This window comes from Billgrantia lactosivorans (assembly GCF_003254665.1).
GTDB lineage: Bacteria > Pseudomonadota > Gammaproteobacteria > Pseudomonadales > Halomonadaceae > Halomonas > Halomonas lactosivorans.
On record NZ_QHGY01000003.1, the window covers coordinates 166249 to 389510 of the forward strand.

General features: G+C 67.8%; 206 protein-coding genes and 1 riboswitch (1 of these 207 running past the window's edge). Of the genes, 115 read left to right on the forward strand and 91 right to left on the reverse strand.

What is annotated here, in order from left to right:
- Positions 1-1304: 1304 nt before the first annotated feature.
- The 7 genes from DIS04_RS09210 to DIS04_RS09240 all read right to left on the reverse strand — a co-directional run bounded on the left by DIS04_RS09210 (position 1305) and on the right by DIS04_RS09240 (position 13532).
- Positions 1305-2006, reverse strand: coding sequence for a M48 family metallopeptidase (locus DIS04_RS09210; RefSeq protein ID WP_111413467.1), 702 nt, complete (start codon positions 2004-2006; stop codon positions 1305-1307).
- Entirely contained in the window at positions 2003-5377 is a 3375-nt protein-coding gene (locus DIS04_RS09215; RefSeq protein ID WP_111413468.1) for a type I restriction endonuclease subunit R, read from the reverse strand. Before DIS04_RS09215 ends, DIS04_RS09210 begins: the two co-directional genes overlap by 4 nt.
- Before the next feature lie 3 nt (positions 5378-5380).
- Positions 5381-6496, reverse strand: a complete 1116-nt coding sequence (locus tag DIS04_RS09220; protein ID WP_218938145.1) for a hypothetical protein — start codon at positions 6494-6496, stop codon at positions 5381-5383.
- An 89-nt stretch (positions 6497-6585) separates the two neighbouring features.
- Complete coding sequence (locus DIS04_RS09225; protein ID WP_111413470.1) at positions 6586-7827, reverse strand: PDDEXK-like family protein; 1242 nt, start codon at positions 7825-7827, stop codon at positions 6586-6588.
- A gap of 63 nt (positions 7828-7890) precedes the next feature.
- A complete protein-coding gene (locus DIS04_RS09230; protein WP_111413471.1) occupies positions 7891-9726 on the reverse strand; it encodes a GmrSD restriction endonuclease domain-containing protein in 1836 nt (611 codons plus the stop codon).
- 49 nt (positions 9727-9775) lie between these two features.
- Positions 9776-11122, reverse strand: coding sequence for a restriction endonuclease subunit S (locus DIS04_RS09235; protein WP_162623039.1), 1347 nt, complete (start codon positions 11120-11122; stop codon positions 9776-9778).
- Entirely contained in the window at positions 11115-13532 is a 2418-nt protein-coding gene (locus DIS04_RS09240) for a type I restriction-modification system subunit M (protein ID WP_111413473.1), read from the reverse strand. The genes DIS04_RS09235 and DIS04_RS09240 overlap by 8 nt, the downstream gene beginning before the upstream one ends.
- 444 nt (positions 13533-13976) lie before the next feature.
- On the opposite strand from DIS04_RS09240, the gene DIS04_RS20755 reads away from it, so the two are divergent.
- Both DIS04_RS20755 and DIS04_RS09250 read left to right on the forward strand, forming a co-directional pair.
- Positions 13977-14144: a type II toxin-antitoxin system RelE/ParE family toxin gene (locus tag DIS04_RS20755; RefSeq protein WP_245904531.1), complete on the forward strand. Its 168-nt coding sequence runs from the start codon at positions 13977-13979 to the stop codon at positions 14142-14144.
- Positions 14141-14437: an addiction module antidote protein gene (locus DIS04_RS09250; protein WP_111413474.1), complete on the forward strand. Its 297-nt coding sequence runs from the start codon at positions 14141-14143 to the stop codon at positions 14435-14437. The genes DIS04_RS20755 and DIS04_RS09250 overlap by 4 nt, the downstream gene beginning before the upstream one ends.
- A gap of 1 nt (position 14438) precedes the next feature.
- On the opposite strand, the gene DIS04_RS09255 is transcribed toward DIS04_RS09250, so the two are convergent.
- Positions 14439-14828 carry a YkvA family protein gene (locus tag DIS04_RS09255; protein ID WP_111413475.1) on the reverse strand — a complete coding sequence of 130 codons (390 nt, stop codon included), beginning with the start codon at positions 14826-14828 and terminating at the stop codon, positions 14439-14441.
- A 154-nt stretch (positions 14829-14982) separates the two neighbouring features.
- On the opposite strand from DIS04_RS09255, the gene DIS04_RS20460 reads away from it, so the two are divergent.
- The 4 genes from DIS04_RS20460 (at position 14983) to DIS04_RS09270 (ending at position 17691) form a co-directional block, all read left to right on the forward strand.
- A complete protein-coding gene (locus DIS04_RS20460; RefSeq protein WP_162623040.1) occupies positions 14983-15141 on the forward strand; it encodes a hypothetical protein in 159 nt (52 codons plus the stop codon).
- Between the two features lie 149 nt (positions 15142-15290).
- Positions 15291-15704, forward strand: coding sequence for a nucleoside diphosphate kinase regulator (gene rnk, locus DIS04_RS09260; RefSeq protein WP_111413476.1), 414 nt, complete (start codon positions 15291-15293; stop codon positions 15702-15704).
- A gap of 51 nt (positions 15705-15755) precedes the next feature.
- The gene (locus tag DIS04_RS09265; protein ID WP_111413477.1) at positions 15756-16373 is read left to right on the forward strand and encodes a LysE family translocator; all 618 of its coding nucleotides are present in this window, start codon (positions 15756-15758) and stop codon (positions 16371-16373) included.
- A 79-nt stretch (positions 16374-16452) separates the two neighbouring features.
- The gene (locus tag DIS04_RS09270) at positions 16453-17691 is read left to right on the forward strand and encodes an EAL domain-containing response regulator (RefSeq protein ID WP_111413478.1); all 1239 of its coding nucleotides are present in this window, start codon (positions 16453-16455) and stop codon (positions 17689-17691) included.
- Here the strand turns inward: DIS04_RS09270 and DIS04_RS09275 are convergent.
- A complete protein-coding gene (locus DIS04_RS09275; RefSeq protein ID WP_111413479.1) occupies positions 17631-19283 on the reverse strand; it encodes an acyl-CoA dehydrogenase family protein in 1653 nt (550 codons plus the stop codon). The genes DIS04_RS09270 and DIS04_RS09275 overlap by 61 nt on opposite strands.
- A 221-nt stretch (positions 19284-19504) precedes the next feature.
- Here DIS04_RS09275 and DIS04_RS09280 point away from each other — a divergent pair, with 221 nt between their 5' ends.
- On the forward strand, positions 19505-20008 hold the full coding sequence (locus DIS04_RS09280; protein ID WP_111413480.1) for a glutathione peroxidase: 504 nt from the start codon (positions 19505-19507) through the stop codon (positions 20006-20008).
- A 23-nt stretch (positions 20009-20031) separates the two neighbouring features.
- Here the strand turns inward: DIS04_RS09280 and DIS04_RS09285 are convergent, their stop codons facing one another.
- Complete coding sequence (locus tag DIS04_RS09285; RefSeq protein WP_111413481.1) at positions 20032-20424, reverse strand: DUF7079 family protein; 393 nt, start codon at positions 20422-20424, stop codon at positions 20032-20034.
- A gap of 163 nt (positions 20425-20587) precedes the next feature.
- Here DIS04_RS09285 and fabV point away from each other — a divergent pair, with 163 nt between their 5' ends.
- From fabV to astB, 8 genes are all read left to right on the forward strand, one after another.
- The gene (gene fabV, locus DIS04_RS09290; protein WP_111413482.1) at positions 20588-21784 is read left to right on the forward strand and encodes an enoyl-ACP reductase FabV; all 1197 of its coding nucleotides are present in this window, start codon (positions 20588-20590) and stop codon (positions 21782-21784) included.
- Between the two features lie 53 nt (positions 21785-21837).
- A complete protein-coding gene (locus DIS04_RS09295) occupies positions 21838-22047 on the forward strand; it encodes a hypothetical protein (protein ID WP_111413483.1) in 210 nt (69 codons plus the stop codon).
- An 80-nt stretch (positions 22048-22127) separates the two neighbouring features.
- Positions 22128-23102 (forward strand): GlxA family transcriptional regulator, encoded by a 975-nt coding sequence (locus DIS04_RS09300; RefSeq protein WP_179951245.1) that lies wholly within the window; start codon positions 22128-22130, stop codon positions 23100-23102.
- Positions 23103-23262: 160 nt separating this feature from the next.
- The gene (locus DIS04_RS09305) at positions 23263-24477 is read left to right on the forward strand and encodes an aspartate aminotransferase family protein (RefSeq protein ID WP_111413484.1); all 1215 of its coding nucleotides are present in this window, start codon (positions 23263-23265) and stop codon (positions 24475-24477) included.
- A gap of 50 nt (positions 24478-24527) precedes the next feature.
- Entirely contained in the window at positions 24528-25601 is a 1074-nt protein-coding gene (locus DIS04_RS09310) for an arginine N-succinyltransferase (protein ID WP_111413485.1), read from the forward strand.
- On the forward strand, positions 25601-26647 hold the full coding sequence (gene astA / locus DIS04_RS09315) for an arginine N-succinyltransferase (RefSeq protein ID WP_111413486.1): 1047 nt from the start codon (positions 25601-25603) through the stop codon (positions 26645-26647). The genes DIS04_RS09310 and astA overlap by 1 nt, the downstream gene beginning before the upstream one ends.
- Positions 26644-28113: a succinylglutamate-semialdehyde dehydrogenase gene (gene astD, locus DIS04_RS09320; protein WP_111413487.1), complete on the forward strand. Its 1470-nt coding sequence runs from the start codon at positions 26644-26646 to the stop codon at positions 28111-28113. The genes astA and astD overlap by 4 nt, the downstream gene beginning before the upstream one ends.
- On the forward strand, positions 28110-29471 hold the full coding sequence (gene astB, locus DIS04_RS09325; protein ID WP_111413488.1) for an N-succinylarginine dihydrolase: 1362 nt from the start codon (positions 28110-28112) through the stop codon (positions 29469-29471). Before astD ends, astB begins: the two co-directional genes overlap by 4 nt.
- Before the next feature lie 26 nt (positions 29472-29497).
- On the opposite strand, the gene DIS04_RS09330 is transcribed toward astB, so the two are convergent.
- Positions 29498-30520, reverse strand: coding sequence for an SDR family oxidoreductase (locus DIS04_RS09330; protein ID WP_111413489.1), 1023 nt, complete (start codon positions 30518-30520; stop codon positions 29498-29500).
- 127 nt (positions 30521-30647) lie between these two features.
- On the opposite strand from DIS04_RS09330, the gene DIS04_RS09335 reads away from it, so the two are divergent.
- Together DIS04_RS09335 and zapE are read left to right on the forward strand one after the other, a co-directional pair.
- A complete protein-coding gene (locus tag DIS04_RS09335; protein WP_111413490.1) occupies positions 30648-31124 on the forward strand; it encodes a GNAT family N-acetyltransferase in 477 nt (158 codons plus the stop codon).
- The gene (gene zapE / locus DIS04_RS09340) at positions 31121-32257 is read left to right on the forward strand and encodes a cell division protein ZapE (RefSeq protein ID WP_111413491.1); all 1137 of its coding nucleotides are present in this window, start codon (positions 31121-31123) and stop codon (positions 32255-32257) included. The genes DIS04_RS09335 and zapE overlap by 4 nt, the downstream gene beginning before the upstream one ends.
- On the opposite strand, the gene DIS04_RS09345 is transcribed toward zapE, so the two are convergent.
- Positions 32254-33300 carry an SPFH domain-containing protein gene (locus tag DIS04_RS09345; protein WP_111413492.1) on the reverse strand — a complete coding sequence of 349 codons (1047 nt, stop codon included), beginning with the start codon at positions 33298-33300 and terminating at the stop codon, positions 32254-32256. The genes zapE and DIS04_RS09345 overlap by 4 nt on opposite strands.
- A 67-nt stretch (positions 33301-33367) precedes the next feature.
- Positions 33368-33820, reverse strand: coding sequence for an NfeD family protein (locus tag DIS04_RS09350; protein WP_111413493.1), 453 nt, complete (start codon positions 33818-33820; stop codon positions 33368-33370).
- A 103-nt stretch (positions 33821-33923) separates the two neighbouring features.
- On the opposite strand from DIS04_RS09350, the gene copM reads away from it, so the two are divergent.
- From copM to malG, 4 genes are all read left to right on the forward strand, one after another.
- A complete protein-coding gene (gene copM / locus DIS04_RS09355) occupies positions 33924-34502 on the forward strand; it encodes a CopM family metallochaperone (RefSeq protein WP_111413494.1) in 579 nt (192 codons plus the stop codon).
- Between the two features lie 213 nt (positions 34503-34715).
- On the forward strand, positions 34716-35903 hold the full coding sequence (gene malE / locus DIS04_RS09360; protein WP_111413495.1) for a maltose/maltodextrin ABC transporter substrate-binding protein MalE: 1188 nt from the start codon (positions 34716-34718) through the stop codon (positions 35901-35903).
- 60 nt (positions 35904-35963) lie between these two features.
- Complete coding sequence (gene malF / locus DIS04_RS09365) at positions 35964-37568, forward strand: maltose ABC transporter permease MalF (RefSeq protein ID WP_111413496.1); 1605 nt, start codon at positions 35964-35966, stop codon at positions 37566-37568.
- Between the two features lie 25 nt (positions 37569-37593).
- A complete protein-coding gene (gene malG, locus DIS04_RS09370) occupies positions 37594-38484 on the forward strand; it encodes a maltose ABC transporter permease MalG (protein WP_111413497.1) in 891 nt (296 codons plus the stop codon).
- Positions 38485-38566: 82 nt separating this feature from the next.
- Here malG and ugpC read toward each other — a convergent pair whose 3' ends face one another.
- From ugpC to tdh, 5 genes are all read right to left on the reverse strand, one after another.
- Positions 38567-39682, reverse strand: coding sequence for a sn-glycerol-3-phosphate ABC transporter ATP-binding protein UgpC (gene ugpC / locus DIS04_RS09375; RefSeq protein ID WP_111413498.1), 1116 nt, complete (start codon positions 39680-39682; stop codon positions 38567-38569).
- On the reverse strand, positions 39670-41346 hold the full coding sequence (locus DIS04_RS09380; protein ID WP_111413499.1) for an alpha-amylase family glycosyl hydrolase: 1677 nt from the start codon (positions 41344-41346) through the stop codon (positions 39670-39672). The genes ugpC and DIS04_RS09380 overlap by 13 nt, the downstream gene beginning before the upstream one ends.
- A 122-nt stretch (positions 41347-41468) precedes the next feature.
- The gene (malT, locus tag DIS04_RS09385) at positions 41469-44174 is read right to left on the reverse strand and encodes an HTH-type transcriptional regulator MalT (RefSeq protein ID WP_111413500.1); all 2706 of its coding nucleotides are present in this window, start codon (positions 44172-44174) and stop codon (positions 41469-41471) included.
- Positions 44175-44267: 93 nt separating this feature from the next.
- Positions 44268-45458 (reverse strand): glycine C-acetyltransferase, encoded by a 1191-nt coding sequence (gene kbl / locus DIS04_RS09390; protein WP_111413501.1) that lies wholly within the window; start codon positions 45456-45458, stop codon positions 44268-44270.
- Between the two features lies 1 nt (position 45459).
- Positions 45460-46488, reverse strand: coding sequence for an L-threonine 3-dehydrogenase (tdh, locus tag DIS04_RS09395; RefSeq protein WP_111413502.1), 1029 nt, complete (start codon positions 46486-46488; stop codon positions 45460-45462).
- A gap of 211 nt (positions 46489-46699) precedes the next feature.
- On the opposite strand from tdh, the gene DIS04_RS09400 reads away from it, so the two are divergent.
- The 3 genes from DIS04_RS09400 to DIS04_RS09410 are packed head-to-tail and all read left to right on the forward strand — an operon-like array spanning position 46700 to position 49285.
- Positions 46700-47269, forward strand: coding sequence for a helix-turn-helix domain-containing protein (locus tag DIS04_RS09400; protein WP_111413503.1), 570 nt, complete (start codon positions 46700-46702; stop codon positions 47267-47269).
- A 17-nt stretch (positions 47270-47286) separates the two neighbouring features.
- Positions 47287-48057, forward strand: a complete 771-nt coding sequence (locus tag DIS04_RS09405) for a trimeric intracellular cation channel family protein (protein WP_111413504.1) — start codon at positions 47287-47289, stop codon at positions 48055-48057.
- Positions 48050-49285 carry a DUF3541 domain-containing protein gene (locus DIS04_RS09410; RefSeq protein ID WP_111413505.1) on the forward strand — a complete coding sequence of 412 codons (1236 nt, stop codon included), beginning with the start codon at positions 48050-48052 and terminating at the stop codon, positions 49283-49285. The genes DIS04_RS09405 and DIS04_RS09410 overlap by 8 nt, the downstream gene beginning before the upstream one ends.
- Here the strand turns inward: DIS04_RS09410 and DIS04_RS09415 are convergent.
- The 4 genes from DIS04_RS09415 to DIS04_RS09430 are packed head-to-tail and all read right to left on the reverse strand — an operon-like array spanning position 49177 to position 54438.
- Positions 49177-49971: a PEP-CTERM/exosortase system-associated acyltransferase gene (locus tag DIS04_RS09415; protein WP_162623041.1), complete on the reverse strand. Its 795-nt coding sequence runs from the start codon at positions 49969-49971 to the stop codon at positions 49177-49179. The two genes, DIS04_RS09410 and DIS04_RS09415, sit on opposite strands and share 109 nt — an antisense overlap.
- Entirely contained in the window at positions 49952-52789 is a 2838-nt protein-coding gene (locus tag DIS04_RS09420) for a bifunctional diguanylate cyclase/phosphodiesterase (RefSeq protein WP_111413507.1), read from the reverse strand. Before DIS04_RS09420 ends, DIS04_RS09415 begins: the two co-directional genes overlap by 20 nt.
- Before the next feature lie 46 nt (positions 52790-52835).
- Entirely contained in the window at positions 52836-54038 is a 1203-nt protein-coding gene (locus DIS04_RS09425) for an OprO/OprP family phosphate-selective porin (protein WP_218938146.1), read from the reverse strand.
- On the reverse strand, positions 54007-54438 hold the full coding sequence (locus DIS04_RS09430) for a hypothetical protein (RefSeq protein ID WP_218938147.1): 432 nt from the start codon (positions 54436-54438) through the stop codon (positions 54007-54009). Before DIS04_RS09430 ends, DIS04_RS09425 begins: the two co-directional genes overlap by 32 nt.
- 350 nt (positions 54439-54788) lie before the next feature.
- On the opposite strand from DIS04_RS09430, the gene DIS04_RS09435 reads away from it, so the two are divergent.
- Positions 54789-55502, forward strand: coding sequence for a DUF3581 domain-containing protein (locus DIS04_RS09435; protein WP_111413508.1), 714 nt, complete (start codon positions 54789-54791; stop codon positions 55500-55502).
- Between the two features lie 97 nt (positions 55503-55599).
- Here the strand turns inward: DIS04_RS09435 and DIS04_RS09440 are convergent, their stop codons facing one another.
- Positions 55600-56661, reverse strand: a complete 1062-nt coding sequence (locus tag DIS04_RS09440) for an acyltransferase family protein (protein ID WP_111413509.1) — start codon at positions 56659-56661, stop codon at positions 55600-55602.
- Between the two features lie 119 nt (positions 56662-56780).
- Between DIS04_RS09440 and DIS04_RS09445 the strand changes: the two genes are divergently transcribed.
- Both DIS04_RS09445 and DIS04_RS09450 read left to right on the forward strand, forming a co-directional pair.
- The gene (locus DIS04_RS09445; RefSeq protein ID WP_111413510.1) at positions 56781-57701 is read left to right on the forward strand and encodes an alpha/beta hydrolase; all 921 of its coding nucleotides are present in this window, start codon (positions 56781-56783) and stop codon (positions 57699-57701) included.
- A gap of 94 nt (positions 57702-57795) precedes the next feature.
- The gene (locus DIS04_RS09450; protein ID WP_111413511.1) at positions 57796-59028 is read left to right on the forward strand and encodes a DUF3422 domain-containing protein; all 1233 of its coding nucleotides are present in this window, start codon (positions 57796-57798) and stop codon (positions 59026-59028) included.
- A 9-nt stretch (positions 59029-59037) separates the two neighbouring features.
- Here the strand turns inward: DIS04_RS09450 and DIS04_RS09455 are convergent, their stop codons facing one another.
- A complete protein-coding gene (locus DIS04_RS09455; RefSeq protein WP_111413512.1) occupies positions 59038-60198 on the reverse strand; it encodes an MFS transporter in 1161 nt (386 codons plus the stop codon).
- 135 nt (positions 60199-60333) lie between these two features.
- Between DIS04_RS09455 and DIS04_RS09460 the strand changes: the two genes are divergently transcribed.
- Positions 60334-60675 carry an antibiotic biosynthesis monooxygenase family protein gene (locus tag DIS04_RS09460; protein ID WP_111413513.1) on the forward strand — a complete coding sequence of 114 codons (342 nt, stop codon included), beginning with the start codon at positions 60334-60336 and terminating at the stop codon, positions 60673-60675.
- Between the two features lie 33 nt (positions 60676-60708).
- Here the strand turns inward: DIS04_RS09460 and DIS04_RS09465 are convergent, their stop codons facing one another.
- Positions 60709-64341 (reverse strand): S41 family peptidase, encoded by a 3633-nt coding sequence (locus DIS04_RS09465; RefSeq protein ID WP_111413514.1) that lies wholly within the window; start codon positions 64339-64341, stop codon positions 60709-60711.
- 154 nt (positions 64342-64495) lie between these two features.
- On the opposite strand from DIS04_RS09465, the gene DIS04_RS09470 reads away from it, so the two are divergent.
- The gene (locus DIS04_RS09470; protein WP_111413515.1) at positions 64496-65779 is read left to right on the forward strand and encodes an acyltransferase family protein; all 1284 of its coding nucleotides are present in this window, start codon (positions 64496-64498) and stop codon (positions 65777-65779) included.
- A gap of 10 nt (positions 65780-65789) precedes the next feature.
- Here the strand turns inward: DIS04_RS09470 and DIS04_RS09475 are convergent, their stop codons facing one another.
- A complete protein-coding gene (locus tag DIS04_RS09475) occupies positions 65790-67346 on the reverse strand; it encodes an alpha/beta fold hydrolase (RefSeq protein WP_111413516.1) in 1557 nt (518 codons plus the stop codon).
- A gap of 224 nt (positions 67347-67570) precedes the next feature.
- Between DIS04_RS09475 and DIS04_RS09480 the strand changes: the two genes are divergently transcribed.
- Complete coding sequence (locus DIS04_RS09480; protein ID WP_111413517.1) at positions 67571-67993, forward strand: CBS domain-containing protein; 423 nt, start codon at positions 67571-67573, stop codon at positions 67991-67993.
- Between the two features lie 96 nt (positions 67994-68089).
- On the opposite strand, the gene DIS04_RS09485 is transcribed toward DIS04_RS09480, so the two are convergent.
- Positions 68090-69040 carry a diacylglycerol/lipid kinase family protein gene (locus tag DIS04_RS09485; RefSeq protein WP_111413518.1) on the reverse strand — a complete coding sequence of 317 codons (951 nt, stop codon included), beginning with the start codon at positions 69038-69040 and terminating at the stop codon, positions 68090-68092.
- A gap of 410 nt (positions 69041-69450) precedes the next feature.
- Here DIS04_RS09485 and DIS04_RS09490 point away from each other — a divergent pair, with 410 nt between their 5' ends.
- Both DIS04_RS09490 and DIS04_RS09495 read left to right on the forward strand, forming a co-directional pair.
- Positions 69451-70602 (forward strand): alcohol dehydrogenase catalytic domain-containing protein, encoded by a 1152-nt coding sequence (locus DIS04_RS09490; protein WP_111413519.1) that lies wholly within the window; start codon positions 69451-69453, stop codon positions 70600-70602.
- The gene (locus DIS04_RS09495; RefSeq protein ID WP_111413520.1) at positions 70599-71645 is read left to right on the forward strand and encodes a proline racemase family protein; all 1047 of its coding nucleotides are present in this window, start codon (positions 70599-70601) and stop codon (positions 71643-71645) included. The genes DIS04_RS09490 and DIS04_RS09495 overlap by 4 nt, the downstream gene beginning before the upstream one ends.
- Here the strand turns inward: DIS04_RS09495 and DIS04_RS09500 are convergent.
- Together DIS04_RS09500 and arfB are read right to left on the reverse strand one after the other, a co-directional pair.
- Entirely contained in the window at positions 71636-72640 is a 1005-nt protein-coding gene (locus DIS04_RS09500; RefSeq protein WP_111413521.1) for an ion transporter, read from the reverse strand. The two genes, DIS04_RS09495 and DIS04_RS09500, sit on opposite strands and share 10 nt — an antisense overlap.
- Before the next feature lie 55 nt (positions 72641-72695).
- The gene (gene arfB, locus DIS04_RS09505; RefSeq protein WP_111413522.1) at positions 72696-73109 is read right to left on the reverse strand and encodes an alternative ribosome rescue aminoacyl-tRNA hydrolase ArfB; all 414 of its coding nucleotides are present in this window, start codon (positions 73107-73109) and stop codon (positions 72696-72698) included.
- Between the two features lie 137 nt (positions 73110-73246).
- Between arfB and DIS04_RS09510 the strand changes: the two genes are divergently transcribed.
- Positions 73247-73879, forward strand: coding sequence for an SDR family oxidoreductase (locus tag DIS04_RS09510; RefSeq protein WP_111413523.1), 633 nt, complete (start codon positions 73247-73249; stop codon positions 73877-73879).
- Here the strand turns inward: DIS04_RS09510 and DIS04_RS09515 are convergent.
- Entirely contained in the window at positions 73876-74769 is an 894-nt protein-coding gene (locus tag DIS04_RS09515) for a LysR family transcriptional regulator (protein WP_111413524.1), read from the reverse strand. The two genes, DIS04_RS09510 and DIS04_RS09515, sit on opposite strands and share 4 nt — an antisense overlap.
- 174 nt (positions 74770-74943) lie before the next feature.
- On the opposite strand from DIS04_RS09515, the gene blaOXA reads away from it, so the two are divergent.
- Entirely contained in the window at positions 74944-75741 is a 798-nt protein-coding gene (gene blaOXA, locus DIS04_RS09520; RefSeq protein ID WP_422667826.1) for a class D beta-lactamase, read from the forward strand.
- A gap of 46 nt (positions 75742-75787) precedes the next feature.
- On the opposite strand, the gene DIS04_RS09525 is transcribed toward blaOXA, so the two are convergent.
- Entirely contained in the window at positions 75788-76399 is a 612-nt protein-coding gene (locus tag DIS04_RS09525; protein WP_111413526.1) for an exopolysaccharide biosynthesis protein, read from the reverse strand.
- Positions 76400-76519: 120 nt separating this feature from the next.
- Positions 76520-77302 carry a DUF1499 domain-containing protein gene (locus DIS04_RS09530; protein ID WP_111413527.1) on the reverse strand — a complete coding sequence of 261 codons (783 nt, stop codon included), beginning with the start codon at positions 77300-77302 and terminating at the stop codon, positions 76520-76522.
- Positions 77303-77440: 138 nt separating this feature from the next.
- Here DIS04_RS09530 and DIS04_RS09535 point away from each other — a divergent pair, with 138 nt between their 5' ends.
- The 10 genes from DIS04_RS09535 to DIS04_RS09580 all read left to right on the forward strand — a co-directional run bounded on the left by DIS04_RS09535 (position 77441) and on the right by DIS04_RS09580 (position 85767).
- Complete coding sequence (locus tag DIS04_RS09535) at positions 77441-77767, forward strand: thioredoxin family protein (RefSeq protein WP_111413528.1); 327 nt, start codon at positions 77441-77443, stop codon at positions 77765-77767.
- 103 nt (positions 77768-77870) lie between these two features.
- Positions 77871-78353: a DUF3618 domain-containing protein gene (locus DIS04_RS09540; RefSeq protein ID WP_111413529.1), complete on the forward strand. Its 483-nt coding sequence runs from the start codon at positions 77871-77873 to the stop codon at positions 78351-78353.
- A gap of 147 nt (positions 78354-78500) precedes the next feature.
- Positions 78501-79007 carry a PRC-barrel domain-containing protein gene (locus DIS04_RS09545; protein ID WP_162623042.1) on the forward strand — a complete coding sequence of 169 codons (507 nt, stop codon included), beginning with the start codon at positions 78501-78503 and terminating at the stop codon, positions 79005-79007.
- A gap of 121 nt (positions 79008-79128) precedes the next feature.
- Positions 79129-80427, forward strand: a complete 1299-nt coding sequence (locus DIS04_RS09550; RefSeq protein ID WP_111413531.1) for a M20/M25/M40 family metallo-hydrolase — start codon at positions 79129-79131, stop codon at positions 80425-80427.
- Positions 80428-80517: 90 nt separating this feature from the next.
- Positions 80518-80919: a copper resistance CopC family protein gene (locus tag DIS04_RS09555; RefSeq protein WP_111413532.1), complete on the forward strand. Its 402-nt coding sequence runs from the start codon at positions 80518-80520 to the stop codon at positions 80917-80919.
- Between the two features lie 3 nt (positions 80920-80922).
- Entirely contained in the window at positions 80923-81819 is an 897-nt protein-coding gene (locus tag DIS04_RS09560) for a CopD family protein (protein ID WP_111413533.1), read from the forward strand.
- A gap of 147 nt (positions 81820-81966) precedes the next feature.
- Positions 81967-82755 carry an endonuclease/exonuclease/phosphatase family protein gene (locus DIS04_RS09565; protein WP_422667780.1) on the forward strand — a complete coding sequence of 263 codons (789 nt, stop codon included), beginning with the start codon at positions 81967-81969 and terminating at the stop codon, positions 82753-82755.
- Positions 82752-83951, forward strand: a complete 1200-nt coding sequence (gene clsB, locus DIS04_RS09570; protein ID WP_111413534.1) for a cardiolipin synthase ClsB — start codon at positions 82752-82754, stop codon at positions 83949-83951. The genes DIS04_RS09565 and clsB overlap by 4 nt, the downstream gene beginning before the upstream one ends.
- A 16-nt stretch (positions 83952-83967) precedes the next feature.
- Positions 83968-84942 carry a lysylphosphatidylglycerol synthase domain-containing protein gene (locus DIS04_RS09575; protein WP_111413535.1) on the forward strand — a complete coding sequence of 325 codons (975 nt, stop codon included), beginning with the start codon at positions 83968-83970 and terminating at the stop codon, positions 84940-84942.
- 78 nt (positions 84943-85020) lie between these two features.
- Positions 85021-85767, forward strand: a complete 747-nt coding sequence (locus DIS04_RS09580) for a FadR/GntR family transcriptional regulator (protein WP_111413536.1) — start codon at positions 85021-85023, stop codon at positions 85765-85767.
- 11 nt (positions 85768-85778) lie between these two features.
- Here the strand turns inward: DIS04_RS09580 and DIS04_RS09585 are convergent, their stop codons facing one another.
- The 5 genes from DIS04_RS09585 to DIS04_RS09605 all read right to left on the reverse strand — a co-directional run bounded on the left by DIS04_RS09585 (position 85779) and on the right by DIS04_RS09605 (position 90352).
- Positions 85779-87044 (reverse strand): M20 family metallo-hydrolase, encoded by a 1266-nt coding sequence (locus DIS04_RS09585; RefSeq protein WP_218938148.1) that lies wholly within the window; start codon positions 87042-87044, stop codon positions 85779-85781.
- A 14-nt stretch (positions 87045-87058) separates the two neighbouring features.
- Positions 87059-87760, reverse strand: coding sequence for a DUF1028 domain-containing protein (locus DIS04_RS09590; protein ID WP_111413538.1), 702 nt, complete (start codon positions 87758-87760; stop codon positions 87059-87061).
- Positions 87761-87767: 7 nt separating this feature from the next.
- Positions 87768-89159: a YfcC family protein gene (locus tag DIS04_RS09595; protein ID WP_111413539.1), complete on the reverse strand. Its 1392-nt coding sequence runs from the start codon at positions 89157-89159 to the stop codon at positions 87768-87770.
- A 168-nt stretch (positions 89160-89327) separates the two neighbouring features.
- Positions 89328-89738: a VOC family protein gene (locus tag DIS04_RS09600; RefSeq protein ID WP_111413540.1), complete on the reverse strand. Its 411-nt coding sequence runs from the start codon at positions 89736-89738 to the stop codon at positions 89328-89330.
- A gap of 89 nt (positions 89739-89827) precedes the next feature.
- The gene (locus tag DIS04_RS09605) at positions 89828-90352 is read right to left on the reverse strand and encodes a YgjV family protein (protein ID WP_111413541.1); all 525 of its coding nucleotides are present in this window, start codon (positions 90350-90352) and stop codon (positions 89828-89830) included.
- Positions 90353-90500: 148 nt separating this feature from the next.
- Between DIS04_RS09605 and DIS04_RS09610 the strand changes: the two genes are divergently transcribed.
- The 7 genes from DIS04_RS09610 (at position 90501) to DIS04_RS09640 (ending at position 94783) form a co-directional block, all read left to right on the forward strand.
- The gene (locus DIS04_RS09610; RefSeq protein WP_111413542.1) at positions 90501-90716 is read left to right on the forward strand and encodes a hypervirulence associated TUDOR domain-containing protein; all 216 of its coding nucleotides are present in this window, start codon (positions 90501-90503) and stop codon (positions 90714-90716) included.
- Between the two features lie 71 nt (positions 90717-90787).
- Positions 90788-91519 (forward strand): oxygen-insensitive NADPH nitroreductase, encoded by a 732-nt coding sequence (gene nfsA, locus DIS04_RS09615; protein WP_111413543.1) that lies wholly within the window; start codon positions 90788-90790, stop codon positions 91517-91519.
- 28 nt (positions 91520-91547) lie between these two features.
- Positions 91548-92123, forward strand: a complete 576-nt coding sequence (locus DIS04_RS09620) for a nucleoside deaminase (RefSeq protein WP_111413544.1) — start codon at positions 91548-91550, stop codon at positions 92121-92123.
- On the forward strand, positions 92113-92607 hold the full coding sequence (locus DIS04_RS09625) for a metallophosphoesterase family protein (RefSeq protein ID WP_245904533.1): 495 nt from the start codon (positions 92113-92115) through the stop codon (positions 92605-92607). Before DIS04_RS09620 ends, DIS04_RS09625 begins: the two co-directional genes overlap by 11 nt.
- A 91-nt stretch (positions 92608-92698) precedes the next feature.
- Entirely contained in the window at positions 92699-93529 is an 831-nt protein-coding gene (locus DIS04_RS09630) for an AraC family transcriptional regulator (RefSeq protein WP_111413545.1), read from the forward strand.
- A 62-nt stretch (positions 93530-93591) separates the two neighbouring features.
- A complete protein-coding gene (locus tag DIS04_RS09635) occupies positions 93592-94203 on the forward strand; it encodes a LysE family translocator (protein ID WP_245904534.1) in 612 nt (203 codons plus the stop codon).
- 214 nt (positions 94204-94417) lie between these two features.
- Positions 94418-94783: a DUF427 domain-containing protein gene (locus DIS04_RS09640; protein ID WP_111413546.1), complete on the forward strand. Its 366-nt coding sequence runs from the start codon at positions 94418-94420 to the stop codon at positions 94781-94783.
- A 34-nt stretch (positions 94784-94817) separates the two neighbouring features.
- On the opposite strand, the gene DIS04_RS09645 is transcribed toward DIS04_RS09640, so the two are convergent.
- From DIS04_RS09645 to DIS04_RS09655, 3 genes are all read right to left on the reverse strand, one after another.
- Positions 94818-96002, reverse strand: coding sequence for an MFS transporter (locus DIS04_RS09645; protein WP_111413547.1), 1185 nt, complete (start codon positions 96000-96002; stop codon positions 94818-94820).
- A complete protein-coding gene (locus DIS04_RS09650; RefSeq protein ID WP_111413548.1) occupies positions 95999-96565 on the reverse strand; it encodes a TetR/AcrR family transcriptional regulator in 567 nt (188 codons plus the stop codon). The genes DIS04_RS09645 and DIS04_RS09650 overlap by 4 nt, the downstream gene beginning before the upstream one ends.
- Positions 96566-96770: 205 nt before the next feature.
- Entirely contained in the window at positions 96771-97106 is a 336-nt protein-coding gene (locus DIS04_RS09655; protein WP_111413549.1) for a hypothetical protein, read from the reverse strand.
- A 219-nt stretch (positions 97107-97325) separates the two neighbouring features.
- On the opposite strand from DIS04_RS09655, the gene DIS04_RS09660 reads away from it, so the two are divergent.
- Both DIS04_RS09660 and trxC read left to right on the forward strand, forming a co-directional pair.
- Positions 97326-98345, forward strand: a complete 1020-nt coding sequence (locus tag DIS04_RS09660; RefSeq protein WP_111413550.1) for an Acg family FMN-binding oxidoreductase — start codon at positions 97326-97328, stop codon at positions 98343-98345.
- Between the two features lie 147 nt (positions 98346-98492).
- A complete protein-coding gene (trxC, locus tag DIS04_RS09665) occupies positions 98493-98927 on the forward strand; it encodes a thioredoxin TrxC (protein WP_111413551.1) in 435 nt (144 codons plus the stop codon).
- A 12-nt stretch (positions 98928-98939) separates the two neighbouring features.
- Here trxC and DIS04_RS09670 read toward each other — a convergent pair whose 3' ends face one another.
- The 3 genes from DIS04_RS09670 to DIS04_RS09680 form a co-directional block, all read right to left on the reverse strand.
- Positions 98940-99593 (reverse strand): 5'-methylthioadenosine/S-adenosylhomocysteine nucleosidase, encoded by a 654-nt coding sequence (locus tag DIS04_RS09670; protein WP_111413552.1) that lies wholly within the window; start codon positions 99591-99593, stop codon positions 98940-98942.
- A gap of 27 nt (positions 99594-99620) precedes the next feature.
- Positions 99621-99953, reverse strand: coding sequence for a heme-degrading protein HmuQ (gene hmuQ, locus DIS04_RS09675; protein ID WP_111413553.1), 333 nt, complete (start codon positions 99951-99953; stop codon positions 99621-99623).
- Between the two features lie 121 nt (positions 99954-100074).
- Positions 100075-100716, reverse strand: coding sequence for a DsbA family oxidoreductase (locus tag DIS04_RS09680; protein WP_111413554.1), 642 nt, complete (start codon positions 100714-100716; stop codon positions 100075-100077).
- A 124-nt stretch (positions 100717-100840) separates the two neighbouring features.
- Between DIS04_RS09680 and DIS04_RS09685 the strand changes: the two genes are divergently transcribed.
- Positions 100841-101239 (forward strand): GFA family protein, encoded by a 399-nt coding sequence (locus DIS04_RS09685; RefSeq protein WP_111413555.1) that lies wholly within the window; start codon positions 100841-100843, stop codon positions 101237-101239.
- 97 nt (positions 101240-101336) lie between these two features.
- Complete coding sequence (locus DIS04_RS09690; RefSeq protein WP_111413556.1) at positions 101337-102191, forward strand: DUF6544 family protein; 855 nt, start codon at positions 101337-101339, stop codon at positions 102189-102191.
- A 12-nt stretch (positions 102192-102203) separates the two neighbouring features.
- Here DIS04_RS09690 and DIS04_RS09695 read toward each other — a convergent pair whose 3' ends face one another.
- Positions 102204-102518, reverse strand: a complete 315-nt coding sequence (locus DIS04_RS09695) for a helix-turn-helix domain-containing protein (RefSeq protein WP_179951246.1) — start codon at positions 102516-102518, stop codon at positions 102204-102206.
- A gap of 364 nt (positions 102519-102882) precedes the next feature.
- Here DIS04_RS09695 and DIS04_RS09705 point away from each other — a divergent pair, with 364 nt between their 5' ends.
- Together DIS04_RS09705 and DIS04_RS09710 are read left to right on the forward strand one after the other, a co-directional pair.
- Entirely contained in the window at positions 102883-103173 is a 291-nt protein-coding gene (locus DIS04_RS09705; RefSeq protein WP_111413558.1) for a nucleotidyltransferase family protein, read from the forward strand.
- Positions 103166-103528, forward strand: a complete 363-nt coding sequence (locus DIS04_RS09710) for a HepT-like ribonuclease domain-containing protein (protein WP_111413559.1) — start codon at positions 103166-103168, stop codon at positions 103526-103528. Before DIS04_RS09705 ends, DIS04_RS09710 begins: the two co-directional genes overlap by 8 nt.
- A 179-nt stretch (positions 103529-103707) precedes the next feature.
- On the opposite strand, the gene DIS04_RS09715 is transcribed toward DIS04_RS09710, so the two are convergent.
- Positions 103708-104517: an ion transporter gene (locus DIS04_RS09715; RefSeq protein ID WP_111413560.1), complete on the reverse strand. Its 810-nt coding sequence runs from the start codon at positions 104515-104517 to the stop codon at positions 103708-103710.
- Positions 104518-105177: 660 nt separating this feature from the next.
- On the opposite strand from DIS04_RS09715, the gene DIS04_RS09720 reads away from it, so the two are divergent.
- Complete coding sequence (locus DIS04_RS09720; protein WP_111413561.1) at positions 105178-106869, forward strand: AIPR family protein; 1692 nt, start codon at positions 105178-105180, stop codon at positions 106867-106869.
- Between the two features lie 394 nt (positions 106870-107263).
- On the opposite strand, the gene DIS04_RS09730 is transcribed toward DIS04_RS09720, so the two are convergent.
- From DIS04_RS09730 to recB, 3 genes are all read right to left on the reverse strand, one after another.
- Positions 107264-108019, reverse strand: a complete 756-nt coding sequence (locus DIS04_RS09730; protein WP_111413563.1) for a phosphatase PAP2 family protein — start codon at positions 108017-108019, stop codon at positions 107264-107266.
- A gap of 61 nt (positions 108020-108080) precedes the next feature.
- Entirely contained in the window at positions 108081-110438 is a 2358-nt protein-coding gene (gene recD, locus DIS04_RS09735; RefSeq protein ID WP_111413564.1) for an exodeoxyribonuclease V subunit alpha, read from the reverse strand.
- On the reverse strand, positions 110435-114214 hold the full coding sequence (gene recB, locus DIS04_RS09740; protein ID WP_111413565.1) for an exodeoxyribonuclease V subunit beta: 3780 nt from the start codon (positions 114212-114214) through the stop codon (positions 110435-110437). The genes recD and recB overlap by 4 nt, the downstream gene beginning before the upstream one ends.
- Positions 114215-114382: 168 nt before the next feature.
- Here recB and DIS04_RS09745 point away from each other — a divergent pair, with 168 nt between their 5' ends.
- Together DIS04_RS09745 and DIS04_RS09750 are read left to right on the forward strand one after the other, a co-directional pair.
- A complete protein-coding gene (locus DIS04_RS09745; RefSeq protein ID WP_111413566.1) occupies positions 114383-114847 on the forward strand; it encodes a hypothetical protein in 465 nt (154 codons plus the stop codon).
- Entirely contained in the window at positions 114844-115395 is a 552-nt protein-coding gene (locus DIS04_RS09750; RefSeq protein WP_111413567.1) for a sterol desaturase family protein, read from the forward strand. The genes DIS04_RS09745 and DIS04_RS09750 overlap by 4 nt, the downstream gene beginning before the upstream one ends.
- On the opposite strand, the gene crtB is transcribed toward DIS04_RS09750, so the two are convergent.
- From crtB to fni, 5 genes are read right to left on the reverse strand one after another with little or no spacing between them, the layout of a single operon-like run.
- On the reverse strand, positions 115295-116260 hold the full coding sequence (gene crtB, locus DIS04_RS09755) for a 15-cis-phytoene synthase CrtB (protein WP_111413568.1): 966 nt from the start codon (positions 116258-116260) through the stop codon (positions 115295-115297). The two genes, DIS04_RS09750 and crtB, sit on opposite strands and share 101 nt — an antisense overlap.
- The gene (locus tag DIS04_RS09760; RefSeq protein WP_111413569.1) at positions 116257-117744 is read right to left on the reverse strand and encodes a phytoene desaturase; all 1488 of its coding nucleotides are present in this window, start codon (positions 117742-117744) and stop codon (positions 116257-116259) included. Before DIS04_RS09760 ends, crtB begins: the two co-directional genes overlap by 4 nt.
- Positions 117741-118928, reverse strand: a complete 1188-nt coding sequence (gene crtY / locus DIS04_RS09765) for a lycopene beta-cyclase CrtY (RefSeq protein ID WP_111413570.1) — start codon at positions 118926-118928, stop codon at positions 117741-117743. Before crtY ends, DIS04_RS09760 begins: the two co-directional genes overlap by 4 nt.
- On the reverse strand, positions 118925-120211 hold the full coding sequence (locus tag DIS04_RS09770; RefSeq protein ID WP_111413571.1) for a nucleotide disphospho-sugar-binding domain-containing protein: 1287 nt from the start codon (positions 120209-120211) through the stop codon (positions 118925-118927). Before DIS04_RS09770 ends, crtY begins: the two co-directional genes overlap by 4 nt.
- A 1-nt stretch (position 120212) precedes the next feature.
- Complete coding sequence (fni, locus tag DIS04_RS09775) at positions 120213-121259, reverse strand: type 2 isopentenyl-diphosphate Delta-isomerase (protein ID WP_111413572.1); 1047 nt, start codon at positions 121257-121259, stop codon at positions 120213-120215.
- Positions 121260-121450: 191 nt separating this feature from the next.
- Here fni and DIS04_RS09780 point away from each other — a divergent pair, with 191 nt between their 5' ends.
- Positions 121451-122359, forward strand: coding sequence for a polyprenyl synthetase family protein (locus DIS04_RS09780; RefSeq protein WP_111413573.1), 909 nt, complete (start codon positions 121451-121453; stop codon positions 122357-122359).
- A gap of 9 nt (positions 122360-122368) precedes the next feature.
- On the opposite strand, the gene recC is transcribed toward DIS04_RS09780, so the two are convergent.
- Positions 122369-125947 carry an exodeoxyribonuclease V subunit gamma gene (gene recC / locus DIS04_RS09785; RefSeq protein WP_111413574.1) on the reverse strand — a complete coding sequence of 1193 codons (3579 nt, stop codon included), beginning with the start codon at positions 125945-125947 and terminating at the stop codon, positions 122369-122371.
- Positions 125948-126117: 170 nt separating this feature from the next.
- On the opposite strand from recC, the gene DIS04_RS09790 reads away from it, so the two are divergent.
- The 3 genes from DIS04_RS09790 to DIS04_RS09800 all read left to right on the forward strand — a co-directional run bounded on the left by DIS04_RS09790 (position 126118) and on the right by DIS04_RS09800 (position 129356).
- Positions 126118-127110, forward strand: coding sequence for a 5'-nucleotidase (locus tag DIS04_RS09790; RefSeq protein ID WP_111413575.1), 993 nt, complete (start codon positions 126118-126120; stop codon positions 127108-127110).
- On the forward strand, positions 127107-127721 hold the full coding sequence (locus DIS04_RS09795; RefSeq protein ID WP_111413576.1) for a flavin reductase family protein: 615 nt from the start codon (positions 127107-127109) through the stop codon (positions 127719-127721). Before DIS04_RS09790 ends, DIS04_RS09795 begins: the two co-directional genes overlap by 4 nt.
- A gap of 204 nt (positions 127722-127925) precedes the next feature.
- Entirely contained in the window at positions 127926-129356 is a 1431-nt protein-coding gene (locus DIS04_RS09800; protein ID WP_162623043.1) for an amidase, read from the forward strand.
- 65 nt (positions 129357-129421) lie between these two features.
- On the opposite strand, the gene DIS04_RS09805 is transcribed toward DIS04_RS09800, so the two are convergent.
- The 11 genes from DIS04_RS09805 to dctP (DIS04_RS09855) form a co-directional block, all read right to left on the reverse strand.
- The gene (locus DIS04_RS09805) at positions 129422-129940 is read right to left on the reverse strand and encodes a helix-turn-helix domain-containing protein (protein WP_162623044.1); all 519 of its coding nucleotides are present in this window, start codon (positions 129938-129940) and stop codon (positions 129422-129424) included.
- A gap of 219 nt (positions 129941-130159) precedes the next feature.
- Complete coding sequence (locus DIS04_RS09810) at positions 130160-130441, reverse strand: EF-hand domain-containing protein (RefSeq protein WP_111413718.1); 282 nt, start codon at positions 130439-130441, stop codon at positions 130160-130162.
- A gap of 177 nt (positions 130442-130618) precedes the next feature.
- The gene (locus DIS04_RS09815) at positions 130619-131221 is read right to left on the reverse strand and encodes a 2-hydroxychromene-2-carboxylate isomerase (RefSeq protein WP_111413579.1); all 603 of its coding nucleotides are present in this window, start codon (positions 131219-131221) and stop codon (positions 130619-130621) included.
- A gap of 97 nt (positions 131222-131318) precedes the next feature.
- Complete coding sequence (locus DIS04_RS09820; RefSeq protein ID WP_111413580.1) at positions 131319-132245, reverse strand: siderophore-interacting protein; 927 nt, start codon at positions 132243-132245, stop codon at positions 131319-131321.
- A 75-nt stretch (positions 132246-132320) separates the two neighbouring features.
- Positions 132321-132722 carry a carboxymuconolactone decarboxylase family protein gene (locus DIS04_RS09825; RefSeq protein ID WP_111413581.1) on the reverse strand — a complete coding sequence of 134 codons (402 nt, stop codon included), beginning with the start codon at positions 132720-132722 and terminating at the stop codon, positions 132321-132323.
- Between the two features lie 12 nt (positions 132723-132734).
- Positions 132735-133682: a D-2-hydroxyacid dehydrogenase family protein gene (locus DIS04_RS09830; protein ID WP_111413582.1), complete on the reverse strand. Its 948-nt coding sequence runs from the start codon at positions 133680-133682 to the stop codon at positions 132735-132737.
- Positions 133683-133692: 10 nt separating this feature from the next.
- Positions 133693-135210, reverse strand: a complete 1518-nt coding sequence (locus tag DIS04_RS09835) for a malonate--CoA ligase (protein WP_111413583.1) — start codon at positions 135208-135210, stop codon at positions 133693-133695.
- Positions 135207-136568 (reverse strand): malonyl-CoA decarboxylase, encoded by a 1362-nt coding sequence (locus DIS04_RS09840; protein WP_111413584.1) that lies wholly within the window; start codon positions 136566-136568, stop codon positions 135207-135209. The genes DIS04_RS09835 and DIS04_RS09840 overlap by 4 nt, the downstream gene beginning before the upstream one ends.
- Before the next feature lie 14 nt (positions 136569-136582).
- Entirely contained in the window at positions 136583-137917 is a 1335-nt protein-coding gene (locus tag DIS04_RS09845) for a TRAP transporter large permease (RefSeq protein ID WP_111413585.1), read from the reverse strand.
- Positions 137918-137920: 3 nt separating this feature from the next.
- Complete coding sequence (locus tag DIS04_RS09850) at positions 137921-138442, reverse strand: TRAP transporter small permease subunit (RefSeq protein WP_218938150.1); 522 nt, start codon at positions 138440-138442, stop codon at positions 137921-137923.
- Between the two features lie 61 nt (positions 138443-138503).
- Positions 138504-139508, reverse strand: a complete 1005-nt coding sequence (dctP, locus tag DIS04_RS09855) for a TRAP transporter substrate-binding protein DctP (RefSeq protein ID WP_111413586.1) — start codon at positions 139506-139508, stop codon at positions 138504-138506.
- A 172-nt stretch (positions 139509-139680) separates the two neighbouring features.
- On the opposite strand from dctP (DIS04_RS09855), the gene DIS04_RS09860 reads away from it, so the two are divergent.
- The 6 genes from DIS04_RS09860 to hepT all read left to right on the forward strand — a co-directional run bounded on the left by DIS04_RS09860 (position 139681) and on the right by hepT (position 145139).
- Positions 139681-140364: a GntR family transcriptional regulator gene (locus DIS04_RS09860; RefSeq protein ID WP_111413587.1), complete on the forward strand. Its 684-nt coding sequence runs from the start codon at positions 139681-139683 to the stop codon at positions 140362-140364.
- A 92-nt stretch (positions 140365-140456) separates the two neighbouring features.
- Complete coding sequence (locus DIS04_RS09865; protein WP_111413588.1) at positions 140457-141935, forward strand: protein adenylyltransferase SelO; 1479 nt, start codon at positions 140457-140459, stop codon at positions 141933-141935.
- A 74-nt stretch (positions 141936-142009) separates the two neighbouring features.
- Positions 142010-142879, forward strand: coding sequence for a tryptophan 2,3-dioxygenase (gene kynA, locus DIS04_RS09870; protein WP_111413589.1), 870 nt, complete (start codon positions 142010-142012; stop codon positions 142877-142879).
- Between the two features lie 215 nt (positions 142880-143094).
- Positions 143095-144219 (forward strand): kynureninase, encoded by a 1125-nt coding sequence (locus DIS04_RS09875; RefSeq protein WP_245904535.1) that lies wholly within the window; start codon positions 143095-143097, stop codon positions 144217-144219.
- Between the two features lie 97 nt (positions 144220-144316).
- Positions 144317-144733: a type VII toxin-antitoxin system MntA family adenylyltransferase antitoxin gene (mntA, locus tag DIS04_RS09880; protein ID WP_111413591.1), complete on the forward strand. Its 417-nt coding sequence runs from the start codon at positions 144317-144319 to the stop codon at positions 144731-144733.
- Positions 144734-144932: 199 nt separating this feature from the next.
- Positions 144933-145139: a type VII toxin-antitoxin system HepT family RNase toxin gene (gene hepT, locus DIS04_RS20760; RefSeq protein ID WP_245904536.1), complete on the forward strand. Its 207-nt coding sequence runs from the start codon at positions 144933-144935 to the stop codon at positions 145137-145139.
- A 67-nt stretch (positions 145140-145206) separates the two neighbouring features.
- On the opposite strand, the gene DIS04_RS09890 is transcribed toward hepT, so the two are convergent.
- The 6 genes from DIS04_RS09890 to DIS04_RS09915 form a co-directional block, all read right to left on the reverse strand.
- Positions 145207-146520 carry a TRAP transporter large permease gene (locus DIS04_RS09890; protein ID WP_111413592.1) on the reverse strand — a complete coding sequence of 438 codons (1314 nt, stop codon included), beginning with the start codon at positions 146518-146520 and terminating at the stop codon, positions 145207-145209.
- Positions 146520-147026 (reverse strand): TRAP transporter small permease, encoded by a 507-nt coding sequence (locus tag DIS04_RS09895; RefSeq protein WP_111413593.1) that lies wholly within the window; start codon positions 147024-147026, stop codon positions 146520-146522. The genes DIS04_RS09890 and DIS04_RS09895 overlap by 1 nt, the downstream gene beginning before the upstream one ends.
- Positions 147027-147104: 78 nt before the next feature.
- A complete protein-coding gene (gene dctP / locus DIS04_RS09900) occupies positions 147105-148106 on the reverse strand; it encodes a TRAP transporter substrate-binding protein DctP (RefSeq protein ID WP_111413594.1) in 1002 nt (333 codons plus the stop codon).
- Between the two features lie 67 nt (positions 148107-148173).
- The gene (gene leuD, locus DIS04_RS09905) at positions 148174-148812 is read right to left on the reverse strand and encodes a 3-isopropylmalate dehydratase small subunit (protein ID WP_111413595.1); all 639 of its coding nucleotides are present in this window, start codon (positions 148810-148812) and stop codon (positions 148174-148176) included.
- A complete protein-coding gene (leuC, locus tag DIS04_RS09910) occupies positions 148812-150221 on the reverse strand; it encodes a 3-isopropylmalate dehydratase large subunit (protein ID WP_111413596.1) in 1410 nt (469 codons plus the stop codon). Before leuC ends, leuD begins: the two co-directional genes overlap by 1 nt.
- A 185-nt stretch (positions 150222-150406) precedes the next feature.
- Positions 150407-151222 (reverse strand): GntR family transcriptional regulator, encoded by an 816-nt coding sequence (locus tag DIS04_RS09915; protein WP_111413597.1) that lies wholly within the window; start codon positions 151220-151222, stop codon positions 150407-150409.
- A gap of 169 nt (positions 151223-151391) precedes the next feature.
- Here DIS04_RS09915 and DIS04_RS09920 point away from each other — a divergent pair, with 169 nt between their 5' ends.
- The 6 genes from DIS04_RS09920 to DIS04_RS09945 are packed head-to-tail and all read left to right on the forward strand — an operon-like array spanning position 151392 to position 156950.
- Positions 151392-151967, forward strand: coding sequence for a tautomerase family protein (locus tag DIS04_RS09920; protein WP_111413720.1), 576 nt, complete (start codon positions 151392-151394; stop codon positions 151965-151967).
- A 55-nt stretch (positions 151968-152022) separates the two neighbouring features.
- Positions 152023-152901: an isocitrate lyase/PEP mutase family protein gene (locus DIS04_RS09925; RefSeq protein ID WP_111413598.1), complete on the forward strand. Its 879-nt coding sequence runs from the start codon at positions 152023-152025 to the stop codon at positions 152899-152901.
- 29 nt (positions 152902-152930) lie between these two features.
- On the forward strand, positions 152931-153605 hold the full coding sequence (locus DIS04_RS09930) for an isochorismatase family protein (RefSeq protein WP_111413599.1): 675 nt from the start codon (positions 152931-152933) through the stop codon (positions 153603-153605).
- Between the two features lie 19 nt (positions 153606-153624).
- Positions 153625-154587 carry a polysaccharide deacetylase family protein gene (locus DIS04_RS09935; protein ID WP_218938151.1) on the forward strand — a complete coding sequence of 321 codons (963 nt, stop codon included), beginning with the start codon at positions 153625-153627 and terminating at the stop codon, positions 154585-154587.
- 3 nt (positions 154588-154590) lie between these two features.
- A complete protein-coding gene (locus tag DIS04_RS09940) occupies positions 154591-155526 on the forward strand; it encodes a polysaccharide deacetylase family protein (RefSeq protein ID WP_111413600.1) in 936 nt (311 codons plus the stop codon).
- A gap of 11 nt (positions 155527-155537) precedes the next feature.
- Positions 155538-156950: an FAD-dependent oxidoreductase gene (locus DIS04_RS09945; RefSeq protein ID WP_111413601.1), complete on the forward strand. Its 1413-nt coding sequence runs from the start codon at positions 155538-155540 to the stop codon at positions 156948-156950.
- A gap of 15 nt (positions 156951-156965) precedes the next feature.
- Here DIS04_RS09945 and DIS04_RS09950 read toward each other — a convergent pair whose 3' ends face one another.
- The gene (locus DIS04_RS09950) at positions 156966-157910 is read right to left on the reverse strand and encodes a LysR family transcriptional regulator (protein ID WP_111413602.1); all 945 of its coding nucleotides are present in this window, start codon (positions 157908-157910) and stop codon (positions 156966-156968) included.
- 185 nt (positions 157911-158095) lie between these two features.
- Between DIS04_RS09950 and DIS04_RS09955 the strand changes: the two genes are divergently transcribed.
- The 3 genes from DIS04_RS09955 (at position 158096) to DIS04_RS09965 (ending at position 162248) form a co-directional block, all read left to right on the forward strand.
- Positions 158096-159595 (forward strand): CoA-acylating methylmalonate-semialdehyde dehydrogenase, encoded by a 1500-nt coding sequence (locus DIS04_RS09955; protein WP_111413603.1) that lies wholly within the window; start codon positions 158096-158098, stop codon positions 159593-159595.
- Between the two features lie 142 nt (positions 159596-159737).
- The gene (locus DIS04_RS09960) at positions 159738-161585 is read left to right on the forward strand and encodes a sensor domain-containing diguanylate cyclase (RefSeq protein WP_111413604.1); all 1848 of its coding nucleotides are present in this window, start codon (positions 159738-159740) and stop codon (positions 161583-161585) included.
- 72 nt (positions 161586-161657) lie between these two features.
- Complete coding sequence (locus DIS04_RS09965; protein WP_111413605.1) at positions 161658-162248, forward strand: peroxidase-related enzyme; 591 nt, start codon at positions 161658-161660, stop codon at positions 162246-162248.
- A gap of 4 nt (positions 162249-162252) precedes the next feature.
- Here DIS04_RS09965 and DIS04_RS09970 read toward each other — a convergent pair whose 3' ends face one another.
- Positions 162253-162924 (reverse strand): hypothetical protein, encoded by a 672-nt coding sequence (locus DIS04_RS09970; RefSeq protein ID WP_111413606.1) that lies wholly within the window; start codon positions 162922-162924, stop codon positions 162253-162255.
- Positions 162925-163039: 115 nt separating this feature from the next.
- A riboswitch (TPP riboswitch) is annotated at positions 163040-163148 on the forward strand.
- Here DIS04_RS09970 and DIS04_RS09975 point away from each other — a divergent pair.
- From DIS04_RS09975 to DIS04_RS09990, 4 genes are all read left to right on the forward strand, one after another.
- Entirely contained in the window at positions 163138-164526 is a 1389-nt protein-coding gene (locus DIS04_RS09975) for a sodium:solute symporter family transporter (protein ID WP_111413607.1), read from the forward strand. Its footprint overlaps the riboswitch before it by 11 nt.
- A 165-nt stretch (positions 164527-164691) precedes the next feature.
- Positions 164692-166134 (forward strand): APC family permease, encoded by a 1443-nt coding sequence (locus DIS04_RS09980; protein WP_111413608.1) that lies wholly within the window; start codon positions 164692-164694, stop codon positions 166132-166134.
- Between the two features lie 107 nt (positions 166135-166241).
- Positions 166242-167933 (forward strand): dihydroxy-acid dehydratase, encoded by a 1692-nt coding sequence (gene ilvD / locus DIS04_RS09985; RefSeq protein WP_111413609.1) that lies wholly within the window; start codon positions 166242-166244, stop codon positions 167931-167933.
- Between the two features lie 80 nt (positions 167934-168013).
- The gene (locus DIS04_RS09990) at positions 168014-168202 is read left to right on the forward strand and encodes a hypothetical protein (protein WP_111413610.1); all 189 of its coding nucleotides are present in this window, start codon (positions 168014-168016) and stop codon (positions 168200-168202) included.
- Between the two features lie 115 nt (positions 168203-168317).
- Here the strand turns inward: DIS04_RS09990 and DIS04_RS20845 are convergent, their stop codons facing one another.
- Entirely contained in the window at positions 168318-168599 is a 282-nt protein-coding gene (locus tag DIS04_RS20845; RefSeq protein ID WP_111413611.1) for an XRE family transcriptional regulator, read from the reverse strand.
- Positions 168600-168880: 281 nt separating this feature from the next.
- On the opposite strand from DIS04_RS20845, the gene DIS04_RS10000 reads away from it, so the two are divergent.
- The 5 genes from DIS04_RS10000 to DIS04_RS10020 all read left to right on the forward strand — a co-directional run bounded on the left by DIS04_RS10000 (position 168881) and on the right by DIS04_RS10020 (position 174304).
- Positions 168881-169840, forward strand: a complete 960-nt coding sequence (locus DIS04_RS10000) for a TAXI family TRAP transporter solute-binding subunit (protein WP_111413612.1) — start codon at positions 168881-168883, stop codon at positions 169838-169840.
- A 67-nt stretch (positions 169841-169907) separates the two neighbouring features.
- Positions 169908-170477 carry a DUF1850 domain-containing protein gene (locus DIS04_RS10005; protein WP_111413613.1) on the forward strand — a complete coding sequence of 190 codons (570 nt, stop codon included), beginning with the start codon at positions 169908-169910 and terminating at the stop codon, positions 170475-170477.
- 11 nt (positions 170478-170488) lie between these two features.
- Positions 170489-172510 (forward strand): TRAP transporter permease, encoded by a 2022-nt coding sequence (locus tag DIS04_RS10010; protein ID WP_111413614.1) that lies wholly within the window; start codon positions 170489-170491, stop codon positions 172508-172510.
- 122 nt (positions 172511-172632) lie between these two features.
- Entirely contained in the window at positions 172633-173145 is a 513-nt protein-coding gene (gene purE / locus DIS04_RS10015; RefSeq protein ID WP_111413615.1) for a 5-(carboxyamino)imidazole ribonucleotide mutase, read from the forward strand.
- A gap of 22 nt (positions 173146-173167) precedes the next feature.
- Entirely contained in the window at positions 173168-174304 is a 1137-nt protein-coding gene (locus tag DIS04_RS10020) for a 5-(carboxyamino)imidazole ribonucleotide synthase (RefSeq protein WP_111413616.1), read from the forward strand.
- 64 nt (positions 174305-174368) lie between these two features.
- Here the strand turns inward: DIS04_RS10020 and DIS04_RS10025 are convergent, their stop codons facing one another.
- Complete coding sequence (locus DIS04_RS10025; RefSeq protein ID WP_111413617.1) at positions 174369-176390, reverse strand: PhoX family protein; 2022 nt, start codon at positions 176388-176390, stop codon at positions 174369-174371.
- Between the two features lie 166 nt (positions 176391-176556).
- Between DIS04_RS10025 and DIS04_RS10030 the strand changes: the two genes are divergently transcribed.
- Positions 176557-178911 (forward strand): putative bifunctional diguanylate cyclase/phosphodiesterase, encoded by a 2355-nt coding sequence (locus DIS04_RS10030; RefSeq protein ID WP_111413618.1) that lies wholly within the window; start codon positions 176557-176559, stop codon positions 178909-178911.
- A gap of 1 nt (position 178912) precedes the next feature.
- Here the strand turns inward: DIS04_RS10030 and DIS04_RS10035 are convergent, their stop codons facing one another.
- Positions 178913-179713: a TraX family protein gene (locus DIS04_RS10035; protein WP_111413619.1), complete on the reverse strand. Its 801-nt coding sequence runs from the start codon at positions 179711-179713 to the stop codon at positions 178913-178915.
- Between the two features lie 91 nt (positions 179714-179804).
- Between DIS04_RS10035 and DIS04_RS10040 the strand changes: the two genes are divergently transcribed.
- The 8 genes from DIS04_RS10040 to DIS04_RS10075 all read left to right on the forward strand — a co-directional run bounded on the left by DIS04_RS10040 (position 179805) and on the right by DIS04_RS10075 (position 189009).
- The gene (locus DIS04_RS10040) at positions 179805-180764 is read left to right on the forward strand and encodes a LysR family transcriptional regulator (RefSeq protein ID WP_111413620.1); all 960 of its coding nucleotides are present in this window, start codon (positions 179805-179807) and stop codon (positions 180762-180764) included.
- Positions 180765-180952: 188 nt separating this feature from the next.
- Positions 180953-181480, forward strand: coding sequence for a TRAP transporter small permease subunit (locus tag DIS04_RS10045; RefSeq protein ID WP_111413722.1), 528 nt, complete (start codon positions 180953-180955; stop codon positions 181478-181480).
- Complete coding sequence (locus DIS04_RS10050) at positions 181477-182799, forward strand: TRAP transporter large permease (protein WP_111413621.1); 1323 nt, start codon at positions 181477-181479, stop codon at positions 182797-182799. The genes DIS04_RS10045 and DIS04_RS10050 overlap by 4 nt, the downstream gene beginning before the upstream one ends.
- A gap of 78 nt (positions 182800-182877) precedes the next feature.
- Positions 182878-183936 carry a TRAP transporter substrate-binding protein gene (locus DIS04_RS10055; RefSeq protein ID WP_111413622.1) on the forward strand — a complete coding sequence of 353 codons (1059 nt, stop codon included), beginning with the start codon at positions 182878-182880 and terminating at the stop codon, positions 183934-183936.
- A gap of 125 nt (positions 183937-184061) precedes the next feature.
- Positions 184062-185441 carry a glutamine synthetase family protein gene (locus tag DIS04_RS10060; protein ID WP_111413623.1) on the forward strand — a complete coding sequence of 460 codons (1380 nt, stop codon included), beginning with the start codon at positions 184062-184064 and terminating at the stop codon, positions 185439-185441.
- Between the two features lie 189 nt (positions 185442-185630).
- Complete coding sequence (locus tag DIS04_RS10065) at positions 185631-187016, forward strand: aldehyde dehydrogenase family protein (protein WP_111413624.1); 1386 nt, start codon at positions 185631-185633, stop codon at positions 187014-187016.
- A 19-nt stretch (positions 187017-187035) separates the two neighbouring features.
- Positions 187036-188217 carry an iron-containing alcohol dehydrogenase gene (locus DIS04_RS10070; protein ID WP_218938152.1) on the forward strand — a complete coding sequence of 394 codons (1182 nt, stop codon included), beginning with the start codon at positions 187036-187038 and terminating at the stop codon, positions 188215-188217.
- 72 nt (positions 188218-188289) lie between these two features.
- Complete coding sequence (locus DIS04_RS10075; protein WP_111413625.1) at positions 188290-189009, forward strand: glutamine amidotransferase-related protein; 720 nt, start codon at positions 188290-188292, stop codon at positions 189007-189009.
- Here the strand turns inward: DIS04_RS10075 and DIS04_RS10080 are convergent.
- Complete coding sequence (locus tag DIS04_RS10080; RefSeq protein WP_111413626.1) at positions 188972-191221, reverse strand: heavy metal translocating P-type ATPase; 2250 nt, start codon at positions 191219-191221, stop codon at positions 188972-188974. The two genes, DIS04_RS10075 and DIS04_RS10080, sit on opposite strands and share 38 nt — an antisense overlap.
- A gap of 79 nt (positions 191222-191300) precedes the next feature.
- Here DIS04_RS10080 and cadR point away from each other — a divergent pair, with 79 nt between their 5' ends.
- On the forward strand, positions 191301-191756 hold the full coding sequence (cadR, locus tag DIS04_RS10085) for a Cd(II)/Pb(II)-responsive transcriptional regulator (RefSeq protein ID WP_111413627.1): 456 nt from the start codon (positions 191301-191303) through the stop codon (positions 191754-191756).
- Positions 191757-191764: 8 nt separating this feature from the next.
- Here cadR and iadA read toward each other — a convergent pair whose 3' ends face one another.
- From iadA to DIS04_RS10120, 7 genes are all read right to left on the reverse strand, one after another.
- Complete coding sequence (gene iadA, locus DIS04_RS10090; RefSeq protein ID WP_111413628.1) at positions 191765-192913, reverse strand: beta-aspartyl-peptidase; 1149 nt, start codon at positions 192911-192913, stop codon at positions 191765-191767.
- 65 nt (positions 192914-192978) lie between these two features.
- Positions 192979-193764: a transporter substrate-binding domain-containing protein gene (locus DIS04_RS10095; protein ID WP_111413629.1), complete on the reverse strand. Its 786-nt coding sequence runs from the start codon at positions 193762-193764 to the stop codon at positions 192979-192981.
- 354 nt (positions 193765-194118) lie between these two features.
- Complete coding sequence (locus tag DIS04_RS10100; RefSeq protein ID WP_111413630.1) at positions 194119-194883, reverse strand: transporter substrate-binding domain-containing protein; 765 nt, start codon at positions 194881-194883, stop codon at positions 194119-194121.
- 120 nt (positions 194884-195003) lie between these two features.
- Complete coding sequence (locus DIS04_RS10105; protein ID WP_111413631.1) at positions 195004-195738, reverse strand: ABC transporter permease; 735 nt, start codon at positions 195736-195738, stop codon at positions 195004-195006.
- Between the two features lies 1 nt (position 195739).
- Positions 195740-196441, reverse strand: a complete 702-nt coding sequence (locus tag DIS04_RS10110; protein ID WP_111413632.1) for an ABC transporter permease — start codon at positions 196439-196441, stop codon at positions 195740-195742.
- 10 nt (positions 196442-196451) lie between these two features.
- Positions 196452-197222 (reverse strand): ABC transporter ATP-binding protein, encoded by a 771-nt coding sequence (locus DIS04_RS10115; RefSeq protein WP_111413633.1) that lies wholly within the window; start codon positions 197220-197222, stop codon positions 196452-196454.
- 236 nt (positions 197223-197458) lie between these two features.
- Entirely contained in the window at positions 197459-198445 is a 987-nt protein-coding gene (locus tag DIS04_RS10120; protein WP_111413634.1) for a succinylglutamate desuccinylase, read from the reverse strand.
- A 207-nt stretch (positions 198446-198652) separates the two neighbouring features.
- Between DIS04_RS10120 and DIS04_RS10125 the strand changes: the two genes are divergently transcribed.
- Together DIS04_RS10125 and wrbA are read left to right on the forward strand one after the other, a co-directional pair.
- Positions 198653-199534 (forward strand): class I SAM-dependent methyltransferase, encoded by an 882-nt coding sequence (locus DIS04_RS10125; protein WP_111413635.1) that lies wholly within the window; start codon positions 198653-198655, stop codon positions 199532-199534.
- Positions 199535-199648: 114 nt separating this feature from the next.
- Positions 199649-200245, forward strand: a complete 597-nt coding sequence (gene wrbA / locus DIS04_RS10130) for an NAD(P)H:quinone oxidoreductase (RefSeq protein WP_111413636.1) — start codon at positions 199649-199651, stop codon at positions 200243-200245.
- Between the two features lie 83 nt (positions 200246-200328).
- Here the strand turns inward: wrbA and DIS04_RS10135 are convergent, their stop codons facing one another.
- Positions 200329-201402: a tartrate dehydrogenase gene (locus DIS04_RS10135; RefSeq protein WP_111413637.1), complete on the reverse strand. Its 1074-nt coding sequence runs from the start codon at positions 201400-201402 to the stop codon at positions 200329-200331.
- Positions 201403-201424: 22 nt separating this feature from the next.
- The gene (locus DIS04_RS10140; RefSeq protein WP_111413638.1) at positions 201425-202306 is read right to left on the reverse strand and encodes an alpha/beta fold hydrolase; all 882 of its coding nucleotides are present in this window, start codon (positions 202304-202306) and stop codon (positions 201425-201427) included.
- Positions 202307-202409: 103 nt separating this feature from the next.
- Here DIS04_RS10140 and DIS04_RS10145 point away from each other — a divergent pair, with 103 nt between their 5' ends.
- Positions 202410-203333 carry a LysR family transcriptional regulator gene (locus DIS04_RS10145; RefSeq protein ID WP_111413639.1) on the forward strand — a complete coding sequence of 308 codons (924 nt, stop codon included), beginning with the start codon at positions 202410-202412 and terminating at the stop codon, positions 203331-203333.
- A gap of 10 nt (positions 203334-203343) precedes the next feature.
- Here the strand turns inward: DIS04_RS10145 and DIS04_RS10150 are convergent, their stop codons facing one another.
- The 3 genes from DIS04_RS10150 to DIS04_RS10160 all read right to left on the reverse strand — a co-directional run bounded on the left by DIS04_RS10150 (position 203344) and on the right by DIS04_RS10160 (position 205701).
- Positions 203344-204033 (reverse strand): TVP38/TMEM64 family protein, encoded by a 690-nt coding sequence (locus DIS04_RS10150; protein WP_111413640.1) that lies wholly within the window; start codon positions 204031-204033, stop codon positions 203344-203346.
- A 78-nt stretch (positions 204034-204111) separates the two neighbouring features.
- Complete coding sequence (locus tag DIS04_RS10155) at positions 204112-204534, reverse strand: cupredoxin domain-containing protein (protein ID WP_111413641.1); 423 nt, start codon at positions 204532-204534, stop codon at positions 204112-204114.
- A 135-nt stretch (positions 204535-204669) separates the two neighbouring features.
- On the reverse strand, positions 204670-205701 hold the full coding sequence (locus DIS04_RS10160; protein WP_111413642.1) for a LacI family DNA-binding transcriptional regulator: 1032 nt from the start codon (positions 205699-205701) through the stop codon (positions 204670-204672).
- A gap of 149 nt (positions 205702-205850) precedes the next feature.
- Between DIS04_RS10160 and ltnD the strand changes: the two genes are divergently transcribed.
- The 10 genes from ltnD to DIS04_RS10210 all read left to right on the forward strand — a co-directional run bounded on the left by ltnD (position 205851) and on the right by DIS04_RS10210 (position 216089).
- On the forward strand, positions 205851-206780 hold the full coding sequence (gene ltnD, locus DIS04_RS10165) for an L-threonate dehydrogenase (protein WP_281270186.1): 930 nt from the start codon (positions 205851-205853) through the stop codon (positions 206778-206780).
- Between the two features lie 2 nt (positions 206781-206782).
- Positions 206783-208105 (forward strand): 3-oxo-tetronate kinase, encoded by a 1323-nt coding sequence (gene otnK / locus DIS04_RS10170; RefSeq protein ID WP_111413643.1) that lies wholly within the window; start codon positions 206783-206785, stop codon positions 208103-208105.
- Positions 208102-208749, forward strand: coding sequence for a 3-oxo-tetronate 4-phosphate decarboxylase (gene otnC, locus DIS04_RS10175; protein ID WP_111413644.1), 648 nt, complete (start codon positions 208102-208104; stop codon positions 208747-208749). Before otnK ends, otnC begins: the two co-directional genes overlap by 4 nt.
- A 38-nt stretch (positions 208750-208787) precedes the next feature.
- Entirely contained in the window at positions 208788-209582 is a 795-nt protein-coding gene (otnI, locus tag DIS04_RS10180; protein WP_111413645.1) for a 2-oxo-tetronate isomerase, read from the forward strand.
- Positions 209583-209644: 62 nt separating this feature from the next.
- The gene (gene denD / locus DIS04_RS10185) at positions 209645-210607 is read left to right on the forward strand and encodes a D-erythronate dehydrogenase (RefSeq protein WP_111413646.1); all 963 of its coding nucleotides are present in this window, start codon (positions 209645-209647) and stop codon (positions 210605-210607) included.
- 97 nt (positions 210608-210704) lie between these two features.
- Positions 210705-211703: a TRAP transporter substrate-binding protein gene (locus tag DIS04_RS10190; RefSeq protein ID WP_179951247.1), complete on the forward strand. Its 999-nt coding sequence runs from the start codon at positions 210705-210707 to the stop codon at positions 211701-211703.
- A 76-nt stretch (positions 211704-211779) separates the two neighbouring features.
- Positions 211780-212367, forward strand: a complete 588-nt coding sequence (locus DIS04_RS10195; RefSeq protein WP_111413647.1) for a TRAP transporter small permease — start codon at positions 211780-211782, stop codon at positions 212365-212367.
- Positions 212364-213638, forward strand: coding sequence for a TRAP transporter large permease (locus DIS04_RS10200; RefSeq protein ID WP_111413648.1), 1275 nt, complete (start codon positions 212364-212366; stop codon positions 213636-213638). Before DIS04_RS10195 ends, DIS04_RS10200 begins: the two co-directional genes overlap by 4 nt.
- An 80-nt stretch (positions 213639-213718) precedes the next feature.
- On the forward strand, positions 213719-215179 hold the full coding sequence (locus DIS04_RS10205; RefSeq protein WP_111413649.1) for an aldehyde dehydrogenase family protein: 1461 nt from the start codon (positions 213719-213721) through the stop codon (positions 215177-215179).
- Between the two features lie 31 nt (positions 215180-215210).
- Positions 215211-216089, forward strand: a complete 879-nt coding sequence (locus DIS04_RS10210) for an NAD(P)-dependent oxidoreductase (RefSeq protein ID WP_111413650.1) — start codon at positions 215211-215213, stop codon at positions 216087-216089.
- Between the two features lie 2 nt (positions 216090-216091).
- Here DIS04_RS10210 and DIS04_RS10215 read toward each other — a convergent pair whose 3' ends face one another.
- A complete protein-coding gene (locus DIS04_RS10215; RefSeq protein ID WP_111413651.1) occupies positions 216092-216907 on the reverse strand; it encodes a M90 family metallopeptidase in 816 nt (271 codons plus the stop codon).
- A gap of 3 nt (positions 216908-216910) precedes the next feature.
- Positions 216911-218479, reverse strand: a complete 1569-nt coding sequence (locus tag DIS04_RS10220; protein WP_111413652.1) for a bifunctional GNAT family N-acetyltransferase/carbon-nitrogen hydrolase family protein — start codon at positions 218477-218479, stop codon at positions 216911-216913.
- Positions 218480-218685: 206 nt separating this feature from the next.
- Here DIS04_RS10220 and DIS04_RS10225 point away from each other — a divergent pair, with 206 nt between their 5' ends.
- The 4 genes from DIS04_RS10225 to DIS04_RS10240 all read left to right on the forward strand — a co-directional run.
- The gene (locus DIS04_RS10225) at positions 218686-219969 is read left to right on the forward strand and encodes an ATP-binding cassette domain-containing protein (protein WP_111413653.1); all 1284 of its coding nucleotides are present in this window, start codon (positions 218686-218688) and stop codon (positions 219967-219969) included.
- On the forward strand, positions 219966-221285 hold the full coding sequence (locus tag DIS04_RS10230; protein ID WP_111413654.1) for an ABC transporter substrate-binding protein: 1320 nt from the start codon (positions 219966-219968) through the stop codon (positions 221283-221285). The genes DIS04_RS10225 and DIS04_RS10230 overlap by 4 nt, the downstream gene beginning before the upstream one ends.
- A gap of 277 nt (positions 221286-221562) precedes the next feature.
- The gene (locus tag DIS04_RS10235; RefSeq protein ID WP_111413655.1) at positions 221563-222450 is read left to right on the forward strand and encodes a carbohydrate ABC transporter permease; all 888 of its coding nucleotides are present in this window, start codon (positions 221563-221565) and stop codon (positions 222448-222450) included.
- On the forward strand, positions 222447-223262 hold the 5' portion of the coding sequence (locus tag DIS04_RS10240; RefSeq protein ID WP_111413656.1) for a carbohydrate ABC transporter permease. Its footprint extends 27 nt past the window's final position; 816 of the gene's 843 nt are visible here — the first part of the coding sequence; the start codon lies at positions 222447-222449; its stop codon lies beyond the right edge, outside the window. Before DIS04_RS10235 ends, DIS04_RS10240 begins: the two co-directional genes overlap by 4 nt.

A 223262-nucleotide genomic window follows, 5' to 3' on the forward strand; every position in this document is an offset into this window, starting at 1 on the left:
ACTTAACTATAATTTCTCTGAAGTCAAAGTTTTTCCGCCGATGTTCGCTTATTCTTGGTATAGGATTTTCAACCAGAATATGGACATGAAAGCCATCAGCTGCGTGATCCTCTAACGCCACTGCCATTAGCAGAGCTTTTTTTGAGCTTCTTCCAAAGGTCGATGTATTCAGCTGTTTTCTGAATTTTTCGATTACCGATTGTGCTTTTTTCTCGGTGACAGCATGGTTGTAATTCAGCGTTACCAGATAAGACCATTCGTATTTTTACAATAGGCCTACAATTTCTTCTCTAAGTTTGATGTTGTTGAAAAAACCTTCGTTTACTTTACCGAATTCCATTTCCTACCCCCTCTTCAAATGAAAATGCGACCAATTCTCTATACGTCACTTTGACTTAATCAATCATGCGCTTGGTTGTACCTCGCGGTGATCTGGTTGGTCCAAATTGATCGTAACCAATTGATATTAAAAGATGTATGTTTCTTTAAGATACAGTAAAACCAAGGGGAGCGCATGGCCGCTGCCCTATTCGCACCGCTAGAGCTAGCCTGTATCTCAGGGAGACGTCTATACGCTCTGCCCTGCCTGGCCACTATCGGTGAGCTCACTTGTTGGTTTATTTAGCTCGGTCTGCATTTTTTGATTCATCAGGCGCTGGTGGGGGCTGCTCAATGACCGCAAGCAGGCGTCCTCAAGCGCGTCCTGGAGGACGGGGCTAGATAGAGCCATGTGTTGCTACAAAAGGGCTGAGGGCGGGCCTGTGGCTGATGCCGGGTTGGTTAGCCTCAGCCCCATGGACTAGCGGGCTGATCTGCTGGCCTAAAAATGGAGAGCGAAGTGGCTGGGCCACCACTTGGCGGAGGGCCTGGTTGAGGAAATTAAAATGGGGGTACTTTTGGGGGTACTAATTGAGATGGTTTTCTTTTAATTTGTTATAAAACAAATAGATGAATATGGAATGTCTGTCCGACCGCCTACCACTAAACCAATAGGTTGGGTGGTGACTCTTGCATCATCTAATATCAAGGCATATCGTCCAAGTGCAGTCCTATCTTGGGACAGGTTGGGAACAGAGCGATATGCCACGAAAAGCCCGCTAGCTTTCCTCCCTCGAAGTAAAACGCCTGACTTCCCCTGGCTGGTATGCCGTGGTGGAATAGATGGCTTGTTCCTGCGTGTGGCCGGCAGCCGGTCATGGATTCCTCGCTATCCAACCGGTGAGACGCACTAATCTGGCAATGGGTCAATCCTGAAGCAAAAATGCTGCGCTAACTATTCGACGACCATGGTTTCAGCTGGCTGCTTACACCCCCTCCACCTCGATGCCGTGCCTGGCGAGCCAGGCCTTGCGCTGTTCATAGTCCGGCATGGCACGCTCCAAGCGACGCCAGAAGGACGAGGTATGGTGGGATTCGAGCAGGTGGACGAGTTCGTGAACGACCACGTACTCCGCAATGTGTCGGGGCAGCAGGATCGTCTTCCAGTGGAAGTAGACTCGGCTGCCCTTGCCACAGGAGCCCCAGCGGTAGCCCAGGTCCTGGACCTTCACGCCGGCGGGCTCGACGCCCATCCGCCGGGCGTGCTCCTTCACCCTGGCGGTGAGCCAGTCGCTGGCGCGGGCGCTGTACCAGCGAATGAAGTGCTCCCGAGCGTCGGCCATGGCATCCTCCCGCAGCTGGAAGCGCCCGGCGGAGAGCTTGAGCGGGGCGTCCTGGGCCTCCGAGGGCACGCGCTTGAGCCGGTAGCTGCGCCCCAGGTAGAGGAAGCCCTCGCCGTTGACGTACTCCTTGCGGGGCAGCCGGCGGCGGCGCTCGGCCTTCTCAGCCAGCTTCTGGTAGATCCACAGGCGCTTCTCGAGCACGAAGTCGCGCAGGAGCCGCTCGTCGGTGCCACGAGGCGCTGCGATGACCAGTTCGCCCTCGCGATCCACGGTGATCTCCAGGGTCTTGCGGCGCGAGCTCTCGCGCACCTCGAGGGTGAGATCGTCCACGGCGAGCTGCGTCATGCGTTCACCAGCTTATCGTGATTACTGCGGGCGAGATCGAGCAGCCGCTGAGCCACCTCGCTGGCCTGATCGAAGGGCACGAGCCGCTTGATCATCAGGGTGGTGAAGAGATGCTGGCGCAGCGCTTCCTGGTCCGGGATGTGGGAGGGCTTCCAGAAGTCGGGGATGGCAACCTCCTGCTGGATCAGCCCGACCAGCTCCTCGGTGGCCTCGAGCAGCTTCTGGGCGCTGGCTTCGTCCAGCTCCTCCACCGACAGGCCGCTGCTGGCCACCAGCTCCCGCCAGAAGGGCTCGGCGTAGGCCGGCATCTCGGGGATCTTCTCCCCCTCCACGTTGGCGCCATCGCGCAGCTGCCGGATCAGTGTCTTGAGCGCCTCCACCTGCTCGGCCCACTGGCCATCGAGCTGCTCCAGTAGCTCCTCCAGGCGCTCGCTGAGCCGGCCGTACTTCACCGGATCCTCGTCCATGTGCTTGCGGACGTGGGAGCGTACCGCGTGCTCCATCTCCGAGGCCTTGGCGCGGTCGCCCACCTGGCGTCCGAGGTGATCATCGAACTCGGCGTCGGTGAGCTGTACCGGTGGGATGCGCGGGTCGATGCCCAGCGAGATCACGTAGTCGTCGATCAGCTTTCGTACCTTGTTGCCGATGTCGCGGCCGAGCTCCGGGGTGTCCTTGTAGCGGTTGCGGGCCAAGGCGTGAATATAGGCCAGCCGCTTGGCGTCGTTGACGAACTCGAGCCCCTCGGGGCGCGGCAGCACGTCGTCCAGGCCTCGGTTGAACTCCTTGAGCTTGACCACGAACTCGGCGCGCACCCGTTCGTCGGCCAGCGCCTGCACCGCCTCCTCGGTGTCGTCTAGGTCGTCCACCCCCTGGCCACGCAGCACGTCGATCACCCGCAGGTGGCGATCGCGCAGCAGGGGAATCTCGTCCTTGAGGCTCTGCAGGGCTCCCTCGATATCCTCCTCGCTGTAGGCGGCCAGTGCCTCCTTGAGGTGGTTGGCTACGCCGAAGTAGTCCACCACGATGCCGTGGCTCTTGCCGTGGCCGGTGCGGTTAACCCGGGCGATGGCCTGCAGCAGCTCCGCCTCGCGCAGGGAGCGGTCCAGGTACATCACCCCCTCGATGGGGGCGTCGAAGCCGGTGAGCAGCATGCTCTTGACGATCAGGAAGGCCAGCGGGTCGTGCTTGGCCGGATCCTTGGGTGGCTTGCCGTCCAGCGGCGGCAGCGGCTTCTTGAAGCGCTTGATGTGGCTCTCGACGGCGGCGCGGTCGCTCCACCGGGCCCAGGTGGCGTCGTCGTTGTTGCCGCTGCTGAAGACCACGGCGAACTCCAGTTGGCGCAGGACGTTGCGATAGCGCCAGGCCTGGATCGCCGCCTTGACCCGGGGCGGTCGCGTCAATAGCTGGGTGTCGTCCAAGGCCTTGTCCTCGGGGGAGAGCGCCAGCGCCTCCTCTAGCAGATCGGCCTTGGCCTGCTCGAGAGCCTCGAAGTAGCGCAGGGCCGCTCGGCGGCTGTAGGCCACCAGCTGGGCCTTGTAGCCGTTGGGCAGGATGTGGGTGACGTAGTGGCGCAGGATGTCCTGGGCCTTCTCCTGAATCAGCTGCGGTGCCTCGAAGATCTGCCCCTTGGTGGCGTACTTTTTCTTGATCGCCTCCAGCTCCTCCTTGCTGTGGTCGCGGAACAGGTCCTCGAACAGGCCGTCGAGGCTGGCGCCGTCCTTGATCGCCCCCTTCGCAGTGCGCCCCTCGTAGAGGATCGGCACCGTGGCGCCGTCCTGCTCGGCCTCCTTGATGGTGTAGCGGTCGATGTACTCGCCGAAAATATCGTGGGTGCGCTTTTTGTCGCCCATGATGATCGGCGTGCCGGTGAAGCCGATGCGGGCGGCGTTGGGCAGGGCGCGCATCATGTTGGCGTGCAGGTCGCCGGCCTGGGTGCGGTGGGCCTCGTCCACCAGGATCAAGATCTCCTCGCTGGTATTGAGCACCTCGAAGGGTTCACTGAGTGAAGGCTTCTTCGGCGTGCTTGAGGAAGGGGAGGCACCCTGTTCGGCAGCGTCACGGCGACCGCTATCCAGCCCACTGTCGTCGCGTGCATACGTCTCGGCGGCTTCGTTTTCACCCTCGGTGTCCGGGTCGCGGTACTTCTGAATGGTGCCGAACACCAGGCCGGGGCCGTCGCGGCCCAGCAGCCTCTTGAGCTGGGCGGTGTTGCCGGCCTTCTCGACGCTCTCACCGGTGAGCTCGGCGGTGGTGGAGAGCTGGGCCTGGAGGTCCTTGCGGTCGGTGATCACCACCACCTTGAAGCGGCGCAGTATCGGGTCGGTGCGCAGCTTGCGCACCAGGAAGACCATGGAGAGGCTCTTGCCGCTGCCTTGGGTGTGCCAGACGATGCCGCCACGGCGGTCGGCCTCGCCGTCCTGGCGGCGGGTCTTGCCGCTCTTCAAACGCTCCACAGCCCGGGTGACGCCGCGGAACTGCTGGTAGCGGCACACCAGCTTGATGGTCTGGCCGCCGACGTTCATGAACAGGGTGTAGTGGCGCACGATGTCGAGCAGGTTGGCCCAGGTGAGCATGCCGGTGATCAGGCGCTGCTGGGCGGAGAGGTCCGCCACGCCGAGATCGATAGCCACCTCCGCCTCACGCATCGGCGCCACCGTCTTCCAGCTCAGGTAATGGGCGAAGCGGGCGCCAATGGTGCCGACACGGGCTTCATCGAAGTTGCTGGCCACCAGGAACTGGCTGGTGGCGAACAGCGCCGGCGCGCCCTCGTGCTCGCCGACCTCGCCCTCCAGGAAGCGCTGGTCGTGGTAGCGGCGCAGCTGGTCCACCGCCTGGCTGATCCCCTCCGGCACGCTGCGGCTCTTGCACTCCACCACCACCAGCGGGATGCCGTTGACGAACAGCACCAGGTCCGGGATCACGTGACCCTTGGCGCCATCGTGGCCGGGCGGGCACTTCACCTTGAACTGGTTGACCACCGTGAAGACGTTGTTGGCCGGCTCCTCCCAGTCGATGTAGCGCAGGGTCTGGCCGCGGCCGCCGTCCCAGCCCTCCAGCCCCTCCACCGGCAGGCCATTCATTAGCAGCTCGGTGGCTTGCTGGTTCGCCTCGAGCACCTTGCTGGCCGGCAGCCGGGTGATGGCGGAGACTGCCTGATCCAGGCGCGCCTCATCGAGCCAAGGCTCGCCGTCGCGCAGGTTGATCCGGCGCAGCCGCTCGCGCAGTAAGGGCACCATCACTACCTGGGCGAAGCTCTCGCGGTGGGTCACGGCGGGGTCGTCCAGCGACCCGGCCAGGAATTGCCAGCCCTGACTGACCAGCTGGTCGATAAAAGGCTTCTCGACCTCTGTGTACTCGGGTCCTGTTGCCATACGCTACCCCTGCCTGGCCATTGCCTTCAGCCGCGGGCGGAAAGCGTTAACAAATTTATTGAGCTGTTGCGCCAGCCAGGCGCGGCACTCATCGTCTGTGGCGAAGTCGTCCAGCTGAGCATAACTAGCGAAGCCGAGGCGATCAGAATTGTTCTGATAGCGTTCGGAGGTAACATTCGGCAGTTCAATCAGGATCTGGTCGCGCTCCTCATTGAGCGTGTCCAGCACTCGGGGAAGCTCGTTTTTCTTGCCAGTGAGGAAGATTCCACAGATGCCGTCCGTCATGTAGCGGTAGGCGGTGAGCCAGATCCCTGGATAGGGCATGGAAACACGGATGTGGTTGCGGGGCCGGTAGGTCGGTGCCTCCTGCTCTGGGTCGTCGAAGCTGATTCGCGTTAGCGGCTCCCACCAGGCGCGCTCGTCTGCCATCTTGGGGGTCTCACCCCTTACCTCGACCTCGGCTTCCTCGGCAACCTCCTGGAGCGAGACACCATCCCCTGCCTGGAGGTGAACGAAAGTGCGCTCGATGGTCTCAGTCTTGGCCACCACCCGTGGCTGTACCACCAGGCCCTGCTCGCCGAACTGGTAGAGGGCGACCTCCACCAGGCCGAAGCTGAAGCCCAGGGAGGCGTTGCGGGTGATCAGCTCGGCCATGCCGGTGATGCCCTCGCGTATTCCGTCGCCTGCGAGCAGCAGCAGGAAGCGCCCCTCGCGCAGGGCGCGGGCGGTGGCGTCCACGAAAGCGGCCTCGTCCAGGTCCGGCTGGAGCTCACGAGCGGCGTCAAATGGTACGTTACCCTTGAGGCAGGTGGCGACAGCGACTCGGCGCTGCAGGTCGGCGTAGCTCCACTTTGATACTGCGCGGGCGTAGTCGAGGATCTGGGCGATCACCTTGCGTCGCGCCTCGGGGTTGCGCCATAGCTTGCACTCCACCAGCGTCAGCCGGCCGGAGGGGCTGATAAAGACCGCATCCACCGGGCCGGCCTCGGTCGAAAGCTCGGTGCAGAGCGGCACCAGCGGGGCGAAGGAGGGATCGACTTCTTCGATGGGCAACAGGTCCGGGTTATCGGTGAGCAGGTCGCGCAGCCAGGCCTCGTTGCGGCCATCGGTGAAGCCCATCGGCGCGCGACGGGCGGTGGTGAAGGCGCCATGCTCGTCTTGTCTGAGGAGGATGTTTCCATAAGTAGGCATAGGCTCACCCGCTGCTGTTACTGGCTACATAGTTCTTTGGCTTTCTCAACCAGTGCAGCCTGGTGCGCCACCATATCCGTAATCAGTGCGCGGCGTACCTCGTCATCCAGCAGGCCAATGGCGGCGCTGCTGAAGTTGTTGAAGTTGATGATCTTTTCCTCATCGCCGGCCACCGGGTTGTAGTAATAGCAGACCAGCCAGTCAGGCTCTATGTCAGCAACAGCATTACCACTTCCCACTTCCTTTCGGGTCATCTCTTTAAGGTCAGGAGAAGGGACGGCAATGCCTGACTCGTTTTCCACCCTGAGCCCATAGTGGACGGCATGGTAGAGATTGACGTAGAGCCAGACATTCTTTCCTTCGAGACAGCAGATTGGCAACTTGAGTCCAACACGCTTGTTATCTCTGCTCTTGGAGTAATAGTCCTTGGAAATGGCAGCGATGCTCTTGCCGCCATAGACGCTCGGAGTAACTCCAAACTGAGCCTCGAGTGCTTCTCTCAGCTCTTGCCAGAACAGTTGCAGCACGGCGGCCTTGGCTTTGGGAAGTGACTTCTCGACCTCGAGAGCTTCCTTGAACCGCTCCAGGTCACTGCTCAGCTCGCCCGCCACTAGATCGTTCATCGTTCCTCCCCTGCCTGTAAGATTGCTAATCAACTGCTGGTACTGCTGGATGGCGTGAGCCAGAGCCGGCTTATGCTGGCTTTTCTCGATGCAGATCTGCAACCAGCGTGAGACGTCTTCAGCAAACGAAAGGCAGACCACCTTTTCTTTTCCCAACCCATTCAGGCTCATGGCGGACGGGCCTTTTCCATCCAGCGTCAAGTAGACCAGAACGATTTGCTTTTCACCGCCTGCACGCCTTTCAAGCTCATGATAGTAGTCGCAAAGCTGTGCCTTCTGGTCGAGCGCATCAATTTTGAGTTCAATGCCAACAATAGTATTGGGAGACTCGATGACAATATCGACTCGACGCTTTTCTTCTGTGGCCAACTCACGGCTAACCCGATAGCGACCTTCATAGGACGCTTGAAGGCCCAGGACGCTCTCGAGAAAAAGCTGAAGAAAAGCTCGCCCCTCGCCATGTCGTCCCTGAGGTTTCAGCAGCTCATGCAGGAACCTGGAGTGAGTATCCGCCTCATTTCGATGCACTCTGAGGATGGAGAAGATATTGAAACGCTCCCCATGCCTGTTGGCCTTCTCACGGGCGTTGCTGACTACCTCCATGAGCGCATCGGTCATGAACAGGTCATTGAGCATCGGATTCTCCCTTGATGCAGAGTTGCACTCGCTGGGCAAGGGCCGCTCGCAATATTCGTGCAATCATTCAACCCTGTCCTCTGCCTCAATCACCGGTGCGCCCTCGTCGGAGCCCAGCAGCGGCTTCTTGCCCATGGCCTTCTCGATGATCTCCAGCAGGCGGCGCTTGCGCTGTTGGTAGAAGGCGTCGAAGTTATCGGCACGCAAGGTCTCGGCGGGGATGCGGTGGCCCTCGAGCAGGGCGTTCATCGCCTCGTTGTCGAGCTGGACCTGCTGATGGCCCTGCAGGCGGGCCAGGTAGGCCGAGGGGGCGTCACCGCCGATCATCCGGTTGGCCTTATAGGAGATCGGCGTCTTGTTGATGATGGCATCGTAGACTCGCGGCGGGATGCCTTGGGCTTCGCACCAGGTCCGAGGGAAGATGTGGTGGATATCGAGCTCCACCCCCTGCTGGTCGAGCGCCTGGATATCGCCCTTCCAGAAGAAGTCCTGGGCACCCTCACGAAGGATTAGCACGTTGATGCCCTTGTAGGCGGCGCTGAGGCGGCTGCGCAGCGATTCCAGGCGGGTAGGGTCGAAGGAGGCGTCGATCACGGTACGCGGCACTTGGCTATCGTCCTCGAACCAGTGCATCAGCTCTTCCAGATCCAGGGCGATGCGGGTCTCCACGGCGCCGCCGTAGAGCTCGCCCAGCACGCCGCTCCAGAACCAGCGCGAGAGCTTGGCGTGGATGCGCCGCTCGCGCCAGCGATTGCCGAGCAGAGTGAGCACCGCGGCGAGGGGCACCAGCTGGGTGGCATAGGGCAGCTCACGACGGCTGTAGAAGCACTCTCCCTTGAGGAAGTAGGCCGCCTCGACGAAGCCTTTCTCCACGGCGTCGGCCCAGCGCTTGTAGGCCGTGAGAGGCAGATCCAGCACCGAGGCGCGCTTGGCGCTGACCGGGCGCACCTGCTTGCCGGTCCTGCCGGCCTTGAGGTCCTCCAGCTTGCGCTCGCGGGTATGCAGCAGGGTAATGGCCTGGAGCAGGTCGGTGCTCTCCACATCCTTGAGCAGCTCTTGCTCCTCGAAGCGGACCTTGCGTGAAGGCACGTTGCGGATGTCGGAGCCGTACCAATCGTCGCGCAGGTTGTAGCCCTCGGCGGCGTAGCTGGCGGTGATCAGCTCGAACACCGAGAGCTGCACCCCGCCGGTGTTGACCTTCTCGAACACTAGGCAGACCGCCTCTTTGGAGGTCTCCTTCTTCAGTTCGATCACCGGCAGCTGGTAGGCAGAGAAGGCGCTGAGGATTCGCTTCTGAAACTCCAGAAAGGCACCCATGGCCTCCTGGTTGTAGCGGAACAGATCCTGCAACCATTCAGAGGAGTCGAGGATTTTATCGCAGGGGAAATGAAGCTGTTCGCACTCTAGCTGGCGGGTGGAGAGATCCAAGTCCACCTTGCGGCCGAAATCGCTGCGCTTCTGGCGGGTCTCGTCCACCGCCACCACGGCATCCTCCAGTCGATCCTCGCCTTCCAGGGCGGTACGGATGTCGAAATAGTAGTGGCGCTTGATCGCCTTGCCCTTGGCGGTACGTGTATCTACCGGGGCATCCAGGCCCACCGCCTGCGTCAGGCTGGTGAGGCGCTGCTGGCCGTCGAGGATCAGCTGGTCCGGCTCCTTGGTCACGCTGTCCGGGTCGATGCCCTCCACCGGGCGCGTCTCGAAGCGCACCTCGCCGCCGGTCTCCATCAGCATCACCGCCCCCACCGGGAAGGAGCGGGCGATGCTGACCAGCAGGCTCTGCACGTGGTCGTCGTCCCACACCCAGCCGCGCTGGAAGTCGGGGAGCTGGATCTTGCCGGTGGTGATGTCCTTGAGTAGCTCGGGCAGCGAGCGCTTGGTGCTGTCGAAGGTGGTCATGGCGATTCCCTGTGCGATGTGGTCTTGATGTTCTTATGAAAGCCCCGGTCTATGCCGGGGTGGTGGCCTGGGCCTGGTCGAGCAGCGGGGTAACGCGGACGCGGCCGGTAAGGAGGTCGTCCATGAGGCTAGCCTTTTCGTAATTTAATTTTCGGAGTGTGGATTTTTCGGAGTGGATTTTAGTTTTGGTGGCTCTATAAGCACTGTCGATCCTTAATTGTTCTGCCTTAGGAGGAGTCGCCATTTTGACCGACATCATTCTTTCTGGAGAAGTATGACGAACAGTCGTTCCCGTTGCCTCGGCAACCACCTGGTGCCTGAATTTCTGAGAGTTTATGGCTAGCACAACAAAATCAATACAGTTGACTGATTGGTCGCGAAGAGAAATTTTTCCGATCCGCTGATTATGAAGAAGATCTTCGCCTTCACCTAAGACTACGGCTCTGCCCAGAATTAATGTTTTTGGGGAGAGGTCAGTCATAACAGTGACAGCATCGCTATCACTAAGAACGTATCCTGAAGGGATCTTCCCTGTAAACCACTTAGAGTTTCCGGGTTCAAAGTAAAGACCACCATTCCTGTGGAAGTTTCCTGGGGTGAGTAGTCGCTTCCCTTCAGGCTTATCAGAGAAAAACTCTCCTTCGAATGCGTACCCATGAAGGATTCGGGCTATTTCTCCCAAGGTTTGACATTCCCACTCCCTCGGAATCAACCCCAGCGGCGACTCCTTGTAGAGTTCCGGCGCCTGCTCGGGGCTGGGGCGGAGCTGGCCGTTCTCGTCGATGCCGCGAGTAAGCAGGTCGTGGAGCATCCCCTCCTTGACCTTCTCCAGCTTGGCGATCAGCGCCTCGGTCTTCTGGATTTGGGTGTCGAGGGTGTCGAGGATGTGGGCGAAGAAGCGCTGTTCTTCATGCGAAGGAGTTGGCACAGAGGCTTTCATCAGCTGAGAGCGACTAAGCTCCAGTTGATTGGTTGATCCTGTGTAGCAGTTGGCTTCCAGGTGCCTCTGGAACCTTGGGTTTCGAAGCAGCTCGTTTAGCCACCTGGGATCAACCTGATTGTTTCGCGGTCTTAAAAGAGTCACATGGCTGTCAACGATGAAATTGCCATGACCATCGAACACCGACGACCGCCCAATTGTCCCTGTCCCCGTTGAGTTGAGGAGCACATCCCCCCCAGCCGGGATAAGGTGACCACCCATCACCTTATCGTCGTGCGGCCGTGAAAGGCTTGGATCAAAGCCTTTATCAGTTATGCAGCGCTGTCCAATAGCATTGACAGTGCTGGCCTCAACATATCTTGGCCCCTTGCCCCGAGAAATCACTTCACAAAGGTTCTCTAGGGTGGTTGTCGGCCATTGGGCATGGTTTGGCATATCGACTCGCTGCTCAGACATACCCCAGTTCCTCCAGATACCGCTGCAGCTCCCTGGCGGCGGCATCCCGCTCGGCCTCGATATCGGCCAGTGTCACGCGGTACTTGTCCCACCAGGTCTCGAAGGCGGCGATCACCTGCTGGCGCTGCTGGCGGATATAGCGCTCTAGGATGCCCTTCAGGTCGTTATGCAGAATGGTGCCGACCAGCTCGGCGGCGGCGGGCTCGTCGAGGGCGTCCACGGCGGCGTTGAGGTGCTCCTCGAAGCTGGCTACCTTTGCCCTGTGGGCCTTGCGCACCTGGGTGCGCTGGCTCTTCCAGGCCTTGACCTGCTCCGGTGTCGGGGCGTCGTCGTCCTCACCGCTATCGGCGTCGGCTTCTTCTGCGTCGTCGGGCTTGGCCTCAGCGGCCTTGATCCGGGCGTCCAGCTCCGCCTTGCGGGCAGCGAGCTCCTCGAGCTCGGCGACGTACTCCTCCAGCAGGAAGTGGATCAGGCGATGGTCCAGCGGGTTGGCCTTGCTCTGCTCGTCCTCCAGAAGGCTCACGATGCTGGTGCGCCAGGCATCCACTACGCCCAGGCAGCCGCGGGCCTGCAGGGTGCGGAACTCGTTCTTGTTGTCGAACCAGAAGCCCGCGATGATGCCGCGCACCGCGAAGCGGTCGAGCATGGCGGTAGGCTCCAGGGCCGCCGTGAAGCTGCCCAGCAGCTCGTCGCGCAGCCGGGTGAGGCGGCCGCCGTTGCCGGTCAGCCCGGTGATGCTGCCGCCGTGCTCGGCCCACCAGGCCTCGAAGGCGGCCATCACGCTGGCCTCCTTCTGCTGCAGGCCGGCGTCGGCCTCGATGGCGGGCTTGAGGTCGCGCTTCTCGCTCAGGTGCTCGGCGAAATCCACATAGCCAGGGTCGTTCGCCCTGGGGGTAAAGAGCGCCATGGGGTCGAGGCCCTGGGCGTCGAAGAGCGGGCGCCTGGCGTCGATCTCGGCCACGGGCACGCCGCCCTTGAGGTGGGCGCGCACATCCTGGGGCTCCGGCGGCGGGGTGTTGTCGGCGTAGCGGCGGATGTTGAGGTTGTAGTCGTTGTCGCGCAGCTCCGCGAGGGGCACCACCCGGGCAAAGCCGGGTACGTCCTCGAAGGTGTCATAGGTACTGGCGATCTTCTCGATGTGCTCGGGCAGCAGGTGGTTCTGGGCGCGGCCCTCAAAGTACTCGCGGTCGGCGTTGATGAACAGCACCCGGCCCTGGCGCTCCTCCGGCTTGGCGCCCTTGGCGCGCAGCACCAGGATGCTCGCCGGGATGCCGGTGCCGTAGAAGAGGTTGGGGGCCAGGCCGATCACCGCCTCCACAAGGTCGTCCTCCAGCATGCCTGCGCGGATGCGCTTCTCGTCGCCGCCGCGGAACAGCACGCCGTGGGGCATGACGGTGGCCAGGCGGCCGTCGGCCTTGAGGCAGGCGACCATGTGCTGCAGGAACATCAGGTCGGCCTTCTTGGCGCCCTCCGGCACGCTGCCGTAGTGGAAGCGCTCGGGGAAGTGCTGGCTCGGCGTGTAGCCGATGGAGAAGGGCGGGTTGGTGAGGATGCGGTCGAAACGCCTTAGCTCGCCGCCCTCGACGTGCTGCGGGTCGGTGAGGGTGTCGTCGTTTTGCAGGTCGGCACTGCTCACCCCGTGCAGTAGCATGTTCATCTTCGCTATGGCCCACACCGAGCCGGAGGCCTCTTGGCCAAAGAGGTTGAGCCGGCGCGGGTCGCCGCCTTGCTCCTCGAGGTACTCCTTGGAGAGGATCAGCATACCGCCCGAACCCATGCAGGGGTCGTAGACGCTGTGGCCCTCCTGGGGGGCCATCAGCCGCACCATCATGCGGACCACCGGACGCGGGGTATAGAACTCGCCACCCTTCTTGCCGGCGGAGTCGGCGAAGTCGCGGATCAGGTACTCGTACGCCGCGCCCAGCAGGTCGGGGAACTCGAAGTCTTCGTTGCGCAGCCGGTACTCGCTGAAGTGGACGATCAGTTCCCGGAGCTTCTTGTCCGGCAGGGTGGTGGAGCCCACCTTGCGGGTGAAGTCGATGTGCTCAAGCACTCCGTTAAGGCTTTGATTATGCTCCTCCAGGCCGGCCAGCGCCTTGTTGAGCGCGCTGCCCACCCCGTGGTGGGCCTCCTTCAGCAGGTACTGCCAGCGCGACTGCGGCGGCACATAGAAGGTGGCGCGATACCAGTCGGGGAATTCGACCTGGTGGGCGATATCGATCTCGCCTGCCCCGGCCTGCCTGAGCTGCTCGCGGACTTCCTCCTGGCGATGTTCGAAGACGTCCGAGCAGCGCTTCAGGAAGAGCATGCCGAAGATGTACTCCTTGAACTCCGAGGCGTCCATGCGCCCACGCAGGATGTCGGCGGCCTTGAACAGGTGCCGCTCCAGCTGATTGAGGGTGAGGATCATGTTACTGCGGTTCCCTGAGTTCGATGAGCCGGCTGCATCAGACAGCCGTCATAATTAGTGTCTATCTCATCAAACTTGGGGAAAGAAAGCCACGCTCGAAAGGTGGAAGCTGGTATTCCCGCTGGCCCGCCAGCCCCATCTCTCCCTACCTCGCCATGGAGTACTACCGGAGCCGGACAAACCGGACGCTGAAACCGGACAGGTGGACGAAGTGGACATATTAACGGGCGCAGGTTGGCTCTAAGGTTCCTTTCTGTAGCTTTTAAGCTACAACACTCCGATGATGGAGATCACACACTACCTGACCGCCGATGGCCATGATTCTTTCCAAGCCTGGCTGGACGCCACCAAGGCGAAGGATCGCCGTGCCGCTATGCGCGTGCTGACCCGCCTCAACTGTCTAGCTGCTGGCAACGCAGGTGATGCCAAGCCGTTGGTGATGGTGTGCTGGAGCTGCGCATCGACTATGTCCTTGGTTATCGCGTGTATTACGCCAAAGTGGGCAGGCGCCAGGTGATGTTACTGATCGGGGGTACCAAGAAGCGCCAGCAGGCCGACATTGAGCAAGCCAAGGCGTTTTTGGTAGATCACCGAAGGAGAGCACAGGCATGAAAAGCCACGACACAGCTGTCATCGAAATGCTGCGCGATGAGCCGGAGATGGCCCTTGACTACCTCCGTACCGCCTTCGACGAGGAGGGCGGGGAGTCTGCTTTCCTGATGGCCTTGCGCCACGTGGTGGAGGCTCAGGACGGCATGGCTGTCGTTGCTGAGCGTGCCAAAGTATCACGGGAAAGCCTGTACCGGGCGCTCTCGCCCAAGGGGAACCCGACCCTGCGCACCATGACCGCCGTCATCAAGGCGACCGGCATTCACTTTCACGACCTGACACACCCTGCCTCCTGAATTACCCAAACCACCTGGCCAGCGTGGCCCTGGCCTGCTCGCGGTGCTTGTCGTTGATCTTGGCCGCGACGATGGCCAGCGCGCCGGCCAGTACGCCCATGTCGTCGGTGTAGCCGAGGAACGGGGTGAGGTCGGGGATGGCGTCGATAGGCGAGATGAAGTAGCCCAGTGCGCCATAGATGGCGGTCTTGGCCCACAGCGGGGTCTCGGGGTCCTGGGCCGAATAGTACATCTTCAGCGCGGGAGTGAGGGTTCGCCTCCCCGCCTGGCGGGCGCTGTGCGAAACCTTGTCCCAGAAGCTCTCTTCGGAGTAGTGCGCCGCATTCGCCTCGAGGGTGCCCTCGAGAGTGTCCGGCTCGGGGCTGTCACGGTGGCTGTCGTGTGTCTTCATGCGCGATCCTTGGTGCCTTTGCCTGTCGCTTTGACAGCAGGGGGCGTTGCCACGTTCGCGTCGCGCGATGGTGCCTGGGCGGCGCCGTGGCAGGTGCCTTGATGTCGCTTCCCGTCCGCTGCATGCTGGCCGGTAAATCCTGGAAGGAGGCGGTATGGGTGTGAAGCGGTTTGCCTGGGCGCTCGGCGTCCTGGGGGTGGCGCTGGCGCTGTTCGGCTGGCAGAAGCAGAGCCCGGGGGCTTTCGTCGGCGTGGCGCTGGTGGCCCTGGCGGGCGTGCTGCTGGCGACGGCGCGGCGGCGTCCGGAACCCTAGCCGATGCGGTGGGCCTGACATTCCCCACGCTTGAGCTTATGATAGAGGAAGTCACAGTCCTTCTCCCCGTCGGGGCGAAGGGCTGTTTTCGTTGCATGGCCGGCAGCCACTGATGCCTTGAGCGTCGCTGCCGGTGTCAAGGAGGTCGTATGTCGTCCCGTCCCCCCCTCATCATCAACCGCCTGGATGCGGAGCGGCTGCAGCGCCTGATCGACCAGGCGGACGACAAGGATCGCTTCGTCGCCGACTGCCTCGAAGAGGAGCTCGAGCGCGGCGAGGTGATCGACCCCGAGGAGATCCCGGCGGACGTGGTCAGCATGAACAGCCAGGTGCAGTTCACCGACCTGACCCGCAACCGTCAGATGATTCGTACCCTGGTCTACCCCCATGCCCTGGACGCCACCGAGGACGGCATCTCGGTGATGGCGCCGATCGGTGCCGGGCTCATCGGCCTGCGCATCGGCGACGAGATCGACTGGCCGCTGCCGGGCGGCGGCGTGGCACGCCTGCGCGTCGACGCGATCCTGTGGCAGCCCGAGCGGGAAGGGCAGTTCCACCGCTGAGCCAGCGCGTCGGTCGTCAAACGTCGCTCGTCAAACGTAGAGGAGCAGGGGATGCCGTTCACACTCTGGATGTCGCTGGTGGCGGTGTGTGCCATGGGTGCGATGTCGCCGGGACCGAGCCTGGCCCTGGTGCTGCGCCACACGCTGGGCGGCGGGCGCATGCCCGGCATTGTCGCGGCCCTTTCGCATGCCGCGGGGGTGGGGTTCTATGCCCTGCTCACGGTGCTGGGCCTCGGGGCGCTGATCGTGCGTTTCCCCACGCTGTTCCAGGCGATTACCTGGGGCGGCGCGGCCTACCTGGCCTGGCTCGGGATCAAGGCGCTGCGCGCCGGGGGCGCCGCCGCGCTGGAGGCGGCCGGCGTCGCCACCACCCGTCGCCAGGCGGCCCGCGAGGGCATGCTGGTGGCGCTGGGCAACCCCAAGCTGATCCTGTTCTTCGTCGCGCTGCTCAGCCAGTTCGTCACCCCGGAGATGAGCCTGGCGGCCAAGGCGATCATCGTCGCCACGGCCATGGTCATCGACGGCGGCTGGTACGTGCTGGTGGCGGTCTCCCTGACGCACTCCCGTGTCCTGCCCTGGCTGCAGGCGCGGGCGCACTGGATACATCGCATTACCGGCGTGATGCTGCTGGCGCTTGCCTTGCGGGTGGTGGTCGGCCCCCTCGGCTGAGGGCCGAGCGTTGACAACCGAGCCGGCTGGTCGTCAGGGATGATGGTAGCCTCAGGATAATTCGTGAGCGGGATCCCTGATGAACCTTTTGGCGGAATATGAAGCAGACGAGCGCGCCCTGGCCCTGGTGCTCGACGAGGATCCCGACGTGGTGGCGGTCCTGTCGCTGCAGCTTCACGTACTGGGCCTGGAGAGCCGCTGCTATCGGCGCGCCGATGCGCTGCTGGCGGAGCTCGACGAGTGCGCGCCGCAGCTGGTGATCATGGGGCTGGAGTTCGGCGACCCGGATGGCATCGAATTGCTGAGGCTGCTCGCCGAGCAGCGCTTTTCCGGCTGGGTGCTGCTGCTGGGCGGGGTCGAGCGCAAGATCTCGCGCATCGCCGAGCGGGTGGGGCAGACCCTGGGGCTGCAGATGCTCGGCTCGCTGGACAAGCCGATGCGGCTGGCCGAGCTTCGCGAGCGCCTGGACCGGCTGCGCCCCGGCTGCAAGCCGGCCATCGTGCCCGAGGACAGCCCCTTCTTCTCCGTCGAGGAACTGGAGACGGCGCTCCAGCGCCGCGAGCTCACCGTGCACTACCAGCCGCAGTTCGAGCTGGCCAGCGGGCGCCTGAGCGGGGTCGAGGCGCTGGTGCGCTGGGCGCATCCGGTAATCGGCCTGATCGGTCCGGCCAGCTTCCTGCCCATGCTGACGGCCGCGCAGAGCCGGCGCCTGACCTGCCACGTGCTCGAGCAGGCGCTGGCCGATGCGCAGCGCTGGCGCGCACTGGGCGTGCAGCTCTCGCTGTCGGTCAACGTCACCGCCGACGACCTGATGGCGTCGCAGCTGCCGGCGCTCAGCCGCCAGCTGGCGCCGGAGGGCTCGCCGCTGGTGATCCTGGAGATCACCGAGACGGCGGCCATGGACGACGAGCTGCTGGGCTCCGAGATCGCCGCGCGGCTGCACCTGAGCGGCATGGAGGTGGCGGTGGACGACTTCGGCGTCGGCTTCTCGTCGCTCTCGCGGCTGCAGATGCTGCCCATCAGCGAACTCAAGATCGACCGCAGCTTCGTGCGCCACGTTCAGCAGGAGAGCCAGGACGCGGCGATCGTCGAGGCCGTCGCCCTGCTCGGTCGTCGCCTGGGCATCCGCGTGGTGGCCGAGGGCGTCGAGGAGCTCGACTGCCTGCCCACCCTGGCCCGCTTCGGCTGCACCCATGTGCAGGGCTTCGGCCTGTCGCGGCCGGTGCCGGCCGAGGACATTCCGGCGCTGGCCGGCGATCAGTCGCCGATACGCGCCAGGATCGCCGCCAGCGGCGCGTCGGCCGGCAGCACGCCGTAGGCGGGGCTCGCCTCCACGCCAAGCCTCGAACGGCAGAAGGTCTCGGCCACCGCGTTCGGCCCGTGGCGCAGCAGCAGTGCCGCCTGCAGGCTCTGGGCCAGGCGCTGGGCGAGCCAGCGGGCGCGCGGTTCGAGCGCCTCGGCGGGCAGCGCCAGGTCGTGCTCGAGACCGCCCAGGGCCAGGTCGAGGTCCTGCTGCAGGCCCTGGGCGGCGCCGAGTTCCTCGCGCAGGGCGGCGATCGACTCGGGGTGGCGTGCCAGCACCCGCAGCAGGTCGAGGCAGATGACATTGCCCGACCCCTCCCAGATCGAGTTCACCGGCGCCTCGCGGTAGAGCCGCGCCAGCGGCGTCTCCTCCACGTAGCCGATACCGCCCAGGCACTCCATGGCCTCGGCCATGAAGCCCGGCCCGCGCTTGTTGTGCCAGTACTTGGCCAGGGTGGGCAGTACCCGCGCCAGGGCCGTCTCGTGGGGCTCGCCGCGGGCGTCGCCGTCGAAGGCACGGGCGGTACGCATGACCAGCGCCAGGCCGGCCTCCACCTCCAGCGCCAGGTCGGCGATGACCGCCTGCATCAGCGGCTGTTCGGCGAGCCGGCGGCCGAAGGCGTGGCGCTGGCGCACGTGGCGCCACGCTTCGGCCAGCGCCTGGCGCATCATGCCCACCGGGGCGGTGGCGGCGTCCAGGCGGGTCTGCTGCACCATGTCGATGATGGTCGCCACGCCGCGGCCGGGCTCGCCGACCGCCGTTGCCCAGGCGCCGCGGTACTCGATCTCCGCCGAGGCGTTGGCGCGGTTGCCGCACTTCTCCTTGAGCCGCTGGATCTCGATGGGGTTGCGCTCGCCATCGGGCGTGAAGCGCGGCGCCAGGAAGCAGGTCAGCCCGGCCTCGGTCTGGGCCAGGGTGAGGAAGGCGTCCGACATCGGCGCGCTGCAGAACCACTTGTGCCCGGTCAGCCGCCAGCCCTCGCCGTCGCGCTCGGCGCGGGTGGCGTTGCGGCGCACGTCGCTGCCACCCTGCTTCTCGGTCATGGCCATGCCGAAGGTGAGGCCGCGCTTCTCGCCCGCGGGCAGCGCGCGCGGGTCGTAGGCGCTGGCCAGCAGGCCCGGGGCCCACTCGGCTTCGACCGTGCGGTTGCGGCGCAGCACCGGCATGGCGGCGTGGGTCATGGTGACCGGGCAGCAGAAGCCCGGCTCGGCCTGGGTCAGCAGGTAGAGCGCGGCGACATGCGCCTGGTGGCCGCCACGCCCCTCCTCGCGCCAGGCCACGGCGTGCCAGCCGCCCTCGAGTGCCAGGCGCATCAGCTCGTGGTAGGCGGGGTGATAGCGCACCTCGTCCAGCCGCCGGCCGTGGCGGTCGAACAGGCGCAGCTCCGGCGGGTGACGGTTGGCCGCCTCGCCCCACTCCTGCACGCGACGGCTACCCGCCTCGCGGCCCAGCGGCGCCAGGCGCTCGGCGACCCAGGCCGGGGCGTCGCGCTGCAGTGCTTCGCGCAGCGGCAGGTCGCCGCCCAGGAGGTCGCTGTCGCCGGGCGTATCGGGCTGGTTGACCACCTCATGGGTGGCCAGGCGGTGGCGGGGGGCATTGTCGCGCATGGCACGCTTCCTCTGGTCCGGCGTCCCGCGGGACGGGTTTTTCGAAGCATGGCCAGCCGCGGCGCAGGGGTCAACGCATGCCGAGCGTGACGATTCCGCATCTTCTCGGTAGGCTTGCAGAAAGCGGTGGGTCTGGCCGGGGCGGCTCGTGCGAGCCCATGGGCGGGATGGGCTGCGTGCGAGGCGCGGCGTGTGACGGACGACAGCGAGGCAGGCAAGCGATGGCCATCCACGAGCACGAATGCCGTACCTTTCGCGGCGAGCCCTTCAACCTGCGCGCCCTGCAGGGGCAGGTGCTGTTGATCGTGAACGTGGCCAGCCGCTGCGGCTTCACGCCCCAGCTCGGCGAGCTGGAGCGGCTCTATCGCCGCCACCGCGACCGCGGCTTCACCGTGCTCGCCTTCCCCTGCAACCAGTTCGCCCGCCAGTCGCCGGAGACGGCGCTCGATTTCTGCGCCTTCAGCACCAGCCAGTACGGCGTCACCTTCCCGGTCATGGAGAAGGTCAGGGTCAACGGTGCCGCGGCGCACCCGCTGTTCGTCGAGCTCAAGCGCCGGGCGCCGGGGGTGATGCGCACCCGGATGATCAAGTGGAACTTCACCAAGTTCCTGGTGGGGCGGGACGGTACGGTGATCCGGCGCTTCTCGCCGCGTGCCAGCGGCCTTGAACTCGAGCGCGCCCTGGAGCAGGCGCTGGACGAGGACTTCCAGCCCCAGCAGGAATAGCGAGCGCCAAGCCCGCTGAACGCTCAGGAGTGGGGCAGCTCGCCGCGCTCCATCATCACTCGCGCCATCAGCTCGTTCCAGCGGTGCCGGGTCATCATCGTGGTCAGCCCCGAGAACAGCGCCCAGCCCTTGCGCCGCCAGCCCGTGAGGCGCAGGTTGTGGGCCACCAGCTGCTGCATCAGCCGGTAGTCGTCGAAGCTGTGCCACCGGCCGGCGATCGAGACCTGATTGCGCGACAGTACCGGCGCCAGCTCCAGGCGAAAGATCCACTCCAGTTCGTTGAGCGTCAGGTCGTGGCGCTGGATCACCTCCACCATGTGCGCGAAATCGCGTTCGCCGGGTTCGCGATCCAGCCATAGCGGGGCCAGCGCCAGCCACAGCTCGCCGCGTTCGTCCACCAGCGCCTGTGCGTTCATACCTACCTCCTGCCATGGCATCGCCAGGGTTGCATCGTGCCCCAGGAGCCGACGTCGCTCAAGTGCGGACAGACGCCGGCCTGGCCGCTAGAATGTCGCCACTGCCCATGCGTATCGATCCGGCGTCCCGCGCGGCGCTGTACCACCAACAACGAGGTCTGTCGTGATCATCAAACCCAAGGTCCGCGGTTTCATCTGTACCACTGCCCACCCGGTCGGCTGCGAGAAGAACGTGCTCGAGCAGATCGAGGTCACCCGCACCCGCCAGTTCGACAAGGCCAACGGGCCGAAGAAGGTGCTGGTGGTCGGCGCTTCCAGCGGTTACGGCCTGGCGGCGCGCATCACCGCGGCGTTCGGCTACGGCGCCGACACCCTGGGGGTGTTCTTCGAGAAGCCCGGCAGCGAGAAGAAGCCCGGCACCGCGGGCTGGTACAACGCCGCCGCCTTCGACAAGTTCGCCAAGGCCGAGGGGCTCTACAGCAAGTCGATCAACGGCGACGCCTTCTCCCACGAGGCGCGCGAGAAGGCCATCGAGCTGATCCAGCGGGACATGGGCCAGGTCGACCTGGTCATCTACTCGCTGGCCTCGCCGGTGCGCAAGCTGCCCGACAGCGGCGAGCTCAAGCGCTCGAGCCTCAAGCCGATCGGCGAGACCTATCGCGCCACCGCCATCGACACCAACAAGGATGCCATCATCGAGGCCGAGGTCGAACCCGCCACCGAGCAGGAGATCGAGGATACCAAGGCGGTGATGGGCGGCGAGGACTGGGAGCTGTGGATCGACGCCCTGGACAAGGCCGGCGTGCTGGCCCCGGGCGCGCGCAGCGTGGCGTTCAGCTACATCGGCACCGAGATCACCTGGCCGATCTACTGGCACGGGGCGCTTGGGAAGGCCAAGGAGGATCTCGACCGCGCCGCCCACGAGATCGACGCCAGGCTCAAGGCCACCGGCGGCGGCGCCAACGTGGCGGTGCTCAAGTCGGTGGTGACCCAGGCCAGCGCCGCGATTCCGGTCATGCCGCTCTATATCGCCATGGTCTACCGGATCATGAAGGAGAAGGGGCTGCACGAGGGCACCATCGAGCAGCTCAACCGCCTGTTCGCCGAGCGCCTCTACGGCGGGCAGTTCGTCACCGACGAGGCCGGCCGCCTGCGCCTCGACGACTGGGAGCTGCGCGACGACGTGCAGCAGGCGTGCAAGGAGCTGTGGCCCCAGGTGACCACCGAGAACCTGTTCCAGATCACCGACTATGCTGGTTACAAGCACGAGTTCCTGAAGCTGTTCGGGTTCGAGCGCGATGACGTCGACTACGAGGCCGACGTGAACCCGGACATAGACTTCGATGTCGTGACGCTATAGGCCCGCCGCGCGTTGCCATGGCGGGCGAACCCAGCGGCAGAGGAGGTCCCGCCATGGATACCAGGGAGAGCAAGACGCCGGAGGAGAAGAAGCGGCACCTGATGGAGGAGCGGCTACCCGAGGACTTCGCCCACCCCGAGCCCGACGCCGATCAGCCGGAAGCCAAGCGGCCGGCCAGCGGCGAGCAATGGCTGGTACTGGGCGTCGCCCTCCTGGCAGGCATCATCGTGATCGCGCTGCTGCTGTCACGACTGGGAGGCTGAGCCGCGTCGTTGAGGGCCGGTACTGCCAACGCTGCCGATCGAGTACCATCTGAACTTCGTTCCGGCAATGGCGCAGTGGCATGCCCGATTCATCCTCGACCGCTTCTCGTGAGCCGCCGGCCCGCTGGGTCGGTGTGCTGACGCTGCCGGGCTTCTCGCTGCTGGCCCAGGCCTGCGCGCTGGAGCCGCTGGTGGTGGCCAACCAGCTGGCCGGCCGGCGGCTCTATCGCCTGCAGGCGTTCTCACCCGAGGGCGGCGAAGTGGCCAGCATGGCCGACATCAGCCAGGCGGGTTGCACCCCCTTCGAGCTGTCCTCGACCGAACTCGACCTGCTGATCGTGTGTGCGCCCAGCCCGCTGCCGGCCATGCACGAGAGTGCCCTGCCGGGCCGGCTGCGTCAGCTCGGCCGCAGCGGCGTGGTGCTGGTGGGGGTCGGCGGCGGCACCGAGCTGCTGGCCCGCGCCGGCGTGCTGGACGGCTACCGGGCCACGCTGCCGTGGCAGCGCTTCGCCGCCTTCACCCGCGACTTCCCCCGCGTGCGCCTCACCCAGCAGCTGTTCGAGATCGACCGCGACCGCCTCACCTGCGGCGGCGGCACGGCGGCGATGGACATGATGATGACCCTGATCGCCTCCCACCACGGCAGCGAGCTGGCCGAGCGGGTCTCCGAGCACTTCGTGCTTGAGCGCGTGCGCATGGCCGACGAGCCGCAGCAGGTGCCGCTGCGGGCGCGGCTGGGGCATGCCCCGGCGCCGCTGGTGGACGCGGTGATGCTGATGGAGGCCAACATCGAGGAACCGCTGACCACCCACGAGCTGGCCGAGCACCTGGGCATCTCGCGCCGTCAGCTCGAGCGGCTGTTCAAGAAGTACCTGCAGGCGGTGCCCGGCCGCTACTACCTCGACCTGCGCCTGAAGGAGGCGCGCCGCCTGCTGCGCGACTCCGACCTGCCGGCCGGCGAGATCGCCATGAAGACCGGCTTCTCGTCGCCCGCCCACTTCTCCACCGCCTATCGCAACCACTTCGGCGTGACGCCCCGCGAGGAGCGTCTCTAGCGCGCCCGGGCATCTCGCGCCTCCCGTTTTCCCCGCCGCGACAGCCCTTTTATACAAATCGGGGTCCCATTGCTGAAAGCCGTCGGCAGTGTGGCTCCTTATACTCGAATGACCTCGTTGCGTTGCCAACGCCCCCCCCCTTGCAGGAATGGAGACCGAGATGAGCCATACCCCGACCCGCGCCGACTTCGACCGGTACATGGTGCCGAACTACTCTCCCCAGAAGGTCATTCCGGTCCGCGGCGAAGGCAGCCGACTGTGGGACCAGGAGGGGCGCGAGTACATCGACTTCGCCGGCGGCATCGCCGTGAACTCGCTGGGTCACTGCCATCCGGTGCTGGTCGAGGCGCTCACCGAACAGGCGGGCAAGCTCTGGCACCTCTCCAACGTCTACACCAACGAGCCGGCGCTCAAGCTGGCGAAGTCGCTGGTGGAGCGCACCTTCGCCGACAAGGCCTATTTCTGCTCCTCGGGCGGCGAGGCCAACGAGGCGGCGCTCAAGCTGGCGCGGCGCTGGGCCCACGACAACTTCGGCGAGCACAAGCATCGCATCGTGTCGTTCTACCAGTCGTTCCACGGCCGCACCTTCTTCACCGTCAGCGTCGGCGGCCAGCCCAAGTACTCCCAGGGCTTCGGCCCGGTGCCCGGCGGCATCGTGCATGGCGAGTTCAACGACCTCGACAGCGTGCGTGAGCTGATCGACGACGACACCTGCGCGGTGGTGGTCGAGCCGATGCAGGGCGAGGGCGGCATCGTGCCGGCCACCCAGGCGTTCCTGCAGGGGCTGCGCGACCTGTGCGACGCCCACGATGCGCTGCTGATCTTCGACGAGGTGCAGACCGGCGTCGGCCGTACCGGCTCGCTGTTTGCCTACATGGACTACGCCATCCAGCCCGACATCCTCACCAGCGCCAAGGCGCTGGGCGGCGGCTTCCCGATCGGCGCCATGCTCACCACCGACCGCGTGGCACCGGCGCTGGCCATCGGCACCCACGGCTCCACCTACGGCGGCAACGCCCTGGCCTGCGCCGTGGCCCTGGCCGCGGTCGAGCACATCGATACTCCCGCGGTGCTGGGCGGCGTCAAGCAGCGCCACGACCTGTTCCGCGAGCACCTCGAGGCGATCAACCGCAAGCATGGCGTGTTCAAGGAGATCCGCGGCATGGGCCTGCTGGTCGGTGCCGAGATGGCCCCCGCCTACGAGGGCCGCGCCAAGGACATCCTGCCGCTGGCCATCGAGGAGGGCGTGATGGCGCTGATCGCCGGGCCCAACGTGCTGCGCATGGCACCGTCGCTGGTGATCCCCGAGGCCGACATCGCCGAGGGCATGGCGCGGCTGGAGCGTGCCATCGCCCGGCTGGTGACGGCCGGGTGAGGGCCAGTCGCGCCATGCACGACACCGCCCATCGACCAGGAGATCCCGCCATGATGGTCGTACGCCCCGTCCGGCCGGTCGACCTGCCGGCCCTGGAGCGGCTGGCGGGCTCGGCCACCCCGAGCCTGACCAACCTGCCGGCCCATCGCGACCGCCTCGAGGAGCGCATCGCCCGCTCGCGGCAGTCGTTCGGGCGCGAGGTCGATTTCCCCGGCGACGAGCAGTACACCTTCGTGCTCGAGGACCTCGAGCGCGACGAGGTGGTGGGCACCGCCACCCTGCGCGCCGAGGCCGGCGCGCGGGAGGCCTACTACACCTACCGCCAGGAAACGCTGATCCACGCCTCGCAGCAGCTCAACGTGCGTCGCGAGGTGCAGACCCTGTCGCTCTCCCACGAGGTCTCCGAGACCACCCAGCTGTGCGCCCTGTCGCTGGACCCGCGCTATCGCGGCACCAGCGCCGAGAGCCTGCTGCGCCGCGCGCGACTGATGTTCATCGCCCAGTACCCCGAGCGCTTCGCCGAGGTGCTGGCGATGGCCTTCCCCGGCTATCTCGACGAGCAGGGCGAGTCGCCGTTCTGGAACAGCGTGGGGCGTCACTTCTTCGTGCGCGACTACCACGACATCAACTACCTGGCGGGGGTGCGCTCGAAGAGCTTCATCGCCGAGGTGATGCCACAGTTCCCGCTCTACCTGGCGCTGCTCACGCCCCAGGCGCGGGCCGCCATCGGCCGCGAACACCCCGCCCACGAGGCGGCCATGGCCGAGATGCTGGCCGAGGGCTTCATGCGCTCGCGTCACGTCGACCTGTTCGACGCCGGGCCGGTGATCAAGGGCGAGCGCGACCGTCTGCACACCTTCCGGCGTGCCGCCTGGCATCCGGTGCGGGTGCGCCCGGCCCACGCCCTGCCCGACGCCGAACCGGCGATGATCGCCAACCAGCGCCTGGCCGACTTCCGCTGCGTGGTGGCGCGCTACGCGCTGTCGCCCACCGGGCAGCTGATGCTCTCGCCGGAGCACGCCGAGCTGCTCGGCGTGGAGGAGGGGCGGGCGGTGCTGGCCGCGCCGCTGGCGCTGCCCGCCGGCGGCGAGGACGAATCGGGTTTCGACGAGGGGGAGCTGTGATGCGTATTCGACCGATTGCCGAGGGCGACCTGGACGAACTGCAGAAGATCGCCCGCGAAACCGGGGTCGGCTTCACCTCGCTGCCCGACAACCGCGAGTTCCTCAGCGACAAGATCGCCGCCGCCGTCGCCGCCTTCGAGCAGCGCACGCCGCCCGACCGGCGCAACTACTTCTTCGTGCTCGAGGACGAGGCCAGCGGCGAGCTGGCCGGCTGCTGCGCCATCGAGGGCCAGGTGGGCCGCGAGGTGCCGTTCTACCACTACCGCCTCGGCACGCTGGCGCACTCGTCGGTGCAGCTCGACCTGCACCGCACCATCGACACCCTGTTCCTCAGCTCCGACCACACCGGCGATGCCGAGGTGGCCTCGCTGTTCCTGCGCCCCGGCTTTCGCGGCAGGGAGCGTCAGCACCAGCGCAACGGCGCGCTGCTGTCGCTGATGCGCTGGCTGTTCATGGCCGAGTTCCGCGACCAGTTTCCCGACAAGGTGCTGGCCGAGATGCGCGGGGTGTTCGACGAGAACGGCAAGAGCCCGTTCTGGGAGTGCCTGGGCAGCCACTTCTTCCCGCTGGACTTCGACGAGGCCGATCGCCTCACCGGGCTCGGCCAGAAGAGCTTCATCGGCGAGCTGATGCCGAAGTTCCCGATCTACACGCCGTTCCTCTCCGACGAGGCGCGGGCCTGCATCGGCCAGGTGCACCGCGATACGCGGCCGGCGCTGGCGATGCTCAAGCAGGAGGGGCTGCGCTGGGAGGGCTTCATCGACATCTTCGACGGCGGGCCGACGGTCGAAGCCTATATCGACGACGTGCGCGCGGTGCGCAAATCGCGTCGCTGCCGGGTCGAGATCCGCGGCGATGGCGAGACGCCCCGCGTCCGCCCGCGCTGGCTGGCGGCGACCACCGTGATGGCCGATTTTCGCGCCGCCTGGGTGGCCCAGGGCCCCGACGAGGAGGGCACCCTCACCCTGAGCGAGACCGAAGCACGGCGACTCGGCGTGGCGGCCGGCGACGCCCTGCGCGTACTGGATACCGAGGAGAGTTCATGAACGCGATGCAACAGCTGTTGCTCGGCGGCCGCTGGCTGCCGGGCGAGGCGACGACCTTCACCAAGCGCGACCCGGTCTCCGGCGAGACCCTGTGGCACGGCGCCGCCGCCAGCGACGCCCAGGTGGCGGCGGCGGTGGAGGCCGCCCGCGGCGCCTTCCCGGGCTGGGCCCGGCTCGCCTTCGCCGAGCGCCTGAGCGTGGTGGAGCGCTTCCGCGAGCGGCTGGAGAGCCACCGCGAGGTGCTGGCCCGTGCCATCGCCGCCGAGACCGGCAAGCCGCTGTGGGAGGCGCGCACCGAGGTCGGCGCCATGATCGGCAAGGTGGCGATCTCGGTGCGCGCCTACCAGGAGCGCACCGGCGAGCGTAGCCGCGACCTGGGCGACACCACCGCCGTGCTGCGCCATCGGCCGCACGGGGTGATGGCGGTGTTCGGCCCCTACAACTTCCCCGGCCACCTGCCCAACGGGCACATGGTGCCGGCGCTGCTGGCCGGCAACACCGTGGTGTTCAAGCCCAGCGAGCAGACCCCGCTGACCGCCGATCTCACCCTGCAGTGCTGGCACGAGGCGGGCCTGCCCGCCGGCGTGATCAACCTGGTGCAGGGCGCCGCCCCGGTGGGCCAGGCGCTCTCCTCGCACCCCGGCATCGACGGCCTGCTGTTCACCGGCAGCGCCCGGGTCGGCGGCCTGCTCAACCGGCAGTTCGCCGATCAGCTGGAGAAGATCCTGGCGCTGGAGCTGGGCGGCAACAACCCGCTGGTGGTCAAGGAGGTGCACGACCAGGACGCCGCGGTGCTCACCATCCTGCAGTCGGCATTCCTCTCCGGCGGCCAGCGCTGTACCTGCGCGCGCCGCCTGATCGTGCCCGAGGGCCAGGTCGGCGATCACCTGCTCGATGCGCTGGTCGACGCCATCTCGCGCCTGCGGGTGGCAGGGCAGTTCGAGGAGCCGGCGCCGTTCTATGGCGGCCTGGTCAGCCCGGAGGCGGCCCGCGGGCTGCTCGAGGCGCAGGACGCCCTGGAGGGGCTGGGCGGCGTGGTGCTGGCGCGCATGGAGTGTCTCGAGGAGGGCACCAGCCTGCTGTCGCCGGCGCTGATCGACGTCACCGGCCTGCCGGTGCCCGACGAGGAGCACTTCGGGCCGCTGCTCAAGGTCTATCGCTATCGCGACTGGGACCACGCCGTGGAACTGGCCAACGACACCCGCTACGGCCTCGCCGCGGGGCTGATCGGCGGTGAACGCAGCGACTGGGACGACTTCCTGCTGCGCATCCGGGCCGGCATCGTCAACTGGAACCGCCAGACCACCGGGGCCTCCGGCGACGCACCCTTCGGCGGCGTGGGCATCAGCGGCAACCATCGTCCCAGTGCCTATTACGCGGCGGACTACTGCGCCTACCCGGTGGCCTCGATGGAAGCCGAGACCCTGAGCCTGCCCGACAACCTGCCGCCCGGAGTGGTGCTATGAGCCAAACGACGAACGCCGACTGCCGGGAGGTCAACTTCGACGGCCTGGTGGGCCCGACCCACAACTACTCGGGCCTGGCTCTCGGCAACGTGGCCTCGATGCGCCACGGCGGGCTGGTCTCCAACCCCCGCGAGGCGGCACTGCAGGGGCTGGCCAAGATGAAGTCGCTGCTGGACGCCGGCTACGCCCAGGGCGTGCTGCCGCCCCAGCAGCGCCCCGACCTCGGCGCGCTGCGCTCGCTGGGCTTCACCGGCAGCAACCGCGAGGTGCTGGCGCGGGCGGCCGCCGAGGCGCCGCAGGTGCTGCGCGCGGTGTGCTCGGCCTCGAGCATGTGGACGGCCAACGCCGGCACGGTGACGCCGAGCCGCGATGCCCCGGACGGCCGGGTGCACTTCACCCCGGCCAACCTGCAGTCGAGCTTCCATCGCTTTCTCGAGCCCGAGACCACCGGCCGCGTGCTGGCGGCCATCTTCCGCGATGACGCCCATTTCGCCCACCACCCGGCGCTGCCGGCCACGCCGGCGTTCTCCGACGAGGGCGCGGCCAACCACACGCGGCTGTGTGGCGAACACGGCGAGGCCGGCGTGCACCTGTATGTCTACGGTCGGCAGGCCTTCGGCGGGGACCCGGCGCATGAGCCCAAGCGCTTCCCCGCCCGCCAGACCCTCGAGGCGAGCCAGGCGGTGGCGCGCCAGCATGGCCTTGCCGCGAGGCAGACGGTGTTCGCCCAGCAGCATCCCGCCGCCATCGACGCCGGGGTGTTCCACAACGACGTGATCGCGGTGGGCAACGGGCCGGTGCTGCTCTACCACGAGATGGCCTTCCTCGACGAACAGGCCACGCTCGACGAGCTGCGCAGCAAGATGTCGACACCGCTGATTCCGGTGCGCGTGCCCGGCGAGGCGGTGAGCCTGGAGGATGCCGTGGCCTCCTACCTGTTCAACTCGCAGCTGCTGAGCAACCCCGACGGCAGCATGACCCTGGTGGTGCCGGGCGAGTGCCAGGAGCGCGAGGCGGTGTGGCGCACCATTCAGGACCTGCTGCTGGCCGGGCACAATCCCATCGGCGAGGTGGTGGTCAAGGACGTCAAGCAGAGCATGCGCAACGGCGGCGGCCCCGCCTGCCTGCGCCTGCGGGTGGTGCTCTCCGCCGAGGAGCGCGCCGCGTTGACCGGCCGCGTGCTGCTCACCGGGGCCCTGCACGGCGAACTCGTCGACTGGGTCGAGCGCCACTACCGCGATCGCCTGGCGCCCGACGACCTGGCCGACCCGCAGCTGGCCGACGAGACCCTCACCGCGCTGGACGAGCTGACGCGGCTCCTCGAGATCGGCTCGGTCTACCCCTTCCAGCTGGGCTAGCCCCGGCGCGTCGGTTGCCGGCCGGCTCAGTGGCGCTTTCGCCGCGCCGTGCCGGTGAGAGCGGCGATGCCGAGCACGGCGCCGGCGATGGCCGAGGCCGTCAGCGCCGGATGCATGGCCGCCTGGGTGTAGCGGCTCCGGCGAGCGACCGGATGCTCGAACTCGGCCCGCTGCCAGACCCCCGGGGCGGGACGATGCAGCCCGCCGATCCCGTGGGGCGGCTGGTTCGATTGCTGCCGCGGGATCATGCTGCGGCGCATGATGCGGTCGGCGAGTCGCGGTGCCAGCTGGCCGAGCATGGCGATGCCCTTGCTCGCGCCACCGACGCGCATGTCGCGGCGCGGATGTTCGGCGCAGTGGAGGATGGCCTCGGCCACCACGCTCGGTTCGTAGAGCGGCGGCGGCAGGGTCGGCTCGACCGCCAGATGGTTGCCGGCGTGATGCGGGAAGGGCGTGGCGATGCTGCCCGGCTTGACCAGCGTGAGCGAAATCGGCGCGCCAAGCTCCTCGAGCTCCATGCGCAGCGCATCGGTGAAGCCCTTGACCGCGTGCTTCGCGGCCGAGTACATGCCCTGCAGCGGGATGGCGCGATCCGAGACCACCGAGCCGAGATTGATGATCGCGCCGCCATGCGGCTCGGCGCGCACCGCCAGGTGGCGGGCCGCCTCCAGCGAGCCATGGACGACGCCCCAGAAATCGGTGTCGAACAGGCGCCGCTGGTCCTCGAGCGGCTGATCGGTGAGGTAGCCGAACAGCGACACGCCGGCGTTGTTGATCCAGGTGTCGAAGCCGCCGAACTGATGAATGGCCGTCTGCGCGATGTCGCGGACCTGCTTGGGGTCGCCGACGTCGGCCGCCACGGCGACGGCCGCGGCACCGCGCTGGTCCAGTTCCTCCACCAGCGCTTCCAGCGCGCTCTCGTCGCGAGCGACGACCACCAGGCGCGCGCCGCGCTCGGCCGCCAGGCGCGTGGTTGCCAGGCCGATGCCGCTGGTGGCGCCGGTGATGACGAGGGTCTGCTCTTCGAGCCGCTTCAGCGGTAATGCCATACTGCCTCCTTGCCTGCGCACCCCGTGCGCCATGGCGTTCTTCGGTCGATGTTGTCTCAGCATAGAAAGTCTGCGAGAACAACCAAAGCGAGGCGGCAGCCGCCCGCGCGAAGCAAGAGGAGTGCGCATGAATTCGACGATCACCATCGTCCGCCTGACCCCCGACTCACCCCACGTGGCCAGCGTGGCGAGCTGGACCCATGCCGAATGGGGCCACCTCAACCCCGACTATACGGCCGACAGCTGGCGCGACGCCTTTCGCCGCGAATGCGGCGACGGCGGGGTTCCCTCCGTGTTCGTGGCGATGGACGGCGACCAGCCGGTGGGCACGGCGGCACTGATGGCCCGGGACATGGACGACCGACCCGACCTCACCCCCTGGCTGGCCTCGGTGTTCGTGCTGCCGGAGTGGCGCGGCCAGGGCATCGCCACCCGCCTGATCCGGCGGGTCGAGCAGGAAGCCGCTGCCTGCGGCACCCGCCGGTTCTACCTCTTCACCCCCGACCAGCAGGCGCTCTACCGGCGGCTCGGCTGGTGCGACCACGAGGAGCTCAGCTACCGCGGCGAGGAGGTCACCATCATGCTGCGCGAGCTCGGGGCGTGACGGCGGCCTCGCCGCTGAGGCTGTATCGCGAGGCGGTCGAGCATCACGGCTTCGCCCCCGACGAGGCCCAGCAGGCTGCCGCCGCGCGGCTCGACGCGTGCTTCCAGGCGCTGCAGGGCGCGGGCGCCACGACAGGGTGCGGGGCCGTTCCAGGCGTCTATCTGTGGGGGCCGGTGGGGCGCGGCAAGACCTGGCTGATGGACGGCTTTCAGCGCCACCTCCCGGTGCCCTCCCGGCGCCTGCACTTCCATCGCTTCATGCGCTGGGTCCACCAGCGCCAGTTCCAGCTCGGCGGCGTGTCCGATCCCCTCACGGCACTGGCCCGTGAGCTGGCGACCGAGGTTCGCGTGCTCTGCCTCGATGAGCTGTTCGTCAGCGACATCGCCGATGCCATGCTGCTCGGGCGCCTGCTGCAGGCGCTGTTCGACCACGGCGTGGTGCTGGTGTGTACCTCCAACCAGGCGCCGAGCCAGCTCTATGCCGACGGCTTCAACCGTGAACGATTCCTGCCCGCCATCGACGCCATCGAGCGCTGCATGGAAGTGGTGGAACTCGACGGTGGCTTCGATCACCGCCTGCACCCCGGCCGGGCGTGCCAGCGCTATTGGGTGGCCGAGCCCGGCCGGCCGAGTGCGCTGGACGACGTTTTCGCCCGGCTGAGCGAGGGTGAGTTGGCAAGCCATGCGCCCATCGAGCTGGGGCATCGCCGGATTGCGGTGGAACGGCGTAGCGAACGCGTGGTGTGGTGTCGCTATGCCGAGTTGTGCGAATCGCCCTTGGCCGCGCTCGACTTCATCGCCCTGGCCGACGCGTTCGAGCATGTCATGCTCAGCGAGGTACCGCGCCTGAGCGGTGCCGCTTCGGCGGGACGCATCGCCCGCGGCACCGAGGATGGCGCCGAGCGCATCGAGGCCGGGGAGCGCGAGCTGCCGCCGCTGTCGCGGCGCGACGATGGGGTACGGCGCTTCATTGCCCTGGTCGACGAGTGCTACGACCGCCGCGTGCCGCTCCACATCGAAGCCGAGGTCGCCATGGAGGAGCTCTATCCCCATGGCTACCTGTCGTTTGCCTTCCGGCGCACCCTCAGCCGGCTGCGCGAGATGCAGCTGGCGCGATTCTCGGTGAGCGCCTAGCTGCCGGCCGCTCCGCCGACGATGCCGCTGCGAAAGCCGCTCTGGCGGTCGTTGTCGCGCAGGTGCTGCGCCACGGTGTCCTCCGGCGAGCCGGCCATTTCGCGGAACATGCCCATGGAGCCGAGCAGGGCGGAGGACTCGTAGGGCACGAACACCCGTTCGCCCTCCTTGGCCATGTTCGGCAGGACCTTGATGTAGCTCTGGCCGAGCAGGTAGCCCACCACGGTGCGCTTGTGCTCGTCGCTGTCGCCGATGGCGTTGAGCACCAGCTTGATCGACTCCTGCTCGCCCTGGGCGCGCAGGATGGCCGACTCCTTGTCGCCCTGGGCGTTGAGGATCGCCGATTCGCGCTGGCCCTGGGCCTTGGCGATGGCGGCGGCCTTCTCGCCCTCGGCTTCCGTCACGGTGGCGCGACGCTTGCGCTCGGCGGCCATCTGCAGGCGCATGGCGGTTTCCACTTCCTCGGGCATGGCGATGTCCTGCACCTCCACCCGCGAGATCTTCACCCCCCATTTGGAGGCCGGCTCCTCCATCGCGGCCTGGATCTCGTTGTTGACCTCGGCGCGCGACTCGAACAGCTTGTCGAGTTCCATCTTGCCCACCACCGAACGCAGCGTGGTCTTGGCCAGCACTTCCACCGCCTGGCTCATGTTCTCTATCTCGTAGACGGCACGGCGCGGGTCGATGATCTGGTAATAGAGCGCCCCGTTGATGGTGACCGTGACGTTATCGGTCGTCACCACCGGCTGGCCGGGAAAGTCCATCACCGTCTCGCGGCGGTCGATACGTGCCTCGCTGCTCGTTATCGGAAAATACTCCTCGCCGCGCTTCTGGTAGCGGATCATGGTGATGGCGCGGGGCTGCTCGATGAAGGGGATGATGATGTTGATGCCGCTCTCCAGCAGGCGGTTGAACGAGCCCAGGCGCTCGATCACCATGACCTCCGACTGGCGCACGATGACCAGCCCCTTGGCGACGATCAGGATGCCGATCACGACGACGATGAGCGCCAGCAGCAGCCCCGGATTGATGGGTAGATCCATGTTCACGTTCCCTCTTTCGATGCGTAGGTAGGCGCCGTCCTTCGGCGCCGGGTGTCTTGCTCGTGTATCACTGAGGCTGGGTGTGGCTGACGATGGCGGTGGTGCCGTCGAACTGACGGAAGACCACGAGCGTTCCCTCGGCAAGCTCGGTCTCGCCGGTCTCGGCCACGCGCAGGCGGTAGAAGTCGCCGTTGATCTTGATCCCGCTGGCGCCATCGAAGTCACGCTTCAGCGTGGTGTAGGTGCGCCCCTGCTCGACGCCGGTACCGGTGGTGCCGTAGGCCACCCCGCTGGGCGAGAACCAGGGGCGGATCACCTTGATCGCCAGCGGGATCAGGAGGCCCGAGAACACGCCCATGGCCAGCAGCTGCCACGGCAGGGTGAGCCCGAATGCCGCCAGGGCCGAGGTCAGGGCGGCGGCGACCCCCAGCGACAGCAGCACCAGGCCGCCGGAGGAGAGTTCAGCCAGGCCCAGCAGCAGGGCGATGGCCAGCCAGATCAGGGCGGGGTTCCAGTCCATGGTAGTCTCGGTAATGAATGGTTTCCCTGGCGCCCAGGCGCGATGACCTGCGCGATCCCAGGTTCTATCGTAATCCTACGACCCCATGGTAAAGGAGAGCACCATGTCGCACACCCCGCATATACGCCCTCTTTCGGCGCTGGCCGTGATCCTGGCCGGCGGCGCCCTGCTGTCAGCGCCGATCTTGGTGGCGGAGGAGGAGGCTCAGGCGCAGGAGCGCGTCGAGCAGGCCGAGCCCGAGCAGGCCGAGGCGCAACAGGATGGCGCGGATGCCGAGGACGAGGCCAACGGGGACGAGGCCAACGGGGACGAGGCCCGGCAGGAGGAGGCGGGCAGCGAGGAGGCCCCCGACCCATCCCCCGAGGCACATGCCGAGCATGCCGACACGCCCGAGGAGGACGAGCACGCCGACAATCCGGCGGTTCAGGCCTACCGCGAGATCGCCGAGCGCATGCATGGTGACATGCAGACCGAGTTCAGCGGTGACGCCGACGCCGACTTCGCCCAGGGCATGATCGCCCATCATCAGGGCGCCATCGACATGGCCAACGTGGTACTCGCTCACGGCGAGGACGAGGCCATCCGCGACCTGGCGCGGGAGATCATCGAGACCCAGGAGGAGGAGATCGCCTTCCTCCAGGACTGGCTGGCCCAGCACGGCCACGAGGGCGACGCCGACTAGAGCGGTTCGCCACCCCCCCGGACGGCATCGCCGCATGCCGTCCGTCTCTCTGCGGCGCGTCTTGCGCTGCCTGCTTCGCTCCTACGCCCTGCGTTTACGCCACCCCTGCGTCCCTGGGGGAGGAGGACGCCTGCGCCGCGATTGGCGAGGCTAGGCGTGTTCGCTACCGCCGCGCTCAGACGGCACCGATAACAACAACCCGGAGGTTGCTACATGACTCGGACACGCCATGGCGTGCTGTTCCCGCTGTTGGCCGCGCTCGCCGGCGGCCTTCCCCTCTCCGCCCAGGCCTTCGAGGACGACCGGCTGACGATCTGGATGGGCGACAACAAGGGCCACGACGGCATTCGCGAGGTGGCCTCACGCTTCACCGAGGAGACCGGCATCGATGTCGAGGTGGTCAATCCCGACAACCTCACCGACCGCTTCCAGCAGGCCGCCGGCAGCGGCCAGGGGCCGGACATCGTGATCTGGGCCCACGACCGCATCGGCGAGTGGGCCCAGAGCGGCCTGCTGGCACCCATCGCCCCGGACGACGACTTTCGCCAGCGCTACTTCGACTTCACCTGGGACGCCACGCTGTGGAACGGCGAGCACTACGGCTACCCGATCTCGGTGGAGGCGCTGGGGCTGATCTACAACAAGGCGCTGGTGGAGACGCCTCCGGAGAGCTTCGACGAGCTGGCGGCACTCGACGCCGAGCTCGCCGAGCAGGGCAGGAAGGCGATCCTGTTCGACTACGGCGAGCCCTACTACGGCTGGACGCTGCTGGCGGCCAACGGCGGCTACCCGTTCCGCCAGACCGAGGCCGGCTTCGACGTCGACGACATCGGGGTCAACAACGCGGGTGCGATCCAGGGCGCCGAGCTGCTGGTCGAGCTGATCGAGAGCGACGTGCTGCCGCGCGGCACCGACTACAGCATCATGGACACGCGCTTCAACCGTGGCGAGGTGGCCGCCATGATCAGCGGCCCCTGGGCCTGGAGCAACCTGGAGCAGAGCGGCATCGACTACGGCGTGGCACTGCTGCCCCGGGTGGGGGAGGAGCGCGCCAAACCGATGTTCGGCGTGATGGCGGCGATGATCAACACCGCCTCGCCCAACGACTTCCTGGCCGTCGAGTTCCTCGAGAACTACCTGCTCGACGAGGCGGGCATGCGCACCTTCAACGATGACGGCAGCCTGGGCGCCGTGGCGCACATCGACTACCAGCAGGAGCTGGAGAGCGACCCCAATATCGCCGCCACGCTGGAGAACGCCGAGCTCGGCATGCCGATGCCCAACATTCCCGAGATGGGGGCCTTCTGGGCCGCCATGGAGCCGGCGCTGCAGAACATGGGCAGCGGCCGCCAGTCGCCCCGCGAAGCGCTGGACGCCGCGGCGCGGCGCATGCGCCAGTAACCGTCTCGCTCAATGCCCCGGCCGGCGGCAGGCGTCGCCGGCCATCAGCAGGACCTGCTCATGTATACCACCAATGCTTCCCGGGGGCTGCCGCGCCACCGCTCCCGCTACCCGGCCGAACGTTACACGCGCTGGGCGCTGCGCGGCCTGGTCGCCGCCCTGGTGCTGGCGCTGCTGTGGCTGGTGCTCGCCTTCCACCTCAACGGCCAGCCGATCTTCGCCATGCTGTTCCTGGTGCTCGGCGCGGCCCTGGGCGCGGTCTTCACCCGCCGCCGGCTGATGAGCCACCGCTACATCTTCCCCGCCGTGGCCAGCATGGCGCTGTTCGTCATCTTTCCGCTGCTCTATACCATCGGCATCAGCTTCAGCAACTACAGCTCCAGCAATCTGCTCAGCGAGGAGCGGGTGCGGGCCCAGCTGCTGTCGCGCACCTACCAGGAGGAGAGCGCCACCTTCGGCTTCCAGCTCTATGGCAATGACGAAGGCGTTCAGCTCTACCTGGCGCGCGAGGGCGAAGCCGACGAGCGGGAGGCCGAGCTCGAGGCGGCGCTCGAGGGCGTCTCGCGCTTCGTCACCGGGCCGATGCCACTGGCGCAGGGGGAGGGGCGGCACGTCGCCATCCAGCCGGCGCCAGGCGAACCGTCAGGCGAGGCGCTGCCCATGCGCGAGGTGATCGCCAATCGCGCCGCGCTGCAGGAGCTGGTCCTGGTGACGCCCGAGGGGCTCGAGCTGCGCATGGTCGGGTTGCGCCATTTCGCACCCATGCTCCAGCGCTACGCGGCGCGCGACGACGGCAGCCTGTACGACCGCCGTGACGATCGCCTGCTCACGCCCGATCACGAGACCGGCTTCTTCGTCGCCGACGACGGCGAGCGCATCACGCCGGGCTGGCCGGTGGCGGTGGGCCTCGACAACTACGCCAGGATCTTCCTCGACCCCGACATCCGCGGGCCCTTCCTGCAGATCTTCGTCTGGACCTTCGCCTTCGCCGGGCTCACGGTGGCGTTCACGCTGATGGCGGGCTTCGCGCTCGCCTCGCTGCTGCAGTGGGATCAGCTGCGAGGCAAGGCGCTCTACCGTACCCTGCTGATCCTGCCCTACGCGGTGCCGGCCTTCATCTCGATCCTCATCTTCAAGGGCATGTTCAACCAGCACTTCGGCGAGATAAACCTGATCCTCGACGCCCTGTTCGGCATCCGCCCCGGCTGGTTCACCGACCCCTGGCTCGCCCGTACCATGCTGCTGGTCGTCAACACCTGGCTCGGCTACCCCTACATGCTGCTGCTGTGCATGGGCCTGATCCAGTCGATTCCCCGGGACCTCTACGAAGCCTCGGCGGTGGATGGCGGCGGGCCGCTCACCAACCTCTTCCGCATCACCCTGCCGCTGATCCTCAAGCCGCTCACGCCGCTGCTGATCGCCTGCTTCGCCTTCAACTTCAACAATTTCGTGCTGATCGCCCTGCTCACCGGCGGCAACCCCGACATCCTCGGCGCCAGCACCCCGGCAGGCACCACCGACCTGCTGGTGAGCTACACCTACCGCATCGCCTTTCAGGACGCCGGGCAGAACTTCGGCCTGGCCGCCGCCATCGCCACGCTGATCTTCGTGCTGGTGGCGGGGCTGGCGCTGCTCAACCTGCGCCTGGCCAAGGTCAGGGTCTGATTCGCAAGCTCACAGGAGAATCGTCATGGCCATGGTTCAACCCCGCTCGATCCGCGCCCGCAAGCTGGCGGCGCATCTCGCCCTGATCGGCTTCCTGGTGCTGATCCTGTTCCCGCTGGTGCTGGTGATCTCGATCTCCTTTCGCGAGGGCAACTTCGCCAGCGGCAGCCTGATCCCGGAGAACTTCTCGCTGGAGCACTGGGCGCTGGCGCTGGGCATTCCCTGGGAGCGCGCCGACGGCAGCGTGGTTCAGCCGCCGTTCCCGGTGCTGCTGTGGCTGTGGAACTCGATCAAGGTGGCGCTGGTGTCGTCGCTTTTGATCGTGCTGCTCTCCACCACCAGCGCCTACGCCTTCGCCCGCATGCGCTTCGCCGGCAAGGCGCCGCTGCTCAAGGGCATGCTGATCTTCCAGATGTTCCCGGCGGTTCTGTCGCTGGTCGCGCTCTACGCCCTGTTCGACCGCCTCGGGCAGTTCGTCGGCTGGCTCGGCATCAATACCCACGGCGCCCTGATTGTCGCTTCGCTGGGCGCGGTGGCGCTGCACATCTGGACCATCAAGGGCTATTTCGAGTCGATCGACGGCTCGCTGGAGGAGGCCGCCATGGTCGACGGCGCCAGCACCTGGCAGGCGTTCCGCCATATCCTGCTGCCGCTGTCGCGGCCGATCCTGATGGTGGTGTTCATCCTCGCCTTCGTCATGAGCATCATGGAGTACCCCATGGCCTCGGTGCTGCTGGTCGACGAGCACAAGCTGACGCTGGCGGTGGGCGCCCAGCAGTACCTCGCCGACCACAACCAGCGCTGGGGCAACTTCGCCGCTGCCGCGGTGCTCTCCGGCCTGCCGATCACCGTGGCCTTCCTTGTCTGCCAGCGCTGGATCATCGGCGGGCTGACGGCGGGCGGGGTGAAGGGCTGACAACAGGCGCGAAGACTGGCTGCGGTCCTGGCAAGACGCCCCGATCTCGACGAGATCGGGGCGTCATTGGTAACCGCGGAAGCTAGAGGGTCACGCCGGGAATCCGCACCTGCCGCGGGCAGGCCGTGCCATCGGCTGCGAACAGGTGGCAGCGCTCGCCGGAGAGGCCCAGCTCGATGCGCTGGCCATCCTCCAGGTGGGTCAGGCCGTCGAGGCGCTGGGTCAGGGTCTCGCTCGCGCCTTCCACGCGCAGGTGGGCCAGCGTCTCGTAGCCGAGCTTCTCGGCCACCAGCAGCCGCGCGGCGAGACGCGCCTCGGCGCCGGCCGCGGCGACGAAGTCCTCGGCGCGCACCGCCAGGGTGGCACTGTCGCCGGCCTTCAGGCGGGCGCCGTCCACCGCCACGGCCAGCGTCTCGCCGCTGGGCAGGCGCACCGCGGTGCGCTGCCGGCCCGGATCGAGGACCGTCACCGGCAGGGTGTTGATGCGCGGCGAGCCGATGAAGCGCGCCACTTCCAGCGTGGCCGGGTAGTGGTAGAGCGCGAGCGGCGCGCCGACCTGGGCGATGCGCCCGCCGGCCAGCAGCACGATGCGGTCGGCCAGCGTCATCGCTTCGGTCTGGTCGTGGGTCACGTAGATCATGGTCGCACCCAGGCGCCGGTGCAGCTCGGCGATCTGGACGCGCATGTCGACCCGCAGGGCGGCGTCGAGGTTGGAGAGCGGTTCGTCGAACAGGAATACCGCCGGCTCCTTGACCAGGGTGCGGCCGATGGCCACCCGCTGGCGCTGGCCGCCGGAGAGCTCCTTGGGGCGCCGCTCGAGCAGCTCGCCGAGATGCAGCATCTCGGCGGCATGGGCCACCCGGCGCCGGATCTCGGCCTTGTCGGTACGCGCCAGCTTGAGGCCGAAGGCCATGTTCTCGGCCACCGTCATGTGCGGGTAGAGCGCGTAGGACTGGAACACCATGCCGATGTCGCGCTCCTGCGGCGGCACCTCGTTGATGCGCTCGCCGTCCAGGCGCATCTCGCCGCGGGTGATCTCCTCGAGCCCCGCGATCATGCGCAGCAGGGTCGACTTGCCGCAGCCGGAGGGGCCGACGAAGACGACGAACTCGCCGTCCTCGATGGTCAGGTCGATGTCGCGGGAGACCTCGACGCCCTCGTAGTCCTTGCCGATGCCGGTGAGCGTCAGATGTCCCATGTGATTTCCTCCCCGGTCGGGCAGCGGGCGATGGCGACACCATGGGGCGGCAGCTGCAGCCGGCCGTCCTGCCAGCGACCGTTGACCAGGGCCGGGGCGTCGTCGAGCGGGGCGGCCTCGCGCGGCGCCGCAAGGTCGCGGGGGGCATCGCCGAAGTTGAGCGCCACCAGCAGGCGCTCGCTGGGCTGCCGGGCCGGGTAGTGGCGCTCCAGGCACAGCACGCCGTCGCGGACCGGATGGTAGCGGACCTCGCCCTTGACCAGCGCCACGTGCTCGCGGCGGAAGGCGAGGAAGTCGCGGTAGGCGTTGAGCAGCGAGCCGGGGTCCTCGTCCTGGCGATCCATGGCCAGGGCCAGGTGCTCGTCGGGCACCGGCAGCCACGGGTCGGCCTGGGAGAATTCGCCATGCCGGATGTCGCCGCTCCAGGGGTGGGGCGTGCGGCAGCCGTCGCGCCCCTTGTAGGCCGGCCAGAAGGTGATGCCGGCCGGGTCGGCCAGCTGCTCCAGGGTCAGTTCGGCCTCGGTCAGTCCCAGCTCCTCGCCCTGGTAGAGGCACACGCTGCCGCGCTGGGTGAGCAGGAAGGCCAGGTAGAGCCGCAACTTGTCCCGATTGCCCTCGGCGCCCCAGCGAGTGGCAACGCGGGGCACGTCGTGGTTGCCCAGCGCCCAGCACGGCCAGCCGTCGCCGATGCGCTCCTCCATGGCGGTCATGGTCCGGTGCAGGAAGGCGGGATCGTGGCGCTCGCCGAGCAGGTCGAAGGAGTAGGCCATGTGCAGGCGGTTGCCGCCCTGGGTATAGGCCGCCATCACGTTGAGCGAATCGTCGTCGCCCACCTCGCCGACGCTGGTGGTGCCGGGGTACTCGTCGAGCAGGGCGCGCAGCCGCTCGAGGAAGGCGAGGTTCTCGGGCTGGGTCTTGTCGTGCAGGTGAAGCTGGTAGCCGTAGGGGTTGTCGTGGCGCACGCCGAGAAAGCCCTCGGCGAGTTCGCCACGGGGCGGGTTGTCCTTGAGCTCGCCGTGGGTGCAGAAGTTCACCGCGTCGAGGCGGAAGCCGTCGACGCCACGGTCGAGCCAGAAGCGCACCTCGTCGAGGATCGCCTCGACCACCGTCGGGTTGCGGAAGTTGAGGTCCGGCTGGCTGGCGAGGAAGTTGTGCAGGTAGTACTGGCAGCGGCGGGTGTCCCACTGCCAGGAGCTGCCGCCGAACACCGACTGCCAGTTGGTGGGCGGCGAGCCGTCGGCCTTGGGCTCTGCCCACACGTACCAGTCGGCCTTGGGGTTGTCGCGGCTGGCACGGCTCTCGGCGAACCAGGGGTGCTGGTCGGAGGTGTGCGAGAGCACCTGGTCGATGGTGACCTTGAGCCCACGGGCATGAGCGGCCTCCACCAGGCGGTCGAAGTCCGCCAGGGTGCCGAACATGGGATCGACGTCGCGGTAGTCGGCCACGTCGTAGCCGAAGTCCTTCATCGGCGAGGTGAAGAAGGGCGATAGCCAGATGGCATCGACGTTCAGCGAGGCGATGTAGTCGAGCTTGTCGATGATGCCCGGCAGGTCGCCGATGCCGTCGCCGTTGCTGTCCATGAAGCTGCGCGGGTAGATCTGGTAGATCACCGCGCCGCGCCACCACTCCTGCCCCTGCCTGCCGAAGATCTGCTGTGGGTTCATCTCTTGTCCTTGTCGCCGTGCGTGGGTGGGTACCTGGCGACGATGGTGACCTCGGGCACGGCGGGGGGAATCCTCTAGACCTCGCGGGGGGAGGGCGTAGGGAGGGGGAGGAGGCGTCCGCCTCACTCCCCCTGGATGCGCGAGAGCAGCTCGCCGGCCAGCGCGATGGCCTCCTCGCGGCGGCGGATGTGCTGCTTCTGGTAGAGGCTGCGGATATGCGTCTTGACCGTGGTCGGGGCCACCGCGAGCTGCTCGGCGATCTGCTCGTTGGAGAGCCCGGCGTGGATCAGGCCGAGGATCTGCCATTCGCGACGGGTCAGCGGCGAGGTGCGGATCAGCTCCGGCACGTCGGGGCGGGCGACGATGTCGTCGATCACCGAGTCGTCGAGCATCAGGCGCACGGCGCGGCCGAATTCGCGCTGGCGGCGGGCGAGCTCGAGCAGCCGCTCGGCGTGGCTCCTGGCCAGCGGGTCGAGGCCCTCGTCGCCCAGCAGTGGCTCGAGCATCTCCGGCAGTGCCCGGCCCAGGCGCAGGAAGCTGCCGGTGAGCGCCGTGCGGGTGGCCAGTTGCAGCGCTTCGCGCAGGTGCGCCACGGCCGCCGTCGGCTCCCCGCGCTGCCAGGCCAGCGCCGCCAGGCACAGGCGGTTGCGGTTGGCGTCGGTCATCAGCCCCAGCCGCTCGGTCTGGCGTTCCAGCGCCATGAGCAGCGCTTCGGCCTCGTCGAAGCGGCCGAGCAGGGTCAGCGCCCGGGCATGGTTGCGCAGGTTGCACTGGGCGAAGTGGTTGGTGGCGCGAGCGGGGTCGCCGGGCGGTGCCTCCTGCAGCCAGCGGGCCACGGCGTCCAGGTCGCCGTTGGCCTGCCACCAGGCCAGCAGGGTGGCGTGGGCATTGGCCTGCCAGTCGATGTGGTAGTCGCCCTGGACGAGGATCTTGCGCAGGCGACGAATGTAGTCGGCGCACTGGGTCTGGTCGCCGCGCGACAGCGCCACCTTGGCCAGGTTGATGTGGCACTGCAGGGTCCAGCGTTCGCCCTGGGTGTCGAGAACCTCGATGCCCTTGAGCGCCGCCTGCTCCGATTCGTCGAGGCGCTGCCACTCCCACAGCAGCTGGCCGCGGATGCGATAGATGAACTCCGCCACCGGCAGGCGCTCGAGGCCGGAGCGCTCGACCAGCGCCAAGGCGCGCTCCTGCACGTCATAGGCGGCCTGCAGCCGACCCTGTGCCACCAGCGTCTCGGACTGGTGACACAGCGCCCACAGCCGGCGCTGCGCATCGCCCAGGCGGGCCGCTTCGCGCTCCACCTGCTGGGTACGCTGCAACGATTCGGCCAGCTCCCCCTGGACGAAGCGCGCCTCGGCGAGAATCGCCGCGGCGGTGAGGGGCGTGGCGGCCAAGTAGCGGGGCGGCAGGGTCAGGGCCCGCTCGGCGAGAGGGGCGGCGCGCTCGGCATCGCCCTCGTTGATCGCCAGCTGGGCGCGCAGGGTGGCGAACTCGGCGGCCAGCTCGGCCCACTCGGGGGCGTCGAGCTGCGCCTCGATCCAGTCGATGGCCTGGCGGGTGCGGTCGAAGTGGTACTGGGCATGGGAGGCCCAGCCGTGCAGCAGGGTCAGCCGGGGGGATTCGACCAGGCGCGTGTCGCCCAGCGCGGCGAGCCCCCGAGCCAGCAGCGCGAAGTGGCCGTTGCCAAGCAGGGTGGGCCCCTCCTGCTCGAGCAGCTCGGCCAGCGCCCCGGGGGCGTCGGCCTCGATGGCCTGGGCCAGCGCCAGGGCGGGGTTGCCCAGCCGCAGCCAGGCCGTGCTGGCGCGCTGATGCAGCTCGCGCTGGGTGGTCAGGCTCAGCTCATGGCGGCGATGGCGCAGGTAGCCGGCGAACAGCGGATGGAAGCGAAACCACTGGGCATGGGGCTCGACCCGCTCGAGGAACAGCCCGGCGCGGTCGAGCGCTTCCAGGCGCTGGGAGAGCCGCTCCCCCTCCAGCAGCCGCGCCACCAGCGTGGGCGAGAAGCGCTCCAGCACGCCGAGCTGCAGCAGCAGGTGGCGGTCGGGCTCCTCGACGCTGTGCTCCAGTAGCTCGTCGAACCAGGCCACGAAGTCGGGATGGGCGCCGTCGAGGCGCTCGAGCAGGTTGTCGAAGGCCGCGCGCGTGGTGGTGCGTTCGATCAGCCAGGCCAGCGCCAGCGGCCACCCCCCGGTACGGCGCAGGGCGCGCTCGAGGCTGACCCGGGTGGGCGGGAAGCTGAGCTGCTCGGCACACAGCGTCTGCGCCTCCTCCAGGTCGAAGGCGAGTTCGGCCAGGCCGATCTCCTCCAGCTCGCCGCGCAGCCGAAGCCCCGGCAGGCCCAGGGCGGGGCGAGTCCGCGAGGCCACCGTGAGGGTCAGCCAGGGCGGCTGGTGGTCGAGCCAGTGGCGCAGGCTCTCGAGAATCTGGGGGTGGCGCAGGTGGTGGAAGTCGTCGAGCACCAGCCGCCCGGGTTCGGCCTCGCCCGGCAGCGCCGCCAGCCACGCCTCCACGGCGTCGGCCAGCGGGGCAGGCCGAGGCAGCTCGACGGCGAGGCCGAGCGTGCCGCACAGGGTGGCCAGCGCCTCGCGGAAATAGCTGCCGAAGCGTTCGGGCTCGTCGTCGCGCGCATCCAGGCGCAGCCAGGCCGAGGGTTGTTCCAGCGGTGGCAGCCGCTCGGCCAGCAGGGTGCTCTTGCCATAGCCGGGCGGCGCCTGGATCACCATCAGCCGGACCCGCTCGGTCAGCGCGAAGCGGTCGTTGAGCTTGTCCCGGGCCACGACGGTGGCGGGCCGCGCGGGGGGGCAGAGCTTTTCCTGGAGCAGGGGCATGGCAACCGGCACCGTACTGTAACGATTCAGCCAGTATGCCTGCGGCTTCGCCCCCTGTGCGCTGCCTACGACCAAGGGCGTAGGCAGCGCCCGTCACAGCCCCAGGCGCGCCTTGACCCGGCCGAAGGCGGCCAGGGCGAATTCCAGGTCGTCGCGGCTCAGCGCGGCCGACATCTGGGTACGGATGCGCGCCTTGCCCTGGGGCACCACCGGGTAGGAGAAGGCGATCACGTAGACGCCCTCCTTGAGCATCTCCTCGGCGAAGCGGGCGGCCAGGGCGGCGTCGTGCAGCATCACCGGCACGATGGGGTGCTCGCCCGGCAGCAGCTCGAAGCCGAGCCGCTCGAGCCCCTCGCGGAAGAAGGCGGTGTTCTCGGTAAGGCGGTCGCGCAGCTCGCGGGACCCAGCGGCCAGCTCGATCGCCTTCAGCGCGCCGGCCACCACCGGCGGCGCCACGGTGTTGGAGAACAGGTACGGGCGCGAGCGCTGGCGCAGCAGCTCGACGATCTCGCGCCTGCCGCTGGTGTAGCCGCCGCTGGCGCCGCCCAGCGCCTTGCCCAGGGTGCCGGTGGTGATGTCGATGCGGTCCATGCAGCCGCGGTACTCGTGGGTGCCGCGGCCGCCCTCGCCGAGAAAGCCGGTGGCGTGGCAGTCGTCGAAGTGCACGAGTGCCCCGTAGCGCTCGGCCAGGTCGCAGATCTCGTCGAGCCGGGCGATGTAGCCGTCCATCGAGAACACGCCGTCGCTGGTGATCAGCTTGAAGCGCGCGCCGTCGCGGTCGGCCGCCTGGAGCTGCGCCTCGAGGTCGGCCATGTCGTTGTTGCGATAGCGGTAGCGCCGCGCCTTGCTCAGCCGCACGCCGTCGATGATGCTGGCGTGGTTGAGTTCGTCGGAGATCACCGCATCCTCGGCGCCGAGCAGGGTCTCGAACAGCCCGCCGTTGGCGTCGAAGCAGGAGGGGTAGAGGATGGTGTCCTCGGTGCCGAGGAAGTCGCTGAGGCGCTGCTCGAGCTGCTTGTGCAGGCTCTGGGTGCCGCAGATGAAGCGTACCGAGGCCAGCCCGTAGCCCCATGCCTCGAGTCCGGCCGCTGCCGCGGCCTTGACCTCGGGGTGCTGGGCCAGGCCCAGGTAATTGTTGGCACAGAGATTGAGCACCTCGCTGCCGGCATTGATGCCGACATGGGCCCCCTGGGGCGTGGTCAGCTGACGCTCGTGCTTGTACAGGCCGGCCCGGCGAATGGCGTCGAGCTCGCCCTGCAGGTGCTGCTTGAAGGCTCCGTACATGTCATGACTCCCAGTTGAGCACCACCTTGCTCGCTTCGCCGCTCAGCATGGCATCGAAGCCGCGCTGGAACTCGGCGTAGGGCAGGCGGTGGGTGATCACCGGCGAGACGTCGAGGCCGGACTCCACCATCACCGACATCTTGTACCAGGTCTCGTACATCTCGCGGCCGTAGATGCCCTTCAGCGTCAGCATGTTGAAGATCACCGTGTTCCAGTCGATGGCGATCTCCTCGGTGGGAATGCCGAGCATCGCCACCTTGCCGCCGTGGCACATGTTGGCCAGCATGTCGCGGAAGGCGGCGGGGCTGCCGGACATCTCCAGGCCGACGTCGAAGCCCTCGGTGAGGCCCAGCTCGCGCTGGATGTCGGGCAGCGTCTCATGGCGCACGTCCACGCTGCGGGTGGCGCCCAGCCGCCTGGCCAGCTCCAGGCGCTCCGGGTTGAGATCGGTGACCACCACGTGGCGCGCCCCGGCGTGGCGGCACACCGCGGCGGCCATGGCGCCGATCGGCCCGGCGCCGGTGATCAGCACGTCCTCGCCGAGCAGGTCGTACTGCAGTGCGGTGTGCACGGCGTTGCCCAGCGGATCGAAGATGGCGGCCACGTCGAGGTCGATGCCGGGCTTGTGCTCCCACACGTTGGACATGGGCAGGGCGACGTATTCGGCGAAGGCCCCGGGCCGGTTGACCCCCACCCCGCTGGTGTGGGCGCACAGGTGGCGGCGCCCGGCCAGGCAGTTGCGACAGCGCCCGCACACCACGTGGCCCTCGCCGGAGACGAGCTGCCCGGGGTGGAAGTCGTTGACGTTGGAGCCGACCTCGACGATTTCGCCGACGAACTCGTGGCCCACCACCATGGGCACCGGGATGGTCTTCTGTGCCCAGCTGTCCCAGTTGTAGATATGCACGTCGGTGCCACAGATGGCGGTGCGCTTCACCCTGATCAGCACATCGTTGATGCCGACCCGCGGGTCGGGCACCTCGTCCAGCCAGAGGCCGGGTGCCGCCTCCTTCTTGATCAGTGCCTGCATGTCCTTCCCCTTCCGCTTGGAGTAGAGGGCCGATCCGGTCGGCGATGCCGGGAGTGGCAAATCGCCACGAGAGGTTTAATATAAGAGAACGATTTCCAGTATTGCAGAACATTTCCGGTTTTCAAGAAAAAATTCTTTCATGCTGGATTCTTGCCCGGCGCGTCGGGCATATCTTGGGTATAGATGAGAAGTCGAGGTGAAGGACACGGCAATGTCAGACGAAGCGCAAACGGAGGCCGGCAGCCTCTCCCATCGGGTGATCGAGCTGCGCAAGGGTCGCGGGCTGACCCTGGAACAGCTGGCGGCGGCCTCCGGCGTCAGCCGCTCGATGCTCAGCCAGATCGAACGCGGCAAGGCCAACCCGACCCTGGCGGTCACGCTGCGCATCGCCCAGGCTTTCGGCATGAACATCGGCGACCTGGTGGATCAACCGTGGACGGCCTCGCGCATCGAGGTGGTGCGCGGCGACGACGCCAGCCAGCTGTTCCGCGACGACCGCGACTGTCGCATCCGCACGCTGTCGCCGCTGCACATGGAGAAGAACGTCGAGTTCTACGAGATCCGGCTGGCGCCGGGGGCGCGCCTGCAGAGCGCCGCCCACTTCGAGGGTACTCGCGAACTGCTGACCGTGACCCGGGGCCAGGCGCGGGTCATCGCCGGAGACAATCGCTGCGAGCTGCAGCCGGGCGACTCGGCCCACTACCACGTCGACCTCGAGCACATCATCGAGAATGACGGTGATGAGGAGCTGGTGAGCTTCCTCGTCGTGACCTATCAGTAGCGCAAGGGAGAACGATCTTGACGGGGCTGGTGTACTGGCTGGACATGGCGGGGGTGATCGTCTTCGCCCTCTCGGGGGTGATACTCGCCTGCCGCTCACGCATGGATCCGTTCGGCATGCTGGTGCTGGCCGCGGTGACCGGTATCGGTGGCGGCACCCTGCGCGACCTGGTGCTCGGCGTGCGCCCGGTGTTCTGGATCGCCGACCCCACCTACCTGTGGGTGATTCTCACCACCGTGGGGCTGTCGATCGTCGGCTTCCATTACATCCATCGCCTGTCGCGGGTGTTCCTGCCGGTGGCCGACGCCTTCGGCCTGGCGCTGTTCACGGTGATCGGCGCCCACAAGGCGCTGCAGCTGGAGGCGCCCGGCGTGGTGGCGGTGCTGATGGGCCTGCTGACCGGGGTCGCCGGGGGCATGCTGCGTGACGTGCTGGCGCGCCGCGTGCCGATGGTACTGCGCCAGGAAGTCTATGCCACGGCCTCCATCGCCGGCGGTATCGTCTACGTCGGCCTCGGGGCGCTGGGGGTGCCGGCCGGTGTCGCCATCGGCCTGGCACTGGCGGTGACGCTGAGCCTGCGCCTGGCGGCCATTCACTGGGGGCTGGCGCTGCCGGTGTTCGCCTGGATCGTCATCCCCCCGCCGCTCGACCCGCCATCGGCCGATGGCGGCTCCACGACGGGAACGGCAGGGGGCGAGCCGCCGCCGGCGAAGGCCCGCCCCAAGGCGAGGGTGCGCATGATCTCGCCCCGCCGGCAGCGTACCCAGCGGGGCAAGGGCGATGGCTGAGGCGCCGGCGGCGGGCGTAGGGCTGCGGCGCTGGACGTGCTGGCGCTGCAGCATCCTCCTGCTGCTGGCTTGGCTGGCGGGCTGCGCCCTCGAGGCGCCGTCGCCGCATGAGGAGTTCCGGACGACCGGGCAGGCGATCCAGGCCGCCTATGAGGCGGCCTTGCCCGAGTTGCCGAGTGACAAGCAGCGCCACTATGCCCAGCGGCTCTATCGCATCAGCGGCGACCCGCATTACCTGCCCCCCATCGAGGCCCACGGGCGGCGCCTGCTGGCGCAGCTCGAGCGTGACATCGCCGGCCTCGATGAGCCGGGCTATGCCTCGGCCCGCGCCCGGCAGATCGTCGCCGACTATCCGCGTCGCACGGCCAAGCAGCGGGCCAGGCAGCGGATGCTGGCGGGGTGGGGCGAGATCGCGTTCGGTCGCCAGCTGCTCTTTCGCCTGGTCCAGGCGGACTATTACGGCCTGCTGGCAGCGATACCCGGGAAGGAGCGGGCGCTCGACTACCTCGGGAGCCTGGCCTGGCAGCGGTTCCTCACCGACCCCGAGGTGGTGCGCCTGTATGCCGCCCAGGTGGCGAACCAGGCCTGGTTCCTGCACCAGTTGGAGATCGTCGACCTGCGCCAGGCGATGCGCGAGGCGTTTCTCTCGGCCTTTCCCCCGGCTGCGGTGCCGGCCCTTGACGAAGCCGACTACCGCAACCGGCTCTACGGCATGACGCACATGGTGATCGCCGACAGCCGCTACTATCAGCGCTGGGTGAATCCCCAGCGGCATGCCTGGATCCTCGATGCCCTGGCCGGCGAGGCCGAGCGCATTCTGGACCAGGCCACCGAGGACATCCAGGCCGAGGTGGCGCTCGTCTTCCTGCTCACGGGCCACGCGGAACATCCGCTGGTGGACCGGATTCGCCGCCGGCTGGCGGCATCGGTCGATCCCGCAGCGGGCATCATCCCCTCCCGGAGCGGCGAGATCGACCTGGCCCGAGGCGAGCACCGCAATGTACTGGCGATTATGGTGCTGACCTGGCCGGGGCGGCTCCATCCCGGCCCGGACCTCGCCTCGCGGCTGGGCGCGCGACGCGCCCAGCCGCGCCACGACGCACCGCTGGTCGGCGTGAGTCAGGAGGCGGCGCCCACCATCTGCGGGGCCAGCGATGCCCTGATGTGGCGGTACAGCGGCCTCAGCGTTGGCTGGAGGCCGAGTTCGGCCTGGTGCTGGTCGATGTAGTAGGCGGCCCTGGGGCCGCAGTAGTCGATGATGTCACCCACCTGGCGAAAGCGCAGCCCCGAGATCTTCAGCAGGCGCGCAAAGCGCGGTTCCATCATGGCGAAGACGTGGCGCCGTCCGGCGAGGCCGACGATGGCGGTGGCGGCCAGGAAGAGGCTCAAGGTGACCAGCGGCGACGGGGGAGGCAGGCGATCGGCGGCCAGCGGTTGCAGATCCTGTTCGTGCAGCCCCAGGGCGCACTCGCGGGTGCGGCGAAAGCCGGGGTGGACGGCCAGCCGCGAGACCTCGCACAGTGAGCGGCGCTCGAAGCGGTCGGGGTGCAGCTGGGGATCGGTCAGGCCATGGGCGCAGTGCTCTTCCAGCGGCAGGCGCTGTTGCCGCCCGGCACCGTCGATGGGCAGGACCACCCGCAGACAGCCCGCATCGCTGTTGCTTTCGCGATGGTTGAGCAGACACAGGATGGAGTGCTGGTCGTGGGCGTCTTTCTCGAACGGAATGTCGGCGTCTTCGCCGAGGCGATAGTTGAGTTCCTCGCGGAACACCTGGTGGCGCAGGGCATAGGCTCGGTAGCGGCTCTGCCGGCTGCGAGCGATGATGAAGCGGTACTGTTCGACGAACTCGCGGACCCGCTCATCCTGGGGCACGTCGTGTGCGTCGCGATTCGTACTACGGGGCGAAGTCTCCATGCGATGCTCCCGGAATGGCGTCTGCCAGAGGGGTGGGTCGACCAAGGTGATAGCCCTGACCATAGGCGATACCGTAGGAGGTCAGGATCGGTATCAGCGCTTCCTGGTCCACGAATTCGGCGATGGCCAGCTTGCCGAAGCCTGCCGCGATGTCGGCAATGGCCTTGACGATGACCTGGCTGTCCGCGTTGGTGTCCAGGGTGCGTATGAACGCCCCGTCGATCTTGATGAAATCGACGGGCAGCTCGCCCAGGTAGTGGAAGCTGCTGAAACCCACGCCGAAGTCATCGAGAGCGGTGCGGCAGCCCAGGTCGCGCAGGGCCTGGAGTACCCCGCGTGCACTGGAAAAATCGGTGACCGCCGCCGTCTCGGTGATCTCGAGGATCAGCTGGTGTGGGTCGGCCCCGGTGGTCGACAGCTCCTGCATCAGGTATTTCTTGAGCCCCTCGTCATGCAGGGTCTGGCCCGAGAGGTTGACGGCGAGGCTGATGCCCTGGCCCTGAACCCGGCTCAGGGCGCGCAGGCTCTGGCGCAGCACCCAACGGTCGATCTGCACGATCTGGCCGCTGCGTTCCGCCACGGGTATGAAGTGGGCCGGGGAAATCAGTGCCCCCTTGGGACCGCGCATGCGCAGCAGCACTTCGTAGTGGCGCACGTCGCCATCGCTCAGGCGCACGATCGGCTGCACCATCAGCTCGAAGCCCTCCTCGTCGATGGCCTGGCGGATCCGTTCCACCCAGTAGACCCGCTCCTGCAGCTCGTCCTTGGCACGCTCGAGCGTCGAGAGCAGGTGCCAGCGCTGGGAGCCGCTCTCCTTGGCCTTGTACATGGCCAGGTCGGCATTGGCCATCAGGTCGGCGGGATTGTCGCCGTGCACCGGGAACAGGGCGATGCCGAGGCTCGCGGTTGCCCGGTGGCGCTGCCCACCGGCGTCCAGGCCGGTGCTGTCGAGCAGCGGGGTGATCTGCTTGGCGATGCCGATCGCGCGCCGGGTGTCGGCCCCCTCCAGCAGCATCGCGAACTCGTCGCCGCCCAGACGTGCGATGACGCCGTAATGGCCGAACTCCTGGAACAGCGTATCGGCCACCATGCGCAGGAGTCGGTCGCCGGTATGGTGGCCACTGAGTTCGTTGACGTCCTTGAAGTGGTCGAGGTCCAGCAGCAGCACGGCGCCGCAGCGGCCCCGTCGCATGACCTGCCCCAGCGCCTCCTGGAAGTAGCGCCGGTTGTAGAGTTCCGTCAGCGGGTCGCGCTCGGCCAGCCAGGTAAGGCGCGCTTCGGCCAGCTTGCGCTCGGTGATGTCGAGCCCCACCGAGATACGTGACGCCCGGGAGTCGTTGCGCGATGCCAGCGGTGCGTGGTACCAGGCGATGGTCCGCTGCCTGCCGTCGGCCGTCACCAGGCTGCGCTCCTCCTGGGGGATGGCGGCGTTGGGGTCGTCGTCGCTGCGCGGGGTAAAGACGTCATCGAACGGCCGGCCCAGCAGGCGCTCTTCCTGCATGGCCAGGGTCGTCAGGGCATAGTCGTTGACCAGCGTGATACGCCCCTCGTCGTCCTGGGTAACGATGAAGACACGTGCGGTATCCAGCAGGCTGCCGACGAAATCGCGCTCGCGGGCCAGCTCGTCAACTCGCTCGGCAAGCTGCTGGCCCCGGGCGGTGACCTCGCCCTCCAGCGCTTCCAACTGGTCGGAGAGGGCCAGGGTCGTGCCTTCGAGCACGTCGATCTCGTCCTCGAAGCGGCTGCGGGGCACGGGGATCACGCGGCGGGCCTTGGCGAAGCCGCCCTGGGCCAGGGCGGGGAGGACACCGGCCAGCCGACGCAGCCTCGCCATCGGGCGCAGCAGGATGGCCAGCAGCAGTAGCTCCGCGGCAAGCCAGCCGCCGATGCCGACCAGCAGCAGGTTGCGGGTGTTGTGCTGGATGGCCTGGATCTGGGTGGTGATGTCCGCCGCCAGCAGAAAGAAGCCGGTGCTGCGTCGGCTGTCGTCGGCCTCCATGCGCACGGCGGACAGCTCGTAATCGCGGCCGTCGTGGTGCAGGCGCAGCGGGGTCTCGAGCACGTCGCTGAGCATGGCCAGCTGTGCCGCCCGCTGCAATATCGGCAGGTAGTGGCCCGTGTTGGTCAGCGCGGCCAGGTGACCGTTCCAGTTCTCGAGGTGCCGCTCCGACGCCACCTCCATTTCCTGCGCCCCGGTGATCAACAGCGCGACGTCGCTGTCGGAGACCTGCTGGGCCTGGCGGGTCACGTCGGCCAGCGAGCGCGACAGGATCACCATGCCGACGCTGTCGCCTTCGACCAGGATGGGCGCGGCGGCATATTGCCGGCAGTCGTTGGCGCAGCGCAGGGCCGAGAGCGGGTATTCGGTCTCCATCACCTGGCTCACCCAGTCCTGCATGGGGCGCTCCCTGTCGACCTGGGCCTCGCCCCATTCGGCGAGCTGGCGGCCCTGGGCGTCGAACACCAGGATCTCGTCGATGCCGGCTTCGAGCTGGAGCGTGGGCCACTGGGACGAGAGCGAGTCGATCAGCTCCGCCCGGTCGGCATTCGCCAACGCCGGCCCCAGGTCGGGGGAGGCGGCGGCCAGCGCCGCGATCTGCTGCAGGCTCGCCTCGGAGCGCTGCAGGGCCAGGTGGATTTCGCGGGTCTCCCGGCGGTTGCTCTCCCTGCGGCTTTCCTCGAACTGGCGGGTCAGGTTGGCGTGGCCGAGCCAGGTGAACAGACCCACCAGCACCAGCAGCAACAGGCTGCTCAGGGCGAGCACCCGCCAGGTCAGGCTGAGGCGGGAGCGGGCTGTGTGGGAGGCGAAGGCGCTCATGCTGGCATTCCCTGGCCGGTTCATGGAGAGTAACCGTGGCTGCTGATCAGAAGCGCAGCGAGAGCTGGAACAGCAGCATGTTCCACCGCCGATGGGTGTCGGCAGGATCAGGCTCGTCGCTCAGCGGCAGCCATCCCGTGCCGTCGATATGATGATACTCGGCGGCGAGCAGCACTCGTGGGTTGACGCGCCACTGCAGCCCCAGGGTGATGTCGTCGGCGTAGCGTGAATGGGCCGGGCCGCGGCCCTGGGCCTCGTAGGCGCGACCCGAACGGTCGTCGCGGTCGCTGACCAGGCTGTCGTAACGTACCAGCCACTGCCAGTCGTCGAAAAAGCGCCGGGTGTACTGCACGTACCAGCTCTCCCCGGTGACATCGGAGCCCGGCACCGGGCCGGTATCGGTCGTCTCCACCTGGCGCAGGGCAAATTCCCCGGTCACCGCCCAGTTCTCCTTGTCGTACTGGAGAGAGAGAATCCAGGGCCGGAAGTTCAGTTCGCCCTCGTCGGCACCCAGCCCCAGGTCCAGGTTGACGTCCGCCGCGCTGAGCGCGGCGGTAAAGTGGCCGCCGGAGTGCTCGTAGCGCACTTGGGCGATCGACGAGGTGCTGCCGTCGACCTCCATGCCCAGCTGGGGGGGATAGAGCTGGCTGTCGAGGTCGCGCGTGGTGGGGGTGCCGACGCCGCCGGTGAAGCGCAAGGTGCCATGCTCGAGGCGTTCCTCGGCGTAGACGCTGGCGCCGTCGGCCGACAGCCCGAGCGAGCGGGTGCGATCGAAATAGATCGACTGGGGCAGCAGTATGCTGGGGCGGGTGAAAGCCACGTCCCGGGTCTGGTTGTAGAAGCCGAAGGGGTTCTTGAAGCGCCCCAGCTGGATGCCCAGGGTGCGCCGCTGGTCGGAGAGCGGCTGGTAGTCGATCACGCCGTAGTCGAGGGCCGGGCGGGCATCGCTGCCGTCGCCGCCGGCACGGCGGCTGAGTACCTGCGCCGCCACCAGCACGTCATGGCGCGGCCGGATCGAGGCATTGGCGCCGATCTCGGTATACTTGAGGCTGCCGTCGCCGCCGCTGCTGGGGCCGAAGAAGTCGTTGTCGTCGGTGATGATGAGCGCCTGGCTGAGAAAGCCGTGTACCTGAAGGGTGTCCATGACGCCTTCCGCCGCGGCCACGGGGGCCCAGCCGAGAGCCAGCGCCAGCAACGCCGGGCGCGAGCGACGGCGATCACTCCATGGAAATGACTTGGACTCTCTCATCCAGATACTCCCTTTCCAGATACCCAAGGGCGCCAGGCGTGGTGGCGACGCGTTCCAGCATCTCAGCCTGGCTGCCGACCTGGCTTGGCGCCTGACCCGTTCCCGAGAACACCATGCGATCCCAGGCCAACTGCAGTTGATGGGGGTAAACGGTTAGACGCTCCTTGGCGAAGCGTGCGTGGACGGGGTGGGTGCTGGGCAGCACGAAGACCCGCACGGCCTGGCCATTGGGCCAGCTGCGCTGGCGCATCGCGAAAATGGCCCGGGTGGTATCGCGGGTAAGAGCGGCATCGGCCACGTTGGGGTGAGCGATCAGCACGATCTGACGCTCATCGGCCTGCACGGGCAGGGACAGCAGTGCCAGCACCAGCGGCAGCAGCCAACGTGTCAATCCAGCCACGCGCCCGCTTCCCGAAGGTGCCGCACCGAACCCGCTCGGCCCGAAAAAAAGGCTCCCGTGCCTGGCTCAACGGTGACGTAGGCTGGCCAGGACTTGCTGAGCGTATCGATAATGTAACCCCCCGATCCCTGACTAAGCTGGAGCGGCCCGTATCCACAGGCTCATGCTACCTGGTGTTATGTATCGTACTTTAGTCCCTTAGCGTTGTTGTACGATATACGTATATCACAAGAATGACGATTAAGGGCAAGAGCGCTGCCCGGCCCGAAGTGGCCGCGGCATTGGAAAAAATGGCATCATCGCCCCTTTGAAACTCGAGCTATCCCAACCAAGGACAGGCCTGAACACGCATGTTTCTCGACCCTTACCATACGCAAGCGGGCGCGGCTGTCCGCATCTCCGCGCAGCAGGCCAGCGACTTCGCCAAGCGTGTCGCCGGAGACTTCAACCCCATCCATGATGCGGGAGCCCGCCGGTTCTGCGTTCCCGGTGACCTGCTGTTCGCCCTGGTGCTGAGTCGCTTCGGCCTCTCCCGGCACATGGACTTTCGCTTTCGCAGCATGGTGGGCGACGGGATCCTGTTGCGCCTGGAGGAGAACGCAGCGGGGCAGCTCGTGGTCAGGGACGACGAGGGCAAGCAGTACCTCGAAGTGGGCCGGGAGGGCGAGACCAACCACGACGAGAGCGCCATCGAGGCCTTCACACGCTGCTACGTGGCCTTCTCGGGAAGGAACTTTCCCCATGTGCTAAAGCCGCTGCTCGAGGCGCGTGGCGTGATGTTCAACCCCAAGCGTCCGCTGGTGATCTACGACAGCATGGGTTTCTCGCTCGACCGCCTCGACCTGGTCGAGCCCTCCCTGGAGCTGGTCGAGTCGAGCCTCGAGGTGGTCGGCAAGCGCGGTGACGTCAGGCTGGAGTTTCGCATCAACGATCGTGGGCGGCCGGTCGGCCAGGGCTCGAAGAAGCTGGTGGTCAGCGGCCTGAGTGACTACGACCCCGCCGCCATGGACGACATCGTCGCCGAATTCTATCGTCTGAAGGCGGCCTACGAGAGCGCCGGCTGAGCCCGCCCCCGGCGCTCAGCCTCTACCCCCTCCATCTTCGCGTTACCCCTTTCTGGCGGGCACGGGCCATGTTTCCCCCATCCGGCGCGCCAGGCGCCTAGTGCGCCTGCGTGGCGGTCCTGTGCCGATCTTTCGGCACGTACAAGGTCTTGCCGAACAGCACGGCGCCACCGGGAATGCGGTTGGCGGCCCAGTTGAAGGCGATGGAGCCGGCCATCCCCACCACGATCAGCAGCAGCGAATAGACCGGCAGCGAGAAGGGAACGAACTCGTGGGCGAAATCCACCATGGCGAAGAACATGGGGTGAGCCAGGTAGATGCCGAACGAGTAGCGGTTGACGAACTTGACCAGCGGCGTGGCGCGCACGCTGCGCAGCCGCGTGACCGTGAACAGCGTGAACAGGACGAAGAGTGGCACGACCCAGGTCTCCTTGGAGGAGTGCTCCAGCCAGCCGAACCAGGTGAGCAGGGCGATCCAGGCGACATAGGCCAGCAGCAGCTGCGGCCGCGCCAGCCGCTCGAGCCAGGGAAACTCATGCAGCCGCTGAGGTACGAGCTGGGGATAGTAGCGCACCACCAGCATGGCCAGGAAGAACAGGTAGATCCAGCCGAGCGGGGCGATCCAGTGCAGGTAGCCCGGCGGTTCGAAGTCGAACAGGCGGGCCAGGCCCCAGTAGGCCATGCTGATGACACTGCCAAGCATCAGCCAGGGGCCGGGGGGGAGCCAGCGTTCCAGGTCATAGCGTGAGTAGAGCCAGTAGAAGGCATAGAACTGCATGGCGATGATCAGGAAATAGCCATGCCAGCCGGCGTAGATGAGGTATTCCACCAGGGTGTCGACGAGGTCGACCGGCACCCCCTCCCGGCGCAGGTTGACGTACTTCGTCAGCGAGTAGATCAGGCCATAGACGACGTACGGCACCATCACGTAGCGCAGGCGCTTGACCAGGAAACCGGAAGGCGGGTGATTGCCGTAGCGGGCCGAGAACAGGAAGATCGAGATGAAGATGAAGATGGGCGTGCCCAGCACGGTTGGGATGCGCGCCAGGTCGACATAGACGTTGTCAACGTACTGGTTCAGGCGGTCGAGGAAGTGAAAGCCGAACACGGCGAGGCAGCCGTAGAAGCGCAGCCAGTAGATTTCTTCGATCCGCTTCATGAACGCCTTGCCTTCCCTGGGAACGAGGAACATCGATCGTCGGTACGCTGTCGGACCATGACGGGACGGAAAGATTCCCTTGATACGCGAGTGTTTATCGGCACAGGGAGCCATGTGCTATGACGTTCAGACGCACCCTTGTCGCCCTGCTGGCGGCGCTGTGGTACGCGCCGGCGGCACAGGCCGGGGAGGTCACCTACCACCGTTTCGCTTCGGAGATCCTGGGGCGGGATTACCCCTATGCCCTCTACTTGCCGGATGGCTACCACGACACCAACCAGGCCTACCCCATCCTCTACCTGCTGCACGGCTCGTTCGGCAGCGAGCGGGACTGGGTCGAGAACGGCCGCCTCGAGCGGGCGGCCGATCGCTTGATTCGGGAAGGCAGCCTGCCGCCGACGGTCATCGTCATGCCCGGCAGCGAGAGCTGGTGGATCGACGGTCACAACGAGGCGGCACGGTCAGCCTTTCTCGGCGAGCTCATCCCCTATCTCGAGGAGACCTGGCGGGTCGTGCCCCAGCGCGAATGGCGCGCCATCGCCGGCCTTTCCGCCGGGGGCTACGGCACCCTCAACTTCGTGCTCGAGCGTCCCGACCTGTTCGCCGCTGCGGCTGCCCTGAGCCCCGCCAGCTACCATCCGCTGCCGCCCCGTAGCTCCTCGGCCTGGCGTCACCCTGCCTTCCTCGACGAATCGGGCAACTTCGACGAGGCGCTGTGGCGGCGCCGCAACTACACCGCCCACCTGGACGCCTACCTGGAGCGCGAAGAGGTGGTGCCGCTCTACCTCAGCGCCGGCAACCGCGACGTCTACCACGCCGAGCACCACGCGCGCCTCGTGCATCAGGCGCTGGCGCCTCATCAGCCCGAGCTGGTGACGATGGAGGTGCTGCGCGGCGGGCATACCTGGCGTGTGTGGCGGGCCAGCCTGCCCAATGCCCTGGCCTGGATCGGACGTTTCCTGCAGGGGCCGGTGCCGCTCGAGACCCTGGCCGAGGAGGCCGCCGTCGAGGAGCTCGAGGTCGGCGCCGGCCCCGGCTAGTACCGAAGCGTGTGTCGGGGCAACCGAAAGCGGGGTTGGCGTCGCGCTCGCTAGACCTTAGTCTCAAGGCTCGACCCCCTTCCAGGCCCCTTGAATGCACCCACAACGCGAACGCCTGCACAACGAACTGCACGCCCGTCCGTCGATCTACTTCACCGAGCCGGCGCACCTCTATCATTACGCCTTACTGGGCGAAGCCCAGCAGCACGCCGACCTGCTGGCGCGCCTGGGCGAGGCGACCGGCCTCGACTTCGATAGCGAGGCGGTGCAGCAGATCCTCACGCTCGACGACCAGGTACTGAAGTGGGAGCGGCATACCGAGTTCTCGACGCTGACCGTGATGGTGCCGAAAGGCGCCGGCGTCGAGCCCTGGGCGGCGCCGCCGGCGTGGCTGGCGCAGGTCGTCGACTGCCACAGCGACGCCCTGATCAATGCCACCCTGGTGCTGGTGGAAGGCGACGATACCTGGCGAGGCAGCACCGAGGCCTACGGCTTCCGCGATCCGGCCGGCTCCCAGGTCGGCGGAGGCGACGCCACGACCTGGGGCGACTTCCGTCTCGATGGGCGAGGGTACACCCGCCTGCTGCTGCTCAACCACGGCCTCAACGCCTTCCGCCTGGGGCGGATGGTGCGCCGCCTGCTGGAGATCGAGACCTACCGCATGATGGCCTCGCTGTCGCTGCCCCTGGCCAAGGAGCTGGCGCTCGAACTGCAGGAGTACGAGCTCGAGCTGGGGCAGCTGTCCGATCGCAACGCCGAGCAGGAGGATGCCAACCCGCGGCCGCTGCTGACGGCGCTGTCGCAGCTCTCGGCCCGCCTGGAGCGCAGCGGCACCCGCTCACGCCAGCGCTTCAGCGCCACGGAAGCCTACGCCCGCATCGTCTTCTCGCGCATCGAGGAGCTCCGCGAGGGGCGGGTCGATCACTGCCCGCGCCTCGGCACCTTCCTGCTGCGCCGCTTCCGGCCCACGGTGCACTACTGCGCCGCCATTCATCAGCGCCAGGAGAGCCTGGCCGAGAGCGCCGCCCGCCTGAACGACCTGCTGCGCACCCGGGCCCAGGTGGAGATCGAGGAGCAGAACTCGAGCATCCTGGGCAGCCTCAACGAGCGGGCCAGCAGCCAGCTCAAGATCCAGAAGGCGGTGGAGGGGCTCTCGATCATCGTCATCAGCTACTACATCTTCAGCCTGTTCAAGCTCGGGATGGAGAGCCTGGAGGCGCTGGGGATCGCCATCCCGCCCCACACCGCGGCGGCCGTGCTGGGGCCGCTGGGCGTGCTGATCGTCGGCCTGCTGGCGTGGCGAATCTGGCGGGTGAAGCGGCATTGAGCGCCGGCCTCAACGGCCCGCCAGCCGCACCCGGGCGCGCAGCAGGACGAGGCCCAGGAACAGGGCCGCGACCAGGGCGGCAAGCAGCAGCGGAAAGGCCGACGTGCCGGCGTGCTCCAGCAGCGGGCCGGTCAGCGAGGGCAGCGCCATGCCGCCTAGCCCGCTGGCCAGGAAGATCCAGCCGGTGGTGCGTCCGCTGACGGGCATCAGCTGGTTGCTCAGGCCGAACAGGGTGGGAAAGATGGCCGAGGCCGCGAGCCCGAAGAGCAGGGCGACGAGCGACAACGGCAGCCACTGGCCGTGCAGCGCCAGCGCGCTGGCCAGGCCCAGGGCGAGGCAGCCGCGCAGCACCTTCCAGGGCGACAGCAGGCGCACCAGCGGAATGGCCAGCAGGCGCCCGGCCGACAGCGTCAGCCAGAACAGCGTGACCAGCAGGGCGGCCTCCGCCGGCGCCAGGCCGCTGAGCACGCCATAGGCGGTGATCCAGCCGGCGAAGGTGACCTCCATGCCCACGTAGAGGCCGAACATCAGCAGGAAGATCGCCAGCCGCCAGCCGTCCCGGGGCGGCGGCGCGGCGCGGTTGCCGACCCTGATGTCGGGCGGGCGCGGGCTCGCCTGGCGCAGCAGCGGCAACAGCAGGGCCGCGACGCACAGGGCGACGAGCCAGAACGCCCAGGCGAACGAGAGCTCCAGGCGCAGCACCGCCACCAGCACCAGCGGCACCAGCATGTTGCCGAGACCGAAGCAGAAGTGCAGCGCGCTGATCCATGGGGGCGAGGCCGGGCCGTGGGTCCACAGCAGCAGGGTGTTGGCACCGGCATTGACCGAGACCTCGGCCAGGCCGAGCAGGAACATCAGCGCGGTCAGCAGGGCCAGGGCCTGGCTGAACGGTACCGTGGCGAGACCGGCCGCGAGCAGCAGCAGCATCGCCGCCAGCACCCGGTGCCCGTCGAAGCGATCGATCAGCACCCCGCTGAGCACCGAGCCCAGCATGGTGCCCAGGGCGCGGGCGGTGAACAGGATGGCGATCTGGCCCATGCCCGATCCCGTCATGTCGGCGAGGTAGGGCAGCGTCGGCCCGAGCAGGCCGACGCACATGCCGATGGCGATGAAGGCGACGAAATAGGTCAGGGTGACTCGTCTTCCATGATCGAGCGTCAGCGTCGGCATGCCGTCTCCCGCAGGCGGTGGAAAGAAGCGTGCGGCAGGCACGCGCGCCTATACTCTCCGAGAATGGCGCCTGGGGAAATACCCGCTGCGAGGCGGCGTCGCCAGGCCCCCGTGAACGCAAACCCGTGAGGCCCTATGTCCCGCATCGCGAATACTCCCGAGCCCCCCTATTACGCCGTCATCTTCACCTCGCTGCGCACCGCGGGCGACAACGGCTACGGCCTGATGGCCGAGCGCATGGCCGAGCTGGCGGCCCAGCAGCCGGGCTTTCTCGGCCTGGAGTCGGCGCGCGAGGAGCTGGGCGTGACGGTCTCCTACTGGGAGAGCCTGGAGGCGATCCGGCAGTGGAAGCAGCACGTGGAGCACCGCGAAGCGCAGCGCCTCGGTCGCAACGACTGGTATGCCGCCTTCCAGGTACGCATCGCCAGGGTCGAGCGCGACTACGGGCTCGGCGATCGCCGCGAGGTCGACGACTGAGCCGCCCCGGCGGCCCAGACGCCGGGGTGGGCCTCACTCCTCACCGTCGATGCGGTCGAGCAGGTCGGTCACCGCTCGCTCGAGCTGAGGATCGCGGCCCTCCACCTCGTCCTGGGGGGTCTGTTCGACCGGCAGGTCCGGCATGGCGCCGTTGTGCTCCATGTCGGTGCCATCGGGCAGGTACCAGCCGCGGAAGGGGCGGCGAACGGTGGCGCCGTCGATCAAGCTATGGCTGAAGGTGGAGATCACCCCGCCGTAGGTCTGCTGGCCGACGAGATTGCCGCGTCCCAGGGTGCGGAAGGCGTGAGCCAGGATCTCGGCATTGGAGTAGCTCTTCTCGTTGGCCAGCATGTTGATCGGCAGCGTGTAGCGCGGCGCGTCCAGGCGGTCCTGGGGGTAGTGGCCGGTGGCGTCGCGGTCGGCGCCCGCGGGAATCGTGTAGGCATGCTCGCCGGCCATGATCGAGGTCAGGATGCGATCCGTGGTGTTGCCGCCACCGTTGTTGCGCACGTCGATGATCAGGCCGTCCTTGCCTTCCGCCGCGGCGTAGAGGTCGCCCTGGAAGCCCTCCAGCGAGGTCTGGTTCATGGCCTGGATATGCAGGTAGCCGAGCCGTCCGTCGGAGAGCTCGTCGACCCGGCGCCGGCTCTCCTCGCGGAAGGCGTCGTACTTCAGCCGCGCCAGCTCCGATAGCCCTACCGTGCGCAGCATGGTGCGGTATTCGGTATAGCCGTCGTCGCTCGGTCGGTCGAAGGTGACGATCACCTCCTGGTCCACCTGGCCGCGCAGCCGCTGCAGCAGGGTCTCGTGCTCGTCGAAGGGGCGCAGGCCGATCTCGGTGATGATGTCGCCCGGGGCCAGGGGCATGGGGCCGCGGCTCGCCGGGCCCTCGGCGAGCACCTCGGTGACGCGGTAGCCGAGGCGGCCGTCCTGCCGCGAGACGATCCCCTCGTATTCGATGCCCAGCCGGCCCGAGGGCTCGCGCAGCGCCGACACCGGCCCGGGGTTGGACACCCCCATGTGCGAGGCCGCCAGCTCGCCCATCAGGCGGTTGGCGATGTCGCTGAATTCGCTGGAGGTGCGCGCGCGGCGGATCAGCGAGGCGTACTCCGCCACCACGGCGGGCCAGTCGAGCCCCTTGAGGTCGGTGCGGTAGAAATTCTCGCCGATGACCCGGGCCGCCTCGTGGAACTTCTGCAGCGCCTGCTGGCGCAGGTCGATGCGCAGCCGGTCGGAGATGTCGAGATAGCGCGGGGAGCCGTTGCCGGAGAGGCTGGCCACGCCGACGCGGCCGTTGGCGATGAAGACCACCTGCTCGCCGGTGATGTTGAGCTGCTGCACGTTGGCGCGGGGACCGATGCGGGTGCGGTTGCCGCCGTCCCAGTCCATGGCCACGAGACCGTCGTTGCCGTCGTTGAAGACGTAGCGGTCGCCGCCCGGGGTCATCTCGTTGGCGGTCTGGTGGGCCGGGGTCGCGGTGATGCGTTCGATGCGTCGCCAGGCGCCCTCCAGGTCCAGCTCCGCATCGTCCTGTGCCGCCGGCTCGTCATCGCGGCGCTCGTCCACCGCCAGCGGCGAGTGGCCCCGCGCCTCCTCGCGGGCGTTGCGGTAGTAGGTGCTCAGCTCGCGCGGGGTGTAGGACTCGAGCTCACGGTCCAGGTAGACCCGGTAGAGATCGTAGTTCTCGCCGGAGCGGTTGGAGATGAAGGTCAGCTTGCGGCCGTCCGTCGACCAGCGCGGATTGAGGTCGTTGCGTGGGTGACGGGTGATATTGACCGCCTCCTCCGAGCCGTCCGCCGGCACCACGAAGATGTTGGCGCTGAAGTTGAGGTCGTTGCGCGAGAAGGCGATGTAGCGGCTGTCGGGAGACCAGCGCCAGTGCATGAAGCTGTCCCAGCCCTCGACCAGGGTACGCTCCTCGCCGCTCTCGAGGTCGAGGATCACCAGGTCGCCGCGTCCGCGGCGGAAGGCCAGCGAGCGACCGTCGGGGGAGGGCGAGACGTCGCGATCGTTGGCGTCCTCGGCGACCACGGCAGTGATGTCGAACTGAATGGCATCGTGCCAGCGCGCCGGGTCGCGGCCGGGGGGCAGGTCGTCGGGTTCTTCCTCGTCCAGCTCCTCCTCGGGGATACTCTCGACCTCCGCCTGTGGCTCCTGGGTGTCCGGCGGCACGTCGTCGGGGTCGCCGGGCTGAGGTATGAACACCGGATCGAGGATGAAGCCGGGATCCTGCGGTGCGAAGGGGTCTTCGGGCTCCTCGCCGCGCACCTCCAGGTCGGGATCGTACTCCGCCTCGGGATCCTCGGGGATATCGGGGTCGGCGTCGGGGCTCGCCGCCGCCAGCGAGACGTTGGGGTCGCCATCCCACTGGTGGGCGGAGACACGATTGCGCTTACGCTGCCGCTCATGGCTGCGACGCACCTCGTCCCGTGTCAGCGTCACCTCCGCCTGGTAGATCGACTCGCTGCCGTCGGCGTCGTTGACGAAGTAGAGGTGCAGCCCGTCCGGCGACCAGGCCAGGCTGTGGTGCCGGGCGTGGGTGCCCGGCGTGACCAGCCGTGTGGGGCTCTGCTCGTCGACGTGACGCACGTAGACGCGGCCATAGGCGATGTAGGCCATGGTCTGACCGTCGGGGCTCAGGGCCGCCTCGCTGACGTCGCGGTCGATGCGCCGCAGCGAATGGGTGTCGCGGCCATCGTCGGGGGCGCGCAGGGCGATGGGCTCGGGCTCGGCGTCCGGCGCCTCCAGGTCGAGGGTCATCAGGGTGTCCCAGATCTGCAGCACGGCGGTGCTGCCATCCCGGGAGACGTCGAAATGCTGCAGGTCATGTCGCTCGAACCGGGTCAGCCGCTCGATGGTGCGCTCGGCGTCGAGCTCCATGCGGTAGAGGTTGACCGTGTGGTCCTCGCGGTCGGACATGAACAGCAGGGTGTCCTCGTCGACCCAGCGGGCCATGCCGTCGTCGCCGTCGCGCTCGGTCAGCGGTTCGAAGCGGTCGCTGCCGAGCTCGTGCAGCCACACGTTCATCGCGTCCGGCCCGCGGTAGTGGCGCCGGTTCCAGTCGTGATAGGCGCCGCCGCGGGTGAACACGACGCGCTCGCCGTCGGGCGAGAGCTGCGGCTCGGAGCCGAAGGCATCGTGCAGCCGCGTGTACTCGCCGCCCTGCGGCGAGAGCAGGTAGGGGCGCTGGTCGCGATAGACGTCGGCCTCGAGCATGCCCGAGAAGGTGATCATCGGCTCGCCGTCCGCGTCGCGGCCGAAGGCGGGGTTGCGCAGGTGCTGGTCGCCGTGGGTGAGCTGCGTCAGCTGGCTGCCGTCGCGGTGCATGCGCCACAGGTTGAGGTAGCCGTCGCGCATCGAGGCGAACACGATCCACTCGCCGTCGGGGCTCCAGCTGGAGTGCAGGTCGTCGAGATCGTGGCGCGTCAGGCGCACCGCCTCACCGCCGTCGCTCGAGGCCCGCCACAGGTCGCCGCGCCAGCTGAAGATGAGCTCCGAGCCATCGGGGCTGATCGAGGGGAAACGGGGCAAGCCGACCTGGCCGGACTGAGCCAGCACGAGGCCCGGGGCGCCGGATGCCAGGCCGGCGACGAGTGCCAGAAGCGCAAACCTGCGGGCGTGGGGCGTGGCGAGAGTGAGGGCGCGACGGGTGAGAACCTTCCTCATGCTTTTCCTTTAGTGTTGCCATGACCTCCCAACGTAGCAATAAACCCGACGCGCATCGACCGGACCGTGTGCGTCTGGCCGCTCGAGACGGCCTCGTCTAGGCTGCTGGCGGAGGCCGGGCGTTTCGCCCTGCAGCCCAGGGCAAGGAGGGAAGATGGCCAGCGCGCGCGATCCCTATCCCGATGCGCTGCGAGCCGTCGCCTTGGTCGTCGTGGTACTGGGGCACTGGGTGGCCACGCTGCCCCGGTTCGAGGCAGGGCGGCTGGTAGCGACCGGCCATCTCCTCGACGCCTGGACGCCGGCGGGCTACTTCACCTGGATCGTCCAGGTCGTGCCGCTGTTCGTCTTCGTCTCCGCGGCAGTCAGTGCGGCGGGGGGGCGTGAACGCGACCGGGCCGGAGAATCCCATGCTCACTGGTGGGCGGGGCGCGGCCTGGGGCTGGCCCGACCGACCGTGACCTATCTCGCCGTGCTGGTGGCGGTGGCGGGGCTCTCCTTCGTCACCCGGGAAGGCATCCTCGACCAGCTCAATGCCTCCCTGACCGTCCATCTCTGGTTTCTGGCGGTGCTGCTGGGCGTGCAGCTGCTGCTACCTGCCTGCCTCTGGGCCGAGCGACGCTGGGGCATGAAGAGTGTCGTCGCCCTGGTCATGCTCGCCGCCACGGTCGACCTGATGCGGGCCAGCCCCGGTTCGGCGAACGAGTTCGCCCGCTTCGGCGCGCGGGTGATCGACCGCCACGATGTCTTCGCCTGGGTCAATGCCCTGGTGTTCTGGATCGTGCCCCAGCTGCTCGGAATCGCCTGGTGGGAGAAGCGCTTTAGCGGACGTGCCAAAGGCGCCGGCATGGTGCTGCTCGGCGCGGCCTGGCTCGGGCTGGCCATCGTCGTGGGTTACCCGCCTTCGATGGTCAATGGCAACCTCGGGGGCGAGACGAACCTGCTGCCGCCCACCCTGGCCCTGTTCGGTGTGGTCTGGCTGCAGGTCGGGGCGGTCATGTTGTTCGAAAAGCCGGTGCGTACCTTCCTCGAGCGCCGCCACCTGGGGCGATGGATGGCGCTGTTCGGCGCGTTCGGCCTCCAGCTCTACCTGTGGCACAAGCTCGCCGAGCTGCCGGCGGCCTGGCTGGGGCAGCGGCTCGACTGGCCGATAGACGCCGGTGTGCCGGGCGAGGCGGGCTTCTGGCTCGGCCGCCTCGAGTGGATCGGGCTGTGCACCCTGATGGTCGTGCCGGTGATGCTCGCGGTGGTGGCCTTCGAACGACGCCGGCGTCCGGATGTCGTCGCCGCGCAGGGGAAGCGGCGCATCCTCGTGGGGGGCGTGGCGCTGTTCGGCGGCCTCGGGGCCAGCCTGTTGCTCGGAGCCTGGCCAGGGGCATTCGTCGGGCTGCCGCTGGTGGCCATCGCCTCCTGGCTGCTGCGTGCACCGCGTCAGGCGTGACGCGAGCGATTCACGTGCCGCCGGAGCCCTCGCCGGCGGGGGGCTCGATCACCCAGGGCTCGCGCTCGACCTCGTCGCGGCAGCTGTCGTCGACGGGGCTGTGCGGGTCGTCGAGGAATTCCTGGACCATGGTCGAGCGGCACTCGTTGACGGGACTGTGCCCGAGCGCTTGATACACGACGTACTGCAGGTTGGGCAGGGTACGGCCGAGATGCTCGCTCCAGCGTGGCGTGCAGCAGGGGTCCATCTCGCCGTGCAGCGCCAGCGCCGGGGTGTCGCTCACCGGCGGGTCGTTGTGCTCGGCGGGTACGTCGCCATCCTCGCCCCACCAGGCGCACAGCCACGGCGGCTCGAAGCCGAGCACGGCGGGCTCGCGGGCCACGGCGGCGGTGGAGTCGGCCACGCTCGGGCGATTGCTGCCCATGTCGTTGCAGACGTGGGCGAGAAAGTAGCCGAGCGCGTAGTTGGGTGCCTCGGGTTCGGGGGCGTAGTCGTCGATGCGGAAGAAGTCGGGCAGGCGACTGTAGTCCCCTGCCTCGATGTCGGCGACCAGGCTCGGCAGCTCGGCGTAGTCGTCGGCCAGGGTCAGGTAGAGGGTGTCGAGAAAGGCAGCGCCATCGAAGTAGAGCGTCTTCTCGCTGCCGTCGGCTTCCTCCACCTGGGCGGTGAAGGGGCGTTCGTCCAGGGTGCGGCGCGCGCGGTCGATGGCCTGCAGCCAGTTGGGCACCAGCTCGCGGCAGGCGTCATCCTCGGCGACGCAGAGCGCCAGGGCATCGGTGAAGGATTGCTTGGCCGTGTAGAGCTCGTCGACCGGCGGGCGGTTGCGCAGATGGTTGTACCAGGCCCAGCCCAGCACCGCGGCACGGATGCTGTCCGGGTAGTACTGGATGTACGAGACCACCGTGCCGCTGCCGGTCGAGGAGCCGAAGGCGTCGATCCGTTCGTAGCCGAGCAGACGACGGATCTCGTCCACGTCGCGGGACACCGCGTGGGCGTTGTACTGGCTGACGTCGATGCCCTCGTCGACCAGCTTGCGATAGCAGTCGCTGACCACCCCGGTAATCGTCTCCATGCGCTTCGCGGGGTCCAGCGAGGCGGTGATGGCCGGGGTGTGGATGATGTTGTGGTAGGGCGAGACCGCAGCGTACTCGGGGCACTCCAGGGCCGGTTCGGCATGGATGAAGCCGCGGTTGTCCATGGTCACCAGGGTGCGATTGCCGATGTCCTCGAGCAGCTGTTCCATGTACTCGCGCTCGCCCAGCGATGAGTAGCCGGGGCCGCCGGGGAAGAAGAACACCGGCAGGCTGTCCTCGTCGGCCTCGCCTTCCTCCGGCTCGATCACCGCCACCGGCAGGGCGATGGCGTTGCCGTCGGGTGCGTTCCAGTTCTCCGGGGCATGGAAGGTATGGCAGCTGGCGCCCAGCTCGCGGAGCGCCTCGGTCGGGCAATCGGTGCGCTCCAGCCGCGGCAGGTCGTCATCGCTGGCGAGGGCCTGGCCTGCCCAGGCCAGCAGCAGCACCAGCGGCAGGGTGCCCAGCCGCCAGGCGTGAGAATCCGTTGCGTTCATGCCGTGCCCCCCATCCTTGTGATTGTTCGTCGTGGCTGGCTTCGCTAGTCAAGCTAGCAGCCACCGAAGGGGCGTCAAATGGCGGGAAACCGCCCTTAACCGACGGCAATAATTCCAGACAAAGTTCGTTTTGATGCCCGTGGCCAGCGTGGCTATTTTTTGGATACGCAAGAGCAGGAAGCTGTGCGGCTGTTCCGCACGACACGTCAAGAAGGAGGGGAACCATGCAAGTACGCGAAGTGATGACCAAGCGCCCCGACTACTGCCCCGCCGATGCCACCATCCGCCAGGTGGCCGAGCGCATGCGCCAGGACGATTCCGGCTTCGAGCCGCTGGTCCAAGGTGACCGGATCATGGGCACCGTGACCGACCGCGACCTCACGGTTCGCGCCCTCGCCGAAGGCCGGAATCCAGACGACAAGGCCAGCAGCGTGGCCACCACCGAGGTGCTCTACGCCTTCGAGGACCAGGACGTGAAGGAGGTGCTGCGCAACATGCGCCAACAGAAGGTGCAGCGCCTGGTAGTGCTCAACAACCAGAGCGACAAGAGTCTCGTCGGCGTGGTGACGCTCAGCGACATCGCCGATCGCTGCGAGGACGACGAGATGGCGCGCGAGATCGCCAACTGCAGCAAGCACTACCACTGAACGAGCGGCGTCAGTACGGCTGCGCTCCGACACCGGGCATCGCCGAGGCGATGCCCATTCTTTACGCGGTGTGCCGTGGTCCGATCCTTCGGCGCGTCAGGGTGCCCCGGGGCTCTGTCGCGCCACCGGCGGTGCCTCGCTGGGCGTGTCCTGCATCGCCGTCGACGTGGCGGGTTGGCTCGAGTCGAGCCGTTCGCTCAGCACCTCGAGTACGCCACGCCGCGTGTAGGCCGTGATGTTGGCCATGCGGCCCAGGTTCTCGCCGTCCGCGGTCAGCGTGTGGGCGGTACGCAGCCGCACATGGCACTGGGCGCCCTGCAGGTGCACCATGGTGTCGTCGTGTCGTGGCGCATGCCGCAGCACACGGGTCGTGGCGAAGGCGATCAGCACCCGCAGCCAGGAGCGGTGGCGTATCGCCACCACATCTAGCAGGCCGTCGTCGATTCGCGCCTCGGCGATGTCGTGGCCGCCACCGAAGTAGGCCCCCGAGGCGATGGCGATGGTCAGCCAGTGCCCCTCGACGGTCCGGTCGTCGCACTCGATACGGCCATGGATACCGCTCTGCAGGCCGATACGCTGGGCCAGGGTGAGCAGATAGCTGAAGCGTCCCAGGCGTCGCTTGCGTTGCTGGGAGGCGTCCCGGGCGGGCAGGGTGCCGAGCCCGATATGCGCGACGTTGAGAAACAGATTGCCGTTGATCCAGGCCGCGTCGACCTGCCTGGTCCGGCCCGCGTGCACCAGGCGACATAGCGCCTCGGGATCCTCCGGCAACTGCAGGTTGCGGGCGAAGTCGTTGGCCGTTCCCGAGGGCAGCACGCCGAGAACGGCGCCGCGCTCCACGCAGACCGAGGCGACCCGGTTCACCGAGCCGTCGCCGCCGGCCGCCAGGACCCGGTCTCCCGGCGCCACGTCCCGCTCCCATTCGGTATCGCCAAGCAGGCGAACTTGCAGCTCCTCGATGCCGGCGGCCTCGAGATGCTCTCGCCAGTAATGTTCGCCCCGGCTGCCATCGCCGGCGGCCTCGTTGACGATCAGCCAGTAGTTCATTGGTGTCTCCTTCACCGCGACGTCCTCTTTGCCTGATAAGAGTAGCGAACCGGCCTTCCCCGTGCCTTAGCCTGGGTGATGACGGGGCGCCGAAAGAACACCCACTCGAGGCCTGCGAAAACAGAAAAAAATGTCCTGGCTCAACGGTATGCAGCCCCCGGCAGGGCATGCTTCAATCTGCCCCATATCGACACGCCGGACAGGCTGCCCACCTCCTTCGTTTCCCCGTTGCCCCACGACGCCCCGGTCGGTGCGAACTGCGCGCTGGCTTTTCGGCATGTCGTTGCCTGGCAATGCCGAAGCGAAGAGCGCCAGGGCGTTGCCGGTACCGGGGTGAAGAGCGACCGCCATCAAGGCACAGCCAGGAGACCACCGTGACGACAGAAACCGCCCCGACCGTACCGTCCACCATGAGCGCCATGGTTCTCACCGGCCACGGCGACATCGACAAGCTGGTGTATCGTGACGACGTGCCCACGCCCCGACCGGGGCCGGGGGAGGTGCTGGTGCAGGTCACCGCCACGGCCAAGAACAATACCGACCGCAAGGCCCGCGAGGGGCTCTATCCGACCAAGGACAAGGGCGAGGTCACGTCGTTCGCCATGGGCGGCGAGCCGACCCTGACCTTCCCGCGCATCCAGGGCGCCGACGTGGCCGGGCGCGTGGTGGCGGTGGGCGAGGGCGTCGATGCCTCGCGCATCGGCGAGCGCGGGCTGCTCGACTTCAATCTCTATGCCGATGAGCGGCGCGACATCAACCTGACCCCCGACTACTACGGGCACGGTGCCGATGGCGGCTACGCCGAGTACATCGCCGTGCCGTCGGACCAGTTCCACCACGTGCCCAATCCCGAGCTCGCCGACGCCGAGCTGGCGGCGATGGGCATGTGCTCCTACCAGACCGGCTACCACATGATGACCTCGGCCAGGGTCGCGGCCGGGGAGCGAGTGCTGGTCAGCGGCGCCAGCGGCGGCGTGGGCGCGGCGCTGATCCAGATGTGCCGCATCGTCGGCGCGATTCCCTACGCGGTGAGCCAGCCCGACAAGGCCGAGGCGCTGCTGGCGCTGGGTGCCGAGGCGGTGATCGACCGCGGCGAGCTGTCCACCTTCGTCGAGCGCGTGCTGGACGCCACCGGCGGTGCACCCATCGACGCGGTGATGGACCTGGTTGGCGGTCAGATGACCGATCTGTTCATCGACACCATGATCGGCGACATGAAGGCGCGCAGCACCTACCCGCGGCTCTCCATCGCCGGGGCCAGCGGCGGCAACGTCAGCGAGATCATGTGGACGCGCATCTACCTCTACCAGGTGCAGATCTTCGGCGTCTCCCACGGCACCCGCGAGGAGGCCGAGCAGCTTGTCGAGTGGATTCGCGGCGGTCAGCTCAAGCCCGTGCTGCACGCGGCCTTCAAGCTCTCCGAGCTGCACGAGGCGGAGCGCTACTTCGTCAACCGTGGCAGCAACTACCTGGGCAAGATCGTCATCGTGCCCGACGCCCAGTGGGCCGAGCACGGCGCCCCCTTTGCGCTCGAGGACAACCTTTCCGAGGACAAGGCATGAGTCACGAACTCACCCTGCAACTGCTCGACACCCATGCCGGCGGCGACGTCAGCCGTATCGTGATCGGCGGCATCGACCCGCTGCCCGGCACCACCGTGCGCGAGCAGATGGAGTACCTGGAAAACGACGCCGACGGCCTGCGCAAGCTGCTGCTGAACGAACCCTACGGCATCCCCGAGATGTCGGTGGACCTGATCGTGCCCGCCGCCGACCCGCGGGCGCAGATGGGCTACATCATCATGGAGGTGATGGGCTACCCGGTCTACTCCGGCTCCAATACCATCTGCACCGCCACGGCACTGCTCGAGACCGGGCTGATCCCCAAGCGCGAGGGCATCCAGCGCTTCACGCTGGAATCCCCCGCCGGGCTAGTGCAGATCGAGGCACGGGTCGAGAACGGCGTGGTCGAGGCGATCACCTGCGGCGGCCTGCCCAGCTACATCGACACCCACCGGGCCACCATCCACGTGCCCGAGGTGGGCGACGTGACCTACAGCATCGCCTACAGCGGCGGCTTCTATGCGCTGGTCGATGCCGAGGCGCTCGGCTTTTCGCTGAAGCGGGAGGAGGAGCGCGCGCTGGCCGAATGCGCCCACCGCATCGTCGAGGCGATACAGGCCCGCAGCGGCTTCTCCCACTACACCCTGGGCGACGTGGGGCCGCTGCCGTTCCTGCACTTCATGGGACCGGTGGAACAGATCGCCGACGACTTCTATCGCTCGCGCTCGGCGACCTACGTCCATCCCGGCGTTATCTGCCGCAGCACCACCGGCACCGGGACCTCGGCACGGCTGGCGCTGATGCACTACGAGGGCGCGATCAAGCCGGGCGACAAGCTCGAGACCATCTCGCTGCGCGAGACCGGCTTCATCGGCGAGGTGGTCGAGGTGCGCGAGGCCGGCGGTGGGCACCAGGTGGTGGAGAACACCATCACCGGCAAGAGCTACGTGCTCGCCCGTTCGGAGATCGTGGTCAACTGCGACGACCCGATGGTCGACTGCGGTGGGGTGCACCACATCCTCAGCAGCCGGCATCAGTCGTAGCGGTGTCGCCACTGCTTCACGGCGATCTGCTCCTTCATCAGCTCGAGCATGTCGACAAGCACCTGTTCGGTGACCCGATCGGTGTGCTTGTCGGCCTGCACCCAGGTATCGAAGCCGCTCTCGGTGAGGCGCTCCAGCAGCGCCTTGAACTCCGCTGAGCGCAGCCCCTGCATCGCCTCGTGGACCAGCCGGCAGGCCAGGTCGGCGAGGCTCGCCTCCAGCCCGCGGGACATGAGCTCGCCCATGGGCAGCCGTCGCAGACGCCGCATCTCCTGGCTTTCGGCCACGCTGCGCCCCACCAGCGCGCTGACGTAGCGCATCGTGTCGTCGCGGTTGCGCGTATAGGCGTTGCCGGTCATCTCCTCCAGGCGCTCGGTGATCTCGCGGATCAGCTGCTGCTTGCGCGGCATTACCACCCGATCGATGAGCCGTGTCGACAGCGAGTCGCTGGCGCGGATCTGCTCCTGTACGTTGCCGAGCAGGCGCAGCGCCACGCGATCGGAGAGTTCCTCCATGAGAATGTCGTAGTACTTGGCGAAGAACGCGGCGATCTGCCAGCGTCGCACGTCGATCAGGCCCAGCCGCTGCAGGCGGACGATCAGCGACAAGGCGCGCAGGATGCGCAGCAGGCGAAAGCCGCTCAGCGGGATGCAGCCCAGCACGTCGTACCAGTGCACGAAGGGGTAGAAGAACCAGCGGTGATAGCGGCGCTCGGCGATGGCCACGGCCCAGCCCAGCAGCACGTCGAACACGAAGATCGCGACGAACACCAGGTCGATCTCGATGAAGTTGGCATGCACGTGGCGATCGTAGGCCTCGTGCAGGCCCGGTGCGACGGTGGCGAAGGCATCGTTCAGCGGTGGCAGCAGGAACAGGCTGTCGAACAGCAGCAGCGCCAGGTTGGCCACCACCAGCACCACGATCAGCAGGTCCCACACCAGATGCAGGCGCTCCAGGCCGGGGCTCAGCGCAGGCGAGGCTGTGTTCGACGACATGCAGGCTCCTTGGCGATGGGTAAACGTTGCATCAAGCCTAGCAGCCTGCGCTCTCTTACAGCTTGGGCTTGCCGCGCAGCGCCTTGGTCTGGCCCTTTCGGGTCTTGCGATCCATACGCTTCTGCTTGGCGGCTCGGGTCGGCTTGGTGGGCTTGCGCGCCTTGTGCAGCTTCACCGCTTCCTGGATCAGCGCCTTGAGTCGCTCCAGGGCGTCCTCGCGGTTCTGCTCGAAGGTGCGGTAGCTCTGCGCCTTGATCACCACCACGCCCTCCCTGGTGATGCGGCGGTCGGACAACGCCATCAGCCGCTCCTTGTAGAAGGGTGGCAGGCTCGACCCCGGGATGTCGAAGCGCAGATGCACCGCGGAGGCCACCTTGTTGACGTTCTGGCCGCCGGCTCCCTGGGCACGGATCTGGCTGATCTCGATCTCGTGGTCGGGCAGCTCCACGCTGTTGGAGAGTCGCAGCATATCGGCCTCGTGTGCGCGGGTGGGGGGCTGGCGGTTACCCCAGGCTAACACAGGGGGCGTCCGGCCCGCCTGGAGCCTCGTGCCGGCATCGGCTAGGCTGCCGGAAACCCACGACGACGCTGGCGGGAGAGGAGCGAATGACCACACTGGTAATCGGAGCCAACGGCAAGATCGGCCGGCAGTTCTGCGAACTGGCGCAGGCCGTCGACCTGCCCATCCGGGCGATGATCCGTGACGAGGGGCAGCGGCCCTGGTTCGAGGAGCGCGGCATCGAGACCGTGATCGCCGACCTGGAGGGCGAGCTCGACCACGCCTTCGACGGCTGCGACCAGGCCATCTTCACGGCCGGGTCGGGGCCGCATACCGGCCCCGACAAGACCCTGCTGATCGATCTTCACGGCGCCATCCGCGTCACGGACCTGGCCGGTGAGCGCGGCCTGTCACGCCTCCTGATGGTCAGCGCCATGCGTGCCGAGAAGCCGCTCGAGGCGCCCGAGAAACTGCGCCCCTACATGGCCGCCAAGCATGCCGCGGATGCCCACCTGCGCGCTTCGGCGGTGCCCCATCTGATCCTCAAGCCGGGGAGGCTCGTCGACGAGCCCGCCACCCAGCGGGTCGCCACGTCGCTGGCGGAGAGCGATGGCGTGAACAGCGTCTCGCGGGCCAACGTCGCCCACGCCCTGCTGCACCTGGCCCAGGCGCGCGACCTGCTCGATCGCGAATACGTCCTGCTCGACGGCGAGCGGCCCATCGCCGAAGCGCTGAGCTAGGCCGCGTCGCCGTAGGCGTGGTGGATCTCGTCGAGCAGCCACGCCTCGAAGGCCTGCATCGGCTGGCTCGGCGGGCGCGTCTTGGGCCGGGTGAGCCAGTAGCTGCCCAGCGCGGCACGGATGGCGAAGGGCTGCACGATCTCGCCGCCGCTCAGCTGGCGGGCGAACATCCGCGGCGGGGCGAGGGCCACGCCCGCGCCCTGCACCGCGGCCTCCATCATCGCCAGCGAGGAGTCGAAGGTGACGCCGAGGGTGCGCGCCGGGGGGCGAGACACGCCGGCCGCGGCGAACCAGTGGGCCCATTCGTTCTCGCGGTAGGAACGCAGCAGGACCTGCCGGGTCAGGTCCGCCGGTGCCGCCAGGCTGGTGGCGAGCCGCGGCGTGCACAGCGCCGACAGCGGCGCGTCGAAGAGCCGCCGTGCCTCGAGCCCGTGCCAGGCGCCATCGCCGAAGCGAATGGCGTAATCGAGCCCCTCGATGGCCATGTCGACCCGGTTGTTGTGCGTCGACAGGCGCACCTCGATCAGGGGATGGCTGGCCTGGAAGCGCGCCAGCCGCGGCAGCAGCCAGCCCACGGCGAAGGTGCCCACCGCGCCCACGTTGAGCACGTCGCGAACCTTGCCGCCCTCGAGCCGCTCGAGCATGCTCGCCATGCGGTCGAAGGCGTCGCGCATCACCGGCAGCAGTGCCTCGCCCTCGGCGGTGATCAACAGTCCACGCGGCAGGCGCTTGAACAGCGCCAGGCCCAGGCGCTCCTCCAGTAGCTTGACCTGGTGGCTCACCGCCGCCTGGGTCACGTTCAGTTCGTCGGCGGCCCGCGTGAAACTCAGGTGGCGGGCCGAGGCCTCGAACGCGCGCAGCGCATTCAGGGGCAGGTAGGGTCGCGTCATAAGCCCAAGCTCAGTTTATGGCTCATGCAAGATATCATGGTTTGTGGCCCTCGCCAGGCCAGCGCTACCCTGCGGTCCGACGCGTCGATACACCCCCTGATGACCCAGACCCGACAAGCGGATGACACCATGACCCTCAAAAACCTGATGCACAAGCCAAGAATGAGCAGGACGCTGGCAACCGGTGCCCTGGCGCTGGTGCTGCTGCCCTTCGGGGCGGCGGCCGAGAGCGAGGCCTGGCAGGAGCGCGACGACTGGGGCGAGATCTTCCGCGCCCACGAGGCCAGCGGCACGCTGCTGGTCGTCGACAGGCGCGACGCCACGAGCACGACGCTGGTGCACGACGCGGAGCGCGCCAGGCAGCGCTTCGTGCCCGCCTCCACCTTCAAGATTCCCCACACCCTCTTCGTGCTGGATGCCGACGTCGTCGAGGACGAGTTCGAGGTCTTTCCCTGGGACGGGGTCGAGCGCGACTTCCCGCAGTGGAACGCCGATCAGGACCTGCGCTCGGGCATGCGCCTCTCGGTGGTATGGCTCTACCAGCACTTCGCCCGGGAGCTGGGCGAGGCACGGGAGCGCGAGTACCTGGAGGCGATCGACTACGGCAACGCCGACATCGGCGATCGGCTGGAGCACTTCTGGCTCGAGGAGGACATGCTCGAGATCTCCGCCGAAGAGCAGATCGAGTTCCTCGAGCGGCTCTACCGCAATGAGCTGCCGTTCGACGAAGCGGACCAGCGGCTGGTCAAGGACCTGATGATCGTCGGCGCCGAGCCCGACTGGATCCTGCGCGGCAAGACCGGCTGGAGCGGCAGGCTCGGCTGGTGGGTGGGCTGGGTGGAGCATCCCACCGGCCCGGTGTTCTTCGCCCTCAACATGGAAACGCCCAACCGCATGGCCGACCTGGCCAAGCGCCAGGGCATCGTCGACGAAGCACTGCGTACCATCGAGGCGCTGCCGCCGGAGGCGTGAGGGCAGGCCCGACGGCCGGGCGCTGCCGGCCGGCCGCCGGGCTGCACTAGGCGAAGCCGGAATAGACGAAGAATAGCGTGGCCAGGGTCAGGGTGAACGCCAGGGCCGCCAGCAGGCCGTCATGCGACATCAGCGACAGGCCGAACATCGTCAGCGCCAGGCCGGCTCCGTTGGCGGTAAAGGGCACCACCTCCATGGGGGGCATGGCCAGGGCAATGGCGATGCAGGCCAGGGCCACGGCCACGATGCCTGCGCCCTGCGTCAGGAACGTCAGCCGCGGCTTGATCAGGTTGTCCACGAAGCGGGCGGGGCGGCGGCTCCAGCGTATCGCCTTGTCGAGCTTCTCCTTGGAAATGGAGCGCTGCAGCAGGAAGCGCGGAATCCAGAAATGCTGCGCCCGGAACAGCAGCTGCACCGCCACCAGCAGCACCAGCAGCGCCATCAGGGTGGGTACGCCGGGAATATCCCCGACGACTGGCAGCAGGGTGATGATGCCGGGTACCAGCAGCAGCGGGGCGAAGGAGCGGCGGCCGACTTCGTTCAGCACGTCGCCGAGGGTGACCTTGCCGGTGCGTTCGTCTCGCTCGGCCCGAGCGAAGCGATCGAGCATCTGCTCGAGGTTCCGGGGTTCATCATCACCCGCTGTGGTCTGGCTCATGTACGCCTCCTTGCTCATCCACTGGTCAGCTGGATCGGACGCCAGGCACTGTGCCCGACCCAGGCCGATGCCTGTAGAAGCGTAGCAGGCTGGGCCGGGCGTTCGGGAAGTACGAGTGCCTCAACCGGTGCCGGTGCGCTGTTCCAGCGCCTCGAAGTAGTCGCGAATCCTCTGTGCGTTGGCACCTGCGTCACCGCGTCCCAGGCGCGAGGCCGAGCGCACGTCGACCCGCATGCCGTCGGATTCCTGGGTCAGGCGGACCACCACGTCATCCTTGAAACCGAACCAGGTGGTGGTGGCAGTGGCCTCGATGGTGTCCGCGGCGCCGAACTCGATGTCGGCGATTTCCCAGCCCATGTCCAGCACGGCGGCTTCGGCAGCAGCGCGTACCGTGTCTCGAGGCAGGGGGAAGTGGCGTGGCTGGATGTCGGGATAGGCCTCGCGCTGGAGCCGCGCGAACGATTCGCCAGGATACTCCACGGCGTTGGGAGCGGCCTCGCGTTCCGGCGCCAGGGCGACGAACGCCGGCGGATCCTCCAGGTCGGTGGTGATGTCGTGGATGGGCGGTGCCGATTGGGCCCGCTGCCAGTGCATCCAGGGTGGCGCCAGCAGGGCGGCGCTCGCCGCGATCGTCAGCAGCGCCATCCAGACGACTCCCCTGCGGCGACACAGCAGGGCCACCAGCATCGCCAGCAGGGCGACCGCGATGGCGCCCAGGCCCAGCAGGCCGCCCAAGCGCAACAGGTTGAAGGCGGTACCCAGCGGCACCAGTTCCAGGCGGTAGGCTGGCCCGGCGCCGGCCAGCCCCAGGGCGGCCAGCAGCAGCAAGAGGACGCTGAGGCCGGCGATGCGCGCCGGCCATCGCCCCCCGCGCTTGCGGTGTTGGCGGTAGAGTGCGGACATGTAGCCCTCGCGAGCAACGAAACGATACCCCTAGCATATCCGCGCTGGCACCGGCCTGCCGCATGGGATGCATTTCGCAACATCTCACCGGGGGCGATGGCTGCTATCGTGCTCTCGAGGCTCATCGAGGAGAACAGCATGACCATGCAGGTCGAATACATGGCGCCGGCGCCCAGCCTCGAAGCGGTGTGCTCGCTTGCGGGGGTCACCGTGCTCGAGTTCGGCACCCCCTGGTGCGGCTACTGCCAGATCGCCCAGCCCGGGCTCGAGCAGGCCCTGGCACGCCGGCACGACGTGCATCATCTCAAGGTCGAGGACGGCCCTGGCCGGCGGCTGGGGCGAGCCTTTCGCGTCAAGCTATGGCCGACGCTGGTATTTCTCCGGGACGGCGAGGAGGTGGCACGGCTGGTACGTCCGGCCAGCAGCGAAGCCATCGAACAGACCCTGGAGCGCGTGGCCGCCTGAAGCCAGAGGCCGCGGTTGCCCTCGACTTGACGAAGCCTGCTGCCGGGGCCAGCTTGAAGCCTAGGGAAATCACTAACAGCGGTGATGCCAAGGAGGCACAAGCATGAGCCGTTATCGGCAACGTCGGGTAGACGAGCTCGAGGCAGACATTCGTCAGACCCGTGCCCACCTCAACGACACCCTGCGGGAGCTCGAGAGTCGCCTTTCGCCGGCCGAGCTCCAGCGGCGTGTCTCGACACACCTGCCCGGGCGCAGCGGCGGCGGGCGGAGTTTCCTCGAGGGGCTCGGACATTCGATTCGCGCCCATCCGCTGCCCGTGCTGCTGACCGGCGTCGGCCTGGGCTGGCTGGTGGCCTCCCAGCTGCGCCCCGCTCGCTCCGTACGTCCACGCGCCGGCCTGCGATCATTGTCGTCCGGCGCGACGATACCGGCCCGGCAGGAGGCACCGCAGCGCATGATCGCCACTCACCTCGGCACCCAGCAGGGTCGCGGCCGGGTCTCGACTCATCGCCCCGATGTGGTCGGCGAGGCCACCCACCTGGGCACCGGCCAGGGGTGGCAGGGGTACGTCTATCCGCGAGCGTGAACCCGAGCCGCTTGTCGCAGGTGCACGCATGCCAGTGTCGACGGCTCAGGCCTGGCGGGATCGCCGTGGTGTCGTCTCGTCGCGCCTCTGGCCGCTCGCGCATGGCGCCGGCCTGCGCGAATGAAGAACCACCAGGAGGAAAGCGACATGAAAAGGACCTTGCTTGTCATTGCCGTCGGAACACTCGCCAGCGGGCTCGTCGGCGGTGCCCTGGCCCAGGACGACCCGGCCGGGGCAGAAGCGGAAATGCAGACCGACCCAGGCGAACAGGCCACGTCGGCCGAGCCCGGCTTCGAGGAGAGGGATCCGGGTGGCGCCTCGCTCGACTCGTCGATCGCCTCGATGCAGGTCAGCGAGCTCGAAGGGATGACTGTCGTCAACGCCGAAGGTGAAACCCTGGGCGAGGTCGAAAAGGTGCTGCGTCACGACGATGTCGGCGACCTGCACACCCTTGTCCCGGTGGATGGATCGTGGTTCTTCGGCGACTCCGATGTCGCCCTGCCGCTGGCCGACATGCAGGCCGAAGGCGAGCGGCTGGTGCTGCAGGAACGCCTCGGCGAGGAGGAGCTCGACGGTCTCTCCAGCGAGTACGACGAGGATCGCTACAGCGAAGTCGACGGCGACATGTCGCTGACCGAAGCGATCGGGCGTTAGCCTTCCGCCGGCCGTGCCCTCGCCTGCGTCGGGCCGGGTCGCGACCCGTCCCGCCAGGCCATGCTGCGCGACTTCTGGCAGACTGGGCTGACGACCATCCCCCGATCGAGAAGGAAGCCACATGAGCGAGACGCGCAAGCCATGGGCCGAGCCCATGCCGGACACGCAGTTCACCCTGATGCAGCGCATCCTGGACGCGCCCAGCCCCGTGGGGCTGGAGGGCGCCATGACCTACGGCGTGCTCAAGCCCCATTTCGAGAGCTTCGCGCCCCAGGGCTGGCACATGCACCAGTACAAGGGGCACGCGGGCGTGGTGTGGGATACCCACCCGGGTCGCGACGACCTGTTCAAGGTGATGATCATCGGGCACGCCGACAAGATCCGCATGCAGGTGCGCAGCATCGGCGACGACGGCAAGATCTGGATCAACACCGACGCCTTCCTGCCCAACGTGCTGATCGGCCATGAGGTCAAGCTGTTCAGCGAGGATCCGGAGCGGCCGGGGTGCTATCGCGTCATCCAGGGCGGCACCGTGGAGGCGCTGGGGGCGATTCACTTTTCCGACCCGGCGCAGCGCGAAGGGCGCAAGGGCATCAAGAAGGAGCAGATCTATCTCGACCTGCAGATCCACGGCGAGAACAAGAAGCAGCAGGTGCTCAACCTCGGCGTGCGCCCCGGCGACTCGATCATCTTCGATCGCCCCATCCGCCACGGCTTCAGTCCCGACATTTTCTACGGTGCCTACCTGGACAACGGCCTGGGCTGCTTCGTCACCGCCGAGGTGGCCCGGCTGATCGCCGAGGCCGGTGGCACCGAGAAGGTGCGTGTGCTGTTCGCCATCGCCAGCTACGAGGAGATCGGCCGCTTCGGCAGCCGCGTGCTGGCCGGCGAGCTCAGGCCCGACGTGGTGATCGGGGTCGACGTGAACCACGACTACGTGGCCGCCCCCGGCATCGGCGAACGGCGCATGCAGCCGCTGGAGATGGGCAAGGGCTTCACCATGTCGGTGGGCGCGATCGCCAGCGAGCAGCTCAATCGCCTCATCGAGACCACCGCCGGCGAACACGATATCCCCCTGCAGCGTGACATCGTCGGCGCCGACACCGGCACCGACGGCATGGCCGGGGTACTGGCCGCCATCGACTGCGCCGCCACCTCCATCGGCTTTCCCATCCGCAACATGCACACCATCTCCGAGACCGGTAACACCCGCGACGTGCTGGCCGCCATCCACGTACTCAAATACACTCTCCAGGCGCTGGATGCCCTGCCTGACCCGCATCGCGAGTTCCTCGACAACCATCCGCGGCTCGACCAGGCCGAACGCCTCTCCCACCAGGGCTCGGCCAGCCCCGAGCCCGAGGGACGTGGTGACGAGCGGCGTCAGGCAGCGGGCCGACAGCAGCGGCATCCCTCCTGAGCGAAGGCAATGCCGTCCAGCCGGCCACCCCCCCAGCCCCGACCGGGGGTGGCCGGGTTCCACCAGCAGAACACCCGACAGGAGGGAACGATGGGGGGCGAGACGAAAGCTTCAGGGGCGGCGCGAGCGGCCCGTCGTGTCGGCAGGTGGGGAGGCCTGGCGGCCGCCGTCTGGCTGTTGGCGGCGAGCCCGCTGCTGTGGGCACACGCCCACGTTGGCGATACTTACCCCGAGGACGGCGCGACGCTGGAGCAGCCGCCGGAGCGGCTCGAGCTCCAGTTCGACGCGCCGATCCGTCTCACCCGCTACGAGGTCACGGGGCCGCAGGGCGCCGTGGCGCTGGGCGAGACCCCGCTTGGCCAGCCGACGCAGGCCCACATCGCCGTGCCCGCGCAACCCCTGCCCCCCGGCGAGTATGAGGTCGAGTGGCGCGGCCTCGCCGAGGATGGCCACAGCATGTCGGGTGGATACCGCTTCACGGTTCGGGAGTAGGCGATGAGCGGGGTCGCCTGGATCGACCCGGATCCCTGGGTGCTCGTGCGTGTCCTCGTGCAGGCGGGCTTCTACGCCTCGGCCCTGCTGGCGGTGGGAAGCGTGATGTTTCGCGTTGCCTTTCCCGCCCTGGCACCTCGTGACAGCGTCGTCCTCCACCGCTGCACCTGGCTGGCCGCCGGCGGCGGCATCGCCATGCTCCTGCTGCTGTGGCTGCTGCAGGCCGCCTATCTGGGCGGCGGCAGCTGGCGCTCGGCCTTCGACCCGATGCTGCTGGGCATCGTCGCCGACAGCGCCCAGGGCGAACGCATGCGCCTCGCCGTCGTGGGACTGCTGGTGCTGCCGCTGGCCACCCGGGGCGGGGCACCTGCCGTTGTTCGCTATCTCGCCGGTGCGCTCGGCCTCGGCCTGGTGCTGGCGGGCTTCGCCCAGGTCGGGCACACGCGCGGCGACATCGGCCAGTGCCTCCTGCTCATCGCCCACCTGGCCATGGCCGCCTTCTGGCTGGCCGCACTGCCGTCGCTCTATCGGGCGTTGCGCCGGGAGAGCCCGCACGGTTCGCCGACGAGCCAGTTGCAGCGCTTCAGCCGCTTGGGCGCCGGCATGATCGCACTGCTGCTGACGACGGGCGGCGCGCTAGCCGTGTGGCTGCTGGGCGGCAGCGTCGCGTCGCCCTGGCAGTCCGCCTATGGCCAGGTGCTGACGCTGAAGCTGGTGCTGGTCGGCGCGCTGCTGGGACTCGGCGCCTGCAACCGCTGGTGGCTGGTGCCCGCCCTGGCGCGTGGCGAGCACCAGGCCCGGCACCGTCTGCGCCTGAGCATCGCCGGCGAAACCGTGCTGATGGCGTTGATCCTGCTCGCCGCGGCGTGCCTGATGAACACCTCCGCGCCGGCGGGGTAGGCCAGCGCCTGGCGGCCGGGCGCGACGACCTGTCGTCAGTTACACATCGTTACCGGTGGGGCATTGTATTGTCGCCGGCGCGGGCTAGGGTCTAGAGGAGTCCTGTCACAGCGGCGGCTCGAGTCTTTCAAGGAAAGGAAAGCACAAGTGAGCGATAGGGAGCGCAACCCGCAGGAGGCCGGGCAGCAGGCGGCGCCGGTGAAGACCGTGAGGATCATGACGATCAATGTGCACAAGGGCTTCAACGTGTTCAATCGTCGTCATATCCTGCCCGAGCTGCGCGACGCCGTGTCCACCCTCTCGGCCGACATGGTCTTCCTGCAAGAAGTGCACGGCGAGCACAGGAAGCATCGCCTGCGCTACCACGACTGGCCCGGCGTGCCGCAGTACGAGTTCCTGGCCGATAGCATGTGGCCCGAATTCGCCTACGGCCGCAACGCCGTCTACCCCGACGGCGACCACGGCAACGCTCTGCTGTCCCGCTTTCCGATACTGCACTACGAGAACCGCGACGTCTCCATCGGCGGCACCGAGCGGCGGGGTCTGCTGCACTGCCAGCTGGCGGTTCCCGGCCAGCCCACGGTGCATGCGGTCTGCGTCCATCTCGGGCTGCGTCACGCGCATCGCCTGCAGCAGCTCAACCTGCTGTGCAAGCTGCTGGACGCCATTCCCGATGACAAGGCGGTGATCGTCGCGGGCGATTTCAACGACTGGCAGCTGAAAGCCGACGGGGTGCTGGCCGAATGCGGGCTGCACGAGGCGTTCATGGACTGGCATGGCCGCCCGGCGCGAACCTTCCCGGCGCGCTGGCCCCTGCTGTGCCTGGACCGCATCTACATCCGCCACGCCACGTGCCGAAACCCGAGAGCCCTCTACCGCAAGCCCTGGTCGCACCTCTCCGACCATGTCCCCCTGATGGCAGAGATAGGCCTGTGAATTTTCCATGGAAGGAAGGCAACCACGCCGAGCTATTGATCAACGGAAGCGAGTACTTTCCCGCCGTATTCGATTCGATTCGCGCGGCGCGCCGGGAGATCCTGATCGAGACCTTCATCATCTTCGACGATGAGGTGGGTCGCGGCCTCAAGCAGGCGCTGCTCGAGGCCGCGGCACGGCAGGTGCGAATCGAGGTGACGGTGGACGGCTACGGCACCGCGGACCTGAACAGCGACTACATCGAGGAGCTGACCGCGGCCGGGGTCCACATGCACGTCTACGACCCCCGGCCGCGCCTTCTCGGGGTGCGCACCAACCTGTTCCGCCGCCTGCACCGCAAGATCGTGGTGGTGGACGGCGAGGTGGCCTACATCAGCGGGATCAACTTCGGCTGGGACCACCTGCCGGAGAAGTACCGCATGGGCAAGCAGGACTACGGCGTGCGCGTGCGCGGGCCGGCCGTCGACGACATCCGCGAGGCTGCCCGGGCGCTGCTGCTCGAACACCAGGCGGTCGAAGGGCTGCCGAGGACCCTGGTGAGGAATGCCCCCGCCGGGGAGGCGAAGATGCTGCTGGCCACCCGGGACAACGAGCGCCACCGCACCGACATCGAGGATCAATACCTGCGGGCCATCCGCGCGGCCAAGTCCCGGCTGATGATCGCCAACGCCTACTTCTTTCCCAGCTATCACCTGTGGGTCGAACTGCGCCATGCCGCGCGGCGCGGCGTCGAGGTCACGCTGATCCTGCAGGGGCGCCCCGACATGCCATGGGCTCGGGTGCTCTCTAGCTCGCTCTACAGCTACCTGCTGAAGGAAGGCATACGCATCTACGAGTACCAGGAGCACCCGCTGCACGCCAAGATCGCCATTGTCGACGACGACTGGGCCACGGTGGGCTCGAGCAACCTCGACCCGCTCAGCCTGTCGCTCAATCTCGAGGCCAATCTCTTCATTCGCGATGCCGCGCTCAACCGCCAGATCCGCGAGCACCTGGAGCGCATGATTGCCGACAGCTGCCGCGCGGTCACGCTGGAGAGCGCGGAGAAGGGACGCTGGTGGCGCATTCCGCTGATGTTCGTCAGCTTCCACTTCCTGCGCCACTTCCCGCTCAGCGCGGGCTGGCAGCCGGCCCATACCGCCAGGCTCGAGCCGCTGACCCCCAAGCCGAAGCGCAAGCGCCGGCTGCTGTTCTGAGCCGCAAGGAGTGTTCATGAAGGTTGCCGACCGACCGACCCGACCCCGGCCTTGGCTCCGCTGGCTGAAGCATGGCGTGACGCTGCTGTTCTTCATCCTGATCGCGGTGCTGCTGGTCTCGATGGCACGCAACGTCGACTGGCCCGAGGTCGTCGAGACCCTGCGCGACTACCGCCCGCTGACCCTGGCGGCGGGGGTGGGCATCACCGCGGCCAGCTACGCCGCCTTCAGCAGCTACGACCTGCTGGGCAAGCGCTACACCGGGCACGGGCTGTCGGCCCGGCAGGTACTCCAGCTGGCCTTCGTCTGCTACGCCTTCAACCTCAACCTGGGGGCATGGGTCGGCAGCCTGGCCATGCGCTACCGGCTCTACACCCGCCTCGGGCTTGGCGTGGCGACCGTCACGCGCATCCTCAGCGTGAGCCTGATCGCCAACTGGCTGGGCTACATGCTGCTGGCCGGCGTCGTCTTCTCCGCGCGGCTGCTCGAGCTGCCGGCCTCCTGGGAGATCGGCGCCACCGGGCTGCAGCTCCTCGGCGTCGGGCTGCTGGCCACCGCCTGCGGCTACCTCGCCGCCTGTCGCTTCTCCAGACGGCGCACCTGGCACGTGCGCGGGCACGAGATCGTGCTGCCGCCGCTGCGGCTGGCGCTGTTGCAGGCCGCGCTGGGCGCGGCGAACTGGTCGCTGATGGCGCTGCTGGTCTATCTCCTGCTTCCCGAGGGGGTGTTCTTCCCCAGCATCCTCGGCATCCTGCTGATCAGCGCCGTGGCCGGGGTGATCACCCACATTCCCGCCGGTCTCGGCGTGCTGGAGGCGGTGTTCCTCGCCCTGCTGCAGCACCAGGTCGCCTCGAGCCAGATCCTCGCCGCCCTGATCGGCTACCGCGCCCTCTACTTCCTGCTCCCCCTGGCGGTGGCCTGCGTGCTCTACCTGGTGCTGGAGCGCAGGGGCAGGCAGCGCCAGAGGGCGGAAGCCGGCCACGAGGGGTGAGCGCGCCGGGGCGGGCGCCCTGTTCGCGTCCTGGCGAATGGCTTACCCTTGGTTTCCCTGTGTTGCACGAGAGAAGCCATGGCAGGTTCTGCATCGCGCCGCCTCCCTTACCATGTCGCGGATACCATCAAGGGCTGGATCGTGGACCGCCAGCTGATGCCGGGCGATCGCCTGCCCAGCGAAACCGAACTGATGACGACCCTGGGCGTCTCCAAGGGCACCGTGCGCGAGAGCACCCGGGTGCTGGAAGCGCAGGGGCTGGTGGTGACCCGCACCGGCCCGGGCGGCGGCGTCTTCGTCTGCCGCATGAGCGAGGCGAAGGCGACTTCGTTGCTGAGTCACTACTTCTACTTCCAGGACATCTCGATTCGCGACATCTACCAGGTCCGCCTGGCGCTGGAGCCGGAGCTTGTCGCCTCGCTGGCCGGCAAGGTCGCCGCCGCGGACCTGGCCCGCCTGCGCGAAAGCCTGCACAGCTATGCGGCCCCGGCTCCCGACATGGAGAGCGAGCGGCAACAGCACATCGACTCGCTGCGCTTTCACGAGATGCTGGCGGAGCTGGCCGGAGGCAACCCGCTGCTCTCCTTCATCATCCGCTTCACCGTCCAGGTGCTCTCCGACCTCACCGTCTATCGGCGGCTCTACGAGCCTGGCGACCACCAGATCGGGCCGACCGGCTGCCAGTATCACGCCCGGCTGCTGGACGCCATCGAGGCGGGCGACGCCGACCGGGCCCACCGGCTGATGCGCGAGCACCTGCTCTCGGCCCAGGCGGTGATGAACGACAACGAGGCCCAGGTGCGGCGCGGCTTCCTGCGCGACTGAGGCCCGCCGGCTCAGGCCGGGCCGCCGGCCCGGACCGTCGCGCCAAGATCGACGAGGAAGCGCATCAGCACGCGGGTGGCGCGTTCGGCGTCCGCGACGCTGATGGCCTCGTCCGGGTGATGGCTCAGGCCGTCCCGGCAGCGCACGAAAAGCATGCCGATGTCGGTCAGGTCGTGCATGGCCAGGCCGTCGTGTCCGGCACCGCTGAACAGCCGCTCGGCGGGCTCGTCGCAGGCGCGGCAGGCGCTCTCCAGGGCTTCGACCAGCCAGTCGGCGCAGGCCACCGCCTCCGCCTGGTAGGTGCGCTCGTCGCGCAGCTCGAGGCCGCGCGCCCGGGCCAGCCGCCGGCAGGCGCCGATGATCTGCTCTCGGCCGCGTTCCCGCACCGCGGCATCGGGGGAGCGCAGCTCCAGCGTGAAGTGCACCTCGGCGGGAATCACGTTGACGGCGTTGGGCCGTACCTCGAGCTTGCCGACCACCCCGACGAGATCCTGGGTGGCGTTCAGGATCCGGTCCGCTTCCCCCACCATCGCCGCCGCACCCACCAGGGCGTCGCGCCGCCCCGGCATCGGCGTGGTGCCGGCGTGCCCCGCCTTGCCGCGCACGACCAGGCGATGGCGTTCGATCCCGGTCAGCGCGGTCACCACGCCCACCGCATGGTCCCGCCGTTCCAGCACCGGCCCCTGCTCGATATGCACCTCGACGAAGCCGATCACCGATGCCGGCCGGCGGGCGAGCCGGGGGATCTCCTGCGGCTTGCCGCCGAAGGCCTCGAGGGCCTCGCCGAGCGTCGTGCCGTCGGCGTCGCGGGCCGCGAGGCTGGCCGGGTCGAAGGTGCCGGCCAGGGCGCGGCTGCCGATCAGGGTCGACTGGAAGCGCGTTCCCTCCTCGTCGCCGAAGGCCACCACCTCGACCCCGTAGGGCAGTTCGCTGCCGGCCTCCCTCAACGCCTGCAGGGCCTGGAGGGGCAGGGCAACGCCCAGCATGCCGTCGTACTTGCCGCCCTCGACCACTGTGTCCTGGTGGGAGCCCATGATGAGGGTCCTCTCGCCCCGTCGCGCCCGCTCGTTGCGGCCCACCAGGTTGCCGGAAGCGTCGAGTTCGGGGGATAGCCCGGCCTGGCGCATCCAGTCGGCGATCGGCGCCAGCACCGCCCGGTGCTCGTCGGAACAGAACAGGCGGGTGACGCCCGGGCCGGGCCGGGAGTGGCGCGCGGCCTCGTCCAGGCGCGCCATGAGTCGGTGGCCCAGGGACGCGGGCTTGGGGGAATCGGTCATGCGACCTCCGTGCATCAATGGGTGGGCAGCGAGGCGAGGAAGGCGGCGAAGTCGGGGGCGCGCACGCGGCGAGCCAGGGCTCGCAGCGCGCCGGCCGGGTCATCGTCCCAGTCCACGCGCAGGTCGATCGGTGCGGCATCGAAGGACTCGATGCGCAGGGCCGCCGAGCGCGTGCCGCGGCTGTCGCCGCCCGCCTGCAGGGCGGCCTCCAGCGTCTCGATCAGCGTCTCCAGCAGGCATGTCTCGTAGCCCACGCGGTAGCGGGGCGCGACGCCCTCCGCCCAGGCGGCCTCGGGGTTGGTGCAGGCCAGCGTCAGGAAGCGTCTCAGCAGGACCTCCACCACCGAGGCATCGGCCAGCAGGTTGCCGGCCGCGGCCACCGTGGGGCGCAGCTCGGCGGCCACCACCGGCCGGTTGTCGCCGCCGGAGTGCACCGCGGCCTGGCCGTCGGCAGCCATTACCAGGCACTGGCGACGCGACGCCCCGGCGTCCGCCTCGACGACCTGGCGCAGGGCGTCCGACGCGGAGCCATGCCGCCTCAGCGCCCGGCGAATGCCCTGGGGATACCACGGGTTCGTCGCCAGCCCCTGGGTGGCGCAGGCGCCCAGGCCGCGCCAGGCATGGTGGACGTAGCCGCCCACCGCCACGCCGCCGGTGGCGGTCAGCGCGGCGACCGTGCCGGTCGCCGGCTGGACATGGAGAAGAGACAGGGTCATGGCGGGCTCAGTAGCCGACCAGGTGACCGATCACCAGGCCGACCCAGGCCAGCAGGTACACGAGCACCATGAAGGGCAGGATCGCCTTGAGCCACTTGACGTAGGAGACCCGGCCCAGGGCCAGCATCGCCAGGGTGCCGCCGGAGGTCGGCACGATCAGGTTGGTCAGGCCGTCGCCCACCTGGAAGGCGGTGATCATCAGCTGGCGGCTCATGCCCACCAGGTCGGCCACCGGGATCAGGATCGGCATGGTGACCAGGGCCTGGCCGGACCCGGAAGGCACGAAGAGGTTGATCGCGCCCTGCACCAGGCTGGCCATGATCGCCGACAGCGCCCCGGGAATGCCCTCGATCAGGCCGCTCAGCCCGTGCACGATGGTGTCGATGATCTGCGCCTGGTCGAGGATCACCTGGATGGAGGCGGCCAGGCCGATCACCAGCGCGCCGGGCGTGACCTTGGCCGCCCCTTCCATCATCTGCGCGACGATCTCGTTGGCCGAGAGCCCGTTGGCGATGCCGATCACGATAGCCATCAGCAGGAACATGCCGGCGATCTCGTTGATGTACCAGCCCTGGGTGAACACGCCCACCAGCATCGCCGCCAGGCCCAGGATGAACACGCCCAGGGTCAGCTTGTTCTGCCGGGTCAGGCGGTACTCATCCAGGGACTTGGTCATGGCCTTGGCGTTGTCCGGCTCCTCGAAATCCATCCTCACCACCCATCGGCAGATATAGAACGACAGCAGGGCCAGCGAGGAGATCACCAGCAGCGCGCGCAGCCAGGCACCCGAGAAGGTGGGCAGTTCGGCGATTCCCTGGGCCACGCCCACGGTGTAGGGGTTGATCGGCGAGAGGGCGAAGCCGATGCCGATGCCGCCCACGGCCATGGTGGTGCCGACCAGGCTGGAGCAGCCGATGGCGCTGGCGATGAGCACCGCGATGGGCACCAGGGCGATGTTGTTCTCGAAACCCACGGCCACGCCGAAGAAACCGTAGATGAAGGTGCCGGCGGTAATGATGATGTTGCGTCGCTCGACGCCGGCCCGGTTCACCGCCACGCCGATGGCGTTCTCCAGCGCGCCGGTGCGCTGCAGGATATGGAACAGGCCGCCGGCGATGAACACGATGAACAGGTAGAGCGATGCCTCGTTGAGGCCGCGGGGCACCGCGACGAAGATATCGAAGGGGGAGATGGCGCCGACATCGTCGAGGTACTCGAAGGATTCCGGTACCACGACGGTGCGCCCGTCCTCCTCGACCCGCTCGTACTCACCGGCGGGCACCACGAAGGTGAGGGCATAGGTCGCCAGCAGGATCATGAAGATCAGTACCATGGGGTCCGGGACCGTCTGGTACCACTTCCTCTTGCGCTGAGTCAGCGTCTGGTCGGTCGATTGCATGTCGTTGTCCTTGTTCGCCGAGCGCCGGCGAGGGGAGTACCGACGCCTACAGAAAATTTATCATGATAAATTGGCGGGTCAAGGAACGGGGCGAGCTCAAGGAATGCGTGTCCGAGGCTCTGGGCCGAAAAAGTAGCGGACCGAGCGAGCGGTGAGGTCCTGAGGGCATCAAGCGTCGGATGGCATAGCCGCCGGATCCATCCAGAATGACTCCCAGACATGGCCGTCGGGGTCCGCCAGCGAGCGGCCGTACATGAAACCGTGATCCTGGGGCGGGTTGATGTCCGCCGTGCCGCCATTGGCCGAGGCCGCCTGGCACATGTCATCCACCGCCTCGCGGTCATCACAGGAGAGGGCCAGCATCACCTCGCTGGAATCGGCCGGCGGAATCGGTCGGTCGGTGAAGGTGCGCCACTTGGCATGGGTGAGCAGCATCACGTGGATCGTCTCGCTCAGCACCATGCACGCCGCCGTCTCGTCGGTGAAATGCGGGTTGTTGGCAAAGCCGAGCGCCTCGTAGAACGCCATCGACTTGTCGAGATCGGCCACGGGCAGGTTCACGAAGATCATGCGCGACATGAGAGGCTCTCCATCGGTTGGGGGGTCGGTAGGTCCTCTCCTGTATCGAGCGGGCGGCGATGAATTCGACAGGGCGGTGCCGATTCTCCTTACGCCGTGTACGGCAACCGCGCATCGCGCCGCAGGCGCAGCATGGTGATCACGTTGGTCAGGAAGATCAGGCTCTCGGCGATGGTGCCGCCGATGGAACCCGCCAGCACGTTGCTGGCGACCCAGCACAGCGCCGCGGCGGCCAGCGTGACACGCATGGGAATGCCGCTCAGCATGAACATGCCGTAGGTGCCGAGCAGCCCCGCGGCCAGGGCCGGGATGTCGCGCGGGCCGCTCCAGGTCAGCAGAGCGACTGCCAGGGTGGCGAGCAGCATGCCGAGCATGATCGCTCGGTTGCGCCGGAAGCGGCGCACCAGGGCGATGCGCAGCACGATCAGCGCCGAGATGCCCGCGGCCACCCAGCTCTCGAACAGGGCGAACTGCGCGGCGAAGGCCACGTTGGCGAACAGCAGCAGCACGAACAGCCGGTCGTCGCGCTTGCTGGCAAAGGCCACGATGCACAGGGCCAGCGCCACCAGGCTGACCCCCTGGCCCAGCAGCCACCTCAGGCCGATCTCTTCCATGCCGGTGTTCCGTTATCGAGCTAATGAGATTCGAGCTTAGCACGGCGATGCCCTTCGGGTGGGGCAGCAAAGGCGGCTGGCTTGGAAGGGTGGCGGCGGCTGGTCTACGCTGCGGGACGCGTAATCGAAACCGCAGGCGAGGTGCGCGATGGCGAAGCGTTTCAAGGTGGGCGACCGTGTCAGCTGGAACTCCGAGGCGGGGCGGGTGAGCGGCAGGATCGTTCGCGTGCATACCCGGGACACGGAGTACAAGGGCCACAGGCGACGCGCCAGCGAGGAGGAGCCGCAGTACGAGATCCAGAGCGACAAGACGGACCACATCGCCATGCACAAGGACTCGACGCTGACCAGGGTCGACGACTAGGGCCGCCGCCATGCAATGCGTCGCGGAATGACAGATAATGAGCAGGTTAATGACCGACTCCGCGAGGCGCCATGAATCCCACCATCGAACTGCTGAAGTCCCACCGCTCGATTCGTCAATTCACCGACCGCAAGATTCCCGACGCGCTGCTGCGCGAGCTGATCCGCGCCGGCCAGGCCGCGGCGACCTCCAGCCACGTCCAGGCCTACAGCGTCATCCACGTCAAGAACCCGGCCAACCGCGAGACGCTCGCCGAGCTGGCCGGCGGCCAGGCCTACGTGGCCAGCGCCTCCGACTTCCTGGTGTTCTGCGCCGACATGAAGCGTCCCACCGAAGCCTCCGAGCGTACCGGCGCCAACGTCGTGCGCGGCATGACCGAGCAACTGCTGGTGGCCAGCATCGATACCGCGCTGATGGCGCAGAACGTGGCCGTCGCCGCCGAATCCGAGGGGCTCGGCATCTGCTACATCGGCGGCATTCGCAACAACCCCCGCGCCGTCAGCGACCTGCTGCGCCTACCCGAACACGTCTACCCGGTGTTCGGCATGTGTCTCGGCTACCCGGCCGTCGAGCCGGACCTCAAGCCGCGGCTGCCGGTGGAGGCGATCCTCAAGGTGGACACCTACACCGACGACAGCGAGCAGGTGGCGGCCTTCGACGAGGCCATGCAGGCCTACTACGGCCGGCGTCGCGGCGGCAACAAGGACTCCAACTGGTCGCGCAACCTCGAGCCCCTGTTCGACAGCAAGCTGCGTGCCCATATGCGCGAGTTTCTCGTCGAGCGCGGCTTCGAGATGAAGTGACCGACTCTCCCCCACGACCGGAGGCCGCATGGCAACGCTACTGAACTCACAATCGGTGGTGACGGAAGCCGCCCTGGCCGCCATCGCGCACATGCCCACCGCCAGCCTGCCGGCGCTGATGGACGATGCGTTCGCCCAGCGCTTGACCGATGCCGACCTCATGCGGGTCGCCGTGCTGCTGGCGCAGAAGAGCCATGACGAGGGCGGTTGCCCCATCGGCGCGGTGATCGTCGACAACGCCACACGGCGCATCCTGGGCAAGGGCCACAACACCCTGGTGCAGGAGAACCACCCCTACAACCACGGCGAGACCTCGGCGATTCGCGATGCCGGCCGACGGGACTTCAGCCGCGCCACGCTCTTCACCTCGCTGAGCCCCTGCGAGATCTGCGCCACCCTGCTTCACATGCGCGGCTTCTCCCGCGTGGTGGTGGGCGACGTGACCAATGCCTCGGGCACCGAGCCCCTGCTGCGCGCCAAGGGCATCCAGGTGGACATTCTGGAGGACGCCCGCGGCATCGAACTCTATGCCCGCTTCCGCGCCGAGCGACCGGAGCTGGACCTCGAGGACTGGCAGGGCCTGAGGGCGACGCGTGAGCCGTGACGATTCAATCACCACCGAGCTGCCGGTGGGCGTCATCAGCGATACCCACGGGCTGCTGCGCCCCGAGGCGCTCGCCCTGCTCGAGGGCTGCGGGCTGATCCTGCACCTGGGCGACGTCGGCGCCCGGGACGAGGACGCCGCCATCCTCGAGCGGCTGGCGGCGCTGGCGCCGGTGGCGGCGGTGCGTGGCAACATCGACACTGCCCCCTGGGCCGAGGCGCTGCCGGCGATGCGCGACCTGACCGTCAACGGCTGGCGCCTGCACCTGGTGCATCGCCTGCATGACTTCGACCCCGCCACCCCCTGCGACGCCGTGCTCCACGGTCACTCCCACCAGCCGCGCCACGAGTGGCAGCAGGGCCGTCTGCTGTTCAACCCCGGCGCGGCCGGCAAGCGCCGCTTCCGCCTGCCCATCACCCTGGGCAAGCTGTGGGCCGACCCGGGCGGGCTGCGTGGCGCGATCCTCTACCTGCCGCTCAGTTGAGGCCGGGCGCAGCGCATTGCGCAATTATGTCCAAGCCTTCCCCGGCGGCCCGGCTTACGCTATGCCTGTATGGCGTTCAGGGAGGCGCGACATGGCCAGGCAATCCAGCCGGTTCGACTACTACAAGAGCCGGCAGATACCCGAGCTCACGGTGCTCCAAGCATCGCTGAGCGACTTCAGCTACGACCGCCACGCCCACGAGGAGTACGCCTTCGGCGTGACCCTCTCCGGGCGGCAGGACTTCTTCAGCGGCGGTGAGTTTCATCGCAGCCCGCCCGGCAACGTCATCCAGTTCAACCCCGAACAGGTGCACGACGGCCACCCGGGCGACGACACCACGCTGGGCTACGTGATGATCTACGTGCCCGCCGCCCAGCTCGAGGCCTCGTTCGCCGACGCAGCGGGAAGCGAGCGTGCCGCCCGGTTCCACGGCCGCGAGACCCTGCTGGCCGATCCCGAGCTGCGCCACGCCATCCTCGATCTGGCCGGGCTCTTGATTCACCGTCAAGGCACGCGCATCGACCAGGAGCACGCCCTGCACCGGATGGCGACCCGCCTGGTGCAGCGCGCCGGCAGGTTCCAGCCCGGCGGCAGGGCGAGCCGCCCCGATGCGCTGCTGCTGAGGGCCAAGGAGTACGTGCTCGCCAACCTGGAAGCGGACCTCTCGCTGGACGAGATCAGCCAGGCCGCGCATCTCTCGAAGTACCACTTCCTGCGTCTGTTCCGGCAGCAGTTCGGCATCACGCCGCACCAGTACGTGCTGAGCTGCCGGGTCAACGCCGCGCGCAGCGCCCTGGAGGCCGGCGAGGCGCCCTCGGAAGTGGCCTTCCGCTACGGCTTCACCGACCTCAGCCACTTCAACCGTCGCTTCAAGCGCATCTACGGCAAGACGCCGTACCAATATCAGCGCAGCGTCACCTAGCGGCGCGGAACCCCCGGCCGCTCGGCCACATCATCACGCACTACCTGTCGGAGAGACTCCCCATGGAGATCGTCGCCTATGCCCTGGGCGTCATGTACACGCCTGGGCCCGTGAACCTGCTTGGCCTGAACGCCGGCCTCAACGGCCAGGCCAGAACCTCCCTCGGCTTCTTCGTCGGCGTGGGGCTGGCCATGCTCACGCTCTTCCTGCTGTTCGGCTGGGCCGGCGGGGCCTGGGTGCGCGGCGACATGCTCGCCGTGGTGGGGGCGGTGGGGTGCGGCTATATCCTTTATCTGGCGCTCAAGGTCGCTCGCTCGAGCGTCGACCTGGGCAAGGTGCGCCAAGCACCGCGCGTGCTGAGCTTTCGCGACGGCTTGATCATGCAGTTGTGCAATCCCAAGGCGATGATCGCGACCCTGCCGATCGCCACCCTCCAGTTTCCCGCCGCCGGCATCCACGGCGTGAGCCTGCTGTTCTGGTCGCTCGGGCTGGCCGCGCTGGCCTTCGGTGCGCCCACCAGCTACGCCCTGATGGGCGCCGTGGTGGGTCAGCGCCTCGCGAACCCCCGCCTGCTCAAGGGCTTCAGCCTCGCCATGGCGGCAATGCTGGCATGGGTCGCGATCGCCATCGGCTACGAGCACGTGTGGCTGCCGCTGGCTTGGGGAGGGGGTTAAGGTATTGTCCTGCCTACGGCTTCGTTGGTTTCCGTTGATCCAGCGCAGCAGACGGTCCAGCTTGGAATGATAGTCTTGGCCCCAGCAAACAATAGCGATAGCCCGCCCGCAAGGATGCCCAATGACAAGTGCCAGCTGGCTGAGCGTTGTCTCTTTCGATGCTAGTCTGAGCGCAGGTTGAATGAGGGATGGCAACCCCAGAAGGAATATCCCCATGGAAGCGAGCTCTTCCGCCCCCCGCATTACCCTGCATCCGCTCGATCGCCGCGTACAGGTGACGATCGGCGACACCCTGCTGGCCGACACTACTCGTGCCATCGAGCTGCGCGAGCGCGGCTACCCGCCGCGCCTGTACCTTCCCCGCCAAGACGTGCGCATGGACAGGTTGACCCGCTCGAACACCGCGACCCACTGCCCCTTCAAGGGCGATGCCGCCTACTTCTCGTTCGGTGAACAGGCCGACGTGGCGTGGAGCTACAAGCAGCCGTTGGCGGGCATGGAGGCGATTGCCGGGTGCGTGGCGTTTGACGACGTCGCCTGTTTTTCGGAACGTCCCGGCGCGTCAAGGGCAATGTCATAGCGCCTCCCCATGGGGAAATGGCGCCTCTCGAGCGCTAGCGCAGGGCATGCCAATCGATGGCGGCCCTCTCCTTGAGCAACCACGACCCGAGCCCGGCGACGGCAAGCCCCAGGACGGCGAAGAGCAGGAAGGTGGCGGCATGGCCTTCCGCCCCGACCAGCCAGCCGGCCAGCGGGGAGCCGGCGACCTGGCCGGCCGAGGTGGCGAGCAGCGGCAGCACCGGGGCGAAGGCGGGTACCTCGGTCATGATCTGGAGGCTTCTCACCAGGTAGAAGCCGGTCAGGGTCATGTAGCCGGCGCCGAACAGGGCCGCCGATGCCAGGGCGAGGGCGAAGCTGCCGGGATCGATGACCAGAATCGCGAGGCTCGCGGACATCACCGTGAGACCGGCGGCATGGCTCGCGGCCGGCCCGAAGCGTGAGATGAGGTCGCCGGTGCCGGCGCCGGTCAGCCCGCCGAGGCCGACGGCCAGCCACATCCAGGCGGTCTGGCTCGGCGCGAGCCCGCCGGCGTTGATCACCGCATCGGGGGCAAACACCCAGTAGGCGGCGCTCACGCAGCCCATGCCCACCGCAAGGCCGCTCAGTCGAGCGATCCCCAACCACTCCTCACGGCTCACCGGCATGTCGGCCAGGCGAGACCGTGAAGGCGAGGTGCGTGGCGCTTCCCGCGGCAGATAGCAGAGGGCGGCCAAGGCGGCGAGCGCCGCCAGGAGGGCGAATCCGGTATAGGCGCTGCGCCAGGCCTCCGCCCAGATCAGCACCGCGGGCATGGCCAGCGCGATCCCCACGCTGGTGCCGGCATTGACGGTGGCGTTGACCCGTCCGCGCAGCCCGGGCGGGACGACCCGGGACACCGCCTGCGCCATGGCCGGCGAGGAGAGCCCGGTGCTGATGCCGCAGACCAGCACCCCGACGGCCAGCAGCAGCGAGGAAGGCGCCAGGGCGATCGTCATCAGCCCGATGGCGGCCAGGCCGGCGGCCGCAACCCCGGCGTGCCGGACCCCGAGGCGGCGGGTGACCCAGGGCGCGGCGAGGATGGCGAAGACGAAGCTGAGGAACGGCAGGGCGCCGATCACCCCCGCCATGGTCGGCGAGATCGTCAGCTCGTCGCGCATCGAGGGCAAAAAGAGCCCGAACACGAAGCGGGCCAGCCCGTAGGTGATGGCGATGACGCCGCTGCCGAGCGCCGCCATGCCGAGGGCAGACAAGGGCCTCATGGGGTCTCGCTCCGGGCCGCGGCGAGCAGGGCATCGGCCACCGCCCGGGTGTCGGCGAGGGCGGCATCCATGCCCAGCAGTACCACCGCCGTGTTGCTGCCTTCCAGTACCAGGAAGAGGCGCCGCGCGAGGCCGGCGTGGTGGTCCAGGCCGTCGCGCGCCACGGCGGCCTCGAGGCGTGCCAGCAGGTCGCGCTTGGCGGCTTTCGCCAGGGCATGGACCTCGGCGCTGTGCTCGGCGAACTCGCCCATCGCCTTGACCATGATGCAGCCCTGGCGGCTGCAGCGTTTCAGCCAGCGGCCATGGGCTTCGACCAGGGCCTGGGTCGCCTGGCCCGGCGGGGCGGCGGCGGAGGCCGCATCCAGGCTGGCGATGAAGCGCGCATGGCGAGCCTCGAGCACCGCCGCGACCAGCGCCTCCTTGGAGGCGAAGTGGTTGTAGAGCGTCATGCGCACCACCCCGGCCGCCGCCACGATGCGGTCGATGCCGGTGGCGTGAAAGCCCTGCTCGTAGAACAGCCGCTCGGCCGTGGCGAGCAGTTGATCGCGCTTGGAAGCTGGCATCGATGGCGCTCCTGTGCACCTGGTATATATAGACCGATCTATCTAGATCGGAGTCAGTTAAATACACAGCAACGGCGGTGTCAAACAGTCACGCCTTGACCGAACAGAAAGGGCCGCTTTCTGGAAAGCGGCCCTGTACGTTACGGCTGACTCAGCAAGCAGTCGGTATCAGCTATCCGACATGCGGGGATTCTCGATAGCGGCTTCAGGCGGCTCCCGGCTCCCGGAAATAATGCCAGGCATGATGGTAGAGCACGCCGGCATAGCCGTTGCGCTGGATGAGCTTGAGAATCTTGGCGGGATTTTCGTCATTCAGGGCCTTGTGCAGTTTCGCCCGCTGCTCTTCATCGAGGGCCTCGTACCAGTGGTAGGGCGCGCCCTGGGCATTGCTATCCTCGGCCTTGCGCATCAGGTCCATTTCGATACGCCCGCCATGCCGATACAGGATGTCGTAGCCCTCCTGCAGCCGGGATGACGGCACGTCGCACGGCTTCTCGAGACCTTCCAGCACGTTGTAGTAGTAATAGCTCAGCGGTTGCATGTGGCTCCTCCAGCGGTATGCCGTTGCTTGTCTCTACCCACCTGCTTTTCTTCCCTCATCCTGCCTGAGCCAAGGCGGCGGGCTCAACGGAAAAAATGTAAGCCATCCGCGCCCCCGCACCCCATGGTCAGGCGTCGAACATGCGTGGCTCATGCGCTCGGAGGCGGTGCTGGCGCTAAACTGAAGTCAGCAAGGGGCGACGACGGGATGGGGCGGGCGATGAACTACGAGCAGGTGGTGAAGAACCTCTGGCGCCATGGCGACGGGCAGGTGCCCGACCAGGCCGCCAGGCTGAAGGCGCTGATTCGCTATGCCACCCTGGCCCCTTCCGGCCACAACACCCAGTGCTGGCGCTTTCGCATCGCCGAGGGAGCCATCACCATTTTGCCGGATCTCACCCGGCGTACCCCGGTGGTCGACCCGGACGACCACCACCTCTACGTTTCGCTGGGATGCGCCGCCGAGAACCTGAGCCTGGCGGCGCGGGCGTTCGGCATGTCGGGCGAGGTGACCTTTCATGCCGAAGGCGACGGCGAGGTTCGCGTCATGCTGGCGCCCTGCCAGCCGGAGGTCTCGCCGCTGTTCGAGGCCATTCCGGCCCGCCAGTGCTCGCGCACCGACTACGACGGCTTGCCCCTCGCCGATGAAGAGCTGGGCCGGCTGCAGGCCGCCGGCACCGGGCAAGGGGTCTCCATCAGCCTGCTGACCGAGAAGAAAGCCATCGAGAAGGTGCTGGAGTACGTGCTCCAGGCCAACGGCCGGCAGATCGCCAACGCGGCGTTCCGGCAGGAGCTCGAAGGCTGGATCCGCTTCGGCGAGCACGAGGCGGTCGAGGCCGGGGATGGGCTCTTCGCCCGCTCGATGGGCAGTCCCGCCACGCCGCGCTGGCTGGGCCGCTGGCTGTTTCGCGCGTTGCTGCGGCAAGGCGCCGAGAATGCCAAGGTCGCCCGCCAGGTGCGCAGCTCCGCCGGCATTGCCGTGTTCATCTCGGCCGCCGACGATCGGGCGCACTGGGTCGAAGCCGGGCGCTGCTACCAGCGTTTCGCCCTGCAGGCCACGGCACTCGGCATCTGCAACGCCTTCATCAACCAGCCGGTCGAGGAGGCGAGCGTGCGCCCGTCCTTCGCCGAGGCCCTGGGGATCGTCGGCGGGCGCCCCGACCTGGTGGTGCGGTTCGGCCGGGGCAAGGCGATGCCGCGCTCGCTGCGCCGGCCGGTGGAGGCGGTGCTGGTCCCGTAACCCCACAAACAGATAACGCTATGGCCGATGGGCCGAATCAGCTGCCATTCGGCTCACCAGGATATGCCGACAGCAATGTGCGTGGCTTTACTTCCAGCCCAGATGCCTCCATATCCTCGTCAATCCCTCTTGTCCCGGAGCCCAGCCATGTCCGATTCCCTGCACCTGGCCTGCCCTCACTGCCTGGCCATCAACCGCGTGGCCACGGCGCGCCTGGCCGCCTCGCGTTGCGGCAAGTGCAAGCAGCCGATGTTCACCGCCGCCCCCCTGGAACTCACCGGCGCCAACTACGCGGCGCTGATCGAGCGCAGCGAGCTGCCGGTGGTGGTGGACTTCTGGGCCAGCTGGTGCGGGCCCTGCAAGATGATGGCGCCGATCTTCGCCCAGACCGCCACCGAGCTGGAGCCGCGCATCCGCTTCGCCAAACTCGACACCGAGGCGGAGCCGGGACTGGCCGGACGCTTCGGCATCCGCAGCATCCCCACGCTGATCGTGTTCAAGCAGGGGCGTGAGGTCGCCCGCCAGGCCGGGCTGATACAGGGCTCGCAGCTCAAGCGCTGGCTAGAGCCGCACCTGGTTTGAAGCCCCAGCAGGTCAGCGATCCAGCAGTCCCTCGGCCAGCGCCACGCCGAGCCGGTCCACGGCGGCGGCGAGCTTCTCGTCGATGACGTGCAGGTACTCCGTCCAGTCGTCGACGTGGTGCAGCTCCGCCTTGCCGTCCGAGATGCCGCGCAGCACGATCAGCGGCACGTTAAAGCGCATGCAGGCGCGCAGGCAGGCGTAGCTCTCCATGTCCACCATTTCGGCGGCAATGGCGGCATAGGCCTCGCCCGAGACGATGTTGGCGCCGGTGGAGAGCGTGGCCTCGGCAATGCCGGGAATGCGCAGCGGCAGGGGCAGGATCGCCGGCAGGTCGAGGAAAGGGGTGATCCCCTTCTCGAAGCCCAGCGGCGAGGCGTCCATGTCGCGGTAGGCGATGGAGCTCGCCTGGTAGATCTCGGTCTGCTCGAGCGAGCGGCTGCCCGCCGAGCCCAGCGACACCACCAGGTCGGGCAGGCGCCCCTGCCGGGCGTGCGCGGCCAGGGCCGCGGTGAGCTCCACCGCCGCCTCTACCGGGCCGACGCCGGTCATGAACGGCGCGAAACGCTGCCTGAGATGCGGGCCGTATTCGGCCTCGGCGGCCATGGCAAAGAGCACGTCGTGGCCGCCGAGTGTCGTCAGTGGCGGCGTGCCTGATGCCGCGCTCATGCGTCGATCCTCGCCTGAGCCTCAGCCTCAGCCATTGCCATCGTTGCTGACCGTCTGTATGACCTCGAACCCCTCGAAGTTCGGCGGGCCCAGGTAGAGCCCCTCGCGCTTGCTCTGGCCGGCGTTGGCGTGGGCCTTGCGGAACGCCTCGGAATGCGTCCAGGCTTCGAAATCCTCGCGCGAGCGCCAGATGGTGTGCGAGGCGTAGAGCACGTGGTCCTCCTTCTCGGGGCCGCGCAGCATGTGAAACTCGACGAAGCCGGGCAGGCCCTGCAGGTGGGGCTCCCGCTCCAGCCAGATCTGCTCGAACTCCTTCACTCGCTCGGGGTTGACCCGAAAACGGTTCATGGCGATGAACACGATATTGCTCCTTGTGGTCGGGCGGCGGTTGATCACCGCAAGACGATGACACTGACGCCGACAGGGGGCAAGCATGTAAAGGCGGGTTCACCTGGCGCTTGCCTACTGGGTTGGATGGCTTTCAACCTCTGCCGGTCGACTCGAGAATCGCCCGGCGCAGCGCCTCGGGCGGTTGGGCGCCCGACAGGCCGATTGAGTGATTGAAGATGAAGGTGGGCACACCGCTCACGCCCAGGCGCTGCGCCTCGTCGAGGCCCGCCTTTACCTCGGCCCGGCCCTGGTCGCTGGCGAGAAAGGCGGACATGTCGATATCCGCCAGCCCGCCGTCTCGGGCGGCCTTGGCCAGCACCGCGCCGTCACCGATGTCCTCACCCTCGACGAAGTAGCTGCGGAAGAGCGCTGCGACCACGGCCGACTGGACGCCATGCTCCCCGGCGAGCCAGATCAGCCGGTGGGCATCGAAGGTATTGGGTGTTCGCGTCATGCGCTCGTGGTGAATCTCGATCCCCGCCTGGGCAGCGGCGGCCTCCACCTGGGCGTCGAGCGCCCGGGAGCGCTCCCACGAGCCGAACTTGGCGGTGCGGTACTCGCGCCGCGGCAGGCCCCCGGCAGGCATGTCGGGGTTGAGCTCGAAGGGGTGCCAGGCCACCGAGACACCGATCTCTCCGGGCAGTTCGGCCAGGGCGAGGTCGAGGTGGCGCTTGCCGATGAAACACCAGGGGCAGATGGCATCGGAGATCACGGTGATGTCGACGTGGGGCATGGTCGCGGAACCATTGGATCGGATTCCCTCGAACCCTAGCACTTTCAGGCCGTGATTGACGCCGGTTTCAGCCATCGGGTAGCGAAAGGGGTATCGTAGGCGAAAGCCACCGGGAGAGATGACGATGCACCAGGGAAGCTGCCTGTGCGGGAAAGTGACATACGAATACCGCGGCGAGATCGATGAGGTCTCCATGTGCCACTGCCAGCAGTGCCGAAAGGCCCAGGGCTCCGCCTTCGCCGCCGTGGCACCCATCCGCTCGGCCGAGTTTCGCATCACCCGGGGCGCGGAGCACCTCAAGGAGTATCGCGCCACGCCGAACAAGGCGCGGGTATTCTGCAGCGAGTGTGGCAGCCCGCTCTACAGCGCCCGCGACGACCTTCCCGACGCCAAGCGGCTGCGCCTGGGCACCCTGGATACGCCGATAGCGCCCGGCAAGCGCTACCACGCCTGGGTCTCGTCCAAGGCCGAGTGGTTCGAACTGGCCGATGAGCTACCCAGGTTTCCCGAGTCCGCGCGTTGAGTGATCGGGCCCGGCACAAGAAGGGCACCGAGTAGGGAAAAGCGGAGAGAGAAGAGAACAAGAGCAGAGAACAAGAGCAGAGCGCAGGAGAGACCGGATGGCGTACCTGGCAACGGCGGTGGGTCTGCTGCTGGTAGCGGCACTGGCCATGCAGGCGTGGCGCCTGACCGACAACCGCGCGATGGAGAGGGCCTGGGTCTGGCTGCAATCCCAGGCGCCCGCCAGCGTCGAAGCGTTCGACCCCGCCATGGTGGAAGGCCTGCCCGACGCCGCCCGGCGCTACTTCCGCTACACCATCGCCCCGGGCACGCCGCTTCACGTCGTCAGTGAAATACAGATGACAGGCGAGATCGGCCTGGGTAGCAAGGAAGCACCCGGCTACCGTCCCATGCAGGCACGCCAGATACTCGCGCCACCACACGGCTTCATCTGGCACCTCGAACGGGCCGGCGCCGGCCTCATGCAGATGAGCGGCTCGGATGGCATGGCGAACGGCCACTCCTGGACGCGCTTCTGGCTCAACGGCACGTTGCCCGTCGCCAGGGCCGGGGGCGACGACAACCACCTGCGCGCCTCGTTTGGGCGAGCCGTGGCGGAAGCCGCCTTCTGGGCCCCGGCAGCGCTGCTGCCCCAGCACGGAGTGCGCTGGGAAGAGACCGGCGAGCCCAGCCTGGCACGCGCGTTCGTCACCCACGGCTCCCTGGAACAAGCGATAGAGATCGCCGTGGCCGAAAACGGCCAACCGCGCTGGGTACAGTTCCAGCGCTGGAGCAACGCCAACCCCGAGAAAGAGTGGCGACTCCAGCCCTTCGGCGGCTATCTCGACGACTTCCGTAACTTCGAAGGCTTCACCCTGCCCACCAAGGTCGACGGCGGCAACCACTTCGGCACGGAGGCGTACTTTCCATTCTTTCGGGTGAGGGTGGGGGAGGTGCGGTTTTCGGTGCCGTAGCGCTCAATGGCACTAGGCAAGATCAGCGAGATGCTCGAGGGTTTCAGGATACTTCTGGACGAGCCGGATGAGTGTCATGGCCTGGGCATTGGGCTTGGCGCGGCCTTGCTCCCAATTCTCCAGCGTCCTTGGGTTGGTGCGGAGGTACATGGCGAAAACCGGGCGGGACATATGCAGTCGCTCCCGCAGCTCGATGAGTTCGCTGGCTGTGACGTCGGGAACCTCTGCCAGCTCTACGGAGTGGGAGCGCAGCGTGCGCTTGCCTTGGCGCTCATCTGCCAATGCATCGAAGCCCTCGATGAGTTCGTCAAAGATGTTACGGCCCATGGTCATGGCCTCGCGTTGATTTCCGCATCCAGCAGCTGTCTCAGGGTCTTTCGCAGCCTCCCCCCTTGGATGACATCACCGGCCCCAGGGTTCTGAAGCAAGAAATTCTGGCAGGCACGAAAGGCGGCGTCATCGAAGTAGGTGGATCGGTGCCGCTCGAAGGGTGGCAGTTCGAGAAACGTTGCTTTGATGCGATGTACGCAGATTGCGTATATTTTTGCTGCAGCGCCAAGCCATGTCAAACGCCCTGGTGTGGCAACCTATCCTACGAGCAGGCCCTAGGTTGCCACCCATGCTAGGCTAGGCCATGGGCTGCCATCGTTATCGGGTTGCCGAAGGCTCAACGTTGCTGAGGTAGCGCAAAATGAACAGAACCGAGACGTTACAGCTGTTGCGAGAACACCTACCGTCGCTATCCAGTGAGTATGGCGTTACCTCGTTGGCACTTTTTGGTTCCATGTCGCGCGATGAGGCTCGCGACGACAGCGATATCGATATCCTGGTGAGCTTTGAGGGCCCGGCTACCTCGGCGCGTTATTTCGGTGTGCAGTTCTACCTGGAGGATCTGTTGGGCCATCCGGTAGATCTAGTGACCGATAAGGCGCTACGTCCCGAGCTTAGACCCCATGTGGAGCGTGAGGCAGTGCGTGTCTGATTCTCGTCTCAAGCGCGAATGGCGCTTCTATATCGATGACATGATCGGTTTTGCTGAGAAGGTCCTGTCCTATACTGATGGCTTGGATCAGGATAGCTTCACCGTGCATGACCTTACCTACGACGCCACACTGCGAAATCTCGAGCTGATCGGCGAAGCGGCAACCCGTATTCCACTTACGGTTCGTCAGCAGTATCCGGACATTCCCTGGCGGATGATCATCGCTACCAGGAATCGCTTGATCCATGCCTATCTTGGGATTGACGACGATACCGTATGGAGCATCATCCAGGACAATATTCCCGAATTATTGGAACAGCTACGTGAAGTCAAAAAACCGAAAGAAGCCGAATAGCAGTGTAGTGCCTACTGCTCCATATACCGCGCTGCTTGATCGTCATGCATGGCGTCGGTCTATCTCGTTTTTTCGGTACCCTTTCCTCCCGACTCCGCTTTTCTGAGGTTCAGGCTTATGCCTGGCGCAATACGGATCCGCTGACGAAATCGAAGTGCCATCCTCCGCTCCCTCTCTTGTCACTTGTTGTTGTTGTTTTCAGCCTGCTCCCGACGTTTCTGCATGGCATCGCTGAAAGCAGCAGCCAGGATGCCGGTCGGCATGGCGATCATGCCGATGCCGACGATGGCGGTCAGGCCCGCAAACAGCTGCCCAGCCGCGGTCACCGGGGTCACGTCCCCATAACCCACCGTGGTGAGTGTGGCCACGCTCCACCAGAGTGCCCTGGGAATGCTCCCGAAGGCCTCGGGCTGATGGCTGGCTTCCAGGACATAGATCACGCTGCTGGTGACGATCAGCAACGCCACAGCCACCATCAGACTCACCGTGAGTTCGTAGCGTCGCCCGCGCACTGCCTGGTAGAGATCGCCAATCGCGTTGGAGAAGTGCCCCAGGCGCGCGAGCCTGAGCAGCCGTATCAGTTTGAGCAGACGTAACGCAAAGGCGTTGACTGCCCCCATGGTCAGGAAGAAAGGCAAGATAGCGAGCAGGTCGAAGATCGCCCATGGGCTAACCATGAAGCGCAGGCGCCCAGCCAGCCCGCGATAGCGGGGATCTTCGCCAGCCGCAATCACGCGCGCGACGTACTCGACCAGAAAAGCCAAGGCCAGCACTGCCTCTGCGGTGACGAAGAGGCTAGGCGCAAGCGCTCGGACTACCGGCTCCGTCTCCAGAATGGTCAGTGCAGTCGCGAGGATTATCAGGCCAGCGATGAAGCGGTTGATGATCGACAGCCCAGGGGCTTGGCGAGCGGTGGGCTCGAGCATTAGGTAAAGGCGGCGGCGCCAACCGGCATAGGGGCTGGCCTTCTGGCTATCCAATGGCTGCATGCATCCCCCTATCCCATCGCCAGCTGATCAGTACACGATTCTCAGACCCATTGCCCAAGCGAATGGGGATCGCAGCATTATTAGCATAATGCTCATTCGCAAGGATTGGCGCTATGCCAACGCTTCCTCCGGGCCCTCTGCGGCTCGGACCGCATGGCGGAAGGCCGCTCTTGGACGCGCTTCTGGAGCAGCAGCACGTTTCCTGCCGCCAGGGGGGGCGACGATAATCACTTGGCTCGACCATTGGTCGGTCCGTTGATCCTGCGCATGGGAAAAGCCATGCCCCAGTGCTAGGCTGAAACGCAAAGATACATAACGACACAGCCGTACGCACAGGGACAGCACATGATTAGGGAAGCCATCGAGACTCGTATGACGCTTCAGCCGCTTGACCGTCCAGCGCAGGTTATGCAGTGCCGTATACATCCACCACTATCTAGCTTCGCGAGTACGGTTACCGTCAAGCTGGCCGGTATCGACCCTAAGCGGACAGCCGGCAAAGGCAGCATGTATGTTCATCCTTGTTATGTGGCATGCGTGGTGACTGGTGCTATACGGTCTAATATGGTCATCTGTTATTAACAGGAGGCGGACAATGCCTAGTCCTGGAAACACGAAAATCACAGCGAAATTTATAATCGACGAAAATGAAGAAGGCCAATGAAAGTTAACTATCTCAACTATAACTCTTTCTCCCAGCGCGAACTAAAACCTTATGAGAAGCGGGCTCCCGACTTTTCTGGCCGGTTTGTTAGATGGTTCTTGGAGAACATATATCGACTGGAAGAAATTGATGCCGATGATGCCTGTGTGGATGATAAGCACGATAAGGGTGTAGACGCCATCTATGTCGACGATGTTTCCGAAACCGTCTATATAATTCAGGCGAAAACGAAGACTAAGGACGACGCTGAGTTTGGCGATACTGACATTAAAGAGTTCTACGGAACTCTCCAGCAATTCGACAGCAAAGAAAAAATTGACGAAGTTTATAACGAGACTAAAAACGATAGACTTAAGAAGACCATCGCCAGAACGCGCCTTTCCTCCAAGGTAAATAGCGGATACGACGTGCTCGGTGTTTTCATAAGCAATGCGCGAGCAAACGACGATGCAAAAGCAATTCTCGCCAAACTGGCAAAAATCGAACTCTTTGATGCGGATGCGATCGCTAATGAGTACGTCGATTTGGATGTAGATGGTGGTATAAAGGGCAGATATTATTTCGACGTTTCTGACTCTCATGTCATCGAATATGACGCCGGAGGGGCCGCTGCCCGACTGTTTTTGGCCCCAGCCCTCAATCTGCTCAAAATGAACGGAATCGCAGATGGAACTCTATTCGAGCAGAACGTTCGGCTGGCTCTTGGAAACACCAAGGTCAACAAAGGGCTGAGGCAGAGCATAAGGGAAAAAAGCGAGCACAAGAATTTTCCGCTGTATCACAACGGAATCAATGTGCTGTGCAAGGAGATAGTTTCCGAATCGGAGGAGCGTATCGAGGTTGAGGACTACGTTGTGGTCAACGGCGCACAAAGCCTATCTTCGTTGGCGTCTGAGAGGTCGAAGATCACAGATGATCTCAAAATTTTGGTGAAGCTAATAGAAACAAAGGATGACCTGGTTCTTTCCCAGCGGATTACCAAGAACAGCAACAACCAAAACGCGATAAAAGCGCGTGATTTAAAATCCAATCACAATATTCAGCGACGACTTAAAGCTGAAGTTAGTGTCATTAGCAATGACACTATTGCGTATGAGATTAAGCAAGGGGAGGCTAACAAGGGCAAGACAGTTCTTAAAAACGAGTCCGCCGGCCTGATTTTATTAGCGATGGATCTTGCACAACCATGGAGCTGTCACCAGAAATACAAGGTGATGGATGACCTTCACTCCAATATATTCGGTAGGCCTGAGGTCACTGGTGCGAGGATTGTAGGCTATTGGGAGTGCTTCAAGTCGGTTGAGTCGGCGCTTGATGCTATTGAGGATAAACATTTTGCTTATTACAATCTTACGAAATACTTCTTGGCCTATGCAGTTGTCAGTCTGATTAGAACGGAATCAAAGGGCGTGGCAATGTTAAATAATATGGAAGGGGTCATCAGGTCTGGACGGCAAACAGAGCTTTTCGACCTCTTTGGTTCCCTCGCGAAGTCACTTGCCTTCGATCTCAATGCTGAAATTGTAGACGAGGATGCGGAGTCGTTTGACTATAAGAATGAACTCAAAAGTCCGACTTGGTGCAAAAAGACTTCAGCAAGATTGGTCGCACAGTACTCTAAAGACGTAATGCGGAAAAAGGCTGATCCCATTAGTGCCCTTTGTTCGGACCTTGCGAGAGCAATTTGAGACACCTGCATTGGCCTAAAGGCTTATTTGGTCGAGCGAGGTTGATTTGAGCCCGGATCAAGCGCTGTATAACCAGTCGCGTCACTCGGACACACTAAAGTACGCCGGCGCGCTCTGGCGTTATACCAAGAAAGCCTAAAATGTCCGCTCATGGCCGATAGCCGACATCACCAGTAGTGGCGATATCGGCTTTTCTACAACCTTCCCAACCCACTCACCCTCACCACCTCTCTCGTCACCGCCTCATCCAGCATCCCGCGCCCCGTCTCTACCAGCGTGAGCCAGTCCCTTGCACGCGTGATGCCGGTGTAGACCAGCTCCAGCGTGAGGATGGGATTGGGGGTGTTGGCAGCCGCAGCACCACTTGATGCTGCGGCTCCCATCGCTTGAGCACCTACTCAGTGCCCGGCCGACTCTCCTCTGTCTCTACCTGCCCGCGCCGCTGCAACCAGCGCATCACCAGCCAGCACAGCGCGGCCCAGGCCGCTCCGGCGGTCCAGCCGGCAAGTACATCCGTCGGCCAATGCACGCCGAGGTAGACACGGCTCATGCCCACCAGCAGGGTGAGCAGTATCGCCATTATCAGCAGGTAGGCCTTCAGCCTCAGCGCCGGCTGTACCCGGATGAGCAGGGCGGCCAGGGTGAGGTAGGTGACGGCAGACATCATCGAATGGCCGCTGGGGAAGCTCGCGGTGTAGACCATGGCTTCATGCGGCACGAGGTCGGGCCGGGGGCGATCGAAGCCCATCTTCATCAGCGTGCTGAGCAGCATGCCGCCGGGCACCGCGACCGAGGCAAAGAGCGCCGCGCGATAATTCCGGGCGAGTACGAGGTAACCCAGGGCGCCCAGGGTGATCACGACCAGCACGCCGACACCGCCGAGCGCGGTAAAGTCTCGCCCCATTTCCTCGACCCAGCCCGGGCCGAGCGGATCGGTGTGATCGGCAGGATTGCGCAGGGAGAGCAGCAGGGTCTCGTCGATGCTCTGGGTCTCTCCCTCGATGACGGCATCGGCCAGCTCGATGAACCCCCAGACCCCGCCGGAAAGTACCGAGACGCACAGCAGCACTGCCAACTCGTAGCGGCCGAGCCGAGCCAGCAGGGAAAGGCCGTGGCGTCTCACATGTTCGATTTTTCTGTAGTGCTTCATTCGCAACTCCCTTGCTTTGATAACCATACATTTCGATTTCCAGGGCACCCCTTGGACTTTATTACAACTTCCCCAGTCCACTCACCCTGACCACCTCCCTCGTCACCGCGTCATCCAGCATCCCGCGGCCCGTCTCCACCAGCGTCAGCCAGTCCCGTGCGCGGGTGATGCCGGTGTAGACCAGTTCCCGGGTAAGGATGGGGTTGGGGGCGTCGGGGAGCAGCAGGGCGGTGTGGGTGAACTCCGAGCCTTGGGATTTGTGTACCGTCATGGCGAAGACGGTTTCCACCGCTTGCAGGCGGCTGGGCAGTACCCACTTGATGGCGCCGCTGCCGTCGCTGGCCGGAAAGGCGACGCGCAGCAGGGTGCGGCCGGGCGCTTCGCTGGCGCTGCGAGCTTCGGGCACGGCGAGGGTGATGCCGATATCGCCGTTCATCAGCCCCAGGCCGTAGTCGTTGCGGGTAACGAGCACCGGGCGGCCTTCGAACCAGCCCTGTTCCAGCTCCAGGTCGCTGGCCTGGAGCCAGCCGGCGCGACGCAGGGCGCGGCCGATGCGCGGGTTCAGCCCCTCGATTCCCCAGGGGCCTTTCCTCAGTGCGCACAGCAACTGGAAGTGGCCGTGGGCGGCGAGTATCTGGCGGGCCCAGTCGTCGTAGGGCTGGCGCGCTTCACCTTCGCCGAAGTAGGGCTGGGCGGGGCGCGCTGCCTGCATCACGTCCAGGTAGTGGGCGTAGCCGCGGGGCGGGGCGATGGGCTCGCCGCGGCGGTCGTGGCGGCCTTCGCCGCCGTTGATGAAACCGGCCGGGTTGCCGTTCACCACCAGGCGATCCAGCGCCGGGTCGTCGGCGTCCGCCAGGGCGAGGCGGGCGATGTCGGCGTAGCGTGGCTTTCCATCAGTGCCGAAGATTTCGCGTACCGCGCGTTTTTTCTCTTTTTGCCCATGCTCGGGTGCGAGCGGGCGGTTGACCGCTTCGGCGAGCTGGCCGATGCCGCTCTTGGCATCGAAGCGGTGGCTTACCCGCAGCATGGCGATGGCCTGGTCCAGCGGCTGGCCGCCTTCGTCCTGGTACTGTTCGGGAATCGGCGTGCCGGTCACCCGTTGCAGCCAGTCGCAGGTGGCCGGGGTGTAGTGGCCGCCTTCGGCGCGCTGGCACAGGTCGCCGAGCACGGCGCCGGCTTCCACCGAGGCGAGCTGGTCCTTGTCGCCGAGCAGGATCAGCCGCGCCCTGGGCGGCAGGGCGGTGAGCACGGCGGCCATCATCTCGATATCCACCATCGAGGCTTCGTCGATCACCAGGGCGTCCAGCGCCAGCGGGTTGCCGGCGTGGTGACGGAAGTGGCGGGTATCCGGCCGCGAGCCCAGCAGGCGGTGCAGCGTGGTCACTTCGGTGGGAATGCTGTCGCGCAGGGTCGGGATATCCACACCCTGTTGGCCCGCGGCGGCGGCCAGCTCCACCAGCGAAAGGCCCTGCACCTGCTTGGCGATGGATTCGTTGAGCCGGGCGGCGGCCTTGCCGGTGGGGGCGGCCAGGCGAATGCGCAGCGGGCGCGGGGCGGCGGAGCCAACTGGTGTGGTTTCGCCCAGGGCCAGCGCCTGCAGCAGGGCGAGCAGCTTGACCACGGTGGTGGTCTTGCCGGTGCCGGGGCCGCCGGTGATCACGGCGAAGCGCGAGCGGCTGGCCAGCGCACAGGCGGCCTGCTGCCAGTCGAGTTCATGCCCCGGGGTGAAGAGCGCGGCCAGCGCCCGGGCCAGGGTGACGGTATCGGTTTCTGTATCGGTGGTGGCAGTAAGTCGGCTGCCGATCAGGCCGCGAATGTCCTGCTCGTACTGCCAGTAGCGGCGCAGGTAGAGCCGCACGTTGCCGTCGTGCTCGCTGCGCACCAGCGGGGTGTTTCCCGGTGGTTCGTTGCCGTCCGCCACCAGGGCAGGGTGGTGCAGGGCAGCGTGCCAGGTGGCGAGTTCCAGCTCGGCCAATAGGTCGCTGGGCAGCGGCGGCGGGTCGCTGAGGTCGTCGCCTTCCGGCGGCAGCGAGAGCGCCAGGTCGGGGGCGGCCAGGGTCTGGGCGAGATCGAGGCACACGTGGCCGCGGCCGAGCTGATGGCTGGCCAGCGCCGCGGCGAGCAGCAGCAGGGGTGGGGCGTCGCTCACCTCGCGCTGGAAGAAGCTCGCCAGCGCCCGGTCCAGCGCGCGCAGCCAGCCGCGTTCCACCCAGCGGTCGAGCAGGGCGAACAATGCCTGAGTATCGTGGCGCGCGGCTTGTACATTGCCCTGCGCGGTCTGGTTCGGTTCCGGCTCGGCTTGGGGCGGTTCAGGTTCGGCGCCCTCGTCGGCTGCCTGGCGGCTGCCTGCTGGTTCCTCACCGAGATCGGCGAACAGGTCCGGGGTGGCGTCGTCGTGGTGCTTGCTGCGCTTGCTCATGCCGGCGCCTCCGTGGTGGTGCGGGTGCCTACCGCTCGGGCGTCGCCCTGGAACAGCGCGTCCAGCGCTTCGATCAGCTCCCGCGGGGGGCGCTCGGCGTGGACGCCGCGGCTCTCCGCATTGGCGCCCCGGAGAAAGACCGTGAGCGAGCCGCCGATATGCCGGTCGTAGTCGTAGCCCGGCAGGCGCGCCTTGAGCAGCCGGTGCAGGGCCAGCAGGTAGAGCGCGTACTGCAGGTCGTAGCGCTTGGCGGCCACCGCCTGGCGCATGGCCTCCCGGCTGTAGGCGCTGTCGTCCGGCCCCAGGTGGTTCGATTTCCAGTCGGCCACGTAATAGCGGCCCTCATGCTCGAACACCAGGTCGATGAAGCCCTTGAGCATGCCGTTGAGGGTGTCGGCATCCAGCGCGGGGCGGGGCAGGCCGGCACCCGAGCCGTTATCCGGGCTTGCCAGTGTGTAAGCACTTACGAGGGCGTCCAGCCGGCGAGTGTCGACCTGGCGCGAGGCGAACCAGAACTCCATCTCCACCTGGTAGCTCGTCAGCGCTTCGAGCCTGAGGCGGCCCGCGCCGTTGGGCAGCGGCAGCGGGGCGGCGAGCAGGGTGCCGAACCAGGCGTGCAGCGTGTTCAGCCACGGCTGCCAGCCGCGCACCTGGCAGCGCCGGGCCAGGGTTTCCTCGCGCAGGGCGGGGTCGCGGGCCACGCGGGCGAAGCCGTGCTCGCCGGCCCATTCGAGAATGCCGTGAAGGAAGGTGCCAGGGCCTGGGCCTCTCGGAAACCTGTGTAGCGAGGGTAGCGGTTCGCCCTGGCCGCTGTCGCGGGGTTCCTCCAACACTTCCAGCGCGGTGGCTTCCATGGCGGTGGCGGGCTCCGGCAGGCTGCCGCTTCGCTGCGCTTCGCTGTCGTGGGGTTTGACAGGTAAGTCAGCCCTTACTGGGGCGCTGGCCGATACGACGGTGACAGTCTCGCCGGAGAGGCGCAGCGCCGAGTAGCTGGCGATCCACCAGTGCTCGCGGGCGGGGCGCGTTGGAATGCGCGCTTCGCCGAGGGCGTCGTCGCGCTCGGTCTGGGTGACGATCTGGGCGTGGGCCGGCGGCGCCGGGGCGATCTCGATGGCGGCGCAGTCGCCCTTGAGTCGTGCGAGTGCGCTGTCGAATCCTGACGGGCTCAGCGCTTCGCCGTTGGCCAGCAGTTGGCCGATGGCGCTGCCTTCGCCGCCCTTGAGCGGGGCCATGCCGAGCCAGGTGGCGTGGCGAGCGCGGGTCAGCGCCACGTAGAGCTTGCGCAAGTCCTCGCCCAGGCGCTCGCGGTCGACGGTGGCCAGGGTCTGCTCGTCGGCTTCCAGGCTGATGCGCAGGCGGCCCTCGGCGTCGTGCCAGCGCAGCGGCGAGTCGTCCTTCTTCGTCGGGCGGTGGTTGCAGATGAAGGGCAGGAACACCAGCGGGTACTCCAGCCCCTTGGACTTGTGAATGGTGATGACCTGCACCAGGTCGGCGTCGCTCTCCAGGCGCAGCTTGTGGGTATCGCCATGGCCTTCGGGGTTGGCGATGGCCTCGGCGAGAAAGCGGATCAGCGCGTGTTCGCCGTCTAGCTCCTGGCTGGCGTGCTGCAAGAGTTCACCCAGGTGCAGCAGATCCGTCAGGAAGCGCTCACCCTCGCTGGCGGGTCCGCCGGCAAGCAGCCGCTGCGCCACGTCGAAGTCGTGGATGATCTTGCGCACCAGTGGCAGCACGCCCTGGCGCTGCCACAGCCGGTGGTAGTCGCGGAACTGCAGCACGCGGCCTTCCCAGGCCAGCTCGTCTTCGTTCAAGCGATCCAGCGTGGCGATATCGAGCCCCAGCACCGGGGTGGCCAGGGCAGTACGCAACAGCCTGTCGTCGTCGGGTGCCGCACAGGCGCGCAGCCAGGCGTCGAGCTGGGGGGCGACGAGCGAGGCGAACACCTTGTCCTTGTCGGAGAGGTAGACGCTCTTCACCCCGCGCCGGGCCAGCGCCTGGCGGATCGAGCGCGCCTCGCCCAGGCCGTTGACCAGCACCGCCATGTCGGAGGGCTTGAGCGGCTTGAGCGTTCCCTCCTCTTGAAAACCGGCACTGCCGCTTAGCCCCTCGTTGAGCAGCTCCACCATGGTGGAGGCGCAGCGCTCGGCCATCTCCTGCTGGTAGGCGGTCTTGGAGAGCGGTTCGTCGCACTCGAGCTGCCACAGGGTCATGGCCGGCAGCGGCTGGCCCTGGCGGGTGAGTGAGTCCTTGCGGCCTTTCGCTCCCACAGGCAGGAAGGGAACAGGGTTCCCCTCGGGCGAGTTGAACAGGAAGGCGCCGGGCGGGTGCGCCTCGGCGAATGCGAAGCAGCGGTTCACCGCCTCGACCATCTCGCGGCTGGAGCGGAAGTTGGTGCCCAGGGTGACGTGGCGGCCTTGGGTGTCGCGGCGGGCGCGCAGGTAGGTATGGATGTCGGCGCCGCGGAAGGCGTAGATCGCCTGCTTGGGGTCGCCGATCAGAAACACACCGCACTCGGGGCGATTCTCGCGGATGCGGTAGACGCAGTCGAAGATGCGGTACTGCACCGGGTCGGTGTCCTGGAACTCGTCGACCAGGGCGACCGGGAACTGCCGGCGGATCTGTGCGCCCAGCGCCTCGCAGTTGGGGCCGGCCAGCGCCCGGTCGAGATGGGTGAGCAGCTCGTTGGGGCCCATCTCGGCGCGGCGTTCCTGCTCGCGGTCGAGCCGCGCCCGGCACCAGTGCACGGCGTGGGTGAGCAGGTCCGCGTAGGGATCGGGCAGGGCGTTGAGTTCATCCTGGAGCTTTTCCAGCGCAGCCAGCGCCGGGTGATCCGGCGGCTCGCCCTTGAGCCAGATATCGGCCATGCCCTGGGGCGTGAGGCGCTTCCAGGCGGCGTCGGTCAGGCCGGGCCAGGTGGCCTCCCCTTGGCACCATTCACGCAGGGCGCCGAGCCAGTTGGCGCGGCTCCTGGCGTTGAAGCTCTGGCCCTTGAAGGCCTTGTGCTGGGCGGCCTCCTCGAACAGCGCTTCGCACTCGTCCACCCACTGGGGCCAGGGGGCCTTGAGCTGGGCCAGGCGCTCGGCGGTCTCGCGCTGGGCATTGGCGACTGTTTCGGCCGGGGGTGGGGCGTGCTTGTTCAGTGCCTCGGCTTCGGGCATCAGGCCGCGCACGGCGGCGTGGAGCTGCTCGGGCGTGCTCCAGTGGCGCACCACCGTGGCCAGCTCGTCTAGGTTGAGCGGGTAGTAGAAGCTGCGCCAGTAGTCGCGCACCACCTCGAGCTCCAGCTCGGTCTGGTCGTTTTCCAGGTCGAGCGAGAACAGGCTGCCGCTGTCGAAGGCGTGCTCGCGCAGCATGCGGTAGCACCAGCTGTGGATGGTGGAGACGGCGGCTTCGTCCATCCATTCGGCGGCGAGCTGCAGGCGCCGGGCGCAGGCGGGCCAGGTGGCGGGGTCATACTGGTCGCGTAATTGAAGAAGAAGACCGTCGCCCTCGGCTCCTTCCGCCGGTTGTAGAAAAACATCCGCCGCCTCGACCAGCCGCGCGCGAATCCGCTCGCGCAGCTCCTGGGTGGCGGCGTTGGTAAAGGTGACGACGAGGATCTCGGGCGGCGTGAGCGGGCGCTCGAAGGCGGCAGCGTCGTCGGCCGAGCGGGCGCCGAGCACCAGGCGCACGTAGAGCAGGGCGATGGTGAAGGTCTTGCCGGTGCCGGCGCTGGCTTCGATCAGGCGGCTGCCGTGGAGCGGAAACGCCAATGGGTCCAGCTGCGTGATCTCGCTCATGCCTCGTTCCCCGCCCGGTGAGTCCCTGTCTCCGGCCAATGGTGCCGGAAAACGCCGAGGCGATAAACGTTTCCGGGCCCCATGACGCCGGACCATCGTGGGTAGCGCCAGGCGGCACGCACTGCGTTACCATGGAAGCAGGCTGGCAACCTGGATGAGGATGCGTCGATGAGAGTTCTTGTTGCGCTGCTGCTGGTGCTGTTCAGCGGTACCGCCCTGGCCGTGGCGGAAGGCGAGCGGATCAGGGCCTGGACCCTGGAGGATCAGTTCGGCGATGACGTGCTGATCGCCCCCGACACGCGCCTGCTGCTGGTCGCCAGCAGCCGCAAGGCGGCCGACGTGGCGAACGAGGCGTTGGAGGCGCTACCCGAGGGCTTCCTCGAGTCGCAAGCTGCGCTCTACGTGGCCGACGTGTCGCGCATGCCGAAGATGATCACGCGCATGGTGATGGTGCCGGCAATGCGCTCGGCCCACTACCGGGTGCTGCTCGACTACGACAGCCGGGTCGCCCCGGAGCGTCTCGGCGACGACGACGTGCTGTGGCTGGGGCTGGAGGGGCTGACGGTCAACGAGCGCCGCACCTTCGATTCTGCCGCGGCGCTGCGCCAGGCGCTGGAGGCGCTGCCGCAATGAACGTGCTCGTCCCCGTTCTGATCGTGCTGCTCACCGTGATCGGCATGGAGCTGTTCGCCTGGTTTGCGCACAAGTACATCATGCACGGCTGGGGGTGGGGCTGGCATCGCTCGCACCATGAGCCACCCGATTCCCCCGAGCGGCGCGGCTGGTTCGAGAAGAACGATCTCTACGCCGTGGCCTTCGCCAGCATCGCCATCGTGCTGATCGCGTTGGGTACCGCGGGCCGGTATCCGCTGCAATGGATCGGTGCCGGCATGACCGCCTACGGTTTTCTCTACTTCGTCGCCCACGACGGCCTGGTGCATCAGCGCTGGCCGTTTCGCTACGTGCCGCGGCGCGGCTACCTCAAGCGACTCTACCAGGCCCACCTGATGCACCATGCGGTGCGCGGCCGCGATGGCTGCGTGTCGTTCGGCTTCCTGTTCGCCCCGCCGGTGTCGCGGCTCAAGCGCCAGCTGCGCGAGCGCCATGACGGGCCGCTGGCGAGAGAGGGCGCTGCCACAGCGTCGGCGGACGCGGCGCGGGCGTCTCGCGGCGGGAGCTGAGCGCCATGGCCGCGCCGCGAGCCAGCAGGCGCAGCTTTTCTCCCTTGCCGGTCGAGACCCGGCCGTCCCAGGCGTGAGGGCCGCGGGCCTTCACCTTCATCCCGATTTGGCGATAGACCCCGTGCGCCGTGGCGATGGCCCAGGCCGAGCGCAGCGGGAGCGCGCCCAGCCCGCCGCGGGCGGAGCGGTAGTAGGGCTCGGCGCTCTCCACCAGGCGCGCCGCCAGGTGCGCCAGGGCGGGGCGATACTCCGCCGCGGCCAGGCTGTGCTCGGGAATGCCCGCCTCGCGCAGCCACTGGGCGGGCAGGTAGCAGCGGCCCATGGCGGCATCCTCGACGATGTCGCGTGCGATGTTGGTCAACTGGAAGGCCAGGCCCAGGTCGCAGGCGCGGTCCAGGGTCGCCTCCTCGTCGGCGCCCATGATCCGCGCCATCATGATGCCCACCACGCCGGCCACCCCGTAGCAGTAGCGCAGGGTGTCGTCGAGCGTCTCGTAGCGCGTGCCCCGTACGTCCATGGCGAAGCCCTCCAGGTGCTCCAGCGGGTAGCGCTCGGGAATGGCGTGGCGCTGCACCACGTCCTGAAAGGCGGCGAAGGCCGGTTCGGCCATCGGCTCCCCGGCGTAGGCGCGGCGAGTCAGCTCGCGCAGCTCGTCCAGCCGCCGCTCGCCGTTCTGCTGCGCGCCGGGGGAGCTGGCGAACCCCAGGGTCTGACCATCGATCACGTCGTCGCAGTGGCGGCACCAGGCATAGAGCATGACCGCGCTGCGGCGGGTGTCGGGGTCGAACAGCCTGGCAGCGGTGGCGAAGCTCTTCGAGCCGGCCTGGATGGTCTGGGCGGCGTGATCGACGACGGCCTGGTTCATGGCTGCTCCAGCATCAGCCTGGCCGTCGCCTTGGCCGACCCGATCACCCCCGGTACGCCGGCGCCCGGGTGGGTGCCGGCGCCGACCAGGTAGAGGTTGTCGATGCGGTCGTCGCGGTTGTGCGGGCGAAACCAGGCGCTCTGGGTGAGGATCGGCTCCAGCGAGAAGGCCGAACCGAGATGCGCGTTGAGCTCGTCGCGGAAGTCTTCCGGCGTGAAGTGGCGGCAGGTGACCAGGTGCTCGCGAAGCCCCGGCATGTAGTGGCGCTCGAGATAGTCGAGAATGCGATCGCGGTAGCGCGGCCCCTCCCGCGCCCAGTCGATGGGCGCATTGCCCAGGTGGGGTACCGGCGCCAGCACGTAGTGGGCACTGCCGCCGGGCGGGGCGAGCGAGGGGTCGGTGACGCAGGGGGCGTGCAGGTAGAGCGAGAAGTCGTCGGCCAGGGTTCCGGCCTTGAAGATCTCGTCGATCAGCTCGCGATAGCGTGGGCCGAAACAGACGGTGTGGTGGGCCATCCCCGCCGGGGGCGGCATGTCGAGGCCGAAGTAGATCACGAACAGCGACATGCTGAAGCGCTTGCGCCCGAGCCGCCTGGCCTCGCCGACGCCCCGCGGGTGGCCGCGCAGCAGGTGCCCGTAGGTGTGCATCACGTCGGCATTCGAGGCCAGCGCATCGATCTCGAAGCGGCGACCGTCGTCAAGCAGGACGGCGCTGACCCGCTCCTGTTCGACCTCGATGTGGTCCACGCTGGCGTTGAGTTCGAGCGTGCCGCCGAGCTCCTCGAACAGCCTGACCATCCCCTGCACCAGCGCACCGGTGCCGCCGCGCGGGAACCACACCCCCCATTCGCGCTCGAGGGCGTGGATCAAGGTGTAGATCGACGAGGTGGCAAAGGGATTGCCGCCCACCAGCAGCGAGTGGAAGGAGAGCGCCTGGCGCAGGTGCTCGTCCCGGACGAAGCGCGCCACCTGAGCGTGGACGCTGCGCCACGCCTGCAGCCGGGCGAGCTGCGGCCCGGCGCGGGCCATGTCGCGAAAATTCAGGAACGGCACCGCCCCGAGCTTGAGGTAGCCCTCTTCGAACACGGCGCGGGAGTAGGCCAGGAAGCGCCGGTAGCCCGCCACATCGGCAGGCCGGCGCTGGGCGATCTGCCGCTCCAGTTCGGCCTGGTCGTTGACGTAGTCGAAGGCGGGCGCGTTTTCCCAGCACAGGCGGTAGAAGGGCGCGACCGGCAGCAGCTCGACGTAGTCCGCCATCCTCCGGCCGGCCAGGGCGAACAGCTCCTCCAGCGCGGTGGGGTCGGTGATCACCGTGGGGCCGGCGTCGAAGGTGAAGCCTGCTTCCTGGTAGACGTAGGCGCGCCCACCGGGCTTGTCGCGCTTCTCCAGCAGTGTGGTCTGCATGCCGCCGGCCTGCAGGCGAATGGCCAGTGCCAGGCCGCCGAAGCCGGCGCCGATGACCACGGCACGTCGAGGAGTCGTCATTGCGGGGTCCTGATCAGATGAGGTGAGCCGAGCCGTGCGGCACGCAGTGCCTCGCCCATGGGCACCGGTGGCTTGCCTGAGACGATGCGCAGCTTGTCCAGGGCGGTGAGGCGCCCGGCGTAGAAGCGCTGTATCAGCGGTGCCGGCAGGCCGTAGAAGCGTTGCATGACCTGCCAGCGCCGCTCGGGGCGGCCGGCGAGGAACAGCATGCGGTTGAGCAGGCGGAAATAGCCCTGGCGCCGCCACTCTGCCAGCGCGAGCCGATGGATGGCGTCGAACAGGGCCGGTGCGCTCAGGTCGTCGAGGCCGGCGATGTGGTCCGCCAGGCGCACGGCATGGGGCAGCGAATAGCCGGTGGTGGGGTGGAACAGCCCCGCCCGCAGGCCGCTGCGTGGTTGCTGCTGGGCCTCGTGCCAGAAGGCCTCGATGTCGCCGGCCAGGGTGATCGGCAGCACGCCGCGCTCCTCGCGGATGACGGTGTCGACGGTCCAGCCATTGGCCTGCGCATAGGCGCTGATGTTGTCGCGCAGGCGCCGCGGCTCGACCCGGCCCTGTTCGACCTGGCCGGCGTCGACATAGTGCGTGTCCTCGATCAGCAGGGTGTCGGCGGAAAAGGGCAGCACGTAGACGAAGCGGTAACCGTCGCCCTGGGCGACCGTGGCATCCATCAGGATGGGCGCCTCGAGCCCGTGGGGGCGGGCAAGCTGCAGTTCGCGGCCGAGAAAGGCCTGGTAGCCCAGCGCCAGGTGGGCGCTCGGCGCCACGCCGCGGCCGTCGATGACCGCGCCGGCGTGCAGGGTGCGGCCGTCGCTCAGCCGTACCTGGGTAGGGCCGAGCTTCGCCACCCGCGCCTTGACCCGCAGGGCATCGCCGAGCGAGGCGCGCAGCAGGGCGGCGAAGTCCTCCGAGAAGATGCTGGCGTAGCCGCTCGGCAGCATGCGCCGCCGCTGGGGGAAACGTACCTCGTGGCGCGGCCAGCGGCAGCCCACCAGCGGTTCGACCCAGGCCCACTGCGCGGGGCTGAGGTCATCGTCGTGGAACGACCAGGTATGGTTGCCCCCGGGCGAGGCCGCCTGCTCCAGCACCAGCAGGTCGAGCTCGGGGCGGGTCTGCTTGAGCCGCAGGGCAATCAGGCCGTTGGCCAGGCCGCCCCCCACCAGGATCAGGTCGTGGCGTGCACTCATGCGGTGAAGGCCTCCTCGACGATGTCCGCCGCTCGGAGGCAGCCGCCGGCCGCCTCGACCTCGGCGCCGAGACGCGCCAGGGCGGGGGCGAAGGCGTTCCCCGCCAGCAGGGTGGCCAGCTTGGCGCGCAGCGAGCGACGGCCGTCGAGACGCGGCGAGGCGCGCAACCCCACGCCGGCATGCACGACGCGAGCGGCCACGCCGGGCTGGTCGAAGGCGAGCGGCAGCACCAGCATCGGCGTGCGGGTCGCCAGGGCGTCCATCACCGTGTTGAGTCCGCCATGGGTGATCACCGCATCGGCGCGGGACAGTACCGCCCGCTGCGGGAAACTGGCCGCCACCTGGCTCGCGCCCGCGTGACGCAGCGTCTCCTCCTGGCGGCGGTCCAGGCCGCCGCAGTGCGCCACCAGCAGCTCGACGTCAAGCGGCTGGCAGGCCCGCACGATGCGTCGAAACAGCTCGAAGCGATGGCCCTGCAGCGTTCCCAGCGAGGCGAAGACCAGCGGGCGACGGCGCGTTGCCTCCGGCTCCGGTGTCAACGCCCGGGGTTCCAGCGACCGGGGCTCCCACGTCTGGGGGTCGGCCGGGCGCAGCGGCCCGACATGGTGAAAATGCGCGGGCAGGCGACGCGGCAGCTCGAATCCTGCCACCGTCTGGCTGATCTGGGCACGTGGCGAGAGGCATTCGTGCAGGCCCTCCCGCGCGGCGAGGCCGAGCCGCCTGGCGTGCCGGGCCACGGTGCGCCGATGCTCGCGCATCAGCAGGTCGTAGACCCGCTCGCTGGCGCTGTAGCGCTGTACGTCGCGCCGCTGCCGGCCGTAGGCGAAGGGCATGACCGGCAGCGGCAGGCCCGCTTCGCGATTGACCGGCAGGGCGCAGGCCACGGAGACGAAGGGCCGCCCGCCGGCCTCGGCCACTAGGCCGCCGGCGGCCTCCATCTGGTCGCAGAGCAGGGCATCGATGCCGAGGGCATCGAGGGCCGAGGGCAGCTCACGGCACAGCATGTCGGTGGTGCGGCTCATGTCGGCGATCAGCCGGTGCAGCCCCAGCGGGCCGCCGGGGCGGGCCGCCAGGCGCAGGGTGCGTGCCAGCGAGCCGGGCGGATGGCTGGCGTGGCCCAGGGGGTGGAAGGCTAGCCGAGCTGAGTCGAGCCAGCGGGCGGCCTCCGGCTGGTGCAGGAAGGTGACGCGGTGGCCGCGCTCGGCCAGCGCTTCCGCCAGTGCCTGCAGGGCGCCAAAGTGGCTGGGCAAGGGCGGTGCGACGACACCGATATGGTGTGCCATGTCAGGCCGGCGCTGCGTCAAGCGGTGACAGCGGGGCGTGGCGTAGCTCGGCCAGGTTAGCGCTGCCGGTGCAGAAGCAGGCGATGCGCAGCTGCTCGATGACGACCTGGAAGTGCTCGACCACGGCTTCGGTCGACTGCGTGGCGCTGTGCAGTACCGCGGCCGCCTGCGCCACCAGGTCGGCCCCCAGGCGGATCGCCTTGGCGACCTCGACGCCGTTGCGGATGCCGCCCGAGGCGATCAGCGGCGTATCCGGCAGCGCCCGGCGCACGCTCACCAGCGCCTCGGCCGTGGGAATGCCCCAGTCGGCGAAGGCCATTGCCACCCGGCGTGCGCTCTCGCTGCTGGCGCGCTCGCCTTCCACCCTGGCCCAACTGGTGCCGCCGGCGCCCGCCACGTCGATGGCCGCCACGCCGGCCGCCAGCAGGGATTGCGCCACCGGCGCCGAGATGCCGGCGCCCACCTCCTTCGCCACTACCGGCACGCCGAGTGCCCCGGCCAGCCTTTCAATGGCCTGCAGCACGCCGCGCCAGTCGCGGTCGCCACCGGCCTGCACGGCCTCCTGCAGCGGATTGAGATGCACGATCATCGCATCGGCACCGATCATCTCCACGGCGCGCCTGGCCCAGTCGATCCCCTGGGGCTCGAGCAGTTGCGATGCGCCGATGTTGCCGAGCAGCGGGATGCTGGGGGCGATGCGCCGCAGCTCGCGCGTCAGGCCATGGTCGGCGCCGGACTGCAGGGCGACACGCTGCGAACCCACGCCCAGGGCGATCCCCAGGGCTTCGGCCGCCTCCGCGAGGTGATGGTTGATCGCTGCCGCCCGGGTGGCGCCGCCGGTCATGGAGCTGATCAACAGCGGGGCGCGTAGCGGTTTGCCGAACCAGGTCGTGCCGAGATCGATGGCATCCAGGTCGATTTCCGGCAGGGCGCAGTGGCGGAAGCGATAGCGCGACAGGCCGGTCGTGACGGGAGCAGCGCCCGGCTCCATGCCCAGCACGATGTTCAGGTGATCGTTCTTGCGGTGGACCAGGTCATCTTCGGCCATGAGAAGCCTCCCGGGAGGGCGAAGTGCCGAGCCGGAGCGACGGCTCGAGGCACGGACTATAGTACTAGCATATAGTCCTTGTGAAACCCTTGTATAAGATTCTAGTCTAATAGCGCTACGCGTCAACCAGCCGTATTCACGCCCTTGGCCTGTAGCTCGTCCCTGGCTGGCGCCTGAAGGAGAGAAGCGCGATGAACCTACCCGTGCCACGAATCGACGGCCTTTCCCACGAGCCTGATGAGTTCGACGCGCTTCGAGATCGCCTTGTCGGGCGGCTCGAGGCGCTGCTGCCCACGGCCGAGGGCGAAGAGGATCCGGTGGGGCTCGCCATGCGGGCGTGCCTGCTCTCGCCGGGAAAGCGCATCCGGCCCATGCTGCTGGTGCTGGCCGGGCAGGGCCTGGGCGGCGATTCCGCGGCGCTGCTTGACCTGGGATGCGCCACGGAAATGGTCCATGGCGCTTCGCTGATCCTCGACGACCTGCCCTGCATGGACGACGCCCAGCTACGCCGCGGCCAGCCGACCATCCACCGCCAGTTCGGCGAGGATGTGGCGGTGCTTGCCGCCGTGGCGCTGCTGACCGAAGCCTTTCGCCTGGTGGCCTCGACACCCGGCGTACCGGCCGAGGCGCGTGCGCAGCTGGTCGGCAGGCTGGCCGAGGCGACAGGCATGCGGGGCCTGGTGAAGGGGCAGTATCGTGACCTGCACGCCGGCGCCCGCGGGGATTCGGCGCAGGCCGTGGCGACCACCAATGCGCTCAAGACGGGGGCGCTGTTCGAAGCCGCCATGCACATGGCGGCTGTCGTCGGCGAGGCGGACGAGCTCGCCGCTGCCGAGCTGGGCCGCTTCGCCCAGGCATTGGGCCAGGCCTTTCAGCACTACGACGATCTCATCGACGAGAGCGGCGGCGCTGGCAAGGATGCGGGGCAGGATCGAGACAAGACGACGTTGATCGCCCTGCTCGGGGCGGAGACGGTGCGGCGGCAACTAGGCAGCCAGCTGGAGCAGGCCGAGCGGCATCTGGCGGCGGTCTTCCGGCCCGAGCAGCCGATACGCCGCTACGTTCAGGCGCTTTCCGCCTGGCTCATGAGCGCCACCTGATGGAGCGGGTCACGCGCTTTGCCCTTTCACCGCTTGATGCACCGGGGCGAGCAGCCGCTCGGTGAGTTCGGCGAAGCCGAGCCTGTCCCGGCGGGCATCAAAGAGCGCGGTGAAGCTCGGCCAGCGGTGGGCGAGGTAGGCGTTGCGACCCGCCTCGCCGGCATTGAAGGCGTCGCCATCGTAGGCGCTGGCGGCGGCGTGCCAGGCGTCGCTGTCGCGCTCGCTGTCGGGCGTTCCCAGCTTGCTCAGCCACACGAAGGCGGTGTCGCAGGCCAGCGGCAACGGCATCCGCATGCCGGCCTGCCAGGCACGGACGATCTCGCGCAGCTGCATCCGGGCGGCTTCCGGGTCGAGGGGCGGCAGGGTGACGTGGCCGGCCTTGGAGAGCAGGCGCGTGGTCATGGGCCTGTCGTTCAGGTGGCCGGCCAGGTGCGCGACCCAGTGGCGCAGGATGTGCGACCAGCGGTACTTGCCCTTCTTGACCAGGCTGCTGCTGGCGAGCACTAGGCGGCAGCGCTCGCCCGATTCACTCTCGCGCAGCTCGTCGAGCCAGTCTTCGATGGACGGGGCGCCGGGCACGTCGAGCAGCACCGGCTCGGGCTCCTCGATGGCGCGGGGCCAGGCTTCCAGGGCTTCCTCGTAGGCCTCGAACAGCGCCTCCATCGGTTCGCTGAGCTGTGCGCGCATGCGCTCGCCGAAGGCACCCATGGCCAGTACGCCTTGGCCCTGCAACCGGTCCAGGGTGTCGAGCAGTACTGGCTGGCGCTCACGGCCTTCGTCCACGGCGCGGCGCTGCTCGCGGATCAGCAGGTCCTGCAGCTGCCAGTTGGCGAGGCCGTCCAGGTCGAAGGGTTCGTGATCGAGGCTGACGATGTCCTCGCGCTCCAGGAAGACCTTGAGCCGGGTGGTGAAGAAGGCGCGGGCCGGGTCGCGCAGGAAATTGCCCAGTTGCGCCAGCGTCAGCGGGGAATCCTGCGTGAATTCCTCGAGCTCGGGAGGCGCCGCTGGCGGGGGCGCTTCACCATGCACCTCGCGCCACTCGTGGGCGAAGGTGAACAGCCGCTGGGCGGCGACGCTGCGCTCGGCCTGCTGCGCCGTGGTGGGAAAGTAGGTGCGGCTGAACGGCTGCAGCGGGTGCTCGGTGGTAAGGGCGTCGAGCAGGTCGCTGCCATCGCTTGTGCGCCAGCCGGCCTGGAGATGATCGCGCAGCTGGCCGACCAGCACCGAGGGCGGCTTTTCGCTGTTGTCGACGATGCTGCGGCCCACCCAGCTCACGTAGAGCTGCTCGCGGGCGGAGAGCAGCGCCTCGAGGAACAGGTAGCGGTCGTCCTCGCGGCGCGAGCGGTCGCCGGGGCGGTAGTCCCCGTTCATCAGGTCGAAGTCCATCGGCGGCTGGCTGCGCGGATAGTCGCCGTCGTTCATGCCCAGCAGGCACACCCGCTTGAAGGGAATGGCGCGCATCGGCATCAGGGTGGCGAAGTTCACCGCCCCGGCCAGGAAGCGCTGCGACAGGCTCGGCTCGTCGACCTGGGCCAGCCAGTGCTCGCGCACCACCGAGAGCGGCAGGTCGCGGGCAAGCCCGGCCTCCTCGGCGCTCTCCTGCCACGCCTGCAGCGCCTGTTCGAGCTGGGCCAGCATCAGGCTGTCTTCCGGTGCTTCCGCCAGAAAGCTCGCCTCCAGCAGGGTGCGCAGGCGTGCTACCCAGCCGGTCACGTCGGTGGGCTCGCGCAGGCGGCGCCACTGTTGCTCCAGGGTATCCAGCAGCGCGGCCAGCGGGCCGGCCAGCGCCGCCTCCAGCCCGCCGATGTCGTCGAAGGGTTCGATGCCCTGCCACGGGCCGCTGGCGGCCTCGCCCACGGCATAGCCGAGCAGCAGACGGCGCAGGCCGAAGGCCCAGGTGTTCTGCTCCATGCCGGCGGGCAGGTCGAGGCTGCCGCGCTGGCCGGCGTCGAGCCCCCAGCGGATGCCGGCGCCCTCGATCCAGCGGCGCAGGGTGGGCACGTCCTGCTCGTCGATGCCGAAGCGCGCGCGCAGGGCGGGCACGTCGAGCAGGTCGAGCAGGTCGCTCACCGAGAGTCGCAGCTCCGGCAGGCGCAGCAGTTTCTCCAGCGCGATCAGCAGCGGCAGGCGGTGGCGGCTGCCCTGGTCGGAGAGGGTGAAGGGGATATGGCGCGGGTCGTCGCGCTCCAGTTGTCCGAAGACCGCCTGAATGTGCGGGGCATAGTGGTCGATATCCGGCACCATCACGATCACGTCGCGGGGCTTGAGAGTCGGGTCGGCGCTGAAGGCGGCGAGCAGCTGGTCGTGGAGGATCTCGACCTCGCGCTGGGGGCTGTGGGCGGCGTGGAAGACGAGGGAGTCGTCGCGGCTCGGGTCCACCGCCGGCCAGGTGTCGCGGGTCTCGTGCAGCGGGCGCAGCTCGCGGATGTCGTCCTGCAACTGCTGCAGCAGCCGGCCGTCGCCTTCGCGCACGAAGGGCTCGAACAGGTCGATGCGCAGCGAGTCGGCCTTGAACAGGGACTCGTACTGCTGGGCGTCGTCGTGCTCGTCGAGCAGGCGCAGGTAGTCGCGGCCCTGCTTGCCCCAGGCGGCGAGCAGCGGCTGGGCGTGCAGGTGCAAGGCGCTCTCGCCTTCCCCATCGCCGAGCACGTCGAGCCGCTCCGGCATGCCTGCCTTGCGTCGCTGGCGGTAGCGCCGGGCACGGAGCAGGTCCTTGTGCTCGATGATGTCGGCCCAGTAGTGCTGGCAGGGGTTGTGCACGCACAGCACCACCTGGCAGCAGCGGGCGATGGCGGCCAGCGCCTCCAGCGCCTGCTGCGGCAGCGAGGAGATGCCGAACACCATCACCCGGCGGGGCAGGCCCGGGGGGCACTCGTTGCTGCGAAGCTCGCGGGCGGCGGCGAGAAAACGCCGGTGCACCATGGCGCGGCTGGAGGCCACGCCGTCGTCGCCCACGTCCTCGGCAACGCTGTTCACCACGGCCCGCCACAGGGCGGGCTGCCAGCGCTGGGTGTCGTCGATGGGACGGGCCTCGCCGCGGGCGGAGATCAGCACGTCCTCGCCGCGGGACCAGGCCTCGAGCCAGTCGGCGCGGTACACCTGGTACTGGTCGAGCAGGTCGGCCAGGCGCTCGGCGAGCTGGTGATGCTTGCGCAGGTCGCTGTCGCCCTCGAGGAAGCGGCGCAGCGGGGCGAACTCGTCGCGCGGCATCCGCTCCGGCAGCAGGCGCAGCAGGCGCCACAGCAGGCGCGACTTGTCGAAGGGCGAGGTGGCCGGCACCGCATTGGGGTCGCCTTCCACGTGGTTGAGCACCGCGCGGTAGGCCTGCCACAGGAAGCGCGCCGGCAGGGTGACGTCCAGCGCGGCGGCGATGCCGCTGCCGCCGTCGGCCTCGTCGGCGGCCAGCGCCAGCTTCATCCACTGGCCGATGCCGTTGCTCTGCACCAGGATCGTCTCGTTCTCCAGCGGCGCCAGCGGGTGGCGCTTCATCCACTCCACCGCCACGCCGCGCAGGTCCTCCAGGCGATTGCCGTGAACGACCATGAAGCCGGGGGTGAGGGCATTCTCCTGGGGGGCGGCGAACGGCATGGCGGGTCCTTGCTGCAAACTTAAATACAGTTTTGCAGTTTTACAGGTTTACGCTTTTACAGTCATGCGCTTCCAAGCCGAGACGCCTATACGGATAGGCGCTTGTCTGGCCGAAAACTCTGAGGCATGGTCTGGAGATCGTGCGTTGCACTTCTTCATCAAGGACGGCCATGGCCTATGACCTCAGCGAACGCCTGGTAATCGGGCTGGCATCCAGCGCCCTGTTCGATCTGGCCGAGTCCGACCGGGTCTTCCGCGAGCAGGGGGAGGCGTCCTATCGCATTTACCAGCGCGAAAACGAAAACACGCCACTCGGCACCGGCGTTGCTTTTCCCTTCATCAAGCGCCTGCTGTCATTGAACGAGCTGAGCCCGGACAATCCGCCCATCGAGGTGGTGCTGCTATCGCGCAACGATCCGGAAACCGGTCTGCGCGTCATGAAATCGATCGAGCACCATGAGCTGGGCATCACGCGGGCGATCTTCCTGCAGGGTCGCTATCCCCACCGCTTCATTCCGGCTTTGAATATCAGCCTCTTTCTGTCGGCCAATCGCCAGGATGTCGATCAGGCAATACTGGCGGGGCACCCGGCGGGGCAGGTGCTGTCGTCAGGCGATCTCGATCTGACCGACGAAGAGGAGCTGCGCATCGCCTTCGACTTCGATGGCGTGCTGGTCACCGACGAGTCCGAAACCATCTACCAGCAGCAGGGGATCGAGGCGTTTCGCGAATACGAACGGGCCAATGCCCAGGTGCCTTCCGAGGCGGGTTTGCTTGCCGTTTTCCTGCGCAAGCTGGCCCATATCCAGATGCTCGAGAAGCAGCGCGAAGAGGATACGCAGGGCGCCTATCGTCCCAAAGTTAGAGTTTCAATAGTGACGGCCCGCAATGCGCCGGCCCATGAGCGGGTCATCCATACCATGCGCAGTTGGGGTGTGACGGTCAACGAGGCCTATTTCCTCGGCGGCATCGCCAAGGAGCATGTCCTCGGCATCATCAAGCCGCATATTTTCTTCGACGATCAGGCGTCTCACCTTTCGGCCACTAGCGATATTCTGCCCTCAGTGCATGTACCGTTCGGGCAGCTAAACCAGGGAGTGGGTGCCAATCCTGGAGTCGCCACTCGGCCTGGCCATTCATCGCTGGAAGAGGATCATACATGAGCGACTATCTGCTGGAAGAGTTACCGCTGAGCAATGGGGCCATCTATCGCCTGTTCTGCGGGACGATCTGCCCGCGCCCCATCGCCTGGGTGTCGACGCACGATCGCGACGGCAACACCAACCTGGCGCCGTTCTCCTTCTTCAACGTGGTGAGTGTGGCGCCGCCGGTGCTGGGTTTCTCGCCGCTGCTCAATGGCGAAGGGCAGCCCAAGGACACCATCCGCAACCTGGAGCAGGTACCGGAGTGCGTGGTGCACATCAGCGGCGAGGCGCTGGTCAATGAACTGAATGCCACCAGTGCCAGCTTGCCGGCGGGAGAGGACGAGTTCGCCCTGGCCGGCCTGGAGAAGGTCGCCATGCCGGGGCTGTCGGTGCCGCGGGTGGCGGCGGCGCCGGTGGCCTTCGGCTGCCGGCTGCGCGAGATCATGCGCTTCGGCGACCGGCCCATGGCGGGCTGCCTGGTGCTGGCCGAGGTCGTGTCGATCCACATCGACGACGCGGTCTGGAACGGCCGTCACGTGAGCGTCGAGGCGCTCAAGCCCATCGGGCGCATGGCGGGCAGCGACTACGCTCGCACCAGCGACCTGTTCGGGCTGGAACGGCCCGCCTGAGGCAACGCGCTGGGGTGAGAGATAATCTCTCCTTCGATGTATTAACGGCTATCCTGCTGAAAGTGGCATCACGGAACGGCGGTGCCTTCTCTTGTCACTTCTGCAGGCCGATTGCCGGCACCGGTCTCTACACGCTTGACGATGCAGGAACGCATCCCGTGGCGCCTCGGCAGGGGAGGTCACGGTCACGACGAAAGGGAATTCATGAAACAGCGTCCCTCTCCCCAGCCTCCTCGCCATTGGCAGGATCTCTGGCGGCACTCCGTCTCGGCGTTGGCGACCCTGATCAGAACCGGCGAGGTCTCGAGCCGCGAAGTCGTCGATGCGCATCTGGCACGGATCGAGGCCGTCAATCCCACGCTGAATGCCATCACCGTCACGCTGCACCAGTCGGCCCGCAAGGCGGCGGACGCGGCCGACGCCCAGCGCAAGAAGCAGCAAAAGGGCGGTCTGCCGCCACTTCATGGGGTGCCGTTTACCGTCAAGGAGAATATCGATTGTCTCGGTACCCCGACGACCTTCGGCCTGGCAGCGAACGCCAATGCATTGGCCCAGCAGGATGCGCCGGTGGTCGAGCGCTTGCGTGCTGCCGGCGCCATCCCCATCGGGCGCACCAATATGCCGGAAATGGGACTGCGGGTCTCCACCAGCAACCCCTTCAGGGGGCTTACGCGCAACCCGTGGAATGCCCAGTTGACCGCGGGAGGCAGCAGCGGAGGAGAAGGCTCGGCAGTGGCATCCGGCATGTCGCCGCTTGGTATCGGCAATGACATCGGCGGATCCTTGAGAAACCCGGCGTTTTGCTGCGGTGTCGCCGCCTTGAAGCCGACCCAGGGACGGGTTCCCTTCGGTGGGGCCGGCGATGGTTTCCTGAGCGCCCAACTGATGCTAACCGAAGGTCCCATCGCCCGCCGCGTTGAGGATCTCAGGCTGGTGCTGGAGCAGGTCCACGGGCAGCATCTGCGTGACCCTCGTTCGGTCACGGTGGCGCTGGAAGGCCCGCGAGTCCCGCGACGGGTGGCCATGGTGACAGCACTGCCCGGCACTGTTGTCGAACCGGCCATTGCTGCCGGTGTGTGGTCGGCCGGCGAGACGCTTGCCGCCGCGGGCTATCAGGTGGAGGAGGCGGTGCCGCCGGAGATCGAGCTGATCAATCACCTGTGGGCACAATTCCAGATGTCCGACCTGAGCCTCACGGCCGATTCGCTGCGCCCGTCGCTCAGTGACGAGGCGGCCATGCTCATGGATGCCCTGATCGTCAGGGTCGACCCTTCGCTGGTACACGCCACGCTGCATCAGGAGCGTTCGCGTCTTGGCCGCGCCTGGTCGGCATTCTTTGCGCAATATCCCATCGTGTTGGGACCCGTCTGGCCTTCGGCGCCTTTCGTGCACGACGCCGATGTGGCGTCGCCCGCCGGCAGCGAGCTGATGCTGGACATGCAATGGTTCGTGACCCCCGGCAATCTGCTCGGCTTCCCCGCTGTCGTGTTGCCGACCCGGCCGATCGACAACGCACCGATGACTGTCCAGCTGTATGCCGACCGCTTTCGCGACGACCTGGTGCTCGAGGCTGGCGAGGTCATCGAGGCGGCATTTGGTGCCAGCACGCCAGTCGACCCGTTTGTCGCTTCCTGACTGTGGGACGGGGAGCGTTGTCGATCAGCGCCAGGCGCGACGCCGGGCTAAACCCGCGCGATGCGTCAGTCACTTGGCCCTTCTGCATGCAAGCGTCGCCAGCGCTGTGGCGTCATGCCCAGCCGGCGGTGGAAATGGCGGGTGAAGTGCGACTGGTCGTAGAAGCCGCAGTCGTGGGCGATACGCGAGAGCGGCGCGTTGCCGGCGAGCATCATCTCGCAGGCACGGGCCAGGCGCCGGCGCGTCACGTAGGCCAGGGGCGGTTCGCCGAAGGTCAGCTTGAAGGCATGCGAGAAGTGGCTGAGGCTGAGGCGCGCTTCGGCGGCCATCTCCTTGACGCGGATCGTCTCGTCCAGGTTCGCGTCGACGAAGGCGACGACGCGCCGGATCTGCCAGCCGACGAGACCGCCATGCACGCTTGGCTCCGGCAGGGGATTCGTGGCTGCCTGGGTCAGCAGCCTCAGGGCCTGGACCAGGCTGGCACGGGCCGCCTCCTGGTCCCTGGGCAAGGCGGCTTCGGCTTCGTCGAGCAATTGGGCCAGTCGCCGACGCACCTCGGGCACGAGGCCCGGGGGACGGGGCATCCTGGTCAAAAGCGGCGTCATCGCATCGCCACCGAAAGCGCAAGCGCCCTGGGGCGGCTGGAGATCCCTGTCGCTCTGAGGGCTGGGTCCTGGTCAATGAACGATAAGAGTATAGGTCAACGGCAGCGCTCCCTGGCGAACGCGAGCGCGGTGAAATTTCTCCTCCTACAGTGACGCGGATGCCTAGGCACCCGCGTCGAGACGAGCTGAGGCGAATAATCAGTTCGGGTGATAGTCGTACTCCCGCCGATTGAGATAGCCGTCGCGGTTGCGGTCGAGTTCCCAGAACGCGTCGGATAGCGAGGCGCCGATGGTTTCGGCTTGGGACAGCAGTCCGTCGCGGTCGGTATCGAGCTGGTCGAAGTGACGCTTGATCAAGGGTGCCTCCATGCTGCCGCTACGGGTCATCATGGGTTCCTCCTCGGGGGAGGGGCGATCGGCTAGCGCCGTACTCGGGACGAGCGCCAGGGCAAGCAGGAGTGCAAGGGTGCGAAGTCTCATGGTGGCGACCTCCTGTCATGTGTCAGGGACGGGGACGAGCCGCGGTGCAGCTCATCGTAGACATGATGGGAGGTCGAGGGCGGCAGGGCTTGCCCGGGCGTGCGGTGCTTTGCACGTTTCTGCTGTGCGATGGGGGCGGCCCGGCACGGCCCGAGCGTCCACGCTTGGCGGACGGGTTCACAGCTCGCCGGTGAGCTTCTTCTCCACCAGATCGAGGCGATCCTGACCCCAGAACGGCTCTCCCTCGACGTCGTACCACGGGACACCGAAGCAGCCGGCGGCGATGGCCTGCTCGCAGGCCTCGTCGAGGCGCCGCTGGCCAGGCTCCGTCTCCGACTCCTCGAGCAGTGCCCGGCCATCCAGGCCGCAGGCGTCGGCAATCGCCTCCAGCGTGGCGAGGTCGGCGATATCGCGCTCTTCGGCCCAGCAGGCCCGCAGGATGGCCAGCGACAGCGCGGCGATGTCGTGGCCCCGGGCCTTGGCGGTCAGCGCCAGGCGCGCCGCGGGGCGATCGTCGGCGGGGAAGAACTTCGGCTCCACGTTGAGCGGAATGCCCAGCAGGCGCGGCCAGCGCCGCAGCTCCACCAGGCGGTAGGCCTGGCGCTCCGGGGCTCGCTTGGGTAGCGGCAGGCCGCCCGTGCGGGGGAAGACCGCACTGACCGTGACCGGCACGTAATCGACGCTGGCGCCGTGGCGGGCGGCGATTTCGCCGAGGCGGGCGTGGCCCAGGTAGGTCCAGGGCGAGACCAGGCTGTGGTAGTAGGTGATGCGCTTGGGCATGGGGGCTCCTCGCTTCCGTTTCGTACGGTTTCCTGAGGCTAGCTTCCCCACGCCCGGGTGTCCCGATTTTTCCAAGGCCGTGGGGCGTGCGGGTCGCTCAGCCCAGCACCTTGCCTTCGCGCCAGTAGCCCATGCTGCTGACGCAGCGCCTGGGCAGCCCGCACTCGTTGACCAGATAGCGGCGGATGCCCAGCGCCACCTTGCTCTCCGCGGCGATCCAGGCGTAGAAGGGGGCGCCGTCGTCGGTCGCTGCCGCTTCCCACAGCAGCTCGTCGTCGGCCGGCTCGTCCTGGCCCTCGGCATGGTCGCTGGTGTCGGCCAGGCGGGCGATCTCGGCGCGCAGGTCGACGTCGCGCACCGCGCGCAGCAGGCGCTCGCCGTGGGCGCAGCCGGGCGCGGCGTCGCGCGGCAGCCAGCGCACCCCGGCGGTGATGGCCAGCGGCCGGGCGTCGTCGCCCAGCGGGACCTCGATCAGCGCGTCCACCTGCGGGCGGTCGGCACGTGCGGCCAGCGTCTCCAGGATGCCGACCGTCGCCGGCAGGGCGGTCTCGTCGGCCACCACCAGGAGGCGCTTCACCCCGCGCGGCGGCTTCCACTCGTAGCCCACGCCGAGGCTTTCCGCCTCGGCGACGGGGGCGGTCATGGCCAGGCGGTCGCCCGGCCGGGCGCGCATCGCCCAGCGCGAGGCGGGGCCCTCGTCGCCGTGCAGCACGAACTCGACGTCGACTTCGCCACGCTCGGCGCGCAGCTCACGAATGGTGTAGGTGCGCATCGGCGGGCGCAGGGACTCCGGCAGGCCGCGATAGGCGGCGTACCAGTCGTCGGGCTCGGTCGCGACGCAGTCGAACAGGGCCTCGAGGCTGCCCGGTTCGGCGGGAAAGAACAGCTTGATGCGCTGGTCGGGGGCATGGGTGGCCATGCGCACCACGTCGGCGCCGGTGAAGGTGAGCCGGACCAGCGAGGGCGTGAGCCGGGTGCGGCGCGCGAGGGTGATGTCGAAGACCTGGTAGCTCTGCTTGGCCATGAGGAGACGACTCCGCGGGTGATGGCGGCAGGCTAACACCGATGATAATAATTCTCAATGCTGTCGAGCGCTGGCTCAACCGCCGGCCTGCTCCTCGCGGTAGGCGGCGATCACCTCGCGCGCGACCCGCATGCCGTCCATGGCCGCCGGAAAGCCGCAGTAGGGCACGCACTGCAGCAGCACTTCGCGGATCTCCTCCTCGCTGCAGCCGTTGTTGAGCGCGCCGCGCAGGTGCACCTTGAGCTCGTGGGGACGGTTGAGCGCCACCAGCATGCCGATGTTGACCAGGCTGCGGGTGGGGCGTGCCAGCCCCGGCCGGTTCCAGATGTCGTTCCAGCAGTTGCGCGTCACCAGCTCCTGCAGCGGCCAGCCGAACTCGTCGGCCTGGGCCAGGGCATTGTCGACGTAGGCGTCGCCGAGCACCTCGCGGCGCGTGGCGAGACCATCGGGGTCGAGGCGGTCGTGGGACGACGTCATGGCACTCTCCTCTCACTCGGCCAGGTTATTCACCGGCCGGCCGGCGTCGAAGGCCAGCAGGTTGTCGAAGGCATCGCCGAAGTAGCGCTCGTAGCTGTCCTGCTCCACGTAGCCCAGGTGGGGCGTGGCGAGCACGTTGGGCAGCGCGAGCAGTGGGTGATCGGTCACCGGCTCCTGCTCGAAGACGTCCACCGCGGCCCGGCCCGGGCGGCCTTCGCGCAGCGCGGCCACCAGCGCGCCCGGCTCGATCAGCGGCGCCCGGCTGGTGTTGACCAGGAGGGCGCCGGGCTTCATGCGCGCCAGGTCGGCGGCGCTGACGATGCCCTGGGTGTCGGCGTTCAGGCGCAGGTGCAGGCTCAGAACGTCGCTGCGTTCGAACAGTTCGGCCTGGCTTGCCGCCACGTCGAGGCCGGCCTCGGCGGCACGCGCACGGGTACCCTCGCGGCCCCACACCAGCACGTTCATCTCGAAGGCCTGGCCGTAGCGGGCGACCAGCCGACCGATCTTGCCGTAGCCGAAGACCCCCAGGGTGCGGCCCTTGAGCCCGGTGCCCAGGGTACGCTGCCAGCGGCCGGCCTTGAGGTTCGCAAACTCCTCGGGAATGTGGCGCATGGCCGCCAGCACCAGGCCCCAGGTAAGCTCCGCGGCGGCATGGGGCGAACCGGTGCCGGCCATGACCGTGACCCCGTGGCGCTTGCAGGCGGCCAGGTCGACGTGGGCCGCGCCGCCGCCGGTCTGGCTGATCGCCTTCAGCCTGGGCAGCCGGGCCAGCAGGGAGTCCCCGATCGGCGTGCGCTCGCGGATCAGCACCAGGGCCTCGGCGTCGCGGAAGCGCTCCACCAGGGCGTCCTCGTCGGCCACGGTATCGTGGTAGACGCTGACGTCGTGGCCCCGCAGCCTGGCGAAGGCGTCGAGGTGGCGCACGCAGTCCTGGTAGTCGTCGGGAATCACGATCTTCATGGGCGTTCTCTCAGCGATAGGTGTCCTGGTAGCGCTTGCGCAGCTCGTTCTTCTGCACCTTGCCCATGGTGTTGCGCGGCAGGGAATCGGCGAAGAAGACCCGCTTGGGCTGCTTGTACTTTGCCAGCCGCCCCTCCAGGTGGTCGAGCACTTGCTGCTCCTCCAGCGCGGCGCCCGGCTGGCGGACCACCACGGCGGTCACGCCCTCGCCGAAGTCGGGGTGGGGCAGTCCGATCACCGCCGATTCCATCACGCCCTCCAGCTCGTCGATCACCTGCTCGACCTCCTTGGGATAGACGTTGTAGCCCCCCGAGATCACCAGGTCCTTGTCGCGGCCGACGATGTGCACGTAGCCCTGCTCGTCGGTCATGGCCAGGTCGCCGGTGACGAAGAAGCCGTCGTCGAGCAGCTCCTCGCGGGTCTTCTCGGGCATGCGCCAGTAGCCGATGAAGACGTTGGGGCCGCGGATCTCGAGCATGCCGATCTCGCCCGGGGGCAGCGGCGCGTGGGTCTCGCGGTCGGTGATGCGGTACTCCACCCCCGGCAGCGGCTTGCCCACGGTGCCGGCGCGGCGCTCGCCGTCGTAGGGGTTGGAGAGGTTCATGTTGGTTTCGGTCATGCCGTAGCGCTCGAGGATGGCGTGGCCGGTCTTCTGGGCGAAGGCCTGGTGGGTCTCGGCGGTGAGCGGGGCGGAGCCGGAGACGAACAGGCGCATGTTGGCGGTGGCCTCGGGGGTGAGGCGCGCGTCCTGGACCAGGCGGGTGTAGAAGGTCGGCACGCCCATCAGCACCGTGCCGCGGGGCATCTCCTCGAAGATCACGTCGGCATCGAACTTGGGCAGGAACAGCATGCTCGAGCCGGCCATCAGGGTGACGTTGCAGCCGACGAAGAGGCCGTGAGTGTGGAAGATGGGCAGCGCGTGGATCAGCCGATCCTCGGCGCTGAAGCGCCACGCCTGCTTGAGGGTCGCGGCGTTGGAGCCCAGGTTGCGGTGCGTCAGCATGGCGCCCTTGGAGCGTCCGGTGGTGCCCGAGGTGTAGAGGATGGCGGCCAGGTCGTCGTGCGCCCGCGGCTCGATGCCGGTGAACGGCTCGGCGCGCTCGGCCCTGGCCATCAGGCTGCCGTCGGCATCGACGCCGAGGGTCTCCACCGCCGGGCAGCCGCTCTCGCCGGCGACCTTGCGGGCCTCCTCCAGGGCCGCGGGGCGGCACACGAACAGCGCCGGTTCGGCGTCGCCGAGGAAGTAGCGGATCTCGTCGGCGGTATAGCCGGTATTGAGCGGCAGGTAGACGCCGCCCATGCGCAGGCAGGCCAGGTAGAGCAGAATCGCCTCGGGGCTCTTGTCGACCTGCACCGCGACCCGGTCGCCGGGGGACACGCCCAGCGCGACCAGGGCGCCGGCCAGGCGGGCGCTCACCTCGAGGGCATCGCGATAGGCGTAGCGACGGCCGTCGCGGGTGGTGATGAAGTCGGCAGTGCCGCGATCGCGCATGCGGGCGGCGAAGGTTTCGAAGAGGTTGTGACTCATTTGGCAGGCTCTCCCTTGGCCATCTTGCGGGCGCGGCGGTTGAGGTCGCGGACCTCGCTGGAACAGACCACGGTGGCGTTGGCGGTGTAGTTCTCGTGGTTGCGCTCGATGTCGTCGAGCACGTAGAGGTAGTTGACCATCAGCCCGGCGGCTTGTTTCAGGCCCTTGGGCGAGGTGTCGCCGAGCCAGTTGATGCGATGCAGTTGCGCGCCGTTGCCGAGATGGAAGCGCGCCACCGCGTTGAGCGGCAGGCCGTGGGCGTTCTTCTCCTCGACCAGGTAGCGGGCGGCGAGCGGCTTGACCACCGCCTTGAGGCGTTCGCTGCGGGCCGGGTCGAGATGCCACTCATCGGCGTCGAGCTCTTGCAGCACCTGGCTCAGCTCGTCGGGCAGGGCGTCGTCGTCGCGCCGTTCGGCGAGCCAGTGGGCGAAGCCCGGCACCGGCGAGAGCGTGACGAAGTGCTTGAGCTGGGGCAGTTCCAGCTTGAGCTCCTGCACCACCTGCTTGATCAGGAAGTTGCCGAAGGAGATCCCGCGCAGGCCGGTCTGGCAGTTGCTGATGCCAAAGAAGGCGGCGCTGTCGGCGGCCTCGGGGTCGTCGACTTCGCGTCCGGCGCCCTCTCCCGTGAGGATGGGCTGGATGCGCTCGGGCAGGCCCTTGCACAGCGCCACCTCGACGAAGATCAGCGGCTCGTCGCCGATGGCCGGATGGAAGAAGGCGAAACAGCGGCGGTCGCGGGCGTCGAGGCGTCGGCGCAGGTCGTCCCAGTCGCGGATCTCGTGGACCGCCTCGTAGCGGATGATCTTCTCCAGGATCGAGGCGGGGGTATTCCAGTCGATGCGCTTGAGCATCAGGAAGCCGCGGTTGAACCAGGAGCCGAACAGGTGGGCGAAGTCGGCATCGATGGCGCCGAGGTCGGGGCGCTCGCGGATGCGCTCGAGCAGCCCTTCACGCATGCGTACCAGCTCGAAGGTTCCGTTGCTGGCCAGGTTGAGGCGGCGGAACAGCTCCTGGCGGCGCGGCTCGCAGGCGTCGAACAGGGCGTGCAGGCTGGGGTTGTCGCGCTGGTCGCGATAGGCGGCGTAGGTCTCGTCGATGCGCGCCGGGTCGGCGGCGAAGTCGCGGGCCAGCCCCTCGAAGAAGCGCGTGCGCTGGTCTTCCGTCAGCCGGTTGTACATCGAGAGGGCGCGACTCGCCAGGCTGATGCTCGAGGCCTCGCCGTCGCTCTCCAGCAGCGCCCGGCAGGCGTCGAGCACCTGGGCGTGGTCGGGCGCGGTGAGCTCGCCCTGCCGCCGCCACAGGCGGGCATCGCGCTGGGTGATGCTGTTGAACAGCTCCTGCAGGAAGGTCATGTTCATGATGTCACTCTCGCTCAGCCCATGATCAGGTTGGGCAGCCACAGGGCGATGCCCGGGAAGAAGCACAGCAGCAGGATCCCGAGCACCATGCACAGGGCGTAGGGCAGGCTGCCCATCAACACGTTACGCAGCGAGATGTCCGGTGCGATGCTGTTGATGATGAAGAGATTCAGTCCTACCGGCGGAGTGATCAGCCCGATTTCCAAGTTGATGGTCAGGATCACCGCGAACCAGTAGGGGTCGAAGTTTGCGGCCAGGATGACCGGCAGCAGGATCGGCGCGGTCATCACGATCACCGCCACCGGCGGCAGGAAGAAGCCGGCCACCAGCAGGAACAGGTTGATCACGCCCATCAGTACCCAGCGATTGACCTCGAGGTCCGCGATGGCGCCGGCCACGGTCTGGGTGATGAACAGTGACGACAGTGCGTAGGCGAACACCTCGGCGGCGGCGATGATCAGCATGATCATCACGCTTTCGCGCAGCGCGTCGCGCATGATCAGCTTGATCGGCCCCACCTGCCACATGCGGTAGATGATGATGGCCAGTGCCAGGCACAGGAAGGCGCCCACCCCGGCGGCCTCCGAGGGCGTGGCCACGCCGCCGTAGAGCGCGAACAGGATGCCGCCGACCACGGCCAGGAAGGGCAGCACGCGCACCAGCGCCTTGAGGTTGGCGTCGACGTTCTGGCGTATCGTCCGCTTGAGGGCCTCGGCGTTGATCGCCATGGGGTTCTGGTAGCCGCCGGCCAGCTTGCAGGCGATCAGGGTCCAGATCATGAACAGCCCGGCGAGCATGAAGCCCGGCACCACGCCGGCGATGAACAGGCGTCCGATCGAGGTCTCGGTGGAGATGCCGTAGATGATCATGGTCACCGAGGGCGGGATCAGGATGCCCAGGGTGCCGCCCGCGGCGATGCAGCCCGCGGCCACGCCATCGGGATAGCCGCGGCTGCGCATCTCGGGGATGCCCATCTTGCCGATGGCCGCGCAGGTCGCCGGCGAGGAGCCGGAGAGGGCGGAGAAGAGAGTGCAGGCGCCGATGTTGGAGATCGCCAGCCCGCCGGGCAGCTTGCCGAGCCAGAGGTCCAGCGAGCGGTAGAGGTCGCGTCCGGTGGGCGACGAGGCCACGGCTGCCCCCATCAGGATGAACATGGGGATGGCGATGAAGCCGAACTCGGCGATGCGATCATAGAAGGTCTCGCCGAAGTAGGTCAGTTCCGCGACGCCGCGGCTGGCGACCAGGGCGATCAGCGATATGCCACCGAGGGCGAAGGCGATCGGGGTGCCGATGGCCATCAGCGCGATCAGGCCGATGGCGACGAGGATGCCGGCGATAACGGGATCCATGCTTCAGCCCTCCCTGCGCAGGATTTCGGCGACGTACTGCAGCGTCAGCTGGGTGGCGCCCACGGCCATGGGCAGCACGGCTGGCCACAGCGGGGGATTCCAGACGGTGCCGGTGGTCCAGCCGCCGTGCCAGGCCTCGAACACGTAGATCCAGGCGGCGTAGGCCAGGCAGGCGCAGAACGCCAGACCCACCAGCGAAGCCATCAGGTTCATGATTCGCTTGGGCATGCCGCCGAGCTTGTCGGGCAACACGGTCACGGCGACATGGCCGCCGGTCAGCAGCACGTAGGGGCTGCCCAGCAGCATGGCGGCGGTCACCGAGAAGATGGTGAACTCGGTCTGCCAGCTGGTGCTGACGCCGACCACGTAGCGCATGAAGACCATCTGGCAGATCACAAAGGTACCGGCAACGAACAGCGCCGCGGCGAGGTAGGCCATCCACCGCGAGATGCGGTCCATCAGGTGGATGAAGCCGCTCAGAGGTCCGCCACGGTCGACGACCGCGGATGGATTCGGTTGGGACATGGGGCTCTCCGGGAAGGGAGTGGCCGCCCGAGGGCGGCCGGTCGTCAAGGGATGAGTCGGTTCATTCCACCGCGAGGGCGGCGTCGATGATCGCCTGGCCGTTCTCTACCTTCTCGGCGAAGTTCTTGTAGGAAGTTTCCTTGGCGATCTCGAGCCAGGCCTGGTAATCCTCCTCGCTCATACTGACCACCTCGACACCCTCTTCCTCGAAGACCTCGACCATCTTGTCATCCAGCCCGGCGGCCTCGCCGGCGAAGAACTCTTCCGCGGCCTGGCCGGCTTCGGTCAAGGCCTGCTGCTGTTCCTCGTTGAGCTTGTCCCAACTCTGATTGGAGATCAGGATCGGCTCGTACATGAACCACAGGGCGTAGTCGCCGGGCTCGGTCAGACACTCGACCTGCTCGAAGAGGCGGAAGGAGACGAAGGACATGGAGGAGGTATTGGCCGCGTCCAGCACGCCGGTCTGCATGCCGGTATAGATCTCCGAAGAGGGCATGGAGGCGATGGAGGCGCCGGCGGCCTCGAGCATCTCCTCGAAGGCGGGACCGGCGGCGCGGATGTTCTGGCCCTCCACGGTGTCTGGCGAAGTGATGCACTGTTCGCTGGAGGCGAAACCGCCGGCCAGCCAGGCATCGGCCAGCACTCGGGCACCGCCCTCGTTGATGACCTCCTTGATCATTTCCATGTACTCGGAGTCATTCAGGCGCTGGGCGTGATCGTGGTTGCGCACCAGACCCGGCATCAGGGTGGCGGAGAACTCCGGGTGGCGCCCGCTGGCATAATCGAGCGGCAGAGCAGTGATGTCGAGGCGGCCACGAACCAGGGCGCCCCACTGTTCATCGGCCTTGAACAGCGACTGGCCGGGGTGGACCTCGATCTCCAGGCCGACATCAGCCTCGGCGACCTTCTCGGCGAGCATCTGCACCATCTCGTCGCGCACGTCCCCCTTGCCGCCGGGAAACTGATGCGAGGCGCGCAGCACGGTGTTGGCGGAAGCGGCGCTGCTGAAGGCAATGGCCAAGCCGAGGGTGGCGGCGAGGGTGGGTAGGGTGTTGTGGCGTAGCATTTGGCGTCTCCACAGGGTTGTTCTTATGTAGGAGTTAGGACTTTGTGATGTTTATCAGCTCGGCTGATGTATACTTCAATAGCGCTTGCGTATACCCATGTCAAATCCGTTACAGTAAAAATGCCGCTAGGAACGTCCGTTCACGAGACGCCGTGAAGGCAGGAGTGTGACCATGACCAGCCCCAAGCGCTCCAGTGCGCAGCGCCTGCGCGATTCGCTGGAGAACGCCATCATCGACGGCCGCCTGACCCCCGGCGAGCGGCTCGACCCCGAGGCGCTGGGCCGCGAGTTCAACGTCTCGCGCACCCCGGTACGCGAGGCGATCCAGCAGCTCGTCGCCAGCGGGCTGGTCACGGTCACGCCGAAGAAGGGCACCTTCGTGGCGCGGGTGGGCATCGACCAGCTGATCGAGATGTTCGAGGTCATGGCCGAGCTCGAGGGCATGTGCGGGCGCCTGGCGGCGCGGCGCATCAACGACGCCGAGCTCGCCGAGCTGCGCGGGGCGCTGGAGCGCTGCGAGGCCGCCGCCCTGGCCGGCGATACCGACGAGTACTATTACGAGAACGAGGCCTTCCACGACTGCATCTATCGCGCCAGCCACAACGCCTTCCTGCTCGGTGAGGCGCGCCAGCTCAAGCAGCGCCTCAAGCCCTACCGGCGCCTGCAGCTGCAGGTGCGCCAACGCATGCACAGCTCGCTGCGCGAGCATCGCGCCGTGGTGGCGGCCATCGAGGCCGGCGATCCGGCGGCGGCGGAGTACGCCCTGCGCGATCACGTGCTGATCCAGGGCGAGCGCTTCAGCGACTTCGTCGCCAGCATCCGCGAGTTCGAGAAGCCCGTCAGCGCCACCGGCTAGGCTGTGACGGCGGCAGGGGCGGGCGGTCGCCGCGCTCGATTTTCGCCCTTCGCCCGCCTACAGTGACGGGCAGGAACGCCAGTGGAGTCGCCATGTTTCCCCCCTTCACCCTTCGCTATGCCCGCCTGCCGGAGCGCTTCTACGAGCGCTTCGAGCCGGTACCCGTGCGCGAGCCGCGCCTGGTTGCCTTCAACCGGCCGCTGGCCGAGTCGCTCGGCTTCGATCTCTCCGCCTTCGACCCCGAGGAGGCGGCGGTGTGGTTCTCGGGCAACGTGGTGCCGCGAGGCGCCGAGCCGCTGGCCCAGGCCTATGCCGGGCACCAGTTCGGCGGCTTCGTGCCGCGCCTGGGCGACGGCCGTGCCGTGCTGCTCGGCGAGGTGACCGACCGCGACGGCCGGCTGCGCGACATCCAGCTCAAGGGCGCCGGGCGCACCCCCTTCTCGCGGGGCGGCGACGGGCGCTCGCCGCTGGGCCCGGTGCTGCGCGAGTACCTGGTCAGCGAGGCGATGCACGCCATGGGCATTCCCTCCACCCGGGCGCTCGCCGCGGTGACCACCGGCGAGCACGTGGTGCGCGGCGTCCCCGAACCGGGGGCCATCCTCACCCGTGTCGCCGCCAGCCACATCCGCGTCGGTACCTTCCAGTACTTTGCCGCCCGCGGCGACCTCGAGGGCGTGCGCGAGCTGGCCGACCACGTCATCGGCCGCCACTATCCCGAACTCGAGTCGCGCCAGGGCGGCGAGCGCTTCCTGGCCCTGCTGGAAGCGGTGCAGGCGCGCCAGGCGGCACTGGTCGCCAAGTGGATGGGGGTGGGCTTCATCCACGGCGTGATGAATACCGACAACACCTCGATCTGCGGCGAGACCATCGATTTCGGGCCCTGCGCCTTCATGGAGCAGTACGACCCCCAGATGGTGTTCAGTTCCATCGACGAGGGCGGGCGATACGCCTACGCCAACCAGCCGTGGATCGCCCAGTGGAACCTGGCGCGCCTGGCCGAGGCCCTGCTGCCGCTGATCGACGACGACACCGACCGGGCGGTGGAGCTTGCCACCGAGCTGCTGCAGCGCTACGCCGAGCAGCACGAGGCCGAATGGCTCGCGGTGATGCGCGCCAAGCTCGGCATGCAGCAGCCGAAGCCGGAGGACAAGACGCTGGTCGAAGCGCTGCTGGCGTCGATGCATCGCGGCCGCGCCGACTTCACCCTGACCTTCCGCCGCCTGGCGGATGCCGCCGAGAGCGCCGAGGCGGACGCCTCGCTGGTGGCCCTGTTCGAGCGCCCCGAGGAGATCGCCGGCTGGCTCGAGGAGTGGCGCCAGCGGCTCGCTCATGAAACGGGTTCGGAAAGCGAACTCGCCAACCGGATGCGCCTGGCCAACCCGGCCTTCATCCCGCGCAACCACCGCGTGCAGCAGGCGCTGACCGCGGCCATGGACGAGAACGACTTCGGCCCCTTCGAGACCCTGCTCGAGGTCGTCACCCGGCCCTACGACGACCAGCCCGGCCGCGAGGAGTACGCCCGGCCGGCCGAGCCCACCGAGCGGGTGTTCCGCACCTTTTGCGGGACCTGAAACCGGGGCACGCCCCGGGCCGAGCACGCGCCCCTCGTATACTGTGGGTAGGCACGAAGAGCAGGAGGGCGGCCATGACCAGGCACGACGAAGCGCCGCGCGGCGGGGCGCTGGATCTCTCGCAGGAGGGCGTCCACTGGGACCCGCCGATGAGCTACGGCGAGTACCTGCAGCTGGGGTCGCTGCTGTCGGCCCAGCAGCCCGGCACCGACGAGCATGACGAGATGCTGTTCATCGTCATTCATCAGGTGTCGGAGCTGTGGCTCAAGCAGTGCCTGCACGAGGCCCACGCCGCGGCGGCCAGCATCGCCGCCGATCGGCTGCGCCCGGCGTTCAAGATGCTGACACGGGTGGCGCGGATCCAGGCCCAGATGATCAATGCCTGGGAGGTGCTGGTGACCATGACCCCGGCGGATTATGCGCGCTTTCGCGACAGCCTCGGCCAGAGTTCGGGCTTCCAGTCCTTCCAGTACCGCGAGCTGGAGTTCCTGCTCGGCAACAAGAACGCGGCGATGGTCGAGGTGCACCGCCGCCACCCGACCCACTATCAGCGGCTCAGCGAGGTGCTGCACGCGCCGAGCCTCTACGACGTCAGCCTTCAACTGCTGGCCAGGCGCGGCTTCGAACTTCCCGAGTCGGTGGTGGCGCGGGACTGGGCGCAGCCCTATCGGCCCTGCGCCGCGGTGGAGCAGGCCTGGGCGGCGATCTATCGCGACGTCGAACACCATTGGGAACTCTACGAACTGGCCGAGAAGCTGGTCGACACCGAGTACCATTTCCAGCAGTGGCGCTTCAGTCATCTCAAGACGGTGGAGCGCATCATCGGCCAGAAGGCCGGCACTGGCGGTACCGGCGGCGCCTCCTTCCTGGTCAAGGCGCTGGACCTGCAGTTCTTTCCCGAGCTGTGGTCGGTACGTACCACACTCGAGGAGGGCGCCAAGTGAGGCGACGCCACGATCTCTCACTTCCGCTGTGCCAGCGCAAGCCACGTCGCGCGGCCCGAGTGCCCGACCCCGCTACCGCCGGAGCGTGCCATGCCCTCGACTCTCGATGATGTTCGTGAGCTGGATCGCCAGGACCCGCTGGCCCCTACAAGAGCCGCTTCGCCCTGCCCGAGGGAACGATCTATCTCGATGGCAACTCCCTGGGCGCCCAGCCGGTGGCTGCCGCCGAGGCCGTCGAAGCGCTGATGGCGCAGTGGCGCGACTCGTTGATCCAGGGCTGGAACCAGGGCTGGTTCGACGCGCCCGAGCGGCTAGGCGACCGGCTGGCGCTGCTGCTGGGCGCCGCGCCGGGGGAGGTGCTGGTGAGCGACACCATTACCCACAACCTCTACAAGCTGCTGGGCTACATCACCGAGGGACAGGGGATCACCGAGGGGCAAGGCCGGGCGCGGCCGGTGATCCTCAGTGAAGGGGGCAACTTTCCCACCGACGGCTACATCGCCCAGGGCTTCTGTCGCTTCGGCGGCTTCGAGCACCGGGTCGTGCCGGAAGGCGAGGCGCTGGAGGCCTGTCTCGACGAGCGGGTGGCGGCGGTGGTGCTCAGCCACGTGCACTATCGCACCGGGCGCCTGCGCGACATGGCGGCAATCACGCACCAGGTACATGCCAGCGGCGCCGAGGTCGTCTGGGACCTGGCCCACTCGGCAGGCGCGCTGCCTGTCGACCTAGCCGCCTGCGGCGTGCGCTACGCGGTGGGCTGTACCTACAAGTACCTCAACGGCGGCCCCGGCGCGCCGGCCTTTCTCTACGTGCGGCGCGACTGTCAGAACCAGGGCTGGCAGCCGCTCTCGGGCTGGCTGGGGCACGCGGCGCCGTTTGCCTTCGAGGCCGACTACGCGCCGGCGCCCGGCATCTCGCAATTCCGTACCGGCACCCACTCGCCCCTCGCCTTCGCGGCGCTGGAAGCGTCGCTGACGCTGTGGCAGGGGGTGGATCTCGCGGCGCTGCGCCACAAGAGCCAGCGCCTGATCGCGCTGTTCCGCGAGTCGCTGGCCGACTGCCTGGGGCAGCACGGCCTCAGCGACATCACGCCGGACGAGGCGCAGCGCGGCAGCCAGGTAGGACTGATGGCGCCAGCGCACGGCCATGCCATCGTCCAGGCGCTGATCGCGCGCGGCGTGATCGGCGACTACCGCGAGCCGGGGCTGATGCGCTTCGGCTTCGCGCCGCTCTACCTGAGCCACGAGGACGTGTGGCAGGCGGCGCGGCAGCTGCGTGAGGTGCTGAGCGCAGGCGAGCATCTGGCGCCGCGCTTTCAGCAGCGCGGGGCGGTGACCTGAAGGGCTGCCCAGGCCAACGACTGATTCCGTAGGCTTTCATGCACAGTGGCTGCTCTTGGGGGTACACTGGTCGTATCTGACGCTTCGAGGCCGTGACATGCCTTCCACGCATCGTCGTGATGACATTGAGCTTCACCAGTTGATCCTTCGGGCGCTTGCGCCGTTCGAAGAGATCGAGCAGGTCGTGCTATTCGGCTCGCTCGCCAAGGGGCGCGCCAGGCCCGACAGCGACCTCGACCTCGCAGTGGAGGCTCGCCGCCCGCTGACCAGCGACAAGAAGATAGTCTTGATCGAGGCGCTGGCCCTGGCGTGCTCCCGCCCTGTGGATCTGGTTGATCTAAAGACGGCCGGCCAGCCGTTGCTGACACAGATCGTCACCTCGGGAGTTCGCTTGAAAGGCAGTGATTCGGCCTGGGCTCGGCTGGTCTACCGCAACATCATCGACAACGAGGATTTCGTTCCATTGCAGCAGCGGATCCTCAAGGCGAGGCAGGCGGCATGGATCAACTCCTGATCAATCAATAACTGGAGTCGTTGCGCCGCTGCATCATGCGACTCGAAAGCCGCTGCCCGAGCAGCGTCGAGGCCCTGGAAGCAGATGTCGATGCTCAGGACATCTTGGCGCTCAATCTCACCCGTGCCGTTCAGCTCTGCGTTGACATCGCTTCGCACTGGATCGCAGAGCACCACGAGCTGACGTCACCCCCATCACCATGGGTCAAAGCTTCGAGGTACTCGCAGAGCGTGGGCTGATCAGCCAGGAGCTTGCCGACAACTTGAGAAAATCGGTCGGCTTTCGCAATATCGTGGTCCTCAATTACGAATCGGTTAACTGGCAGGTGGTGTTCGCCATTTGCCGCGACCATCTCGAACAGTTCAGGCAGTTTGCCCGCGTGTTCATGGACCCATCACTCCGCTGAAGCTTGCTCCTTTCAACCGAGACAACCGAGTGTTGCTCAGTTCACATCTGTGTGCCCTTGTTTCTCGCTAGTTGATCATCCCGGGCAGCCAGGTGGCGATCCCGGGGAAGACAATCAGGATAGCCACCAGTAGCATCGAGCAGAGGATGTACGGGATGGCCGCGGCATAGATCTCACGCATGCTGGTCCCTTTGGGCGCGACGCCTTTCATCACGAATAGCAGCAGCCCCAGCGGTGGGGTTGAGAAGCTGATCTCCAGCGCCAGCAGCATGATGATGCCGAACCAGATCGGGTCGAAGCCCAGCACCTGGGCCAGCGGGAAGAAGAACGGCACCGTCAGCATCATGATCGAGATCTGCTCCATGAAGGTACCGAGCACCAGCAGCACGGCGAACATGGCGAGCAGCATCAGGATCGGCGCCAGATCGAAGCTGGTGGCCCACTGGATCAGCCCGCTGGAAGCGCCCGAGAAGGCCAGCAGCTGGCTGAAGGTGGCGGAGCCGAAGACGATCAGGTAGGCCATCAGCGTGACCTTCAGTGCACCGATGACGGAGAGCTTGAACGCCTCCCAGGTCATGCAGCGATAGATCACCGCCAGCACGATGGCCCCCAGGGCGCCGAATGCCGCCGCCTCTGAGGGCGTGGCGAAGCCCATCAGCATCAGCGCCACGATGAAGACCATCACGCTGATCATCGGCAGGATGTCGGAGCCGATCAGTTTCAGCTTCTGGGCGAACGGCACCGGCTCGAGTTCATAGTTGGGTGCCGCTTGGGGATCGATGCGTGTCTGGATCCAGATGGTGGCCAAGTAGAGGCCGGCCAGCACCAGGCCCGGCAGGATGCCGGCGATCAGCAGGGCGCCGATGTCGACCTTGGCCAGCGTGGCCAGCAACACCGCCAGCGCCGATGGCGGAATGATGATGGCCAGGCCCCCGGTACCCAGGATCGGGCCGATGGCCATGTGCTTCTTGTAGCCGCGTCGCTCCATCTCCGGTACCAGCAGCGAGCCCATCAGCGCGGTGGAACCCATCGACGAGCCGCTCAGGGTGGAGAAACCGGTGCCCCCGACGACGGTCACGTAGGAGAGCCGCCCGGGAACCTTGCCCATCAATTGATCGATGGCATTGAACATGCGCATGCCCAGGCCGGTGCGGAAGAACAGCTCACCCATCAGTAGGAACAGCGGTATCGGCACCAGGTTGAAACTGGAGAGTGCGCCGAAGCCGTTGTTCAAGAGCTGGATGAGACCGTTCTGACCGCCCATGAAGTGCCAGGCGCCGATGACGTTGGCCGCCAGGAAGGCGAGGGCAATGGGCGTGCCAATGGCCATGAAGCCGAGAATGAGGGCCAGCAGAAAGGCCAGGGCCAGATACCATTCCATTATTCCTTGATCCCCGCTTCGCCGCTGTGAAGGATGTCCCGCCCGACCACGAAGCGGGCGAATTCGATGGCCATCATGGTGAAGCACACCGGGTAGGCGATGGTAAGGATCCACTTCGGCACGAAGAAGGCGCGCACGTCATAGTCGTTGCGTGCAAAATTCATCGACACCAGGTCATAGCCCTTCCACGCCAGCACTGCGCATACCGCCACGCAGAGCAGTGCCACCAGGCGGCTCAGCACCTGAAGTGCCGCAGGGGGCAGGATCGAGGTGAGCAGCTCGATGTGCACGTGCCCCTTGTGCCTGACCAGCCAGGGTGCCCCCAGCAGTGTCAGGTAGAACATGGCGTACTCGGTGGAGAGAAAGAACCACGCCGAGGGCTGCAGGCCCAGGTTGCGGATCAATACGGAAAGCACGATGGCCACCATCAACCACACCAGCATGATGGCGGCCAGCAGGGCCATGCCGTTGAGCAACAGCCGATAAGCACGACTCGCGTAATGCATAGGAATACCCGAAGGCGAAGGAGTGTCGGAGCGAACGAAACCATGGGGCCGACTGCATGGTGGCCGGCCCCGCGACGCTTACAGGTCGTTGAACTTTTCGATCAGCTCATCGTAGTGCTCCAGGCCCGTCGGATGACGCTCCATCTGGCTGCGCATGCGCTCCCAGGTGGCTTCGCGGGCGGCTTCGGAATAGCGCTTGCCGGCTTCGCCCTCCAGGCGGAAGACCTCCATGCCGTCGGCCTCCAGTTCGGCCTGCTGCTCTTCCGCCAGCACCTCGAAGCGCTCGGCGCTGGCGCGCTCGTGCTCGATGGCGACTTCCTGGAGGATCTGCTGGGCTTCCTCAGTGAGGCCGTTCCAGCTTTCCTGGTTGACGATCACGCCCATGTCGGTGGAGAAGAAGGCCGGGTCGATGCGGTAGTTGAGGAAGCGGTCCCAGTTCAGGTCCTTCAGGCCGATCTGGGTCCAGCCGGTGGCATTGACGACATTGCGCTCGAGCGCCGAGTAGACATCGGTGGTGGGCAGGCTGATCGGCTCGGCGCCGAGGTAATCCTGGAAGAAGGCGTCATACACCGGGTTGCTGCGCAGGGTCAGCCCGGAAACGCTGAGGTTGCCCTCTTCGTCCAGGCTCGGTTCGTCGATGGTATACAGGTTGTAGCTTACGCCGCTGTCGAACCAGCCCAGGTAGTAGACGCCCATCTTGTCCTGGTGGATCTGGTTGAGCAGGTCGATGCCGCCGTTCTCGCGGGCATGGATGGCATTGGTATTGGAGGCCACCAGGGCGTCGCGCTCGGGCACGGTGCCGGCATAGAAGCTGGCGGCGGTGTAGGCCATGTCGACCACACCGTTGCGCACGGCGTCGGGCTGCTCGGATAGCCCGATCACCTCGGGGCCGCCGCGCACCTCGATCTGCACGACGCCCTCGCCGCGCTCGTTCACCTTGTCGACGAACTCGAGGAAGCTCTCGGTATAGATCAGTGACGGCGGGAAGGCGTGAACGGCGGTAATGCGGTCGACCGCCAGGGCGTGGCCGGAGGCCATCATCGTGGCCAGGCCGAGAGAGACGATGAGAGGCTTGTTCATGATTGTTCTCCTTGTAGACATCGAGTATGTAATGCTACTTGCTGTTGCCCCATGGGGCGGTTAAGCGTCAGCCCCGGGAGATGATCTTCCCGGCGGTTACTGTCACGTCGAACCAGGGGTATTGCTGTGAGTACCCGTCAGCAAAGCGCTGGATCGCCTGCGCGTGCTGCCGGGTCATGTCGATATCGTCCCAGCCGTTGAGCAACTTGGTGCGCCAGGTCGGGGCGATGCTGAATACAATGCTCAGGTCGCCGACGCTGATGCGCTGCGCCTCCAGGTCGATGTGCAGCGAGCCGGGCGCCTCGCCCAGGGTCGCGAGTAGAGTTTCGGCGTCCTCCTCGCTGACCGTGGCCGGCAGCAGGCCGTTGTTGACCGAGTTGGAGGCGAAGATGTCGCCGAAACTGGGGGCGATCACGCAGCGAAAGCCATAGTCCACCAGGGCGTAGACCGCGGCCTCTCGGGATGAGCCAGCACCGAAGTTGCGACGTGCCACTAGCGTGTTCGCCTGTGCCGCCTGAGGATGATTGAGGATGAACCCTTCGACTGGTCGGCCGTCCTCGTCATGGCGAAGGTCGTGAAGCAGGAACTGGCCATAGCCGACGCTGCGCGGTTCCTTCATGAAGCGTGCCGGGATCAGCTGGTCGGTATCCACATTGGCCCGTGGCAGCGGACAGGCCAAGGCATCGAGTGTCTTGATCGGTTCCATCATGCGGCTCCTGACAGCTCGCGAACATCGGCCAGATGCCCGGCCACGGCCGCCGCGGCGACCATGGCCGGCGACATCAGGTGGGTCCTGGCGCCCGGTCCCTGACGGCCCTTGAAGTTGCGGTTGGTGGTTGAGGCGCAGCGTTCGCCCGGCGGTACCAGGTCGCCGTTCATGCCCACGCACATGGAGCAGCCGGATTCCCGCCACTCCAGCCCCGCCTGGCGAAACACGACGTCCAGCCCTTCGGCCTCCGCCTGGCGCTTCACCTGGGTGGAGCCCGGCGAGACGATGCCTGGCACCTTGCTGCGGCGGCCGCGCAGAATCTCGGCGGCGGCGCGCAGGTCCTCCAGGCGGGCATTGGTGCAGGAGCCGATGAAGACGCGGTCGATGGCGACATCGGTGAGCGCCTGACCGGGCGCCAGGCCCATGTAGTCCAGGCTGTCGCGTGCCTGTCGGGCACGCGCGGCGTCCTCGATGCGCGACGGGTCGGGCACGCACTGGTCGATGGGCAGCGCCTCCTCCGGCGAGACGCCCCAGGTTACGGTGGGAGCGATCTCGGCGGCCGCCAATGTCTCTTCCCTGTCGAATCGGGCGTCGGGGTCGCTCTGCAATGTCTGCCAGTAGGCTAGCGCCTGGTCCCATTGCTCGCCCCGAGGAGCGAAGGGGCGCTCGCGCAGGTATTCGAAAGTGATTTCGTCGGGGGCGATCATGCCGCAGCGGGCACCGCCCTCGATGGAGAGGTTGCACAGCGTCAGGCGCGCTTCCATCGACAGGCCGCGAATGGCGCTGCCGGCGTATTCGATGGCGTAGCCGCGGGCGCCATCCGCCCCCAGACGGGCGATCCAGGTCAGCGCGATATCCTTGGCTGAAATGCCGGGAGCCAACTCGCCATCGACGGTAAGGCGCATCTTCTTCGGCCGGGTCTGCCACAGGGTCTGGGTGGCGAGCACATGGGCCACTTCCGAGGCGCCGATGCCGAAGGCGATGCAGCCGAAGGCGCCGTGTGTGGAGGTATGGCTGTCGCCGCACACCATCAGCAGCCCGGGCTGGGTGAGTCCCTGCTCCGGGCCAAGCACATGGACGATGCCCTGGCGCGGGTCGTCGAGGCCGAACAGTGTGATGCCGTGCTCGCGAGTGTTGGCGGCGAGCTGTTCGATCATGCCGCGAACCTTGGCGTCGCCGATGTCTTCGAGGTGGCGGGTCAGGGTGGGCACGTAGTGATCGGCGATGCCGAAGGTCAGGTCGGCTCGAGCCACCGAGAGTTCGCGCTCACGCAGCTTGTTGAAGGCATGGAAGGAACCCTCGTGCACGAAGTGCCGATCGATCCACACCAGGCTCTGGCCGCTTTCGCTGCACAGGATCTCGTGGGCGTCCCACACCTTGTCGAACAGGGTCTTTGGCTTGGTCATGTCGCTCGCTTCGCCGCGGCTGCGTCTAGTGAGTGGCGTTCGGCCACTTCGCGTGTCGTTGTCTGTCAATCTACATGCCTGTCACATACAACTATCCCAAGCGCATGCCACAGGTCAAATGTATTTTATTGTCTTTTTAATCTGTCCTATAAATAGAACATTTGGCTGGTAGAGCGTCCGGGCGTTCAGGCCTCGTGGGGCTCCGCCTGCGCAGGCTCAGACTCGGTAGCTACCGGTTCCCAATATCGGGCTGCCTCGTCGCCGGTACGGTTGAGGTCGATCTGGATGCGGTAGCGGTCGGGGCGGTAGAGCGCATCGAGATGCTCCACGCCATGCCCTTCCTCGTCGTACACCACCCGGGTCAGTGAGATCAGCGGCGAGCCCACCGAGACGTCCAGCGCTTCGGCGACCTCGTGGGTGGCCAGGGTGGCCGAAATCGTCTGGGCCGCATGGTCGACCTTCACGCCGCTGCGTTCGAGCAGGGCGAACAGGGGGGTCTGCGCCAGATCCGCCTCGTTGTAGTGCAGGGCGATGTGCTCCGGCACATGGGTGACGAGGTAGGAGAGCGGCTTGTCATCGGCCATGCGCACGCGGATCGAGCGCTGTACGCGCTCTCCGTCGCGCAGCCCGAGGCTTTCGCGCACCGGCTCCGTCGGTTTGACGTAGCAGAACTCCAGCAGCCGCACCCGGGACGATTTGCTCATCTTGACCAGGTTGGGCATCAGGTTGGCGACGCTAGCGGTCATCACCGTGGCGTCCAGCGGTTGTTCCAGCACCACGGTGCCCAATCCAGGCTTGCGTGCCACCAGCCCCGCCTCGTTGAGCGCCTGCATGGCGCGCCTGACCGTGACCCGTGAAACACCGTACTGCTCCGCCAGCTTCAGCTCGCCGGGCAGCTTGCGCCCGGGTGCCAGCCGGCCGCTGAGGATTGCATCCTTGAGCAGCAGATAGATGCGATGGGACTTGGTGCCTCCGACGGCATTCGCATGCGTATCGGTCATGGTTCGGTCCTTGTTCTCGTGGCGGATCGCTATGAGCGGGTTGATGAAGTGCTTGACGTGATGCACGCAGTAGACATAGAAATGTATTATGCATAGGACAGCTTTGTGTGCCATGCATTCCGAAGAATAGCGCCAAACAACGATAAAGGCTTCCTTGGAGATTTCCTTCATGCCCGTCATTCAGGTCAGCCTGATCCGTGGCTATTCCGGCGAACTCAAGCAGCGCCTGTGCAGTCGGCTTACCGACGCCGTACGCCGCAGCATCGCCGCGGATCCGGATGGCATCACCGTGCTGCTGCACGAGGTGGAGCCCGATGCCTACATGCGCGGCGGTCGACCCAGGACACCGGGCGGCGCCAGTGGCGACGAGGAGGCAGGCGAGGCTGCCACGGATGTGGTGCGCAGCTTTCTCGAGGCCATGGAGGCGCGCGACATGCCACGTGCCGAGCGCCTGCTCGACGAGGATTTCACCATGACCTTCCCCGGCGGCGTCGAGATGGCGCGCCTGGAAGAATTGGTCGCCTGGGCCGGCGAGCGCTACCGCTTCGTGCGCAAGCGCATCGATGCCTTCGATATCTGCGACCAGGGCGATCAGGCGACGGTGGTCTGTCACGGCGAGTTGCACGGCGAATGGCCTGACGGCACACCCTTCTCCGGCGTGCGCTTCATCGATCGCTTCGAGTTGCGCCACGGCAGGCTCCTGCGCCAGCAGGTCTGGAACGACTTGGCGCTGGCGCGCTCCTGAATCCGGGCCTGTTGTCCTTTATCCCTTACCCGACCGTTTGAGGAACCCTATAGTCATGACTTTTTCCGCCAGCGATCTCAAGGCCAAGCTGCACGCCCCCGAGATCGTCGTCGCACCGGGCGTCTACGATGCCTTGAGCGCCTCGCTAGCTGCCGATGCCGGTTTCGATACCGTCTATCTATCCGGGGCCAGCATCGCCTACACCCAGCTCGGACGTCCCGACATCGGTCTGGTCAGCCTCAGCGAGGTCAACGATGTGATGTCGCACATTCGCGAACGCACCGAGCTCTCGGTGGTGGTCGATTGCGATACCGGCTTCGGCAACGCCATGAACGTGATGCGCAGCGTGCGCATGCTGGAGCGTGCGGGAGCCAATGCCATCCAGTTGGAGGACCAGACCTATCCCAAGCGCTGCGGTCACCTGCGTGGCAAGACACTGGTCGCCCAGGAGGAGATGGTCGGCAAGCTCAAGGCCGCGCTGGATGCCCGTGAAAGCGATGCAACCCTGATCATAGGGCGTACCGATGCCGTGGCGGTGGAGGGAACCGAGCGTGCCATCGAGCGCGCGCAAGCGTATCGCGAAGCGGGCGTCGACATGCTGTTCATCGAAGGCATTCGCAGCGACGATGACATCGCCAGCATCATGGCCGAGTTCCGCGGTCAGATTCCGATTATGGCCAATATGGTAGAGGGGGGCGACACCCCACTGCAGAGTGCCCAGGCGCTGCAGGACATGGGCTTCTCGCTGGTGATCTTCCCCGGCGCCCTGGTACGGGCCTTTACCCACATGGCGCAACAGTTCTTCGACACCCTGCGCCGCGATGGCAGTACCGATGCCTTCCGCGAGCGCATGCTCGACTTCCGACAGCTCAACGAGGTGATCGGCACCCAGGCCATGTTCGAGCTGGGCCAGAAGTACGACAGCCGTCGATAACCAGGACAATCCCCTTCAGGAGAGAGCGCATGATCACGACCGACAAGACCGCCAAGGAAATATTCTCCGAGGTCATGGCCAACCCGCAGCGCGTGCCGTTCGGCTTCGGCAACAAGGCCGTGCTGGTCAACGTCGACCCGCAGAAGGCCTATACCCGCACCGATCTCTACAAGACCGCCTACGAGACCGATCCCAACCAGCTCGACTACGTCAATCAACTGGCGAGCGGCTTCCGCAAGCTCGGCTGGCCGGTGGTGTGGACGCATGTGGCCTTTCTCGACTCTGCCGAGGATGCCGGCGTCTGGGGCACGCGCACCGATACGCCCGATTCGCTGCAGAACATCAAGTACGGCTCCGATCGCGCCGCCTTCGACGAGCGGGTGGAGATCGATCCTCGCGACGTCGTCTACACCAAGCGCATGCCCTCGGCCTTCTTTGAGACGCCGCTGCAGTCGCTGCTGGTGTGGCACCAGGTGGACACCGTGATCGTGACCGGTGGCTCCACTTCCGGCTGCATTCGCGCGACCGCGGTGGACAGCCTGTCGCGGGGCTACCGCACCATCGTGCCCATGGAGTGCGTGGCCGACAAGCACGAGAGCTACCACTACGCCAACCTCACCGACCTGCATCTGAAGTACGCCGACGTGATGCCGGTGGCGGACGTGCTGGCCTGGCTCGACAAGCGTGCCGCAGAAACGGTCTGAGCTAGGCGAGGAGAGCGACATGAAGGCAGAGTTGAAAGAACGACTGGGCGCCTACGACTATTGGCCCTACGAGAACCGCCCGAAGATCACCTGGCCTAACGGCGCCCGGGTTGCCTTCTGGGTGGCCCCCAATATTGAGTACTACGAGCTCGACCCGCCGCTCAATCCGCAGCGCAAGCCATGGCCCACGCCGCACCCCTCGGTGCCGGGCTTCAGTATCCGCGACTACGGCAACCGGGTCGGTCACCAGCGCCAGATGGCACTGCTCGACAAGTACGGCATCCGTGCCTCGGTGTCGCTGTCGGTGGCGCTGTGCGAGCACCATCCCGAGATCATCGAGATGTGCCGCGAGCGCGACTGGGAGTTCTTCAGCCACGGCGTCTACAACACCCGCTACACCTACGGCCTGAACGAGGCCCAGGAGCGGGAAATGATCCGCGACGGCATCGAGACGATCCATCGCCATACTGGCCAGAAGTGCGCCGGCTATCTGGCGCCGGCACTGTCTCATTCGGAGCGCACCCTCGACCTGTTCGCCGAGGTGGGTCAGGAGCTGTTCGGTGAGGAGGGTGGCATCTACACCTGCGATCTGTTCCACGACGATCAACCCACGCCGATTCATCTTCGCTCGGGGCGACGCTTCATCTCCATGCCCTACTCGCTGGAGATGAACGACACCATCGTCTATGCGGTGAACAAGGTGGAGCCGCGCCACTACCTGACCATGCTCAAGCGCCACTTCGACCGGCTCTACGCCGAGGGCGCCGAATCGGGCACGGTGATGTGCATCCCCACCCACAACTACCAGGTCAGCTGCCCGCAACGCATCAAGGCGTTCGAGGAGGCGCTGGAGTATATCACCGGCCACAGCGACGTCTGGGTCGCCACCGGCCGCGAGATCGCCAGCCACTATCTCGCCCACCACTACGATGATGCCGTGCGCGACATCGACGCCAAGGCCGCCGCGGCCGGGAGAAACTGAGCCATGTCTCTTGATCAGGATTACCTCTCCTATCCTTGGCGGCGCTACGGTTACGACCATGACCGCTACGCCTGGTCCATGCTCGCCAACCGCAAGCCGGTACACTGGCCCGGTGGCAAGCAGCTGGCGGTATGGATCAACGTGTCGCTGCAGTTCTACCCGCTCAACCAGCGCGGCGTGCCGTTCAAGGTACCCAACGGCATGACCATGCCCTACCCGGACCTGCGCCACTCCTCGCTGCGCGACTACGGCAACCGGGTGGGCATCTACCGCATGCTGGCGGCTTTCGAGCAGCGCGGCATTCGCCCCACCTGGGCGATCAATGCCCAACTCGCCGAGCAGACCCCCTATCTGCTGGAGCGGCTCAAGGCCTTCGGCGGCGAGTTCCTGTGCCACGGATGGAACATGGATCACCTGCACTACGGCGGCCAGGATCGCGACGAGGAGGCCGCGATCGTGCGGCGCTCGATCGAGACCCTGCGCGAGCTGACCGGCGGGCCCATTCGCGGCTGGCTGAGCCCGGCCAAGCACCAGAGCTGGAATACGCCGGACCTGCTCGCCGAGAACGGCATCGAGTACTGCTGCGACTGGGTCAACGACGACATGCCCTACGCCTTCGCCACCGAGCGCGGCCCGCTTACCATGATGCCGCTCTCCACCGAGATCGAAGACCAGTTCGTGATGTGCCAGAACCTGCATTCGGAGGACAGCTGGGTGAGCCAGGTGACGGACGCCTTCGATTTCCTGCTGGAGGAGGGCCGGGCGCAGGGCGGCCGGCTGCTGGCGCTCAACCTGCATCCCTGGCTCGTCGGCCAGCCGCATCGTATCGGCTGCCTGGAAGCGGTACTCGACCATATCACCGGACATGGCGACGTATGGCAGGCGCCGGCCGGTGAAATACTCGACGCCTACCGCAAGCAGGCCGGCGACAACGACTGAGGAGTCTCTCCATGGCTATCGTGGCCTTTCATGACGGGCAGGAATTCGAGGCACGCGTGCCGCTGGTGATCATCGGCGCGGGAGCCTGCGGTCTGGTGGCGGCATTGGCTGCCAGGCAGTACGGCGTGGATTCGGTGGTGCTGGAGCGCGATGCACTGCCGCGGGGCAGCACCTCGATGTCCCAGGGTTTCATCCCCGCGGCGGGTTCGCGATTTCAGGCCGAAAAAGGGGTCGAGGACAACCCTGAACTGATGGCTCGGGACATTCAGCGCAAGAACGGTAATCAGGCGGACCCGGCCATCGTGCGCGCCCTGACCGAGGCCTCCGCCGGCGTGGTGGAGTGGCTGGCCGACGCCCACGGTGTGCCTTTCGACCTGGTCGAGGGCTTCCTCTATCCCGGCCACAGCCGCATGCGTATGCACGCCACGCCGCGGCGCACCGGGGAAGAGCTGATGGGCAGCCTGCTCAACGCCGTGGAAGCGGCGGGCATCGACCTGCTCACCGAGGCCCGAGTAGTGAAACTGCATGCGGACGACACGGGGCGAGTGCATGGCGTGACCCTGGAGCGCCCCGACGGCAGCCGGGAATCGATTGGCTGCGATGCGCTGATCCTGGCCTGCAACGGCTATGGCGGCAATGCCGAGCTGGTGGCGCGCCACCTGCCGACTCTGAAGGGGGCGCTATATTTCGGCCATGAGGGCAACCAGGGCGATGCCCTGTTGTGGGGCGAGGCCATGGGCGCCAGCCTAAAGGACCTGGGCGCTTGCCAGGGCCACGGGTCGCTGGCAATGCCGCACCAGACCCTGATTACTTGGGCGGTGATGATGCGCGGCGGCGTGCAGGTCAATCACGAAGGGAGGCGCTTTTCAAATGAGCATGGTGGCTATTCGGAGCAGGCAGCCAAGGTGCTAGCCCAGCCGGGCGGGCTGGCCTGGAACCTGTTCGATCGTCGTATCCATCAGGCGGCGCTGGAGTTCGAGGATTACCGAAACGCCCATATCGCCGGGGCGGTGCGCATTTTCGACAGCCTTGAGTCCATGGCTGCCGAGCTTTCGCTGCCGCTTGAAGCCCTGCGCGAAACCTTCCACGAGATGCATATCCTGGCCAAGAGTGGCGAAGCCGATGCCTTCGGACGCACTTTCCGTAGTGAGGACCTGCTGGTGGCGCCCTACCACGCGATCAAGGTCACCGGGGCACTGTTCCATACCCAGGGTGGGCTCGAGGTGGATATTCAGGCCCGCGTGCTACGACAGGATGGTTCCACCTTCCCCAATCTCTTTGCCGCCGGCGGTGCGGCGCGCGGCGTTTCGGGTTCGGGCGATAGCGGGTATCTATCGGGCAATGGCCTGCTCAGCGCCGTGGTGCTGGGCGCCATCGCGGGGCGTGAGGCCGCACGGCAGCTCAGCTGCGACTCGGCTGCCTGATGAGACACGGCGCTTCTACATCGAGGCGTCGGGCAGCACCAGCGCCCGCGCCTCGCCCATCAGCAGCGCCCGGTTGGCCTCCAGGGCCTCGCGCAGGAAGTCCCATAGCAGCCGCACCCGCGCCAGGCGGCGCTGCTCCTGGCGCGCGGTGATCCAGAACTGGCGCACGACCTCCACCTCGTCGTTCAGCACGCTTTCGAGCCGGTCGCCGGTCTCGGCCATGAAACACGGCAGTACGGCGAGCCCCGCCCCCTGCAGGGCGGCGGCGTGCTGGGTGGTGACGCTGGTGCTGCGGATGGAGAAGTGCGGCGTCGCGCCTACCACCGCCGGGTCGAGCAGCGGGTCGAGATAGCTCAGCTGCTCGCTGAAGATCAGGTCGTCGACGTAGCCGATCAGGCGGTGTTCGCCGAGTTCGGCGAGCCGGGCCGGGCGTCCGTGGCGCGCGAAGTAGGCCTGGCTGCCGTACAGGCGCAGGCGATAGTCGCACAGCCGCGAGATCACCAGCCCCTGGCTCGCCGGACGCTCCACGGTGATGGCCAGGTCGGCCTCGTGGCGGCTCAGGTTGACCACCCGGGGCAGGGCGAGCAGGTCCAGGGTGATGCCCGGATGACGCTCGCAGAAGGCGGCGAGCAGCGGGGCGATCACCCAGGTGCCGAAGCCCTCGGTCACCCCCAGGCGGATCTGGCCGCCGAGCTGGCGGTTCTTGTCGGCCAGGTTCTCGCCCGCCTCGAAGGCGTGGCGGGCCATCTCCTCGGCATGGGCCAGCAGCTGCTGGCCGGCTTCGGTCAGGTGGTAGCCGTGGGTGCTACGCTCGAAGAGCTGGGTGTTGAGCTTCTGCTCGAAGCGCCGGGTGCGCCGCGACAGCGTGGAGTGATCGAGCCCCAGGCGCCGGGCGGCGTCGGTGAGTCGCTGGCTGCGCGCCACTTCGAGGAAGATCTGGATATCCTGCCAGTCGAGCATGGGCCACCTGCGCTGGGGAGTGTCTGGTTGTGCATTCTTGCACAAAACATGTGAAGAAGTGTCCGTTGTCATGCCCCGGGACGGCTCTATAGACTCGAAGTCATCATGATTCGTGTATTTCTACACATAAAGTCTAACCCGGCTAAGCCTTATAACGATTACAAGCACGACAGGAGAATACCGCCATGTCCGTTCGCGAGATTTCCATGTTCATCGACGGCCAGGCCGTCCCCTCCCAGAGCCAGGAGTGGCGCGACGTGATCAACCCGGCCACCCAGGAAGTGGTGGCGCGGGTGCCGTTCTGCACCGCCGAGGAGGTCGACCGCGCCGTGGCCAGCGCCAAGGCCGCGTTCCAGACCTGGCGCAAGACGCCGCTGGCCAAGCGCATGCGCATCATGCTCACGCTGCAGGCACTGATCCGCGAACACACCGAGGAACTCGCCGCGCTGATCACCGAGGAGCACGGCAAGACCCTGCCCGATGCCGCCGGCGAGGTGGGCCGCGGCCTGGAGGTGGTGGAGCACGCCTGTTCGATCACCTCGCTGCAGCTCGGTGAGCTGGCCGAGAACGCCGCCAACGAGGTCGACGTCTACACCCTCAACCAGCCGCTGGGCGTGGGGGCGGGCATCACCGCCTTCAATTTCCCGATCATGCTGCCGTGCTTCATGTTCCCGCTGGCCATCGCCACCGGCAACACCTTCGTGCTCAAGCCCTCCGAGCAGGACCCCAGCTCCACCATGCGCCTGGTCGAGCTGGCCCACGAGGCGGGCGTGCCGGCCGGCGTGCTCAACGTGGTGCACGGCGGCCCCGACGTGGCCAACCAGATCTGCGACCACCCCGACATCAAGGCGCTCTCCTTCATCGGCTCGACCCACGTTGGCACCCACCTCTACCGCCGCGCCTCCGAGGCGGGCAAGCGGATGCAATCGATGATGGGTGCCAAGAACCACTGCGTGGTGATGCCCGACGCCAACCGCAGCCAGGCCATCAACAACCTGCTGGGCTCCGCCTTCGGCGCCGCCGGCCAGCGCTGCATGGCCAACTCGGTGGTGGTGCTGGTGGGCGAGGCCAAGGCGTGGCTCGACGACATCATCGAGGGCGCGCGCAACATGAAGGTGGGCCCCGGCACCCAGCGTGACGCTGACCTCGGCCCGCTGGTCTCCAAGGCGGCCCGCGATCGCGTGGTGCGCCTGATCGATGCCGGCGAGAAGGAGGGCGCCCGGCTGCTCGTCGACGGCCGCGGCTGCCAGGTGCCAGGCTACCCGGAGGGCAACTTCGTCGGCCCCACCGTGTTCGCCGACGTCAAGCCGGAGATGACCATCTACCGCGAGGAGATCTTCGGCCCGGTGCTGTGCGTGGTCAGCGTCGACACGCTCGACGAGGCGATCGCGTTCATCAACGCCAACCCCAACGGCAACGGCACCTCGATCTTCACCAACTCCGGCTGGGTGGCGCGTCGCTTCGAGACCGACATCGACGTCGGCCAGGTGGGCATCAACGTGCCGATTCCGGTGCCGGTGGCCTACTTCAGCTTCACCGGTTCGCGCGGCTCGAAGCTCGGCGACCTGGGCCCCAACGGCAAGCAGGCGATCCAGTTCTGGACCCAGACCAAGACCGTCACCGCGCGCTGGTTCGAGCCCGAGAACGTCTCCAGCGGCATCAACAGCACCATCTCGCTGAGCTGATCCGGGAGAGGCCTTCAAGCGACCCTGCCATGCCGGCGGGGTCGCTTGCGTTTACAGGAAGCGGGAGGTTTTAGCGGCGCAACGCCATTAGCCATGGTATCTAGACCGGAGACTGAAGCTACCGTGACTGGGTAACTGCTGAATGCCTTTCCTCCCTGTAACCGTGGTCGGGTTTGCCCGCTGGCTGCTGGCGCTGCTGTGTCTTGTCTCGCTCAGCGCCCAGGCCGCGATCGAGGTCGGCACCCTGCCCGGGGAGCTGAACCTGGGGCCGCACGTCGAGCTGCTGGAGGATGCCGGGCGCGAGTACGACATCGAGCAGCTGACGAGCCGGGGCGACGCCCTGGCGTGGCAGGCCTCGCGGCAGGAGATCCTCAACTTCAGCTTCTCCCGCTCCGCCTGGTGGGTGCGGCTGCGGGTCGAGAACGCCTCCGACACCACGGTGCGCCGCCTGCTGGAGCTGGCCATGCCGCTTCACGACTACCTCGATGCCTACGTGGTGGACGCGCAGGGCGAGGTGGTCGGCCAGTGGCTGACCGGCAATCGCCGCGACTTCGATTCCCGCCCGATCACCCATCGAACCTTCGTCTTGCCGATACGGGTGCCCGCCGGCGAGGCGCGGCAGGTCTTCCTGCGCCTGGACACCCATGACGGGCTGTTCGACGCCACGCCGCTGTACCTGATGGGCGATGCCAGCTTCCTGGCCAAGGCCCAGCGCGAGCTGATGGCCTTCAGCCTGTACTTCGGCGCACTGCTGGCGCTGCTGATCTACAACCTGCTGCTCTACGTGGCGACCCGGGAGCGCTCCCTGCTGCTCTACGTGGCCTACCTCGGATCCTTCTTCGTGCTGATGTTCACGGCGCGGGGCTTTGCCTTCCAGCACTGGTGGCCGACGCTGCCGACCTTCAACAACCAGATGGTGCCCATCAATATCGGGATCTTCGCGTTCATGCTGGCCATCTTCAGCAACAGCTTCCTGAGCCTGCGGCAGCACATGCCGCGCACGGCCCGGGTGCTGATCGCGGTGGCCGGCCTGTGCCTGCTCAGCTCGCTGCCCGCGCTGCTGGGCCACTACGCCCCGGTGTTTCGCCTGATGATTCCCGCCGCCATCGTGCTCTCCTGCCTGCTGCTCGGTGTGGCGGCCTGGCGCAGCCTCGAGGGCGACACGCTGGCCAGGATCTATCTGGTGGCGTGGAGCGTGCTGCTGATCGGCGTGGCGCTGTACTTCCTGCGGGTGGCCGGCATCCTGCCGTACAACCTCGTCACCGAGTATGCCGTCCAGGTCGGATCGGGCATCGAATTCCTGCTGCTCTCCCTGGGCCTGGCCTGGAAGATCAACCAGTTCAAGAACGAGAAACTCGCCGCCGAGCGTGCCACGCTCGAGCTGCAGCGTTCGCTCAACGAGCGCCTGGAAGCGCAGGTGCAGCAGCGCACGCGCGAGCTGGAGAGGGCCAACCGCCGGCTCACGGCCCTGGCGCGCACGGACCCCCTGACCGGCCTGCTGAATCGCCGACAGTTCCACGAGCTGGTCGACCAGGAGCTGCAGCGACGACGGCGCAACGGCCAGCCGCTGCTGTTCGCGGTGATGGATATCGACGACTTCAAGAGCTACAACGACGCCTATGGCCACCAGGCCGGCGACGAGGTGCTGCTGAGGGTCGCGACGCTGCTTCAGGACCACTTTCGGCGCGCCGGCGACCGGCTGTTCCGCCTCGGCGGGGAGGAGTTCGGCCTGCTGCTCGAGGTCGATACCCTGCAAAAAGGGAAGCAACTGCTGGAGGGGTATCGCGAGGCGCTTCAAGGGCTGGGGATATCGCACCGGGCGTCCCGCCACGGCGTGATCACCGCCTCCTTCGGGCTGGTGGCCTGCCAGGGCTGCGCGGCGGTGCCGGACGTCCAATCGCTCTATCACCTGGCCGACAAGGCCATGTACGAAGCCAAGGCCAGCAATCGCAACCGCGTGGTGACGTGCTCCCTGTTGTCGGGTGACTGAGGTCGCATGGACAGCGACATGACGTTAACGTTAACTGAGGTTTGCCAACAACGATAACGTCCGGAGACCGCCATGTCCGCCCCGCTCAGCCGTTTCCCCGTGCCCGAATCGATCGAGGACCTCCCCGAGGACATCCGCCAGGCCATTCTGGCCGTGCAGGAGAAGGCCGGCTTCGTGCCCAACGTGTTCCTGATGCTGGCCCACCGGCCCGACGAGTTCCGCGCCTTCTTCGCCTACCACGATGCACTGATGGAGCGGGAGTCCGACACCCTCACCAAGGCGGAAAAGGAGATGATCGTGGTCGCCACCAGCGCCCGCAATCGCTGCCTCTACTGCGTGGTGGCCCACGGCGCGCTGGTGCGCATCTACAGCAAGGACCCGCTACTGGCCGATCAGGTGGCGATCAACCACCGCACCGCGCCGATCAGCGAACGCCACCGGGTGATGCTCGACTTCGCGCTGCACTGCGGCCTGGAGGTGGGCGAACTCACCGACGAGTGGCAGGCGCGCCTCACCGAGGTCGGCTTCACCCATGACGACATCTGGGACATCGGCGCCATCACCGCCTTCTTCGGCCTCTCCAACCGCCTGGTCACCCTCACCGGCACGCCGCCCAACCCGGAGTTCTACCTGATGGGCAGGGTGCCGCGGGAGAAGCGGTGACGGTTCAGGCGCGACACGCCTCCAGCAGCATCCGCACCGGTTCGAGCTGGCTGACGTGCAGCGCCAGCACGCTGTCGACGGAGGCGTCGTCAGTCGGGCGGATCACGGCGAACTCGCCCTCTTCCAAGTGGAATTCGTGGATCTCGCGGGGGCCTTCGGGGGTTTGGCAGAGGATCGAGCGGTAGCTGTCGTCCTCGCCGTAGGTCAGGCGGTGGTAGACCTTGAAGAAGGTGTAGAGCGTGAGGCCGTGGTCGAAGGCGGGCCAGCGGGCGGGGATGGTGCGGGTCCCCTCGTCGAGTGCCTGCCCCCTGGCCTCGGCGGCGGCGATGGCGTCGGCCAGCGGCGCGGCGAGCAGCGAAGCCTCGTCGCGCGGCAGCGCGACGTCGCGGTCGATGGCCTGCTGGTACTCCGCGCTGACCCGCGCCAGGTCGTCGAGCGAGGCGATGCGGTAGTCGCCGTGCGCCAGGTCGGCGGGTTCGAAGCCGCCGTTCTCCCAGCCATGAATGACCCGCAGCGTCAGGTGACCATTGGCCAGCGGTTCGCACACCAGCGCCTGGAGGGCGACCCGCAAGTGCAGCTGGCGCTCGATGGCCAGGTTGTCGAAGGCGGAGTAGGGGTCGGCAAAGATGCGGTGAAGGTGCCCGGGGGCGTGTTCCTTGGCTTCGCTGAATGTCATGGTCGGTCCCTGCGGGGAGAAGTGTTCTGGTTTTTTCGTTGTTATATCATTCCAGGGGGCCGAGGTCATATCGGCCTGAATCCGGCCGGCTTTAGGCCGGCCACGACAATTCATCCACTGTCGCCAGGGGAGTCTCGCTGCGGCGAGGCTGAGAGAGCGCACGGCGCTGACCCTGGAACCTGATCCGGTTCATGCCGGCGGAGGAAGCGCGACATGCCCTACCTGACGTCAGCCGTGCTCGGCGCGGCGCTGCTGTGCTTTGCTCTCCTGGGCCTGCGGGCCCGCCGCGCCGATGGCCCCCTCGACGATTACGTCACCGCGCGCAACTCCCAGTCCGCCACCACCCTGGGGCTGTCGTTCCTGGCCTCGGGAATGGGCGCCTGGATTCTCTTCGCGCCGCCGGAGATCGGCGCCTTCGTCGGTCCCGTGGCGCTGGCGGGCTACGCCATCGGCTCGGCACTGCCGTTCATCGTGCTGGGGCTCTACGGCCCGGCGATCCGCCGCCATCTGCCCGAGGGGCGCAGCATCGGCGAGTTCGCCGAGGCCTGCTACGGCGCCGGCGTGCGGCGCTGGGTGTCGCTGGTCTCGATCCTCTACATGGCCTGCTTCCTGGCCGCCGAGCTGACCGCCATCGGCGCGATCACGGCGCTGCTGTCGGACGTGGCGCCGGCGCTGGTGGTGGTCGGCGTGGCCGTCACCACGCTGCTCTACACCGCCATCGGCGGCCTGCGGGCGAGCCTGGCCACCGACCGCTGGCAGGCAGGGCTGCTGATCGCCCTGCTGCTGCTGGTGGGAGGTGTGGCCCTGCTGCGGCTGCCGACAATGCCCGTCGGAGCGGCGCTGCCGTCGATTCCCGTCGACGGTGCCCTGGGCGTGGCGCTGACGCTGATCATCGCGGTCACCGCCGCCAACCTCTTCCACCAGGGCTACTGGCAGCGGGTCTGGGCCGCGCGCGACGACCGGGCGCTCCACCGCGGCGCCTGGCTGGGCGGCGCGACCACCGTGGCGGTGGTGGCGCTGGTGGGTGGGCTCGGCATGCTGGCGGCGATGAGCGGCGTGACCCTGGGCGAGCCGCCGATGCCGTTCTTCGCGCTGCTGGCCGAGGCGCCGGGCTGGCTGGCGCTGCCGGCGCTGGTGCTGGCGGTCACGCTGGTGGCCTCCAGCGTCGATACGTTGCAGAACGGCATCGCCTCGCTGGTGGTGGCGGGCTCCGGCCGGCGCGGGCTATCGATCGGCGCCGCCCGGCTGGTCAGCGTGGCGCTGATGGTGCCGGTGGTGGGCGTGGCGCTGCAGGGGCTCTCGGTGCTGCGGCTGTTCCTGATCGCCGACCTGCTGTGCGCCGCCATTGTGGTGCCGGTGCTGCTCGGCCTGTGGCGACGCATGACGCCGCTGGCCGCGGTGGCCGGCGGCGTGGCGGGCCTGTTCGGCGCGATCCTGCCGGGCTGGGTCGCCCAGGGCGGCCTGGCCGCCGGTGTGCTGGCGGCGAGCTTTCCCGGCGGCATCCCCACGCTGCCGCCGTTTCTGGGCGCGCTGGCGGCATCGACGCTGGTCAGCCTGGCCGTGGCGAGCGCGGCACCCCACGAACGCGCCCGCCCGCTGTGAGCCGGTCGCAGGAGCGCTACCCGGCGGCTGCGTCGCGGGGCGTGAAGGTCGCGAGGCAAAGGTCTAGCTTGATATCGATGCCGTGACTTGCGAATCTGTTGTCGATTATTTTAAGCGCAAGCGGCAAGTATATTCGACGTCAACAACGACAATCGCGAGGACGACATGACCCAGGAAAACGGAAAAGCGGCGGGGCAGCTGGCTCGAGTGCTGGCTCGCAAGGATGTGCTGGCGCTGGCCTTCGGCGCCATGATCGGCTGGGGCTGGATCGTGCTGACCGGCAGCTGGATCCAGTCGGCCGGAAGTCTGGGCGCGATCACGGCGTTCCTGATCGGCGGGCTGATCATCGTGCTGGTGGGCCTCACCTACGCCGAGCTCGCCTCCGCCATGCCCCAGGTGGGCGGCGAGCATGTCTACAGCTACCGGGCGCTGGGGCACTTCGCCTCCTTCCTGTGCACCTGGGCGATCACCCTGGGCTACGTCAGCGTGGTGGCCTTCGAGGCCGTGGCGTTGCCCACCGTCGTCGAGCACCTGTTCCCCGACTACGCCGTGGGGCACCTGTGGACCATCGCCGGCTGGGAGGTGAAGGCGACCTGGGTAGCCGTCGGGGTGGCCGGCTCGGTGCTGATGATGTGGGTGAACTACGTGGGCATTCGCACCGCGGCGCTGCTGCAGAAGCTGGTCACCCTGCTGATCCTGGTGGTGGGCATCCTGTTCATCACCGGCGCGCTGTTCCAGGGCAGCACGACGACCATGGAGCCGCTGTTCTCGGTCGAAGAGGGCGTCGTGGGGGGCATCATGATGGTGATCATCATGGTGCCCTTCATGTTCGTGGGCTTCGACGTCATCCCCCAGGCGGCCGAGGAGATCAACCTGCCGTTTCGCGAGATCGGCCGCGTGCTGATGGTCTCGGTGATCATGGCGGTGTTCTGGTATGCGCTGATCATTCTCGGTACCGCGCTGATGCTCGATCCCGAGCAACTGGGCGCCAGTTCCCTGGCCGTGCCGGACGCCATGCAGGCCGTCTTCCAGGCCCCGTGGGCGGGCAAGCTGATGATCCTGGCCGGCATCGCCGGCATCGTCACCAGCTGGAACGCCTTCTACGTGGGGGGCTCGCGGGCGATCTATGCGCTGGCGCACTCCGGCATGCTGCCGGCCTGGCTGGGCAAGCTGCATCCGCGCCACCGCACGCCCACCAACGCCATCCTGGTGATGGGCGTGCTCTCCTCGATCGCGCCCTTCTTCGGCCGCCCGGCCCTGGTCTGGCTGGTGGTGGCCGGCGGCCTCGGCATCGTCATCGCCTACCTGTTCGTGGCGGTATCGTTCGTGGTGTTGCGTCGCCGTGAGCCGGAGATGCCGCGCCCGTTCCGGGTGCGCCACGGCAAGCTGGTGGGCAGCCTCTCGGTACTGCTCTCCCTGGGGCTCATCGCCCTCTACCTGCCCGGCAGTCCCTCCGCGCTGGCACCGGTCGAATGGCTGATGTTCGCCGGCTGGATGGGCGGCGGCCTGGCGCTCTATGGCTGGTCGAGGAAGCGCTACGGCACCGCCTACAGCGACCGCATGATGACCCGCGAGCTGGCCGGAGGCGATCCCTACCCGGGGCGCTGAGGGCCTCGCCGCCCCGTCTGTGAACCTTGCCGGCGGGGCGGGGATTTGCCAGGAGCCTCGTCAGCGGCCAACCTCAGGGGGTGCGTAACCGAAACGGAGGCCGCCCCATGAGTGATACCCCGGACCCACGCCGCCGCCACTCCGCTGCGGTGGTGGATGGTGTCGGCAAGTCGGCCAGCCGCGCCATGCTGCGCGCGGTGGGCTTCAGCGACGACGACTTCACCAAGCCCCAGGTGGGCATCGCCTCCACCTGGAGCATGGTCACGCCGTGCAACAGCCATATCCACGAGCTCGCCGAGCGGGCCCGCGACGGCGCCGACTCGGCCGGCGGCAAGGGCGTGATCTTCAATACCATCACCATTTCCGACGGCATCGCCAACGGCACCGAGGGCATGAAGTACTCGCTGGTCTCGCGCGAGGTGATCGCCGACTCCATCGAGACGGTGGCGGGCTGCGAGGGCTTCGATGGCCTGGTCGCCATCGGCGGCTGCGACAAGAACATGCCGGGCTGCCTGATGGGGCTGGCGCGGCTGAACCGGCCCAGCGTGTTCGTCTATGGCGGCACCATCCAGCCCGGCGCCAACCATACCGACATCGTCTCGGTGTTCGAGGCCATGGGCGCCCACAGCCGCGGCGACCTGGATCTGATCGAGCTCAAGCAGATCGAGGAGACGGCGATTCCCGGGCCCGGCTCCTGCGGCGGCATGTATACCGCCAACACCATGGCCTCGGCCATCGAGGCGCTGGGCATGAGCCTGCCCGGCAGCTCGGCGCAGGAGGCCGTGTCGCAGGCCAAGCGCGCCGACTGCGAGGCCGCCGGCGCCGCGGTGCTCGGGCTGCTCGAGCGCGACCTCAAGCCCAGCGACATCATGACCCGCGAGGCGTTCGTGAACGCCGTCACCGTGGTGATTGCGCTGGGCGGCTCCACCAACGCGGTGCTGCACCTGATCGCCATGGCCAGCAGCGTGGGCGTGCCGCTCTCGCTCGCCGATTTCACCGAGATCGGACGGCGCGTGCCGGTGCTCGCCGACCTGCGCCCCAGCGGCCGCTACATGATGAGCGAGCTGGTGGCGATCGGCGGCATCCAGCCGCTGATGAAGACCCTGCTCGAGGCCGGCATGCTGCACGGCGACTGCCTGACGGTGACGGGAAGAACGCTGGCCGAGAATCTGGCCGGCGTCGAGCCGTATCCCGAGGGCCAGCAGATCATTGCCCCGCTGAGCGCCCCCATCAAGCGCGAGAGCCACCTTCGGGTGCTCCATGGCAACCTGGCGCCAGAAGGGGCGGTGGCCAAGATCACCGGCAAGGAGGGTACCCGCTTCTCCGGCAGCGCGCGGGTGTTCGGTTCCGAGGAGGAGGCCCAGGCGCGCATCAATGACGGCACGGTCACGGCCGGCGACGTGGTGGTGATCCGCTACGAGGGTCCGCGGGGCGGCCCCGGCATGCGCGAGATGCTCACGCCCACCTCGGCGATCATGGGCCGGGGCCTGGGTGACGCCGTGGCGCTGATCACCGACGGGCGCTTCTCCGGCGGCAGCCACGGCTTCGTGGTCGGGCATGTCGCGCCGGAGGCCTTCGACGGCGGACCGCTGGCGCTGGTGCAGGACGGCGACACGATCACCATCGACGCCGAGGCCGACACCATCGAACTGCACGTCGATGACAGCGAGCTCGCTCGGCGCCGCGCGGCCTGGCGCCAGCCCGCGCCGCGCTATACCCGCGGCGTGCTGGCCAAGTACGCAAGCACGGTCAGCTCGGCCTCCACCGGGGCGGTGACCGATCAGCCGCCGCGGGAGTGAAGGCGGCCGCTCGGCTGCGTTTGGCTTGCCCCGGAGGCTCGGCTAGCTTGAAGTGGCACAGCAACGAGCAAGGAGGCAACATGCCCAAGAGCGGACCCAAGCAGGCGCGTATCGAGCCGATTCGCGATGCCGAGGACATCAACCTGCCGGTCACCGGCTGGCACGTGATCGACGAGACGGACCCCGACAACGAGATCGTCGTCTCCGAACACGCGACCGAGGTCGAGGCTCTCAAGGCGGCGGAGGCGTACGAGCAGCGCGAGGAGTGAGCCGACAGCGCTGCCGGAGGAGCGAAAGCCGGCTGTCGTCGCAAAAAAAACGCCTCGCGTCGAGCGAGGCGTTCGTTGTTCGGCCGTGAGGCGTACCGTCAGTTCAGGCGGCGGGCTAGTAATTGAGCGCGCCGTCGGGATCGACGGTGTGGTAGACGAGCCGCAGCTCATCAAGGGAAAGATGCTCGAGGCGGCCTGCGAGCAGGTCGCTGATCTTCTGTGCCGGAAGCCCCGCGCGGCGAGCGATCTCGCGACAGCCGAGGTCGGATACGGCGATCAGCCGTGTGACGATGCGCATGAGGCGTGTGCGCTTTTCCAGATCCCTGACGTCGAGGTCAGGGCACCTTCGCGGGGGGTCGAGAAGTTCCGCGTTGGAAGAATGTCGTGCCGTACTCATGATGCTCCAATGGGCGGTTGCGACAACCACATCATGGGGGCATTTCGGCGATTTTGCCAGTACCGATTCGCGACTTTTTCGAGGTACCCCGCAAGCCGTTGTCCGGCGGGGCGGATCGGGGCGACCATGGTGGGATTGCCGAAAATTTACAAGAACGTAGAAACTGTCGATTAGCCCCTCGGCGCGAGGGCGTGCTAGTTTTTGTCAGGTAAACGGCCGGCGTTGTCCGGTGCGTTCCCAGAAACAACCATAAACGTTCCGGTTTCAGGACGGAGGATTCCATGCGAGCTCTCAAATACGCAGCAGCCGCCTCGCTGCTGGCGGTAGCCCCGCTGGCGAGCGCCCAGCAGCTCTCCATCGCTACCGGCGGCACCGGCGGCGTCTACTACCCCATCGGCGGCGGCTTTGCCGAGATCATCAACGAGCACCTCGAAGGCTACGAGGCGAGCGCCGAGGTCACCGGCGCCTCGGTCGAGAACATGGGCCTGATCATGCGCGGCGATGCCGACCTGGCCCTGGTGCTGGCCGATACCGCGCTGCAGGCCTATGAGGGCAGCGGCGACTTCGAAGGCCGCCAGATCGAGAACACCCGTGCCCTGGCGTCGGTCTATCCCAACGCCGTGCAACTGGTGGTGCTCGAGGACTCCGACATCGAGTCGCTCGCGGATCTCAAGGGCAAGCGCGTCTCCGTCGGCGCCCCGGGCAGCGGTACCGAGCTCAACGCCCGTGCGCTGCTGGAAGCCAACGACGTCACCTACGACGACTTCACACCGCAGCGTCTCAACTTCAACGAGACCGCCGATGCCATCCGCGACGGCGACATCGACGCCGGCTTCTGGAGCGTGGGGCCGCCCACCAGCTCGATCATGAACCTGGCCGCCACCCGTGACATCCGCCTGATCGGCCTCTCCGACGAGGAGATCGCCAACGCCCAGGAGGAGGAGCCCGTCTTCGCCGCCTACGAACTCAAGGCCGGCATGTACGACGGGATGGACGAGGCGGTGCAGACCATCAGCATTCCCAACGTGCTGGTCGTGAATGCCGACATGGACGAGGAGCTGGCCTACAACCTGACCAAGCTGCTGTTCGAGCGCATCGACGACCTCATCGCCGTGCACCCGGCGGCCAACGACACCACCATCGAGTTCACCATGGAGTCGACTCCGGTGCCGCTGCATCCGGGCGCGATCCGCTACTTCGAGGAAGTCGATGCCGAGATTCCCGACAAGCTGCGTCCGTGACACGCGGTCGCGGCAAGGGATGTGACGCATGAGGGTCGCATCGCTGTCGAGATGGGCAAGGAAGCGCATGGCAGGGTGGACGACGACGTCCGCCCTGCCGTCGTGTTGTCGCCCGCATCACGGTGGGCGGCGTCGCCTGCTGGCGGCGGGCCTGGTCGGCTGGCTGGGCCTGGGCGCGGTGGCCGCCGATGCCGAGGAGGGCGCAACGCTGGCCGTGCTCGATGCCGAGGGCGAGACCCTGTTCGAACTTCCCCTGACCCCCGGCATGCGTTGGTGCCTGGGCTGGAACCACTCGGTCAAGCAGTTCCCGGTGCTCGACTGCTATCGCTATCGGCAGGGGCGCATGGTGCTCGAGCGCAGCCACCAGCCCGACTTCGCCGCGGGCCTCGGCCACACGCTCGGCCGTGGCGAGCAGGTCTCGGATGGCGAGGGCGGCTACTGGATCGAGAACATCGACGAGCCCGTGCCTGGCGACCGCTACGTGCTCAGGGTCGGTTCGCCGAGCGTCGACCATCGCCTGCTGTGGCATGGCGACGGCGCCGAAAACAGCGTCAGCCTGAGCGGCCTGGCCGCCGGCGAGCGCGTCATCCTTCAGCTCAACAAGCCTGACGATACAGGCAAGCCTGACGACGTCTGACGAGGAGTCCGATGAACGAATCCAACAGCCCGCCCGTGACGATGCCCGGGGGCAATGCCATTCAGCCACGCTTCGTGTTGTGGTTGATCACCATCGTGGCGGTGGGGCTGTCCCTGTTCCAGCTCTATTCGGCGGGTATTCAGCCGCTGGGGCTGTTCTACCAGCGCGGCATTCACCTGGCGCTGATCATGATGCTGGCCTTTCTGATGTTTCCGGTGTTCGGCCCCCAGCGCAAGCGGGGCGTGATCGGCTGGCTGATCGACATCGCCTTCTTCTGCGGTGCCGTGATCACCGGCGGCTACCTGATCCTCTATCTGGACGAGATCATCAATCGCGCCGGCTTCTGGAGCGAGACCGACATTCGCGTCGCCATCATCGCCACCGTGACGGTGCTGGAGGCGAGCCGGCGGGCGGTGGGCCTGGGCATGACCGTGATCGGGGCACTGGCCATCGTCTACGCCTTCGCCGGGCCGCGCGGTGAGCTGCCCTGGCTGGGCGAATGGCTGCCGGGCATCCTCGGCCATCGCGGCTACGGCCTGGAGCGAGTGGCCGGCCAGCTCTACCTGGGGCAGGAGGGCATCTTCGGCCTGCCGCTGGGCGTCGCGGCCACCTACATCTTCATCTTCGTGCTGTTCGGTGCCTTCCTCGAGAGCACCGGCGCCGGCAAGTTCTTCATCGACCTGGCCTATGCCGCCACCGGACGCCAGCGCGGCGGCCCGGCCAAGGCCGCGGTGCTCGCCTCGGCCGGCATGGGCTCGATCTCGGGCAGCGCCATCGCCAACGTGGTGACCACCGGCGCCTTCACCATCCCGCTGATGAAACGCCTGGGCTACCAGCCGAAGCAGGCCGGCGGCATCGAGGCCGCCGCCTCCACCGGCGGGCAGATCATGCCGCCGCTGATGGGGGCCGGCGCCTTCCTGATCGCCGAGTACACCAACACGCCCTACCTGGACGTGGTCAAGGTGAGCATCCTGCCGGCGATCATGTACTTCGCCACCGTCTACCTGTTCGTGCACATCATCGCGCTCAAGCAGGGCATGCAGGGCATGGCCAGGAGCGAGCTGCCGCAGCTGCGCGACGTGATGCGCGAGGGCTGGCACTTCCTGCTGCCGCTGGCGGTGCTGGTGTGGCTGCTGGTGATGAGCATGTCGCCGATGCGCGTCGGCTTCTATGCGGTGATCACCATGGTCGCCGTGGCGGTGCTGCGCTACGCCTTCTGGTTCCTGTTCATCGCGCCGCGCCAGGGCGAGAGGGTGACCGCGGCAAGCATCCGCCGCGTGATCCGTGCCGGCCTGGTCAAGCTGGTCGAGGGGCTCGAGCTCGGCGCGCGCAACGCCGTGGCCGTCTCCATGGCCTGCGCCGTGGCCGGGATCATCGTCGGCGTGGTCGGCCTGACCGGACTGGGGCTCAAGTTCTCCTCCATGATGATGGCCTTCTCCGGGGGCAACCTGCTGCTGGCGCTGCTGCTGGTGCTGCTCGCCAGCCTGGTGCTGGGCATGGGGCTGCCGGTCACCGCCAGCTACATCGTGCTGATCGTGCTGGTGGGGCCGGCGCTCTCCAACGAGTTCGGCGTGCCGCTGCTGATCGCCCACCTGGTGGTGTTCTGGTACTCGCAGGATTCCAACGTCACGCCGCCCATCGCGCTGGCCGGCTTCGCCGGCGCGGCCATCGCCGGCAGCAAGCCGATGGAGACCGGCATCCAGGCGTGGAAGTTCGCCAAGGGGCTCTACCTGATTCCGCTGTTCATGGTCTTCAACCCCGAGATCATCATGGGCGGGCCGGTGCTGGTCGTGGCCTGGAACGCGGTGATCGCGATCCTGGCGCTGTGCGCCTTCGCCGCGGCGCTGGAGGGCTACTTGTTCACGCGCATGTCGTGGCTGCCGCGCATCGCCATCTCGGCCGCCATCGTGGGGGTGTTCTACCCCAACCTGATGGTGGAAGTGGCCGGCGTGGTCGTGATGATCGTGGCGATCCTCGCCAATTGGCTGGCCAGCCGGCGTGAGGTCGGCGCTGCCGGGGCCGGCCCGGCCTGAGGCCGCGAGGCGTGTCGCCCGGAGGACGGCGCGCCTGCCCGAATGGTCAAGATGACGGCGCCTGCGGGCGCCGTTAGAATACCCGCCCTTCGAATTCTCTGCGCCACTTCCGGGAGCCGTACATGCAGTCCTCCAACCAGCAGCCGCGCGTCGGCGTGATCATGGGGTCGAAGTCCGACTGGCCGGTCATGGAGCACGCGGTGGCGATGCTCGAGCGCCTGGGCGTGCCTCATGAGACCCGCGTGGTCTCGGCCCACCGTACCCCGGACCTGCTGTTCGACTACGCCAAGAGTGCCGCCGGGCGAGGCCTCCAGGTGATCGTCGCCGGTGCCGGCGGCGCCGCTCATCTGCCGGGCATGGTGGCCTCCCAGACGGCGCTGCCGGTGCTCGGCGTGCCGGTGGAGTCCAAGGCGCTGAAGGGGTTGGACTCGCTGCTCTCGATCGTGCAGATGCCGGGCGGCATCGCCGTGGGAACCCTTGCCATCGGCAAGGCGGGGGCGACCAACGCCGGCCTGCTGGCGGCGCAGATCGTCGCCCTGCAGGACGACAAGGTCCGTGCCGCCGTCGAGGCCTTCCGCGCCGAGCAGACGCAGGCCGTGCTCGACAACCCCGACCCTCGCCCTTCAAGCGAATGAGCCAGCGAGAGGAGCAATCCACATGAACATCGGCGTACTCGGTGCCGGCCAACTGGGCCGCATGCTGGCGCTGGCCGGCTATCCGCTGGCCAACCGCTTCACCTTCCTCGACACCACCGGCCATCCCAGCGCCGGCATCGGTGACGTCATGGTCTACACCGACCAGCACCACCTGCTCGACGATTTTCTGGCCAGGGTCGACCTGGTCACCTACGAGTTCGAGCACCTACCCGTGGCGCTCGTCCAGGCCATCGAGGAGGTCAAGCCGGTCTACCCCTCGAGCGAGGCGATCCGCATCTGCCAGAACCGCGCCGAGGAGAAGGCGCTGTTCGACCGCCTGGGCATCCCGACACCCGCCTATCGGCTGGTGGAGCACGCCGACGAGCTCGAGGCGGCGGCCCGCGAGCTGGGCTGCCCGGTGGTGGCCAAGTCGGTCACCGAGGGCTACGACGGCAAGGGCCAGGCGGTGCTGCGCGACCCGGCCGAGGCCGCCGAGGCCTGGCGCAGCATCAACCACCCGCGGCTGATCGTCGAGGCCTTCGTCGACTTCGTGCGCGAGGTGTCGATCATCGCCGTGCGCGGCCGCGACGGCGAAGTGGCCTTCTATCCCATGGCCGAGAACCTGCACGTCGACGGCATCCTGCGCTACTCGCTGGCGCCGATGCCGGACCTCGACGACGCCGTCCAGCGGACCGCCGACGGCTATATCCGCGCGCTGCTCGACGAGCTCGACTACGTCGGCGTGCTGACCCTGGAGCTGTTCCAGACCCGTGACGGCAAGCTGCTGGCCAACGAAATGGCGCCGCGGGTGCACAACTCCGGCCACTGGACCATGGACGGCGCGGTGACCAGCCAGTTCGAGAACCACCTGCGCGCCATTCAGGGCCTGCCGCTGGGCGACACCTCGGCGCGCCAGCCGACCTGCATGGTCAACGTGATCGGCCAGGAGGGCGACCCGGCGGCGATACTGGCCATCACTGATGCCCACCTGCACCGCTACGACAAGAGCGAGCGCCCCGGGCGCAAGCTCGGCCACGTCAACCTGGTGGCGGAAAGCCACGGCAAGCTGCTGGAGAAGGTACGCGCCTGCGCGGCGCTGCTGCCCGAGGCCTCCGAGCCGCGCTTCAGCTTCGGGGACCTGTTCCAGCGGGGCAATTGAAATGGCATCCTGACAACGACGGGCCCCGCCAATGGCGGGGCCCGCTGCGTTCAGAGGCTCATCTTCATGTCCCGATGATGCCGCCGTCTTCGCGGGTAATCACCAGCGTCGCCGAGCGCGGCAGGGCGTTGCCGCCGTCCGGCCAATGGCTGGTCGGCTCGCCCGCGGCGAAGGCCTCGGCCGGGGTGGTGGCGCCGGGATGCTGGACGTTGACGAACAGGGTGCGCTGGTCGGGTGTCATGGCGATGCCGGTGATCTCCTGCCCGATGGGCCCGGTGAGGAAGCGCTTGAGCTCGCCGGTATCGGGGTTGGCGACGAGCATCTGGTTGTTGCCGAACACCTCGTGGTCACCCTGGTTCACCACCGATTCGCTGATGTCGGTCTGGATCCACACGCGGCGATCGGGGTCGATCCACAGCCCGTCGGGGCAGGCCAGGATGGCGTCCCGGTCGAGCGGTTCGCCGTTCAGGCCGCGGCCGCTCTCGCGATCGCCCGCCAGCAGGAAGATGTCCCACCGGAAGCGCGCGGCGGCATGGGTGCCGTCCTCCTGCCAGCGGATGATGTGGCCGAAGTGGTTCCCGGCGCGCGGATTGGCGGCGTCGACCTGTCCCTCGCGGCGGCGACTGTTGTTGGTCAGGGTGAAGTAGACCTGGCCGGTGACGGGGTCCACCGCGCCCCACTCCGGGCGGTCCATCCTGGTCGCGCCGACGTGGTCGGCGGCACTGCGGGTGTTGACCAGGATATCGGCCAGGTCGGCGAAGCCGTTTTCCGGCGTGAGCCCGTTCTCGCCCGGGGCCAGCGCCAGCCATTCGCCGCTGCCGTCATCGTTGAACCTGGCCACGTAGAGGGTGCCTTCGTCGAGCAGCGAACCGTCGGCGTCGGCGGCCCGGTAGGGGCGGGCCGAGACGAACTTGTAGATGTACTCGAAGCGGGCGTCGTCGCCGGAGTAGCAGACCACCGGCTGGCCCTCCGCGGCGGGGGCGAAGACCACGCCCTCATGGGCGAAGCGGCCCAGGTGGGTGCGCTTGACCGGCGTGCTCTCGGGCGCGTAGGGGTCGATCTCCACCATGTAGCCGAAGGCGTGGGGCTCGTTGCGGTAGTCCTCGCGGGGGGAGGCGCCGCGGGCGCTGGCGTCGAAGCGTATGAACTCGTCGCCGCCGCCCTCGGCCCGGTGCCACTGATAACGCCCCTCGCTGCGGGTCTGGATGCCGTAGCGCGCCTGGCGCCGGTCGATCTCGGTGTCCTCGTTGGCGAAGTAGCCGGCCCAGTTCTCCTCGGCGGCGAGGTAGGTGTTCCATGGCGTGACGCCGTTGGCGCAGTTGTTCAGCGTGCCTCGGGTCATGCTGCCGTCCGGGCTGTACTGGGTCACGACGTGTTCGGTGCCGGCCACCGGGCCCGCCAGGCGCATCGGGGTCAGCCCGGTGACGCGCCGGTTGCGTTCGTCCTCGACCACCTGCCACCGGCCATCCTCAGCGTGGCGTACCCGCACCACCGACACCCCGTGCGCATTGAGCTCCTTGCGCACCTGGTCGGGGTCGCGCGAGCCGTCCTCGTGCTGCGGGAAGCCGTCCGAGTCGAGTGCCAGGCCCCGGGCCGCGGCGTGCAGGAAGCGTGGCTCGACGTACTCGTGGTTGAGCACCAGCAGGCCGTCGCGGGAGCTGTCCTCGAGCGGGAAGAAGTGCATCCCGTCGTGGTGGCTGCCCACCTGATGCGCCTGATCCTCGCCGCTGGCGTCCAGCGAGGGAGCCGGCATGTTGCCGCTGATCGGCGTGCCCCAGGGAATGAAGGTCTGCGCCCGGTAGCCTTCCGGCACCACCACGCTGTCGGTGGTGCCGACCGGGACCGCCCGGAAGCCGATACTCGGTGCCGCGGTGCCGGTGCCGGCGGCCAGGGCGCGACCGAAAGGCAAGCTGGTGGCCATGGCCCCGGCTACCGCAGCGGCCAGGCTGCCGCGCAGCAGCGAGCGACGACTCATGCGCGCCTCGAGGACTTCGCCGAAGTAGGCGTTGGGCGAGGTGTTGCAGGCTGGCTCGTCACCGGCGGCGAGGATCGGGTCGACATGACCGGGCATGTACGGCTGGTTCATGGGTGGCCTCGTTCGGGAATGGGAGTGGCGAGGCCCGATGTTGGTGGTGTCATGTTGCAGCGTGATGAAGCGGGGCTGTCATTCCGTTGATGGTGCAACCTCGCCAAACTGTGCGGTATCGAGTAAAGATAGGACGGTTAAAACAATAACCGACCCGGACTTACGCATGTCCCTCCCTCTTCAGGAAGAGCACCGCGCACACGACGCGGCTGCGCTGTCGAACGTTTCTCGCCGTCGTCAGCTGGCCCACGAGCAGGTGCGCCTGCTCTACGAGCGGCTGTGGCAACCGGTACTGGCCAGCGTGCTGGCGGCTTGCCTGCTGGTGGGCGCCATGTGGACCGTCGTGCCGTCGAGCTACCTGGTCGTCTGGCTGGGCGCGTTGAGCGCCGTCTCGGCCGGTCGCCTATGGCTGGCCTGGTACTACCAGCGCCAGCCGGCCAGGCAGCGGCGCCAGCGGCGCTGGCTGTACCGCTTCGCCTGGGGCGCCGGCCTCGCCGGCGCGCTGTGGGGTACCGCCGGCCTGGCGATGTTCACCATGGAGCACCATGGCCAGCTGGCGGCGCTGACGATCGTGCTGACCGGGATCGCCGCCGGCGGGGTCACCACGCTCTCCTCGGTGGTGTGGATGGCGCCGCTGTTCGTGCTGCCCGCCATGCTGCCGCTGCTCGGCCAGCTGCTGCTGCGGGGCACTTCCCTGGCCTTGCTGCTGGCCGCCATGGTCGTGCTGTTCCTGGGCCTGATGCTGACGATCAACCGGCGTCTGCATCGCACCATTGCCGACAATATCGACCTGCGCCTGGTCGTCTCTTCGCGCGAGCAGCAGCTGCGCGTCAGCGAGGCGCGCTATCGTGCCATCTTCCGGCACACGCCGCTGGGCGTGCTGCATTTCGACAGTGAGGGGCGGGTGGTCGACTGCAACGAGATGTGCCTCGACATCCTCGGCACCAGCCGCCAGCGCCTGCTGGGAATGAACCTGCTGACGCAGCTCGACGACGGCCGCGTGGTCGGGGCGATACGCGATGCCCTGCAGAACGGCACCGGCTACTTCGAGGGCACCTACCGCACCGTGGTCAGTGGCAAGCAGACGCCGCTACGCGCCTTCTACAGCGCCCTGCGCAACGAGTCGGGCGAGGTGGTGGGAGGCGTGGCGGTCATCGAGGACTTCACCGAGCGCAAGCTGGCGGAGGAGACCATCCACCGCCAGGCCTATTTCGACCCGCTTACCGAGCTGCCCAATCGGCGCCTGCTGATCGAGACGCTGGCCTCGACCATCCGCGATCGTCGCGACGACGGGCGCGTCGGGCTGGTGATGTTTCTCGACCTGGATCGGTTCAAGATCATCAACGACACCCTGGGGCATGCGGTGGGCGACGAGCTGCTGCGCCAGGTGAGCAAGCGCCTGCTGCTGAGCCTCGACAAGGGCGCCATGGCGGCGCGCCTCAGCGGCGACGAGTTCGTGGTGCTGCTGCCGGCCCTGAGCGCCGACCGCCAGGCCGAGCTGAGGCGGGCCGAACACCGCGCCGAACGGCTGCTCACGACCCTGCGCCGGGCCTACGACCTGGGCGGGCAGCGCATCAGCGTGACGCCGAGCATCGGCTATACCCTGTTCCCGCTGGGCGACGAGGATGTCGGCGACGTGCTGCGCCATGCCGACACCGCCATGTACCAGGCCAAGCTGAAGGGCAGGGCGCAGATCTGCGGCTACGAGCCCTCCATGCAGACCCAGATGAGCTGGCGCCTGGAGATGGAGCAGGCGCTGCGGCGCGCACTGGCCGAGGAGCAACTTAGCATCGCCTTCCAGCCCCAGCTCGACGAGCGTGGGCGGGTCATCGGCGGCGAGGCGCTGATGCGCTGGCAACACCCTCGCCATGGCTGGGTCTCGCCCGAGGTATTCATCGCCATCGCCGAGGAGAGCGACCTGATCGTCGAACTCGAGACCTGGATGCTGGATCGCTGCTGCGCGCTGCTGTCACGCCTGCCGGCCGAGCTCCTGCCGCGGCTGTCGGTCAACATCAGCGTGCGCCACTTCAGCCAGCCCGGTTTCGTCGAAGGCCTCACCTGGGTGACCGGCACCCACGGCATCGACCCGGCACGGCTCGTCGTGGAGCTGACCGAGAGCATCATGATCGACGGCCTGGAGGACGCCGTCGAGCGCATGCAGGCGCTCAAGCGGCTGGGGGTACACCTGGCGCTGGACGACTTCGGCACGGGATTCTCCTCGCTCTCCTACCTCAAGTCGCTGCCGCTGGACGAACTCAAGATCGATCGCAGCTTCGTCAGCAATCTCGATGCCGACGGCAGCGATGCCGCCATCGTCGAGACGGTACTGGCCATGGCCCAGCACCTCGGCATCGCCGTGGTGGCGGAGGGCGTGGAGAACGAGGCCCAGCACGACTTCCTGCGGTCGCGTGGCTGCCGGCTGTTCCAGGGCTACCTTTTCCATCGGCCCATGCCCATCGAGGCATTCGAGGCGCTGCTGGCCGGGCGTGAAATCGAGAAGAGCGGCCTGGATTCGGCTTGATTCAGCCCAGCCCGCCGCTGGCCCACAGCCACAGGGCGATCAGGGCGAAGTGGCCGGGGTACCACGCGAGCCACAGCCGTCGCGGCATGGCCACCGGCACGCCGGGGGTCAGGCGATGGGCGCCGGCGGCCAGCCACAGCACCGCGAGGCAGGTGGCGACGGTGAACGACTTGGCCATGTCGGAGCTGTTCATCAGCCCCGCCACGACCAGCACCGGGGCGGCCAGGGCCACGGCGGAGAGCCGCTCGCCAAGCGACTCGCCGGCGGCGTTGAGGTGATGCATGGCGAGCATGAACAGGGGGATCAGCAGCAACCCGCGATGCCCGTACTCGACCCAGCCGCCGAGCAGGTACCAGAGCACCAGCGAGGCGGCCAGTGCCACCGCCAGCCAGGCGCTGGCCAGGCTGCCGTCGCGCTGGCGCGCGAGCAGGTCGCGCAGCCAGGCGCCCCAGGCCAGCCCCAGCGCCAGGGTGAAGCAGACGTTGAGGACGAAGGTGTCGGTGGCCCGCGGCATCAGCATGTAGGGCAATTGGGCGGCCAGCCCGATGACCAGGATGCGCCGTGCGTAGCGCAGCGGGTTGCGGGTGTTGAACAGGCCGTGCCAGGCGACCATGGCGGCGAACAGCGGGAAGGCGATGCGGCCCAGCGACGACCCCGCCCAGCCGAGCTCCCAGTCGGCGGGCAGCACGTAGCGCGTCAGGTGGTCGAGGGTCATGGTGGCGAGCGCCAGCCACTGGCCCCAGCCGGTCCAGGTGGAAACGGGGCGCTCGGACAGCGGCCGGGCGGCGGCCTCTACGGTCATCGGGACCTCCCTGTAGGGATACGACAGTTCTGTGACCGGTGCGCCGGGAAGGGAGTTCCGGCCAGCGGCGGGGTGAAGCGAGGGCAGACAGATGCGCAGCGGCTTCGGATTCGATCTTCGCAGCATGGAGATTTTCGTCGAGACCCTGGAGCAGGGCAGCCAGAGCGCGGCGGCCCGGCGGCTGGGGCTCAAGCAGTCGTCGGTCTCGCAGAGCCTGGCCAACCTGGAGGAGAGCATGGGCGTGACGCTGTTCAAGCGTCATTCCCGGCCGCTCGAGCCCACCAGCGCCGGGCGCTTCTTCTACGACCGCGCCCGTCGCCTGCTCGACGACGCGCGCAACACCCGGCGCGAGCTGGTCAGCGGCGGCTTCGGCCAGCTCCACCAGGTGCGCCTGGCGCTGGTCGATTCGCTGGCCACGGCGGTGGGCCAGCCGCTGATCGAGCTGATCCGGCGCCATACCCGCGACTATACCCTGACCACCGGGCTGTCGCACATGCACGGCCACGCCCTGTTGACACGCCACGTCGATATCATCATTTCCGATGATCGGCTGGAGAACTACGATGGCCTGGAGCGCCACGCCCTGCTGCGCGAGCCCTTCGTGCTGGTGGTGCCGCTGTCGTGGAACGGCCCGCTGGACAACCTGCGCTGGCTGGCGCGCCACCTCGACTTCGTGCGCTACACGCCGCAGTCGCTGATTGGCCAGGCCATCGAGCGTCACCTGAGACTCAACCAGCTCGAGCTGCCGGCCCGCCTGCACCTCGACAACACCTTCGCCGTGCTGCGACTGGTCGGTGCCGGCGCAGGCTGGACCGTGACCACCCCGCTGTGCCTCTACCAGGCCGGCCTCGACGACCTGCAGGTCGCCGTGGCCCCGCTGCCGCTGGCCCCGCTGACGCGGGAGCTGACGCTGGTGGCGCGGCGCGACGAGCTGGGCGAGCTGCCGGCGCTGCTGGCCCGCGACAGCCGGCGCCTGCTGGAGCAGCATTTCCGCCGCCAGCTGGAGCGCTCGCTGCCCTGGCTCTCCGCCGAGGTCGTCACCCAGGCCTGAGCCTGCCTGCCTGCCTGCCGCCGTCCGTCCGTCGTGCACCGGACGGGGGCGTCGGTCGCCAGCGGCGTACCCTTCGCGAGCACTATCGATTTCATCGATACATCTGACGTCGCCGTTATCGATGCTGATTGCGCACTCCGCCATTGCGTCCGAAGACTGAGCGAAACCCAAGCGATCGGTGCTGGATGATGCCAAGAATAATAACGCTCTACGTGCGTTGGGTGGACGCGTTCAACCGGGTGGTGGGGCGCGTCGTGATGTTCATGATCTTCGTCATGATTGGCGTGCTGCTGTTCGCCTCGGTGTCGCGTACCGCCTTCAACAGTCCGCTGATCTGGAGCGTCGAGGTCTCGCAGTTCATGATGGCCGCCTACTACCTGCTGGGCGGCGCCTACGCCATGCAGATGGGCGCCCACGTGCGCATGGACCTGTTCTACTCGCGCTGGTCGGACCGCACCCGGGCCGCCGTCGACGCCGTTACCGTCGTGCTGCTGCTGGTCTTCCTCGGTGCCCTGCTGGCCGGGGGCATCTCCAGCACCGAGTACGCGCTGCGCTACGGCGAGAAGAGCTACACCTCCTGGTCGCCGCCCCTGGCGCCGATCAAGATCGTCATGACCTTCGGCGTGCTGCTCATGCTGCTGCAGAGCGTCTCGACCCTGTTCAAGGACATCGCCCTGGCGCGCGGCCTCTCCCTGGAAGGGGGCGCCGGCGAATGAGCTACCAGATGATCGCGGCGCTGATGTTCTCCACCATGATGCTGCTGCTGCTCACCGGGCAGCGGGTGTTCGGCGTGATCGGCTTCGTCGGCGCCGCCTCGGCGCTGCTGCTGTGGGGCCAGGGCGGGGTGGAGATGCCGTTCAGCGCCGCCATCCAGCTGATGAACTGGTACCCGCTGCTGACCCTGCCGCTGTTCATCTACATGGGCTACATGCTCTCCGAGTCGGGTATCGCCAGCGAACTCTACGAGATGTTCCACGTCTGGATGGGCTCGCTCAGGGGCGGCCTGGCGGTGGGCACCATCGGCCTGATGGTGGTGGTCTCGGCAATGAACGGGCTGAGCGTGGCGGGCATGGCCATCGGCGCCACGATCGCCCTGCCGGAGCTGCTGCGGCGCGGCTACGACAAGATCATGGTCACCGGCGTGATCCAGGCCGGTAGTTCGCTCGGCATCCTGGTGCCACCCAGCGTGGTGCTGGTGCTCTACGGCATGATCGCGCGCCAGCCGGTCAGCCAGCTGTGGCTGGCCGGGGCCATTCCCGGGCTGATCCTGGCCGGGCTGTTCGTGATCTACATCGTCATCCGCTGCCGGCTGCAGCCGCATCTCGGCCCGGCGCTGCCCGCCGAGGAGCGCCAGATGAGCCTGGGCGCGAAGCTCAAGCTGCTGCGCGCCGGCATCCTGCCGCTGCTGATCTTCTTCTTCATGACCGGCCTGTTCCTGATGGGGGTGACCAGCCTGGTCGAGAGCTCGGCGGTGGGGGCGGTGGCCGCCACCCTGGCCGCGCTGTTCAAGGGCCGCCTGACCTGGAAGGTGATCGAGAGCACGGTACACAAGACGCTCGGCATCAGCTGCATGTTCATGTGGATCATCCTCGCCGCGCTGTGCTTCGGCGCGGTGTTCGACGGCCTCGGTGCGGTGCGCGCCATCGAGAGCATGTTCCTCGACCGCATCGGCATGAGCCCGTGGCAAATACTCGTGATGATGCAGCTCTCCTACATCCTGCTCGGCATGTTCCTCGACGACACCGCCATGCTGGTGATCGTGGCGCCGCTCTACGTGCCGCTGGTGATCAGCCTGGGCTTCGACCCGATCTGGTACGGCGTGCTCTACACCATCACCGTGCAGATCGCCTACATGACCCCGCCGTTCGGCTACAACCTGTTCCTGATGCGCGCCATGGCGCCGCCGGAAATCTCGCTCAGCGACATCTACCGCAGCGTCTGGCCCTTCGTCGGCATCATGCTGATCGGGCTGGCGCTGATCACGATCTTCCCGCAGCTCGCGCTGTGGCTGCCGCAGCTCTACCGCGGCTACTGACCCCAGGAGGTGAACCAAGGCACGACGACGAATACCGCGATTCTTCCGACAACAAGCAACAACAGCAGGAGAAGAGACATGACCAATCGTCGCGATTTTCTCAAGAAGGCGGGCCTGGCCACCGCCGCCACCGTCGGGGCCACGACCCTTTCGGCGCCCTACGTGCACGCCCAGTCGCGCAGCCCGATCCGCTGGCGCCTGCAGACCTACGCCGGCCCGGCGCTGGCCGAGCACGTGATCAAGCCCTCCATCGACGCCTTCAACAAGGCCGCCAACGGCGAGATGGAGATCGAGCTCTACTACGCCGACCAGTTGGTGCCCACCGGCGAGCTGTTCCGCGCCATGCAGCGCGGCACCATCGACGCCGTGCAGAGCGACGACGACTCGATCAACGCCCCGGTCGACGTCTCGGTATTCGGCGGCTACTTCCCGTTCGCCTCGCGCTACAGCCTCGACGTGCCGGCGCTGTTCCACCACTACGGCCTCAAGGAGATCTGGGAGGAAGCCTACGGCGAGGTCGAGGGCGTCACCTGGCTGGGCTCGGGTGCCTGGGACCCGTGCAACTTCGTCACCCGCGAGCCGATCCGCAGCCTCGACGACCTGGAGGGCAAGCGCGTCTTCACCTTCCCCACCGCGGGTCGCTTCCTGAGCCGCTTCGGCGTGGTGCCGGTGACCCTGCCGTGGGAGGACATCGAGGTCGCCATGCAGACCCGCGAGCTCGACGGCATCGCCTGGGCCGGCATCACCGAGGCCTACACCGTGGGCTGGGCCGACGTCAGCAGCTACTACCTGACCAACAACATCTCCGGTGCCTGGGCCGGCTCCTACTTCGCCAACACCGAGCGCTGGAACGAGGTCCCCGAGCACCTGCAGACGCTGTTCAAGCTGTGCATGGACAGCTCCCACTACTACCGCCAGCACTGGTACTGGTGGGGCGAGGCCCACTACCGCACCACCGGCGGCAAGCTGGAGCTGACCTCGATTCCCGAGGAGGAGTGGCAGCGGCTCGAGGACGAGGCGCTGGCCTTCTGGGACGAGATCGCCGAGGAGAGCGAGCGCAGCGCCCGGGTGGTGGAGATCCTCAAGGCGTACCGCGAGACCATGCAGCAGGCAGGGCCTCCCTACCGCTACGGTTGAGGCAAGGGCGGGAGCGCCGGGCCCGGTTCGGTGCTCCCGCCGGCTGTATCGAACGGTTTCGAAGCACGGTATTGACGAACCGATTCGAAGAACAATGACAACGAAGGGTGGACGAGGAAGCAGCGATGAGCCGACTTCAGGCGAGAGACGTGAAGAGTGCCGACGACGCCCGGCGGATCGTCGAACAGCGTGGCCTGAGCCACGTCAAGGTCGGCATGTTCGACATCGACGGCGTGATGGTCGGCAAGTACATGCGCCGCGACAAGTTCTTCCACGCGCTGAGCGAAGGCTTCGCCTTCTGCGACGTGGTGCTGGGCTGGGACAGCAAGGACGAGCTCTACGACAACGTCACCTACACCGGCTGGCACACCGGCTACCCGGACGCCGCGCTGCGGGTGATCCCCGAGAGCTGCCGCGAGCTGCCCTGCGAGGGCGACATGCTGCTGTTCCTGGCCGAGTTCACCGGCCCGGCCGAGGCGATCTGCCCGCGCGGGCTGCTGCGCCGCGTGCTGGCCAAGGCCGAGGCGATGGGCTTCGCCGCCTGCGGCGCGCTGGAGTACGAGTTCTTCCTGTTCCAGGAGACCCCCGAGTCGGTGCGCGAGAAAGGCTTTCGCGGCCTCAAGCCGCTGACCCCCGACATGATGGGCTACTCGATGCTCAGAAGCTCGGTGCACGGCGAGCTCTACCACGAGCTGCTGGGCCTGGCCGAGGCGATGGACTTCCCCATCGAGGGCCTGCACACCGAGACCGGCCCCGGCGTGCTGGAGGCGGCGATCCGCGTCGACGAGGCGCTGGCCGCCGGCGACAAGGGCGCGCTGTTCAAGACCTTCACCAAGGTATGGGCGCAGCGCCGCGGGCTGATGGCCACCTTCATGGCCAAGTGGTCGCCGGACTACCCCGGCCAGAGCGGCCACATCCACCTTTCGCTCAACCGGCTCGACAGCGGCGAATCGGCCTTCTTCGATGCCGACCAGCCCCACGGCATGAGCGATATCCAGCGCCACTTCGTCGCCGGCCAGCAGCAGCTGATGCCGCAGTTCCTGGCCATGTTCGCGCCCACGGTGAACAGCTATACCCGCCTGATCCCCGGCTTCTGGGCGCCCACCGATGCCACCTGGGGGGTGGAGAACCGCACCACCGCACTGCGGGTGATTCCCGGCAGCGCCAAGTCGCAGCGGGTCGAGTACCGCCTGGGCAGCGCCGACGCCAACCCCTACCTGGCGCTGGCCGCGGCGATCGGCTCGGGGCTCCACGGCATCGAGCACCGCCTCGAGCCGGATGAAAGGGTCACCGGCAACGCCTACGCGCTGGCCCACCCCGAGCATCAGGCGCTGTCGCGCACGCTGTGGGAAGCGGCCCAGCGGTTGAAAGCTTCCGACGCGGCGCGCAGCCTGTTCGGCGACGCCTTCGTCGAGCACTTCGCCGCCACGCGGGAGTGGGAGGAGCGCCAGTTCCGCCGGCATATCACCGATTGGGAGTTAGACCGCTATTTCGAAATCATATGAGGTTGGGCCGGCTGCACGACGCCAGCACTGCGTTGGAGCGCCTCGAAATCTGCTCATTGGCTACAGCCAACTCCGCGCTTTCTCGTTGCTCCGCCTTGTTCTGACGCCGTTCGCTCGGCCCCGAAAGGTTAGGGTAAGTGGGGCCGCGTGCTGGATCTGGCTCCCGCTATTGGAAGGGATGAAGACATTATGGCCATACAGAAGACGATTTCCCCGGTCGACGGCTCCGTCTACGTCGAGCGGGAGCTGGCCGACCCGGCGCGGGTCGAGGCGGCGCTGGAGCGGGCGGTGGCGGCGCAGCGGGCCTGGCGCGAGACGAGCCTCGCCGAACGCGCGCGGCTGTGCTCGCGCATGGTCGATCTCTTCGTCGCCCGGCGTGACGAGCTGGCGCTGGAGCTGACCTGGCAAATGGGGCGGCCGATCGCCGTGGCCGGCGGCGAGATCGGCGGCTTCGAGGAGCGCGCGCGCACCATGATCGCCCTGGCCGACGAGGCCCTGGCACCGCTCCGCCTGGCCGACAAGCCCGGTTTCACCCGCTACATCACGCGCGAGCCGCTGGGCGTGTCGTTCATCGTCGCGCCGTGGAACTTCCCCTTCATGACCGCGGTGAACGCCGTGGTGCCGGCGATCATGGCCGGCAACGCGGTGATCCTCAAGCACTCCGCCCAGACCCCGCTGTGCGCCGAGCGCTTCCAGCAGGCCTTCGACGAGGCCGGCTTGCCGGAGGGCGTTTTCCAGCACCTGCACCTCTCTCACGCCGCCGCCGAGGCGGTGATCCAGGACGCGCGCATCGCCCATGTCTCCTTCACCGGCTCGGTGGCGGGCGGGGCGATGGTCGAGCGCAACGCCGCCGGGCGCTTCATCGCCACCGGGCTGGAGCTCGGCGGCAAGGACCCGGCCTATATCCGTGGCGACGTGAACCTCGACGAGGCGGTGCCGGGCGTGATGGACGGTGCCTTCTTCAATTCCGGTCAGAGCTGCTGCGGCATCGAGCGCCTCTACGTGCACGCCTCGATCTTCGACGACTTCGTCGCACGCGCGGTGGCCTGGGTGCGCCAGCTCAAGCTCGGCAACCCCACCGATCCCGCAACCACCCTGGGGCCGCTGGTGCGCCCCGCGGCGGCGGACTTCGTGCGCGGCCAGGTCGAGGAGGCGGTGGCCGCCGGCGCCACGGCGTGGATTGACCCCGGCGACTACCCGCTGTCGCGGCCGGGCAGCGCCTACCTGGCGCCGCAGGTGCTGACCGGGGTCGACCACAGGATGCGGGCGATGCGCGAGGAGAGCTTCGGCCCGGTGGTCGGCATCATGCCGGTGGCCGACGACGACGAGGCCGTGCGGCTGATGAACGACAGCGACTTCGGCCTCACCGCGGCGGTGTTCACCCGCGACCTGGCCGCGGGCGAGGCGCTGGCCGCACGCCTCGAGGCCGGCACCGTGTTCACCAACCGCTGCGACTACCTCGACCCCGAGCTGGCCTGGACCGGGGTCAAGCGGTCGGGGCGCGGCTGTTCCCTGTCGCGCCTGGGCTACGAGACCCTGACCCGGCCCAAGTCCTTCCACCTGAAACACGCCTGAGCTGGCCCAGGAGAGCGCCATGAGCCACGACATGAACCACTACACCATGGGCTGGAACTACCCCACCCACATCCTCACCGGGGCGGGGCGCATTCGTGACCTGCCCCAGGCGTGCCAGGCGCTGGGCATGGGCGCGCCGCTGCTGGTCACCGACCCCGGCCTGGCGGCGCTGCCGATGGTGCAGCAGTGCGTGCAGGCGTGCCAGGACGCCGGCCTGCGCATTGCCGTGTTCAGCCAGGTCAAGGGCAACCCCACCGGGCGCAACGTACTCGACGGCATGGCCGCCTTCCGCAACGGCAGCCACGACGGCGTGATCGCCTTCGGCGGCGGTTCGGGGCTCGACGCCGCCAAGGCGGTGGCGCTGATGGCCAACCAGCGCGAGGGGCTGTCGCTGTGGTCACTGGAGGATGTCGGCGACAACTGGAAGAACGCCGACGCCCAGGCCATCGCCCCTATCGTCGCCGTGCCGACCACCGCCGGCACCGGCTCCGAGGTGGGACGCGCCTCGGTGATCACCGACGAGGCGGAACACGTCAAGCGCATCATCTTCCACCCCGCCATGGTGCCGGCCACGGTGATCCTCGACCCCGAGCTCACCGTGGGGCTGCCGCCGGCGATCACTGCCGCCACCGGCATGGATGCGCTGTCGCACTGCCTGGAGGCGTGGTGCTCGCCGTTCTACCACCCCATGGCCGAGGGCATCGCCGTGGAGGGCATGCGCCGCATCGACCTCTACCTGCAGCGTGCCTACAGCGACGGCCACGATCTCGAGGCGCGCATGAACATGCTGGTGGCGTCGAGCATGGGCGCCACCGCCTTCCAGCGCGGTCTGGGCGCCATGCACGCGCTGGCGCATCCGCTCGGGGCGCTTTACGATGCCCACCACGGAACCCTGAACGCGGTGCTGATGCCCTACGTGCTGCGTGCCAACGAACGCGCCATCGGCGAGCCGATGGTACGCCTGGGACGCTATCTCAACCTCGACCAGCCGGGCACGGCCGCGGTGATCGACTGGGTGCTGGCGCTGCGCGAGCGTCTCGGCATCCCGCACTCCCTGGCGGAGCTCGGCATCGACACACGCCAGGCCGACAAGGTCGGGCGCATGGCGGTGGCGGACCCGTCGTCGGGCAGCAACCCGGTCGCCTTCGACGCCGACGAGTACCGCGGCATCTTCGTCGCCGCCGCGGAGGGCCGTCTGTGAACGAAGCCGGCCGCCGTGCCGCGGCTGGCGGGCAGGGAGACCAGGCAAGGTCCAATCAAAGGAGATTCACCGATGCGCATCGGGCTACTGCAGTGCGATGACGTGGCGCCGGAGCTGCGCGAGGCCCACGGCAACTACCCGGCGATGTTCGCCGCCCTGTTCCAGCGGGTCGACCCCACGCTGGAATTCCGGGTGTGGCGCTGTCTCGACGGCGAGATCCCCGACGACATCGAGGCCGTCGACGCCTGGATGACCACCGGCTCGAAGCACGGCGTCAACGATGGGCTGGCCTGGGTCGACGACCTGAGCGACTTCGTGCGCAAGCTGTGGCGGGCCGGCAAGCCGCTGGTGGGCATCTGCTTCGGCCATCAGCTGATGGCGAGGGCATTGGGCGGCGAGGTGGTCAAGAGCGAACGCGGCTGGGGCGTCGGCATGTCGTTCAACCGCGTCACGGCGCGGGCCGAGTGGATGGAGCCCTGGCAGCCGGGGCTCGACCTGCTGGTCAGCCACCAGGACCAGGTCGAGGCGCTGCCGCCCGAGGCCATCGTCGTCGGCGGCAGCGACTTCTGCCCCCACTACCTGATGCAGATCGGCGAGCATTTCCTCGGCGTGCAGGGCCACCCTGAATTCACCAAGGAATACTCGCGCGACCTGATGGCGCTGCGCCGCGAGCTGGTCGGCGACGAGCGCGTGCGCGAAGGGCAGAACTCGCTTGCCATCGAGGTCGACGACACCCTGATGGCGCGCTGGATCCTCAATTTCCTGCGGCGTGCGATAGCGGCGCGCGCCTGACCGGCTGCGCCCGCGTGCCACCGCTCGGGCGCAGCAGCCTCAGCCCGTTGGCCACCACGATCAGGCTGGCGCCCATGTCGGCGAACACCGCCATCCACAGGGTGGCGTGGCCGCCGAAGGCGAGCGCCATGAACACCGCCTTGAGGCCCAGGGCGAGGGCGATGTTCTGCACCAGGATGCCGCGCGTGCGGCGCGACAGTCGCAGGAAGTCCGCCAGGCGGCGCGGGTCGTCGTCCATCAAGGCCACGTCGGCGGTCTCGATGGCGGCGTCGCTGCCCAGTGCGCCCATGGCGAAGCCGATGTCGGCGCGGGCCAGCGCCGGGGCGTCGTTGATGCCGTCGCCGACCATGCCCACCGGGCCATGCTGAGCGCGGGCCTCGATCATCGCCAGCTTGTCCTCCGGCAGTAGCGAGCCGTGGGCCTCGTCGATGCCCGCCTGGGCCGCCACCGCGGCCACGCTCGCGGGGGTATCGCCGCTCAGCATCAGCGTGGTCACGCCCAGGCGATGCAGCGCCTCGATGGCCTCGCGGCTCTCCACACGCAGCGGGTCGCCGACGGCGAACAGCGCCAGCGGCCGGCTCGCTTCGCCCAGGAGCACCAGTGTTTCGCCGCGGGCCTCGTGTTCGGCCAGCTGGGCGTCGAGTGTCTCGTCGGTCGTTGCGAACCGCTGCATCAGCCGGCGATTGCCGAGCCATACGGCCCGTCCTTCGAACTGCGCGATTACGCCGTGGCCGGCCAGCTCGTGCACCTCGCTCACCTCCAGGGGGGCGACGCCGTCCGCCTCGGCGGCGCGAGCCAGGGCCGCCGATACCGGGTGCGACGAGCGTGCGGCGAGCCCCGCCGCCAGGGCGCGCAGCCTGGCCTGGGCGGCTTGGTCCAGCGTCGGGTCGAGCGGCTGCCAGGCGCGCTGCGCGGGGCGGCCCCGGGTCAGGGTGCCGGTCTTGTCGAAGGCCAGCGTCGTGAGGCGATAGCCCTGCTCGAGCACGTTGCCGCCCTTGATCAGAATGCCCGAGCGCGCGGCGGCGGCCAGGCCGCTGACGATGGTCACCGGGGTCGAGATCACCAGCGCGCAGGGGCAGGCGATCACCAGCAGCACGAGGGCGCGATAGGTGCCTTCGAGCCAGCCGATGCCCAGCAGCCACGGCAGGGTGAGCGCCACCAGCAGGGCAAGGGCGAATACCGTAGGGGTGTAGACGGCGGCGAAGCGGTCGATGAAGCGCTGGGTCGGCGCGCGGCTGGCCTGGGCCTGCTCGACGGTGTGGATGATGCGGGCCAGGGTGGTGTCGGCGGCGGCGCGAGTGGTGCGGTAGAGGAACTCGCTGCCCTGATTGACGCTGCCGGCGAACACGGCCTCGCCCGGCGCCTTGTCGACCGGCAGGCTCTCGCCGGTGATGGGGGATTCGTCCAGTGCCGGGTGGCCTTGGGAGACGCTGCCGTCCAGCGCCAGGCGCTCGCCGGCACGCACCCGCACCAGGCTGCCCACCGCAACCTCGCTGGCCGCCACGCTGCGGAAACTGCCGTCGGGCTGGCGCACGCTGGCGTTTTCCGGGGCCAGCGAGAGCAGCTCGCGGATGGCGTTGCGCGCCCGGCCCAGCGAGCGCGCCTCGATGCGCTCGGCCAGGGTGAACAGCACCAGTACCATCGCCGCCTCGGCCCACTGGCCGATCAGCAGCGCGCCGGTCACCGCCACGCTCATCAGGGCGTTGATGTTGAGCGTGCGGTGGCGCAGGGCGATGAAGCCCTTCTTCCAGGTTGGCAGGCCGACCAGGCCGATGGCCGCCAGGGCCAGCGCGGCGCCGAGCCAGGGCTCGGCCAATTCTAGCCAGTGGCCGGCCTCGGCTCCCAGGGCGAGCGCGGCGGCGGCGCCGATCTTCCACCATGGCGCCTCGTCGCTGGCGACCGGCGCCGTGCGCTGGCTCGGGTCATCGCGCTCGGCGGTCATGCCGGTGGCGGCGATACGGCGCCGGATCGCCTCCTCAGCCACCTCGCGATGGTGCACGGTGAGCCGGCGGCCGATCAGGTCGAAGTCGAGCCGCTCGATGCCCGGCATGTCCTCCAGCGCCCGGCGCAGCAGCCCCTCCTCGGTAGGGCAGCACATCGCCTCGATGCGCAGGCGCAACGTCTGGCTATCTGAGGAAGCTCCCCCCCGCGGCGGGGCAGTGGCGGTGTCGGTGCTGCAGGCGCCGCTCGAGCAGCAGGGTCGTTCGGCCATGGCAAGGGCTCCGTGTCATCGACTATGGTAATGACACACCCTGTAGCCACTACAGGGTCAAGCGATGAGTGAGGTGACAATGCAAATCGGCGAACTGGCCACCCGCACCGGCTGCCCGGTGGAAACCATCCGCTACTACGAGCGCGAGGGATTGTTGCCCGAGCCCGCGCGCTCGAGCGCCAACTACCGGCTCTATGCCGAGCCCCATGCCGAGCGGCTGCGCTTCATCCGCCACTGCCGCACGCTGGACATGACGCTCGACGAGATCCGCACCCTGCTCGACTACCACGACCACCCGTGCCAGCCGTGCAATGCGGTCAACGGCCTGATCGACGATCACCTGGCCCACGTCGAGGCACGCATCGAGCAGCTCCAGGCGCTGCGCGAGGCGCTGGCGACGCTGCGCTCGCGCTGCAACGGCGAGACCGACTCCAGCCGCTGCGGCATTCTCCAGGAGCTGGCCCAGCCGGTGCCGCAAGAGCTTCCGGAGAGCCTCGACGCCAGCCACGTGCCGGGGCCGCACGGCGGCCGTTGAGTTCCCGTTCAGCCCCGCCGAAACACCCGCCGGCCCAGGGCCCAGACCTCGTCGATGGCCCACTCGCCCTCGGCCAGCACCAGCAGGTCGGCGTCGCGGCCGGGTCCGAGCCGCCCCTTGGCGGCCAGGCCGAGCGCGTCGGCGGCGTGGCTGCTGGCCACCCCGAGGGCCTGCTCCAGAGCGATGCCGTGCTGTTCGACGCACTCGCCGAGCACCTCGAACAGGCTGGCGAGCCGGCCCGGCTCGAGGCCGACGAAGCGGCGCTGGGCGTCAAAGCGCGGCAGCGAGGCGTTGGCATCCGACGAGAGGGTGATGCGCGACGGCTCGACGCGGGCGTGCAGGGCGCGCGCCACGGCCTCGGCGGCGGCGACTTCGCCGCCCGCCAGCAGTTCCGGCGTGGTGCTGGTGGTGAAGTCGATGCGCCCGCCCTCGCGGGCGAAGCGCAGGCCGTCCTCGAACAGCGCCGCGGTGCGGTTGATATGGGTCGGCAGGAACTGGGCGAGCGGGATGGCGCTGTCGCGGGCCGCCTCGCGCAGCGGTTCCAGGTGGGACGGGGCGTCGCCGGTGTGTATGAAGACGATGCCCGACTTTCCCGCCAGCATGCCGGCGGTGCGGGCCTCCGAGGCCAGGCGTGCCAGCTCGAAGGCGGAGGGCTGCGAGCCGCGGTGGTCGCTGATCGCCACCTCGCCCACGCCGATGAACTCGGGAATGAAGAGAATGTCGCTGCCCACCGAGCCGGTCAGCGTCACCGGCGGCAGCTGGTAGGAGCCGGTGTAGCAGTAGGTGGTCAGGCCCCCCGCGGCGAGTTCGCGCGCCTTGCCCAGCAGGTTGGCCGGGGTGCGGGTCAGCGCGTCGGTGCCGAGCGCGCCCACCAGGGTGGTGACCCCCGAGGCCAGCGCGGCCTCCCGCGTCAGTTCGGCGGTGCGCGTGCCGAATCCGCCCTCGCCGCCGCCGCCGATGAAGTGTACCAGCGGGTCGACCAGGCCGGGGATCACCCGGCGCCCCTCGAGATCGATCTGCTCGATCGCCTCGCCGCCCGCCGGCGCCCCCTGGTCGGCCGGCACCACGGCGGCGAGGCGGCGGTCGGCGATCAGCAGGTGGCACAGCCCCATGGCGCGCGGCGCGTGGAGGCGGGCGTTCTTCAGCAGGGTCAGCATTCTGGCTCCTCGTTCATGGCGAACGCCGGCTCGGGCCGGCGTTCGCGGGGTTGGCTCAAGCCGCGTTACAGCTTGATATCGTAGTTGAAGTACTTCTCCATCAGCGCGTCGTAGGTGCCGTCCTCCTTGAGCGCGGCGAGGGCCTCGTTGAAGCGCTCGGCCAGCTCCCGGTCGCGCTTGCGGAACGCCACCCCCACGCCCTGGCCGAAGATGTGCTCGGGCTCCTTGATGAAACCGCTGATGCGCTGGAAGTCGCTGCCCTTGGTGTCGATGGCGATCGAGGACTCCGCCACCGGGTAGTCCATGAAGGTCAGGTCGAGGCGGCCGGCGCGCAGGTCGGTAACCACGTCGTCGGCGCTGGTGTAGCGGCGGATCTCCAGCACGTCGCCGTAGAGTTCGGTGACGTAGTTGTCCTGCAGCGTGGCGCGCTGCACGCCGACCACGAGTCCCTCGAGGCTGTCGCGGTCCTCGATGTCGATGTCGCGGTCGTTGGCGGTGATCCAGGCGCTCGGGGTGGTGTAGTAGGGCTCGGAGAACAGCACCTGCTGGGCGCGCTCCTCGGTGATCGACATCGACGACAGGATGGCGTCGTACTTGCGCGCCAGCAGGCCCGGGATGATGCCATCCCAATCCTGCTCCACCCAGGTGCAGTTGGCCTCGAGGTAGTCGCACACGGCGTTGCCCAGCTCGATCTCGAAGCCGGTCAGCTCCCCGTCGGGGGTGCGGAACATGAAGGGTTCGTAGGGCACGTCGACGCCGAGGCGAATGTCGTCGTCGTCGCGGGCCTGGGTAACGCCGGTGAACAGGCTGGCGGCCAGGCCGGCAGCCAGGAACAGATGGATAGGACGCATGAGTCTTCCTCCCGGGAAGGCAGTTGTTGTGGTGCGGTGCTGTGGCTACGGATTCGCCGCGCAGGGGCGGCAACGGATCATGCGATCACGGGCGCAGGGTCCGTGATGCATCGGCTGGCACGGGCGTGCCGGTACGGCCGGGAAGGCCGCGGGAAGGGCTTATTCGTCGAACCATTCGCTGAGGTAGAAGCTGTCGAAGAAACAGCGGTAGGCCTCGAGCGCTGGGCGAAGTTGGGTGATGGAATCGATCATGGACGCTGTCCCGATGCGATGCGTTGGAAGATCGACTGTCGGCCAGGTCGGCCGGGCTGTCAACCCCTCCCCGGCGCCGCCGGGGAGGGCAGAGGCGTGCGCTTACTCCTCGAAATAGCGATCGTAGATCTCGTCGTAGGTGCCGTCTTCCTTCAGCTTGGCCAGGGCCTCGTTGAAGCGCTCGGCCAGCGCCTCGTCGCGCGGGCGGAAGGCGATGCCGAAGCCGTCGCCGAAGTACTCCTTGGGCTCGGTGATGGTCTCGCCCACGACCTTGTACTCTCGCTCCTCGCTGTCGAGCAGGGTGGACTTGCCGACCGGGAAGTCGAGGAAGACGATGTCGAGGCGCTCGGCCTCCATGTCCAGCACCATGTCGTCGGCGGTGGAGTAGCGGCTGACCTCGGCCACGTCGCCGTAGAGGTCGGTGACGTAGTTGTCCTGCAGGGTGCCGCGCTGCACGCCGATGGTCATGCCGTCGAGCGCCTCGGGGGTGGGCTCCTCGAGGTCGAGGTCGGCGGGGGCGAACCAGGCCGAGGGCGGCGTGATGTACGCATCCGAGAACAGCACGGTCTCGCGACGCTCATCGTTGATGGTCATCGAGGACATGATGGCGTCGTACTTGCGCGACAGCAGGCCGGGGATGATGCCGTCCCACTCCTGCTCGATCCACTCGCAGGTCACGCCGATCTCTTCGCACATGGCGTTGCCCAGCTCGATGTCGAAGCCGGTCAGCTCGCCGTCGGGGGTGCGGTACTCCATCGGCTCGTAGGGCACGTCGACGCCGAAGCGGACGTGATCGTACTCGCGGGCCTGGGCGGTGCCGGCGGCAATGGCGACGCCCAGCAGGGATACGGTCAGCAGTTTTTTCATCGTTCAGTTCCTTGTTTTCATTCGTGCATCGTAAGGATGACGTCGCGCCTGAATTTAGCGCAGCCGCGCCGGAGCCGAAAGTCCCCGGGCGCGGTTTTTCCAACGCCTGTTTGACGCTGGTCAGTTCCCGCTCAGCGGCTTGAGGTGCGCCAGCAGCCGCTTCTCCAGGTAGCGGAAGAGGTAGAGGATCATGAAGGTCAGGCACAGATAGATCGCCGCGGCAAAGATGAAGGCTTCGAAGGGCGCGTAGTAGCGCGCGTAGACGAAGCGCGCCGCGCCGGTGATGTCCATCAGCGTGACCACGCTGGCGATGGCGCTGGCGTGCAGCATGAAGATCACCTCGTTGCCGTAGGCCGGCAGGGCGCGGCGGAAGGCGCTGGGCAGGATGATGCGGCGCATCATCAGGCCCTGAGACATGCCGTAGGCCCGTGCCGCCTCGATCTCGCCGCGCGAAGTGGCCTTGATCGCGCCATGGAAGATCTCGGTGGTATAGGCGGCGGTGTTGAGGGTGAAGGCGATCAGCGCCGGATAGAAGGCCTCCTTGAGGATGGGCCAGAACATGCTCTGCTGGATGCCGTCCACGAACACCACGCCGTAGTAGATGATGTAGAGCTGCACCAGCAGCGGCGTGCCGCGAAACACGTAGGTGTAGAAGTAGACCGGCAGCTTGATCCAGCGATGCTTCGAGCCGCGCAGGATCGCCAGCGGAACCGCCAGCACCAGCCCGATCAGCAGCGACAGGAACACCAGCTGCGCGGTGGTGACCAGTCCGGTCCAGTAGTAGCCGAGGGTCTGCGGGGTGAAGATGACGTTGCCATCCAGCAGGGCGGCGAGCCATTGGTCGAGTTGTTCCATCTCAGTGCTCCCCGAAGCCGACGTTGTAGCGCTTCTGTAGGCGGGCGAAGATCCACTCCGACACGCTGGCGATCAGCAGGTAGATGGCCGCCACGGGGATCAGGAAGGTGAACGGCTCGTGGGTGGCGCGGGAGGCCTCGGCGGCGACGCGCACCATGTCGGTGAGGCCGATCACCGAGACCAGCGCGGTGGTCTTGAGCAGCACCATCCAGTTGTTGGAGAGCCCCGGCAGGGCGTGACGCATCATCAGCGGGAAGCGAATGCGGCGGAACAGCAGCCAGGAGCCCATGCCGTAGGCCTTGGCCGCTTCGACCTGACCCTCATCCACTGCCATGAAGGCGCCGCGGAAGGTCTCGCCCATGTAGGCGCCGAAGATGAAGCCGATGGTGATCACGCCGGCGACGAAGGCATTGAGATCGATGTACCAATCCACGCCGAACTGGTCGTAGAGCTTGTCGGTGAGCAGGTTGAGCCCCATCTGGCCGCCGAAGAACAGCAGCATCATCAACACCAGGTCGGGCACGCCGCGAATCAGCGTGGTATAGAGCGTGGCCGTGCGATGCAGCAGCCAGCTGCGCGACATCTTGGCGCTGGCGGTCAACAGGCCGAGCACGATGGCCAGCGCCAGTGACAGCACCGCCAGTTGCAGGGTGACGCCGGCGCCTTCGAGCAGGCGCGGGCCGTAGCCTTGAAGATCGAGCATGGTGTCTCCCTCAGTACTTCGGCGCCAGGAACTGCTGGAGGCGCGGCGAGGTGGGGTTGACCAGCACGTCCTGGGGCGGCCCGGCCTCTTCGATCACGCCCTGGTGCAGGTAGATCACCTGGCTCGACACGTCGCGGGCGAAGCCCATCTCGTGGGTGACCACGACCATGGTGCGGCCCTCCTCGGCCAGGTCGCGCATGACCTTGAGCACGTCGCCGACCAGTTCCGGGTCGAGCGCCGAGGTGGGCTCGTCGAACAGCATCACCTCGGGGTCCATGGCCAGCGCCCGGGCAATCGCCCCGCGCTGCTGCTGGCCACCCGACATCTGCGCCGGGTAGGCGTCGGCGCGGGCGGTCAGGCCGACTCGCTCAAGCAATCCACGGGCATGCTCGACGGCTTCCTTCTTCGACTTGCCGAGCACGTGAATCGGCGCCTCGATGACGTTTTCCAGCAGCGTCATGTGCGACCACAGGTTGAAGCTCTGGAACACCATCGACAGCTTGGCGCGCATGCGCACCACCTGGTTCCAGTCCGCCGGCTCGCGGCCGTGGCGGGTCTGCCTGAAGCGGATCTCCTCGCCGTGGACGATCAGGTCGCCCTCGTCGGGCTGCTCGAGCAGGTTCATGCAGCGCAGGAAGGTGCTCTTGCCGGAGCCGGAGGCTCCGATCAGGGTGATGACGTCGCCCTTGCGGGCCTGCAGGGAGAGGCCCTTGAGGACTTCGGTATCGCCGAAGCGCTTCTTGATGTTGCGCACTTCGAGGGGAATCGGGGTATCGGCCATGAAACGGGCTCCAGATCGGGACGAGTCGCCGGGGCGACGGCCGGTTTAAGCGGGCAGGCGCGAAAAAGGGGCGATTCTACCAGGCCCGAGGGCTTTCGACAGAGCGAACGTAGGCCCGGTTCATGGGACGATGGTCGAAAGGTGAAGGGGTGAGTGTCATCAAAAGACTCCTGGTTATTGTTCTGAGGCAAGAAAAAATTGCTGCTTTTATCGGTTTCTGCAGATGTTTGTCAGGCTCAGCCGGGTGGCGGGATGGGACGGGCCAGCAGCGCGGCGCGGGCGCCCAGTTCCACCTCGGCATTGGGGAACACCACGTAGAGCGGAGCCGCCTCGACGACGAAGGGGCCGGCCTCGGCATCCTCGGCGAGCCGCGCGCCGGGCTGGAATTCGGTGAAGTTCGGCGTGTCGTCGGCGAAGCACAGGCGGAAGTCCTCGGAGTGGCGCATCAGCTCGTGGGCCACGCGGAAGAACACCATGCGCGAGGGGGCGTCGCCTGGCGGTTCGCGTCCGGCGAGCAGCGCCTCGAGCAGGCGTGCCATGGGCGCCAGTGCCGCGAGGTCGTTGTGGCCGAAGGGCAGGGCACGCCCCAGCTCCAGGGTGAAGGCCTGGGCCTGATGATGATGCTTGGAATAGTGCGAGAAGGTCCAGCTGTGCTGATGCTGGTGCAGCACCGCCTGGATGTCCGCCGCGGCCAGCCAGTGCCACTGCTGCAGGCGTGTCGCGGTGTCGGCGAAGGGTTCGACCACGAAGCGTGGGTAGCGGCTGCCGCGGATCGCCGTGTGCAGGTCGTAGTGAAGGCGCTCGCGCCCCGGGTGACGGGCGAAGAAGGCGTCCACGGCGCTCATCAGCAGGCGGGCACGCTCCGCTTCCATGCCGGTCTCGTCGAGGTCTCGGCGGAACAGGCGGTTGAGATTGGTGTGCACGTAGCGCTCGGCGCGGCGGATCGCCTCGAGGTTGCCCAGGATCACCAGCACCGGGGCACCCAGCGTCAGCAGGCCCGCCTCGAGGCGGGCGAGACACGCCCCCAGCAGTTCGATGGGGGCGGTCTCGTTGCCGTGGATGCCGGCCGAGAGCACGCAGGCGCGCGCTTCGTCGCGACAGGCGTCGGGCGTCAGCTCGAGGATGCCCGCTTCGTGCAGGGTATAGGTGCCGCCAGGAAGCTTGCCGCGGCGCGACTGGGGCGTGGCGTCTTCCAGGCTCAGCTCGATCCATTCCGACAGCATGGGATGTCCGGGTCGGTTGTGAGTGCGTTGTTGAGACCAAGGCCACCATCCTGCGCGCGGGGCCGCATCGCAAGCTCGTGCGTCGGGCTGGTGAAAGCCCGGGTGCGATATTGAAACTGCTCCGGCCGACCTTTGGCCAATGGGGCCGAGGCCAGGCGCGGGCTAAGCTGGCGCTGCCTGCCCTTACCGACGGCGAAGGAGCCTGCCATGCCAATCGCTCTCACGGACGCGCCTCGTGACCCGGGCCGCCGGCTCGATGACCACTACGACGCCGCCTCCGCCAGCGCCGGCCGTCCCCTGCTGGCCCGCCTGCGCGAGGCGTTCCTGGCGGCGGGGCGCGACCCCGGCTGCTTGAGCCTCGACGACGTGGCCGGCATCGACCAGCTGCATCTCGGCGGGCGCAGCGCCAGCCGCGCCCTGGCGGCGCTGGGCGAGCTGCGCGGCGGCGAGCGCGTGCTCGACGTCGGCTGCGGCACCGGCGGCGCCAGCCGGCTGCTGGCTGCCGAGTACGGCTGCGAGGTCATCGGGGTCGACATCACCGCTGCCTTCGTCGAGGTGGCGGGCTGGCTCGGCGCGGCCACCGGCCTCGCCGAGCGGAGCCGTTTCGTGTGCAGCGACGCCGCCCGCGTGCCGCTGGCGGCGGGCGGCGTCGAGGTGGTGTGGTGCCAGCATGCGTTGATGAACATGCCGCAGGTGCCGCGGGTGCTGGCCGAGTGGCGGCGCCTGCTGGCACCGGGCGGCCGCGTGCTGCTGCACGAGCTGGTGGCCGGCGACAATCCCGAGCCGCTGGCGCTGCCGGTACCCTGGGCGAGTACCCCGGCCACCAGCCACCTGCGAAGCCGCGAGCGGCTCGAGCGCGCCATGGCGCTGGCCGGCTTCGAACCCTTCGCCGTGGCAGACGTCACCGACGCGGCGCTGGCCTGGCGGCAGGCGCCGGGCCGGCGTGACGGCGCTTCCGAGGCGGCCGGGCTGCCGGGGCCGGCACTGATCTTCGGCGCGGAGTTTGCCCGCATGGGGCGTAACCTGCGCGACAACCTCGCCGCCGGCAAGGTCCGCGTGCTGCAGGGCGGGTGGCGACGCACTCGATGATAAATTCGAAACGCCAGGACGAAATGCTTCGCTTTTCTTCACCGCGTTCCTTTCTATGCTGAAGGCACTCGCCGGCTGTGCCGGCTCGACGGCAACGCAGAAAGGAGGCGCAAGATGACCAAGGTACTCGTGCTCTACCACTCCATGTACGGCCATATCGACACCCTGGCCCAGGCCGTGGCGGAGGGTGCCCGCCAAGTGGCGGGAACCGACGTCGCGGTCAAGCGCGTGCCCGAGACGATGGACCCCGAGGCCTTTGCCAAGGCCGGCGGCAAGACCTTCGATACCCCCGAGGCCAGGCCCCAGGAACTGGCCGACTACGACGCCGTGATCATCGGCACGCCGACCCGCTTCGGCAACATGACCGGGCAGATGCGCACCTTCCTCGACCAGACCGGCAGCCTGTGGGCCAAGGGGGCGCTGCGCGGCAAGGTGGGCAGCGTGTTCACCTCGACCGGCACGGGGGGCGGCAACGAGACCACCATCCTCACCTCGTGGACCACGCTGGCGCATCACGGCATGCTGATCCTGCCGCTCGGCTATGGCCTCGAGTCGCAGTTCGACATCTCCAGCGTGCAGGGCGGTTCGCCCTACGGCGCCTCGACGCTGGCCGGCCCCGATGGCTCGCGCCAGCCGACGGAGCACGAGCTGGAGCTGGCTCGCCTGCAGGGCCGCAACGTCGCCGAAATCGCGGCCAGGCTGGCCGGCTGATTTCACCGACACGACGAAGGCGCGGCCAACGCCGCGCCTTCTCTGGTCGGCATGGGCCGCCTGGCCCAGGCCGCTGCGGTTGATCAGCCCTGCAGGCGCCGTGCGATCGCCTGGCCCAGGGTCGCGGTCGTGCCCTGGCCGCGAACGTCGGGCGTCAGCACGGTCGGATCGGCGTCCGCCAGCACCGCCTCGAAGGCGTCGACGATGGCGTCGGAGGCCTCCTTGTGGCCCAGGTGCTCGAGCATCATGGCGCCGGACCAGATCTGGCCGATGGGGTTGGCGATGCCCTTGCCGGCGATGTCCGGGGCGCTGCCGTGGACCGGTTCGAACAGGCTGGGGAAGGTGCCCTCGGGATTGATGTTGGCCGAGGGCGCCACGCCGATGGTGCCGGTGCAGGCCGGGCCCAGGTCGGAGAGGATGTCGCCGAACAGGTTGCTGGCCACCACCACGTCGAACCAGTCGGGATGCATGACGAAGTTGGCGGTCAGGATGTCGATGTGGAACTTGTCGACGGCGACCCCCGGGTAGCGTTCGCCCATCGCCGCGACCCGCTCGTCCCACCACGGCATGGTGATGGCGATGCCGTTGGACTTGGTCGCCGAGGTGAGCTTCTTCCGCGGCCGGCTCTGGGCCAGGTCGAAGGCGAACTTCAGTACCCGGTCGACCCCGGTGCGGGTCATCACCGTCTCCTGGATCACCACTTCGCGCTCGGTGCCCTCGAACATCTTGCCGCCGACGCTGGAGTACTCGCCCTCGGTGTTCTCGCGCACCACGTAGAAGTCGATGTCGCCGGGCTTGCGGTCGGCCAGCGGGCTCCTGATGCCCGGCAGCAGCTTGCACGGGCGCAGGTTGATGTACTGGTCGAACCGACGGCGGAACTGCAGCAGCGAGCCCCACAGCGAGACGTGGTCCGGCACCGTGTCGGGCCAGCCCACGGCGCCGTAGAAGATGGCGTCGAAGTCCTTGAGCTGGTCGAACCAGTCGTCGGGCATCATCTGGCCGTGCCTGGCGTAGTAGTCGCAGCAGGCGAAGTCGAAGTGCTCGAAGGCCAGCTCGATGCCGAAGCGACTGGCGGCGGCTTCGAGCACGCGCAGGCCTTCCGGGACGACTTCCTGGCCGATGCCGTCGCCGGGAATCACAGCGATACGATGGGTCATGATGGGCTCCTCGGGTGGTGGATCAGTCGTGGATCATGAAGCGATTGAGGTGGTCGAGCAGGGCCTCGGGCGCCTCCTCGGGGAGGTAGTGGCCGCAGGGCAGGGCTTCGCCCTCGACCCGCTCGGCCACGGCGCGCCACTCCGCCAGGGGGTCGAAGCAGCGCTCGATGATGCCGTGCTTCCCCCACAGCACGCCGACCGGGCAGGCGATACGGCGCCCCGCCTCTCGGTCGGCGCGGTCGTGGGCGAGGTCGATGCCGTTGCTGGCGCGGTAGTCCTCGCACAGGGCGTGCGCCGCGCCGGGCTGGGCCAGGCAGCGCTGGTACTCGGCGATGGCCGCCGGGTCGAAGGCGTCGAGGCTGGCATGCCGCCCGCCCATGGTGCGGGTGATGTAGTCCTCGGGCGAGGCCTCGATCAGGGTTTCCGGCAGCGGCGAGGGCTGGATCAGGAAGAACCAGTGGAAGTAGGCGGTGGCGAAGGTGCGGTCGGTCTGCTCGTACATGGCAAGCGTGGGGGCGATGTCGAGCAGCATCAGCTTCTCCACCGCCGCGGGGTGATCCATGACCAGGCGATGGGCGACGCGCCCGCCACGATCGTGGCCGCAGAGGAAGAAGCGCTCGAAGCCCAGCTCGCGCATGACCGCGACCTGGTCCGCGGCCATGGCGCGCTTGCTGTAGTTGGCGTGGTTCGGCTCGCCGGGTGGCTTCGACGAGTCGCCGTAGCCGCGCAGGTCGGTGGCCACCACGGTGAAGCGGCGGGCCAGCGGTTCGGCCAGGCGATGCCAGATCACGTGGGTCTGGGGGTGGCCGTGCAGCAGCAGCAGGGGCGGCCCCGAGCCGCCGATAGGGCCGTGGATGCGAATGTCGCCGTGGGCGATGTCGAACGTGCGGAACCCCTCGAACATGGGTGCTTCCTCCGGATCCGGGCTGCCCCCAGTCTAGCCCTTGGCTTCACGGAGATAATCGGGCTGAATGGAAACCCATTGTTGAACGAGAGTGGAGAATGACATGGCGCAGCTCGACGACCTGGTCTTCTTCCAGCAACTGGCCCGCGCCGGGAGCCTGACCGGCACGGCACGCGACCTGGGCCTGTCGCTGTCGGCGGTGAGCAAGCGCCTCAAGCAGCTCGAGGCGCGCCTGGGCGTGGAACTGGCCAGCCGCACCACGCGCCGGCTGAGCCTGACCGCCGAGGGCGAACGCTACCTGGAGCGCGGCGCGGCCATCCTCGAGGAGCTGGCCGAACTGGAGGAGGCGCTGGGCGAGCAGCAGGCCGCTCTCTCGGGACCGCTGCGGGTCAACGCCACCTTCGGCTTCGGCCGTTGCCACGTGGCGCCGCTGCTGTCGGCCTTCTGCGCCAGGCACCCGGGGGTCGAGGCGACGCTGGAGCTCTCCAACTATCCGCTGAGCCTGGGCGAGCAGGGCTTCGATGTCGGCATCCGGGTGGGAGAGCCGCCCGATTCGCGCCTGGTGGCACGGCGAATTCTCGCCAACCGGCGGGTGCTGTGTGCCTCCCCCGGCTACGTCGCGCGCATGGCGCCGCTGCGCTCGCCCGCCGATCTCGCCGCCCACCCCTGCCTGGTGCTGCGCGAGAACGACAGCGACTTCGGCGTGTGGCGCTTTCGACGTCGCGACGACGACACGGCGGAGCAGGCGGTCAAGGTGGTCGGCCCGCTGGCCAGCAACGACGGCGAGGTGATCGTGCGGCTGGCGCTCGACGGCCACGGGATCGCGCTGCGCTCATGGTGGGACGTGCACCGGCACCTGGCGGACGGCAGGCTGGTCGCGCTGCTGCCCGAGTGGCAGGGGGTACGCGCCGACTTCCATGCCGTCTACCAGCAGCGCCGCCACGTGCCGGCGCGCCTGCGCGCCTTCGTCGCCTTTCTCGAGGAGCAGGTGCCGGGCAGGGTGCCGGCGATGACGAGCGGGACCTGACCCCCGGCGCTCAGTGGCGGCGCCGGCGCCGCTGGCGAGCGTCGGCGTAGCGCTTGAGCCCGTAGAGCAGGGCCAGGCCGACGACGATGCCGCCGGCCGCCCAGGCCAGCTCCCGGCGATCCCGGGCGGTCAGCAGCGTGCCGAGCTGGCTGCTCAGCAGGATGATCCCGGCCACTCCCGGGGTAGCGCCGATGAAGGTGCCCAGCAAGTAGTCGCGAAAGCGGATGTGAAAGGCGCCGGCGAGCAGGTTGGTCAGGGTGTAGGGTGCCAGGGGCAGCAGGTTGAGCAGGGTCATGGTGCGCACGCCGCGTCCGGCCAGGTAGCGCGAAAGCCCCACCAGCCGCCTGCCGCCGTAGCGCAGCAGGGCGTCGCGACCCAGCCAACGCCCCAGCCAGAAGGTGGCGATCGCGCCGAGCAGCGTCCCGATCAGCGAATAGACGAACCCCCACACGGAACCGAAGATCAGGCCGGTCAGCACCACCAGCACGCTCAGTGGAAACAGCACCATCGAGGCGGCGACGAAGACCGCGACCACCACGGCGCCGGCCCAGGGCTGGTCACGCCAGGCCAGCGAGCCCTGCAGCATGCCGAAGAGCCGGTTGGCATCGAACATGTCGTTCGCGGCCAGCCACCGCCACAGCAGCCCCAGCAGGGCGAGTGTCACCAGGGCGGCGAGGACGAGGAGAACCTTGCGGTACATGCGGGCGGCCTGCGCGGGGGGAGTGGCTTCAGCATAGGCGGGCCGTTCGCGACGGCCAAATCGGGCACGCCGCGAGCTTCACTCGATCACCTCCAGCACGCCGACCATGCCGCGCTCGCGATGGCTGGGCAGGAACAGCAGCCGCTTGTCGCAGTAGAACTCGACGCGTCCCGCTACCCTGGGGGTAAAGCGGATCGTCGTCGGCTCGGTGTCGAGCGAGGCCTCGATGTCGAGCCCCATCGTCGAGGAGCGGATCACCAGGTTGTGCGGGGCGAGGCCCGGCCGTCGGCGCACCTGCAGCTCCACCGGCACGCCAGCGCGGACTACGATGCGCTCGGGTTCGAAGTAGTAGCTGCCGCCGACCAGGGTGACCCGCTGCACGCCGTCATCGGTGACGGCCACTGCCGCGGACGAAGTGTCACCTCGTAGCTGGCTCCCGGCCAGCCCCAGGCCGATGAGCAATGTCAGGCATGCATGGCGAACGAGGATCGTGAGGTTCATCGTATACCGTCTGTTGCGGCCAGCAGGGCCTCAGGCGGCACAGCCTCCGAGGCTCCTTTGCCATCAACATAGCAGGACCTCCGAAGCGCGTGGTGAAGGCCTGCGGCCAGTCTGCCTGCGTGAGGCTCGGGTCGACTACGTGCTCTCGCCGACCAGCAGCTCGAAGCCGACGTCATGCTGACGGCGCTGCACGCGCTTGCCTGCGAGCCGCCGCAGCACCTCCGTCGCGGCGAGCTGCCCCATGTGCCGGCGCGGTGAGCGGATGGTGGTCAGGCGGGGGGTGATGTGCTGGCCGATGGGAAGCCCATTGAACCCGGCAATGGCCAGCTCGTGCGGTACGCGAATGCCGAGCCGCTGGGCGTGCAGCAGGGCGCCGGTGGCCAGGTCGTCGTTGGCGAAGTGAATCGCGCCGATATCGGGGTGGCGCTCCAGCGCCCGCTCCAGCCCCGCGGCGCCGGCGTCCAGACTGCCGAGATGCTCGAGCTCCAGCCGCGGGGCCTCGAGCCCGGCCTGTTCCAGGGCCTCGCGGTGGCCGCGGTAGCGCATCTCGGCACGGTAGTCGCTGGCCAGGCGGGCGCCGACGAAGAGCACCCGGCGGTGCCCGCGCTCCAGCAGGTGGCGGGCCATGCAGCGACCCGCTGCGGCGTGGTCCAGGCCGACGTTGAGATCGAGCGCCGCCCCCAGCTCCATGACCTCCATGATCGGCTTGTCGCAGTGCTCGAGCAGAGTGCGGCAGGCGGGGCTGTGGCGCAGGCCGGCGGTCACCAGCGCCGAGCAGGACCAGCCGAGGAAGGTGCGAATCAGCTGGTACTCGCGCTCGATGTCGTAGTCGGTGTTGCCGAGCAGGATCTGGTAGCCGTGGGCCTCGAAGGTCTCCTGCAGCCCCTGGATCACCTCGATGAACACGGCGTTGGCCAGCGACGGCACGATGACGGCGATGAAGCGCGAGCGCGCCGAGGCCAGGCTGCCGGCCACCAGGTTCGGCACGTAGCCCAGCCGCTCCATGGCCTCGAGCACCCGGGCGCGGGTTCGCGCGTTGACCTGCCCGGGGCTGTTGAGCGCGCGCGAGGCGGTGATCGGCGAGACCCCGGCGGCATCGGCCACTTCCCTCAGGGTGGGCTGCTCCGAGCCTCGGCGGCGGCGCTGGGGGGGGCTCTCGTTAGACATTGGTCGCATCCTTCTGGCGGTTCCTTGCTGGGGGACCCCTTCCTCATCTACAACGATGATAGCGCTATCATGATAGCGCTATCATCCACGGTCATGAAGACCCGGAACTGGGGCTGCCCAGCCGGCGACAAGGGCAGGGGGAGGCGACGGTGAGCGACGGCACGACAACACCGCGAGTGGGCGTGATCGGCCTCGGGGCGATGGGGCTGGGAACGGCGACGGCGCTGATCGAGCGCGGCCTGGCGGTGCTCGGCTGCGATGTCGCCGAAGCGGCGTGCCTGGCCTTAGAGCGCCGCGGCGGGCGCTGCGTGGCCAGCCCCGCCGAACTCGCGCCCCACTGCGACGTGGTGCTGCTGGTCGTGGTCGATGCCGGCCAGGTCGAGCGGGTGCTGTTCGGCGAGCGCGGGCTGGCGGACAGCCTCGCCCCGGGCAGCCTGGTGATGCAATGCGCCACGCTGGCGCCGAGCGCCGCCGAACGCCTGGGTGTGCGCCTGGCCGAGCGCGACCTGCTGATGCTCGACGCCCCGATCAGCGGCGGCGCGGCCAAGGCCCGCGCCGGCGAGCTCTCGGTGATGGCGTCGGGCAGCGAGGCGGCCTTCGCCGCGGCGGAGCCGGTGCTCGCCGCCATGGCCGCCACCGTCTATCGTCTGGGTAGTACCGTGGGCGTCGGCTCGAGCATGAAGCTGGTCAACCAGCTGCTGGCCGGGGTGCACATCGCCGCGGCGGCGGAGGCCGTGGCGCTGGGCATTCGCATGGGGCTCGAGCCGCGCACCCTCTACGAGGTGATCACCCACTCGGCGGGCAACTCCTGGATGTTCGAGAATCGCGTGCCGCACATCCTCGACGGCGACTACACCCCGCTCTCGGCGGTGGACATCTTCGTCAAGGACCTCAACATCGTGCACGAGACCGGGCGCGAGCTGGCCATGCCCACCCCGGTCGCCGCCAGCGCCCTGCAGCAGTTCACCGCCGCCAGGGGGGCCGGCTTCGGCCGCGAGGACGACGCGGCGGTGATCAAGGTCTACCAGCGCCTCACCGGCATCGCCCTGCCCGATGCCGCCAACGACGGAGGAGAGTGAGCATGGCGATCGTGCTGGGGGCCATCGCCGACGACTTCACCGGCGCCACCGACCTGGCCAACAACCTGGTGCGCGGCGGCATGCGCTGCGTGCAACTGATCGGCGTGCCCGAGCGGCGCCTGGCCGCGCTGGTCGCCGACGTCGAGCAGATCGACGCCGTGGTGGTGGCGCTGAAGTCGCGCTCGTGCGCGGCCGAGGCGGCGGTGCACGATTCGCTGCGGGCGCTGGAATGGCTGCGCGGCGAGGGGGCGCGGCAGTGCTTCTTCAAGTACTGCTCCACCTTCGACTCCACCGATGAGGGCAATATCGGTCCGGTCAGCGAGGCCCTGCTGGAGCGCCTCGGGGCGCCATGCACCGTGATGGTGCCGGCCTTCCCGCTCAACGGCCGCACCGTCTATCAGGGCCACCTGTTCGTCGGCGACCGCCTGCTCCACGAGAGCGGCATGCAGCACCATCCGCTGACGCCGATGCACGACGCCGACCTGGTGCGCGTGCTGGCGCGCCAGAGCCGACACCCGGTGGGCCTGCTGGCGTGGCAGACGCTGGCGCGAGGCGCCGAGGCCGCCCGCGAGCGCCTGGCCGAGCTGGCGGGGCGCGGCGTGCGCCAGGTGATCTGCGACACGCTCGACGAGCGCGACCTCGCCGTCCTGGCCGAGGCCGCGGTCGAGCTGCCGCTGGTCACCGGCGGCTCGGGGCTGGGCCAGGCACTGCCCGCCGCATACCGGTGCCAAGGCTGGCTGGCCGCGAGGCGCGAGGCGGGCGCCCTGGCGCCGGTGTCGGGCAGCGCCGCGGTGCTCTCGGGCAGCTGCTCGCAGGCGACCCTGGCCCAGGTCGACGCCTTCCTGACCCGCTACCCCGGCTTTCCCCTCGATCCGATCTCGCTGGCCGAAGGCCCCGAGCATCTCGCACAGGCGCTGGCCTTCGCCCGCCGCCACCTGGCCGGCGGGCGGCCGGTGCTGATCCACGCCTCGGCCGCGGCCGAGCGGGTGCGCCGGGCTCAGCAGGCGCTGGGGCGCGAGCGCGCCGGCCAGGTGGTCGAGCACGCCCTGGGGCAACTGGCGGTGGCGCTGCTCGAGGAGGGGGTGGGGCGGCTGGTGGTGGCCGGCGGCGAGAGTGCCGGCGCCGTGGTCTCGGCGCTGGGGGTGCGCGCCCTGCGCATCGGCGAGCAGATCGACCCCGGCGTCCCCTGGACCCAGGCCACGCTCGACGGCCGCGAGGCACCGCTGACGCTGGCGCTGAAGTCGGGCAACTTCGGCGGCGAGGACTTCTTCCTGCGCGCCGTCGAGAGCCTGCCCGGCGATGCGGCGAGGAGCGGGAACGCATGACTACCGCCGACCGCAACCGCCTGCGCGAGCGGATCGCCACGCTCGGCAAGTCGCTGTTCGACCGCGGCCTGACGATGGGCGCGAGCGGCAACATCAGCGTGCGCCTGGAGGACGGCGGCTGGCTGATGACGCCGACCAATGCCTGCCTCGGCCGGCTCGACCCGGCGCGCATCTCGCGACTCGCCGGCGACGGGCGCCTGCTCGAGGGCGATGCGCCGACCAAGGAGAGCTTCCTGCACCGCGCCATGTACGACGAACGGCCAGGCGCGGGCGCCATCGTGCATCTGCACTCGACCCATTCGGTGGCGGTCTCGTGCCTGCCCGACATCGACCCCGGCGACTGCATCCCGCCGCTCACCGCCTACTACGTGATGCGGGTGGGGCGCCTGCCGCTGGTGCCCTACCACGTGCCCGGCGACCCGACGCTGGGCGACGCCGTGCGCGGCCTGGCCGGGCGCCACAGCGCCGTGCTGCTGGCCAACCACGGGCCGGTCGTGGCGGGCAGGGACCTGGAGGCGGCGGTCTACGCCACCGAGGAGCTGGAGGAGACCGCCAAGCTCTACCTGCTGCTGCGCGGTCACAATCCGCGCGTGCTGACGCCCGCCCAGGTCGCCGACCTCGAGGCGCGCTTTCCTCGCGACTGACACCCACCGACGAGAGATCCACCGATGAGAGTCCCGCGATGATCCGCCTGGCCGCCAACCTCACCCTGCTGTTCACCGAGCACACCTTCCTCGACCGCTTCGCGGCGGCCGCCGAGGCGGGCTTTCGCGGCGTCGAGTACCTGTTCCCCTACGGCCACGACCCCGCGGTGCTGGCCGCGGCGCTGCGCGAGGCCGGGGTCGAGCAGGTGCTGTTCAACCTGCCGCCCGGCGACTGGGAGACGGGCGAGCGCGGCCTGGCCAGCCTCCCCGGGCGCGAGGCCGAGTTCCGCGACGGGGTGATCGAGGCCCTGCGCTATGCCGAGGCGCTGGACTGCCCGCGGGTGCACGCCATGGCCGGGCTGCTGCCGGTGGGCGCCGACGCCGAGACACGGGCCCACCACCGTGCCACCTACCTGGCCAACCTGCGCTTCGCCGCCGCCGAGGCGGCCAAGGTGGGCCGCCAGGTGCTGATCGAGCCGATCAACACGCGCGACATGCCGGGCTTCTTCCTCCCGCACCAGGCCCAGGCCATGGCGGTGCTCGAGGAGGTGGGCGCCAGCAACCTCAGGCTGCAGTTCGACCTCTACCACTGCCAGGTCATGGAGGGCGACCTGATCCGACACCTGGAGCGGCAGTTCACCGCCATCGCCCACGTGCAGATCGCCGGGGTGCCGGATCGCCACGAGCCGGACGTCGGCGAGGTGCATTACCCGGCCCTCTTCGCGCGGCTCGAGCAGCTCGGCTATGCGGGCTGGATCGGCTGCGAATACCGTCCCGCGGCGGGCACCCGCGACGGACTGGGGTGGGGACGCGACTTCGGTCTCACCGGCTGAGGGCCCGCACCAGGGAGACCTCTGCGCGATCCGACAACAACGACAACAGGAGCGAGAACGCCATGCACATCGTCATCACCGGCGCCGCCGGGTTCCTCGGCCAGCGCCTCGTCGCCCGCCTGCTGGCACGCGGCGAACTCAAGGGCCAGCCCCTCCACCGCCTGACCCTGGTCGACCAGGTCGAGCCCGAGCTGCCGTTCAGCGACGCGGTCGAAGTCGAGGGGCTGGCGCTCGACATCGCCGAGCCCGGCGCCCTCGACGAGGTGCTCGATGCGCGCCCCCAGGTCATCTACCACCTCGCCGCGGTGGTCAGCTCCGCCGCCGAGGAGGACCTGGACCTGGGCATGGAGGTCAACTTCGACGCCACCCGGGCGCTGCTCGACGGCTGCCGCGAGCGCGGGCTGGCGACCACCCGGCTGGTCATGGCCAGCTCGGTGGCGGCCTACGGCGGCGACCTGCCCGCGGTGCTCGACGACATGACCGCCCTGCAGCCGCAGAACTCCTACGGCACCCAGAAGGCGATGTGCGAACTGCTGATCAACGACTACAGCCGTCGCGGCCTGGTCGACGGCTGCGTGCTGCGCCTGCCGACCATCATCGTGCGCCCGGGGCGGCCCAACGCGGCCGCCTCGAGCTTCGCCTCGAGCCTCCTGCGCGAGCCCTTGAACGGCGAGGAGGCCGTCTGCCCGGTGGCCGCCGAGCTCGCCCTGTTCGTCATGTCGCCGGGGAAGGTGATCGAGGCGCTGGTGCACGGCGCCGAGGTGCCGGGCGAGGCGCTGGCGCCGTTTCGTGCCTTCATGCTGCCCGGCATCACCGTGAGCGTGGCCGAGATGCTCGAGACGCTGCGCCGGGTGGGAGGCGAGCAGGCCCTGGCCCTGGTGCGCCACGAGCGCGACCCGCGCATCGAGGCGATCGTCGCCGGCTGGCCCGCGCGCTTCGATAGCCGCCGCGCGCGGGCGCTGGGGTTCGGCGGCGACCGCGACCTGGACGAGATCGTCCAGGCGTTCCTGCGGGAGCGCGCCTAGGGCACGCCGAGCCGGGCCGAACCGCGGCACACCGGCGGCCGACCGGTCGCCGACAACAACGACAACGAAGGTGTTTCACGACCAAGAGGACACAACAATGAAAAACCCGTTCGTACGCCACGCCCTCACCGCCGCCATCGGTGGCGCCACCCTCGCGGCGCTGGCCGCCAATGCCCAGGCCGCCCAGGAGGTCAGCCTGGGGCACACGCTCTCCTCGACCTCCCACTACGCGGTGGGCGCCCAGGCCTTCAAGGAGACGCTGGAAGCGCTCAGCGAGGGTGCCTTCACGGTCAACGAGCACACCTCCGGCTCGCTGGGCGGGGAGCGCGAGATGATCGAGGGGCTGCAGATCGGCACGGTGGACATCGTCATCACCTCCACCGGCCCGCTCGGCAACTTCGTGCCCGAGACCTACGTGCTCGACCTGCCGTTCCTGTTCGAGGACTACGACCAGGCGCGCTGCGTGCTCGACAGCGAGCTCGGCGATGAGCTGCTGGAGAAGATGAGCGAGCACGACCTGGTCGGCCTGGCCTGGTCCGAGAACGGCTTTCGCCACCTCACCAACAGCGAGCGCGAGGTGACCACCCCCGCCGACGCCGAGGGGCTGCGGGTACGCACCATGGAGAACGAGGTGCACCAGGAGGCGTTCCGCCAGCTCGGCGCGCGGCCCACGCCGATGGCCTTCCCCGAGCTCTTCACCGCGCTGCAGCAGGGCGTGGTGGACGGCCAGGAGAACCCCATCACGGTGATTGTCGCGACCAATTTCTGGGAGGTCCAGGACCACCTCTCGCTCACCGGCCACGTCTATTCCCCGGCCGCCGTGCTTGGCTCGCCGATGCTGCTCGACGGCCTCGGCGACGAGGAGCGCGAATGGTTCCGCGAGGCGGCCCGCGCCGCGGCCGAGGCGACCCGTGCCGAGGTCTCGCGGCTGGAGGAGGAGGGCGTGGCCCTGCTGCGCGAAAACGGCATGACGGTGAACACCGACATCGACATCGGCCCGTTCCAGGAGGCGGTGGCGCCGGCCTACGAGATCTTCACCGAGCAGTACGGCGGCGAGATGCTGGAGCGGGTGCAGGAGAAGGCCGCCGGCTGCTGACGGCAGGCGTCCGGCGCAGATCGCGCAATCGGTCCCCGGCGCCGAGCCGGGGACATGCCTGAGGAATCGTGCGTTCATGGTGGACTTGTTGCTACGTTGCGAACGGCAGTTGACGCGCCTGGCCCTGGCGGTCGCGGTGGTCATGCTGGTGGTGTCGGTCTCGTTCAGCTTCTATCAGGTGCTGACCCGGTTCGTCTTCAACGCGCCCTCCACCTGGTCGGAGGTGGCGGCGCGCACGGCGATGATCTGGTGCGTGTTCATGGCCGCCGCCGCGACCTTCCGCGGCGGCTACATGATGGCCGTGGAGGCGATCTACAAGGTGGTGCCGGGTCGCCTGGTGCGTGGGCTGGAGGTGGCCATCGTGCTGTGCAGCCTGCTGGTGCTGGCGATCCTGTTCCACTTCGGCCTGCTGATGACCCAGCGGGTCGCCAGCCAGACCATGTCGGGGATGAACGTCTCCATGGCCTATGCCTATGCCGCGATCCCCGTCGGCGCCGCGTTCGCCATGGTGGCGGTGCTGGCGCGCCTCCTGGCCCAGCTCAGCGGGCGCGAGCCGGTCGGGCCCGACCTCGGCGAGCACGCCGCCGAGGTGGAGATGCACGACCCGCGGCGGACGATGCCGGAGAGCGCGGAAGCCCCCGGCCAGGGGAGGCCGCACCCATGAACCTGGTCATCGGCCTGTCGCTGATCCTGCTGTTCGCCTTCGGCGTGCCGATCGCCGTGGCGATCCTGCTGGCCTCGATCATCGGCATCGAGTTCTTCACCCGGTTGCCGCTGCTGCTGGTGCCGCAGCAGATGTTCATCGGCATCGACAAGTTCCCGCTGATGGCGATCCCGTTCTTCATCCTCGCCGGCAACCTGATGGCCGCGGGCGGCATCTCCCAGCGCCTGGTGGACCTGGCCAAGTCGATCGTCGGCGGAGTGCAGGGCGGGCTGGCGATGACCTGCGTGCTGACCTGCATGATGTTCGCCGCGGTGTCCGGCTCCAGCGTGGCGACCACCTTCGCCATCGGCGCCATCCTGATACCGGCCATGGTGCGGCATGGCTACCCCAAGCCGCTGGCCGCATCGATCCAGGCCTCCTCGGCGGAGCTCGGCGTGCTGATCCCGCCGTCGATCCCGCTGATCCTGTTCGGCGTCAGCACCGACACCTCCATCGGTCAGCTGTTCCTGGCCGGCATCGGGCCGGGCCTGCTGATCGGCACGGCGCTGATCCTGTTCCTCTATCTGTTCTGCAAGGTGCGCGGCTACGGACTCGAGGATCACCGCGACAGCACCGGCTTCGTGATCTCGTTCAAGCGCGCCTGGGCCGCGCTGCTGATGCCGGTGGTGGTGATCGGCGGCATCTACGGCGGGGTGTTCACGCCCACCGAGGCGTCGGCGGTGGCGGTGTTCTACGCCCTGGCGGTGGGCGGGTTCTACTACCGCGAGCTGAAGGCCGCCGACCTCTGGCCGATCCTGCGCCAGAGCGTGGTCTCCACGGCGGCGGTGATGCTGATCATCGCCGCCGCCTCGCTGTTCAGCTTCCTGATCAGCCGCACCGGCCTGCCGGGCCATATCGCCGGCTGGGTCACCGGGGTGTTCGACAGCCCCGTGACCTTCCTGCTGGCGGTCAACCTGATGCTGCTGGTGGTCGGCATGTTCATCGAGACCTCGGCGGCGATCCTGGTGCTGGCGCCGATCCTGACGCCCATCGCCGTGCAGTTCGGCGTCCAGCCGGTGCACTTCGGGCTGATCATGGTGGTCAACCTGGCGCTGGGGATGATCACGCCGCCGCTGGGGGTCAACCTGTTTGCCGCCTGCGCGGTGGCGCGGATCTCCATCGACCAGATGCTGCCCTGGCTGGTGCGCTTCGTGCTGGTCGTGCTCGCCTGCCTGGTGGCGATCACCTACCTGCCGTGGATCTCCATGGGGCTGGTGTGGCTGGTCTACTAGCGTGATGTGAGGGCCAGGCGCGTGTCGACCCGCCGCCGCCCAGGGAACGACAACGACAAGAACCAAGGAGGAATCAAGCCATGACCGCTTTGCCCGTGACACCCCCCTGCGACGCCCTGATCGGCGGCGAATGGGTGCCGACCCAGGCCTGGATCGAAGCCGAGTCGCCCTCCCGCGGCGAGGCGATCGCGCGGATCGCCCGCTGTCAGGCCGAGGAGGTGATGGTGGCGGTGGACGCCGCGCGCCGCGCCTTCGCCGGCAGCGTGGGCGACTGGGCGCGCTGGACCGCCCGCCGCCGCGGTGACTGGCTGCTCGAGTTCGCCGCCACGATCGAGGCGGACCACGCCAACCTGGCGGCGCTGGAGTGCGCCGACACCGGCAAGCCGATGCGCCAGGCCGAGGCCGACATCCGCGCCTGCGCCCGCTACTTCCGCTTCTACGGCGGCGGCGCCGACAAGCTGCACGGCGAGACGATCCCCTTCGACGAGGGCTTCGCCGTGATGACCCTGCGCGAGCCCTACGGCGTGTGCGCCCAGATCATTCCGTGGAACTACCCGGCACAGATCTTCGGCCGCTGCGTGGCGGCGGCGCTGGCCACCGGCAACACCGTGGTGCTCAAGCCCGCCGAGGACGCCTGCCTCAGCGTGCTGCGCCTGGCCCAGCTGGCGCAGGAGAACGGCCTGCCGCCCGGGGTGCTCAACGTGGTGCCGGGCCTGGGGCGAGAGGCCGGCGCGGCGCTGGCGGCGCACCCCGGCATCGATCACCTCTCGTTCACCGGCTCGCCCGAGACCGGCACCCACGTGGCCCAGGCCGCGGCGGTGCATCACGTGCCGGTGACCCTGGAGCTGGGCGGCAAGTCGCCGCAGCTCGTCTTCGCCGATGCCGACCTCGACGCCGCGCTGGAAGGGGTGGTGCGCGGCATCGTGCAGAACGCCGGCCAGACCTGCTCGGCCGGCAGCCGCCTGCTGCTGGAGGCGAGCTGCGCCGAGGCGGTGCTGGGCGAGCTGGCCGAGCGTTTCGCGGCGCTGCGCTGCGCTGCCGGCGAGGCGGACGCCGACTGCGGGCCGTTGATCAATGCGCGCCAGAAGGCCAGGCTGGAGGCACGGCTCGAGGCCGCCCTGGCCGACGGGGTTCGCGTGCTGGCGTGCGGCCGGCTGGCCGAAGGCGCCCCGGCCGGCGGGCACTTCGTGGTGCCGCAACTGCTCGGCGACGTGCCCAGCGGCCACGCGGTGCTGCGCGAGGAGCTGTTCGGGCCGGTGCTGGCGGTGCAGGTGTTCCGCGACGAGGCCGAGGCGCTGCGCCTGGCCAATGCCACCCCCTTCGGCCTGTGCGCCGGCGTGTGGACCCGCGACGGCGGGCGTCAGCTGCGCCTGGCCAAGGGCATTCGCAGCGGCCAGGTGTTCATCAACAACTACGGCGCCGGCGGCGGTATCGAGCTGCCGTTCGGCGGTGTGGGGCGCTCCGGCCACGGCCGCGAGAAGGGTTTCGAGGGGCTGCGCAGTTATACGCGGCTCAAGACCGTCGCCATCCGCCACGGATGAGCGAGGGCGTCACGAACAGCAAGGAGGAGTAATGACTGAATCACGCAAGGTCGGCCTGGTCGGGGTCGGACTGATGGGACACGGCATCGCCGCCAACCTGCTGCGCGGCGGCCATGCGCTGTGCTTGCTGGAGCACCCGGGCAACCAGCCGGTGGACGACCTGATGGCCGCGGGCGCGGTGGCCAGGGGCAGCGGGCGCGAGGTGGCCGAGGCCGCCGAGGTGGTGATCCTGTGCGTCACCGGCTCGCCCCAGGTGGAGGCGGTATTGTTCGAACCCGGCGGCGTCCTCGAGGGGCTCGCTCCGGGCACGGTGGTGATCGACTGCTCCACGGCGCTGCCGAGCTCCACCGAACGGGTCGCCGCACGAGTGGAGGCGGCGGGCGGACGTTTCCTCGACGCCGCCATGACGCGCACGCCCAAGGAGGCCGAGGCGGGCAGATTGAACCTGATCGTCGGCGCCCCGGAGGCGCTGTTCGCCGAGGTGCGACCGCTGCTCGAATGCTTCGCCGAGAACATTGCCCACGCCGGGCCGGTGGGGGCGGGGCACACCCTGAAGCTGCTGCACAACTTCGTCTCGCTGGGCTTCACCGCGGTATTGGCCGAGGCCGCGGCGGCCTCGCGCCGGGCCGGCATCGACGATGCCGCCCTGCTCGACGTGCTGGGCCAGGGCGGCGGCGGGGTGATCCTCGAGCGCTTGCGCCCCTTCATCGAGGCCGGCGACCCCTCCGGCTTTCGCTTCAGCGTGGCCAATGCGCTCAAGGACATCGGCTACTACCGCACCATGACCGAGGACCTCGCCGCCGAGCACGGCGTGGCCGAGGCGGTGCTGGCGCTCTATCGGCGGGCCAGCGACGCCGGCCATGCCGAGCGCCCGGTGCCGGAGCTGGTGCGGCTGCTGGAGGGGGAGTGAGCTCAGGCTTCGCCGGTGTCCGCGGCGGGCAGGCGGCCCAGCGGGTCCTGGCGGAAGTAGTGCGTGAGTAGCTCGTACAGCTCGGGGTAGGCGCCGCTGAGCACGTCGGGGGCGGAGAAGAAGTACTCGCAGCATACCGCGAAGCACTCGCCGGGGTGGGTGGCGGCGTAGTCGTCGATGGGCGGTGCCTCGCCGCGTTCGAGGTGCGCCTGCAGGTCGTCCCACACCGCGGTGAAGACGCGGTGCCACGCCTTCGGGGCCAGGTCGCGCGGCAGCGGCGGGAAGCCGTCGACGTCGAGCGAGTTGCCCATGTCGAGCTTGTGGGCGAGTTCGTGGATCACCACGTTGAAGCCGCTGAAGTCGCCGCTCTCCATCAGGTCGGGAAAGGCCACCACCACCGGGCCCTGGTGCGAGGTCTCGCCGGCCCGCTCGTCCTCGTAGGCGTGCATCACGCCGAACTCGTCCATCTCCTCCACCTGGCGGTGGAAGGCGTCGGGCAGGATCAGGATCTCGTGGAAGCCGGCGAAGGCCTCGTCGTGGTCGTCGTCCGACCAGCCCAGCGTCAGCAGGCAGGCCTGGCCGGCCAGGGCCAACTGGGCGGGCTGGTCGAAGGGGGTGGACTCGGCGAGATCGGGGTGCAGGCTGATCCGCTTGGCGTGCAGGAAGCGCCAGGCGCGCCGCCCCAGCCGCTCGGCCTCGTCGTCGGCGAGCAAGGCCAGCAGCGGCAACCGCGCGCGCGCCTCGGCCCAGGCCGCCTGGGGAAAGGGATGGCGGGCCTCGAAGCGCTCGGCGCGCCAGCGGCGCAGGCGGCGGAACACGGCTCAGCTCTCCTCCTGGCGGGCGCCGGACTTCCACGACCAGTCGCGCCAGCGCAGGTCGAAGAGGTCCTTGCGCCGGTCCTTGAGGTTGGTCACCGAGCCCTCGGCGCGCACCACGGTGAGGCGGGTGAGGTCGAGGTCGGAGAAGATCACCATCTCGGTGTTGGGCGTGGTCTCGGAGAGCACCGCGTCGTGGGGGAAGGCGAAGTCCGAGGGCGAGAACACCGCCGACTGGGCATACTGGATGTCGAGGTTGCGGATCGACGGCACGTTGCCGACGCTGCCGCACAGCACCACGTAGCACTCGTTCTCGATGGCCCGCGCCTGGGCGCAGTGGCGCACCCGCAGGTAGCCGTTCTTGGTGTCGGTCCAGAACGGCACGAAGAGGATGTCCATGTCCTGGTCGGCCAGCAGCCGGCCGAGCTCGGGGAACTCCACGTCGTAGCAGATCAGGATGCCCACGCGGCCGGCGTCGGTGTCGAACACGCGCAGCTCGTCGCCGCCCTCGATCACCCACTCGCGGCGTTCCTGGGGGGTGATGTGCAGCTTGGACTGGTGCTCGACGTGGCCGTCGCGATGGCACAGGTAGCTGACGTTGTAGAGCCGCTCGTCCTCGCCCACCTCGATCATCGAGCCGGCGATGATGTTGATGTTGTAGGACACCGCCATGCGCGAGATCTCGCTCTTGAAGTGCTCGGTGAAACCGGCGAGGTAGCGGATGGCGGCGAGCTGATCCTGCTGCGTGGCGCGGTCCTGCAGGCCCATCAGCGGCGCGTTGAACAGCTCCGGGAAGACGGCGAAGTCGCTCTGGTAGCTGGAGATGGCGTCGACGAAGTACTCCACCTGCTGCAGCACCGACTCCATCGAGGCGCACTCGCGCATTTGCCATTGCACGGCGCCGATGCGCACCTGGGTGGGGCGATTCTCCAGCACCCGCTCGGCGGGTTCGAAGAGGATGTTGTTCCACTCCAGCAAGGTGGCGAAGCCCTGGGACTTCTCGTCCTCGGGCAGGTACTTGCGCAGCAGCCGCTTGACCTGGAAGTCGTTGGCGAGCTGGAAGGAGAGGATCGGGTCGTGGATCTCCTTGCGCGCTACCCGCTCGATGTACTCGGTGGGGCTGAGCTCGGGGTGCTCGTGGTAGTTGGGGATGCGTCCGCCGGCCAGGATCGCGCGCAGGTTGAGCGAGCGACACAGCTCCTTGCGCGCCTCGTAGAGGCGCCGGCCCAGGCGATAGCCGCGATAGTCGGGGTGGATCAGCACGTCCAGCCCGTACATGGCGTCGCCCTCGGGGTCGTTGAGGATGATCTCGCGATTGCCCACCAGGTCGTCGTACTTGTGCGGGTTGGAAAACTCGTCGTAGTCGACCCGCACGGTCAACGCCACGCCCACCAGCCGCTCGTCGTCCTCGATGGCGATCTGACCGTCGGGAAACTCCTGGATCAGCCGGTCGATAGTGTGCTGCGGCCAGGCGCCGCCGATGTCGTCGTAGACGGCATCCATCAGTTTCTTGAGCTGTGGATAATCGTCCTGCGTCAGGTTGCGGAGGTTGAGGTGCAGGTCGTCAAGGGACATTGCGCTCGGTTCCTGATCCGGGTGAAGCCCGCATTCTAGCATGCCCGCGACGGCGGCCGATTTGTTGCCGCGCTGTCTCCGTTTCGTCACTGCTCCGTCACCGAAAGGGGCCAGGATGGCTCCACAAATTCGAATTTGCGGCTACGCTGAGTTCGGGAGAGTCGATGACAGCCATGCCATGCCTTCACCGGCAACGCGGACCCAGCATGAACCCAGACAACAACAATCAGAGCCAGAGCGATAGCCCGCCCAGCCGGCCACCCGACGCGACCCGCAAGCACCAGCGCATCCGGCTCGAGGCCGTGAGCAAGCGCTGGGGCGAGAGTACCGCGGTCGACGGCATCGGCTTCGACGTGGCCCCGGGCGAGTTCGTCATCCTGCTCGGCCCCTCGGGCTGCGGCAAGTCGACCACGCTGCGCATGATCGCCGGCCTCGAGCGGGCCAGCGCCGGGCGTATCCATATCGGCGAGCGCGACGTCACCCACCTGCCGCCGGGCGACCGCGGCATCAGCATGGTGTTCCAGTCCTACGCGCTGTTCCCTCACCTGAGCGTGGCCGACAACATCGTCTTCGGCCTGCGCAGCCGCAAGGTGCCCAGGGCCGAGCAGCGCGAGCGGCTGGCCCGCGTGGCCGAGCTGGTCGACCTCGAGGCCTATCTCGAACGCAAGCCGGCCCAGCTCTCCGGCGGCCAGCGCCAGCGGGTCGCGCTGGCCCGGGCGATCATCTCCGAGCATCCCATCTGCCTGATGGACGAGCCGCTGTCCAACCTCGACGCCCGCCTGCGCGGCGAGATGCGACGCGAGATCAAGGCGCTGCAGCGGCGCCTGGGCATGACGGTGATCTACGTCACCCATGACCAGGTCGAGGCGATGAGCATGGGCGACCGCGTGATCCTGATGCAGGACGGTCGCATCGTGCAGGACGGCACGCCCGACGAACTCTACGACCGCCCGGCGACGGCCTTTGCCGCCGGCTTCATCGGCAGCCCGGCGATGAACCTGGTGACGCTTGCCGCGGCCGCCGACGGCGCGGTGATCGAGGGCGAGCCGCACTGCAGCGTGGCGCCCCACGAGGCCAAGGGTCACCGGCTCGGCGTGCGCCCCGAGGAGATCCGCCTGCTGCCGGCCGATGCCGCCGGCGTGCCCGCCGAGGTGATCGACGCCGAGTACCTCGGTGCCGACAGCATCGTGCGCCTGCGGGTGGGCAGCGAGCAGTTGCGCGCCCGGCTCGACGGCAAGCCGAGCGTCGCCCCCGGCGCCGCGTGCCGGCTGCAGTGGCGGCGCGAGGCGGCGCATTTCTTCGCCGCGGACGACGGCCGGCGGCTGGCGATCGCGGGGCACGACCTGGCCGCGCCGCCGGGGCGGCACCGTTTCGAGTCGCACGCACCCCACCCGGGCGGGCCAGCGGCGACGACTTCTCCAGTGCAAGACCGCGAGGCCAGGGCCTCGTCCAACCCCGCAGGGAACGACTCTCCAGGAGTGAACCGATGAACGCACGCTTCTCTCTCGTCAAAGGCGGTCTCGCCAGGGGCCGCCGGCTGGGTGCCGCCACCCTGGGCGGCCTGCTGGCGGCCGGCGCGCTGAACGCCCAGGCCCAGACCGAACTGACCCTGTACTACCCGGTGGCCGTGGGCGGTGCCCTGACCGAGGTGATCGACGACCTGGTGGCAGAATTCGAGAACGAACATCCCGACATCTCGGTCGAGGCCATCTACGCCGGTAACTACGACGACACCCGGGTGCGGGCAATGTCGGCCATCGAGGCGGGCGAGGCGCCCCAGCTCTCGGTGCTGTTCTCCATCGACCTGTTCGACCTGCTCGAGCAGGACGCCATCGTCTCCTTCGATTCGGTCATCGAGAGCGACGAGGAGCGCGAGTGGCTCGACAGCTTCTACCCGGGGCTGATGGAGAACGGCCAGATCGACGGCCAGACCTACGGCATTCCGTTCCAGCGCTCGACCATCGTGCTCTACTGGAACAAGGACGCCTTCGAGGCCGCCGGGCTCGATCCCGAGACGCCGCCCGAGACCTGGGAGGAGATGGCCCAGATGGGGGCCGCGGTGCGTGAGGCCAGCGGCGGCGAGCAGTGGGGCGTGATGGTGCCCTCCACCGGCTACCCCTACTGGATGTTCCAGGCCTTCGCCTTCCAGAACGGCCACCGGCTGATGAACGAGGCGGGTACCGAGGTCTACTTCGACGACCCCGCCGCCATCGAGGCGCTGGAGTACTGGGTCTCGCTCGCGGACGAGCATGAGGCGATGCCCGACGGCACCATCGAATGGGGCACCCTGCGCCAGGATTTCATCGAGGGCGCCACCGCCATGATGTGGCACACCACCGGCAACCTCACCGCGGTGCGCAACGAGGCCGATTTCGACTTCGGCGTGGCCATGCTGCCGATGAAGGAGCAGCGCGGCAGCCCCACCGGTGGCGGCAACTTCTACCTGTTCAAGGACTCGAGCGAGGAGGAGCAGCGCGCCGCGGTGACCTTCATTCGCTGGATGACCGACCCCGAGCGCGCCGCGGCCTGGTCGATCGAGACCGGCTACATGGGCGTGAGCCCGGCGGCCTACGAGACCGAGGCGCTGCGCGACTACGTCGAGGAGTTCCCGCCGGCGGCGGTGGCCCGCGACCAGCTCGAGCACGGCACCGCGGAGCTGGCCACCTACCAGGGTGGCCGTGTGCGCCGGGCGCTGGACAACGCCGTGCAGGCGGCGCTGACGGGGGAGATGAGCGCCGAGGAGGCGCTCAAGCAGGCCCAGGCGGAGGCGGACGCGGCGCTGCGCCGCTACGCGCGTTCCCGTTGAGGAAATGCTGACATATGGCTGCGCTACCTACCACCGACTCAACAGGACCAGGCGAACGGACGCCGGGGGCCAGGACGGCGAGGAGGTCATTGGCCAGGGGTGGGGAGCACTGCTCCGAACGGGCTGGCCATGGATGGCCAGCACCGGCCCTGCAAGCGGAGCAGGATGCGAGAGCGCCGCAGGGCAAAGGTAGCGTCCAGCGAAGCATTTACAGCGCCCCATCAATGGCACGGCACTCCGGCCCCTTGCCCCCGGGTCACCCCGGACAGGACATGCCATGGTGATCCACAACGCCGACCGACGCATGCAGGTCTACGGTGCGCTGTTGCTGCTGCCGGCGGCGGTGCTGCTCGGCACCTTCGCCTATCTGCCTACCGTGGCGACGCTGGTCAACAGCCTGTTCCTGCCCGGCTTCCGCGGCGAACCGCCGGCGTTCGTCGGGCTGGAGAACTACGCCATGCTGGTGGAGGACCGCACCTTCTGGCGGGTGGCGCGCAACAACCTGATCTATGCGCTGGGCACCATTCCCACCTCCATCGCCCTGGCGCTGGGCATGGCACTGTTCGTCAACGCCCGCCTGCCCGGCCGCGGCCTGGTGCGCATGGCCTACTTCACGCCGACCATCCTGCCGATGATCGCCGCGGCCAACGTGTGGATGTTCTTCTACGCCCCGCAGATCGGCCTGTTCAACAAGCTGCTCGGCGCGCTGGGCTTCTCCGGGGTCAACTGGCTGGGCGACCCGGGGGTGGCGCTGGGCTCGGTGATCGTGATGACGGTGTGGAAGGAGGCCGGCTTCTTCATGATCTTCTACCTGGCGGCGCTGCAGAGCATCCCGCCGGAGCTGAAGGAGGCCTCGGACCTGGAGGGCACCAGCCGCTGGAGCTTCTTCTGGCGGGTGACCTTCCCGCTATTGATGCCGACCACGCTGTTCGTGTTGATCAACGCGCTGATCAACGCCGTGCGGGTGGTCGACCACTTGTTCATCCTGACCAAGGGCGGGCCCAACAACGCCACCAACCTGCTGCTCTACTACGTCTACGAGAACGCCTTCTCGTTCTTCGACCGCAGCTACGCCGCCACCATCACGGTGGTGATCCTGCTGGTGCTGGCGGTGGTGGCCACGCTCAAGTTCACCGTGCTCGACCGCAGGACGCACTATCAATGAACCAAGCCATCAGCACGCATCGCGGCCGCCTTGCCCTGCGCGCGCCGAGCCTCGAGACCACGGCCGCCTGGCTGCTCGCCATCGTCTGGATCTTCCCGCTGCTCTACGCGATCTGGGCGGCGTTCCATCCGCCGGCCTTCATGGTGCGCTTCGACCTGTTCGCCCCGCTGACGCTGGACAACTTCGCCAACGCCTGGGCCCAGGCGCCGTTCGCCCGCTACTACCTCAATACCTTCCTGCTGGTCACCGGCGTGGTGCTGGCGCAGTTCGTGGTCTGCACCCTGGCGGGGTTCGCCTTCGCCCGTTTCCCGATTCCGGGCAAGGACATCCTGTTCATGCTGGTGCTGATCCAGCTGTTCGTCTTTCCCGAGGTGCTGATCGTCGAGAACTACCGTATCGCCAGTGGGCTGGGCCTGGTCGACACCATCACCGGCATCGGCCTGCCCTACGTCGCTAGCGCCTTCGGCATCTTCCTGCTGCGCCAGACCTTCAAGACCATCCCCCGCGAGCTGGAGGAGGCGGCGCGGGTGGAGGGCTGCGGCTGGATGGCGATCCTGCTCAAGGTCTACGTGCCGCTGGCCAGGCCCACCTACCTGGCCTACGGCCTGGTCTCGATCAGCCACCACTGGAACAACTTCCTGTGGCCGCTGGTGGTGACCAACTCGGTGGAGAGCCGCCCGCTCACCGTGGGGCTCGGCATCTTCTCGGCGCCCGAAACCGGCGTCAACTGGGCCACCGTCAGCGCCGCCACGCTGCTCAGCATCGCCCCGCTGCTGGTCGCCTTCCTGCTGTTCCAGCGCCAGTTCGTGCAG

What these genes read in the sequence shown, in the direction of transcription:
- DIS04_RS09210 (WP_111413467.1), bottom strand. Translation starts at nt 2,006, where the DNA reads ATGACGCAGCTCGCCGTGGACGATCTCACCCTCGAGGTGCGCGAGAGC.
- DIS04_RS09215 (WP_111413468.1), bottom strand. Translation starts at nt 5,377, where the DNA reads ATGGCAACAGGACCCGAGTACACAGAGGTCGAGAAGCCTTTTATCGAC.
- DIS04_RS09220 (WP_218938145.1), bottom strand. Translation starts at nt 6,496, where the DNA reads ATGGGCTTCACCGATGGCCGCAACGAGGCCTGGCTGCGCGACCTGCTC.
- DIS04_RS09225 (WP_111413470.1), bottom strand. Translation starts at nt 7,827, where the DNA reads ATGCTCAATGACCTGTTCATGACCGATGCGCTCATGGAGGTAGTCAGC.
- DIS04_RS09230 (WP_111413471.1), bottom strand. Translation starts at nt 9,726, where the DNA reads ATGACCACCTTCGACAGCACCAAGCGCTCGCTGCCCGAGCTACTCAAG.
- DIS04_RS09235 (WP_162623039.1), bottom strand. Translation starts at nt 11,122, where the DNA reads ATGTCTGAGCAGCGAGTCGATATGCCAAACCATGCCCAATGGCCGACA.
- DIS04_RS09240 (WP_111413473.1), bottom strand. Translation starts at nt 13,532, where the DNA reads ATGATCCTCACCCTCAATCAGCTGGAGCGGCACCTGTTCAAGGCCGCC.
- DIS04_RS09250 (WP_111413474.1), top strand. Translation starts at nt 14,141, where the DNA reads ATGAAAAGCCACGACACAGCTGTCATCGAAATGCTGCGCGATGAGCCG.
- DIS04_RS09255 (WP_111413475.1), bottom strand. Translation starts at nt 14,828, where the DNA reads ATGAAGACACACGACAGCCACCGTGACAGCCCCGAGCCGGACACTCTC.
- DIS04_RS20460 (WP_162623040.1), top strand. Translation starts at nt 14,983, where the DNA reads ATGGGTGTGAAGCGGTTTGCCTGGGCGCTCGGCGTCCTGGGGGTGGCG.
- rnk (WP_111413476.1), top strand. Translation starts at nt 15,291, where the DNA reads ATGTCGTCCCGTCCCCCCCTCATCATCAACCGCCTGGATGCGGAGCGG.
- DIS04_RS09265 (WP_111413477.1), top strand. Translation starts at nt 15,756, where the DNA reads ATGCCGTTCACACTCTGGATGTCGCTGGTGGCGGTGTGTGCCATGGGT.
- DIS04_RS09270 (WP_111413478.1), top strand. Translation starts at nt 16,453, where the DNA reads ATGAACCTTTTGGCGGAATATGAAGCAGACGAGCGCGCCCTGGCCCTG.
- DIS04_RS09275 (WP_111413479.1), bottom strand. Translation starts at nt 19,283, where the DNA reads ATGCGCGACAATGCCCCCCGCCACCGCCTGGCCACCCATGAGGTGGTC.
- DIS04_RS09280 (WP_111413480.1), top strand. Translation starts at nt 19,505, where the DNA reads ATGGCCATCCACGAGCACGAATGCCGTACCTTTCGCGGCGAGCCCTTC.
- DIS04_RS09285 (WP_111413481.1), bottom strand. Translation starts at nt 20,424, where the DNA reads ATGAACGCACAGGCGCTGGTGGACGAACGCGGCGAGCTGTGGCTGGCG.
- DIS04_RS09295 (WP_111413483.1), top strand. Translation starts at nt 21,838, where the DNA reads ATGGATACCAGGGAGAGCAAGACGCCGGAGGAGAAGAAGCGGCACCTG.
- DIS04_RS09300 (WP_179951245.1), top strand. Translation starts at nt 22,128, where the DNA reads ATGCCCGATTCATCCTCGACCGCTTCTCGTGAGCCGCCGGCCCGCTGG.
- DIS04_RS09305 (WP_111413484.1), top strand. Translation starts at nt 23,263, where the DNA reads ATGAGCCATACCCCGACCCGCGCCGACTTCGACCGGTACATGGTGCCG.
- DIS04_RS09310 (WP_111413485.1), top strand. Translation starts at nt 24,528, where the DNA reads ATGATGGTCGTACGCCCCGTCCGGCCGGTCGACCTGCCGGCCCTGGAG.
- astA (WP_111413486.1), top strand. Translation starts at nt 25,601, where the DNA reads ATGCGTATTCGACCGATTGCCGAGGGCGACCTGGACGAACTGCAGAAG.
- astD (WP_111413487.1), top strand. Translation starts at nt 26,644, where the DNA reads ATGAACGCGATGCAACAGCTGTTGCTCGGCGGCCGCTGGCTGCCGGGC.
- astB (WP_111413488.1), top strand. Translation starts at nt 28,110, where the DNA reads ATGAGCCAAACGACGAACGCCGACTGCCGGGAGGTCAACTTCGACGGC.
- DIS04_RS09330 (WP_111413489.1), bottom strand. Translation starts at nt 30,520, where the DNA reads ATGGCATTACCGCTGAAGCGGCTCGAAGAGCAGACCCTCGTCATCACC.
- DIS04_RS09335 (WP_111413490.1), top strand. Translation starts at nt 30,648, where the DNA reads ATGAATTCGACGATCACCATCGTCCGCCTGACCCCCGACTCACCCCAC.
- DIS04_RS09345 (WP_111413492.1), bottom strand. Translation starts at nt 33,300, where the DNA reads ATGGATCTACCCATCAATCCGGGGCTGCTGCTGGCGCTCATCGTCGTC.
- DIS04_RS09350 (WP_111413493.1), bottom strand. Translation starts at nt 33,820, where the DNA reads ATGGACTGGAACCCCGCCCTGATCTGGCTGGCCATCGCCCTGCTGCTG.
- copM (WP_111413494.1), top strand. Translation starts at nt 33,924, where the DNA reads ATGTCGCACACCCCGCATATACGCCCTCTTTCGGCGCTGGCCGTGATC.
- malE (WP_111413495.1), top strand. Translation starts at nt 34,716, where the DNA reads ATGACTCGGACACGCCATGGCGTGCTGTTCCCGCTGTTGGCCGCGCTC.
- malF (WP_111413496.1), top strand. Translation starts at nt 35,964, where the DNA reads ATGTATACCACCAATGCTTCCCGGGGGCTGCCGCGCCACCGCTCCCGC.
- malG (WP_111413497.1), top strand. Translation starts at nt 37,594, where the DNA reads ATGGCCATGGTTCAACCCCGCTCGATCCGCGCCCGCAAGCTGGCGGCG.
- ugpC (WP_111413498.1), bottom strand. Translation starts at nt 39,682, where the DNA reads ATGGGACATCTGACGCTCACCGGCATCGGCAAGGACTACGAGGGCGTC.
- DIS04_RS09380 (WP_111413499.1), bottom strand. Translation starts at nt 41,346, where the DNA reads ATGAACCCACAGCAGATCTTCGGCAGGCAGGGGCAGGAGTGGTGGCGC.
- malT (WP_111413500.1), bottom strand. Translation starts at nt 44,174, where the DNA reads ATGCCCCTGCTCCAGGAAAAGCTCTGCCCCCCCGCGCGGCCCGCCACC.
- kbl (WP_111413501.1), bottom strand. Translation starts at nt 45,458, where the DNA reads ATGTACGGAGCCTTCAAGCAGCACCTGCAGGGCGAGCTCGACGCCATT.
- tdh (WP_111413502.1), bottom strand. Translation starts at nt 46,488, where the DNA reads ATGCAGGCACTGATCAAGAAGGAGGCGGCACCCGGCCTCTGGCTGGAC.
- DIS04_RS09400 (WP_111413503.1), top strand. Translation starts at nt 46,700, where the DNA reads ATGTCAGACGAAGCGCAAACGGAGGCCGGCAGCCTCTCCCATCGGGTG.
- DIS04_RS09410 (WP_111413505.1), top strand. Translation starts at nt 48,050, where the DNA reads ATGGCTGAGGCGCCGGCGGCGGGCGTAGGGCTGCGGCGCTGGACGTGC.
- DIS04_RS09415 (WP_162623041.1), bottom strand. Translation starts at nt 49,971, where the DNA reads ATGGAGACTTCGCCCCGTAGTACGAATCGCGACGCACACGACGTGCCC.
- DIS04_RS09420 (WP_111413507.1), bottom strand. Translation starts at nt 52,789, where the DNA reads ATGAGCGCCTTCGCCTCCCACACAGCCCGCTCCCGCCTCAGCCTGACC.
- DIS04_RS09425 (WP_218938146.1), bottom strand. Translation starts at nt 54,038, where the DNA reads ATGAGAGAGTCCAAGTCATTTCCATGGAGTGATCGCCGTCGCTCGCGC.
- DIS04_RS09435 (WP_111413508.1), top strand. Translation starts at nt 54,789, where the DNA reads ATGTTTCTCGACCCTTACCATACGCAAGCGGGCGCGGCTGTCCGCATC.
- DIS04_RS09440 (WP_111413509.1), bottom strand. Translation starts at nt 56,661, where the DNA reads ATGAAGCGGATCGAAGAAATCTACTGGCTGCGCTTCTACGGCTGCCTC.
- DIS04_RS09445 (WP_111413510.1), top strand. Translation starts at nt 56,781, where the DNA reads ATGACGTTCAGACGCACCCTTGTCGCCCTGCTGGCGGCGCTGTGGTAC.
- DIS04_RS09450 (WP_111413511.1), top strand. Translation starts at nt 57,796, where the DNA reads ATGCACCCACAACGCGAACGCCTGCACAACGAACTGCACGCCCGTCCG.
- DIS04_RS09455 (WP_111413512.1), bottom strand. Translation starts at nt 60,198, where the DNA reads ATGCCGACGCTGACGCTCGATCATGGAAGACGAGTCACCCTGACCTAT.
- DIS04_RS09460 (WP_111413513.1), top strand. Translation starts at nt 60,334, where the DNA reads ATGTCCCGCATCGCGAATACTCCCGAGCCCCCCTATTACGCCGTCATC.
- DIS04_RS09465 (WP_111413514.1), bottom strand. Translation starts at nt 64,341, where the DNA reads ATGAGGAAGGTTCTCACCCGTCGCGCCCTCACTCTCGCCACGCCCCAC.
- DIS04_RS09470 (WP_111413515.1), top strand. Translation starts at nt 64,496, where the DNA reads ATGGCCAGCGCGCGCGATCCCTATCCCGATGCGCTGCGAGCCGTCGCC.
- DIS04_RS09475 (WP_111413516.1), bottom strand. Translation starts at nt 67,346, where the DNA reads ATGAACGCAACGGATTCTCACGCCTGGCGGCTGGGCACCCTGCCGCTG.
- DIS04_RS09480 (WP_111413517.1), top strand. Translation starts at nt 67,571, where the DNA reads ATGCAAGTACGCGAAGTGATGACCAAGCGCCCCGACTACTGCCCCGCC.
- DIS04_RS09485 (WP_111413518.1), bottom strand. Translation starts at nt 69,040, where the DNA reads ATGAACTACTGGCTGATCGTCAACGAGGCCGCCGGCGATGGCAGCCGG.
- DIS04_RS09490 (WP_111413519.1), top strand. Translation starts at nt 69,451, where the DNA reads ATGAGCGCCATGGTTCTCACCGGCCACGGCGACATCGACAAGCTGGTG.
- DIS04_RS09495 (WP_111413520.1), top strand. Translation starts at nt 70,599, where the DNA reads ATGAGTCACGAACTCACCCTGCAACTGCTCGACACCCATGCCGGCGGC.
- DIS04_RS09500 (WP_111413521.1), bottom strand. Translation starts at nt 72,640, where the DNA reads ATGTCGTCGAACACAGCCTCGCCTGCGCTGAGCCCCGGCCTGGAGCGC.
- arfB (WP_111413522.1), bottom strand. Translation starts at nt 73,109, where the DNA reads ATGCTGCGACTCTCCAACAGCGTGGAGCTGCCCGACCACGAGATCGAG.
- DIS04_RS09510 (WP_111413523.1), top strand. Translation starts at nt 73,247, where the DNA reads ATGACCACACTGGTAATCGGAGCCAACGGCAAGATCGGCCGGCAGTTC.
- DIS04_RS09515 (WP_111413524.1), bottom strand. Translation starts at nt 74,769, where the DNA reads ATGACGCGACCCTACCTGCCCCTGAATGCGCTGCGCGCGTTCGAGGCC.
- DIS04_RS09525 (WP_111413526.1), bottom strand. Translation starts at nt 76,399, where the DNA reads ATGAGCCAGACCACAGCGGGTGATGATGAACCCCGGAACCTCGAGCAG.
- DIS04_RS09530 (WP_111413527.1), bottom strand. Translation starts at nt 77,302, where the DNA reads ATGTCCGCACTCTACCGCCAACACCGCAAGCGCGGGGGGCGATGGCCG.
- DIS04_RS09535 (WP_111413528.1), top strand. Translation starts at nt 77,441, where the DNA reads ATGACCATGCAGGTCGAATACATGGCGCCGGCGCCCAGCCTCGAAGCG.
- DIS04_RS09540 (WP_111413529.1), top strand. Translation starts at nt 77,871, where the DNA reads ATGAGCCGTTATCGGCAACGTCGGGTAGACGAGCTCGAGGCAGACATT.
- DIS04_RS09545 (WP_162623042.1), top strand. Translation starts at nt 78,501, where the DNA reads ATGAAAAGGACCTTGCTTGTCATTGCCGTCGGAACACTCGCCAGCGGG.
- DIS04_RS09550 (WP_111413531.1), top strand. Translation starts at nt 79,129, where the DNA reads ATGAGCGAGACGCGCAAGCCATGGGCCGAGCCCATGCCGGACACGCAG.
- DIS04_RS09555 (WP_111413532.1), top strand. Translation starts at nt 80,518, where the DNA reads ATGGGGGGCGAGACGAAAGCTTCAGGGGCGGCGCGAGCGGCCCGTCGT.
- DIS04_RS09560 (WP_111413533.1), top strand. Translation starts at nt 80,923, where the DNA reads ATGAGCGGGGTCGCCTGGATCGACCCGGATCCCTGGGTGCTCGTGCGT.
- DIS04_RS09575 (WP_111413535.1), top strand. Translation starts at nt 83,968, where the DNA reads ATGAAGGTTGCCGACCGACCGACCCGACCCCGGCCTTGGCTCCGCTGG.
- DIS04_RS09580 (WP_111413536.1), top strand. Translation starts at nt 85,021, where the DNA reads ATGGCAGGTTCTGCATCGCGCCGCCTCCCTTACCATGTCGCGGATACC.
- DIS04_RS09585 (WP_218938148.1), bottom strand. Translation starts at nt 87,044, where the DNA reads ATGACCGATTCCCCCAAGCCCGCGTCCCTGGGCCACCGACTCATGGCG.
- DIS04_RS09590 (WP_111413538.1), bottom strand. Translation starts at nt 87,760, where the DNA reads ATGACCCTGTCTCTTCTCCATGTCCAGCCGGCGACCGGCACGGTCGCC.
- DIS04_RS09595 (WP_111413539.1), bottom strand. Translation starts at nt 89,159, where the DNA reads ATGCAATCGACCGACCAGACGCTGACTCAGCGCAAGAGGAAGTGGTAC.
- DIS04_RS09600 (WP_111413540.1), bottom strand. Translation starts at nt 89,738, where the DNA reads ATGTCGCGCATGATCTTCGTGAACCTGCCCGTGGCCGATCTCGACAAG.
- DIS04_RS09605 (WP_111413541.1), bottom strand. Translation starts at nt 90,352, where the DNA reads ATGGAAGAGATCGGCCTGAGGTGGCTGCTGGGCCAGGGGGTCAGCCTG.
- DIS04_RS09610 (WP_111413542.1), top strand. Translation starts at nt 90,501, where the DNA reads ATGGCGAAGCGTTTCAAGGTGGGCGACCGTGTCAGCTGGAACTCCGAG.
- nfsA (WP_111413543.1), top strand. Translation starts at nt 90,788, where the DNA reads ATGAATCCCACCATCGAACTGCTGAAGTCCCACCGCTCGATTCGTCAA.
- DIS04_RS09620 (WP_111413544.1), top strand. Translation starts at nt 91,548, where the DNA reads ATGGCAACGCTACTGAACTCACAATCGGTGGTGACGGAAGCCGCCCTG.
- DIS04_RS09630 (WP_111413545.1), top strand. Translation starts at nt 92,699, where the DNA reads ATGGCCAGGCAATCCAGCCGGTTCGACTACTACAAGAGCCGGCAGATA.
- DIS04_RS09635 (WP_245904534.1), top strand. Translation starts at nt 93,592, where the DNA reads ATGGAGATCGTCGCCTATGCCCTGGGCGTCATGTACACGCCTGGGCCC.
- DIS04_RS09640 (WP_111413546.1), top strand. Translation starts at nt 94,418, where the DNA reads ATGGAAGCGAGCTCTTCCGCCCCCCGCATTACCCTGCATCCGCTCGAT.
- DIS04_RS09645 (WP_111413547.1), bottom strand. Translation starts at nt 96,002, where the DNA reads ATGAGGCCCTTGTCTGCCCTCGGCATGGCGGCGCTCGGCAGCGGCGTC.
- DIS04_RS09650 (WP_111413548.1), bottom strand. Translation starts at nt 96,565, where the DNA reads ATGCCAGCTTCCAAGCGCGATCAACTGCTCGCCACGGCCGAGCGGCTG.
- DIS04_RS09655 (WP_111413549.1), bottom strand. Translation starts at nt 97,106, where the DNA reads ATGCAACCGCTGAGCTATTACTACTACAACGTGCTGGAAGGTCTCGAG.
- DIS04_RS09660 (WP_111413550.1), top strand. Translation starts at nt 97,326, where the DNA reads ATGAACTACGAGCAGGTGGTGAAGAACCTCTGGCGCCATGGCGACGGG.
- trxC (WP_111413551.1), top strand. Translation starts at nt 98,493, where the DNA reads ATGTCCGATTCCCTGCACCTGGCCTGCCCTCACTGCCTGGCCATCAAC.
- DIS04_RS09670 (WP_111413552.1), bottom strand. Translation starts at nt 99,593, where the DNA reads ATGAGCGCGGCATCAGGCACGCCGCCACTGACGACACTCGGCGGCCAC.
- DIS04_RS09680 (WP_111413554.1), bottom strand. Translation starts at nt 100,716, where the DNA reads ATGCCCCACGTCGACATCACCGTGATCTCCGATGCCATCTGCCCCTGG.
- DIS04_RS09685 (WP_111413555.1), top strand. Translation starts at nt 100,841, where the DNA reads ATGCACCAGGGAAGCTGCCTGTGCGGGAAAGTGACATACGAATACCGC.
- DIS04_RS09690 (WP_111413556.1), top strand. Translation starts at nt 101,337, where the DNA reads ATGGCGTACCTGGCAACGGCGGTGGGTCTGCTGCTGGTAGCGGCACTG.
- DIS04_RS09695 (WP_179951246.1), bottom strand. Translation starts at nt 102,518, where the DNA reads ATGGGCCGTAACATCTTTGACGAACTCATCGAGGGCTTCGATGCATTG.
- DIS04_RS09705 (WP_111413558.1), top strand. Translation starts at nt 102,883, where the DNA reads ATGAACAGAACCGAGACGTTACAGCTGTTGCGAGAACACCTACCGTCG.
- DIS04_RS09715 (WP_111413560.1), bottom strand. Translation starts at nt 104,517, where the DNA reads ATGCAGCCATTGGATAGCCAGAAGGCCAGCCCCTATGCCGGTTGGCGC.
- DIS04_RS09720 (WP_111413561.1), top strand. Translation starts at nt 105,178, where the DNA reads ATGAAAGTTAACTATCTCAACTATAACTCTTTCTCCCAGCGCGAACTA.
- DIS04_RS09730 (WP_111413563.1), bottom strand. Translation starts at nt 108,019, where the DNA reads ATGAAGCACTACAGAAAAATCGAACATGTGAGACGCCACGGCCTTTCC.
- recD (WP_111413564.1), bottom strand. Translation starts at nt 110,438, where the DNA reads ATGAGCAAGCGCAGCAAGCACCACGACGACGCCACCCCGGACCTGTTC.
- recB (WP_111413565.1), bottom strand. Translation starts at nt 114,214, where the DNA reads ATGAGCGAGATCACGCAGCTGGACCCATTGGCGTTTCCGCTCCACGGC.
- DIS04_RS09745 (WP_111413566.1), top strand. Translation starts at nt 114,383, where the DNA reads ATGAGAGTTCTTGTTGCGCTGCTGCTGGTGCTGTTCAGCGGTACCGCC.
- DIS04_RS09750 (WP_111413567.1), top strand. Translation starts at nt 114,844, where the DNA reads ATGAACGTGCTCGTCCCCGTTCTGATCGTGCTGCTCACCGTGATCGGC.
- crtB (WP_111413568.1), bottom strand. Translation starts at nt 116,260, where the DNA reads ATGAACCAGGCCGTCGTCGATCACGCCGCCCAGACCATCCAGGCCGGC.
- DIS04_RS09760 (WP_111413569.1), bottom strand. Translation starts at nt 117,744, where the DNA reads ATGACGACTCCTCGACGTGCCGTGGTCATCGGCGCCGGCTTCGGCGGC.
- crtY (WP_111413570.1), bottom strand. Translation starts at nt 118,928, where the DNA reads ATGAGTGCACGCCACGACCTGATCCTGGTGGGGGGCGGCCTGGCCAAC.
- DIS04_RS09770 (WP_111413571.1), bottom strand. Translation starts at nt 120,211, where the DNA reads ATGGCACACCATATCGGTGTCGTCGCACCGCCCTTGCCCAGCCACTTT.
- fni (WP_111413572.1), bottom strand. Translation starts at nt 121,259, where the DNA reads ATGGCCGAAGATGACCTGGTCCACCGCAAGAACGATCACCTGAACATC.
- DIS04_RS09780 (WP_111413573.1), top strand. Translation starts at nt 121,451, where the DNA reads ATGAACCTACCCGTGCCACGAATCGACGGCCTTTCCCACGAGCCTGAT.
- recC (WP_111413574.1), bottom strand. Translation starts at nt 125,947, where the DNA reads ATGCCGTTCGCCGCCCCCCAGGAGAATGCCCTCACCCCCGGCTTCATG.
- DIS04_RS09790 (WP_111413575.1), top strand. Translation starts at nt 126,118, where the DNA reads ATGGCCTATGACCTCAGCGAACGCCTGGTAATCGGGCTGGCATCCAGC.
- DIS04_RS09795 (WP_111413576.1), top strand. Translation starts at nt 127,107, where the DNA reads ATGAGCGACTATCTGCTGGAAGAGTTACCGCTGAGCAATGGGGCCATC.
- DIS04_RS09800 (WP_162623043.1), top strand. Translation starts at nt 127,926, where the DNA reads ATGAAACAGCGTCCCTCTCCCCAGCCTCCTCGCCATTGGCAGGATCTC.
- DIS04_RS09805 (WP_162623044.1), bottom strand. Translation starts at nt 129,940, where the DNA reads ATGCCCCGTCCCCCGGGCCTCGTGCCCGAGGTGCGTCGGCGACTGGCC.
- DIS04_RS09810 (WP_111413718.1), bottom strand. Translation starts at nt 130,441, where the DNA reads ATGAGACTTCGCACCCTTGCACTCCTGCTTGCCCTGGCGCTCGTCCCG.
- DIS04_RS09815 (WP_111413579.1), bottom strand. Translation starts at nt 131,221, where the DNA reads ATGCCCAAGCGCATCACCTACTACCACAGCCTGGTCTCGCCCTGGACC.
- DIS04_RS09820 (WP_111413580.1), bottom strand. Translation starts at nt 132,245, where the DNA reads ATGGCCAAGCAGAGCTACCAGGTCTTCGACATCACCCTCGCGCGCCGC.
- DIS04_RS09825 (WP_111413581.1), bottom strand. Translation starts at nt 132,722, where the DNA reads ATGACGTCGTCCCACGACCGCCTCGACCCCGATGGTCTCGCCACGCGC.
- DIS04_RS09830 (WP_111413582.1), bottom strand. Translation starts at nt 133,682, where the DNA reads ATGAAGATCGTGATTCCCGACGACTACCAGGACTGCGTGCGCCACCTC.
- DIS04_RS09835 (WP_111413583.1), bottom strand. Translation starts at nt 135,210, where the DNA reads ATGAGTCACAACCTCTTCGAAACCTTCGCCGCCCGCATGCGCGATCGC.
- DIS04_RS09840 (WP_111413584.1), bottom strand. Translation starts at nt 136,568, where the DNA reads ATGAACATGACCTTCCTGCAGGAGCTGTTCAACAGCATCACCCAGCGC.
- DIS04_RS09845 (WP_111413585.1), bottom strand. Translation starts at nt 137,917, where the DNA reads ATGGATCCCGTTATCGCCGGCATCCTCGTCGCCATCGGCCTGATCGCG.
- DIS04_RS09850 (WP_218938150.1), bottom strand. Translation starts at nt 138,442, where the DNA reads ATGTCCCAACCGAATCCATCCGCGGTCGTCGACCGTGGCGGACCTCTG.
- dctP (WP_111413586.1), bottom strand. Translation starts at nt 139,508, where the DNA reads ATGCTACGCCACAACACCCTACCCACCCTCGCCGCCACCCTCGGCTTG.
- DIS04_RS09860 (WP_111413587.1), top strand. Translation starts at nt 139,681, where the DNA reads ATGACCAGCCCCAAGCGCTCCAGTGCGCAGCGCCTGCGCGATTCGCTG.
- DIS04_RS09865 (WP_111413588.1), top strand. Translation starts at nt 140,457, where the DNA reads ATGTTTCCCCCCTTCACCCTTCGCTATGCCCGCCTGCCGGAGCGCTTC.
- kynA (WP_111413589.1), top strand. Translation starts at nt 142,010, where the DNA reads ATGACCAGGCACGACGAAGCGCCGCGCGGCGGGGCGCTGGATCTCTCG.
- mntA (WP_111413591.1), top strand. Translation starts at nt 144,317, where the DNA reads ATGCCTTCCACGCATCGTCGTGATGACATTGAGCTTCACCAGTTGATC.
- hepT (WP_245904536.1), top strand. Translation starts at nt 144,933, where the DNA reads ATGGGTCAAAGCTTCGAGGTACTCGCAGAGCGTGGGCTGATCAGCCAG.
- DIS04_RS09890 (WP_111413592.1), bottom strand. Translation starts at nt 146,520, where the DNA reads ATGGAATGGTATCTGGCCCTGGCCTTTCTGCTGGCCCTCATTCTCGGC.
- DIS04_RS09895 (WP_111413593.1), bottom strand. Translation starts at nt 147,026, where the DNA reads ATGCATTACGCGAGTCGTGCTTATCGGCTGTTGCTCAACGGCATGGCC.
- dctP (WP_111413594.1), bottom strand. Translation starts at nt 148,106, where the DNA reads ATGAACAAGCCTCTCATCGTCTCTCTCGGCCTGGCCACGATGATGGCC.
- leuD (WP_111413595.1), bottom strand. Translation starts at nt 148,812, where the DNA reads ATGGAACCGATCAAGACACTCGATGCCTTGGCCTGTCCGCTGCCACGG.
- leuC (WP_111413596.1), bottom strand. Translation starts at nt 150,221, where the DNA reads ATGACCAAGCCAAAGACCCTGTTCGACAAGGTGTGGGACGCCCACGAG.
- DIS04_RS09915 (WP_111413597.1), bottom strand. Translation starts at nt 151,222, where the DNA reads ATGACCGATACGCATGCGAATGCCGTCGGAGGCACCAAGTCCCATCGC.
- DIS04_RS09920 (WP_111413720.1), top strand. Translation starts at nt 151,392, where the DNA reads ATGCCCGTCATTCAGGTCAGCCTGATCCGTGGCTATTCCGGCGAACTC.
- DIS04_RS09925 (WP_111413598.1), top strand. Translation starts at nt 152,023, where the DNA reads ATGACTTTTTCCGCCAGCGATCTCAAGGCCAAGCTGCACGCCCCCGAG.
- DIS04_RS09930 (WP_111413599.1), top strand. Translation starts at nt 152,931, where the DNA reads ATGATCACGACCGACAAGACCGCCAAGGAAATATTCTCCGAGGTCATG.
- DIS04_RS09935 (WP_218938151.1), top strand. Translation starts at nt 153,625, where the DNA reads ATGAAGGCAGAGTTGAAAGAACGACTGGGCGCCTACGACTATTGGCCC.
- DIS04_RS09940 (WP_111413600.1), top strand. Translation starts at nt 154,591, where the DNA reads ATGTCTCTTGATCAGGATTACCTCTCCTATCCTTGGCGGCGCTACGGT.
- DIS04_RS09945 (WP_111413601.1), top strand. Translation starts at nt 155,538, where the DNA reads ATGGCTATCGTGGCCTTTCATGACGGGCAGGAATTCGAGGCACGCGTG.
- DIS04_RS09950 (WP_111413602.1), bottom strand. Translation starts at nt 157,910, where the DNA reads ATGCTCGACTGGCAGGATATCCAGATCTTCCTCGAAGTGGCGCGCAGC.
- DIS04_RS09955 (WP_111413603.1), top strand. Translation starts at nt 158,096, where the DNA reads ATGTCCGTTCGCGAGATTTCCATGTTCATCGACGGCCAGGCCGTCCCC.
- DIS04_RS09960 (WP_111413604.1), top strand. Translation starts at nt 159,738, where the DNA reads ATGCCTTTCCTCCCTGTAACCGTGGTCGGGTTTGCCCGCTGGCTGCTG.
- DIS04_RS09965 (WP_111413605.1), top strand. Translation starts at nt 161,658, where the DNA reads ATGTCCGCCCCGCTCAGCCGTTTCCCCGTGCCCGAATCGATCGAGGAC.
- DIS04_RS09970 (WP_111413606.1), bottom strand. Translation starts at nt 162,924, where the DNA reads ATGACATTCAGCGAAGCCAAGGAACACGCCCCCGGGCACCTTCACCGC.
- DIS04_RS09975 (WP_111413607.1), top strand. Translation starts at nt 163,138, where the DNA reads ATGCCCTACCTGACGTCAGCCGTGCTCGGCGCGGCGCTGCTGTGCTTT.
- DIS04_RS09980 (WP_111413608.1), top strand. Translation starts at nt 164,692, where the DNA reads ATGACCCAGGAAAACGGAAAAGCGGCGGGGCAGCTGGCTCGAGTGCTG.
- ilvD (WP_111413609.1), top strand. Translation starts at nt 166,242, where the DNA reads ATGAGTGATACCCCGGACCCACGCCGCCGCCACTCCGCTGCGGTGGTG.
- DIS04_RS09990 (WP_111413610.1), top strand. Translation starts at nt 168,014, where the DNA reads ATGCCCAAGAGCGGACCCAAGCAGGCGCGTATCGAGCCGATTCGCGAT.
- DIS04_RS20845 (WP_111413611.1), bottom strand. Translation starts at nt 168,599, where the DNA reads ATGAGTACGGCACGACATTCTTCCAACGCGGAACTTCTCGACCCCCCG.
- DIS04_RS10000 (WP_111413612.1), top strand. Translation starts at nt 168,881, where the DNA reads ATGCGAGCTCTCAAATACGCAGCAGCCGCCTCGCTGCTGGCGGTAGCC.
- DIS04_RS10005 (WP_111413613.1), top strand. Translation starts at nt 169,908, where the DNA reads ATGGCAGGGTGGACGACGACGTCCGCCCTGCCGTCGTGTTGTCGCCCG.
- DIS04_RS10010 (WP_111413614.1), top strand. Translation starts at nt 170,489, where the DNA reads ATGAACGAATCCAACAGCCCGCCCGTGACGATGCCCGGGGGCAATGCC.
- purE (WP_111413615.1), top strand. Translation starts at nt 172,633, where the DNA reads ATGCAGTCCTCCAACCAGCAGCCGCGCGTCGGCGTGATCATGGGGTCG.
- DIS04_RS10020 (WP_111413616.1), top strand. Translation starts at nt 173,168, where the DNA reads ATGAACATCGGCGTACTCGGTGCCGGCCAACTGGGCCGCATGCTGGCG.
- DIS04_RS10025 (WP_111413617.1), bottom strand. Translation starts at nt 176,390, where the DNA reads ATGAACCAGCCGTACATGCCCGGTCATGTCGACCCGATCCTCGCCGCC.
- DIS04_RS10030 (WP_111413618.1), top strand. Translation starts at nt 176,557, where the DNA reads ATGTCCCTCCCTCTTCAGGAAGAGCACCGCGCACACGACGCGGCTGCG.
- DIS04_RS10035 (WP_111413619.1), bottom strand. Translation starts at nt 179,713, where the DNA reads ATGACCGTAGAGGCCGCCGCCCGGCCGCTGTCCGAGCGCCCCGTTTCC.
- DIS04_RS10040 (WP_111413620.1), top strand. Translation starts at nt 179,805, where the DNA reads ATGCGCAGCGGCTTCGGATTCGATCTTCGCAGCATGGAGATTTTCGTC.
- DIS04_RS10045 (WP_111413722.1), top strand. Translation starts at nt 180,953, where the DNA reads ATGCCAAGAATAATAACGCTCTACGTGCGTTGGGTGGACGCGTTCAAC.
- DIS04_RS10050 (WP_111413621.1), top strand. Translation starts at nt 181,477, where the DNA reads ATGAGCTACCAGATGATCGCGGCGCTGATGTTCTCCACCATGATGCTG.
- DIS04_RS10055 (WP_111413622.1), top strand. Translation starts at nt 182,878, where the DNA reads ATGACCAATCGTCGCGATTTTCTCAAGAAGGCGGGCCTGGCCACCGCC.
- DIS04_RS10060 (WP_111413623.1), top strand. Translation starts at nt 184,062, where the DNA reads ATGAGCCGACTTCAGGCGAGAGACGTGAAGAGTGCCGACGACGCCCGG.
- DIS04_RS10065 (WP_111413624.1), top strand. Translation starts at nt 185,631, where the DNA reads ATGGCCATACAGAAGACGATTTCCCCGGTCGACGGCTCCGTCTACGTC.
- DIS04_RS10070 (WP_218938152.1), top strand. Translation starts at nt 187,036, where the DNA reads ATGAGCCACGACATGAACCACTACACCATGGGCTGGAACTACCCCACC.
- DIS04_RS10075 (WP_111413625.1), top strand. Translation starts at nt 188,290, where the DNA reads ATGCGCATCGGGCTACTGCAGTGCGATGACGTGGCGCCGGAGCTGCGC.
- DIS04_RS10080 (WP_111413626.1), bottom strand. Translation starts at nt 191,221, where the DNA reads ATGGCCGAACGACCCTGCTGCTCGAGCGGCGCCTGCAGCACCGACACC.
- cadR (WP_111413627.1), top strand. Translation starts at nt 191,301, where the DNA reads ATGCAAATCGGCGAACTGGCCACCCGCACCGGCTGCCCGGTGGAAACC.
- iadA (WP_111413628.1), bottom strand. Translation starts at nt 192,913, where the DNA reads ATGCTGACCCTGCTGAAGAACGCCCGCCTCCACGCGCCGCGCGCCATG.
- DIS04_RS10095 (WP_111413629.1), bottom strand. Translation starts at nt 193,764, where the DNA reads ATGCGTCCTATCCATCTGTTCCTGGCTGCCGGCCTGGCCGCCAGCCTG.
- DIS04_RS10100 (WP_111413630.1), bottom strand. Translation starts at nt 194,883, where the DNA reads ATGAAAAAACTGCTGACCGTATCCCTGCTGGGCGTCGCCATTGCCGCC.
- DIS04_RS10105 (WP_111413631.1), bottom strand. Translation starts at nt 195,738, where the DNA reads ATGGAACAACTCGACCAATGGCTCGCCGCCCTGCTGGATGGCAACGTC.
- DIS04_RS10110 (WP_111413632.1), bottom strand. Translation starts at nt 196,441, where the DNA reads ATGCTCGATCTTCAAGGCTACGGCCCGCGCCTGCTCGAAGGCGCCGGC.
- DIS04_RS10115 (WP_111413633.1), bottom strand. Translation starts at nt 197,222, where the DNA reads ATGGCCGATACCCCGATTCCCCTCGAAGTGCGCAACATCAAGAAGCGC.
- DIS04_RS10120 (WP_111413634.1), bottom strand. Translation starts at nt 198,445, where the DNA reads ATGCTGTCGGAATGGATCGAGCTGAGCCTGGAAGACGCCACGCCCCAG.
- DIS04_RS10125 (WP_111413635.1), top strand. Translation starts at nt 198,653, where the DNA reads ATGCCAATCGCTCTCACGGACGCGCCTCGTGACCCGGGCCGCCGGCTC.
- wrbA (WP_111413636.1), top strand. Translation starts at nt 199,649, where the DNA reads ATGACCAAGGTACTCGTGCTCTACCACTCCATGTACGGCCATATCGAC.
- DIS04_RS10135 (WP_111413637.1), bottom strand. Translation starts at nt 201,402, where the DNA reads ATGACCCATCGTATCGCTGTGATTCCCGGCGACGGCATCGGCCAGGAA.
- DIS04_RS10140 (WP_111413638.1), bottom strand. Translation starts at nt 202,306, where the DNA reads ATGTTCGAGGGGTTCCGCACGTTCGACATCGCCCACGGCGACATTCGC.
- DIS04_RS10145 (WP_111413639.1), top strand. Translation starts at nt 202,410, where the DNA reads ATGGCGCAGCTCGACGACCTGGTCTTCTTCCAGCAACTGGCCCGCGCC.
- DIS04_RS10150 (WP_111413640.1), bottom strand. Translation starts at nt 204,033, where the DNA reads ATGTACCGCAAGGTTCTCCTCGTCCTCGCCGCCCTGGTGACACTCGCC.
- DIS04_RS10155 (WP_111413641.1), bottom strand. Translation starts at nt 204,534, where the DNA reads ATGAACCTCACGATCCTCGTTCGCCATGCATGCCTGACATTGCTCATC.
- DIS04_RS10160 (WP_111413642.1), bottom strand. Translation starts at nt 205,701, where the DNA reads ATGTCTAACGAGAGCCCCCCCCAGCGCCGCCGCCGAGGCTCGGAGCAG.
- otnK (WP_111413643.1), top strand. Translation starts at nt 206,783, where the DNA reads ATGGCGATCGTGCTGGGGGCCATCGCCGACGACTTCACCGGCGCCACC.
- otnC (WP_111413644.1), top strand. Translation starts at nt 208,102, where the DNA reads ATGACTACCGCCGACCGCAACCGCCTGCGCGAGCGGATCGCCACGCTC.
- otnI (WP_111413645.1), top strand. Translation starts at nt 208,788, where the DNA reads ATGATCCGCCTGGCCGCCAACCTCACCCTGCTGTTCACCGAGCACACC.
- denD (WP_111413646.1), top strand. Translation starts at nt 209,645, where the DNA reads ATGCACATCGTCATCACCGGCGCCGCCGGGTTCCTCGGCCAGCGCCTC.
- DIS04_RS10190 (WP_179951247.1), top strand. Translation starts at nt 210,705, where the DNA reads ATGAAAAACCCGTTCGTACGCCACGCCCTCACCGCCGCCATCGGTGGC.
- DIS04_RS10195 (WP_111413647.1), top strand. Translation starts at nt 211,780, where the DNA reads ATGGTGGACTTGTTGCTACGTTGCGAACGGCAGTTGACGCGCCTGGCC.
- DIS04_RS10200 (WP_111413648.1), top strand. Translation starts at nt 212,364, where the DNA reads ATGAACCTGGTCATCGGCCTGTCGCTGATCCTGCTGTTCGCCTTCGGC.
- DIS04_RS10205 (WP_111413649.1), top strand. Translation starts at nt 213,719, where the DNA reads ATGACCGCTTTGCCCGTGACACCCCCCTGCGACGCCCTGATCGGCGGC.
- DIS04_RS10210 (WP_111413650.1), top strand. Translation starts at nt 215,211, where the DNA reads ATGACTGAATCACGCAAGGTCGGCCTGGTCGGGGTCGGACTGATGGGA.
- DIS04_RS10220 (WP_111413652.1), bottom strand. Translation starts at nt 218,479, where the DNA reads ATGTCCCTTGACGACCTGCACCTCAACCTCCGCAACCTGACGCAGGAC.
- DIS04_RS10225 (WP_111413653.1), top strand. Translation starts at nt 218,686, where the DNA reads ATGAACCCAGACAACAACAATCAGAGCCAGAGCGATAGCCCGCCCAGC.
- DIS04_RS10230 (WP_111413654.1), top strand. Translation starts at nt 219,966, where the DNA reads ATGAACGCACGCTTCTCTCTCGTCAAAGGCGGTCTCGCCAGGGGCCGC.
- DIS04_RS10235 (WP_111413655.1), top strand. Translation starts at nt 221,563, where the DNA reads ATGGTGATCCACAACGCCGACCGACGCATGCAGGTCTACGGTGCGCTG.